The organism is Massilia psychrophila, from assembly GCF_002760665.1.
GTDB lineage: Bacteria > Pseudomonadota > Gammaproteobacteria > Burkholderiales > Burkholderiaceae_D > JAFCUW01.
In genome coordinates this window covers 1-227,338 of record NZ_PDOB01000003.1, presented here as the reverse complement: position 1 = coordinate 227,338, position 227,338 = coordinate 1, and the positions used below count along the sequence as shown (strand labels likewise).

208 protein-coding genes, 1 tRNA gene, 1 other RNA gene, 6 pseudogenes and 1 riboswitch (1 of these 217 cut by a window edge) are annotated in these 227,338 nt (G+C 63.2%); of the genes and pseudogenes, 70 read left to right on the top strand and 146 right to left on the bottom strand.

Features of this window, described 5'->3' with window-relative positions; all coding sequences use genetic code 11:
• Positions 1–433, bottom strand: the 5' end (the start) of a protein-coding gene (gene murB / locus CR103_RS03985) for a UDP-N-acetylmuramate dehydrogenase (protein WP_099914695.1). 605 nt of this gene lie to the left of the window's left edge; the window shows 433 of its 1,038 coding nt (coding positions 1–433); it begins with the start codon at positions 431–433; its stop codon lies beyond the left edge, outside the window.
• Positions 434–569: 136 nt separating this feature from the next.
• Here murB and CR103_RS03980 point away from each other — a divergent pair, with 136 nt between their 5' ends.
• The 7 genes from CR103_RS03980 to CR103_RS03950 all read left to right on the top strand — a co-directional run bounded on the left by CR103_RS03980 (position 570) and on the right by CR103_RS03950 (position 9,839).
• Positions 570–1,055, top strand: coding sequence for a YajQ family cyclic di-GMP-binding protein (locus tag CR103_RS03980; RefSeq protein ID WP_099914694.1), 486 nt, complete (start codon positions 570–572; stop codon positions 1,053–1,055).
• Positions 1,056–1,219: 164 nt separating this feature from the next.
• Positions 1,220–2,485: a nitronate monooxygenase gene (locus CR103_RS03975; RefSeq protein WP_099914693.1), complete on the top strand. Its 1,266-nt coding sequence runs from the start codon at positions 1,220–1,222 to the stop codon at positions 2,483–2,485.
• Between the two features lie 178 nt (positions 2,486–2,663).
• The gene (locus CR103_RS03970; RefSeq protein ID WP_099914692.1) at positions 2,664–5,081 is read left to right on the top strand and encodes a sensor domain-containing protein; all 2,418 of its coding nucleotides are present in this window, start codon (positions 2,664–2,666) and stop codon (positions 5,079–5,081) included.
• Positions 5,082–5,304: 223 nt separating this feature from the next.
• Positions 5,305–6,546 carry a sensor histidine kinase gene (locus tag CR103_RS03965; protein WP_099914691.1) on the top strand — a complete coding sequence of 414 codons (1,242 nt, stop codon included), beginning with the start codon at positions 5,305–5,307 and terminating at the stop codon, positions 6,544–6,546.
• Positions 6,547–6,631: 85 nt separating this feature from the next.
• Complete coding sequence (locus CR103_RS03960; RefSeq protein WP_099914690.1) at positions 6,632–7,405, top strand: LytR/AlgR family response regulator transcription factor; 774 nt, start codon at positions 6,632–6,634, stop codon at positions 7,403–7,405.
• A 123-nt stretch (positions 7,406–7,528) separates the two neighbouring features.
• Positions 7,529–8,692 (top strand): PAS domain-containing sensor histidine kinase, encoded by a 1,164-nt coding sequence (locus tag CR103_RS03955; protein ID WP_099914689.1) that lies wholly within the window; start codon positions 7,529–7,531, stop codon positions 8,690–8,692.
• A gap of 133 nt (positions 8,693–8,825) precedes the next feature.
• Positions 8,826–9,839: a porin gene (locus tag CR103_RS03950; RefSeq protein WP_099914688.1), complete on the top strand. Its 1,014-nt coding sequence runs from the start codon at positions 8,826–8,828 to the stop codon at positions 9,837–9,839.
• Between the two features lie 87 nt (positions 9,840–9,926).
• Here the strand turns inward: CR103_RS03950 and CR103_RS03945 are convergent, their stop codons facing one another.
• Both CR103_RS03945 and CR103_RS03940 read right to left on the bottom strand, forming a co-directional pair.
• Positions 9,927–10,574, bottom strand: a complete 648-nt coding sequence (locus CR103_RS03945; RefSeq protein WP_099914735.1) for a class I SAM-dependent methyltransferase — start codon at positions 10,572–10,574, stop codon at positions 9,927–9,929.
• A 34-nt stretch (positions 10,575–10,608) separates the two neighbouring features.
• Positions 10,609–11,550, bottom strand: coding sequence for a CysB family HTH-type transcriptional regulator (locus CR103_RS03940; RefSeq protein ID WP_099914687.1), 942 nt, complete (start codon positions 11,548–11,550; stop codon positions 10,609–10,611).
• 195 nt (positions 11,551–11,745) lie between these two features.
• Here CR103_RS03940 and CR103_RS03935 point away from each other — a divergent pair, with 195 nt between their 5' ends.
• The 6 genes from CR103_RS03935 (at position 11,746) to cobA (ending at position 17,823) form a co-directional block, all read left to right on the top strand.
• Positions 11,746–13,434 (top strand): nitrite/sulfite reductase, encoded by a 1,689-nt coding sequence (locus tag CR103_RS03935; RefSeq protein ID WP_099914686.1) that lies wholly within the window; start codon positions 11,746–11,748, stop codon positions 13,432–13,434.
• Complete coding sequence (locus CR103_RS03930) at positions 13,427–13,984, top strand: DUF934 domain-containing protein (protein WP_099914685.1); 558 nt, start codon at positions 13,427–13,429, stop codon at positions 13,982–13,984. The genes CR103_RS03935 and CR103_RS03930 overlap by 8 nt, the downstream gene beginning before the upstream one ends.
• A gap of 9 nt (positions 13,985–13,993) precedes the next feature.
• Positions 13,994–14,710 (top strand): phosphoadenylyl-sulfate reductase, encoded by a 717-nt coding sequence (locus CR103_RS23205; RefSeq protein WP_099914684.1) that lies wholly within the window; start codon positions 13,994–13,996, stop codon positions 14,708–14,710.
• Between the two features lie 99 nt (positions 14,711–14,809).
• Positions 14,810–15,721, top strand: coding sequence for a sulfate adenylyltransferase subunit CysD (gene cysD, locus CR103_RS23200; RefSeq protein WP_099914734.1), 912 nt, complete (start codon positions 14,810–14,812; stop codon positions 15,719–15,721).
• The gene (locus CR103_RS03915) at positions 15,721–17,055 is read left to right on the top strand and encodes a sulfate adenylyltransferase subunit 1 (RefSeq protein ID WP_099914683.1); all 1,335 of its coding nucleotides are present in this window, start codon (positions 15,721–15,723) and stop codon (positions 17,053–17,055) included. The genes cysD and CR103_RS03915 overlap by 1 nt, the downstream gene beginning before the upstream one ends.
• Positions 17,056–17,067: 12 nt before the next feature.
• A complete protein-coding gene (gene cobA, locus CR103_RS03910; RefSeq protein ID WP_099914733.1) occupies positions 17,068–17,823 on the top strand; it encodes a uroporphyrinogen-III C-methyltransferase in 756 nt (251 codons plus the stop codon).
• Between the two features lie 18 nt (positions 17,824–17,841).
• Here cobA and CR103_RS03905 read toward each other — a convergent pair whose 3' ends face one another.
• A complete protein-coding gene (locus CR103_RS03905; protein ID WP_099914682.1) occupies positions 17,842–18,198 on the bottom strand; it encodes a MarR family transcriptional regulator in 357 nt (118 codons plus the stop codon).
• A gap of 72 nt (positions 18,199–18,270) precedes the next feature.
• Here CR103_RS03905 and CR103_RS03900 point away from each other — a divergent pair, with 72 nt between their 5' ends.
• Complete coding sequence (locus CR103_RS03900) at positions 18,271–18,825, top strand: hypothetical protein (RefSeq protein ID WP_099914681.1); 555 nt, start codon at positions 18,271–18,273, stop codon at positions 18,823–18,825.
• A 3-nt stretch (positions 18,826–18,828) separates the two neighbouring features.
• Here CR103_RS03900 and CR103_RS03895 read toward each other — a convergent pair whose 3' ends face one another.
• The 3 genes from CR103_RS03895 to lptF are packed head-to-tail and all read right to left on the bottom strand — an operon-like array spanning position 18,829 to position 21,514.
• Positions 18,829–19,200 carry a sirohydrochlorin chelatase gene (locus CR103_RS03895; protein WP_099914680.1) on the bottom strand — a complete coding sequence of 124 codons (372 nt, stop codon included), beginning with the start codon at positions 19,198–19,200 and terminating at the stop codon, positions 18,829–18,831.
• Complete coding sequence (gene lptG, locus CR103_RS03890) at positions 19,200–20,384, bottom strand: LPS export ABC transporter permease LptG (RefSeq protein WP_099914679.1); 1,185 nt, start codon at positions 20,382–20,384, stop codon at positions 19,200–19,202. The genes CR103_RS03895 and lptG overlap by 1 nt, the downstream gene beginning before the upstream one ends.
• Positions 20,384–21,514: an LPS export ABC transporter permease LptF gene (lptF, locus tag CR103_RS03885; RefSeq protein ID WP_099914678.1), complete on the bottom strand. Its 1,131-nt coding sequence runs from the start codon at positions 21,512–21,514 to the stop codon at positions 20,384–20,386. The genes lptG and lptF overlap by 1 nt, the downstream gene beginning before the upstream one ends.
• Before the next feature lie 57 nt (positions 21,515–21,571).
• Between lptF and CR103_RS03880 the strand changes: the two genes are divergently transcribed.
• Positions 21,572–23,068, top strand: coding sequence for a leucyl aminopeptidase (locus tag CR103_RS03880; RefSeq protein ID WP_099914677.1), 1,497 nt, complete (start codon positions 21,572–21,574; stop codon positions 23,066–23,068).
• Positions 23,069–23,096: 28 nt separating this feature from the next.
• On the opposite strand, the gene CR103_RS03875 is transcribed toward CR103_RS03880, so the two are convergent.
• From CR103_RS03875 to CR103_RS03860, 4 genes are read right to left on the bottom strand one after another with little or no spacing between them, the layout of a single operon-like run.
• Positions 23,097–23,561 (bottom strand): hypothetical protein, encoded by a 465-nt coding sequence (locus tag CR103_RS03875; protein WP_099914676.1) that lies wholly within the window; start codon positions 23,559–23,561, stop codon positions 23,097–23,099.
• Positions 23,562–23,597: 36 nt separating this feature from the next.
• Positions 23,598–24,071: a CreA family protein gene (locus CR103_RS03870; protein WP_099914675.1), complete on the bottom strand. Its 474-nt coding sequence runs from the start codon at positions 24,069–24,071 to the stop codon at positions 23,598–23,600.
• 57 nt (positions 24,072–24,128) lie between these two features.
• A complete protein-coding gene (locus tag CR103_RS03865; RefSeq protein ID WP_099914674.1) occupies positions 24,129–24,317 on the bottom strand; it encodes a DUF1653 domain-containing protein in 189 nt (62 codons plus the stop codon).
• Positions 24,317–24,697, bottom strand: coding sequence for a phiTE_015 family protein (locus tag CR103_RS03860; RefSeq protein WP_099914673.1), 381 nt, complete (start codon positions 24,695–24,697; stop codon positions 24,317–24,319). The genes CR103_RS03865 and CR103_RS03860 overlap by 1 nt, the downstream gene beginning before the upstream one ends.
• A 449-nt stretch (positions 24,698–25,146) precedes the next feature.
• On the opposite strand from CR103_RS03860, the gene xth reads away from it, so the two are divergent.
• On the top strand, positions 25,147–25,911 hold the full coding sequence (xth, locus tag CR103_RS03855) for an exodeoxyribonuclease III (protein ID WP_099914672.1): 765 nt from the start codon (positions 25,147–25,149) through the stop codon (positions 25,909–25,911).
• A gap of 238 nt (positions 25,912–26,149) precedes the next feature.
• On the opposite strand, the gene CR103_RS22430 is transcribed toward xth, so the two are convergent.
• The 5 genes from CR103_RS22430 to prpB form a co-directional block, all read right to left on the bottom strand.
• Positions 26,150–26,320 carry a hypothetical protein gene (locus CR103_RS22430; RefSeq protein WP_180279260.1) on the bottom strand — a complete coding sequence of 57 codons (171 nt, stop codon included), beginning with the start codon at positions 26,318–26,320 and terminating at the stop codon, positions 26,150–26,152.
• 140 nt (positions 26,321–26,460) lie between these two features.
• Complete coding sequence (gene prpF / locus CR103_RS03850) at positions 26,461–27,651, bottom strand: 2-methylaconitate cis-trans isomerase PrpF (RefSeq protein WP_099914671.1); 1,191 nt, start codon at positions 27,649–27,651, stop codon at positions 26,461–26,463.
• A 69-nt stretch (positions 27,652–27,720) separates the two neighbouring features.
• A complete protein-coding gene (gene acnD, locus CR103_RS03845; protein WP_099914670.1) occupies positions 27,721–30,327 on the bottom strand; it encodes a Fe/S-dependent 2-methylisocitrate dehydratase AcnD in 2,607 nt (868 codons plus the stop codon).
• 29 nt (positions 30,328–30,356) lie between these two features.
• The gene (gene prpC, locus CR103_RS03840; RefSeq protein ID WP_099914669.1) at positions 30,357–31,526 is read right to left on the bottom strand and encodes a bifunctional 2-methylcitrate synthase/citrate synthase; all 1,170 of its coding nucleotides are present in this window, start codon (positions 31,524–31,526) and stop codon (positions 30,357–30,359) included.
• 37 nt (positions 31,527–31,563) lie between these two features.
• Positions 31,564–32,448, bottom strand: coding sequence for a methylisocitrate lyase (gene prpB / locus CR103_RS03835; RefSeq protein WP_099914668.1), 885 nt, complete (start codon positions 32,446–32,448; stop codon positions 31,564–31,566).
• Positions 32,449–32,655: 207 nt separating this feature from the next.
• Here prpB and prpR point away from each other — a divergent pair, with 207 nt between their 5' ends.
• Entirely contained in the window at positions 32,656–34,269 is a 1,614-nt protein-coding gene (gene prpR, locus CR103_RS03830) for a propionate catabolism operon regulatory protein PrpR (protein ID WP_099914732.1), read from the top strand.
• Positions 34,270–34,393: 124 nt separating this feature from the next.
• Here the strand turns inward: prpR and clpA are convergent, their stop codons facing one another.
• Positions 34,394–36,694, bottom strand: a complete 2,301-nt coding sequence (clpA, locus tag CR103_RS03825) for an ATP-dependent Clp protease ATP-binding subunit ClpA (RefSeq protein WP_099914667.1) — start codon at positions 36,692–36,694, stop codon at positions 34,394–34,396.
• Positions 36,691–36,993: an ATP-dependent Clp protease adapter ClpS gene (gene clpS, locus CR103_RS03820; protein ID WP_099881541.1), complete on the bottom strand. Its 303-nt coding sequence runs from the start codon at positions 36,991–36,993 to the stop codon at positions 36,691–36,693. The genes clpA and clpS overlap by 4 nt, the downstream gene beginning before the upstream one ends.
• A gap of 322 nt (positions 36,994–37,315) precedes the next feature.
• Between clpS and cspE the strand changes: the two genes are divergently transcribed.
• Entirely contained in the window at positions 37,316–37,519 is a 204-nt protein-coding gene (cspE, locus tag CR103_RS03815) for a transcription antiterminator/RNA stability regulator CspE (RefSeq protein WP_010395943.1), read from the top strand.
• A gap of 143 nt (positions 37,520–37,662) precedes the next feature.
• On the opposite strand, the gene CR103_RS24050 is transcribed toward cspE, so the two are convergent.
• The 3 genes and pseudogenes from CR103_RS24050 to icd all read right to left on the bottom strand — a co-directional run bounded on the left by CR103_RS24050 (position 37,663) and on the right by icd (position 40,107).
• The gene (locus CR103_RS24050; protein WP_180279259.1) at positions 37,663–37,809 is read right to left on the bottom strand and encodes a hypothetical protein; all 147 of its coding nucleotides are present in this window, start codon (positions 37,807–37,809) and stop codon (positions 37,663–37,665) included.
• A gap of 60 nt (positions 37,810–37,869) precedes the next feature.
• A pseudogene (locus CR103_RS24045) lies at positions 37,870–38,020 on the bottom strand (methyl-accepting chemotaxis protein); the annotation flags it as partial.
• Positions 38,021–38,853: 833 nt separating this feature from the next.
• Positions 38,854–40,107 carry an NADP-dependent isocitrate dehydrogenase gene (icd, locus tag CR103_RS03805; RefSeq protein WP_099914666.1) on the bottom strand — a complete coding sequence of 418 codons (1,254 nt, stop codon included), beginning with the start codon at positions 40,105–40,107 and terminating at the stop codon, positions 38,854–38,856.
• A gap of 216 nt (positions 40,108–40,323) precedes the next feature.
• Here icd and CR103_RS03800 point away from each other — a divergent pair, with 216 nt between their 5' ends.
• Positions 40,324–40,887 carry a pseudouridine synthase gene (locus CR103_RS03800; protein WP_099914665.1) on the top strand — a complete coding sequence of 188 codons (564 nt, stop codon included), beginning with the start codon at positions 40,324–40,326 and terminating at the stop codon, positions 40,885–40,887.
• A 163-nt stretch (positions 40,888–41,050) separates the two neighbouring features.
• Here CR103_RS03800 and rpsT read toward each other — a convergent pair whose 3' ends face one another.
• A complete protein-coding gene (gene rpsT, locus CR103_RS03795) occupies positions 41,051–41,317 on the bottom strand; it encodes a 30S ribosomal protein S20 (RefSeq protein WP_099914664.1) in 267 nt (88 codons plus the stop codon).
• A gap of 241 nt (positions 41,318–41,558) precedes the next feature.
• Here rpsT and murJ point away from each other — a divergent pair, with 241 nt between their 5' ends.
• A complete protein-coding gene (gene murJ, locus CR103_RS03790) occupies positions 41,559–43,109 on the top strand; it encodes a murein biosynthesis integral membrane protein MurJ (protein WP_099914663.1) in 1,551 nt (516 codons plus the stop codon).
• Between the two features lie 7 nt (positions 43,110–43,116).
• Here the strand turns inward: murJ and CR103_RS03785 are convergent, their stop codons facing one another.
• The 11 genes from CR103_RS03785 to gspG are packed head-to-tail and all read right to left on the bottom strand — an operon-like array spanning position 43,117 to position 52,305.
• The gene (locus tag CR103_RS03785) at positions 43,117–43,737 is read right to left on the bottom strand and encodes a type II secretion system protein (RefSeq protein ID WP_180279258.1); all 621 of its coding nucleotides are present in this window, start codon (positions 43,735–43,737) and stop codon (positions 43,117–43,119) included.
• Between the two features lie 4 nt (positions 43,738–43,741).
• Complete coding sequence (locus CR103_RS03780; protein ID WP_099914662.1) at positions 43,742–44,140, bottom strand: type II secretion system protein; 399 nt, start codon at positions 44,138–44,140, stop codon at positions 43,742–43,744.
• Positions 44,134–44,604 carry a type II secretion system protein gene (locus tag CR103_RS03775; RefSeq protein ID WP_099914661.1) on the bottom strand — a complete coding sequence of 157 codons (471 nt, stop codon included), beginning with the start codon at positions 44,602–44,604 and terminating at the stop codon, positions 44,134–44,136. The genes CR103_RS03780 and CR103_RS03775 overlap by 7 nt, the downstream gene beginning before the upstream one ends.
• Positions 44,601–46,487 carry a secretin GspD/PilQ domain-containing protein gene (locus CR103_RS03770; protein ID WP_099914660.1) on the bottom strand — a complete coding sequence of 629 codons (1,887 nt, stop codon included), beginning with the start codon at positions 46,485–46,487 and terminating at the stop codon, positions 44,601–44,603. The genes CR103_RS03775 and CR103_RS03770 overlap by 4 nt, the downstream gene beginning before the upstream one ends.
• A complete protein-coding gene (locus CR103_RS03765; RefSeq protein ID WP_099914659.1) occupies positions 46,487–47,023 on the bottom strand; it encodes a hypothetical protein in 537 nt (178 codons plus the stop codon). Before CR103_RS03765 ends, CR103_RS03770 begins: the two co-directional genes overlap by 1 nt.
• The gene (locus CR103_RS03760; RefSeq protein WP_229442711.1) at positions 47,020–47,628 is read right to left on the bottom strand and encodes a hypothetical protein; all 609 of its coding nucleotides are present in this window, start codon (positions 47,626–47,628) and stop codon (positions 47,020–47,022) included. Before CR103_RS03760 ends, CR103_RS03765 begins: the two co-directional genes overlap by 4 nt.
• Positions 47,625–48,188 carry a hypothetical protein gene (locus CR103_RS03755; RefSeq protein ID WP_099914658.1) on the bottom strand — a complete coding sequence of 188 codons (564 nt, stop codon included), beginning with the start codon at positions 48,186–48,188 and terminating at the stop codon, positions 47,625–47,627. Before CR103_RS03755 ends, CR103_RS03760 begins: the two co-directional genes overlap by 4 nt.
• Complete coding sequence (locus tag CR103_RS03750; RefSeq protein WP_099914657.1) at positions 48,185–48,973, bottom strand: hypothetical protein; 789 nt, start codon at positions 48,971–48,973, stop codon at positions 48,185–48,187. Before CR103_RS03750 ends, CR103_RS03755 begins: the two co-directional genes overlap by 4 nt.
• Positions 48,966–50,672 carry a GspE/PulE family protein gene (locus tag CR103_RS03745; protein WP_180279257.1) on the bottom strand — a complete coding sequence of 569 codons (1,707 nt, stop codon included), beginning with the start codon at positions 50,670–50,672 and terminating at the stop codon, positions 48,966–48,968. The genes CR103_RS03750 and CR103_RS03745 overlap by 8 nt, the downstream gene beginning before the upstream one ends.
• The gene (locus tag CR103_RS03740) at positions 50,669–51,844 is read right to left on the bottom strand and encodes a type II secretion system F family protein (RefSeq protein WP_099914656.1); all 1,176 of its coding nucleotides are present in this window, start codon (positions 51,842–51,844) and stop codon (positions 50,669–50,671) included. Before CR103_RS03740 ends, CR103_RS03745 begins: the two co-directional genes overlap by 4 nt.
• Positions 51,845–51,861: 17 nt before the next feature.
• Positions 51,862–52,305, bottom strand: a complete 444-nt coding sequence (gene gspG / locus CR103_RS03735; RefSeq protein ID WP_099914655.1) for a type II secretion system major pseudopilin GspG — start codon at positions 52,303–52,305, stop codon at positions 51,862–51,864.
• A 491-nt stretch (positions 52,306–52,796) separates the two neighbouring features.
• Here gspG and CR103_RS03730 point away from each other — a divergent pair, with 491 nt between their 5' ends.
• Together CR103_RS03730 and CR103_RS03725 are read left to right on the top strand one after the other, a co-directional pair.
• The gene (locus CR103_RS03730) at positions 52,797–53,468 is read left to right on the top strand and encodes an NF038120 family PEP-CTERM protein (RefSeq protein ID WP_099914654.1); all 672 of its coding nucleotides are present in this window, start codon (positions 52,797–52,799) and stop codon (positions 53,466–53,468) included.
• A 43-nt stretch (positions 53,469–53,511) separates the two neighbouring features.
• Positions 53,512–56,745, top strand: coding sequence for a S8 family serine peptidase (locus CR103_RS03725; protein WP_099914653.1), 3,234 nt, complete (start codon positions 53,512–53,514; stop codon positions 56,743–56,745).
• Between the two features lie 170 nt (positions 56,746–56,915).
• On the opposite strand, the gene CR103_RS03720 is transcribed toward CR103_RS03725, so the two are convergent.
• Positions 56,916–57,377, bottom strand: coding sequence for a hypothetical protein (locus CR103_RS03720; protein ID WP_099914652.1), 462 nt, complete (start codon positions 57,375–57,377; stop codon positions 56,916–56,918).
• Between the two features lie 312 nt (positions 57,378–57,689).
• Between CR103_RS03720 and CR103_RS03715 the strand changes: the two genes are divergently transcribed.
• Positions 57,690–58,022, top strand: coding sequence for a hypothetical protein (locus CR103_RS03715; protein WP_099914651.1), 333 nt, complete (start codon positions 57,690–57,692; stop codon positions 58,020–58,022).
• Here the strand turns inward: CR103_RS03715 and CR103_RS03710 are convergent.
• From CR103_RS03710 to CR103_RS03580, 27 genes are all read right to left on the bottom strand, one after another.
• On the bottom strand, positions 58,003–58,749 hold the full coding sequence (locus CR103_RS03710) for an NF038129 family PEP-CTERM protein (protein WP_099914650.1): 747 nt from the start codon (positions 58,747–58,749) through the stop codon (positions 58,003–58,005). The genes CR103_RS03715 and CR103_RS03710 overlap by 20 nt on opposite strands.
• A gap of 12 nt (positions 58,750–58,761) precedes the next feature.
• The gene (locus CR103_RS03705; protein ID WP_099914649.1) at positions 58,762–61,776 is read right to left on the bottom strand and encodes an ExeM/NucH family extracellular endonuclease; all 3,015 of its coding nucleotides are present in this window, start codon (positions 61,774–61,776) and stop codon (positions 58,762–58,764) included.
• Between the two features lie 286 nt (positions 61,777–62,062).
• Positions 62,063–63,493: a mannose-1-phosphate guanylyltransferase/mannose-6-phosphate isomerase gene (locus CR103_RS03700; RefSeq protein ID WP_099914729.1), complete on the bottom strand. Its 1,431-nt coding sequence runs from the start codon at positions 63,491–63,493 to the stop codon at positions 62,063–62,065.
• 10 nt (positions 63,494–63,503) lie between these two features.
• Positions 63,504–64,652, bottom strand: coding sequence for a nucleotidyltransferase family protein (locus CR103_RS03695; protein WP_099914648.1), 1,149 nt, complete (start codon positions 64,650–64,652; stop codon positions 63,504–63,506).
• A gap of 13 nt (positions 64,653–64,665) precedes the next feature.
• Positions 64,666–65,673 (bottom strand): UDP-glucose 4-epimerase GalE, encoded by a 1,008-nt coding sequence (gene galE / locus CR103_RS03690; protein WP_099914647.1) that lies wholly within the window; start codon positions 65,671–65,673, stop codon positions 64,666–64,668.
• 41 nt (positions 65,674–65,714) lie between these two features.
• A complete protein-coding gene (locus tag CR103_RS03685; protein WP_229442709.1) occupies positions 65,715–66,407 on the bottom strand; it encodes a WecB/TagA/CpsF family glycosyltransferase in 693 nt (230 codons plus the stop codon).
• 59 nt (positions 66,408–66,466) lie between these two features.
• Complete coding sequence (locus CR103_RS03680; RefSeq protein WP_099914646.1) at positions 66,467–68,500, bottom strand: heparinase II/III family protein; 2,034 nt, start codon at positions 68,498–68,500, stop codon at positions 66,467–66,469.
• Positions 68,497–69,594, bottom strand: coding sequence for a glycosyltransferase family 4 protein (locus CR103_RS03675; RefSeq protein WP_229442707.1), 1,098 nt, complete (start codon positions 69,592–69,594; stop codon positions 68,497–68,499). Before CR103_RS03675 ends, CR103_RS03680 begins: the two co-directional genes overlap by 4 nt.
• 74 nt (positions 69,595–69,668) lie before the next feature.
• Positions 69,669–70,889 carry a glycosyltransferase gene (locus CR103_RS03670; RefSeq protein WP_229442705.1) on the bottom strand — a complete coding sequence of 407 codons (1,221 nt, stop codon included), beginning with the start codon at positions 70,887–70,889 and terminating at the stop codon, positions 69,669–69,671.
• Entirely contained in the window at positions 70,886–71,737 is an 852-nt protein-coding gene (locus CR103_RS03665) for a beta-1,6-N-acetylglucosaminyltransferase (protein WP_099914645.1), read from the bottom strand. Before CR103_RS03665 ends, CR103_RS03670 begins: the two co-directional genes overlap by 4 nt.
• 113 nt (positions 71,738–71,850) lie before the next feature.
• Positions 71,851–74,079: a heparinase II/III domain-containing protein gene (locus tag CR103_RS03660; RefSeq protein ID WP_229442703.1), complete on the bottom strand. Its 2,229-nt coding sequence runs from the start codon at positions 74,077–74,079 to the stop codon at positions 71,851–71,853.
• Positions 74,080–74,363: 284 nt separating this feature from the next.
• Positions 74,364–75,116: a glycosyltransferase family 2 protein gene (locus tag CR103_RS03655; RefSeq protein ID WP_099914643.1), complete on the bottom strand. Its 753-nt coding sequence runs from the start codon at positions 75,114–75,116 to the stop codon at positions 74,364–74,366.
• On the bottom strand, positions 75,100–75,354 hold the full coding sequence (locus CR103_RS03650) for a hypothetical protein (RefSeq protein WP_099914642.1): 255 nt from the start codon (positions 75,352–75,354) through the stop codon (positions 75,100–75,102). The genes CR103_RS03655 and CR103_RS03650 overlap by 17 nt, the downstream gene beginning before the upstream one ends.
• A complete protein-coding gene (locus CR103_RS03645) occupies positions 75,354–76,874 on the bottom strand; it encodes an oligosaccharide flippase family protein (protein ID WP_099914641.1) in 1,521 nt (506 codons plus the stop codon). The genes CR103_RS03650 and CR103_RS03645 overlap by 1 nt, the downstream gene beginning before the upstream one ends.
• Positions 76,874–78,340 (bottom strand): O-antigen ligase family protein, encoded by a 1,467-nt coding sequence (locus tag CR103_RS03640; RefSeq protein WP_099914640.1) that lies wholly within the window; start codon positions 78,338–78,340, stop codon positions 76,874–76,876. The genes CR103_RS03645 and CR103_RS03640 overlap by 1 nt, the downstream gene beginning before the upstream one ends.
• 50 nt (positions 78,341–78,390) lie before the next feature.
• Complete coding sequence (gene epsI, locus CR103_RS03635; protein ID WP_099914639.1) at positions 78,391–79,110, bottom strand: exosortase-associated protein EpsI, B-type; 720 nt, start codon at positions 79,108–79,110, stop codon at positions 78,391–78,393.
• A complete protein-coding gene (gene xrtB, locus CR103_RS03630; RefSeq protein ID WP_099914638.1) occupies positions 79,080–79,982 on the bottom strand; it encodes an exosortase B in 903 nt (300 codons plus the stop codon). The genes epsI and xrtB overlap by 31 nt, the downstream gene beginning before the upstream one ends.
• Positions 79,982–80,857, bottom strand: coding sequence for a chain length determinant protein tyrosine kinase EpsG (gene epsG / locus CR103_RS03625; RefSeq protein ID WP_229442701.1), 876 nt, complete (start codon positions 80,855–80,857; stop codon positions 79,982–79,984). The genes xrtB and epsG overlap by 1 nt, the downstream gene beginning before the upstream one ends.
• A 15-nt stretch (positions 80,858–80,872) precedes the next feature.
• Complete coding sequence (gene epsF / locus CR103_RS03620; RefSeq protein WP_099914636.1) at positions 80,873–82,282, bottom strand: chain length determinant protein EpsF; 1,410 nt, start codon at positions 82,280–82,282, stop codon at positions 80,873–80,875.
• A 22-nt stretch (positions 82,283–82,304) separates the two neighbouring features.
• A complete protein-coding gene (gene epsE / locus CR103_RS03615) occupies positions 82,305–83,108 on the bottom strand; it encodes a polysaccharide export protein EpsE (protein WP_099914635.1) in 804 nt (267 codons plus the stop codon).
• 26 nt (positions 83,109–83,134) lie between these two features.
• Complete coding sequence (locus CR103_RS03610) at positions 83,135–84,091, bottom strand: EpsD family peptidyl-prolyl cis-trans isomerase (protein ID WP_099914634.1); 957 nt, start codon at positions 84,089–84,091, stop codon at positions 83,135–83,137.
• A 78-nt stretch (positions 84,092–84,169) separates the two neighbouring features.
• A complete protein-coding gene (gene fcl / locus CR103_RS03605) occupies positions 84,170–85,135 on the bottom strand; it encodes a GDP-L-fucose synthase (RefSeq protein ID WP_099914633.1) in 966 nt (321 codons plus the stop codon).
• Between the two features lie 4 nt (positions 85,136–85,139).
• Positions 85,140–86,255 (bottom strand): GDP-mannose 4,6-dehydratase, encoded by a 1,116-nt coding sequence (gene gmd / locus CR103_RS03600; RefSeq protein ID WP_099914632.1) that lies wholly within the window; start codon positions 86,253–86,255, stop codon positions 85,140–85,142.
• Between the two features lie 18 nt (positions 86,256–86,273).
• The gene (locus CR103_RS03595; RefSeq protein ID WP_099914631.1) at positions 86,274–87,656 is read right to left on the bottom strand and encodes an undecaprenyl-phosphate glucose phosphotransferase; all 1,383 of its coding nucleotides are present in this window, start codon (positions 87,654–87,656) and stop codon (positions 86,274–86,276) included.
• A 7-nt stretch (positions 87,657–87,663) separates the two neighbouring features.
• Entirely contained in the window at positions 87,664–88,899 is a 1,236-nt protein-coding gene (gene epsL / locus CR103_RS03590) for an XrtB/PEP-CTERM-associated polysaccharide biosynthesis outer membrane protein EpsL (protein ID WP_229442699.1), read from the bottom strand.
• A 35-nt stretch (positions 88,900–88,934) separates the two neighbouring features.
• On the bottom strand, positions 88,935–89,597 hold the full coding sequence (locus tag CR103_RS03585; RefSeq protein WP_099914724.1) for a CAAX prenyl protease-related protein: 663 nt from the start codon (positions 89,595–89,597) through the stop codon (positions 88,935–88,937).
• Positions 89,598–89,734: 137 nt separating this feature from the next.
• Entirely contained in the window at positions 89,735–91,627 is a 1,893-nt protein-coding gene (locus CR103_RS03580; RefSeq protein WP_099914630.1) for an ATP-binding cassette domain-containing protein, read from the bottom strand.
• Positions 91,628–91,856: 229 nt separating this feature from the next.
• Between CR103_RS03580 and CR103_RS03575 the strand changes: the two genes are divergently transcribed.
• Positions 91,857–91,931: transfer RNA gene (locus tag CR103_RS03575), tRNA-Arg, on the top strand.
• Positions 91,932–92,253: 322 nt separating this feature from the next.
• Here the strand turns inward: CR103_RS03575 and CR103_RS03570 are convergent.
• The 7 genes from CR103_RS03570 to CR103_RS22420 all read right to left on the bottom strand — a co-directional run bounded on the left by CR103_RS03570 (position 92,254) and on the right by CR103_RS22420 (position 104,167).
• Positions 92,254–93,504: an MBL fold metallo-hydrolase gene (locus tag CR103_RS03570; RefSeq protein ID WP_229442697.1), complete on the bottom strand. Its 1,251-nt coding sequence runs from the start codon at positions 93,502–93,504 to the stop codon at positions 92,254–92,256.
• Between the two features lie 281 nt (positions 93,505–93,785).
• Positions 93,786–94,502, bottom strand: a complete 717-nt coding sequence (locus CR103_RS03565) for a response regulator (protein WP_099914628.1) — start codon at positions 94,500–94,502, stop codon at positions 93,786–93,788.
• Positions 94,503–94,571: 69 nt separating this feature from the next.
• The gene (locus CR103_RS03560; protein ID WP_229442695.1) at positions 94,572–99,527 is read right to left on the bottom strand and encodes a two-component regulator propeller domain-containing protein; all 4,956 of its coding nucleotides are present in this window, start codon (positions 99,525–99,527) and stop codon (positions 94,572–94,574) included.
• A 7-nt stretch (positions 99,528–99,534) separates the two neighbouring features.
• Entirely contained in the window at positions 99,535–100,704 is a 1,170-nt protein-coding gene (locus CR103_RS03555) for a patatin-like phospholipase family protein (protein ID WP_099914627.1), read from the bottom strand.
• Between the two features lie 283 nt (positions 100,705–100,987).
• The gene (gene ggt, locus CR103_RS03550) at positions 100,988–102,775 is read right to left on the bottom strand and encodes a gamma-glutamyltransferase (RefSeq protein ID WP_099914626.1); all 1,788 of its coding nucleotides are present in this window, start codon (positions 102,773–102,775) and stop codon (positions 100,988–100,990) included.
• Between the two features lie 136 nt (positions 102,776–102,911).
• On the bottom strand, positions 102,912–103,670 hold the full coding sequence (locus CR103_RS03545; protein ID WP_099914625.1) for a 3-hydroxyacyl-CoA dehydrogenase: 759 nt from the start codon (positions 103,668–103,670) through the stop codon (positions 102,912–102,914).
• Between the two features lie 92 nt (positions 103,671–103,762).
• Positions 103,763–104,167, bottom strand: a complete 405-nt coding sequence (locus CR103_RS22420) for a hypothetical protein (protein WP_099914624.1) — start codon at positions 104,165–104,167, stop codon at positions 103,763–103,765.
• Between the two features lie 151 nt (positions 104,168–104,318).
• Here CR103_RS22420 and CR103_RS03535 point away from each other — a divergent pair, with 151 nt between their 5' ends.
• Complete coding sequence (locus tag CR103_RS03535; RefSeq protein ID WP_099914623.1) at positions 104,319–105,617, top strand: acetyl-CoA hydrolase/transferase family protein; 1,299 nt, start codon at positions 104,319–104,321, stop codon at positions 105,615–105,617.
• Between the two features lie 48 nt (positions 105,618–105,665).
• Here CR103_RS03535 and CR103_RS03530 read toward each other — a convergent pair whose 3' ends face one another.
• Entirely contained in the window at positions 105,666–105,860 is a 195-nt protein-coding gene (locus CR103_RS03530; RefSeq protein WP_099914622.1) for a DUF1059 domain-containing protein, read from the bottom strand.
• Between the two features lie 94 nt (positions 105,861–105,954).
• Between CR103_RS03530 and CR103_RS03525 the strand changes: the two genes are divergently transcribed.
• Positions 105,955–106,476, top strand: a complete 522-nt coding sequence (locus CR103_RS03525; RefSeq protein ID WP_099914621.1) for a DsbA family protein — start codon at positions 105,955–105,957, stop codon at positions 106,474–106,476.
• Positions 106,477–106,526: 50 nt separating this feature from the next.
• Here the strand turns inward: CR103_RS03525 and CR103_RS03520 are convergent, their stop codons facing one another.
• The 7 genes from CR103_RS03520 to CR103_RS03490 form a co-directional block, all read right to left on the bottom strand.
• Entirely contained in the window at positions 106,527–108,734 is a 2,208-nt protein-coding gene (locus tag CR103_RS03520; RefSeq protein ID WP_229442693.1) for a sodium-translocating pyrophosphatase, read from the bottom strand.
• 200 nt (positions 108,735–108,934) lie between these two features.
• Positions 108,935–109,591, bottom strand: coding sequence for an adenylate kinase (adk, locus tag CR103_RS03515; protein WP_099914620.1), 657 nt, complete (start codon positions 109,589–109,591; stop codon positions 108,935–108,937).
• A 193-nt stretch (positions 109,592–109,784) separates the two neighbouring features.
• Complete coding sequence (kdsB, locus tag CR103_RS03510) at positions 109,785–110,549, bottom strand: 3-deoxy-manno-octulosonate cytidylyltransferase (RefSeq protein ID WP_099914722.1); 765 nt, start codon at positions 110,547–110,549, stop codon at positions 109,785–109,787.
• Positions 110,549–110,719, bottom strand: coding sequence for a Trm112 family protein (locus tag CR103_RS03505; RefSeq protein ID WP_099914619.1), 171 nt, complete (start codon positions 110,717–110,719; stop codon positions 110,549–110,551). Before CR103_RS03505 ends, kdsB begins: the two co-directional genes overlap by 1 nt.
• Positions 110,700–111,752, bottom strand: a complete 1,053-nt coding sequence (gene lpxK, locus CR103_RS03500; RefSeq protein WP_229442744.1) for a tetraacyldisaccharide 4'-kinase — start codon at positions 111,750–111,752, stop codon at positions 110,700–110,702. The genes CR103_RS03505 and lpxK overlap by 20 nt, the downstream gene beginning before the upstream one ends.
• Before the next feature lie 25 nt (positions 111,753–111,777).
• Positions 111,778–112,233 carry an ExbD/TolR family protein gene (locus CR103_RS03495; protein ID WP_099914617.1) on the bottom strand — a complete coding sequence of 152 codons (456 nt, stop codon included), beginning with the start codon at positions 112,231–112,233 and terminating at the stop codon, positions 111,778–111,780.
• Positions 112,233–112,838, bottom strand: coding sequence for a MotA/TolQ/ExbB proton channel family protein (locus CR103_RS03490; RefSeq protein ID WP_099914616.1), 606 nt, complete (start codon positions 112,836–112,838; stop codon positions 112,233–112,235). The genes CR103_RS03495 and CR103_RS03490 overlap by 1 nt, the downstream gene beginning before the upstream one ends.
• Before the next feature lie 962 nt (positions 112,839–113,800).
• Between CR103_RS03490 and xseA the strand changes: the two genes are divergently transcribed.
• Together xseA and sodB are read left to right on the top strand one after the other, a co-directional pair.
• A complete protein-coding gene (gene xseA / locus CR103_RS03485) occupies positions 113,801–115,162 on the top strand; it encodes an exodeoxyribonuclease VII large subunit (RefSeq protein WP_099914615.1) in 1,362 nt (453 codons plus the stop codon).
• A gap of 106 nt (positions 115,163–115,268) precedes the next feature.
• A complete protein-coding gene (gene sodB, locus CR103_RS03480; protein ID WP_099914614.1) occupies positions 115,269–115,847 on the top strand; it encodes a superoxide dismutase [Fe] in 579 nt (192 codons plus the stop codon).
• A gap of 259 nt (positions 115,848–116,106) precedes the next feature.
• On the opposite strand, the gene tssK is transcribed toward sodB, so the two are convergent.
• Entirely contained in the window at positions 116,107–116,379 is a 273-nt protein-coding gene (tssK, locus tag CR103_RS03470) for a type VI secretion system baseplate subunit TssK (protein ID WP_099914612.1), read from the bottom strand.
• A gap of 27 nt (positions 116,380–116,406) precedes the next feature.
• On the opposite strand from tssK, the pseudogene tnpA reads away from it, so the two are divergent.
• The 4 genes and pseudogenes from tnpA to fdhD form a co-directional block, all read left to right on the top strand.
• Positions 116,407–116,616 (top strand): annotated as a pseudogene (gene tnpA, locus CR103_RS24295) (IS66 family insertion sequence element accessory protein TnpA); the annotation flags it as partial.
• Between the two features lie 82 nt (positions 116,617–116,698).
• Positions 116,699–117,294, top strand: a pseudogene (locus CR103_RS03465) (IS6 family transposase); the annotation flags it as partial.
• Between the two features lie 544 nt (positions 117,295–117,838).
• Complete coding sequence (locus tag CR103_RS03460; protein ID WP_099914611.1) at positions 117,839–120,157, top strand: FdhF/YdeP family oxidoreductase; 2,319 nt, start codon at positions 117,839–117,841, stop codon at positions 120,155–120,157.
• Between the two features lie 13 nt (positions 120,158–120,170).
• A complete protein-coding gene (fdhD, locus tag CR103_RS03455; RefSeq protein ID WP_229442691.1) occupies positions 120,171–121,061 on the top strand; it encodes a formate dehydrogenase accessory sulfurtransferase FdhD in 891 nt (296 codons plus the stop codon).
• 211 nt (positions 121,062–121,272) lie between these two features.
• Here the strand turns inward: fdhD and tnpC are convergent, their stop codons facing one another.
• Positions 121,273–122,661, bottom strand: a complete 1,389-nt coding sequence (tnpC, locus tag CR103_RS03450; protein ID WP_099914610.1) for an IS66 family transposase — start codon at positions 122,659–122,661, stop codon at positions 121,273–121,275.
• A 218-nt stretch (positions 122,662–122,879) separates the two neighbouring features.
• Between tnpC and CR103_RS23190 the strand changes: the two genes are divergently transcribed.
• The gene (locus CR103_RS23190; protein ID WP_229442689.1) at positions 122,880–123,242 is read left to right on the top strand and encodes a hypothetical protein; all 363 of its coding nucleotides are present in this window, start codon (positions 122,880–122,882) and stop codon (positions 123,240–123,242) included.
• Entirely contained in the window at positions 123,166–124,173 is a 1,008-nt protein-coding gene (locus CR103_RS03445; RefSeq protein WP_229442687.1) for an ATP-binding protein, read from the top strand. Before CR103_RS23190 ends, CR103_RS03445 begins: the two co-directional genes overlap by 77 nt.
• 47 nt (positions 124,174–124,220) lie before the next feature.
• Here the strand turns inward: CR103_RS03445 and CR103_RS03440 are convergent, their stop codons facing one another.
• The 4 genes from CR103_RS03440 to CR103_RS03425 all read right to left on the bottom strand — a co-directional run bounded on the left by CR103_RS03440 (position 124,221) and on the right by CR103_RS03425 (position 127,659).
• Positions 124,221–124,541, bottom strand: coding sequence for a hypothetical protein (locus CR103_RS03440; RefSeq protein WP_099914609.1), 321 nt, complete (start codon positions 124,539–124,541; stop codon positions 124,221–124,223).
• The gene (locus tag CR103_RS03435; protein ID WP_099914608.1) at positions 124,538–125,200 is read right to left on the bottom strand and encodes a thiol:disulfide interchange protein DsbA/DsbL; all 663 of its coding nucleotides are present in this window, start codon (positions 125,198–125,200) and stop codon (positions 124,538–124,540) included. Before CR103_RS03435 ends, CR103_RS03440 begins: the two co-directional genes overlap by 4 nt.
• Positions 125,201–125,309: 109 nt before the next feature.
• Positions 125,310–125,621: a TroA family protein gene (locus tag CR103_RS03430; protein WP_099914607.1), complete on the bottom strand. Its 312-nt coding sequence runs from the start codon at positions 125,619–125,621 to the stop codon at positions 125,310–125,312.
• A gap of 37 nt (positions 125,622–125,658) precedes the next feature.
• On the bottom strand, positions 125,659–127,659 hold the full coding sequence (locus CR103_RS03425) for a TonB-dependent receptor family protein (RefSeq protein ID WP_099914606.1): 2,001 nt from the start codon (positions 127,657–127,659) through the stop codon (positions 125,659–125,661).
• 80 nt (positions 127,660–127,739) lie between these two features.
• Positions 127,740–127,980: riboswitch (cobalamin riboswitch) on the bottom strand.
• A gap of 144 nt (positions 127,981–128,124) precedes the next feature.
• Between CR103_RS03425 and CR103_RS03420 the strand changes: the two genes are divergently transcribed.
• Positions 128,125–128,937: a DODA-type extradiol aromatic ring-opening family dioxygenase gene (locus CR103_RS03420; protein WP_099914605.1), complete on the top strand. Its 813-nt coding sequence runs from the start codon at positions 128,125–128,127 to the stop codon at positions 128,935–128,937.
• 36 nt (positions 128,938–128,973) lie between these two features.
• Here the strand turns inward: CR103_RS03420 and ylqF are convergent, their stop codons facing one another.
• Complete coding sequence (ylqF, locus tag CR103_RS03415; protein ID WP_099914604.1) at positions 128,974–129,921, bottom strand: ribosome biogenesis GTPase YlqF; 948 nt, start codon at positions 129,919–129,921, stop codon at positions 128,974–128,976.
• 179 nt (positions 129,922–130,100) lie between these two features.
• Between ylqF and CR103_RS03410 the strand changes: the two genes are divergently transcribed.
• Positions 130,101–130,322, top strand: coding sequence for a hypothetical protein (locus CR103_RS03410; protein ID WP_099914603.1), 222 nt, complete (start codon positions 130,101–130,103; stop codon positions 130,320–130,322).
• Between the two features lie 27 nt (positions 130,323–130,349).
• Here the strand turns inward: CR103_RS03410 and CR103_RS03405 are convergent, their stop codons facing one another.
• The 3 genes from CR103_RS03405 to CR103_RS03395 all read right to left on the bottom strand — a co-directional run bounded on the left by CR103_RS03405 (position 130,350) and on the right by CR103_RS03395 (position 133,731).
• Positions 130,350–131,243: a hypothetical protein gene (locus CR103_RS03405; RefSeq protein WP_229442685.1), complete on the bottom strand. Its 894-nt coding sequence runs from the start codon at positions 131,241–131,243 to the stop codon at positions 130,350–130,352.
• A 46-nt stretch (positions 131,244–131,289) separates the two neighbouring features.
• Positions 131,290–132,579 carry a hypothetical protein gene (locus tag CR103_RS03400; RefSeq protein WP_099914602.1) on the bottom strand — a complete coding sequence of 430 codons (1,290 nt, stop codon included), beginning with the start codon at positions 132,577–132,579 and terminating at the stop codon, positions 131,290–131,292.
• 222 nt (positions 132,580–132,801) lie between these two features.
• Positions 132,802–133,731 carry a histone deacetylase family protein gene (locus CR103_RS03395; protein WP_099914601.1) on the bottom strand — a complete coding sequence of 310 codons (930 nt, stop codon included), beginning with the start codon at positions 133,729–133,731 and terminating at the stop codon, positions 132,802–132,804.
• 207 nt (positions 133,732–133,938) lie between these two features.
• On the opposite strand from CR103_RS03395, the gene CR103_RS03390 reads away from it, so the two are divergent.
• The 5 genes from CR103_RS03390 (at position 133,939) to CR103_RS03370 (ending at position 139,982) form a co-directional block, all read left to right on the top strand.
• A complete protein-coding gene (locus CR103_RS03390; RefSeq protein WP_099914600.1) occupies positions 133,939–134,859 on the top strand; it encodes an AAA family ATPase in 921 nt (306 codons plus the stop codon).
• Positions 134,860–134,891: 32 nt separating this feature from the next.
• On the top strand, positions 134,892–135,905 hold the full coding sequence (locus tag CR103_RS03385; RefSeq protein WP_099914599.1) for a DUF58 domain-containing protein: 1,014 nt from the start codon (positions 134,892–134,894) through the stop codon (positions 135,903–135,905).
• Positions 135,902–137,926, top strand: coding sequence for a transglutaminase TgpA family protein (locus tag CR103_RS03380; protein ID WP_229442683.1), 2,025 nt, complete (start codon positions 135,902–135,904; stop codon positions 137,924–137,926). Before CR103_RS03385 ends, CR103_RS03380 begins: the two co-directional genes overlap by 4 nt.
• Positions 137,923–139,164, top strand: coding sequence for a lytic murein transglycosylase B (gene mltB / locus CR103_RS03375; RefSeq protein WP_099914598.1), 1,242 nt, complete (start codon positions 137,923–137,925; stop codon positions 139,162–139,164). Before CR103_RS03380 ends, mltB begins: the two co-directional genes overlap by 4 nt.
• 488 nt (positions 139,165–139,652) lie before the next feature.
• The gene (locus CR103_RS03370; RefSeq protein ID WP_099914597.1) at positions 139,653–139,982 is read left to right on the top strand and encodes a hypothetical protein; all 330 of its coding nucleotides are present in this window, start codon (positions 139,653–139,655) and stop codon (positions 139,980–139,982) included.
• 87 nt (positions 139,983–140,069) lie between these two features.
• On the opposite strand, the gene cysM is transcribed toward CR103_RS03370, so the two are convergent.
• The 15 genes from cysM to gyrA all read right to left on the bottom strand — a co-directional run bounded on the left by cysM (position 140,070) and on the right by gyrA (position 157,343).
• Complete coding sequence (gene cysM, locus CR103_RS03365) at positions 140,070–140,972, bottom strand: cysteine synthase CysM (RefSeq protein ID WP_099914596.1); 903 nt, start codon at positions 140,970–140,972, stop codon at positions 140,070–140,072.
• Between the two features lie 163 nt (positions 140,973–141,135).
• Positions 141,136–141,495 carry a ComEA family DNA-binding protein gene (locus tag CR103_RS03360; RefSeq protein ID WP_099914595.1) on the bottom strand — a complete coding sequence of 120 codons (360 nt, stop codon included), beginning with the start codon at positions 141,493–141,495 and terminating at the stop codon, positions 141,136–141,138.
• Between the two features lie 125 nt (positions 141,496–141,620).
• Complete coding sequence (gene rfaE1, locus CR103_RS03355) at positions 141,621–142,613, bottom strand: D-glycero-beta-D-manno-heptose-7-phosphate kinase (RefSeq protein WP_099914718.1); 993 nt, start codon at positions 142,611–142,613, stop codon at positions 141,621–141,623.
• Between the two features lie 4 nt (positions 142,614–142,617).
• On the bottom strand, positions 142,618–143,985 hold the full coding sequence (locus tag CR103_RS03350) for a UDP-glucose dehydrogenase family protein (RefSeq protein ID WP_099914594.1): 1,368 nt from the start codon (positions 143,983–143,985) through the stop codon (positions 142,618–142,620).
• Between the two features lie 27 nt (positions 143,986–144,012).
• A complete protein-coding gene (gene lapB / locus CR103_RS03345) occupies positions 144,013–145,188 on the bottom strand; it encodes a lipopolysaccharide assembly protein LapB (protein ID WP_099914593.1) in 1,176 nt (391 codons plus the stop codon).
• 34 nt (positions 145,189–145,222) lie between these two features.
• Positions 145,223–145,534 (bottom strand): LapA family protein, encoded by a 312-nt coding sequence (locus CR103_RS03340; protein ID WP_099914592.1) that lies wholly within the window; start codon positions 145,532–145,534, stop codon positions 145,223–145,225.
• A 248-nt stretch (positions 145,535–145,782) separates the two neighbouring features.
• Entirely contained in the window at positions 145,783–146,088 is a 306-nt protein-coding gene (locus CR103_RS03335; protein ID WP_099914591.1) for an integration host factor subunit beta, read from the bottom strand.
• Positions 146,089–146,105: 17 nt separating this feature from the next.
• Positions 146,106–147,818: a 30S ribosomal protein S1 gene (rpsA, locus tag CR103_RS03330; protein WP_267873966.1), complete on the bottom strand. Its 1,713-nt coding sequence runs from the start codon at positions 147,816–147,818 to the stop codon at positions 146,106–146,108.
• Between the two features lie 233 nt (positions 147,819–148,051).
• Positions 148,052–148,723: a (d)CMP kinase gene (gene cmk / locus CR103_RS03325; RefSeq protein ID WP_099914589.1), complete on the bottom strand. Its 672-nt coding sequence runs from the start codon at positions 148,721–148,723 to the stop codon at positions 148,052–148,054.
• Positions 148,724–148,935: 212 nt separating this feature from the next.
• The gene (gene aroA, locus CR103_RS03320; protein WP_099914588.1) at positions 148,936–150,279 is read right to left on the bottom strand and encodes a 3-phosphoshikimate 1-carboxyvinyltransferase; all 1,344 of its coding nucleotides are present in this window, start codon (positions 150,277–150,279) and stop codon (positions 148,936–148,938) included.
• Between the two features lie 44 nt (positions 150,280–150,323).
• A complete protein-coding gene (locus CR103_RS03315; protein ID WP_099914587.1) occupies positions 150,324–151,241 on the bottom strand; it encodes a prephenate dehydrogenase in 918 nt (305 codons plus the stop codon).
• Positions 151,241–152,347, bottom strand: a complete 1,107-nt coding sequence (hisC, locus tag CR103_RS03310) for a histidinol-phosphate transaminase (protein ID WP_099914586.1) — start codon at positions 152,345–152,347, stop codon at positions 151,241–151,243. Before hisC ends, CR103_RS03315 begins: the two co-directional genes overlap by 1 nt.
• 40 nt (positions 152,348–152,387) lie before the next feature.
• Complete coding sequence (gene pheA, locus CR103_RS03305; RefSeq protein ID WP_099914585.1) at positions 152,388–153,458, bottom strand: prephenate dehydratase; 1,071 nt, start codon at positions 153,456–153,458, stop codon at positions 152,388–152,390.
• 43 nt (positions 153,459–153,501) lie between these two features.
• Complete coding sequence (gene serC, locus CR103_RS03300) at positions 153,502–154,596, bottom strand: 3-phosphoserine/phosphohydroxythreonine transaminase (RefSeq protein ID WP_099914584.1); 1,095 nt, start codon at positions 154,594–154,596, stop codon at positions 153,502–153,504.
• Positions 154,597–154,724: 128 nt separating this feature from the next.
• Positions 154,725–157,343, bottom strand: a complete 2,619-nt coding sequence (gene gyrA / locus CR103_RS03295; RefSeq protein ID WP_099914583.1) for a DNA gyrase subunit A — start codon at positions 157,341–157,343, stop codon at positions 154,725–154,727.
• Positions 157,344–157,702: 359 nt separating this feature from the next.
• Here gyrA and ompA point away from each other — a divergent pair, with 359 nt between their 5' ends.
• The 6 genes from ompA (at position 157,703) to CR103_RS03265 (ending at position 162,997) form a co-directional block, all read left to right on the top strand.
• Complete coding sequence (ompA, locus tag CR103_RS03290; protein ID WP_099914582.1) at positions 157,703–158,428, top strand: outer membrane protein OmpA; 726 nt, start codon at positions 157,703–157,705, stop codon at positions 158,426–158,428.
• A gap of 126 nt (positions 158,429–158,554) precedes the next feature.
• Entirely contained in the window at positions 158,555–159,250 is a 696-nt protein-coding gene (gene ubiG, locus CR103_RS03285) for a bifunctional 2-polyprenyl-6-hydroxyphenol methylase/3-demethylubiquinol 3-O-methyltransferase UbiG (RefSeq protein ID WP_099914581.1), read from the top strand.
• A gap of 65 nt (positions 159,251–159,315) precedes the next feature.
• Positions 159,316–160,023 carry an HAD family hydrolase gene (locus tag CR103_RS03280; RefSeq protein WP_099914580.1) on the top strand — a complete coding sequence of 236 codons (708 nt, stop codon included), beginning with the start codon at positions 159,316–159,318 and terminating at the stop codon, positions 160,021–160,023.
• Positions 160,024–160,135: 112 nt separating this feature from the next.
• Entirely contained in the window at positions 160,136–160,747 is a 612-nt protein-coding gene (locus CR103_RS23955) for a glycine zipper 2TM domain-containing protein (protein ID WP_099914579.1), read from the top strand.
• 71 nt (positions 160,748–160,818) lie between these two features.
• Positions 160,819–161,179: a transfer-messenger RNA gene (ssrA, locus tag CR103_RS03270) on the top strand.
• Positions 161,180–161,308: 129 nt separating this feature from the next.
• Positions 161,309–162,997 (top strand): NAD-dependent succinate-semialdehyde dehydrogenase, encoded by a 1,689-nt coding sequence (locus tag CR103_RS03265; protein ID WP_229442681.1) that lies wholly within the window; start codon positions 161,309–161,311, stop codon positions 162,995–162,997.
• A 122-nt stretch (positions 162,998–163,119) separates the two neighbouring features.
• On the opposite strand, the gene CR103_RS03260 is transcribed toward CR103_RS03265, so the two are convergent.
• Both CR103_RS03260 and CR103_RS03255 read right to left on the bottom strand, forming a co-directional pair.
• Positions 163,120–164,697: a cryptochrome/photolyase family protein gene (locus tag CR103_RS03260; protein WP_099914578.1), complete on the bottom strand. Its 1,578-nt coding sequence runs from the start codon at positions 164,695–164,697 to the stop codon at positions 163,120–163,122.
• An 11-nt stretch (positions 164,698–164,708) separates the two neighbouring features.
• On the bottom strand, positions 164,709–165,683 hold the full coding sequence (locus CR103_RS03255; protein WP_099914577.1) for a MerR family transcriptional regulator: 975 nt from the start codon (positions 165,681–165,683) through the stop codon (positions 164,709–164,711).
• A gap of 124 nt (positions 165,684–165,807) precedes the next feature.
• Between CR103_RS03255 and CR103_RS03250 the strand changes: the two genes are divergently transcribed.
• Positions 165,808–166,119: a high-potential iron-sulfur protein gene (locus CR103_RS03250; protein ID WP_180279263.1), complete on the top strand. Its 312-nt coding sequence runs from the start codon at positions 165,808–165,810 to the stop codon at positions 166,117–166,119.
• Between the two features lie 330 nt (positions 166,120–166,449).
• Positions 166,450–167,607, top strand: a complete 1,158-nt coding sequence (locus tag CR103_RS03245; protein ID WP_099914716.1) for an alkene reductase — start codon at positions 166,450–166,452, stop codon at positions 167,605–167,607.
• 64 nt (positions 167,608–167,671) lie between these two features.
• Here the strand turns inward: CR103_RS03245 and CR103_RS03240 are convergent, their stop codons facing one another.
• The 5 genes from CR103_RS03240 to CR103_RS03220 all read right to left on the bottom strand — a co-directional run bounded on the left by CR103_RS03240 (position 167,672) and on the right by CR103_RS03220 (position 172,423).
• Positions 167,672–168,913, bottom strand: coding sequence for an AMP-binding protein (locus CR103_RS03240; protein WP_099914575.1), 1,242 nt, complete (start codon positions 168,911–168,913; stop codon positions 167,672–167,674).
• A gap of 15 nt (positions 168,914–168,928) precedes the next feature.
• The gene (pyp, locus tag CR103_RS03235; RefSeq protein ID WP_099914574.1) at positions 168,929–169,315 is read right to left on the bottom strand and encodes a photoactive yellow protein; all 387 of its coding nucleotides are present in this window, start codon (positions 169,313–169,315) and stop codon (positions 168,929–168,931) included.
• 145 nt (positions 169,316–169,460) lie between these two features.
• Positions 169,461–171,026, bottom strand: a complete 1,566-nt coding sequence (locus CR103_RS03230) for an HAL/PAL/TAL family ammonia-lyase (protein WP_099914573.1) — start codon at positions 171,024–171,026, stop codon at positions 169,461–169,463.
• Between the two features lie 156 nt (positions 171,027–171,182).
• Positions 171,183–171,491: a MerR family transcriptional regulator gene (locus CR103_RS03225; RefSeq protein ID WP_099914572.1), complete on the bottom strand. Its 309-nt coding sequence runs from the start codon at positions 171,489–171,491 to the stop codon at positions 171,183–171,185.
• Between the two features lie 2 nt (positions 171,492–171,493).
• Positions 171,494–172,423, bottom strand: a complete 930-nt coding sequence (locus tag CR103_RS03220; protein WP_099914715.1) for a DnaJ C-terminal domain-containing protein — start codon at positions 172,421–172,423, stop codon at positions 171,494–171,496.
• 188 nt (positions 172,424–172,611) lie between these two features.
• Here CR103_RS03220 and CR103_RS03215 point away from each other — a divergent pair, with 188 nt between their 5' ends.
• Positions 172,612–173,514, top strand: a complete 903-nt coding sequence (locus tag CR103_RS03215; RefSeq protein ID WP_099914571.1) for a c-type cytochrome — start codon at positions 172,612–172,614, stop codon at positions 173,512–173,514.
• 16 nt (positions 173,515–173,530) lie between these two features.
• Here CR103_RS03215 and CR103_RS03210 read toward each other — a convergent pair whose 3' ends face one another.
• The gene (locus CR103_RS03210) at positions 173,531–173,728 is read right to left on the bottom strand and encodes a PH domain-containing protein (RefSeq protein WP_099914570.1); all 198 of its coding nucleotides are present in this window, start codon (positions 173,726–173,728) and stop codon (positions 173,531–173,533) included.
• A gap of 218 nt (positions 173,729–173,946) precedes the next feature.
• Between CR103_RS03210 and CR103_RS03205 the strand changes: the two genes are divergently transcribed.
• Positions 173,947–175,338: an MATE family efflux transporter gene (locus tag CR103_RS03205; protein ID WP_229442678.1), complete on the top strand. Its 1,392-nt coding sequence runs from the start codon at positions 173,947–173,949 to the stop codon at positions 175,336–175,338.
• Positions 175,339–175,561: 223 nt separating this feature from the next.
• Positions 175,562–177,772 carry a S9 family peptidase gene (locus CR103_RS03200; protein WP_099914569.1) on the top strand — a complete coding sequence of 737 codons (2,211 nt, stop codon included), beginning with the start codon at positions 175,562–175,564 and terminating at the stop codon, positions 177,770–177,772.
• Positions 177,773–177,856: 84 nt separating this feature from the next.
• On the opposite strand, the gene CR103_RS03195 is transcribed toward CR103_RS03200, so the two are convergent.
• A complete protein-coding gene (locus CR103_RS03195) occupies positions 177,857–178,036 on the bottom strand; it encodes a CsbD family protein (RefSeq protein WP_099914568.1) in 180 nt (59 codons plus the stop codon).
• Positions 178,037–178,243: 207 nt separating this feature from the next.
• On the opposite strand from CR103_RS03195, the gene CR103_RS03190 reads away from it, so the two are divergent.
• Positions 178,244–178,999 carry a hypothetical protein gene (locus tag CR103_RS03190; RefSeq protein ID WP_099914567.1) on the top strand — a complete coding sequence of 252 codons (756 nt, stop codon included), beginning with the start codon at positions 178,244–178,246 and terminating at the stop codon, positions 178,997–178,999.
• A gap of 50 nt (positions 179,000–179,049) precedes the next feature.
• Here the strand turns inward: CR103_RS03190 and CR103_RS03185 are convergent, their stop codons facing one another.
• The 6 genes and pseudogenes from CR103_RS03185 to CR103_RS03165 form a co-directional block, all read right to left on the bottom strand.
• Positions 179,050–179,232: a CsbD family protein gene (locus CR103_RS03185; RefSeq protein ID WP_099914566.1), complete on the bottom strand. Its 183-nt coding sequence runs from the start codon at positions 179,230–179,232 to the stop codon at positions 179,050–179,052.
• A 70-nt stretch (positions 179,233–179,302) separates the two neighbouring features.
• Positions 179,303–179,926, bottom strand: coding sequence for a class I SAM-dependent methyltransferase (locus CR103_RS03180; protein WP_099914565.1), 624 nt, complete (start codon positions 179,924–179,926; stop codon positions 179,303–179,305).
• 72 nt (positions 179,927–179,998) lie between these two features.
• Positions 179,999–180,557: pseudogene (locus CR103_RS23180) on the bottom strand (M13-type metalloendopeptidase).
• A 9-nt stretch (positions 180,558–180,566) separates the two neighbouring features.
• Positions 180,567–182,051 carry a M13 family metallopeptidase gene (locus CR103_RS03175; protein WP_229442676.1) on the bottom strand — a complete coding sequence of 495 codons (1,485 nt, stop codon included), beginning with the start codon at positions 182,049–182,051 and terminating at the stop codon, positions 180,567–180,569.
• 60 nt (positions 182,052–182,111) lie between these two features.
• Positions 182,112–182,630, bottom strand: a complete 519-nt coding sequence (locus CR103_RS21950) for a hypothetical protein (protein ID WP_143752508.1) — start codon at positions 182,628–182,630, stop codon at positions 182,112–182,114.
• Positions 182,627–182,866: a hypothetical protein gene (locus tag CR103_RS03165; RefSeq protein ID WP_143752507.1), complete on the bottom strand. Its 240-nt coding sequence runs from the start codon at positions 182,864–182,866 to the stop codon at positions 182,627–182,629. The genes CR103_RS21950 and CR103_RS03165 overlap by 4 nt, the downstream gene beginning before the upstream one ends.
• Positions 182,867–182,963: 97 nt before the next feature.
• Between CR103_RS03165 and CR103_RS03160 the strand changes: the two genes are divergently transcribed.
• Entirely contained in the window at positions 182,964–183,221 is a 258-nt protein-coding gene (locus CR103_RS03160; protein WP_307719666.1) for a flagellar protein FliT, read from the top strand.
• A 383-nt stretch (positions 183,222–183,604) separates the two neighbouring features.
• On the opposite strand, the gene CR103_RS03155 is transcribed toward CR103_RS03160, so the two are convergent.
• The gene (locus CR103_RS03155) at positions 183,605–184,609 is read right to left on the bottom strand and encodes a type IV pilus assembly protein FimV (protein WP_099914561.1); all 1,005 of its coding nucleotides are present in this window, start codon (positions 184,607–184,609) and stop codon (positions 183,605–183,607) included.
• Between the two features lie 116 nt (positions 184,610–184,725).
• Between CR103_RS03155 and fumC the strand changes: the two genes are divergently transcribed.
• Positions 184,726–186,120, top strand: coding sequence for a class II fumarate hydratase (gene fumC / locus CR103_RS03150; RefSeq protein ID WP_099914560.1), 1,395 nt, complete (start codon positions 184,726–184,728; stop codon positions 186,118–186,120).
• Between the two features lie 65 nt (positions 186,121–186,185).
• A complete protein-coding gene (locus tag CR103_RS03145) occupies positions 186,186–186,419 on the top strand; it encodes an RNA-binding S4 domain-containing protein (protein WP_099914559.1) in 234 nt (77 codons plus the stop codon).
• Between the two features lie 88 nt (positions 186,420–186,507).
• Here CR103_RS03145 and CR103_RS03140 read toward each other — a convergent pair whose 3' ends face one another.
• Positions 186,508–187,335: an AraC family transcriptional regulator gene (locus CR103_RS03140; RefSeq protein ID WP_180279255.1), complete on the bottom strand. Its 828-nt coding sequence runs from the start codon at positions 187,333–187,335 to the stop codon at positions 186,508–186,510.
• A 109-nt stretch (positions 187,336–187,444) separates the two neighbouring features.
• On the opposite strand from CR103_RS03140, the gene CR103_RS03135 reads away from it, so the two are divergent.
• From CR103_RS03135 to CR103_RS03125, 3 genes are all read left to right on the top strand, one after another.
• Positions 187,445–188,017, top strand: a complete 573-nt coding sequence (locus CR103_RS03135) for a carboxymuconolactone decarboxylase family protein (RefSeq protein ID WP_229442667.1) — start codon at positions 187,445–187,447, stop codon at positions 188,015–188,017.
• Positions 188,017–188,217 carry an oxidoreductase gene (locus CR103_RS23800; RefSeq protein WP_099914556.1) on the top strand — a complete coding sequence of 67 codons (201 nt, stop codon included), beginning with the start codon at positions 188,017–188,019 and terminating at the stop codon, positions 188,215–188,217. Before CR103_RS03135 ends, CR103_RS23800 begins: the two co-directional genes overlap by 1 nt.
• 275 nt (positions 188,218–188,492) lie before the next feature.
• Positions 188,493–188,777: a hypothetical protein gene (locus CR103_RS03125; RefSeq protein WP_099914555.1), complete on the top strand. Its 285-nt coding sequence runs from the start codon at positions 188,493–188,495 to the stop codon at positions 188,775–188,777.
• Between the two features lie 47 nt (positions 188,778–188,824).
• Here CR103_RS03125 and bufB read toward each other — a convergent pair whose 3' ends face one another.
• The 8 genes from bufB to CR103_RS03085 form a co-directional block, all read right to left on the bottom strand.
• Entirely contained in the window at positions 188,825–190,516 is a 1,692-nt protein-coding gene (bufB, locus tag CR103_RS03120; protein ID WP_099914554.1) for an MNIO family bufferin maturase, read from the bottom strand.
• A gap of 19 nt (positions 190,517–190,535) precedes the next feature.
• On the bottom strand, positions 190,536–190,790 hold the full coding sequence (locus CR103_RS03115; RefSeq protein ID WP_099914553.1) for a BufA1 family periplasmic bufferin-type metallophore: 255 nt from the start codon (positions 190,788–190,790) through the stop codon (positions 190,536–190,538).
• A 126-nt stretch (positions 190,791–190,916) separates the two neighbouring features.
• A complete protein-coding gene (locus CR103_RS03110; RefSeq protein ID WP_099914552.1) occupies positions 190,917–191,108 on the bottom strand; it encodes a YjfB family protein in 192 nt (63 codons plus the stop codon).
• A gap of 30 nt (positions 191,109–191,138) precedes the next feature.
• Positions 191,139–191,666, bottom strand: a complete 528-nt coding sequence (gene mobB, locus CR103_RS03105) for a molybdopterin-guanine dinucleotide biosynthesis protein B (protein ID WP_099914551.1) — start codon at positions 191,664–191,666, stop codon at positions 191,139–191,141.
• 31 nt (positions 191,667–191,697) lie between these two features.
• Positions 191,698–192,282 (bottom strand): general secretion pathway protein GspB, encoded by a 585-nt coding sequence (locus tag CR103_RS03100; protein ID WP_099914550.1) that lies wholly within the window; start codon positions 192,280–192,282, stop codon positions 191,698–191,700.
• Position 192,283: 1 nt separating this feature from the next.
• Positions 192,284–193,882 carry an ExeA family protein gene (locus CR103_RS03095; protein ID WP_099914549.1) on the bottom strand — a complete coding sequence of 533 codons (1,599 nt, stop codon included), beginning with the start codon at positions 193,880–193,882 and terminating at the stop codon, positions 192,284–192,286.
• Positions 193,883–193,886: 4 nt separating this feature from the next.
• On the bottom strand, positions 193,887–194,429 hold the full coding sequence (locus tag CR103_RS03090) for a hypothetical protein (RefSeq protein ID WP_229442665.1): 543 nt from the start codon (positions 194,427–194,429) through the stop codon (positions 193,887–193,889).
• Between the two features lie 267 nt (positions 194,430–194,696).
• Entirely contained in the window at positions 194,697–195,266 is a 570-nt protein-coding gene (locus CR103_RS03085; protein ID WP_229442663.1) for a substrate binding domain-containing protein, read from the bottom strand.
• Here CR103_RS03085 and CR103_RS23170 point away from each other — a divergent pair.
• The 7 genes from CR103_RS23170 (at position 195,199) to CR103_RS03055 (ending at position 203,809) form a co-directional block, all read left to right on the top strand.
• Positions 195,199–195,396 (top strand): hypothetical protein, encoded by a 198-nt coding sequence (locus tag CR103_RS23170; protein WP_229442750.1) that lies wholly within the window; start codon positions 195,199–195,201, stop codon positions 195,394–195,396. The genes CR103_RS03085 and CR103_RS23170 overlap by 68 nt on opposite strands.
• Positions 195,397–195,526: 130 nt before the next feature.
• A complete protein-coding gene (locus tag CR103_RS03080; RefSeq protein WP_099914547.1) occupies positions 195,527–197,545 on the top strand; it encodes a CocE/NonD family hydrolase in 2,019 nt (672 codons plus the stop codon).
• A 245-nt stretch (positions 197,546–197,790) separates the two neighbouring features.
• Positions 197,791–198,675, top strand: coding sequence for a glucosamine kinase nucleotide-binding domain-containing protein (locus CR103_RS03075; protein WP_099914546.1), 885 nt, complete (start codon positions 197,791–197,793; stop codon positions 198,673–198,675).
• Positions 198,675–199,817 carry an N-acetylglucosamine-6-phosphate deacetylase gene (gene nagA, locus CR103_RS03070; protein WP_099914545.1) on the top strand — a complete coding sequence of 381 codons (1,143 nt, stop codon included), beginning with the start codon at positions 198,675–198,677 and terminating at the stop codon, positions 199,815–199,817. Before CR103_RS03075 ends, nagA begins: the two co-directional genes overlap by 1 nt.
• Complete coding sequence (locus tag CR103_RS03065) at positions 199,810–200,820, top strand: SIS domain-containing protein (RefSeq protein WP_099914544.1); 1,011 nt, start codon at positions 199,810–199,812, stop codon at positions 200,818–200,820. Before nagA ends, CR103_RS03065 begins: the two co-directional genes overlap by 8 nt.
• Positions 200,821–202,299: a beta-N-acetylhexosaminidase gene (nagZ, locus tag CR103_RS03060; RefSeq protein ID WP_099914543.1), complete on the top strand. Its 1,479-nt coding sequence runs from the start codon at positions 200,821–200,823 to the stop codon at positions 202,297–202,299.
• 175 nt (positions 202,300–202,474) lie between these two features.
• Positions 202,475–203,809 carry a tetratricopeptide repeat protein gene (locus CR103_RS03055; RefSeq protein ID WP_099914712.1) on the top strand — a complete coding sequence of 445 codons (1,335 nt, stop codon included), beginning with the start codon at positions 202,475–202,477 and terminating at the stop codon, positions 203,807–203,809.
• A 302-nt stretch (positions 203,810–204,111) separates the two neighbouring features.
• On the opposite strand, the gene CR103_RS03050 is transcribed toward CR103_RS03055, so the two are convergent.
• The 10 genes from CR103_RS03050 to rpsP form a co-directional block, all read right to left on the bottom strand.
• Positions 204,112–204,897: an SDR family oxidoreductase gene (locus tag CR103_RS03050; RefSeq protein WP_099914711.1), complete on the bottom strand. Its 786-nt coding sequence runs from the start codon at positions 204,895–204,897 to the stop codon at positions 204,112–204,114.
• A gap of 122 nt (positions 204,898–205,019) precedes the next feature.
• On the bottom strand, positions 205,020–207,779 hold the full coding sequence (locus tag CR103_RS03045) for a M16 family metallopeptidase (protein ID WP_099914542.1): 2,760 nt from the start codon (positions 207,777–207,779) through the stop codon (positions 205,020–205,022).
• Between the two features lie 136 nt (positions 207,780–207,915).
• The gene (locus tag CR103_RS03040) at positions 207,916–208,365 is read right to left on the bottom strand and encodes a CBS domain-containing protein (protein WP_099914541.1); all 450 of its coding nucleotides are present in this window, start codon (positions 208,363–208,365) and stop codon (positions 207,916–207,918) included.
• Between the two features lie 129 nt (positions 208,366–208,494).
• Entirely contained in the window at positions 208,495–208,830 is a 336-nt protein-coding gene (locus CR103_RS03035; RefSeq protein WP_099914540.1) for a DUF3579 domain-containing protein, read from the bottom strand.
• Between the two features lie 130 nt (positions 208,831–208,960).
• Positions 208,961–209,923 (bottom strand): CobD/CbiB family protein, encoded by a 963-nt coding sequence (locus tag CR103_RS03030; protein WP_099914539.1) that lies wholly within the window; start codon positions 209,921–209,923, stop codon positions 208,961–208,963.
• A gap of 135 nt (positions 209,924–210,058) precedes the next feature.
• Positions 210,059–210,727, bottom strand: a complete 669-nt coding sequence (locus CR103_RS03025; RefSeq protein WP_099914538.1) for a CoA pyrophosphatase — start codon at positions 210,725–210,727, stop codon at positions 210,059–210,061.
• A 91-nt stretch (positions 210,728–210,818) separates the two neighbouring features.
• Positions 210,819–211,205, bottom strand: a complete 387-nt coding sequence (gene rplS / locus CR103_RS03020) for a 50S ribosomal protein L19 (RefSeq protein ID WP_099791882.1) — start codon at positions 211,203–211,205, stop codon at positions 210,819–210,821.
• 102 nt (positions 211,206–211,307) lie between these two features.
• Positions 211,308–212,054, bottom strand: a complete 747-nt coding sequence (gene trmD, locus CR103_RS03015; RefSeq protein ID WP_099914537.1) for a tRNA (guanosine(37)-N1)-methyltransferase TrmD — start codon at positions 212,052–212,054, stop codon at positions 211,308–211,310.
• 38 nt (positions 212,055–212,092) lie between these two features.
• Positions 212,093–212,617: a ribosome maturation factor RimM gene (gene rimM / locus CR103_RS03010; protein WP_180279254.1), complete on the bottom strand. Its 525-nt coding sequence runs from the start codon at positions 212,615–212,617 to the stop codon at positions 212,093–212,095.
• Positions 212,618–212,657: 40 nt separating this feature from the next.
• Entirely contained in the window at positions 212,658–212,909 is a 252-nt protein-coding gene (gene rpsP / locus CR103_RS03005) for a 30S ribosomal protein S16 (protein WP_099791876.1), read from the bottom strand.
• 217 nt (positions 212,910–213,126) lie between these two features.
• Between rpsP and CR103_RS03000 the strand changes: the two genes are divergently transcribed.
• Positions 213,127–213,552: a TM2 domain-containing protein gene (locus CR103_RS03000; RefSeq protein ID WP_099914535.1), complete on the top strand. Its 426-nt coding sequence runs from the start codon at positions 213,127–213,129 to the stop codon at positions 213,550–213,552.
• Between the two features lie 46 nt (positions 213,553–213,598).
• Here CR103_RS03000 and CR103_RS02995 read toward each other — a convergent pair whose 3' ends face one another.
• The 7 genes from CR103_RS02995 to ugpQ form a co-directional block, all read right to left on the bottom strand.
• Positions 213,599–215,575 (bottom strand): hypothetical protein, encoded by a 1,977-nt coding sequence (locus CR103_RS02995; protein ID WP_143752506.1) that lies wholly within the window; start codon positions 215,573–215,575, stop codon positions 213,599–213,601.
• Positions 215,576–215,825: 250 nt separating this feature from the next.
• Entirely contained in the window at positions 215,826–217,616 is a 1,791-nt protein-coding gene (locus CR103_RS02990; protein ID WP_099914533.1) for an acyl-CoA dehydrogenase, read from the bottom strand.
• Positions 217,617–217,770: 154 nt separating this feature from the next.
• Positions 217,771–218,703 carry an electron transfer flavoprotein subunit alpha/FixB family protein gene (locus CR103_RS02985; RefSeq protein ID WP_099914532.1) on the bottom strand — a complete coding sequence of 311 codons (933 nt, stop codon included), beginning with the start codon at positions 218,701–218,703 and terminating at the stop codon, positions 217,771–217,773.
• A gap of 52 nt (positions 218,704–218,755) precedes the next feature.
• Positions 218,756–219,505 (bottom strand): electron transfer flavoprotein subunit beta/FixA family protein, encoded by a 750-nt coding sequence (locus CR103_RS02980; RefSeq protein ID WP_099914531.1) that lies wholly within the window; start codon positions 219,503–219,505, stop codon positions 218,756–218,758.
• A gap of 213 nt (positions 219,506–219,718) precedes the next feature.
• On the bottom strand, positions 219,719–219,946 hold the full coding sequence (locus tag CR103_RS02975) for a sulfurtransferase TusA family protein (protein WP_099914710.1): 228 nt from the start codon (positions 219,944–219,946) through the stop codon (positions 219,719–219,721).
• A 177-nt stretch (positions 219,947–220,123) separates the two neighbouring features.
• Positions 220,124–222,736, bottom strand: a complete 2,613-nt coding sequence (gene alaS / locus CR103_RS02970) for an alanine--tRNA ligase (protein ID WP_099914530.1) — start codon at positions 222,734–222,736, stop codon at positions 220,124–220,126.
• A 68-nt stretch (positions 222,737–222,804) separates the two neighbouring features.
• Positions 222,805–223,569: a glycerophosphodiester phosphodiesterase gene (gene ugpQ / locus CR103_RS02965; RefSeq protein WP_099914709.1), complete on the bottom strand. Its 765-nt coding sequence runs from the start codon at positions 223,567–223,569 to the stop codon at positions 222,805–222,807.
• A 155-nt stretch (positions 223,570–223,724) separates the two neighbouring features.
• On the opposite strand from ugpQ, the gene CR103_RS02960 reads away from it, so the two are divergent.
• Positions 223,725–224,048: a hypothetical protein gene (locus tag CR103_RS02960; RefSeq protein ID WP_099914529.1), complete on the top strand. Its 324-nt coding sequence runs from the start codon at positions 223,725–223,727 to the stop codon at positions 224,046–224,048.
• Positions 224,049–224,202: 154 nt separating this feature from the next.
• Positions 224,203–224,499: pseudogene (locus CR103_RS02955) on the top strand (IS4 family transposase); the annotation flags it as partial.
• On the opposite strand, the gene CR103_RS02950 reads toward CR103_RS02955, so the two are convergent.
• On the bottom strand, positions 224,470–225,519 hold the full coding sequence (locus CR103_RS02950) for an ice-binding family protein (protein WP_099914528.1): 1,050 nt from the start codon (positions 225,517–225,519) through the stop codon (positions 224,470–224,472). The pseudogene CR103_RS02955 and the gene CR103_RS02950 sit on opposite strands and share 30 nt — an antisense overlap.
• Positions 225,520–225,901: 382 nt before the next feature.
• Positions 225,902–226,185, bottom strand: a pseudogene (locus CR103_RS02945) (IS1595 family transposase); the annotation flags it as partial.
• A gap of 32 nt (positions 226,186–226,217) precedes the next feature.
• Here CR103_RS02945 and CR103_RS22990 point away from each other — a divergent pair.
• Positions 226,218–226,409: a hypothetical protein gene (locus CR103_RS22990; RefSeq protein ID WP_143752504.1), complete on the top strand. Its 192-nt coding sequence runs from the start codon at positions 226,218–226,220 to the stop codon at positions 226,407–226,409.
• Between the two features lie 476 nt (positions 226,410–226,885).
• Here the strand turns inward: CR103_RS22990 and CR103_RS02940 are convergent, their stop codons facing one another.
• Positions 226,886–227,077 (bottom strand): hypothetical protein, encoded by a 192-nt coding sequence (locus CR103_RS02940; RefSeq protein ID WP_099914526.1) that lies wholly within the window; start codon positions 227,075–227,077, stop codon positions 226,886–226,888.
• Between the last annotated feature and the right edge of the window lie 261 nt (positions 227,078–227,338).

Genomic DNA, 227,338 nt, shown 5'->3' with positions numbered 1-227,338 from the left:
ACACGTCCTTCAGCTCGACGCCGTAGGCACCGATGTTCTGGATTGGCGCCGCCCCCACGGTGCCGGGAATGAGCGACATGTTTTCCAGCCCGCCCAGTCCCTGCGCCAGCGTCCACTGCACCAGCGCATGCCAGTTCTCGCCGGCGGCGGCACGCACCAGCGTGAATTTGCCATCCGGCCCCTCCTCACCGAGTACTTCGCGCCCCATGATTGCCATGTGCAGCACCACGCCGTCGAAGTCGCCGGTGAGCACGATGTTGCTGCCGCCGCCCAGCAGCAGGCGCGGCATGCCGGCCAGGCGCGGGTCGGCCAGCGCGGCGGCCAGCTCGGCCACGCTGGCGATGCGCACGTAGCATCGCGCGCGCGCGTCGATGCCGAACGTGTTGCAAGATGCGAGGGGGAAATCGTGGGCGATGGCGAGGTCTGGAGGCATGGCGGGTTCGTGGTTGCGACGATTATAATAGGAAACTCGTCGGCAACCCGTGGCTTTGCGGCGCACGCGTCGGCGGCGGCCCCGGTTGTCCGTTAAAATATCGCTATCTATCATCTGCAAGAAAAAGGAATTTACCATGCCCTCGTTTGATGTCGTCTCCGAAGCAGACATGATCGAAGTAAAGAACGCGGTCGAGCAGTCCAACAAGGAAATCACCACCCGGTTCGATTTTAAGGGCAGTTCGGCCAAGGTCGAACAGAAGGACAATGAACTGACCGCGTTCGCCGACGCCGACTTCCAGCTCGAACAGGTCCGCGACGTGCTTACCACCAAGCTGGCCAAGCGCAAGGTCGATGTGCGCTTCCTCGACCCCGGCAAGATTGAGAAAATCGGCGGCGACAAGGTCAAGCAGGTCATCAAGATCAAGAACGGCATCGAGTCCGACGACGCCAAAAAAATCGTGCGCGTCATCAAGGACAGCAAAATGAAGGTGCAAGCCAGTATCCAGGGCGAAGCGGTGCGGATTACCGGCGCCAAGCGCGACGACCTGCAGGCGGCGATGGCGATGTTGCGCAAGGACGTGCCGGACATGCCGCTCGAATTCAATAATTTCCGCGACTAATACGTATTATGCGGCTGCCGAGTAGCTACTGCGGCGCGGGGGACTATGCTGAACACTGCGTGAAACCAAATCGTGCTTAGGGTAGAATTGAGGACGCGCAAACTGGCCCAGTTGCGGCCGTGCTAGCGCGCCTGTAAAACCTGGTAGGTAGTTTAAGGATAGCAATGAAACGTGTTGATGACTTCCGCCTGCATTTGGGCAACAAGGACTATGTTCCCATTATGGTGGGCGGCATGGGTGTCGATATTTCGACCTCGGAACTGGCGCTCGAAGTGTGCCGCCTGGGCGGTATCGGCCATATCTCAGATGCAATGGTGCAAGACGTTTCGGACCGTAAATTCGACACCAGCTTCGTCAAGGAAAAGACCAAGACGTATAAGTTCAACATCAACAACATGGACAAGGCGGTGGTCCAGTTCGACTTGGCGCGCCTGGCCGAAGCGACCCTGCTGCACGTTGGTAAAACCATGGAAGCGAAGCGCGGCGATGGCCTGATCTTCGTCAATTGCATGGAAAAGCTGACCATGAATTCGCCGAGGGAGACCTTGCGCACGCGCCTGGTCGCCGCGCTCGACGCCGGTATCGACGGCATTACCATGTCGGCTGGCCTGCACCTCGGCTCGTTTGCGCTGATCGCCGACCATCCGCGTTTTCGTGACGCCAAGCTCGGCATCATCGTGTCGTCGGTGCGCGCGCTGCAGCTGTTCTTGCGCAAGATTTCCAGGCTTGACCGCCTGCCCGACTTCGTCATCGTCGAAGGCCCGCTGGCCGGTGGCCACCTCGGCTTCGGCCTCGACTGGGCCGAGTACGACCTGCACACCATCATGGACGAGATCCAGGCTTTCCTGCGCGCCGAAAACCTGCAGATTCCGCTGATCGCCGCCGGCGGCATCTTCACCGGCTCGGACGCGGTCGGTTTCCTTGAAAAAGGCGCCGGCGGCGTCCAGGTCGCGACCCGTTTCACCATGACCCACGAGTGCGGCCTGCCCGACGACGTCAAGCAGGAATACATCCGCGCCACCGAAGCCGACATCATCGTCAATGGCGTCTCGCCGACCGGCTACCCGATGCGGATGCTGAAAAATACGCCGGCGATCGGCTCCGGCATCCGCCCGGGCTGCGAGTCGTACGGTTATCTGCTTGACGCCACCGGCAACTGTTCCTACATTAACTCGTACAACCGCGAAGTGCTGGCCAACCCGGACTCGAAAACCATCGTGGTGATGGACAAGACCTGCCTGTGCACACACATGCGCAACTTCAATTGCTGGACCTGCGGCCACACCACTTACCGGCTCAAGGACACCACCCATCAACTCGACGATGGCCAGTACCAGATCCTGTCGGCCGAGCACGTGTTCAAGGACTATCAGTTCAGCACCGACAACCAGGTCGCCTTGCCGCCCAGGGAAGAGGTCGCCGTCGCCTGAGCGCATCGGCGTCAATCGCAATCAACCACGGCACGCCGTGGTTTTTTTTCGCCATAGGTATTGCCCTTAAAAAAAATAAGGCAACAAAGAAAAACGCGAACCAACCACAAGTGGAAGCGGTCCAATTATGGGAAAGTTGTACCAAAAATAAAATTGAATCATTTTCACCGAGAGCTCCATGCCAGTCAGCGAACCGACCTCCCATGCTGCGTGTCTGGTCGATCAAAATGCCGCCATCGTCACCTGGAATGCCGGCTGCGAAGCGCTCTTCGGCATCCAGGCGACCTTTATTTTGAATCACCCGATCGGTGTCTTGCTGAGCGATGCCGGCGCCGTCGAGGTGGCGCTGCGCTGGCCTTCGCTGCAGCAGGCTGGCGAGGCGCTGCAACTGAAGGTCGAGTTCGCCCGGCCCGCGGGGGTGCCGCGGGCCGATCCGGCGGCCGCGCTTGAGGCCGATCTTACGCTCTTGCCGCAAGCCGACGCCGACGGCCATTTCAGCGGCTGCGTCGCGATTTTTTCAAACCTCCAAGATGGCTCGGAAAGCGCGCAGATCGGCAGCATGCACCTGCGCACGGTCATCAACGTCCTGCCCGGCACCTTTTACGTGCTGCGCGACGACGCTACTTTCGTGCTGTGGAATAAGACCCTCGAGGCGGTCACTGGTTACACCGCCGAAGAAATGCTCACAGCCCAGGCACTCGATTTGTTCGACGTAACCGAAAAACCCAAGATCGACGAAAATATCCGCCAGGTGTTCGAGCGCGGCGACCAGGTCTTCGTCGAAGCCAACCTGATCGACAAGGACGGCCATGGCACGCCCTACCTGCTGACCGGCGCCCGTATCGAATCCAACGGAAAATTTTACCTGTGCGGCATGGGACTCGACATTTCGCTGCGCCACCAGCAGGAACAGCAACTGCGCCTGCGCGAACGCGCCTTGCACGCAGCCAGCAACGCGATCCTGATCACCCGCTGCGGCGGCCACGACAATCCGATCGAGTACGTCAACCCGGCGTTCGAGCGCATTACCGGTTACCGCCTCGAAGAAGCGGTCGGGCGCGACTCGCGCTTCATGGCCGCGCCCGGCATGGACCTCGAAGCGCGCGCGCTGCTGCGCCGCGCCATCGATGAGCGCCGCGAGATCAACGTCAGTTTCCGCAATCAGCGCAAGAACGGCGAACTGTTCTGGAACGACCTGACCGTCACGCCGGTCGCCGACGAGAAAGGCCGGGTCACCCATTTCATCGGCGTCATCAACGACGTCACCGTGCTCAAGCAGCGCACCGCCCATCTCGAGCACGAAGTCAACCACGACGCCCTCACCGGCCTGGCCAACCGTACCTTGCTGTGGGACCGGCTCGAACAGGCCATCCACATGGCCCAGCGCAACAAGTCGCTAGTGGCGACGGTAATGATGGACCTGAACGGCTTCAAGAAAATCAACGACACCCTCGGTCACGAGGCCGGTGACGAAGTGCTTACTTCGGTGGCCAAGCGGCTGCTGTCGTCGGTGCGCGAGAGCGACACCGTGGCCCGCCTGTCGGGCGACGAGTTCGTGCTGGTGCTGGTCAACCAGCCATCGTTGCGGTTTACCTTGCGCATGGTCCAGCGGCTGCGCCAGTGCATGAGCCGGCCGGTGGTGATCAACCATACCGCGGTCGAGGTCGGCGCCGCTATCGGCGTAGCCGTCTATCCTCACGACGGCAACACCGCGTTCGACCTGGTGCGGGCAGCCGACGCCGCCATGTACCACGCCAAGGCCACCAAGAAGAACGATGTCCACTTTTTCTCGTCCGACATGAAAACCACCAGCGAGGCCAAACTGCGCTTCGAGGACAGCATGCGCCGCGCCGTCGAAAACCAGGAATTGTTTTTGATGTTCCAGCCGAAAATCTGCCTGCGCAACGGGCGCATCATGGGTTTCGAGGCGCTGTTGCGCTGGAATCATGCCGAGCAAGGCCTGTTGCTGCCGGCCTCCTTCCTGCCCGAGGCCGAGGAAAACGGCATGATCGTGCCGTTCGGCGAGCTCGTGCTGGAGCACACCTGCGCGTTCATCGGGCGCCTGGCGCAGGCAGGCTTCGCCAATATGCCGGTGTCGATCAACGTGTCGCAGCGCGAATACAGCAAGCCGCGCTACGTCCAGTACCTGTCCGAAGTGCTGGACCGTTTCGAGCTGGCGCCGTCGAACCTGCAAGTCGAAGTGCATGAAGAAGACCTGGGACGCAATCAGCTGCTGGGCGCCGAGGTGCTCGGGCAATTGAGCGAACTGGGCGTACTGCGCTCGGTCGATGCCTTCGGCGACGGCATGTCGGACCTGAACTACCTGCAAAAGCTGCCGCTGTCGCACGTCAAGCTGGGCAAAGCCGCGGTGCACCAGATTTCGCCGCAGACGCGCCGCGGGCCGATGGCAAAATGCCTGATCGACATCGGCCACAACCTGAACCTGACGGTGGTTGCCGAGTGCGTCGAAACGCGGGCCCAGATGGATTTCCTCAGGACGAACTTGTGTGACGAAATGCAGGGGCGGTATTTTAAGGAGCCTCTCAGCGCCGAAGCTGCCGAGCAATTATTGCTTGCCGCCACCAGCAGCGCGTAAATCCTCCCTGGCCGCTGTCCGGCGGCAGGACAGCGCCGGACCATGCATTCCACGCCGCCGATCTTGCAGTCTGTCGCAAACGGCTGGCAGCAACGCCGTCCCCGGCCTAAAGTTGCATCTTCCCAACAGTGCTTTCGCCGGCTCGCCGGATTATTTTCGCACCGGGCGGTGCCAGCGGGTACACTCGCCGATTGCATTGATTTTTGACTCATACGGACTACCCATGCAAGCACGGCGCACCTCTCCGCAATCGATCGCCATCGTCCTCGGCTGGCTGCACCGTATTTTCGACGCCACGGCCACCTGGGTCAGCCAGCTGTCGTGGTGGAAGTTTTTCCTGTTCGCGGCACTGGCCCTGATCGCCGGCAAGATTTTGCAGGATGAGCTGTTTTCTGGGGGCGGCGAGGAAATCGTCGAACGCTCCGACAAGAAGCCGAACAAGAAGGAAGAAAGCAACATCCTGATCGACGACAGCGGCATTCGTTTCAATCCCCGCCCCAAACCCAGGCGCGGCGCCGCCGTCGTCGCCGAGCCGGCCGAACCGGCCGAGTCCAGCGGTACAGCCGTGCCGGCCCCACCGAAGCCGCCGGAGCCGGGCGCCGACAACCCCAACGAAGTCCACATCGCCCTGCCGCCGCAGATCGGCGAAGAACTGTCGAACGCGATCGAAATGGCGGTGAACGAGGCGGCCGAAGCGAAAGTGACGCGCTATCACAAGCAGGCGTCGACCTGGTTCAAGAGCTTCGTCACCTTGCTGGTGCTGGGCTTGTTCGCCACCAAGGCCCTGGTCGGCGGCAAGAAGCGGGCCGAAGCCCAGACCCAGACCGCCAACGCCGCGGTCGAGCGCGAATCGATGCAGCGCCAGTTGTCGGAAGCGAAGATGCAGATGATGCAGGCCCAGGTCGAGCCGCACTTTTTGTTCAACACGCTCGCTTCGGTCGAGTACCTGATCCAGGTCGACCCGCCGCGCGCCTCCGCCATGCAGAGCAGCCTGATCCAATACCTGCGCGCGGTGCTGCCGCAGATGCGCGACAACGTCGTCGTCACCAACCTCGGGCGCGAAGTCGACATGGTCAAGGCTTACCTGAACCTGCTCAAGATGCGCATGGAAGAGCGGCTGACGGTCGAGCTGCAGGTGCCGGAACAGCTGCGCTCGGCCGCCTTCCCGCCGATGATGCTGCAGTCGATGGTCGAAAACGCCATCAAGCATGGCCTCGAATGCAAGCCGGAGGGCGGGACCCTGAAGATCGTTGCCGAAGTGGCCGGCAACAAGCTGCGCGTCATCGTCGCCGACGACGGCGCCGGCTTCGGCGTGGTGCCGAGCGACGGTACGGGCCTGGGCCTACCGACCATCCGCGAGCGCCTCAAACTGCTGCACGGCGACAAAGGCCAGCTGCAGATCGCCGCCAATTCGCCCAGCGGCGTCATTGCCACTATCGAAGTGCCATATCAGCTGTCAACATAGCAGTTGTCGAAGCAGGCCAGGCGCTTGATTAAACCGCCGATTCGTTGAATAATTGGCACCTTTATATCTTCCAGCCGACTTGACTATGCCAACAGCAATTATTGCCGACGACGAAAGACTGATGCGCGACCAGCTTCGCATGCGCCTTTTCGAGGCGTGGCCGGAACTGGAGATCGTCGGCGAGGCCAAGAACGGCGAAGAGGCGGTCGCGCTGGTGGCCCAGCTGCATCCCGACCTGACCTTCCTCGACATCCGCATGCCCGGCACCACCGGCATGGAAGCGGCGCGCCAGATCGGCGGGCAAAGCAATATCGTGTTCGTGACGGCCTACGATCAGTATGCCGTCGAGGCGTTCGAGCGCGGCGCGGTCGATTATGTGCTCAAGCCGCCCGAGCCGGAGCGGCTGCAGGTGACGGTGGCGCGCCTGAAGGAGCGGCTGGCCAAGCCGAAGGAGGCCAATGCGGTGAACGTCAACGACAGCGTCACCCAGATGCTGTCGCAGCTGGCACAGAAAATGGCCGCGCCCAAAGCGGCCTACCTGCAGTGGATCCAGGCCAGCATTGGCCAGGATTTGCGCATGATCCCGGTCGAGGACATCCTGTTTTTTCGTTCCGACGAAAAATACACCTGCGTGCAGACCGAGCGCTTCGAGGCGCTGATCCGCAAACCGGTACGCGACCTGGCCGAAGAACTGGACCCGGCGCTGTTCTGGCAGATTCACCGCGCCACCCTGGTCAACGTCAATGCCATCGAAGGCGTCACCCGCGACATCCGCGGCCGCCACCTGGTGCTCATCAAAGGCAAACCGGACAAGCTCGAAGTGAGCCGCAGTTTCTTGCACCTGTTCAAGCAGATGTGAGAGCGGCGACGGCGATTTTCTCTTCGCTGGCCGCTGTTTGCGCCGCCGCAAGCCTTGTTGCCAATGCGCGCCTTAAGGTAGTCGCCGGGTGTGCATCGGCGCGCCGATCACGGAGGGGGCGCAATGAATCGAATGACCAGGTCGCTGTTGCTGCTCCCGGGTCCGCTGGGCCTGGCCTTGGGCCTGGCCGGCGGCTACGCGCTGGCGCGCTGGCCGGCGCGCGCGCGCGCCCTGCATGAGCACGCCGACGTCATTATCCAGCACGCCAGCGAAGCCATCATTTCCGCCAACGACGACAACATCATCGTCATGGCCAATCCATCGGCGGCGGCGATGTTCGGCACCAACGTCGACGACATGCAAGGAAGCGCGCTGCGCCGCTTCCTCACCCCCGAGCCGATCACCGGCGACGGCGCCGCTGCGTTTTTCGGCGACACCGGCCGAGTCGGCCGGCGCGCCACCGACTACGCCGTCAGCGGCATCCGCGCCGACGGTGAAGCGTTTCCACTGGAAGGCTCGGTGTCGACCATGCAGGACAACGGCGCCCCGATCCACACCATCATCCTGCGCGACGTCAGCGGGCGCCACCGGGTCCAGGAAAAGCTGACCCGCTCGCATGCGCAACTGCGGCAATTGTCGGCCGCGCTGCAAACCATCCGCGAAGAGGAGCGCACCCACATCGCACGCGAACTGCATGACGACCTCGGCCAGCTGCTGGCGGCGTTGCGGATGGATTTGGCGCTGCTGCAGCAAAACAAGGCCGGCCAGGACAGTACCCGCCTGATACAGGGCATGGAGCAGAACCTGCTTACCGCCATCCAGTCGCTGCGCCGGATCGCCACCAACCTGCGGCCGCGCTCGCTCGACGAGGGCGGCCTGTACTTTGCATTGCAAGGCTTGCGCGACGATTTCGTCCAGCGCTACAGCATCGCCTGCCTGTTGTACGCGGACGAGGGTGAACTGGTGCTCGACGACAGCGCCAGCACGGCGATTTTCCGCATCGTGCAGGAAGCGCTGACCAACATCGCCCGCCACGCCGGCGCCAGCACCGTCACCATCACGCTTTACCGCAGCAATGGCGAAGTGCTGCTGACGGTGCGCGACAATGGCCGCGGCATCGCCGCCGGAGACCTGGAAAAAGCCCAGTCGCTGGGACTGGTGGGAATGCGCGAGCGGGTCTGGGCGATGGGTGGCGCCATTACCATCAACTCGGACGAGCCGCCCGGCACCCGCATCGACATCGTGCTGCCGCTGCCCAGGCGTGCCGGCGCGCCAGGAGCGGCCTGAAACAGCGAAGTTGCAAAAATTCTGCAGGTAAATTTTGTGTCATAAATCCAACATGTCATCGGGACGACATATTTGCTCGATAAGATTCTGGTCGATCAGCCTCAATCTTGTGGCATTTCTTGGAGAACCCCCCATGCAATTCAAACGTCTCGCCCTGGCCATGTTCGCTTCCGTACCTCTGCTCGCGTCAGCCCAATCGAACGTCACCATCTACGGCGTCGCCGATGCCGCCGTCTCGCGCGAGGACACCGGTGCGCCCGGCGCCAAAAGCGTGACACGGATCAACTCGGGCAACCAGTCGAGCAGCCGCTTCGGCTTTCGCGGCACGGAAGACCTCGGCAATGGTTTGAAGGCGATGTTCAATATCGAAGCCGGCTACGCAATCGACACCGGCGCCGGCGACACCGCCCTGTTCGGCCGCCGTTCCGTGGTCGGCCTGCAAGGCGCGTTCGGCACCGTCACCGTCGGGCGCGAGTACACCCCGATCGCCGCGGTAGGCGCCGCCAGCGACATCCTCGGCCAGGGCTTCTACGGCAGCAACCTGAGCGTGTTCAACGCCAACCGCCTGACACGCCGCATCAGCAACTCGGTCAACTACAAGAGCGCCGCGGTGAGCGGATTTACCGGCCTCGCCGCCTACAGCGCCGGCGAAGCAGTGAGCGGCGCGTCGGGCAACCTGAAAGGCGTTGCGCTCGAGTATGCCAACGGCCCGTTCTACATCGGTGGCGGCTACCATGAGCTGACGCGCCTGGCGACCGGCGACGACAAGGAATATGCCATCGGCGCCGGCTACAAGGTCGGCGACCTGGAATTGCGCGGCAATTACATGGTTGGCGACCAGACCGGTCCGAACAACAAGTTCGAGCAAGCCAACCTCGGCGCATCGATGGCATTCGGCCCGGGCAAGGCGTTCGTCAACCTGCAGCAAAACAAGACGCAAAACGGCGCCAAGGGCAATGCCTTTACGCTCGCTTACAGCTACACTTTGTCGAAACGCACCAACGTATACGCTTCGTACGCGTCAATGGACAACAACAACCTGGGCGTATTCGGCTTGAATGCTGCGGGCACCAACGTCACGCCACCGACGGCCGCGCCGGGCGCCGACCCTCGCGCACTGACCGTCGGCGTGCGCCACTCTTTTTAAGCGCAACTGTAGTTTTAAGTAACTGCCCTGCAAAAGCCGGGGCCAGGCCGGTCGGCCTGGCCCCGGCTTTTTGGTTCTCTTTCCCGTTTATTTGAGCCGGCAGGTCAGCATCCAGTAGTACTCGAGCCGCACGATCTTGATTTCACGCACCATGGATGCCATCTTCTTGCGCAGCGCGCTGTCGGACGGATAGGTTTTCGGGATTTCGTAGCGTTCGCCGTCGGCGGTGACGCGGATTTGGTAGGTGTTGCCTTCCAGGTCCGTACGCGCGACGGTGTCGCTGCTGCCCTCGACGTATGCATCGTCGAGCAATACCAGCACCGCGTCGCCGACCCTGGCGCGCAAGTGCGCAAGAAATTTCTCCTGCTGCTCGCGCTTGACGTGCGACCACCACGCGCCGATGAAAATCGCCGTGTAGCTGCCGATATCGTCGGGCAGCTTACACGCGTCGGCGATGCGCAACTGCACCTTGTCCGCCGGCAGCGCGCGCAGCCTGGCCAGCGCGATCATCTCGGCATTGATGTCGGTGGCGACAACCGAATCGGCGCTCGCGGCGATGACCTCGGTCCAGTAGCCGGTGCCGCAGGCCAGTTCGAGCACGACGTGGCCGCGCAGCGCCTCGGCGACGTGGCGACGCATTTCGGCCAGGTCGTGCTGGCGCTCCGGCTTGTCGTAGACCCGGTCGTGGTTGGCGGCGCTCTTGGCGTAAAACTGTGCAGATTGTTCGGTGATCATGATTTTCTTGTTCAAACGTTATTGCTGAGGTGCGTTACAGCTCGTAGGTTTCTTTCGCCCCGCTCATGGCCGACTCGACCATCTTGCGGTTCAGGGCCGGCGCCAGCAGCTCGATGAAAGTGTAAATATAACTGCGCAAGTAGGCGCCCTGCTTGACCGCCACGCGCGACACGTTCATGCCGAACAGGTGGCCGACCGGGATTGCCCGCAGGTTCTTGTCGCGCTCCGGATCGAACGCCATGCCCGCTATGATACCAATGCCCATGCCAAGTTCGACATAAGTCTTGATGACGTCGGCGTCGATCGCTTCGAGCAGCACGTCGGGCTTGAGGCCGCGCAGGCCGAAAGCATGGTCGATCTTGTTGCGGCCGGCAAACGCGGTGTCGTAGGTAATCAGCGGATAGGAAGCAATTTCTTCCAGCGACACCGCCTTCGATTTGAGCAGCGGATGGTCGGGCGCCACCACCACCGCGTGTTCCCATTGATAGCACGGCAAGGTGATCAAGCCATCGATGCCGGCGATCGACTCGGTGGCAATGGCCAGGTCGGCCTGGTCGCCTTTGACCATCTCGGCAATCTGGCGCGGATTGCCTTGCAAGAGGGACAAGCGTACTTTCGGAAATTTCAGCATGAAAGCCTGCACCACCTTCGGCAAGATGTAACGCGCCTGGGTGTGGGTGGTGGCGATGGTGAAGCTGCCGCTGTCCTGGGCCGCGTATTCCTTGCCGATGCGCTTGAGGCTGTCGATCTCCTGCATGATCAGTTCGACCGAGCCGAGTACCAGCCGGCCCGGCTCGGTGAGGCCGCGGATGCGCTTGCCGTGCCGGGTGAAGATGTCGACGCCCAGCTCATCTTCCAGCTCGATGATGGCTTTCGACACGCCTGGCTGCGACGTAAACAATGCCTTGGCGGCATCGGTCAGGTTATAGTTCTGACGTACGGCTTCGCGCACGAAGCGCAATTGGTGAAGGTTCATCGATGTCTTTTATGAAGTCGGTTTATGCTGTCTGCATGGTGCAAGCGCATTTTATAAGAATGCTTATGCTCCATACGAATATAAGCAAATAAATTCTCGGTAGTTTGGAATATAGAGAGAGTTTATTACTATTGGGGCCAATTTGGGGTAATGTCACGCCTCCCGCCCCGCACCACCCGCTTTTAGGACCGAACCATGTATCGTTACGACCAATATGATCACCTCATCGTGCGCGAACGCATCGCCCAGTACCGCGACCAGGTGCAGCGCCGCCTGAGCGACGAACTGAGCGAAGCCGAATTCGTGCCGCTGCGTCTGCAGAACGGCCTGTACATGCAGCGCCACGCCTACATGCTGCGCATCGCCGTGCCGTATGGTTTGCTGTCTTCAAGCCAGATGCGCATGTTCGCCCATATCGCGCGCAAGTACGACCGCGGCTACGGCCACTTCACGACGCGCCAGAACATCCAGTTCAACTGGGTCGAACTCGAGCAGACGCCCGACATCCTGGCCGAACTGGCGTCGGTCGAAATGCACGCCATCCAGACGTCGGGCAACTGCATCCGCAACACCACGTCCGACCCGTTCGCCGGCGTTGCCCACGATGAAATCATCGATCCGCGGCCGTTTTGTGAGTTGCTGCGCCAGTGGAGCACCTTCCACCCCGAATTCATCGCCCTGCCGCGCAAGTTCAAGGTCGCCGTCAACGGTGCCGAACAGGACCGCGCCGCGATCGCCGTGCACGACATCGGCCTGACGGTGGTGCGCAACGAGGCCGGCGAAGTCGGCTTTACGTTCATGGCCGGCGGCGGCATGGGCCGCACCCCGATTTTGGGCAGCGTGATCCGCGACTTCCTGCCGTGGCAGCATCTGCTGACCTACACGGAAGCGGTGATGCGCGTCTATAACCAGTACGGCCGACGCGACAACAAGTACAAGGCGCGCATCAAGATCTTGCTCAAGGCGCTCGGCGTCGAAGAATTTACGCGCCAGGTCGAAGCCGAATGGGCCGACCTGAAAGACAATGCCGAGACGCTGACGCAGGAAGAGATGACGCGCGTGAGCGCCTACTTCACGCCGCCAGCGTACGAGACGCTGCCGAACCTCGACCCGGCCGCCGGCAACGAAGACAACAAGGCCTTCGCCAACTGGCTGCGGCGTAACCTCATGGCCCACAAACAGCCGGGTTACGCCGCTGTCGTGCTGTCGCTGAAAAAAACCGGCGTGCCGCCGGGCGACGCCACCGCCACCCAGATGGACTTCATGGCCGACCTGGCCGACCGCTACAGCTTCGGCGAACTGCGCGTCACCCACGAGCAGAATATCGTGCTGGCCGACGTGCCGCAAAGCCGGCTGTTCGCGCTGTGGCAGGAAGCCAAGGCGCATGGCCTGGCGACGCCGAACATCGGCCTGTTGACCGACATGATTTGCTGCCCGGGCGGCGACTTCTGTTCGCTGGCCAACGCCAAGTCGCTGCCGATCGCCGCGGCGATTGCCGAGCGCTTCGACAACCTCGATTTCCAGCATGACATCGGCGACATCGAGCTCAATATTTCCGGCTGCATCAACGCCTGCGGCCACCACCACGTCGGCTCGATCGGCATATTAGGGGTCGACAAGGACGGCAGCGAGTGGTACCAGGTCTCGATCGGCGGCGCCCAGGGCAATGCGGCAGCCATCGGCAAGATCATCGGGCCAAGTTTCTCGGCGCTGCAAATGCCGGAAGTGATCGACCGCCTGCTGCAGGTCTACGTGCGCGAGCGCTTCGAGGACGAGCGCTTCGTCGACACCGCCCAGCGCTTGGGTATTTCGCCGTTCAAGGAACACGTGTACGCCACGCCGATCGTGGCCAACAACCTGGTTGGAGAAGACCACTATGCTTGAAACCCACCACCAGGTCATCAAAGGCCGTGAAGTCGTCGCCGACGACTGGAGCGTACTCAGACTCGAGGAAGACGAAGCGGCGGAAACGGCTATCGTCCCCGAAGGCAAAATCATCGTGCCGCTGGCGACATGGCTGGCCCAGCGCGAGTCGCTGGCCGCCCGTGCCCAGATCGGCGTCTGGATCGGCGCCGACGAACGGCCTGAGACGCTGCAAGCCGACCTGGAAAAATTTGCCGTCATCGCCGTCGACTTCCCGAAATTTACCGACGGCCGCGGCTACTCGATCGCCTACAATTTGCGCAAGCGGCTCGGCTACCGGGGCGAACTGCGCGCCATCGGCGACGTCCTGCGCGACCAGCTGTTTTCGATGCACCGGGTCGGCTTCGACGCGTATGCGCCGCGCCCGGATCGCGACATCCATGACGCCCTCAAGGGTTTGACGGTGTTTACCGAAACCTACCAAGCCTCGGTCGATCAGGACCTGCCCCTGTTCCGCCGCCACGAACGTGATGTGCGTGTTGAGAGCAGCGACGTCGGCTACGGCATCTGAGGAACACACATGAATGAAATAGATTCTCTGATTGGCGCGACCGAAGCGACGCTTGCGCGCATCGCCCGCGATTTTTCGCCCGCTGTCTTCGCTTCGAGCCTGGCCGCCGAAGACATGGTACTGACCGACCTGATTTTGAAGGCCCGCCTGCCGATCGGGATTTTTTCGCTCGATACCGGCCGCCTGCATCCGGAAACGCTGGCCGTGGTCGACGCCGTCGAGGCGCGCTACGGCTACGCCATCGCGCTGTACCGGCCGAATGCCCAGGCGGTCGACGCGTATGTCGCTCAAAACGGCCTGAACGCGTTCTACGACAGCGTCGAGATGCGCCTTGCGTGCTGTGGCATCCGCAAGGTCGAGCCGCTCGGGCGCGCCCTGGCCGGCAACCGCGCCTGGGTCACCGGCCAGCGCCGCTCCCAATCGACTACCCGCGCCGAGCTGGCGGTCGAGGAGATCGACGCCGCCCACGGCATGACCAAGTTCAATCCGCTGGCCGCCTGGTCCGAGGAAGACGTCTGGAACTACATCCGCGCCAACGACGTGCCGTACAACGCCTTGCACGACCAGGGGTTCCCGTCGATCGGCTGCGCACCATGCACCCGCGCCGTGCAGCCTGGCGAGGACGTGCGCGCCGGGCGCTGGTGGTGGGAAAACCCCGACTCCAAGGAATGCGGCCTGCACATGGTCGACGGCAAACTGATTCGCATTAAATCCGTGGCTACGTAAGTCACCACCTGGCCACACGACAAGGCACGACCAATGAACAACGATAACGATACACTGCGCGACACACTGCGCGATACCCTGCCCGCCGCTGACACCAAGCTGAGCGACGTCATGAACGCGCGCCACCTCGACGCCCTCGAATCGGAGGCGATTCACATCATGCGCGAAGTGGCGGCCGAATGCGCCAACCCCGCGCTGCTGTTTTCGGGTGGAAAAGATTCGGTGGTGCTGCTGCGCCTGGCCGAAAAAGCCTTCCGCCCGGGTAAATTCCCGTTCCCGCTGGTGCACATCGACACCGGCCACAATTTCGCCGAAGTGATGACCTTCCGCGACAAGCGCGCGGCCGAACTCGGCGAGCGCCTGATCGTCGGCTCGGTCGAAGAGTCGATCCGGCGCGGCACCGTACGGCTGCGTCATCCCGCCACCGACTCGCGCAACTCAGCGCAGGCCGTGACGTTACTCGAGACGATCGCCGAGCACAAATTCGACGCCTGTATCGGCGGCGCCCGCCGCGACGAAGAAAAGGCCCGCGCCAAGGAACGCATCTTTTCGTTCCGCGACGAATTCGGTCAATGGGACCCGAAAGCCCAGCGCCCGGAACTGTGGGACTTGTACAATACGCGCGTCCACCCGGGCGAAAACATGCGCGTGTTTCCGATCTCGAACTGGACCGAGCTTGACGTCTGGCTCTACATCCAGCGCGAAAAACTCGAACTGCCGCCGATCTACTTCGCCCACGAGCGCCAGGTCATTCCACGCAACGGCTTGCTGGTGCCGCTGACCGACCTGACGCCGGCGTTCGACGGCGAGACCGTCGAAACCCAGGTAGTACGCTTTCGCACTGTCGGCGACATTTCGTGCACCTGCCCGGTGGCGTCGAACGCATCGACCGTCGAAGCGATCATCGCCGAAACGGCCATCACCCAGATCACCGAACGCGGCGCTACCCGGATGGACGACCAAACGTCCGAAGCGTCGATGGAAAAACGCAAGAAAGCAGGATACTTCTGATGAACCCAATGATCGAAAACCCGGCTGGCGAGCAGCCCGACGCCGCATCAAGCCTGCTGCGCTTCATCACCGCCGGTTCGGTCGACGACGGCAAGAGCACCCTGATCGGCCGCCTGCTGTTCGACAGCAAAGGCATCTTCGCCGACCAGCTCGACGCGATGTCGCGCTCGAAGCACAAGCGCACCATCGGCGACGCGGTTGACCTGTCGCTGCTGACCGACGGCCTCGAGGCCGAACGCGAGCAAGGCATCACGATCGACGTCGCCTACCGCTACTTCGCCACGCCCAAGCGCAAATTCATTATCGCCGACACCCCGGGCCACGAGCAGTACACCCGCAACATGGTGACCGGCGCTTCGACCGCTGACGCAGTGATCATCCTGGTCGACGTCTCGAAGGTCAAGCTGAGCGAAGACGGCGGCGATGGTGACGTTGAGCTGCTGATCCAGACCAAGCGCCACTCGACCATTGCACACCTGCTGAAAATCCAACACATCGTCGTCGCCGTCAACAAGATGGACCTGGTCGGCTACGACCAGGTGGTGTACGAGCGCATCGTCAAGGCGTACCGCGAGTTCGCCGCCACGCTGGGCTTGAAGGACATCACGCCGATCCCGCTGTCGGCGCTGTCGGGCGACAACGTCGTCGAGCCGAGCGCGAACATGGCGTGGTACCAGGGTCCGACCCTGATCGAACTGCTCGAATCGCTGTCGGTGTACGACCAGTCGCACCACGCGCCGTTCCGCTTTCCGGTGCAGCTGGTGGCGCGCCACAACGGCCACCAGGCCAACGACTTCCGCGGCTACATGGGCCGCATCGAAGCGGGCAAGGTCAGCGTCGGCGATCATCTGGTGGTGCAGCCGTCCGGCCAGCGCGCCACCGTCAAGGACATCGTCACGCTGGAAGGTTCGCACGCGTCGGCCGTGGCCGGCCAGTCGGTCACCTTGCTGCTGGACGAGCACCTCGACATTTCGCGCGGCGATCTGCTGGCCGGCGCCGATAAGCCGGCCACCCTGCTGAAAAACGTCGTCGCCGATGTCTGCTGGATGGCGGACGAACCGCTCGACCTGCGCCGCAAGTACTGGATCAAGCACGGCACCCGGCAAACCGGCGCCAAGGTGACCAAGGTCGACACGCTGCTCGACATCAATACCCAGCTGCGCCACCCGGCCGAGGGACTCAAGCTCAACGACATTGCCCGCATTGCGCTGACGGTGCAGCAGCCGCTGGCGGCCGATGCCTACGACGACATCCGTGCCACCGGCGCTTTTATCTTGATCGATGAAGTGACGCACCAGACGGTCGCCGCCGGGATGATCCGGCTGGAGACGTAACGGGCGCTCATGATGTCAGTATTTGGAAAAGTCTATCTGGTAGGGGCCGGTCCCGGCGCCCAGGACCTGGTCACGTTGCGCGGCGCGCGGCTGCTCGCGCAAGCCGACGTCGTGCTGCACGACGCGCTGGTGACAGCCGAAATGCTCGAACTGTGCCCGCAGGCCGTCAAGATCGCGGTCGGAAAACGCTGCGGCAGGCTGTCGACCGCGCAGGCCTTCATCAACAAGCAGATGCTCGACTGCGCGCACAAGTACGCCGTGGTGGTGCGCCTGAAGGGCGGCGACCCGATGCTGTTCGGCCGTGCCGATGAAGAACTGCGCGCGTTGGAACAAGCCGGCGTCGACGTTGAGGTAGTGCCCGGCATCACCACCGCGCTGGCGGCGGCGGCGGCGGCCAAACAGCCGCTGACCCGCCGCGGCGTGGCGCGCAGCGTGGCATTCTTCACTTCCAGCACCGCGCCCGAGCATGCCGGCCAGGTCCAGGTGCCCGACACCGATACGCTGGTGCAGTACATGGGCGGGCGCGAAGCGGTCACTACCGCGCAGCGCCTGCTCGAGCAGGGCCGCGGCGCCGACACGCCGGTCATCGTGGTGGAAAACTGCAGCCGGCCGGACCAGCGCATCCTGCGCCTGAGCTTAGCCACGCTGGCGCACGGCTTGGGCGAGGCGCATGGCCCGGTGCTGGTGATGCTGGGCAACGCCCTCGCGCTGCGCGAGTACCAGGCGGCAGATGGCGCGACGGGCTCCAAGGTAGTTAAAACCGCCTGAATCGGTACGTCGGGATACTTATCCCCTGGCGGCATTCACCAGGCAGGTCGACAGCTTATCGAAATGCAGCAGCGCCGCCTGTGTCAGTTCGACCTGCTTGCGGCGTGTGTCGTCGGTATCGGCCAGCATCAGCCAGCCTTTTTCGCGCATCGACTTGAGGCGGCTGTGGACCGTCGCCGGCGAGCCGAATTCGGCTTTCGCCATCATGTCGCGTACCGACAGCCGATCCCGTGCTTGCGCATTGACCGCAACAAATGCAAGGATGCGCTCTTCAAGCGGATCGAGTACCGGCAACGAGGGCAGGCCCCGGAGCGCTTCGGCAAGTTGCAGGAAGCGCAGGTAGATGTCGGCAGGCCGTACAAGTGACTTTGTCATTGATTTCAAATTGGCCGGTCGCCAGCTGTGTGATATTTAACGTAATTCTAACCTATATGAAGCGATGCCTTTATGAAGCACTTGCGCTTTCAGGCCGCCATGGTTGGCGCCACCATGCTCGCTTTCGTGACCACGATCGCGGTAAACGAATGGCTGTTCACCAGGCTCGAATTCGTCCCCGGCATCAACTGGATCTATCTGCCGGCCGGCATGCGCCTGCTGTGCGTGCTGTTGTTCGGTAACGCCGGCGCGCTCGGCTTGCTGCTCATTTCATGGCTGGTGTGCTTCTTCTATTTTTTCCCGGACGATTACCTGCGCTCCTTCATGGGCGGCGTGCTGGCCGCGGCCGCGCCCTGGATCGCCAACCGCCTCGCGCAGCAGGCGTTCGGCTTGCGCGCTTCGCTCACCAACCTGTCGCCTGCCCGGCTGCTTGTGTGCATTGTGCTGTATTCGGTCGCCAGCCCGCTGCTGCATCACGTCTGGTTCGCCGTGCATGGCGACAGCGGCGACCTGCTGCACGGCTTCGTCGTCATGTTCGTCGGCGACCTGGCCGGCACGCTGATCGTCGTGTATGCGATGAAGGGCCTGCTGTCGCTGCTGCCGCCGGCAGCGCCGCGCAGGCTCTGAGCATCACGTCAGCGAAGCTACACAGTACGCGGTCATCGCATCCAATACCGCCGGGTCTTCGCCCACCGCGCCGACGACCTTGATGGCAACACCCGGATGATCGATCTTCAGCTGCGCCACCAGTAACGGCAGGTCGCGCAGCAGATGGCCGCCCTGGCCCAGGAAAACCGGCACCACGGTAATGTCGTCGACACCGCCGGACGCCAGCTGCGCCACCTCGGCCGGCAGGCGCGGCTCCATCAGTTCGAGAAAGGCCAGTGAGACCGGCACTTGCGGCAACCGCGCCGCCGTGAGGTCGCGCAAGCGTTCGAACGGCGTTGCCCACGAGGCTGCACGGGCGCCGTGCGCGAAAAGGACCAGCGCGCGCGTGCCCATCAGTGCCGCTCCACCCACCACAATGCGCCCAGCGCCAGCGCCAGGAACAGCAGGCTGGGGGCGATTGCGGTGAAGAACGGCGGCCAGGTCGAGAGCAGGCCGAGATGCGAGAACAGCGTATTGATCAACATAAAGCTCACTCCAATCATAATGCCAATGAAAATCTTGAGGCTGATGCCGCCGCTGCGCGAGTGCAGATAGGCGAACGGCAGCGCCAGCGCCATAAGTACGAAAATGGCCAGCGGGTCGATCAGCTTCTTCCAGAACGCGATCTTGAAGCGGTCGGCCCCCTGCTTGTTTTCGGCCAGGTGGCGGGTGTACACCGCCAGCTCGTTGGCCGACATGCGGTCCGGGTCGGAGGACGACACCGACAGGATTTTCGGCGTGATTTCGGAGATCAGGTCCATGCTCGCCAGCTTGCGCGTCGCCACCGCGCTGGTCTCCTGGCCGAACGTGTTCTGCACCCGTTCTCCCTTCGGCACTTGCTGGCCGGGGGGCGGCAGCACGCGGCTGTTCGAAAACAGCGTTTCGGTGACGTCGGCCAGCCGCCACGTATTGTTGCCCTCGAAGGTGGCACTGGCGGCGGTGATCAAGGAGCGCAGGCGGAAGTTGGTGTCGAACTCGTACAGGTTCACGCCCACCAGTTGGCCATCGGCGCGGAACTGGCGCACGTTGAAGAAACGCGAGCCGGTCACCGGCCCGCGTACGCCATCGCTGCGTACGATATCCTTGGTCCACATCCCCGAGCGGAATTCCTGCGACACGGCCGTGCCTTTCGCGCTCAGTTTGAGCCGTTCGGCCAGCGGCGCCGTGCGCGGCGTGATCAGTTCGCCGAACACGAAGGTGATCAGCACGAACACGATGGCGACCCTGAAGACCATCCACGCCGCCATCCGGGTCGACATGCTCGAGGCGCGCATGATGGTGAACTCGGAGCTGGCGGCAAATTGGGCCATCGTGAAGATGGTGCCGATCAGCGCCGCCATCGGCATCACTTCATAGACGTGCCCCGGCAGCAGCATCAGCACATACAGGAAAGCGTGCTGGATCATGTAGCCGCCCTGGCCGACCGCCCCTAGCTCGCCCGTCAGGTCCATGAAGGCGGTCAGCGACAGCAGCGCGACCAGCACGAAAAATACCGCCTGCGCGATATTGACGGCGAAATAACGTTGAAGAATTTTCATCAGGCAATCGCCTCACGCGACGCGCGGCGCCGTTTCAATCCGTTCAGCAGCACCAGCGGATGGTAGCGGTGATTGACGTTCAGGCGCCAGGCGAACAACGCCAGCACGCCTAGCGCCACCAGCAGGTGCAGCGGCCACCAGGCGGCGCCGAAGCCGGCATTGCCCTGCTTGACGCTCGCTTCGGTCAGCTTGACCAGGTTACTGTAGGTGATGAAGATCAGCATCGCCAAAATCAGGTTGGCCGAACTGCCGGCGCGCGGATTGACGAAGCCGAGCGGAATGGCCAGCAGCAGCAGCACCAGGCACATGATGGGCGACGCGATGCGCCATAGCAGCTCGGCCAGCGCATAGCGGTTCGGCGCGGCCAGCAGCGCCGCCGTCGACAGCGAGGCGACCGGCATGTCGGCGCCCAGCACCGGCACCCGGGTGGTCACCCGCATGCTGTAGCGTTCAAACTCCATCGACTGGAAATCGGCCTGGCCCGGCACCCCCTGGTAGCGCCGGCCGTTTTTCAGCACCAGGAACTGGCCACCCTTGGGATCGGCCTCGATCACGCCCTCTTTCGCCACCACCACCGTATTGCCGTTCTTTTCGACGGTGTTGACGAAGACGTTCTGCACCACGTTCGAGCCGACGGCGCTGCCTTCGACGAAAAACACCCGGTTGGAGGAGACCGACTCCATGAACTGGCCAGGCGAGACGCGCTTGAGGTCTTCGCGCTTCTCGAAGCGCTGTTTGAACTCCGTGCTTTTCATGTTGGCCCAAGGGTTGGCGAACAGGCTCAGGGCGCCGGTCACCAGCACCAGCGGCAGCCCGAACGTGAGCACCGGATAGACCCAGCGCACCAGCGACTGGCCGGAGGCGAACCAGACCACCATTTCGGAATCGCGGTAGCTGCGCGTGACGACCATCAGCACCGAAATAAAGCTGGTGAGGATCAGGATAGTTGGCAGATAATTCAGCACTGCAAAGACCAGCAACGCGACGACGTCGCCGGAGGCTACTTTGCCGCCGGCGGCGCGGCCGAGGATGGTAATCAGGGTCCAGGTGACAAGGATTGAAAACAGCACCGTGAAGGTGGCGCCGGCAGAACTGGCCAGTTCCCGTCGAAGGGCGCGTTGGAAGATCATTCGAAAGTTATAATCACAGGTTAGGCAGAGCGCGTCACAAACGAAACGGAGAATCAAATGGACTTTAGCATAAAAGCATTCGACACAAAAAACACCATCGCGTCAGCCAAAACTGGCTGTGTCGCAGTTGCGGTATTTGAAAACAAAAAACTGTCGCAGGCCGCCAAAGCCTTCGATCAAGGTGGTGAAATCACGGCTGCGCTCAAGTCCGGAGACATCACCGGAAAACCAGGCTCCACCTTGCTGCTGCGCGGCGCCAGTGGCGCCCAGGCGGCGCGCGTGCTGCTCGTTGGCCTCGGCGCCGACGAAGCAATCAGCGAAAAAAGCTTCGCCACGGCGGTCGCCGCGACCTTCAAGGCATTCTCGCAATTGGGCGCTGCCGACGCCATTATCGCATTACCGATGCAAGACGTGAAACAACGCGACCTGGCGTGGGCCGTGCGCGCCGTCGTCTGCGCCGCCCACGAGAGCGAATTTCGCACCGACGCCCAAAAGAGCAAGAAAGATCCGGTCCCGGCCGGCGTGCGCAAGGTCACGCTGGCAGCGGCCGCCGTCGACAACCACATCAAGACCGCGCTGGCCGAGGCCCAGGCGATTGCCAACGGCATGGACCTCACAAAAGAGCTGGGCAACCTGTCGGCCAACGTCTGCACCCCGACTTACCTGGCCAACACAGCCAAAAAGCTCGCCAAGGACTACGATTTCGACGTCGAGGTCCTCGACCGCAAGCAGCTCGAAGCGCTCAAGATGGGTAGCTTCCTGTCGGTCACCAACGGCAGCGAGGAGCCGCCGAAGTTCATCGTCCTCAAGCACAACGGCGGCAAGTCGAAAGACGCGCCGGTGGTCCTGGTCGGCAAGGGCATCACCTTCGACACCGGCGGCATTTCGCTCAAGCCGGGTGCGGCTATGGATGAGATGAAGTACGACATGTGCGGCGCCGCCTCGGTGCTGGGCACCTTCCGCGCGATCGGCGAGTTGGACCTGAAGCTTAATGTGATCGGCGTGATCGCCGCCTGCGAGAACATGCCGTCGGGCCGCGCCACCAAGCCGGGCGACATCGTCACGTCGATGAACGGCCTCACGATCGAGGTGCTCAACACTGACGCTGAAGGCCGCCTGGTGCTGTGCGACGCGCTGACCTATTGCGAGCGCTTCAAGCCGGCCGCGGTGATCGACATCGCTACCCTGACCGGCGCCTGCATCGTCGCGCTCGGCCACCACAACAGCGGCCTGTTTACCCGCGCCGACGCCGCCCACGACGCGCTGGCCGCGGAACTGCTCATCGCCGGCAAGCAAGCCGGCGACACCGCATGGCGCCTGCCGGTCGAAGAAGCGTACAACGAGCAGCTCAAGTCGAACTTCGCCGACCTGGGCAACATCGGCACGCCGGGCGGCGGCAGCGCCACCGCTGCCTGCTTCCTCGAAAACTTCACCCGCAAGTACACCTGGGCCCACCTCGACATCGCCGGCACCGCCTGGAAGTCAGGCAGCGCCAAGGGTGCGACCGGGCGTCCGGTACCGCTGTTGACGACTTTCCTGATCAACCGGGTCTGATGGCGCAAGCCCGGCCCACCCCCTGTTTTTAATAAACCGGGGTGCTGGCGCCCTGTTCCGTCGCCGCTGTGGGCGCGGCCGACAAAGGCCGCATCATCACCGTCAAGGTCGCGGGATAATCGAATCCCGCGCCCGAACGGCGGTCGACGAAATAGCCCAGCCCCGCGCTGACAACGGCGTTGCCGATCAACTTGCCGATGCCGAACTGCGAGGCGACGACTTCGCGCGCGGCGCCGACGCCGTCTTTTTTGCAGTCGATGGCAAGTGGATCCTTACTTTTCCGGATCGTCACCAGGCCGGGCGCCGTCACGAACCAGCGCCCTGCCGGATTCGACAGCACGCAGCCGACGCCGCTCACTTCACGGTGATCGAGGATGGCGTGCACCGCCACCTCCTGCTGGTCCGAGCCGGTCAGCGTGGCGCAGCCCTGAAGCGCCATGACGGCCAGCAGCGACGCCGCGGCTGCGATTTTCAAGCGCAGTGTCGAGGACATGGTTTCGGTCCTTTGATTAGCCAAGCGAGTAAGCCGTTATTTAAGCGGAATCGGCTGGTTGGCCGGCACCGGCACCGCCGTCACGCTGTTTTTCGGGCTGCCGTCGATCAGGCGGTCCGAATACACCAGGTAGACCAGCGCGTTGCGCTTGGCGTCGACCATCCGCACCACCCGCACGTGCTTGAAGAAGATCGAGGCGCGCTCGGAAAACACCTCCTCCTGGCGCGGCACCTGGCCGGTAAACGACAGCGCGCCGACCTGGCGGCAGGCGACCGAGGACTCGGCCTTGTCTTCGGCCACGCCAATGGCGCCCTTGATGCCGCCGGTCTTCGCGCGCGACAGGTAGCAACTGACGCCCGCCACTTTCGGATCGTCGAACACTTCGACGACGACCTTGTGATCGGGGCCGATCAGTTTAAAGGCGGTATCGACGGAACCGATGGTTTCAGCCGATACGCACCAGGCGGCGGCCGATAAAATCACACCCAATACTGCCTTTGTCAGTTGCATGAAAATCCCGCGGATAAAGGAAAAGAACGAGGAAGGAGGCGCCGCCAGGCGGGGCAATCAGTCCACCGGCGCGAAGCGCGGTACCAGTTCGCCATCGACCTCGACGAGCTGGAAAAATGCTTGTTTGGGCCGGGTCCAGATCGAACCGTCGGCCGCGCGGTAGACCACCATGTCGGACAGGTCCGCTTCGAGCGTGGCCATGCAGACCAGCTCGTACAGGCCGCCCTTGTAATGCCGGTACTGCATCAGCTGCCGGCTTTGTCTTCCGCCAGTGCCTTCTGCTTTTTCTTCAGGCTCTGGATGACCTTGAGCGCGCCTTCGATACCGGCGGCGTCGTCCAAGTCGCTGAAGGCGTCAAGCACTTCATTGAGCACGCGGTTGCGCATCGCCGTTTCATCGGGCAACGCCTGCAGGGATTTTTGCGCGCTTGCGGCAACTTCCTTGTGCGCGGGCTTAGCTGCCGGCAACTTTGGCGCCGCCGCCGCCGTCTTGCCATGCGCCAGTGCGGCCTGCCAGATTACCCAGCGGCGCTGCGTTTCAAACACCAGGTACTCCTCCGGCTTGTCCTCACGGCGGCGAACAATGTGGCCATCGCGTTGTGCCCACGCCTCGAATGCATTGCGCATTTTTATCCTTTACAAATGCTGTAGTCGCATTTAACATTTTGAACTGCAACGTTTTAAAACAGTCCACCTGTCGGCGCAATTTCAAGCAGCGAAACCGGTCTCGAGGGCTCGTTACTATTATCGATTTTCAAGGATAACAGTTGATGTAATGATACTACGACTAGCCGTTATACAAATGCAATTTTTCATTCCCTGTCGGTAACAATAGGCTAGTTTTTCTATTTTGTCTTCCTTTTGTTACACTTTGCTACACATATAGCCCCGCTGAGTCAATTTGACAACATGTTTTAGCCCTTGGCGTGCATGGCGTAGCGAAATTGCTCTTACCAGCGCGAGTGCTTGATTGCCATTTTTTTAATTCGGCCGCAGGTTTAAGCAATCGTCCTGTTGCGCGTTACGTAACGATCCCCAATACTGCGTTCCAGCCGCCACTTTTCCAAAGTAATAATATGAAACTAGCAACATGGAACGTTAATTCGCTCAAGGTCCGCCTGCCCCACCTGCTTCAATGGCTGGCAGAAAATCCGGTGGACGTGCTCTGTCTGCAGGAAACCAAACTCACGGACGACAAGTTCCCCGTGGCCGAGATCAATGCCGCCGGCTACCAGGTCGCCTTCAGCGGACAAAAAACCTACAACGGCGTGGCGATTTTATCGAAGCTGCCGATCCTTGATGTCGTCAGAAACAATCCACGCTTCGACGATCCGCAGCAGCGTATCCTGGCCGCCACCATCGATGGCGTGCGCATCCTGTGCGCGTATGTGCCGAACGGGCAAGCGGTCGACTCCGACAAATACGCCTACAAGCTGGCGTGGCTGGCGGCGCTGGCCGAGTGGCTGGCCGACGAGATGCGCAGCTATCCGCAGTTGGCGATCCTGGGCGATTACAACATCGCGCCGGACGACCGCGACGTCCACGATCCGGCCGAGTGGGCCGGCCAGCTGCACTGCTCCGACAAGGAGCGTGCCGCGCTTGGCGAACTCACCGCGCTGGGCCTGACGGATGCATTTCGCATGTTCGAGCAGCCTGACAAGACGTTCAGCTGGTGGGACTACCGCCAACTGGCGTTTCGGCGCAACCGCGGCCTGCGGATCGACCATATCCTGTTGTCACAGGCGCTGGCGGCGCGCTGCACCGCATGCGCGATCGACCGTAACCCGCGCAAATGGGAGCAGCCGTCCGACCATGCGCCGGTGATTGCGACGATAGGCTAGCGCGCTTCAGCGGCCTTCAGCAGCGCCGGCGCTGCGGCGGCATTGATGCAATGCCATCTTTGCCGTTCAGAGCAACTGCGGATCGAGTGGCGCCCCGCTCCAGCCCTACGGTCACTTCGTCCATCTTTTCAGCTTACCTAAAACAAAACGCACCTGAGAGCCATTGATCCGGCTTGCAGGTGCGTTCTTTTGTTGCGCGCGGCTTTGGTACCGCAGCCGCGCCGAGGGTGCTAAAAAATTACAGGCCGCAAGCGTAGTATGCTGCGTCCTCGTTGGCGCCGGTGTACGAAGGATCGAGCGTCTCACGCAGGTTCAGCGTGAAGAACGCGGCAACCAGTGCCACCAGAGAAACGGCTGGGGCCGATACGTTTGAGGATTGAGCCGGTGTATTCAAAGTAAAAGACGTCATGTGATGCTCCTGAAGGTTTGTAATCGATAGACAGATTATACGGGCCACTTGACAGGAGTTCCAATTTCGAGTTCTGATACCCATTATTTCGGTTGTGAATATTGGCTATGAAACATTTCCGATGTTGAAATGATGTGACCCTATGTCGCCTCGCCCGGCACCCGCACCCAGCCGTCCATCAGCACCCGCGCGCTGCGGCTCATGATGGCCTTGCCCACCGTCCATTGGCCGTCCTGCTCGCTTGCTTCGGCGCCGACCCGCAGAATGCCGGACGGGTGGCCGAAACGTACCGCCGTGCGCGCACCGCCGCCAGCGGCCAGGTTCACCAGCGTGCCGGGGATGGCAGCCGCGGTACCGATGGCCACCGCCGCGGTGCCCATCATGGCATGATGCAGCTTGCCCATCGAGACGGCGCGCACCAGCAGATCGATATCGTTTTGGCCGACCAGCTTGCCGCTCGACGAGGTGTAGCTGGCCGGCGCGGCGACAAAGGCGAGCTTGGGTGTGTGCTGGCGCCTGGCGGCGTCGTCGATGTGCGCGATCAGGCCCATGCGCAGGGCGCCGTGGGCGCGGATCGCCTCCAACCTGGCCAGCGCGGCGGGCGCGCCGTTGATGGCGTCCTGCAGCTCGGTGCCGAGATAGCCGATGTCTTCGGCGTTGACGAAAATAGTCGGGATGCCGGCGTTGATCATGGTGGCCTTGAAGCTGCCGACGCCCGGCACGTCGAGTTGGTCGACCAACTGGCCGGTCGGGAACATGGCGCCGCCGCCGCCCTCCTCTTCGGCCGCCGGATCGAGAAACTCGAGGCGCACTTCGGCGGCCGGAAAGGTGACGCCATCGAGCTCGAAGTCGCCCGTTTCCTGCACCGCGCCGCTCGTCACCGGGACATGGGCGACGATGGTCTTGCCGATGTTGGCCTGCCAGATCCGCACGGTAACCACGCCGTCGTGCGGGATGCGCGCGGGGTCGACCATCCCGCTGTTGATGGCAAACGGGCCGACGGCGGCCGACAGGTTGCCGCAGTTGCCGCTCCAGTCGACGAAACCGCTGTCGATCGACACCTGGCCGAACAGGTAGTCGACGTCATGACCCGGACGGCGGCTTGCAGCGACGATGACGGCCTTGCTGGTACTCGACGTCGCCCCGCCCATGCCGTCGATCTGCTTGCCATACGGGTCGGGGCTGCCGATCACGCGCAGCAGCAGCGCGTCGCGCGCGGGGCCAGCCACTTGCGCGTTCGCCGGCAAGTCCTGCAGCCGGAAGAACACGCCTTTGCTGGTACCACCACGCATGTAGGTGGCGGCGATCTTGATTTGGGGTGGGTGTGCCATAAAAGCCTCTGTAATTTGGTAATGCTAATACGTCGTTCCGGCGTGCGCGAGGATGACGTAATTCGCCCGTCAGGCCGCCTTTGACGATTCGAGGAAGTCTTGCGCGAAGCGCTGCAGTACGCCGCCGGCCTCGTAGATCGACACTTCTTCGGCCGTGTCGAGGCGGCACGTCACCAATACTTCGTCGACGTCGCCATTCCGGCGGTTGATGAGCAAAGTCAGGTCGGCGCGCGGCATGCGCTCGCCGATGACGTCGAACGTTTCGGTGCCGTCGATGCCGAGCGTGATGCGGTTCACGCCGACCTTGAACTCGAGCGGCAGCACGCCCATGCCCACCAGGTTGGTGCGGTGAATCCGCTCGAACCCTTCGGCGACGATCGCTTCGACGCCGGCCAGGCGCACGCCCTTGGCGGCCCAGTCGCGCGACGAGCCCTGGCCGTAGTCGGCGCCGGCGATGATGATCAAGGGCTGCTTGCGCTGCATGTAGGTTTCGATCGCTTCCCACATGCGGGTGACCGTGCCTTCCGGCTCGATCCTGGCCAGCGAGCCGGAAAGGACTTGGCCATCCCGCTTGCCGTCCTGCCGCACCATTTCGTTCTTCAGCGTCGGGTTGGCAAAGGTGGCGCGCTGCGCCGTGAGATGGTCGCCGCGGTGGGTTGCGTAGGAGTTGAAGTCCACTTCGGGCAGGCCCATTTTCGCCAGGTATTCGCCCGCCGCGCTATCGAGCATGATCGCGTTCGACGGCGACAGGTGGTCGGTGGTGATGTTGTCGCCCAGGACTGCGAGCGGTCGCATGCCTGTTAGCGCGCGCGCGCCGGCCAGCGCGCCTTCCCAGTATGGCGGGCGGCGGATGTAGGTGCTCGGCGCGCGCCAGTCGTACAGTGCGCTGACCTTCTGGCCGTTGTCGGCCTGGATGGCGAACATCGGCGTATAGACCTGGCGGAACTGCTCCGGTTTGACGCTGGCGGCGACGATGGCGTCGATTTCTTCATCGAGTGGCCAGATGTCGGCCAATTTGACCGGCTTGCCGTCCGAATCGAAACCCAGCACGTCCTTCTCGATGTCGAAACGGATGGTACCGGCAATCGCGTAGGCCACCACCAGCGGCGGCGAGGCGAGGAAAGCCTGCTTCGCGTACGGGTGGATGCGGCCGTCGAAGTTGCGGTTGCCCGACAGGACGGCGGTGGCGTACAGGTCGCGTTCGACGACTTCCTGCTGGATGACCGGATCGAGGGCGCCACTCATGCCGTTGCAGGTAGTGCAGGCAAAGCCGACGACGCCGAAGCCGAGCGTCTCCAGTTCGGACAGCAGCTTGGCTTCCTCGAGGTAAAGGGCGACCGTTTTCGAGCCTGGCGCCAGCGAGGTTTTTACCCAGGGTTTGCGCGACAGGCCGCGCGCGTTGGCGTTGCGCGCCAGCAGACCGGCAGCGATCATGTTGCGCGGGTTGTTGGTGTTGGTGCAGCTGGTGATGGCGGCGATGATGACGGCGCCGTCGGGCATCATCCCGGGTGTATTGTCGACGATCCCGCTGATGCCGCGCTGCGCCAGTTCCGACGTCGGCACGCGCTTGTGCGGATTCGACGGACCGGCGATGTTGCGCACCACCGACGCCAGGTCGAACGTCAGTACGCGCTCGTACTGGGCGTTCTTGAGCGAGTCGGCCCACAGCCCGGTGTGTTTGGCGTACAGCTCGACCAGGCGCACCAGTTCGTCGTCGCGGCCGGTGAGCTTCAGGTACTTGATGGTCTGCTCGTCGATGTAGAACATGGCGGCGGTCGAGCCGTATTCGGGCGCCATGTTCGAAATGGTGGCGCGGTCGCCCAGCGTCAGGTGGGCCGCGCCTTCGCCGTAGAATTCGAGATACGACGAGACGACCTTGGCGGCGCGCAAAAATTCGGTCAGCGCCAGCACGGTGTCGGTGGCGGTGATGCCCGGTTGCGGCTTGCCGGTCAGTTCGACGCCGATGATGTCGGGCAGCCGCATCCAGGAGGCGCGCCCTAACATGACGCTTTCGGCTTCGAGTCCGCCGACGCCGATGGCGATCACGCCAAGGGCGTCGACCATCGGCGTATGCGAGTCGGTGCCGACCAGGGTGTCGGGGAAGGCGACGCCGTCTTTTACCTGCACCACCGGCGACATGCGCTCGAGGTTGATCTGGTGCAGGATGCCGTTACCGGGCGGGATCACGTCGACGTTCTTGAACGCCTTCTTGGTCCATTCGATGAAGTGGAAACGGTCTTCGTTGCGGCGGTCTTCGATGACGCGGTTTTTTGCGAACGCGTCAGGATCGAAACCGCCGCTCTCGACCGCCAGCGAATGGTCCACTACAAGCTGGGTGGGCACGACAGGATTGACCATTGCCGGATCGCCGCCCTGGGCCGCGATGGCGTCGCGCAAACCGGCCAGGTCGACCAGCGCGGTCTGCCCGAGGATGTCGTGGCAGACGACGCGGGCCGGGAACCACGGGAAGTCGAGGTCCTGGCGGCGTTCGATGAATTGCCTGAGCGACGCGGTCAAGGTGGCCGGGTCGCAGCGGCGCACCAGGTTTTCGGCCAGCACGCGCGAGGTGTACGGCAGCTTGTCGTAGGCGCCCGCCTCGATGGCGTCGACGGCGGCGCGCGTGTCGAAGTAATCGAGGGTGGTGCCGGGCAGCGGTTTGCGGTAGTCGATATTCATTGGTTTACCTTACGTGCGCTTACTTGCGCTTAGGTTCGTTCAGCCAGCGGCACGAACTGGAGGTCTTCCGGACCGACGTAGTTGGCGCTCGGGCGGATGATCTTGTTGTCGATGCGTTGCTCGATCACGTGGGCGGACCAGCCGGAGGTGCGCGAGATGACGAACAACGGCGTGAACATCGACGTCGGCACGCCCATCACATGGTATGACACGGCCGAAAACCAGTCGAGGTTGGGGAACATCTTCTTCACGTCCCACATAACTGTTTCGAGGCGCTCGGCGATGTCGAACATTTTGGTCGATCCGGCGGCCGTAGACAGGCTGCGCGCCAGTTCCTTGATCACCTTGTTGCGCGGGTCGGAAATGGTGTAGACCGGATGACCGAAGCCGATCACAACTTCCTTGTTCTCGACGCGGCGGCGGATGTCGGCTTCGGCTTCGTCCGGGTTCTCGTAGCGTTCCTGGATTTCGAGGGCGGCTTCGTTGGCGCCGCCGTGCTTCGGTCCGCGCAGCGCGCCGATCGCGCCGGTGATGGCCGAGTGGATGTCGGAGCCGGTGCCGGCGATGACGCGGGCGGTGAAGGTCGAGGCGTTGAATTCATGTTCGGCGTACAGGATCAGCGAGGTGTGCATTGCCTTGACCCAGGCGTCGGATGGCTTTTCGCCGTGCAGCAGGTGCAGGAAGTGGCCGCCGATCGAATCGTCGTCGGTTTCGGTGTCGATGCGCTTGCCGTTGTGGCTGAAGTGGTACCAATACAGCAGCATCGAGCCGAACGACGCCATCAGACGGTCGGCGATCGCGCGCGCGCCCGGCACGCTGTGATCGTCTTTTTCGGGCAACGCGCAGCCGAGGGCGGAGACGCCGGTGCGCATTACGTCCATCGGGTGGGCAGCGGCCGGCAGCGCTTCGAGCGCCAGTTTTACCACTTGCGGCAGGCCGCGCATCGACTTGAGGTCGGTCTTGTAGGCCTTCAGCTCGGCCGCATTGGGCAGCTTGCCGTGCACCAGCAAAAAGGCGATCTCTTCGAACTCGCAGGTGTCGGCGATGTCGAGGATGTCGTAGCCGCGGTAATGCAGGTCGTTGCCGGTCTTGCCGACCGAGCACAGGGCCGTGTTACCGGCAGCGACGCCGGACAGGGCCACGGATTTTTTTGGCTTGAAGGGAACCGCTTCGGCCAAGGTGCTTGTGTTGTCAGTCATGTTATCTATCTCCGGTGTGGATCGCGGTGAAAATCAATTACTTTTCTTTGCCCTGGGCGAACAACGAGTCGAGCTTTTTTTCGTAATCGTGGTAGCCAAGGTAGTCGTACAGTTCCATCCGGCTTTGCATGGTCGGCACGACGTTCTTCTGCGTGCCTTCGGCGCGCAGCGTCTTGTAAAAATTCAGCGCGGCCGCGTTCATCGCGCGATAGGCACCGCAGCAGTACAGGACGATATCGACCTTGTTGGCGCGCAGTTCGTCGACGGTGAACAAGGGCGTGGCGCCGAACTCGGTGAGGTTGGCGAGGATCGGCACGTTTACCGCGTCGCGCACCTGTCCATACATCTCGAGCTTGGTGATCGCTTCCGGGAAGATCATGTCGGCGCCCGCTTCGACGTAGGCGCAGGCGCGGTCGATCGCCGCGCTCAAGCCTTCGACCGCCAGCGCGTCGGTGCGCGCCATGATGACGAAGGTTTCGTCGTGGCGCGCATCGACGGCGGCCTTGATGCGGTCGACCATCTCCTGCGTGCTGACGATTTCCTTGCCGGGGCGGTGGCCGCAGCGCTTGGACGAGACCTGGTCTTCCATGTGCACCGCGGCGACGTCGGCGCGGATCATGTGGCGGATGGTGCGGGCGATGTTGAAAGCGCCGCCCCAGCCGGTGTCGATGTCGACCATCAGCGGCAGGCCGCAGGCGTCGGTGATGCGCTGGGCGTCGGTGATGACGTCGTCCATGGTGCTGATGCCGAGGTCGGGCATGCCGAGCGAGTTGGCGGCGACGCCCCCGCCCGACAGGTAGATGGCCTTGTAGCCGGTCTGCTCGGCCATGCGCGCGGTGTAGGCGGTGATCGCGCCCACAATTTGCAGTGGCGATTCTTCGGCAACTGCGCGGCGAAACAGCGCTCCCCTGGATTCTTTCATCGTGTTCTCCTGTCGTGTTTCATGTGGATGCCATGCTTACAACGCACGATACGTGCCAGCGTCTTGTTGCCGCAGAAGTAGTAAAAAACCGTTTGAAATCAAGCACCCGCGCAAAGTGACCAAGTTCTGAAACATTGATCGTTTCAATCTATGTTTCAACGAACGTTTCATATTGAAACACTGAAACACCTGACGTACAATGAAGCGATGCCCTATCCTGCTCCCAGCACCGAAAACATCGACTTGCCGGTCATCTGGACCGTCTCGGTGTCGCGCCTGTCCGACCTGTTCCGCGACATCACGCTCGAGTACGACCACCTTGCTACCATCGAGCCGATTCATCTGGGATTCGACGAGGCGGCGCGCCACATCCGCGAGCGCATGGCCACCGAGCGCTGCGACGTCGTTATCGCGGCCGGCTCCAACGCAGCCTACCTGAAGGGGCGGGTGTCGGCGCCGGTCATTGTCGCCAAGGCCAGCGGTTTTGACATGATGCAGGCACTGGCGCGCGCGCGCCGGGTCTCAAAACGCATCGGCGTCATTACCTATCAGTCGCCGTTGCCGGAGCTGGCCGAATTTTCAGCCACCTTCGGCGCCGGCATCTTTCAACGCACCTACGTGACCGAAGAGGACGCGCGCGCCCGCATCAACGAACTGAAGGCGGAAGGAATCGAGGCCATCGTCGGCGCCGGCCTGATCACCGACCTGGCCGAGGAAGCGGGACTGACCGGCGTGTTCGTGTACTCGGCCGCGTCGATGCGCCAGGCCTTCGACGACGCGCTGGAGGTAGCGCGCCTGACCCGGCTCGAAGCAAACCGCAGCCGCCGCGCCGCCACCATCCCGCTGGCCGATACCCTGCGCGCGCGCCACGGCTTGAACGACCTGCGCGGCGAATCGCCGGCGATGGAGAAGCTGCGCCAGCAGGTGGTGCTGTTCGCGCGCTCGCCGGCGACGGTATTGATCGAAGGCGAAACCGGCACCGGCAAGGAGCTGGTGGCGCAGGCGATTCACCGCGAGGGCCCGCGCAGCCTGGGCTCCGATCGCCCTTTCGTGGCGGTCAACTGCGGCGCCGTGGCTGAGTCGCTGCTTGAATCCGAACTGTTCGGCCACGAGGAAGGCGCTTTCACCGGCGCGCGCCGCGGCGGCCATGCGGGGCTGTTCGAGGCGGCCAACCATGGCACCCTGTTCCTCGATGAAATCGGCGAGATGCCGCTGGCGCTGCAGACCCGGCTGCTGCGCGTGCTGGAAGAAGGCGAGGTGGTGCGGGTCGGCGCCACGCGGCCGCTGGCGATCAAGGTGCGTGTCATCGGTGCCACCCACTGCGACCTGGAGGCGCGCGTGCGCGAAGGACGCTTTCGCGCCGACCTGTATTACCGGCTGGCGGTGCTGCGCATCTCCCTGCCGCCGCTGCGCGAGCGCCGTGAAGACGTTAGCGCGCTGGTCGAATGGTCGCTGAAAAATGCGCTGGCCGCCCTTGGCGCCCGCCCGCATCCGAACCTGCGCGCCGAACTGGCAGCCTGCGCGCCGCTGTTCGAACGCTACGACTGGCCGGGCAACGTGCGCGAGCTGCGCAACCTGACACAGCGCCTGGCGCTGTACCTGGCGGCGGAACCGCTGCAGGCGTTGACGCCGGGCTTCGTGCTGGCGGTGACGCCGGAATTGGGCCGCGCGGCGGCAGCGTTGCCGTTGTCTGCCGGGCAAACGCCCGGGGAGACGGTAAGGGACGTGCTGGCGCGGTTCAAAGGCAGGCGCGACGAGGCCGCGCAGTACCTTGGGATCAGCCGTACGACACTGTGGCGCAAGCTGCGAGCGGGAGCATGATTGATCTTGACGCGGCGGCGCGGCTGAACGCGTGAAACGTCAGCTTTCCTAAAACACCGAAAAAAACCCGCGGCACTTGCGTGCGCGGGTTTTAAGTGTTCGACGACCCTTGTGAGTGCCCGGATTACTCGATCTCGACCGTTTCCGGCGGCACGGTCGGCGGCGTCGCATCGGACTCGGGGAACTCGAGCACGACCTGGTCCTTGTCGTCCAAGTCGACCGTGATGCGCCCGCCGTTGACCAGGCGGCCGAACAGCAGCTCGTCGGCCAGCGCCTTGCGGATCATGTCCTGGATCAGGCGCGCCATCGGCCGTGCTCCCATCTGCGGATCGAACCCTTTTTTCGACAGGAACTTGCGCAGCTTCTCGGTGAAGATGGCTTCGACCTTCTTCTCGTGCAGCTGCTCTTCGAGCTGCATCAGGAACTTGTCGACCACGCGCAGGATGATATCTTCGTCGAGCGCGCGGAAGCTGATGATCGCGTCGATCCGGTTGCGGAACTCCGGCGTGAACATACGCTTGATGTCGGCCATTTCGTCGCCGGCCGCCTTCGACTCGGTGAAGCCCATCGAGCGCTTGGTCAGGCTTTCGGCGCCCGCATTGGTGGTCATGATGATGATCACGTTGCGGAAGTCCGCCTTGCGGCCATTGTTGTCGGTCAGGGTGCCGTGGTCCATCACCTGCAGCAGGATGTTGAAAATGTCCGGGTGGGCTTTTTCAATCTCGTCGAGCAGTAGCACCGCGTGCGGCTTCTTGGTGATCGCTTCGGTCAGCAGGCCGCCCTGGTCGAAACCGACGTAGCCCGGTGGCGCGCCGATCAGCCGGCTCACGGCGTGGCGCTCCATGTACTCCGACATGTCGAAACGGATCAGCTCGATACCGAGAATGAACGCCAACTGCTTGGCCACCTCGGTCTTGCCGACGCCGGTCGGGCCGGAGAACAGGAAGGAGCCGATCGGCTTGTCGGTCTTGCCCAAGCCCGCGCGCGCCATCTTGATCGCCGACGACAGCGCATCGATTGCCGGCTCCTGGCCGAAGACGACGTTGCGCAGATCGCGGTCGATCGTCTGCAGCTTGCTGCGGTCGTCCTGGTTGACCGTTTGCGGCGGGATCCGGGCGATCTTGGCGATGATGTCCTCGATCTCGGTTTTGCCGATGGTCTTTTTCTGCTTCGACTTCGGCAAAATGCGTTGCGCCGCGCCGGCTTCGTCGATGACGTCGATGGCCTTGTCGGGCAGGTGACGGTCGTTGATGAAGCGGGCCGCCAGTTCAGCGGCGGTCGTCAGCGCCGACGACGAATACTTGACGCCGTGGTGCTCTTCGAAGCGCGACTTCAGACCACGCAAGATCTGGATGGTCTGTTCGACTGTCGGCTCGTTGACGTCGACCTTCTGGAACCGGCGGCTCAATGCGTGGTCTTTTTCGAACACGCCGCGGAACTCGGTATAGGTAGTCGCACCGATGCACTTGAGCTGGCCATTGGCGAGCGCAGGCTTCAGCAGGTTCGACGCGTCCAGCGTGCCGCCCGACGCCGAACCGGCGCCGATGATGGTGTGGATCTCGTCGATGAACAGGATGCCGTTCGGGGTTTCCTTCAATTGCTTGAGGACGGCCTTGAGACGCTGCTCGAAATCGCCGCGGTACTTGGTGCCGGCCAGCAGGGCGCCCATGTCGAGCGAATAGACGACTGCGTTTTGCAAGATCTCGGGCACTTCTTCCTGCGTGATGCGCCATGCCAGGCCTTCGGCAATTGCGGTCTTGCCGACCCCGGCTTCACCGACCAGCAGCGGGTTGTTCTTGCGACGCCGGCACAGGATCTGGATGACGCGGTCGACTTCGTCCTCGCGGCCGATCAGCGGATCGATCTTGCCTTCGGTGGCGGCCTTGTTCAAATTCTGCGTGAACTGGTCGAGCGGACTTTCCTTTGGCTGGCCTTCGACCTGCGCTTCCTCCACGCCTTCGGAGGTTTTCTGCGCGTCGGCCGGCTGGTCCTTGCGCACGCCATGCGAGATGAAATTGACCACGTCGAGACGGGTCACACCCTGCTGGTGCAGGTAGTAGACGGCGTGCGAATCCTTTTCGCCGAAGATCGCCACCAGCACGTTGGCGCCGGTAACTTCCTTCTTGCCGTTCGAGGCCGATTGCACGTGCATGATTGCACGCTGAATCACGCGCTGGAATCCAAGTGTCGGCTGGGTGTCGACCTCGCCCGTGCCAGGCACGGTCGGGGTGTTGTCGCCGATAAAATTAGTGAGCGTTTTGCGCAAGTCGTCAATGTTGACCGCACAGGCGCGCAGGACTTCCGCGGCCGATGGGTTGTCCAAAAGCGCGAGCAGCAAATGTTCAACGGTTATAAATTCATGCCGTGCTTGCCGGGCTTCGACAAAGGCCATGTGTAAAGAGACTTCCAGTTCCTGCGCAATCATACTTCCTCCATCACACATTGTAGGGGATGCCCCGCCTTGCGTGCATGCGTTAAGACAAATTCGACTTTGGTACACGCTATATCTTTGGAAAACACACCACACACCCCTTTGCCGTGACGGTGAACCGAAAGCATGATTTGCGTAGCCGTTTCCCGATCCTTGTTGAAGTACTCCTGGATGACGGCGACGACGAACTCCATCGGAGTGTAGTCGTCGTTGAGCAGTGCCACCTGGTACAGTGGCGGCGGCTTGACGGTCTGCCGCTCCAAAAGTTGTTCGGTATCTTGCTTGGTTGCCATACGCTTTATTCTAATGCTTTCAGAAGTGATGCTATACGTAAACATCAGGGCATTCACATTTGTTTTCCATCTTACGCGGTTTCCGCCTAAAGCACACATGGCGACCCGATTTGGAATAACAAGAGTTGCTTTCGGGCCTAACGTGGCAAAAAAGGCAATTCGCGTTTGAAACCACTTGACTTCAATAGTCATTCCGCCAACAATGAAGATATTGACTAGTACTTATTGTACTTGTTGATGAAGTGAGCAGGCTAGGGAGACGGCTGAAATTCTCCTTGCCTTTATAGCTCGTGTGATTGGTTTTTATTTGAAAGTTCTTTTTATGGCAACAGGTACAGTTAAGTGGTTCAATGATTCCAAAGGTTTTGGCTTCATCACTCCAGATGACGGCGGCGAGGACTTGTTCGCGCACTTCTCCGCAATCAACATGAACGGTTTTAAGACCCTCAAAGAAGGTCAAAAAGTTCAATTCGAAGTCACGCAAGGCCCTAAAGGCAAGCAAGCTTCCAACATCCAAGCTGCTTAAGCAAACGCGATGTAAAAACCCCGCTTCGGCGGGGTTTTTTTTCGCCCCGGTCAAACTTTACCTTGTTTTCAGGACGTGGATGCGCACGGTTGCGGCGGCGGGCGGCGCCTGCTGTTGAGTCAACTCAACTGTGGCAAGGCGAATCAGGCGAGCAGCCTTCCTGCGCGCGGGCGCGCCGCGATGTCGACAGTGAAAGCGGCCACCACCCCGGCCAGCTTGTCGGCCTGGTCCTGCAACGATTGGGCGGCTGCCGCGGCCTGTTCGATTAGCGCCGCATTTTGCCGGGTCACTGCGTCGGCCTCAGCAATGGCGCCGTTGATGTGGCCGATGTCGGCTTCCTGCTCCGCGCTGGGCCAGGTTGCGCACCTCGGACGCCACCACGGCGAAGCCGCGCCCCTGCTCGCCCGCGCGGGCCGCCTCGACCGCCGCATTCAGCGCGAGGATATTGGCCTGGAAGGCAATACCATCAATGACCGAAATGATGTCGACGATCTGCCGCGACGACGGGTTGATCGCGCCCATCGTATCGATCACTTGCGCCACCACCGCGGTGCGGACCGACAGGTCGAGATTGCCCGAGGCAATGTCGCGCGAGGTGCCGGCGATGGCGCCCACACCTTGCCGCACCCGGTCGAGCGCGCCATGCAGCGTGCCCACCATCTGCTGCAGCGCCTGGCCGGTCTTGCTGGTCGCCGCATGGTGCGATCGGCGCAGGTCAATGGTGCCGGCGGCGGCCCCCGACAACGCAGCCACGCCCAAGGCAAGTTCGCCGGCCTGGACCGCTTCGCGCCGCAGCACGCCGGCCTCGACAACCACATAAGCGGCATGCACCACCACCCGGCCGAAGCCCGGCTCGGCCAGGCAGCGCACGCCGTAGCCGAGTTCCTGCAGGTAATTAAATAAGAGGTGATGCACAGCGATCACGGCGGCGGCGACGACGATGACGAACCAGTCGCGGTAGCACAACAGGAAGGCCAGCAGCACAAAAATGCCAAAGTGAAGTTCGTTGATGCCGGCGGCCTGGTGGATATGCAAGGCGCTAAAGACCATCAGGGCCGCCGCCACGGTCCCTGGCGGGAATAGATCTTGAGGATAAGATCAAGTGTCTTCATAAGAAAAAATTTCTTTTTAATATGAAAATCACATGGACCACACGATTGAGTGTCAATAGGCTTGGTTCGCCTGTTGCGCGTTGTACTCCAACAATAAATCGCTTGCCTGAAAAAATCGCAAGAGAAACCCCCGCGGACGCAAAAAAGCCCCGCTTCACGAGGACAGCGGGGCTTTCCGGTTGGCGCGGCAGGACGAATCCGTGACACCGGTTACATGCCTGCTTACATCTGCTCGATCATGACATCGCCAAAGCCCGAGCACGACACCTGGGTTGCGCCTTCCATCAGGCGGGCGAAGTCGTAGGTGACTTTCTTGGACCCGATCGATTTTTGCATCGACGAAATAATCAGGTCGGCCGCCTCAAGCCAACCCATGTGGCGCAGCATCATTTCGGCCGACAGGATCAAGGAACCCGGGTTGACGTAGTCCTTGCCGGCGTACTTCGGCGCGGTGCCATGGGTCGCTTCGAACATCGCCACCGAGTCCGACAGGTTGGCACCCGGCGCGATGCCGATACCGCCGACCTGGGCCGCCAGCGCGTCCGATATGTAGTCGCCGTTCAGGTTCAGCGTGGCGATCACGCTGTACTCGTTCGGACGCAGCAGGATCTGCTGCAGGAAGGCGTCGGCGATCGAGTCCTTGACGATGATGTCGCGGCCGGTCTTCGGGTTGTTGAATTTCATCCATGGGCCGCCATCGATCAGCTCGGCGCCGAATTCCTTCTGCGCCAGCGCGTACGCCCAGTCGCGGAAACCGCCTTCGGTGTACTTCATGATGTTGCCCTTGTGGACGATCGTCACCGACGGCTTGTCGTTGTCGACGGCGTACTGGAGCGCCTTGCGCACCAGGCGCTCGGTGCCTTCGATCGATACCGGCTTGATGCCCAGGCCCGATGTTTCAGGAAAGCGGATCTTGGTGACGCCCATTTCCTTGACCAGGAAGTCCATCAGCTTTTTGGCGCCTTCGGAACCCTGTTGCCATTCGATCCCGGCGTAGATGTCTTCCGAGTTTTCGCGGAAGATGACCATGTCGGTCTTCTCCGGCGCTTTTACGGGCGAAGGAACGCCGGTAAAGTAGCGCACCGGGCGCAGGCAGACGTACAGGTCGAGCTGCTGGCGCAGTGCGACGTTGAGCGAACGAATGCCGCCGCCGACAGGCGTCGTCAAAGGACCCTTGATCGAGACGACATAGTCCTTCACGGCGGCCAGGGTTTCTTCCGGCAGCCAGACGTCCGGACCGTACACGGCGGTCGACTTTTCGCCGGCGAAAATTTCCATCCAGCTGATCTTACGCTTGCCGCCGTAGGCCTTGGCCACCGCCGCATCCACGACCTTGATCATCACCGGGCTGATGTCGACGCCGGTGCCATCACCTTCGATGTAGGGAATGATCGGATTGTCTGGTACATTCAGCGAAAAATCGGCGTTGACCGAAATTTTTTGGCCGTCAGCAGGTACTTTGATATGTTGAAACATCGTGTGATCTCCGAAGTGGACGCATGGCAGCTGCAACCGGGTTGCGTCTGTCAGGCAAGGTCTGGAATCTGCATTTGCTTACAAAAACAATAAGTGGCCCCAGTCTTCTATAAGACATAAGAGCGCGCGTTACCTATTATGCACCAGTATTTTGCCAGACGCTACGTTTTACGACTAACCGATGGCTTTCGAGCCACACCACACCACCCCAACACCATGCCCCTGATTCTTTTTAATAAACCATTTAATGTACTGTGCCAGTTTACGCCGCAAGAAGGACGCAAGTCGCTGGCCGATTACCTTACCACGCCGAACATCTATCCAGCCGGGCGGCTCGACGCCGACAGCGAAGGGTTGATGCTGCTGACCGACGACGGCCGGCTGCAGCACAGCATTGCCCATCCCGACCACAAGGAAGCGAAGACCTACCTGGTACAGGTGGAAGGCGACATCGATGACGCCGCGCTGGCGCGGCTGCAGGCACCGCTCGACCTGGGCGACTTCACTACCAAGCCGTGCCGCGCCGTCAGGATCGCCGAGCCGGACTGGCTGTGGCCGCGCGAGCCGCCGATCCGGGTGCGCGCCGGCAAACCTACGAGCTGGGTGGCGATTACTTTACAGGAGGGAAAAAACCGCCAGGTGCGGCGCATGACGGCCGCGGTCGGCTTCCCGACCTTGCGGCTGGTGCGCAGCAGTATCGGGCCGTTTTCGCTGGCCACCAACCCCTTGCTGCCGGGCGAATCGGCGACCGTGGCGGCAGCCGGCTTGAAAAAAATCTAGCTTGCACCGTTATTGCGCTGTTGCCGCCCTCGAACTTGCCGGCAACACCGCTCCCGCATCCACTTCGCGCGCCAATGACAAAAACCCGCCGGACCAGGTCAGGCGGGTTTTTTAACCACAGGCAGTATTGTCTGTACCAAGGCGGCGCCTTGGCGACAAAAAATTAAGCCGACAGTGCTTTCAGGGCAGCAGCCAAGCGGCTCTTGTGGCGAGCAGCCTTGTTCTTGTGGATGATTTTCTTGTCAGCGATGCTGTCGATCTTCGACACCGATGCTTGGAAGATCGTGGTCGCAGCGGCCTTGTCGCCAGCCTGGATCGCTTTACGCACAGCCTTGATTGCTGTACGCAGGGTCGAACGCTGCGACGAATTGTGCGCGTTCTGCTTAACTGCTTGACTGCTTGACGAGCGCGTTTGCGCGGTATTTGCCATGGAATTTCCTAAAACGGGGTCAAGTTGCGTTTGCAAACACAAGCGTCTGGCAAACCGGTAAGTCCATACGTTCTGAACGACCTTGTTGTCAAACCAGTGCCTGTCAAACAAGTGTGTCTGCGTAACAGAATTCTGTACAGCCTTCGATTATAGCGAAATATTCGTTTCCAAGCAATTCAAAAATCAACAATCGTCGGGGCTGCTCGCTCGCGGCGCTGCTGCCGAGCTATAATCTGGCGCCATGAACTTGCTCAAAACCCTCGCCGCCATTTCCAGCATGACCATGCTGTCCCGAGTCACTGGATTGCTGCGGGAAAGCTTGTTCGCGCGCGCCTTTGGCGCCTCGGCCTACTCCGATGCGTTCATCGTCGCCTTCCGCATTCCCAACCTGCTGCGCCGCCTGTTCGCCGAAGGCGCTTTCTCGCAGGCCTTCGTACCGATTTTGTCCGAATACAAAAACCAGCATGGCCCGGAGGCGACCAAAACCCTGGTCGACCACGTCGCCACCACGCTGGTGTGGGCAACTGTACTCACCAGCATGATCGGCATCATCGGCAGTCCGCTGCTGGTGATGGTGATTGCCGGCGGACTCGACAAGACCCCGGACGCCTTCGACGCCTCGGTCTGGATGACGCGGCTGATGTTTCCCTACATTGCCTTCATGTCTTTCGTCGCGCTGTCGGGCGGCGTACTCAACACATGGAGCCAGTTCAAGATACCGGCCTTCACGCCGGTCCTGCTGAACGTGTCGTTCATCCTTGCCTCGCTGTTCCTTACCCGCCACTTGGCGCAGCCGATCTATGCGATGGCGATCGCCGTGTTTGTCGGCGGCATGCTGCAGGTGGCGATCCAGATTCCCGCACTACGCAAAATCGGCATGTTGCCGCGCCTGTCCTTCAATCCGCTCACGGGACTGCGCGACGCCGGCGTGCGGCGCATGCTGAAAAAAATGGGGCCGGCCGTGTTTGCCGTGTCGGCCGCCCAGATCAGCCTGATGATCAACACGAATATCGCCTCGCGGCTGGCAACCGGCAGCGTGTCGGCGTTGTCATACGCCGATCGCCTGATGGAATTTCCGACGGCGATGCTGGGCGTCGCGCTGGGCACCATCTTGCTGCCGAGCCTGTCGAAAGCGAGCGCCGAACGCGACAACGACGAATACTCGGCGCTACTGAACTGGGGCCTGCGCCTGACGTTCCTGCTGGCGCTGCCGGCGGCGGTCGGCATGGCCACCCTGGCCGAGCCGCTGATCGCCACCCTCTTTCACTACGGGGCATTCAGCGCGCAGGCGATCACCACCTCGGCACTGCCGTTGATGGCTTACAGCGCCGGCCTGATCGGCATCATTTTGGTCAAGACGCTGGCGCCAGCGTTTTATGCGCGCCAGGACATCCGTACGCCGGTACGCATCGCGCTGGGCGTGCTGGTGGCGACGCAATTGATGAACCTGGTGTTCGTGCCGCACCTCGCCGTGGCGGGACTGGCGTTGTCGATCGGCCTGGGGGCGTGCATCAATGCCCTGCTCCTGTACACGAGCCTGCGCAAGCGCAAGATTTTCGTCGCGCAGCCCGGCTGGAGCGGATTTTTCGTCCGGCTGGTCGTGGCGGTGTGCGCGATGGGTGCGCTGTCGTGGTATGCCCAAGGCCTGGTCGACTGGGCCGCGATGCAAGCGCACCCATGGCTGCGCGGCGGCGCGCTGCTGGCCATCATCAGCGCCAGCGCGGTGCTCTATTTCGCGGTGCTGTTCGCGCTCGGTTTTCGGCCCGGCGACTTCAGGCGGCGCGCGCGCTGATCGCCAATCAACGCGTGTTGTCCTGCCCGGCCGGTAGCGCTGTCGTGTCTTCGACCTGCTCTTCCGGCTCCGCGGGCGGTGTTTCCGGCGCCGCCGCGTCCACCGGCGCCGTCGATAACAGCACCGGCGCAAACGCGCCAGCGGTAAATTTCCAGTCCGACAAACGCTGCTTGCCGTCGAAGCCGACGAAGCGCGCGTCGAAGTTGCCGATTTTTAGGGGCTTGGCCTGCGACAGGCTGTACACCGCCACGACGCCCACCTTGTCGGCCTGGTAGGCAATGCCCCACTCGGTGCTGCCGGTGGCGGGATCGACGAAAATCTTGCGCAAGTGGCGGCGCAGCGCCGGCGAGCGCGGGTCTTTGAGCAACTCCTGCAAACTGGGCGGCTGCAGCGGCTGGCCTTTTGGCGTCGCTGCCGCGTAGCTTTGCAGCGCGGCGCTGAAGCCGGCGCCAATGTCGAGCAACTCTTCTTCGGCCTGGGCGCGCTGCATCAGCGCGCCGATCTTGAGGGTGGCGGCGCCGATCATGCCGATCACGCTGACCAGGATGATCAGGCCGAGGTAGGTAAAGCCGCCCTGAGAGGGGCGACGTAATAGACAAGATGAGTTCGAGGATTCGTTCGGCGCCATCGGCCTACCAGTCGAGGTACGGCTTGCCGCTGCGGTCATTGCCGGGCGCGCCGCTCTTGACACCGGCAACAGCGCCTCTTGCGCCCTCTTCCGGAGCCACCACGATCCAGCTGGCGCTGCTGCCGCAGATCGGGTCGAGCGGCAACTGGCGCAGATATTTTTTTTCGACCAGCTGGTCGAGCGAGTCGGGATAGCGCCCGGTGTCGCTGTAATACTGCTCGATCACGCTGCGGGTGTTGCGCAGGTTGTCGGCGAGGATGGTCTCTTTCGCGCTGTCGATGCCGGGGAAAAACCGCGGCACGGCCAGGGTCAGCAGCAGCGCGACGATGCCGAGCACCACCAGCAACTCGATCAGCGTGAAGCCGGCGCGCGTTCGGCGCGAAATAATCACCCGGGTTACCATCTTTTATACGGCACGCCGTTCAGGCCGAGCCGCTCCGAGGTCGAATACACGTCGTACACATCGTCGCCTTCGCGCGGGTCGGCCGCTTCGCTGGCGTAGCTGCGCTTGCCCCAGGTTTGCGCTTCCGGCTGCTCGGGTTCGACATTCAATGGGTCGCGCGGCAGGCGGCGCAGAAAAAATAGCTTGGCGCGTTTCGGGTGGCGCAAATCGCGCACGCCGTCGACCAGCACGTTGAGCTTGGGCGGGTAGCCGGTGGCGCCGGCGTTTTTGGCGATGCGCCCTTCGTCGCTGGCCTTCTTGTAGGCGTCGATGCCGAGCCGGATTTCGCGCAGCGCGCGGCGCAATTCCAGTTCGTTGCGGCGCTGGACCGTGACCTGGACGGCGGGCGCTACGATCGTGCCGAGCAGCGCCAGGATCGCCAGCGTGACCAGCAACTCGATCAGCGTGAAGCCGCGCGCGGTCATTGCGCCGGGGTGGGCAACAGCGAAGGAGACGGCACCGGCGTGACAGTCACGCCGTCAGGCGACGCCGGCAACTGCGCTGGCAACTGCGCCGGCGCCCTGGGCACGGGGTCGGGACGGCGGCGGAAACTGGTTTCGGTGCCGGCCGCAAATTCGGACGCGCCGAGCGCCGGGCGCTGCACAGTGCGCACCAGGTGCGGCGTGATCGACAGCACGATCTCGTTCTTGTCGTTCGAGTCGCGCGTGCTGCCGAACAGGCGGCCGAGGATCGGCAAACTGCCAAAGCCAGGCACCTTGCTGCCACTAGTACGGTCTTCATTGCTGATCAGGCCGGCCAGCACCTGGTTTTCGCCATCTTTCAATTGCAGCATGGTGCTGGCCGAACGGGTGCCGATGCGGTAGGCTACCGAGCCGGACTTGGTGGTAAGGGTGTCGACCAGGTTCGACACCTCCAGTTCGATGCGGATCGCCACCTCGTTGTTGAGGTAAATGGTCGGCTCGACGCCCAGGGTCAGGCCGACGTTGACGTAACTGACCGCTTCCGAAGCAAAGCCGCCGCTGCTGCCGGGGGTGATGATGGTGGTGATGACCGGCACCTTGTCGCCGATGACGACCTTGGCCTTTTCCTTGTTGCGCACGCGGATGCGCGGGTTGGCCAGCGTGTTAGAGTCGCCGTCGGTCTTGTTAGCGTTGATGGTGGCAGCGATGCCGGTCACGCCGATGCTGCCGCCGTTCAGTTGGCGCAGCACGTCGATCGTCAGCGGCCCCGCGCCGCTCGACTGCAGCGGCGCGAAGCCGACGCTGGACGGCCAGGCGATGCCGAGGTCCATCAGCCGGCTGCGCTTGATTTCGAGGATCTCGACATCTAACATCACTTCCGGCTCGGCCACGTCCTGCAAAGCCACCAACCGTGTGGCCAGCTTGATCGCCTCCGGGCTGTCGCGCACGATCAGCAAGTTAAGCTTCTCGTCGACGACGACGTCGCGCGACTTGAGGATGGTTTTAAGCGTGTTGGCGACGTTCTTCGCTTCGGCGTTGGCCAGGAAATAGGTCTTGACCGTCATCTCCTGGTATTCCTTGAGCTTGGCCGGAATGTTTTGGTAGACCAAGATCGTGTTGCCGTCCATGATCTGCTGTTCCAGCTGGTTGCTCACCAGCAAATAATAAATGGCAGCTTCCACCGTACTGTTCTTCAGGAAGATCGAGGTGCGCTGGTCGGTCTTGACGTCCTTGTCGAACAGGAAGTTCAGCCCGGAGCGGCGCGAGATAACCTCGAACACCTGTTTCAGCGAGGCGTCGCGGAACTCGATGCTGATCGGCAGTTTATAAGCGGCGCCAAGGCCGGCATCCAACGCCGGCAGCGCCGTTTTTTCGACTACCTGGGCCAGCAGCACGCGTGCCGGCTCATGGTTCGGCCGCTCCGCCAGCACTGCCGTCAGCTTCTGGCGCGCCAGTTCATGGTCTGCCCTGGCGAAGGCGGCGCCGGCGTCGCCGACCAGGATCGCGTGGCGTGCGTCGGCCTCGAGCAGGCGCACGCCGGCGCGGGCGCGCTCGTTGGCCGGGTCGATCGCCAGCGCGCGCTGGTAGCTGCGTGCCGCCAGGTCGCTCTTGCCGGCCGCCAGTTCGCGCTCGGCCTGCTCGAGCAGGCCGGTGGTGCTGCGGTCGCGCGCGGCCAAAAAGGCGGTGCGGTACAGTGCGTTGCCAGGGTCGAGCGCGATGGCTTCCCGGTACTTGACCAGGCCCGCTTCGACCTTGTCGCCGGCCACCAGTTTTTCAGCGTCGCGGTAAGCGGTTTGCGCCGCGCAGCCGGCCAGCGCCAGCGCGGCGCCCATGACCAGCAGACGAATGACCAGCGCACGACATATGCGGTTCAGGTGACTTGCCATCAGTCGAGTACTCCAATATTAAGCTGTTGAACCTGGTTCAGGGGCAGATAGGTCATCGTCATGCCGGGTGGCGCGATGGCGTCGATGCGGTAGACGCCGTCGAGTACCATCTTGTCGCGAACAATCAAGGTCTCGCTGCCGCGCGCGAGGAACACTTCCCACTGGCCGTTCGAAACGGCCTTGCCGAGGAAGGTGAACGGCAGCGGCGGCGCACTTGGCGGCGGCGGTGGCGGCGGCGGCGATGGCGGCGGCGGTTTTGGCGGCGGCGGCGTCCAGTCGTGGCTGGCGAAGGCGTCGCGGCCGGCGCTGCCTTCGCCAGCCACGACCAGCGCGGTGCGCTCTTCCAGGCGCAGGATGGTGACGGCGGCGGCTTTCTGCGCGGCGCGCGCGGGGACGGCGGCCGCATTGGCCGCATTGGCCGCATTGGCACGCAGCGCCGGCTCCACCACGGCGCCACTCGGACTGTTGTCGCCAAACAGCGCGAAGCCGGCGGCTACCAGCAGCGCGGCGCCCAGCAGCAGGTGGCGCGCCATCATGGCGTCGCTCCGGGCGGCTGGCCGGCGAGCGGGTGGGCCAAATACAAGGTCAGGCGCAGCCGCGCTTCGACCGCCGGCGCGCCGATGGTGTCGCGGCGAAAGCTGATTTCATCTAACGAGGCGAACGGGATCGCCCGCAGCGCCAGCATGGCGAACTGCCAGATGGCGGCGTAGCTGCCTTTGACCGGCAGGTTGAGCTGGTAAGTATGGAAACGGCCGTTCTGCTCGAACGCGCTCTTGTACTCGCCCTGGCTCAGTACCAGGCCGGTCTTGGCGGCCAGCGCAAACAAGGTCTTGACCTGCTGCTCGGCATAGCGGCGTTCGCCGAGGGTGTCGTAGAACAGCGCCAGGTTGGCATCCGGGCTTGGCGGCGGTGCGACGACTGGCACCGCCGCCGGGCCGAGCGCGACGGCGCGGCGCTGGCCCTGCAAGGCGCGCTCGGGCAGCAGCCAGGCCAGTGCCAGCGCGCCGGAGATCATCAGCACAGCGGCGCCGGCGGCGACCGGACCGAGGCTCGACCACGCCAGCCGCAGGCGCAACATGAGCCGCAACATGAGGTGCAACATGCGCCGCAACGCGCCGGCGGAAAACGCCGGGCCGTTCATGGCGCGCTCCACTGTGCATCGAGCTGGAAGCGGATTGGCCGGTTCGGATCGAGCTCGACCGTCTCGTGGCGCAGCAGCGTAACTCCTCCGACGACGGTACCAGCGCCCAGGCCGAACAGCTCCTGCTGCTTGAGCTGTTCGACGTAGGCGATCATGTCATCGCTGTTTTTCGCCTCGGCGGTGATTTTCATGCTGCGCCGGCGCGGATCCGGCTCGAGCGCGATGAGGGCAATCTGCTTTGGCGTGGCCTGCTCGACGGCGTCATGCAGCGCGCGCCACGGCAGGTTCAGTTGCAGCACCGCGGCGTTGACCGCTTGCGCCTGCGGCTCGCCGATCTGCACAGGCGCCACCACGGCCACCGCCACCGGCGCAGCATGGGCGCGCACCAGCGCGAGCTGGGTATCGAGCACGCGCTGGCGCGCCAGCATCTGCCAGCCAATGGCGACGGCAGCAGAGCACAGCAGCACTGCCAGCAGCGCCAGGCTCCAGCCCAGCGGCCCGGTGCGATAAACGGTGCGCGCCAGGCCAGGCGGCGCGAAATCGATGCGCACGCGCTTCATGCGGCGCTCCCGCTGGCGGCCAGCACCGCTGCCTGGGTCCAGCCGGCGGCACCAGGCGAGCCGAGCGTGGTCGTGGTCGTGGTCGTGCCCGCGCCAAGCCACGTCGGCGGCGCACCCCACAGTTGCAGGCGATTCGGCGCGGCCAGGTTCAGGCGCAGTGCTTCGCGCGCCAGGTGTTCGGCCAGCCAGAGCGGGCCTGGTGCCGCCGGCAGCGCTTGTGCGCGCACCGCCACCAGCAGGCCACCTTCGCGCGCGCCCAGGGTCAGCACCTTGTCGTGCAGGGTGCCGAACCAGGCGCCCGCCGCCAGCTCGCCGCGGCAACGGTTCAGCAGCGCGACAAACTGCGGCACGATTTCGACCAGCTTCATGTGCTGCATGGCGGCGCCCTGCCCGAGTGCGGCGAGCAAAGCACGCGGCATCGCCGCCGCCAGGAAGGGTTGGCCCGCGTCCCAGCCGGCGCGCACGATCCAGTCGGCCGCCGGTTCGCCGTACAGCCGCTGGAAGCGCAGCGCGGCGGCAGCTTCGAGGTCGGCCAGGCGCGTGGTTTGCGCAGGCGGCGTCACCTGCCACATGCGCACCAGTTCGTCGCTCAGCACGATCGTCAACGGCCAGCCGGCGTATCCGCCGCCGAGCAGCGCCGCCAGCGCATCGGGCAGCGCGCCAACGCTCGCATACGGCTGCTCGGCGAGCAGTTCCGCCGGCCCGCCCCAGCGGCGCGTTTGCACCAGTGCCAGCGCGCTCGCGGCGACGCCGAGCCGCAAGCCCTGTCCGAAGCGCCTACGCATGCAAGGTCACCCGCCTGATCTCGGCCAGCGTGGTGGCGCCACGCCGCACCAGGTCGAGCGCGGCCAGGCGCAGGCTGCGGGTGCCGTTGTCGTAGGCGGCCGCCTTGATCTGGCGGATCGGCCGCTTGTCGACGATCAGTTCGCGGATCTCGTCGTTCAGGGTAAGGATTTCGGCAATCGAACGGCGTCCCTTGTAGCCGGTGCCGCGGCAGTCGCCGCAGCCCTTGCCCTGCATGAACAGGTAATCGTGGACGTCGGCGCGCGCGAGGTTGACGGCGGCAAGTTCGGCGTCGTCGGGACGGTAGGCGACAGCGCAGTGCGGGCAGTTGGTGCGCACCAGGCGCTGGGCCCAAATGCCGTTCAGGGCCGACACAAACGCGTACGGGTCGATGCCCATATGGGTGAAGCGGCCGAACACGTCGAATACGTTATTGGCGTGCACGGTGGTGAGTACCAGGTGGCCGGTCAGGGCCGACTGCACGGCGATTTCGGCGGTTTCGCGGTCGCGGATTTCGCCGACCATGATCTTGTCCGGGTCGTGGCGCAGGATCGAGCGCAAACCCTTGGCGAAGGTCAGGCCCTTTTTTTCGTTGACCGGGATTTGAAGGATGCCGGGCAACTGGTATTCGACCGGGTCTTCGATGGTGATGATCTTTTCGCGGCCGTTGTTAATTTCGGTCAGCGCCGCGTACAGCGTGGTGGTCTTGCCGGAGCCGGTCGGGCCGGTCACCAGCAGCATGCCGTAGGCTTCCTGTGCCAGCGAACGCAGCGACACCAGCGACGGCGCATCGAAGCCGAGCGCCTCGAGCGTCAGGGCGCCGTAGGCTTCGATCATGGCGCGCTTGTCGAGGATCCGGATCACCGCGTCTTCGCCGTGGATGCTCGGCATGATCGACACCCGCAGGTCGATCTCGCGCCCGCCCGACTCGACCCGGAAACTGCCGTCCTGCGGGATGCGCCGCTCCGAAATATCGAGTTCGGCCAGCACTTTCAGGCGCGAGACGACCTGCTCGGCCACTTCGATGCCGTTGACGGAAGTGGCGTGATCGAGCACGCCGTCGATGCGGTACTTGACGGCCAGGCCGAACGCGGTGCTTTCGAGGTGAATGTCGGAGGCGCCCGCTTTCAAGGCGTCGTACAGGGTCGAATTGACCAGCCGGACCGCCGGGCTGGCCGCTTCGCTGACGGAAGCGAACGACAGCACCGCAGCCGCCTTGCCGTCACGTTTGCCGTCGGCCACGCCTGGCGCCAGGCTGTCGACCGCGCGCGCCGATTCCTCGTGCTTGCCGAGGTAGGCCTGGATGTCGGAGGCTAGCGCAAGACGGGTGTGCAGCATCTTGTGCGGCGTCGCCTGCGCGCGCGCCCCCAGCCAGGTCTGCAGGTCAAGGTCGAACGGGTCGGCCATCACGCCGATCAGCTCTTTCGAGGCACTGCGCAGCAACACGCAGCGGCGCGCCAGCGCCTGCGCCAGCGGCAGCAGGTCGAACGCCGGCGTGAACGCCAGCATGTCGGCCGTCTCGAGCACGGCCAGGCCGAACGGCGCGGCCAGCGCGCACACGATCAGGCGCGGATCGAAGCCGCTCTCGGCTTCGATTTCGTCGACCAGCGAGCGCCGCGACTGCGCGCTTTGCGCGCGCGCGCGCGCCAGCAGCGCCGGGTCGAGTAAAAGCCCCGGCAACTGGGCGGGCAGCGCCGTCACGACATGTCCCCGGCGAGGTCGAAGATCGGCATGTACAGCAGCACCACGATGGCGCCCACCACCAGCCCGATAGCGGCCATTAACAGCGGCTCGAAGGTGCGGGTAAAACGGTCGATCCAGCGGCTGATTTCGCCGTCGTAAAAAGCCGCCGACTGGGTCAGCATCGGTCCCATGTCGCCGGTGCGCTCACCGACGCGCAGCATGCGCAGCGAAATCGGCGTGGTCAGGCCGTTGGCGGCAAAAGCGCTCGACAGCGGCAAGCCCGATTCGACCGCCAGTCTTGCGTTCTGCAATTTTCCCTGCACCGCCGGCGACACCATCGAGCGCACCGTGTCGATCGCCTGCACGATCGGGATGCCGCCTTCGGCCAGCATGCCGAGCGTCAGGTACAGCCTGGATAGTTCATAGATGCGCACCCGCTCGCCGATGCCGGGAAGGCGCGCCAGCAGGCCGGCAATACCGCCACCGCGCATCAGGCGGCGCGCTGCGAACACCAGTAGCGCGGCCAGCGCGCAGGCAGCGGCCAGCAGCCAGGCGGTATGGTTGGCGGCGAACTGGCCCCACGACAGCAGCAGGCGCGACATGAACGGCAGGTTGCGCCCGGCACCCTGGTAGACCTCGGCGAAGCGCGGCACCACATAGGTAATCAGGAAAGCGCTGACGCCGCCGCCGACCGTCAACAGGATCATCGGGTAGATCGCCGCGCTGACGATTTTTGCGCGCACCGCGTCGATGCGCTGCTGGTAGTCGATGTAGCGGGAGAGGGAGCGCGGCAGGTCGCTGGTGCCTTCGGCCGCCTTGACGATGCCGATGTAGAGCGGCGGAAAACGCTCGCCCTGCTCGGCCAGCACGCTGGAAAAGCGCTTGCCTTCGCGCAGGCCGGCGAGCAGGCGTCCGAGCACGTTGGCCAGTGCCGGGTTGGCTTCCTTTTCGAGCAGCGCTTCGAGCGCCTCGACGACGCCGAGACCGGCCGATAGCAGCGCCAGCAGTTCCTGACTGAACAGCACCAGCGAAATGCCGCCGGTGGCGCGCGCGCCGCCGCGCCGCTTGATGGTGGAGACGAACAGGCCGCGCGCTTCGACCTGGCGGCGGGCATCGGCTTCGTCGAGCGCGTCGATGCTCAGCTGTTCAACCATGGAATCGGGCGACAGGGCGCGCACCTCGTACTGCATGCTGTTTCCGGTCCCGGCTAATTGGTGATGTCGGCGTCTTCGCCGCTGCCGCCGGGCTGGCCGTCGCGCCCGAGCGAGAGAATGTCGAACTCGCCCTTCGGACCCGGCGCACGGTACTGGAACGGATGGCCCCAGGGATCGGGCGGCACGGCTTTTTTGAGGTAAGGGCCGTTCCATTTGCCGGCGGCGCTGGCCGGCGCCGCCAGCAAGGCAGCCAGTCCTTCCTCGGTGTTCGGGTAACGGCCGATGTCGAGCCGGTAGGTGTCGAGCGACTTTTCGAAGGCGCCGATCTGGGCTTTGGCGATGGTCACTTCCGACTTGCCCAGCTGCGAAAAGTATTTCGGGCCGACGTAGGCGGCGAGCAGGCCAATGATGACGATGACGACCAACAGTTCGAGCAAGGTGAAGCCGCGCTGGGCGCGTGGGACTGTAATGTAGTTCCGGAAAATTCGCTCGACCATTCGCGTACTCCCTCAATCAATCATTTTTAACCAAACTACACTGCCGCGACGCGTGCAAGCGATGCAAGCGATGCAATTTAGGCAAGCCGGCCCAAAATGCTACCACAGCGCAAGTATCCTTGCCAAATTTATCTTTTCTATCAGGAAGGTTGACGCGTTCTCAACGCATTCTTCCTCTTCCGCCTATCACGGTCCGTCGAGAAAAGAAACTGAACTTTTCCCCCGTGTCGCAAAATCGTTGCATATTTGCGAAATAAATGTCCGCATGAAAATACATTTCCCTAGTGCAAACAGAATTAAATATTGCAACAAGTTGGAAATCAAAAATATTAGTTGTTAACTTTTTTAACATCAAAATTATTCTATTTGCTATATTTTATTGCATCCTGAAACATTTAAGGAAATCAACAAATTGCCCGGGAGGGGAACCGCCTTACGCCTGCGGCGCCGCGACCGAATACCGGAATGCCAAGAAAATATAAGAGATAAAAATGAAAAAGAGTGTCAGCTTTGCAGTGGCGATGGCAATTGCCAGCGTATGTTCGTCGGCGTCTGCCGGCGTTGTGACGTTCGATAATTTTGGTCCCGCCATCTATTCCGGCGGCGAGGTCCTTACCGATGGGATGCAGACAATCACTGTCCGCGGTACGAACGGTTTTGACGGCGCAATCATCAACGGCAGCGACCCGACCAGCTGCGACATCGCGGTATGCCCGGCTGGCAATTCGAGCAAATATTACGCTGGCGTAAACGATGGCGGCGTCAGCTTCGGTCTCAGCGGCAGCCTGTTCAACCTGACCGGCGTGGACTTCGGGTTCCTCTTGCCGCTCGACGCTCTGATCAACTTTACGGTCGGCCAGTTAGTCGTCACCGGCAATGACGGCAGCTCTGCCTCGAAGGACTTTGCGCTGCAGGACCTGAATGGCGACTACGGGTTTGCGCATTGGGATTTCGACGGCCCCTTCAGCCAGACCCGCTTCACCGAGGTGACGTTCAACGCCTGCCTGTACAACACCGCTGGCGCTTGCGTCAGCCCGGCCGGCAATCAGGCTCAGTTCGGCCTCGACAATATCGCTTACGTGCCGGAGCCGGCCAGCCTGCCATTGGTCGCGCTGAGCCTGGCGGCCATGCTGGCCGCCTATCGCCGCCGCAAGTGTGCTTGATTCATCTCCCTCCAACAATCTCAATAAGACCGGGATCACAACAATGAACCAGAAACTCCGTCCTATTTCGCTGGCAGTCATGACGCTGCTGGCCAGTATCGCCTTTACCGCGAATGCCCAGGAAGTACGCCGCTCCTACATCGTCCAGCTGCCCGCCACCGCCGCCGCCTCATATGAAGGCGGCATCGCCGGCCTGCCCGCCACCAAACCGGCGCCGGGTAGTCACCTTGACATTTCGGCGACCGACGTGCAGAACTACATCGCCTACCTCGAAAGAAAACAGAATGACGTGCTCGCCGGTATCGACCCGGCCAACGTCACCGCCCGCTACGATGTTGCCCTCAATGGCTTCGCCGCCATGCTGACCGACACCGAAGTGCGCGCGCTCAAGAAGAACGCGGGCGTGCTGAGCATCCATGCCGACAGCATGCAGCAATTGCACACCAGCAGCACCCCGGCTTTCCTCGGCCTCGATCAGGCCAACGGCCTGTGGAGCAAGGTCGGCGGCAAAGGCAGCGCTGGCGAAGGCATGATCATCGCCATGCTCGACAGCGGTGTGTGGCCGGAGAACGCCAGTTTCGCTGACCGCGTCGACGCCAACGGCACGCCCACCCACGATGCCAGCGGCACCCTGGCATACGGACCGCCACCGGCCAAGTGGCGCAATTACGCCGGCGCGTCGGATTTGCCCAACGGTTGCGAACTCAAGCCCGGCATCACGGCCGCCAGCTGCAATAACAAGCTGATCGGCATCCGCTCGTACGCCCCCGCCAACTTGACTATCGCCGCCGCCGATTTCCCGTCCGGCCGCGACGCTACGGCTGAAGGCAGCGGCGGTCACGGCTCGCACACCCTGTCGACCGCGGGCGGCAACGCCGGCGTGCCGGTCACCATCAACGGCATCGATCTCGGCTCTCTGTCGGGCATGGCGCCGCGTGCGCGGCTGGCAATGTACAAGGTGTGCTTCACCGGCGGCGGCTGCGCAGGCAGCAGCACCGTGGCCGCCGTCAATCAGGCGATCAAGGATGGCGTCGACGTCATCAACTACTCGATCGGCCCGACCGCCGGCGGCGGTTTGATGTCCGACCCGACAGCGGTGGCGTTTTTGAACGCGTCCAACGCCGGTATTTTCGTTGCCGCTTCGGCCGGCAACGCCGGTCCGGTCACGGGTCCGGCCGCCAACCTGGGGCCATGGAACGCGACGGTGGCGGCATCGACCCACAATCGCGCTATCGGCGCCAACGTGGTCGCAGGGAACGGCGCGATCTATCGCGGCGCCTCGCTCAACCAGGTCGCGCTGCCAAGCGCTGCAGTGATCAGCGCCCGCAATGCCGGCACCGTCGCCTATGCCGCACTCACCCCGGCCGACCAGCTGGCGCGCCGCCTGTGCTACACCGCCGCTGACCGCACCGCGGCCGCCAGCTTCCCGGGCATGCCCGCAGGCACTACCGCCTCGTCGATGGGGGCGCTCGACCCGGACCTGGTAGCGGGCAAGATCGTCATCTGCGACCGCGGCAACAACGCCCGCACCAACAAGAGCGCCGCCGTGCTCGCCGCTAGCGGCGCCGGCATGGTGCTGGCCGACAATGGGGCCGGCCTGGTGAGCGAAGTGCACTCGGTACCGACGGTGCATATCAGCGCGGGCGATGGCAACCTGCTCAAGGCCTATGCCGCCGCCAATGCCATGCCAACGGCTGCGCTGACGAAAGCCCTGGTATTTCTCGACAAGCCGGCGCCGTTTGTCGCCGGTTTTTCCTCGCGCGGCCCGAACGTGGCCGACAACAACATGCTCAAGCCGGACATCTCGGCGCCGGGCGTCGATATCGCCGCAGCCTACACGCCGTCGACGACCGCCGACGAAGTGAGCACGCTGAAAGCCGGTGGCGCCACCAGCAAGACTGGCTTGAGCATCATCTCCGGCACATCGATGGCCAGCCCGCACATCGCCGGCCTGGCCGCATTGCTGAAACAGCAGTACCCGACCTGGACGCCGGCGATGATCAAATCGGCGCTGATGACCACGGCGACCGACACACTCAACGACGGCGTGTCGGCCGCACTGCCATGGACGAAAGGTGCCACCGCGGCCGGCAACAAGCCGTTCGGACAAGGCGCAGGCCACGTGACGCCGAACGGCGCCAGCGATCCGGGTCTCGTGTACAACGCAGGCCTGGCCGACTATGTGCGCCTGGGCTGCGGCTTCACCGCCCCCAACGTGCCGATCTACACGCCCGCAACCTGCGCCGCGTTCGGCTCGATCAAGGGCGTGGCATTGAACCTGCCGTCGATAACGGCCGGCGCAGTGCTCGGTTCGCAGACCATCACGCGTACCGTCACCAACGTCAGCGACGTCTCGTCCACCTACACGGCGACGGTTGCCATCGATGGCTACAGCGGCGTTGTCACGCCGGCGAGCTTCACCATCGCGCCCGGCGCCAGCCAGACCTACAGCGTCAAGCTGACCCGTACCAACAAGCCGCTCAACGCCTGGGGCTTCGGCAACCTGACCTGGGAAGACGGAATCGGCCACAAGGTGCGCATCCCCGTCAGCGCCCGCGGCACCGCGCTGTCGGCGCCGTCGCTGGTCTACAGCGAAGCCGCCAGCGGCAGCAAGATCATCACCGTCGGCACCGGCTTCGCCGGCCCGATGACCGTCGACAAGGCTGGCCTGAAGCCGGCAACCCGCAACACGTTCACTATTTCGGCCGTCAGCAACGCCGCGCAGCAGGGCTTGTGCGCTGCCGGCACCTCGCCGGCGGTCCGGGTGACGAACGTCGTTGTTCCGGCAGGCACACAGGTGGCGCGCTTCTCGCTGTATAACGCCGATACCACCGCTGCTGCAATACCGGGCGCGGAAGACGATCTCGATCTGGTCGTCCTGAACTCGACCAGCACCATCGTTGGCGCCAGCGGCAACGACGGTTCGAACGAGGCGGTAACGCTGATGAACCCGGCGGCGGGCACTTACAAGGTCTGCGTGATCGCGTATAGCCTGCAAGCGCGTCCGTCGACCACGGCCACCCTGTCGTCATGGATCGTGTCGTCAACGGACGTCGGCGGCAACTTCAAGGTGCTCGCTCCTGCCACCGCCTACATTGGTGGCACCGCCTCGGTGGGCATGAGCTGGTCCAGCCTGGCCGCCGGCCAGCGCTACCTGGGCGCGGCGTCGTTCAAGGTCGATGGCGTAGTCGCCGGCACCACGCTGGTCGACGTGCAGACCAACGATCCAGTGCCGCTGGCGCTCAATTCGAAGCCGCTCGAGGTCGGCGCCGAATAAATGCCTGATGTCGGCACGGGCGCCCGCAAGGGCGTCGCGTTACCGGGCCGCGTGCACCGCAAGGTGGCGCGGCCTTTTTCATTATAGATCGGCGGGTGTCCGGCAAGCGGCTGGCAACTGCATCGAGCGGCTCAGGCCACGCCGAACGGTGTTTTGGCGCCGATGCCTTCTCAGGTGTCGTCGTCGGGCAGGCTGCCGCTCCCGCGCGGGCGCAAGGTGCAGCGCGCGGCCTCGCAGGTCGCGCCCGGGTTGGTCTCGAAAACGCACGTGGACATCATGCCGTTGCGCAGGTTCTCTTGCTTGCGTGCCGACGCGTGTCGCTCGATCAACGGGCGCAGCTTTTTCAGGTCGGTGCGCTTGCTCGACCAGGCAAGATAGCCGTCCGGCCCACCGCACGGCTTGGCGCCTATGGCAATGCTGTGGCATTGCTGTGGCCCGTCGCAGGCAGCGTCGCCAAGCTCGACCTGGATTTGCGTCAGCAGTTCAGCACTGGCGATGCCAACGACGGTTTTACTTTCCCGATCGACGACATGGGCAATCGGCAGCGCGGCGTCTGGCGTCGGCCTGGAATCGGGGCGGCCAGCGCTGCAGCCGGCGCAGGCAAGTAGGAGGATCAGCGAAAGTTGTCTCATGGGCACATGATCGCGTGCCAGCGCGCCAGGGTCAAGCCTGATTCGATTGTTCAGCCATGGCACGGCTTGCTTGTCAGAGCATGCGCCCTCGCTGGACTGGTCTGGGTCGACTGTAACCACAAGCACTATTTATTGCAACGCAACCACCCATCAGCGGCAATCGAAAATATCTCATCATCATTCATTGTCTATCAATGCGCTGTTATTATCTGTTCAAAATCTTATAAACCTTACCGCCGGCATTCTGTTATTGCCTTGGAGAAAATTCCCTAATACAATAGTTTGTGTTACGAATCAGCTTGCATACACTAGATGAAAACTTTTAACTTCTGCGTCATGTTCGCCGGCGCCGCGTTCGCCTTGCTGACTGCCTGCGGTGGCGGCACCAGTTACCCCGCCGTGGACCAGGCCAGCCTGGCCACGCCGATGGCACACATTAACGCGCCGGTGGCCGACTGCGAAGCGGAGGGTTGCAACCGGCCGCGCGTGGTCGATGGGCTGGCCGAGCAGTTCCGCGCCAGCGCCATCGCCGCGCCGCCGGCCGAGCCGGCACAAGCGGGCGAGCCGATGCAGGCAAGCGGGCCGATACTGACCACTAACCAAGCCACACCCGGTGCAGCTCCAGCTATCTTAGCGCCACAGTAAGACGCGAGGCGCCGCCCAAAATTTCCGTTAACAGGGTCGAGCCGCCCGCCAGCGTGCACCACCATGTGTTCGACGCCGGCCAGCTGCAGCTCGCGGCGCAAATGCGACAGCATGGCGTCGCCGGTGCGGCAACGGCGCGCTGCTTGCGGCGGCGGTGCACGAAGCCGATCAGGCCCAGGCCGGTCATCATCAGCAGCAGTTCGGACGGTTCCGGCACCGCGGTAACGCTGGCGAATTGGCCATCGGCGCCGACGGCGATCCCGGCGCCGCCGAATAGATCGAAGGTGACCAGCGGGCCACCGATCGGATTGAGACCGGCGTCGAGGGCGGACACTGAAAAAGTGCTGCCATCGATGCTATTGCCGTTTAAGAAGTCGGAATTGAACGACACGTCGAAGCCGAATGTATCGCCGAACAAGACATTGAAGCCGACCATGTTCGAAAAAGGGCTATTGCCGATGGTGATGCTGCCATCGGCATTGAAGACGACCGCGCCGTCGGCGTAATCGACGGTGCCGAACGCACCAGTGAAATTCGATACGGTTGCCGAGGCCGGCGCGGCATTGCTGGCGGCCGAGAAGAACAGGTCGATGTATGTCGGTTTCGCCAGAGCGCTGGTGTTCAGGTTGACGTGAAAGCTGGTCGGGCCGGCCAGCGCGCCGAGAGCCGTAGCCGCCAGGGTGAGCGCCAGCAGGCACTGCCGCAGGAATGTTTTAGCATTGATCATGGCAGGTTTTCCTTAAAATGTTCCAGAGTAAATCGATGCGGTATAGGTGATCGCGACCTTGTTCGGATTGGCGAACGTGGTTGTCACCGTCACGGTGGCGCCCGGGGCAATCGAGGCGCCGCCGGCGCTGATGTACGGCAGGCCGTTATGCGCGCCTGTCGCGTTGACGAGGGTTACGCCGGCCGGCAGGCCAGCTAGTTCCAGCTGGAACGGACCGTTGATCGCCGCGCCGCTATTGTTGGTGAAGCGATAGGTACCGGTGTACTGGCCGGTTGCCCGGTTCTGGGTGTAACCGGAACGCTGCACCGTGAAGCTGGACGTGACGTTGAAGAAGGTCGCGGCCAAATTCAGGCTGACGACGACCGGGTCGTGGTCCGAAGCGCGGTAAGCGTTGTTTTCGTACAGGTCCTGCGGCTTGGCGGTCTTGGTGGTGCCAAGATTAAAGTTGTAGTCGATCACTTCTGGCTCGTCGGCGTTGTTATGCCATTCGGTCGCGCCTGCCATCTGGGCGTCGAGCGACGCGGTTGCAAGCGCATGGTCGAGGTAGCCGGCGAGGCCGTCGAACACGTACGAGTAGACCATCTCGCGTGGGCGCACGAAACGCTCGAGCTGGTTGACCATGCCGGCGTCGGTCAGGGCGCGGATCGGGTCTTCGAAGCCGTGGGCGTTCATGTCGCCGATGACCAGTACGTCAGGGTCGCCCGATTCCTGGATCACGCGCGGGATGAAGTAATCCTTGAGGCGGTTGGCCTGGCCCAGGCGGTCGGCATTCCAGCAGCCCTGGCCGTCGAGCTTGTCGGCATTGGCGCCGCTGGCCGAACCGCAGCGCTTCGACTTCAAATGGTTGACGACGACCGAAAACTTCGCGCCATTGCCGGCCTTGAAAGTCTGGGCCAGGGTCGCGCGGTTGTTGATGTCGCGGTCGTCATCGGCGATCGGCGAGCCGGACGCGGCTACCTTGGCCGGCTTGTAGATCATCGCTACCCGGATCGCGTCGGTACCGGTGAACGATGGCACTGGCACGGCCGCGTAGGTGTTCGGCCCCATGGCCGCGTTGAGCGCGCCGACCAGATGATCGACCGCAATATTGCCATTATTTTGGATCTCCATCAGGCCGACCACGTCGGCGTCGATTGCCTTCAGCTCGTGGACGATCTTGGCACGCTGGCGCAGGAATTCTTCCCTGTTGTCGGCACCGCGGCAGTTGGCCGGGAGCGCTGGCCGGGTGCCGATGGTGCAGCCATTACTGGTGCTGGTGTTCTCGGTCGAGGCGCCATTGGTAAAGGTCGTGAAGAAGTTGAGCACGTTGGCGCTGGCAACCTTGATGTTGCCAATTGGCAATTCTGGGCCCGCCGTGCGCGGGTTGCTGCGGACGATGGACACCGATCCGACCGACAACGGTTGCAGCTTGTAGCCGTACTTGCTATTGCCGATGGAACCGTAGTCCACTATGCCGATGAGGTTGTCCACGCTGTCGCCAGCGCGTACTGTGTTGTCGGCGGCAATATACGGGATGGTGGCCGACTGGGTGAAGATCAGGTCGTCGAGCACGATCTGGTCGGCCGCGTTACGCGCGGCCAGGTTGAGCGCTTCCGCGCTACCGGGACGATAGCGGCTGGTCGGCACTTCGCGGCGCACCGACGCCAAGGTCAGCTCGCCGCGCTCGCCCAGCGAATCGACCGCGTTGACGATCAGCGAGCCGGTAAAGCGCACCAGCATGCCCTCATAGCGCTCGAGGTCGGCCGGCATGGACACATTGGTCGGGGTGACCGTGTAGCCGCCGCCGAGCCTGACAATCGAGGTAGTGTCCTTGAACTGGGTGATGCTGGCCGGCGCGCTGCCCGGCGTAAATTCGGTGACGGTGCCGGTCACGCGCACCAGCTCGCCAACCACGGCCGGGGTGACGCCGCCGAACACGAAGATGCCGTCGGAGGTGCTGGGATCGCCATCGCCGGCCAGGTGCTGGATGTAAAAGCTGCTGCTCGTCTTGAAGGTGATCACGCCTTCGGTGGTCTGTACCATGTCGGCGACCGGCGACTTGGCGCCGGAACCCTGGATCTGCGAGATGGTGCTGGTGCCGGAGGCCATCAGGGTCACCTTGCAGGTGGCGCTTTCGCTCGCGTTGGTGTCGTTGGCAAAGGTCACGTCGACGACGAAAGCGCCGACAGGCACGCTGGCGTCGACGCTGAGCGTGGCGCTGGCTTCGGCACCGGCACCCGAAGCCACGAACGAACCGAGCGATACGCCGGCGCGCGCGCCGGCGCTGATCGATGCGGAGGTGATGTTGCTGTCCAGGTCGGTGGCGACCAGGGTGATTGCCCCGCCGCTGCCGGCAGCGAATGACACACTGGCCGGGCATGACGTCTTAAGCACGATCGGCTTGACGGCCGGGGTGCCGCCGCCGCAGACGTTGGCGCCGGCCGAGGTACTGCGCGCAGCAGGGATGCCGGCGGAGAAGTCATCGGCATTGTTATCGGTGTCGGTGCAGCCGTTGGCTGCCCGAAAGATTGCCATCGTGGCCGACGGCGCCGGCGCTACCTTGCCTTCGAACGAGTTGGCGGTGCCGAAACCGACCAGGTCGACGATGTTGGCGGCCTGGTTTGCCGGCGTCATCGATTCAGCAATCTTCGACAGGGCGACTTTGCCGGTCGTTCCCGACAAATTCAGGCTGCCGGTCTGGTCGGCGGTACCGACCTCCGACCCGTTTGCGCCACCGGCTCCCGTCACCAGGAAATACTGCCCCGCGGCCAAGCTAACATTCGGCAAGGCCGTCGACTGCCAAGCGGTGCCGGTGGCCGACTGATACTGCACGCTCATGCCGGCCAGGCTAACCGGCGAAGCACTCCGATTGAACAGCTCGATGTAGTCCCGGTTCCTGGAAGCGCCGGTGTTGCCGCCCGCGCCATACACCTGGCTGACGACCACGTTGCCGGGCGCGGCAAGTGCCGGCAGCGCCAGGCTGGCGCACAGTGCGGCAAGCATGGTCATGCGGCCGGGAAAATATATCGGAGCAACGGGCTTTTTCATTGAGCTGTCCTGATCGGTGAAGTGTCGAATCGTCGTGTTGCTAATTTGGCAGTTCGGATAATACAGTGTATTGCCAAAAAGTATTTATTATTAAGAAAGATTATATTACTAGGTCGCAATGACATGTTGATGACTAAACAATGATCCGTTCGGACTAATTTCGAGCCAAAGCGAAGGCGATGTGCTGTCAGCGCCGGTTGGCGGCAGGCGCGCGCGGCAATTGAGCAAAAAAAGACGAAAAAAAACGGAAGCCGCAGCTTCCGTTCCGTTGAGGGCGCCAACCAGGCTAGGCACGCTGGTAGATATCCTCGAAACGCACGATATCGTCTTCGCCCAGGTAGCTGCCGGACTGCACTTCGATGATGTGCAGCGGCATCTTGCCGGGATTTTCCAGCCGGTGGTTCATGCCGATCGGGATGTAGGTCGACTCGTTTTCGGACAGCAGCTTGACCGTCTCGCCGCAGGTGACGCGGGCGGTGCCGCTGACCACCACCCAATGCTCGGCGCGGTGATGGTGCATCTGCAGCGACAGTTTTTCGCCCGGTTTGACGGTGATGCGCTTGACCTGGAAACGCTCGCCCGCGTCGATGCCTTCGTAGTGGCCCCACGGCCGGTAGACCTTGGTGTGGTGAAGGTGCTCGGTGCGCGCTGTCGACTTCAGGTGTTCGACGACCTGCTTGACCCGCTGCACCTGGTCCTTGTGGGCGATCAGCACGGCGTCGCGCGTTTCGACGATGACGAGGTCTTGTACACCGATCACGGCGACGATGCGGCTTTCGGCGCGCACCAGCGAATTGGCCACGCCGTCGAGGTAGACGTCGCCGCGCTGGCTGTTGCCGTTGGCGTCGCGCTGCTGCACTTCCCACAGCGCCGACCAGGAACCGACGTCGCTCCAGCCGATGTCGGCCGGCACCACCACGGCGCGCTCGGTGTGCTCCATCACGGCGTAATCGATCGAGTCGGACGGGCAGGCATTGAACGAGTCTTCGTGCAGGCGGCAAAAATCAAGGTCGCTGTAGCCGAGCCGCACCGCCGCTTCCGTGGCGGTGGCAATTTCCGGGCGCAAGCGGGTCAATTCGGCCAGGAAGCGCTCGGCGCGGAACAGGAACATACCGCTGTTCCAGTAATAGCTGCCGTCGCGCAGAAAATCCTGGGCGGTGGCGCGGTCCGGTTTTTCGACGAAACGGTCGACCCGGTAGCAGCCGTCCGTGCCATCCACGCTGCTGCCCACTGCAGCGCCGCGGTGGATGTAGCCGTAACCGGTTTCCGGCCCGGTCGGCACGATGCCGAAGGTGGCCAGCGCGCCTTCTTCGACCATCAGGGCGGCGCGCCTGACGGCGGCGGCGAACATGTCGGGCCGTTCGATGACATGGTCGGCCGGCAGCACCAGCATGACCGCGCCGGGATCGATGGCGGCCAGGAAATGGGCCGCCGCGGCCACCGCCGGCGCCGTGTTGCGCCCGCTCGGCTCGAGCAAAATACCGAGCGGCGCGACGCCGATCTCGCGCAGTTGTTCCGCCACCAGGAAGCGATGATCGTTGCCGCACACCACCACCGGCGCCATCAGCTCAGGCCAGTCGGCCACCCGCAACGCGGTTTCCTGCAGCATTGTCTTGTCCGTCACCAGCGGCAGCAACTGCTTGGGCAACACCGCGCGCGACAACGGCCACAGGCGCGTGCCGGCGCCGCCGGACAGGATGACAGGATAGATTTTCATGGTCATTCTTTCATGGTTTGCTCGTAATTGGTTCGCCTTGCGTGCGCCGGTGACTACGGCGGTCGCGCGCATTGACCCACTCTTCGGACGAATATTCGGACACGTGCCGCATTTCGCCCTGGCGATCGACGCTGTAATCCTTGAATACGATTGTTTCGTACAAACTGACGTCGGCTAACACACGAGTATATTCGAACAATACGCTGCGCACCAGTTCCGCGCCTGCACAGATATGGCTGCCGTGACCGATCCAGGTCGGTCCGACGATATGCACGCCGGCCTCGATCCGGCTGCCGGAGCCGATGTACACCGGTCCCTCGATGGTGGTGCCGTTCCAGTCGATGTGGGTGTTGAGGCCGACCCACAGGCCGTCTTCAATCTGTGTGCCGGGCACGTCCAAGTGGGCGACTTCGCCCGTCAGCACGGTCTGTAACACTTCCCAATAATCGGACATGGTGCCGATGTCAAGCCAGTTGAACGGGCGGCGCTGGGCGTAGAACGGCAGGCCGCGCTCGACCAGCAGCGGAAACAGCTCGGAACCGATGTCGAACGACACGCCGGACGGAATCAGGTCGAGTACTTCAGGTTCGAAAATGTAGATGCCGGTGCTGATAAAGTTCGAGCGCGCCTCTTCCTGGCTCGGCTTTTCCTGGAACTCGGTGATGCGGCCGGCGGCGTCGGCGACCACCACGCCGTAGCTCGACACCTTGTCCCACGGCACTTCGCGGGTGACGACCGAGGCCATCGCGCCCTTGCGGCGGTGCTCGAACAACGCCGACTTCAGGTCGAGGTCGATCAGCGCATCGCCGCACAGCACGATCGTGGTCTGGTCGAAAAAGCCGCCGAATTCCTGGATTTTCTTCATGCCGCCGGCGGACCCGATCGGCATCGGCACCACTTCGCCGTCGTCCTTGGTGTAACCTTCGAACGAGTAGCCGATCTGTACGCCGAACTGGTCGCCTTCGCCGAAATACTCTTCGATTTTTTCGTGCAGGTAGCTGACGTTGACCATGATGTCGGTCACGCCATACTTGGCCAGGTGCTCGACCAGGTAAGCCATCACCGGCTTGCCCAGCAGCGGAATCATCGGCTTGGGTAAATCGTAAGTCAACGGCCGCACCCGGGTGCCCTTGCCTGCCGCCAAAATCATCGCTTTCATGGTCTGTCCTCTCTTACCCCTGAAGTGCCTGCATTGTCTGATAGCGCCAGGAATCGGCGCACATTTGCGCGACGTCGCGCGTGGCGGTCCAGCCCAGTTCGGTGCGCGCCCGGGTCGGGTCGGCATAGCATTTGGCGATATCGCCGGGACGGCGTGCCACCACTTGGTAGGCAATCTTCTTGCCGCAGGCTTGCTCGAAGGCGCGCACCATCTCGAGCACGCTATTGCCGCGCCCGGTACCAAGATTGTACGTAACTACCCCCGGCGACGTCGCCAGCTTGTCGAGCGTCTTGACATGACCAAGCGCAAGGTCGACGACGTGAATGTAGTCGCGCATGCCGGTGCCGTCGGGGGTTGGCCAGTCACCGCCGTAGACCGACAGTTGCTCACGCTGGCCGGCGGCCACTTGGGCGATGTAGGGCAACAGGTTGTTCGGAATGCCGTTCGGGGTTTCGCCGATCAGGCCGCTCTCGTGAGCGCCGACCGGATTGAAGTAGCGCAGCAAGGCGATGCGCCAGCCTGGATCGGCGACGGCGACGTCGCGCAGCATTTCCTCGATCATCAGCTTGCTGCGGCCGTAGGCGTTGGTGGCCGATAACGGAAAATCCTCGGTGATCGGCACCGATGCAGGGTCACCGTACACCGTCGCCGACGAGCTGAACACTAGCGTCTTGACGCCGAATTTGGCCATCGTTTCGAACAGCACGATACTGCCGGTGACGTTGTTGTCGTAGTAGCGCAGCGGCTGCTGCACCGATTCGCCGACCGCCTTCAGGCCGGCGAAATGGATCACCGCATCGACCTTGTGCGCCCCGAACGCCGCTTCGACGGCAGTGCGGTCGCGGATGTCGGCTTCGACGAACGATACCGCCTTGCCGGCGATCTGCTCGATGCGCCGCTGCACGCCAGGCTCGCTGTTGGTCAGGTTGTCGAGGATGACCACCTGGTGGCCTGCGTTCAACAACTCGACGCAGGTGTGCGAGCCGATGTAGCCCATGCCGCCAGTAACCAGAATATTCATTGTCGTGTTCACCTAAAAAATAGTAAAAATGTCGCGCGGGCCTAGCGCCGCGCCGCTTCCTTGATAAACAGCCAGATGAATGCCATGTCGTCGATAAAATAACGGCGAAACAAGCGCCGCGGTTCCTGCATGAACCGGAACAGCCATTCGAGGCCGCACTGCTGCATCCAGCGCGGCGCCCGCCGGATACGCCCGATGGCGACGTCGAAGGTGCCGCCCACGCCCATTGCGAACGGAATTCGCATGGCCGCCTGGTGACGCCCCAGGAAAATCTCTTTTTTTGGCGAGCTGATGGCCACGAACAGCAGGTCGGCCCGGCTGGCGCGGATCTGCTCGACCACTTCGGCCTCTTCCTGCTCGCCGTCCCAGTAACCGTTGCGCCAGCCGGCGACCAGCAGGTGCGGATACTTGCGCAGATAGGCGTCACGCACCGCCAGTACCACGTCCTCGCGCGCGCCGAGCAGGAACACGCGCCAGCCCCTGTCGGCGGCGCGCTCCATCAGCGCCTCGAACAGGTCGACCCCGGCCACTCTTTCCTTCAGCGGCGTGCCCAGCAGGCGCGACGCCCACACCACCGGCATGCCGTCGGCGTTGACCAGCGCGCAATCGTTAATGACGCGGCGCAGCGACTCGTCGCGGCTGGCCTTGACCAGCTTGTCGACATTAACCACCACGTGCTGGTGCGGTTGGCCGGACTGGACGAAGCCCTCTACTTTCACGAGGGTGTCTTCCATTGACAAATTATCGATCTGACATCCCATCAACGTGATGCGTTGCATGATTGCCGCCTTCATCAGGTCGGGCCCGGCGCATGCTGCAACTGCCTGCCGTGCCCTGCAAACGATATTGTAAACCGGCACTCTACCGGAACAGCGCCCGACAAGCTTGTTATTCTGAACACGTCGCACGCCTGCTTCGATTCATAACTGCGCGAGTACCACCCTAGTGGTGGATTCTCACAGCCGCTGACAAGTTCCAAAACCAGGTTCACGCCGCTTACTTCAATATGCAGCGCGAAGCGGCGGCCACGCACGTGCAAGCCGTCGCCAGCCAGCGACAGCGCCAGCCCGGGCGCGAAATGCCAGAACTGTTCGAGCCGGTGCTCTCCCCTGGCCGCCACTTCGTCGATCACCACCAGGGTCGAGCTTGCCTCGTCGAAGCGCACGCGGCGCCGGTGGCGGGCCGGGTCAGGCAGGCGCAGGTAACCGTCGTGCGAGCCGCAAAAGTCGAACTGGCCGGGCGCCAGCGGCATGCGCTCGATGCTGGCGGCAGCTTTCTTGAGCCACATGAAGCGCCCGCCGCTGACGGACTGGTCGAGGCCGTCGATGCGCACGGTGTTGTGGGCCGACGTGCCGCGAAAATAGTCGCGCCACTTCTGCTCCTGCCAGTAAGAATAGGTGCCAGGGTCGACCAGGCACTCTTCGCCCGCCACCGACAGCGTGATGGCCAGCGCGTCGGCGTGGCCATGCGCGGCGATGCCGAGGTAGCCGAGCGGGCCGCAGTCGAGCATGCCCTTGATTTCGTCGGGCGCACCGAAGCGGCTGCCGAACAGCAGGTAGCCGCCTTCGGAGAACGCCCAGCCGGGGGCGCTTTCCGACGCAGCGCAGCCGGTTGCGGGCCGCGCGCCGGGCAAGGCATGCAGCAGCCAGCGGGCGCCGGCGCTGCCTGGCGGCGAATTGTCCAACACGGTGTCGAACACGGCCGCGCCCAGCGCCAGCAGCTGGGCGGCGCGGTCGTCGTCGTCAACGCCGAGGCGGAAGGCGGCGCCGTCGTCGGCGTCGCCGATCATCGGCACGTGGCCTTCGATATCGCGCACCGAGCGCAGGAAGCGCACGGCGCGCCCCAGGATTTGCCAGTATCGAGACGAGAACGGCTGGCCCCAGGCGTGGCCGGCGAGGCCGGCGGCGAACAGGAATTCGGCGCTGAACACGTGGTAGGAAAACGCCTGCTCGCGGTTGACGCCGTCGCGCGAATACTGGCGCACGGCCTCGTCTTCGAGTCCGGCCGCGGCCAGCGCACGCCAGCGCTTCGATGCGCTCCAGCACGGCCAGGTGGCGGCGCCGACGAACAGCCCGGCCAGTTCGCCGATCAGGTGGTTGTTGGCCGACGAATGGCGCGACAGGTGACGCTCGATATGGCGGCAGTGGGCCTGAATGCTGTGTAGCCAATCTGTGCGCAGGCGCTGGCCTGAGGCACCGGCGAACAGCGCGCTGGCGTCGCCTTGGATCAGTTGCCACAGCAGGCTCCAGTTGAGCAGGCGGATGCCGATTTCCAGGCCGCTGGTCCAGTTCGGCCCGCGTAGCGGCGGGCACTGGTCGAGCCAGCCGCGCAGTTGCGCCGCCAGGGTGCGCAGGTAGACCGGATCAACGCTGGCGAGCGACGCCTGCGCCAGCCGCACCAGGTGCAGGTGGCGGTTCAGCTCCCACACATATTTGATGTCGCCGACCAGCGCGTGGTCGAGCACGTCGATGCCGCCCGCATACACGGCCGGGCCGAGGATGCCGCTGGCCGGGTCGCGGTTCCACTCGGGCAGCGCGCCGACGTTGAAGCTGCGGCCGGCGAACAGCGTGACGTGACCGGCGCAGATGCGGTCGGCCGCCAGCAGCAGCGCGTCGCGTTCGCCGTCGGCCAGCGGCAACAGTTTGAGGACGCCGGGCTGGCGCGGACTTGCTTGAATGGCGCCGCCGTTAACCGTGTCGAGCCAGCCGCGTTTTTCGAGCAGGTTGATGCCGGCCTGGCGCAGCCGGTACGCAACTTCAGCGGGCCGCATGCAGCGCAGCCGGTTGAGCAGCCACAACGCCCGCGGCATCCCGATGGACGACCTCATTGGCCACCTTCGGCCAGCTCACGGTACAGCGTTGACAACTGGCCGAGCGCGGCCTCGGTGCTGAAGCGCTCTTGCACGGTGGCGCGCGCGGCGTCGCCCAGGCGTGCGCGCAGCGCGGCGTCGCCCAGCAGCGCTTTGATCGCGCCGGCCAGCGCTTCGGCATCGCCCGGCGCCACCAAGCGCCCGTTGGCGCCGTCGGCGACCGCCTCGGGGATGCCGCCGACCGTGCTGGCCACCACCGCCTTGGCCGCCGCCATCGCCTCGAGCAGCGCCATCGGCAAGCCTTCGGCATGCGACGGCAGGCAGAACACCTGGGACAGCGCCAGTTCGCGCTGTTTGTCGGCGCCTTGCACCCAGCCGGGCAAGGAGACGCGCTCGCCGATGCCAAGGTCAACGGCGCGCCGGCGCACCTGATCGAGTTGGCCGGCGCCGCCGATCACCAAGTGAACCTGGGGGAACGACAGCGCCAGTGCCGCTACCGCTTCGAGCAGTTCAAAGACGCCTTTGCCGGCGTCGACGCGGCCAAGGAACAGGATGCGTCCCGGCTGTTCTTTGGTGCGATCGAGCTCAATTGCGGGCGGTAGCGGCACCGAATTGGGCACCACCACGATGCGCGCGGCGGGCGCGAAGCCGCGCAGGAAAGCGGCCCAGCTGTCCGACAGCGCGATCACCACCGAGCTGCGTTCGAGAGTGTGGCGGATCCACCAGCGCTGCGCTGCGCCCGATTCAGCGCCGGCGAACCGGTCGAATTCGGCGCCGTGCAGGTGGAATATGGTGCGGCAGCCGCTTGAGCGCGCGATCAAGAGCAGCAGCGACTTGCGGACAAAACTGGCGCGCGAGGCTGCATGGGCATGCACCACGGCGGGCCGCTCGCGCAGGCAAGCCAGGCTTGTCCGCCAGAGCGCATTGAAGGCGGCGCCGGCCTTGGCGCCACGCGAGCCTTCACGGTGCGAACTCAGATAGCGCACCGACTCGCGCTCGAACAGGCCGCCCTGGCGCAGCACTTCGATTACCGACGCCACGCCACCCTGCCCGCCCGGCGCCGTGCCGATCATCAGTACCCGCGGCGGCGGTGGCCGCTTCTGCTGATTCATGCGCATGCTTTCGACATCGACATCGGCTTCGCTTGCATTCGGCCTCCGGTTTCACAATAAGAATACGGCATGATTCAACGCGGCGCGGCGGCGTGCACGCCATGCAGCGGCAGCAGCCGGTCGTAGGCTTCGGCGACCTGGCGGCCGAGGATGTCGTAACTGCGATGGCGCCTGACCCACGCGGGGCCGCGCTCGGCAAGGCGGCAGCGCAAAGCCGGATCATCGAGCAGCGCGCGCACCGCCGCGCTGAACGGGCCGGCCTGCATCGGCGCCGACAGGCCCGCCCCGCTCTGCTCGATCACCAGTTGCTGGTCGGGGATGTCGTTGGCGACGCTGGCGATACCCAGCGCGAGGTACTCCACCAGCTTGGTCGGCGACGACACGTCGAACAGGGCGCCGCGCGGAATCGGCGACAGGCCGACCTCGGCGCGCACCGCGTAGCCGAGGGCGGCGCGCTGCGGCAGCCAGCCGGTCAGCAGCACGTGCTCTTGCAGGGCGCGCGTGGCGATCTGGCGCCGCATCCACGCCATCTCGTCTGCCGAGGCGGCGTCGCCGGCGATCACCAGCAGGACGTCCGGCACGCCCGGGCGCAGCAGTTCGACAACGTCGAGCAAAAAATCGGAGCGGCGCGACTGCGCAATGCGCCCGAGGTAGACAATGACGCGGCGAGCGTCGAGGCGCGCATCCTGGGCCGGCGTTATCGCATTGCGGTCGAACAGGGCGGCGTCGACGCCCATCGGCACCGCCGTCATGCGCGCGCGATCCACGCCGCGGTGCGCCAAGGCGTCGGCCATCGCGTCGCTCTGGACGAACACGTGGCGGGCGGCGGGCAGCACCAGCCGGTAGACCAGCGCACGCGCGAGCGCCGCGCGCAGCGCATGGGCGGCCCACTTCAGGCCGCGCCGCTGTTGCCCGATCTGGTCGCGGCGCACGGCATACCCTTCGGCCATCGGGAACGACATCCAGTAAAAGAACGGCACGCCGAGCATGGCGGCGGCAAGCCGCCCGACCAGCGCGGCGGCGATCTTGTCGCGCACCTGGACGCAATCGATCGGGCCGGTGCGCCACGCGCGCCACAGGCCGAGTGCGTCGAAGAATGGGCTAAAAGCGCCGGATAATGCGCCCTGCTGGTGAGTGCCTTGCCCGATCCACACGGCGCCGATGCCGTAGCGCGGCAATTCGGCGCCGAACAGGGTCAGCACGTCGGCGCGGGTGGGCGGCAGCGGGTCGCGCACGACAAAGGCGATCGACAGCGGAAACAGACGCACCCCGCGAACCCGGCGCAGCGGCGTCATGGTTCGCGGCTTTCGCGCAGCCGGCTCAGCAGCGGCAGCAGTGCGGCGCTGGCAGGCGCCTCGATCTTGCGGCAGAAATGCGCGCGCGAGGCGCTGATGGCGGCAAAGTCGCGTTCGTCGAGCACCTTCGGGTGGCGCGCTTTGGCACCGTCCCAGTCGATGTGGCGAAAATTTTCAAGCACCACGCTACCCCGGAACGGAGAATTCATCACCAAGGTCTGGAAGAACAGTTCGTCGGGACAGGTCACGCTGCGAAAAAAGCGCACGATCGCCGGGTCGGTGCCCACCCGTTTGAGGATCGCCTCGACGCACGCGCGCGACAGCGACCACCAGGACGAGCCGCCCCACGGCTGCCAGCCGTTGACCATGGCGCGGCGCAGGCCGCCAACGCGCATGACGTGGTTGGCGGCGCGGCAGACCAGCGCCTTGACTGCGCCGCTAGCGTGGAAATACTGGTAGCGCTCGGCGCATGCCCAGCCGTGCGGGCCGACCGCGACACAGTCGAGCAGCTCACGCCCGGCCAGCGCCGCCAGTTCCATCTTGAGGCGCCGGTTCGGCAGCAGCGGCGCATCCTGGGCGCTGATGAATACCAGCTTGTCGAAGGCGCCCACCTCAATCAGGATCTGGCGCATCGAATTGAGTGTGGCCTCGACCTGGCTGAACTGGCCCCAGTAGATGGCGATGCGCGGCAGCACAAGGCGCGCCGCCGGATGCAGGCCGTTGACGTCGATCGCCGACTTGGCATCGACGTTGACGTAGATCAGAAAGTCGTCATCCAGCAGCTGGCTGACCAGTGTGTTGAGTTGCCCAAGATCTTTATGAGCGTGGATCAGGATGACCTGCTGCATGGACGCGTCTCGTGCTTGTGGAGGGAGCGGAAACGAAATTGTCCTTCGCCACGGCAAGTGACGAAGGACATCGTCGCGCCGAGTGTAGCACCGGGAGCGCGGGGTGGTGTTGATCAGTTCAGCGTAACTGCCTGGCCTCCAACGTTAACCGTGCGAATGCCGCCGAAGGTGGTGATGGTCACTACCGGACGCTTGCAGCCGACGTCGAGCAGCACCAGGAATTCGGCCGGTGCGGCGGCGGCGGTCTGCAAGGTGAACGCGCCATGCTCTTCGACCTGGCCAGGCTTCGGCGCGCCGCCGGCGCGTGGCGCCCAGGCGCCGGCGCCGAGCGAACGCACGCACACCGACTGGCCATTGATGGCGACCTTGACGGCGTTTGGACTCTCGACCGTAAACGCGGTCAGCGCGTGCAGGTTGAACTCGAAATCGCGCGGCACGCTCGACGCCAGCTTGTCGCGGATCAGCACGGCGTTGACGTTGCGCAGGTACCACAGCTGGCGCTTGGCGCTCGTGAGCGCGGCGCCGTACGCGGCCAGCGCGTCGCCTTCGGCATAGTCGTAGGTCGGCTGGGCGGAGAAGGCGGTGATCTTGCCGTTACGCTGCAGCGTCTCGCGGTAGCCGTCGATCAACTGGCCCTTGCCGCCGTCGAAGGTGACTGCGTTGGCCGAGCGGGTCTGACGGTACCAGGTGAGCCAGTTCGGCGAGCCGTACCAGTCGTACCAGCCAGCCTTGACCAGCAGCGGCTGGCCGGCCACCGACAGCACGAAGGCGTTCTGGTCGCCGTGGCTGTGATTGAACGAGCCGTACGGACTGGACTTGAAGTACACCGAGGTGCGGTTCAGCGAGTTCAGGTCGCTGTGCATCGCGGTCCAGCCGATGCTCGGAAAGAAAGCCGAATTCGACGGCGCCGACACGTACGTGGTGGAAGCTACCGGCAGCGGGTACGGCGCCTGCAGCAGCGACAGCGTGTCCTCGGTGCCGCCGAGGTTTTTCACGTACCAGGCGGCGCGGGGCGACCACAGGCGCGAGGCAAAGGCGTGGAAGACCCGGGTGTCGGGTTTGGTATCGGAGGCGTCGCCGAACACGTGGGTGCGGGCGCCGGGTGGTGTGAACTGGGCAGCGAATTCCAGAAAACCCGAGGCCCATGGCTTGGCGTAGAAGTTGATGCCGGTGGCCTGCGACAGCGGGTCCCACAGCGCCACCAGGTAGCCGGCGGTATATTCGGCGTAAGCGGTGCCGTTGGCATAGCCGCCTTCCGGGCCGCTCCATGGCGTCGTGCTGCTGGCGTAGGCGCGAAACGAGAAGTCGAACCACTTCTGCGCCTGCGGGATGTCGCCCAGGGTCAGGCTCGAGATCAGCACCAGGTACACCAGGCTGGTGTTGGCGTGCGAGTCGAACGGGAACTGGTCGAGGCGGCCATTGGCGCCGGCCAGGTTGGCGTATATTTCATCGGTACGGGTGGTGATCGCAGCCAGCCAGGCCGCCCTGCGGGCCGCATCGAGGCCGCCCGCCAGCACGTCGAGCCCCTTGGCCAGCGCCACCGCGATTTCGCGCGTGGCCTGGTCCTGATTGGCGAAGCTGGTCGGTCCCGCCGTATCGAGCGAGGCGATGGCGTCGCCCTTGCGCAGCGCTTCGGCCAGGTACATCGGATCGCCCTTGAGGCGCCACATCACCGCTGCCGCCTGCAGTTGGCGGCTCGTTTCGTTGATGCGGTTGCGGATGTCGGTCTGCTGGACGTTCATCGACGCCGTCAGCGGCGCCGAGATAATCACCGGCCAGCGCGCGTCCGACAGCAGCGGCAGCGCGTTGATCTGCAGCTTGATTTCGTTCGTCATGCGGCTGGTGAAGGGCTCGAGCGCGAGCATGCGCGCAGCGCTCCACTGCGTCATCGGCACGAACGACGGCGGCAGTGAGCGCGGATGGCCGCGGGCGATGATGCGGGCGCGCAGGGTGGCGTTGTCCGGTACTTCGAAGATGCTTGAACGGGCGGCGATGACGAAGCGGCGCGCGGCCGACCAGTCGGTCGAACCGAGCGGACGCACCCGCCAGTTGTAGGTGCCGTTGGCCATGGCCTTGGCCGGCAGGTACCAGTTGCGCTCGACAATGGCGCTCTCGGGCGTGGCGCCGTCCAGCGTGATCTCGATTTCGTACTGGGCGGCGCCGGTCGGATGGCGCGCCCACGTGAATCCAGGAGGATTTTGTGCCTGCACCTGGCCCAGCTCGGGGGCCGGCTTGACCACCAGTACATCGGACGACTGGGCCCAGTCGGCGCGCGCGCTCGAGCACAACAAAAGCGCGGAAATGGCCAGCATGCGCCTGATCTCTTGACGGGGGAATTTCATGACATGACTCCGATGATGTTGAACAGAACTGCTTGCGTGGCTAAGGGCGGCGCAGGACCCCGAGTTCCTGACGGGCCGCTGCTGAACACGGTTTTATGTTACCGCAACTCACATTTCCGTACGGCAATTTAATGTCGAATACGAAGATTTTCCACTGTGCAATGCAATAATCCAACACAAAGAAATCAAGTAAATAATGAACGTCTTTCTCCGCAAAAAATCCGGACAAATGTAACAATTATCGAAAGGAAACAGTAATAGCAAGCGTGCCAACACAGCGCTGTTCAGGCCATGCGGCGCAGCGCGCGCATGCGCTTGAAGTAACGCAAGCAGTAGATACCGAAGGCCAGCGGTGCCTTGCCCATGTAGCGGCGGCGCACGCAAAATTCTTCCTGACGCGCGCGGATCCGGTTGGCCGAAGAAACGCTGCCGGCGTGATCGCGGAACACCGCCAGCGTCCGGTCGAGAGCGGCCGGCGGGCTCAGGGCGGCCAGCCGCAGCCACAGGTCGATGTCCATTGCAAACTTGAGCCGCTCGTCGAACATGCCGGCGCGCGCGAACAGCGACCTGCGCACGAACACTGCCGGGTGCGGTATGAAGACGGCGCCCGACGCCAGCGCAAAGTAGCTGAACTGGCGCACTGGAAACGGCGCGATCAGGGCGCCGTCTTTCAGAACTTCGACGGCGCCGAACAGCCAGTCGCGGCGGCTGGCGGCGAGATTTAAGGCGACGCCGGCCAGTACGGCGGCATTGGCAAAATAGTCGTCCGAATGCAGGTGGGCGACGAATTCGCCGCTGGCCGCTTCGATGCCATGGTTCATGGCGCGGCTGATGCCGCCCCTGACGCCTCGCAGCAGCAGCTTGTTGCCGGGATAGGCGTCGATCATGTCGAGCGTGGCGTCGGTCGAGCCGGCGTCGACGAAGATGTGTTCGATGTCCTGGCAACTCTGGGTGCGGGTCGACGCCAGCGTGTCGGCCAGGGTGGCGGCGCTGTTCCACGTACAGGTCACGATCGAAAACTTAGGCGGGTTCGGCATGGCATTCCAGTAGTTTCGGCAAGCCCAGTTGCGCTTCCTTCCAGCCGGGCCGGCGCCAGTCGAAACACGCAATGAAGCGCCCCTGGAAACCGATCTGCGCGGCGCAGTATTGAGCGCCACCGCCGTTGCGGCCGAGGTTTGCAACGTCGCGGCCCAACGCCCGCAAGGCGTTTCCCAGATTGACGACGTGCTTGCCGAGGCCGCCGGTGTGGACGCCGGACAGGTCTTCGGACGCCATCAGGATCTCCACGCCAGTTGTCCCAGGCAAGCCTTGACGCGGGTCCAGGCAACAAGGCGATCGTCCTTGTCGATGACGAACAGCATGCCGACCATGAACAACAGCGCCACCGTGACCGCCAGCAGGAAGACAAAATCGAACGCGGTGCGGGCGAACAGGTGCTCGGCCAGCGCCGCGAACAAAGCGACGCCCAGCACGCTATACAAGGTCGGCGCATACCCGCGCAGCAGCAGTCGGCGCAAGTCGGTTGGCACGGTGCGTCCGTGCACGTAGACGATGAAGGCGGTCGAAAGCAACAGCGACGCGGCCAGGTGGCCCCAGGCGGCGCCATCGATGCCCCAGCACGCCACGCCGAGCCAGACCATCAGCACGCCCGCGCACGCGCGCACCAGGGCGAACAGACCCGACACGCGCGGGTGGCCCATGCCGTCGTTGACCAGGGACGGCAGGCTGGTGAGCGAGTCGACGAATTGCGACCCCGCCATCACCGCCAGCACCAGTGCGCCCTGGCGGGCGAACTGCGCATTCATCCAGTACAGCAGGATCTGGTGGGCGAACACCGCCACCAGCACCAGCATTGCGGCGTTGAAGAACACCACGTAGCGGGTCGCCTTCAGGTACAGCCGGTCGAGCCGCGCCAGTTCGCCATTGGCCGCCAGCGCGCTGGCGGCCGGGAACAAGACGCTGGACAGCCGGTACGTCAGCCCGAGCACGCGATTGGCCAGGGTCGCAGCGATGGTGAAATACGTCAGCGCGGTGACACCGGCCAACGCGCCGATGATCAGCTTGTCGGCATGCGCGTAGGACAGCGAGGCGAAGCGGCTGAGGACGGACCAGGCGCTGAAACCGAGCAGGCCGCGCCTAGTCGAGCGGCCCGGCCAACATAGCGCAAGGACGGGCAGCAGCCGGCGGATCGCGCGCCACAGCACCAGGCAATGCAGCGCGCTGGAGGCGACCCGCACCAGCACCACCTCGAACAGGCCGTGGCCGGCAATCAGCACCAGCACCGTCAGCAGCGGCACGGCGATGCCGAACAGCATCTCGAGCCGGCTCGACACATCGTAGCGCATCAGCGCCTGGGGCACGCTTTGCAGGTAGTTCTGCAGCTGGCCGAGAAAAAAACCGAGAGCGGCGAGCTGGAGTGTGGCGGTCGCTTCGACCGCCAGCGCGGCCGGCACGCTAAACACCTCGGTGACAAAAAAATGCGCGCCGGCGTACAGGCCAAGCGCGCCAACTACGCCAATCAGTGCGTAGACCATGATGCCAAAAAAAACTGTTTCGCCGATTTTTGTATATTCCTTGCGCGCGCTGAATCCGGCAATGAACTTGACCGAGCCGGCCGTCACGTTGATGTCGATCACCGCGAAATAGCCGACGATCGCCGTCACCAGCGAATACACGCCGTAGCTGGCGTCGCCCAGTTCGCGCACCACCAGCGGCACGGTGCCCAGCGCCACCAGCGACGGCACCAGTGCGCCGAGCAGATTCGCCAATGCATTGCTGGCCAGCCGCAGCTTCATCAGGCCGGCGCCGGCTGGTTGCGCGATGCCGTAGCGGTAACGACGGCCGGCCGCGCCGCCAGTGCGGCGTTGGTCGCTGCCATCGCCAGGTAAGGCAGCGCCAAGCAGACCGCCAGCATCTGGCTGGTGCGCACCTGCGGGAATGGCGTGCCGACCAGGAGATCTGGCAGCATGAAGGCGAGCCCGGCCACCCCGGCCGTACCCAGGCCCAGCAACTCCGGCGGCAGTTCGCGCAGGGCGCGGCGTGAAAAGTGGACGAAAGCCCACACGGTGCCGGCAAACAGCACCAGGCCGATCAGCCCGGTCTTGAGGCCAATATGCAGGACGCCGCTGTGAATGAACTGGCCGCCCTCGGGCCCGGCCTGCCATGAAATGCGTTGATGGCCGCTGTAGCGGCCCCAGGAGCCTATGCCGGTCAGCGGATTGGACAGGAAATCGGCCAGCGCCAGCTTCAGTTCGACCACCCGTTCGCTCTCGGCGCCGAAGCGGCGCGGCTGCATGTCATAGGCCAGGCTGCCCAGGCCGCCGCCGGCGCCCTTGGTCTGCGACAGCCGCTTGAGCGCGACGTAGCCGAGCGCGGGAGCGACGAACGGCAGGCCGAGCGCGATCAGCTGCAGGCGCCGGCGCAGCGGAAAACGCCATATCACCACCAGCAGCGCCAGCACCAGCCCGATCCACGCGGTGCGCCGGTAGGACAGCACGATGCACAGCGCCGTCGTCGCCAGGGTCATCGATTCGAACGCGGTCCAGATACGTGGGCGCGCCACCTTGGCGGCCTGGAACAGCTGCACGGCGGCAATCGAGAACGCCAGCACACACAGCAGGCTGTCGTTGATGTCGAAAAAGGTCAGCTTGATCTTAATGGCGTTCATGTTGGCGTACACATTGTTCGGGTCGCCACCGCCCACGGCCCAGCGCGCCAGCCCGAACAGCGCGCGGCCAAGACCGGCCAGCATGATGAAGCGGGCCAGTTCGACCGCGTGTTCGCGGGTGCGAAACGCCAGCAACATCAGCGACACCAGCGGCGCCATCCAGATGATGTTGGAAAACCCGCTGGGCGCCAGCGCTTCGGACAATTTTTTGCCAACGAAGATGGCGACGACGACGTGGCCGAGCAGCAGTAGCGTCCAGCCAAGAAACCACGGCCGCAGGTTGCATGGCGCGCTGTCCAGGCCCCTGAAGCTGGCGCTGGCACGGGCGCAGCACCAGGCGCCCAGTACGTACCACAGCAGCAACGAAAAATACAGCAGGCCGGAGCCGCGGCTGTAGATGCCGCTGCCGTAAGAAACGATGGCAAGGTTGCCATAGTTGGTCGAGTTGATCAGGAAGAAAATCGCCAGGTAGGGATACACCAGCAGCCGCGGCGCCACCATCCCGATGCCGATGCCGGCCACCGACAGCGCGGCGAGCGCCAGCACCACGACGAAGGGCAGCGAGGTGTAAAAATAGATCAGAAGTTCGTCCATCGCCCAGCTCCGGTTACGCCGTCGTCGGCATTGGCATCGACATCGGGCCGCTAGCCGCCCTGCCCGGGCGAACCGAGCAGGCGGACGCGGTCTTTGCCGTCGAGTACGTCGAGCATCTGGCCGACGAAGCGGTCCTGCAGGCGATAGGCGCTCTCTTCGTCGGCCTGGATCGACGACACACGCACCAGCATTCCGTCGGGAATCTTTCCTGACAGGCCGTACGCCAGCCGCTGCAGCTTGCGTTCAAAACTCGACTTGACGGCCTTGTCGCCGACCGTGATCCAGTAGGTGATCGGCTCGACGCGGCTGTTCTGCTTCGCCACCAGGCGCCTGACCGGCAGTGCGCCGAAACGGGTCGCCAGCGCGCCCTCGCCTGACTTGAGCATGTCGAATCCCTGCGCCGCGTAGCACACTTCCGGCAGGTGCAACTGCAGCGCGCGGCTCTGGTCGCCGCCATACGCAATCGACAGCATCACCCGGTCGCCAGCCTTGTTGATGTAGGTGCGCGACAGCGTCTGGTCGTAGATTTTCTCCAGCACCGACTGGCGCTCCGGATCGACTTGCACAGGCACGACGGTGGCGTCGACCGTCCAGTCGGAAAATGCGGCTGGGATCATGGTCTCGAGCTTGAACTGGGCCTGCATTTGCGACAGCTTTACTGTCGGCGTCAGCGCGCCCGTCAGCGCCGAGGTGGCCGCCATTGCCAACCCCAGCATCACGCTGGCGGCCAGGCCGCGCGTCACCGCGCCCCCTTGAGGCGCACGCCCCATTGCAACGCCGAATCGACAAACACAATCAGCGACAGCGCGGTCAGGAACAGCACCATGCCGGCAAAGCCGTGCAGAAAGCCCTGGCCGGCAGCGTCGCCGTAATGATAGGTAATCAGGGTCAGCGTGATGACGCGGATGATGTTGGCAAAAAACGAGATCGGGATGATCAGCAGCGCCAGTGCGACGTTGCGTACCGCCGATGTATGTTGGACCACGTTCAGGTAGAACAGGCCGAGCGCTTCGAGCGTCAGTAAGGTTTGCAGGCCAGCGCAGGCGTCGGCCACCAGCAACTGGTACTGGCCGATCTGCAGCACCACGCCGGAACGGCTGATCGGGTAGCCGGCCAAAAACAGCAGCTGCTCGGTGGCGTACGACACCGCCATCTTCATCGGCAACGTCAAGGTCGCCACTAATTCGCTCGGCAACGGCACCATGAACAGCATGAAGAAAAACGGGAACCACAGCATCCTGACCACTGCCGCGCCGCGCTTGACCAGCAGTACCGCCGCCATCACGCAGATGATTGCGCTGATCTGGAACATCAGAATGTGCTGTGAACGCCCCAGCAGGTGAAGCCCGAGCCCAACGGCCAGCAGCGGCCAGCCGGCCCAGGATCCTGCTGACTGCGACTGCAGGTGTGGGTGCGGCGGCGCCAGCGTGGCGGGCCACTTGCGCGCGATCAGCCACAGCGCCAGGGCAAAGATGATCGGCCCGTGGCCCTGCTCTTCGCCGATCCAGGCGCCGGTGAACAGGTCGTAAAACGTCGGCCCGAACAGCAGCGCCATTCCTGCCAGCACCGGCCACCACTCGGGCAGCACGGCGCGCGCCTGTGCGGCGTTGTGAACCAGGCCGGCGCGCGCGGGGGAAATCATCAGAAATCCACCACGACCGAGCCGACCACTTCGGCACCGGCTTCGCCCAGCTGGTCGGCCATATGGGAGAGAGCCGCCATCCGGGTATGGTCCTTGCGCGCTACCAATAATACGCCACCGGCGCGGCTGGCCACCGCCATTGCGTCGACCCCGCTCGCAAACGGCGGCACGTCGTACAGCACGATGTCGTAGCGGCTCTCGAGCTGGGCGTTGAGGTTGCGGAAGCCTTCACGGCTGAGCAACTCCTGCGGATTCGGCGGCAAGGTACCCGACGGCATCACCGACAGGTCGACCAGAGCGCCTATTCTGGCGATCACGTCAAGGTCGGCGCGCCCGGCCAGTACGTCGGACAGGCCCAGGCCGGGCTTGAACGCGAACACTTCCTGCTGGCGCGGGCCACGTAGGTTGGCGTCGACCAGCAGCGTCTGTTCCCCCAATTGGGAAAACACCACCGCCAGGTTAGACGCGAGAATGCTGGCGCCGTCTTCGGCGTCAGCGCCGACAATAGCGAGAGCGCGCCGCCCGCGCGCGAACCAGCGCAGCATCAGCTGGCTGCGGATTGCACGCAGCGATTCGACCTGCACGCTGAACGGCTCGAACGCGGCGACCAGCTTGGGCGACAGCGCCGACTCGCCCTTGAGCAGGTAGGGATAGGCGAACTGGCGCGCCAGCACTTGCTGGACGTCGGCTTCACTGATCAGGCCGAGTCGAATGGCCGCTTCGCCGAAGCGGATGCCGAGCTCTTTTTGCATCCGCAACACCCGTTCGGCGCCTTCCGGCGTGAGCTTGCCCGAGTCGAGCAACATCACGCCGATACACGATTCGGGCGCGGTGGAATTGGCCCCGAAGGCTTCAGTGACTGCCGGAAAATTCATCGCATTGTCCATGAGTTAGTTCAGCCGCAAGCGGCGCGGCCCCATCAGCGAGCGCAGGCCGCGCGCGCGCGGGTGCGGATGACGCCACTCGACCGTTCCCAGCACGGGCAGGCCAAGCAACTCCTTCATGTCGGCGGCGGAACGGATCGGCCGGTTCATCATTTCGATCAGCAGGCTGATGCCGACGCCAAGCACGGTGCCGAGCAACACCGATACCAGCGTGTTGAGCAGCACACGCGGGCCGAACGCCTCGATCGGCGCCACGGCCGGGTTCAAGATCGAGATGTCGGACTGCTCGGACGAGGCCTCGATGCGGGTCTGCGACAGCCGCTGCGAGGCGGCGTCGAAGGCGCGCTGGGCGCTGTCCATGTCTTTCAGCAGCACGCCGAGCTCGTCGCGCGCGCGGTTCAGTTCGAGTACCTTGTCCTTTTGCGCGGCCAGCGCGCTGCGCAGTTCGCCTTCGCGCTGGCGCTGCACCACGGCGTTGTTGCCGACGCTGCGGGCGACAGAGCCGAGCGCGCTGGCCAGATCGGCGCGCATCTTGTCGAGCTCGGCCTTGTTGGCACGGTATTGCGGGTGGTTCGGTGCCAGCCGCTGCGACGTTTCTGAGAATTTGGCCTCGGCGGTGGCGAGGCCGATCCGCAGGCTCTGGATCAGGCCGTTGTTGACGACGTCAGGTGAGTCGGCCGCCCCGCGGCTCGCCATCCGACCGCGCGAGTTTGCCTCGATCTCCTGGCCCTGAACTGCCACCAGCTGCTGCGACAATTCATTGAGCCGCGCCAGTTCGACGTCGGCACGGTTGAAGTCAAGGCTGACGATGCCTTTTTCCTGCTGGTATTTCGATAGCCGCGCCTGGGCGTTTTCAACGTTGTCGCGCAATAGCTTGGTTTGTTCGTTGAAATAGGTCGACGCTTTTTTCATCGGTTCGGTCTTGAGCTGGACGCTGATGCGCTGGTATTCGTCGGCGAAGGCATTCGCCACCGCCGCGGCGAATTGCGGATCGGAACCCTTGAAGCTGATTTCAACGACGCTGCTCTCGCGCGAGGGCAGGATTTCGAGCTTTTTCAGCAGCAGCTCGGCAAGCCAGTCGCGCACGTTGCCGCGCCCCTCGGTGCTGGCGTTGAACTGCGCCAGGATGACGCTGCTGCTGGCCAGCCTGAGCGCATCAACCACGCGCAGCGCGACGTTCTTGCTGGTGATAATGTCTATCTGAGTCGCCATATAGCCGGGCAGCAGCTGGCCAGGCATGGTCAGGCCGGTCAGCGGATCGACCCCCTTGTAGTTCAGCAGGACCGAAGCGGTCGCCTTGTAGGTTTTCTGCTGCACCAGGCTGAAGCCGAGCGTCAGCAGCACGGTGACCGCCAGCGTGGCCAGGATGACCTTCTTCTTGGCCAGCATAATTAACAGGAACTGATGCAGGTTCATGCGAAACTCCCGAGGAAAAAATTCAGAACCAGCTTTCGCGCACCGTGATGACGTCGTCCACCTGGACCAGGTCGCTGTACTTGACGTCGAACGTGTTGGCGTTGCCGCTGGGGTCCTTGCGGGTGATACGCAGGCCGTTGTTGCTGCCGCGCGGGGTCAGGCCGCCGCCGGCCGACAAGGCCTGCTGCACCGTCATTTGGCGCTCGACGCGAAAAGCGCCTGGCCGCTGCACTTCACCGACGATGTAAAAACGCGGCGCGCGCTCGACGAAAATCATGTCGCCGCCGGTAACGTCGACATTGCCGTCGAGCGCACCCGAGCGCACCATCTGCACCACGTCGAGCGTCTCGCGGTTGGTCTTGCCATTGCGCGTGCGTACCAGGCTGACGGCGTCGCCGCCTTCGACCGAGATGCCGCCGGCCAGCGCCAGCACGTCGAGCACGCTGCGCTTGCCATCGACCGGGTAGCGGCCCGGGCGGTTCACCTGGCCGAGCACCGACACCTGCTGGCTGGCCAGCAGCGAGACGATGATGTTGACCTGGGCCTTTTTCAGGTAGCCGCCCGTCTCGAGCATGCTGCCGATTTTCTTCTCGGCCATTGCCACCGTCAGCCCGCCGACGGCGACTTGACCGACCAGCGGGAAGGTGATGGCGCCGGTTTCGCTGACGCGGGTCTCCAGGCTCAAGTCGGGGTTGCCGTAGACCGACAGGCGCACCACGTCGCCTGGCCCGAGCGGCACTTCGGCCGGCGCCGCCATGGCGCCAACGGACACCAACGCCATGCATGCCAGCAGCACCGCAACAATCGATTGAGTGAATCGTTTCATTGTATTCCCCTTGAAGTTAAAGTTGATCATTTCAAGCCGGCAACGCCGCGCTCGAGCGCAGCCTTGGCGGCGGCGGCGGGCGCAGCCGGGGCGCCGAGACCGCTGGCCGGCGCGGCGGCAGCGCCTGTCACCGCTTTTGCGTCCGCCGCCATTGACTTGTTCAGGTATTCGATCTTGGCGCTGGCCCGCAACCGTGTCAGTTCGGCCGCCGCGCTTTCCTTGGTGCGCTTGTTGACGAGGAACTGCTCGATCTGCTGGGACGCAACTTCAAGGGGCACCGGCGCTTCGCGGATTTCAGTGATCGAAATCAACAGCGTGCGCTCGTTTTCCTTGACGATGAACAGCTGGCCTTTCGGCATGCGCAGCAGCTGGGTCGACATTTCGGGGCTAAGGTCGGCCGTGCTGCGCGTCAACTGCGCGCGGGCGAAGCGGACCTTCTGCGCATCCATCCAGGCCGCCACCTCCTCGAGCGACTTGGCGCTATCGGCCGCGACTTTTAACGCCGGTGTCATGTCGGTTGTGGCGATCACGAGTTCATTCATTTGGAATTGCTTGCGCTGGGAAAAGAATTGCGGGTTCTTGTTAAAATAATCTTCCACCTCGGCCGCGGTTGGCCGTGGCAAGTTGCCAATACGCTTGCGCAAATACTCCTGCGCAACAATCAACGCTTTGGCGCGCTCGATCGACTGCATAACCTTGGGATCGCGCTCCAGCTTTTCGCGCGCCGCTTCGCCTTGCAACAGCTGGCGATCGATCAGCGCCTGCAGCAGTTGCTTGCTGGCCGCTTCTTGCTGGCTGGGACCGATGCCGGCGCGCTGCAACTCTTCGTTCAGCTGCAGCACGGTGATTTCGGCGCCGTTGACACTGGCCAGTGCCTGCCCCGGCTTGGCTTGCTTGGCTTTGTTGTCGCACGCCGACAGGCCGGCCGCCGCCAAGATGAGCGCGGCGCACAGCACGCGCGTAGTAGGAATAGATGCGTTCATGACAGGTAGGATGATTTGATTAAACATAGGTTCCTCATGCGTTGCGGTGATCGGCGCAATGTTTGACCAATCGCTACCTCAAGGTAGCTTGTTGGTAGCCAGAAAGGCACGATATGCATGCTGCAAGCCAACGTCGAGCGGCATACGGGCCGACCAGCCCAGTGACTGCAATTTCGACACGTCGAGTAATTTGCGCGGAGTGCCGTCGGGTTTGCTCGTGTCGAACACGATCTTGCCGCTGAAGCTAACGGTTTTACCGATCAGTTTGGCCAATTCGCTGATCGTGGTATCGGCACCAGTGCCGACGTTCAAGTGCGAATGCATCGGGGCGGTGTTGGCGCCGTAACTGGCATGGTCGAGCTGCATGACGTAGACGCTGGCCGCGGCCATGTCGTCGACATACAGAAATTCGCGCATCGCATTGCCGCTGCCCCAGATCACCACTTGTTCCGCACCGATCAGCTTGGCTTCGTGGAAGCGCCGGATCAGCGCCGGGATCACATGACTGTTTTGCGGGTGGTAGTTGTCGCCCGGGCCGTACAGGTTGGTCGGCATCACGCTGCGGTAATCGGTGCCGTACTGCCGGTTGTAACTCTCGCATAGCTTGATGCCGGCGATCTTGGCCATGGCGTATGGCTCGTTGGTCGGCTCGAGCGGGCCATTCATCAGCGATTCCTCGCGGATCGGCTGCTGCGCCATGCGCGGATAGATGCACGACGAGCCGAGGAACAGCAGTTGGTGTACGCCGCTGCGCCAGGCCTCGTGCACCACGTTGGTCTGGACCATCATGTTGTCATAGATGAATTCGGCCGGATAGGTATGGTTAGCGTGAATGCCGCCGACCTTGGCTGCGGCCAGGTAGACCTGGTCGACCCGTTCGCTTTCGAAGAAAGCGCGCACCTGGGCCTGGTCGGTAAGCTCGAGTTCGGCGCGGGTGCGCGTGACAAGGTTGGTCAACCCCTGCGCCTGCAGCACGCGCACGATGGCCGAACCAACCAGTCCGCGGTGGCCGGCGACGAAAATACGGGGTTGTGCGCTATTCATCGTGCTACTCCAGCGAAATGGCAATGCGGTAGCCGTGCGACTTGAGCAGCTTGTGGCGGCGCGCCGCGTCAAGGTCGTGCGCAACCATTTCCTGCACCATCGACTCGAAGCCGGTTTGCGGCGTCCAGCCTAGCCGCTCGCGCGCCTTGGTAGCGTCGCCCAGCAGGGTTTCGACCTCGGTCGGGCGAAAGTATTTGGGGTCGACCGCGACGATAGTCTGGCCGACCCGTACGCCGTCGCAGTTTTCGCCCCTCATGAAAGCAACGATGCCACGTTCGTTGACGCCACTGCCCTGCCAGTCGATTTCCATCCCCAGTTCGCGTGCGGCAACTTCGACGAAGTGGCGCACCGAATACTGGCGCCCGGTGGCGATGACGAAGTCTTCGGCGTGCGATTGCTGCAGCATCAGCCACTGCATTTCGACGTAGTCGCGCGCATGGCCCCAATCGCGCAGCGCGTCCATGTTACCCAGAAAGAGCTGGCGCTCGAGGCCCTGGGCAATGTTCGCCAGCGCCCGCGTGATTTTGCGCGTAACGAAGGTTTCACCGCGCCGCGGCGACTCGTGATTGAACAGGATGCCATTGCAGGCGTACATGCCGTAGGCCTCGCGGTAATTAATGGTGATCCAATAGGCGTACAGCTTGGCCACCGCATATGGGCTGCGCGGATAGAACGGCGTGGTTTCGCGTTGCGGCGTTTCCTGCACCAGGCCGAACAGTTCGGAAGTCGATGCCTGGTAAAAGCGCGTGGTCTTTTCCATGCCGAGGAAGCGGATCGCCTCGAGCAAGCGCAAGGTGCCGACGCCGTCAACGTCGGCGGTGTACTCGGGCGACTCGAACGACACCGCCACATGGCTCATCGCGCCCAGGTTGTAGACCTCGTCGGGCTGCACTTGCTTCAGGATACGGGTCAGGTTCGAGGTATCGGTCAGGTCGCCGTAATGGAGGAAAAAATTCGGCTCCGGCGCATGCGGGTCCTGGTAGATGTGGTCGATCCGCTCTGTATTGAACAGCGAGGCGCGCCGCTTGAGGCCGTGAACCTCATAGCCCTTGGCCAGCAAAAACTCGGCGAGATAGGAACCGTCCTGCCCCGTGACGCCTGTAATGAGTGCTTTTTTCATGCTGTTTAATCCCCTCTGTTAATGAGCGTTCTCGCGCGCCAGAACTACCTTGACGGTCTTGAGGATGATCCACAGGTCGAGCCACACCGACCAGCTGCGCAGATAATCGAGGTCGAACTGGATACGTGCCTGCATCTTGTCGAGGGTGGCGGTTTCGCCGCGCATGCCGTTGACCTGGGCCCAGCCGGTGATGCCGGGCTTGACCTTGTGGCGCAGCATGTAACCCTTGATCAGCTTGCGGTACAGCTCGTTATGGGCGACCGCGTGCGGGCGCGGCCCGACGATGCTCATGCGCCCCTGCAGCACGTTGACGAACTGCGGCAATTCGTCGAGCGAGGTGCGGCGCAGGAAAGCGCCGATCGCGGTCAGCCGGCGGTCGCCTTTGCTGGCCTGGACGATGGCGTTGCCGTCGTCCGTTACTGTCATCGAACGGAACTTGTAGACGATGATCTCCTCGCCATACAGGCCATAGCGGCGCTGGCGGAAAATTACCGGCCCCGGCGAGCTGAATTTGACCGCCAGCGCCACCACCGCCATCAACGGCACCAACAGCAGCAGGATCGCCAGGCCGAACAGGATGTCGCTGGCGCGCTTGATGGCGCTGTTGAGGCCCATGAATGGGGTTTCGCAGATAGCGATCACCGGCATACCGCCGACGTTGTCGAAGCGCGCCTGCATCAGGTCGAAGATATAGATGTCAGGCAGGAAGTAAACCGAGGCGGTGGTGTCCTGCAATTCGTCGAGCAGCTTGCGGATGCGCGGCTGGGCCGAGATCGGCTGGCTGATGAAGATCATCTTGATGTTGTGTTCGCGCACGAAGGCGACGATTTCGTTCATCCCGCCAAGCATCGGATGGTGCATCCCGGCTGGTTGGCGGTCCAACGTGCGGTCGTCGAAATAACCGTGCATGTGCATGAACAGGTTCGAATGCTTCTCGCAAATGCCGGCAAACTTGATGCCAACGTCGTTGGCGCCGATCACCACAACCGAGCGCACTTCGCTACTGCTCTTGGGCCCGCCGGAAGCGCGCCGCACTGTAATGTGGCTAACCAGCAAGATGATCGGCGTGGCGATGAACCAGGCCAGCACCATCCGTTCGTCGTAGTAATAGGACAGCCCGCTGGCCGAGCCGAGAAACAGCAGTACGGCGACGGTGATGCACCAGCCGACGACAGTGTCGCGCGCGTACGCCAGCATGCGTCCGCTACGCCAGGTGCGGTAGGGATCGATATGCTGGTACACCGCCGACGAAATGAAAAAGGCGAGAATCATCAACACCAGCGAATAGCCGGTAAAGGTCTCGTGATATAGCAGCGAGCACAGGTACAACGTCCCCATGACGATCAGCGGATCGAGCACGCGCTGGAAGAACGAAATCAATGGAATGTCGTTGACCGTCATTTTTTGTTCAGAACTGTGCGTTGACATTGAGCATGATGCTGTTCGACTTTACGTTGCCGCTGCCCAGGAAGACCGAGCCGGAGCGCGCCTGGTGCGCCAACGTCGCGCTTACCTGCACCGATCGGCGCGGCGCCCAGGTGGCGCGCAAGTTGGCTGAGCGGATCGAATCTTTCAAGTCGCCGCCCGGGATCGCCAGCAAGCGCGCATTGTAGGCACGGCGCTCGTAGACGGCGCTGGCGTCGACCTTCACCTTGGCGCTCGCGTCCCATGCCACCCCGATGCTGGCACCCTTGTTAAGGGTGTAATTGAGGATGGTCGATTCGATCGGGGCGAAGTCGCGCCACAACGCGGCGTTGTAGCTGAGTGAACCCGAACGTTTATAGGCGGCGCTGATACGGCCGTTGAAACCGCTGGTGTCATCGCCCAGCGAGCGCTGGCGCCGCTTGACCCAGCCGCCGAGCGCCTGCACCGTGGTGCTGCCGCCGGCAACCCATAGCACCCTCGCCTTGAATTCGTCCTGGTCGTAATCGTTGTTGATCAACTGCTGGCCGAACGGGCGCCGGTTCGGGTATTTGCCCTTGACCTTGCGCAGTACCAGGCCGATCTCGCTGCCGCTGGCCGGCAGGTAATCGGCGCCGGCCTCCCATGCGTCTTCGGTGCGGTCGTTGGCGCGCTGTTCGGCCAGATCGTAGCTGAATTTGTCTTTCGACACACCGGCGCGCAGCCGGTAGCTGGGGTGCAAGCGCCAGCCGCCGTCGAAGAAAGTGCTGCGCTGCAGGCGCAGGTTGCGCTGGTCGCTGCGCAAATCGGTGTAGGACGCCAGCGACTGGGTGTATGTGCCGCCAAACTTGCCGTCGAGGTGGTTGCCGACTTGCCAATTCCAGGTTCCCTCGACGTCATGGCCGTCGTAGTCGAGTTGCTGGAAATGGTTGAACTTTACTTTCGACAGCTTGGCGTGGCCGCTGATGCGTTGGCGGCTGTAGGTGTGGTCGAACAGCAGACCGGCGTCGGCCTGGTACCACGAGTCGCCGAACTGGTTGCCGAACGCGGGGAAACCTTCGGGCACGCGCAGCAGGTTGTCGTCATGGCCGTAACCGAGCCCGGCGTAGACGTGCAATGCGTCGCCCGGCGCCGCCAGTGCAGGCATACCGCACAGCGCGGCTCCCAACAGGCATAGTCGGCTGGCGCTGCGCCGCAAGGGGTAACTGTCTGGGTATGGAAAGTAGTTCAGCATTTTTTTCATCGTCAAGAATGATCAATTTGCTGGTCACCGTCCCGTTACCAATAGGACCAGCTACTCGTCGTGACGACCCATATACCAAGCAGGCCGTTGGTAACAGCATGGGCCAGGATGGGTGACCAGATCGTGCGATGGCGCATATAAAGTGCGCTAAAAGCAATCCCCGCAACGATCCCCGCCAGCCAAAGGTTATGCTCGAATCCGAACAGCACGGACGTAATCAGCACGCTTTTAATGGTCGCTTGAGCTGGATCAACGATTTCGAAGTCAGCGGTGTCAAGCCAGCGCAACAGAAAAGAACGCCAGAACAATTCTTCCATGACTGGCACCACCAACGCGGCGCCGGCAATGCGTACCGCCACCAGCGGCCAGTCGATGCGCCCGGCGGTGGTCGGGTCGAAGCCAGCCGGCGTGCCGATCGTCATCCAGCCGGCGCCGAGGTTAAGCCACAGCACCAGCACCAGCACACCGGCAGCCAGCGCCAGCAGCATGCCGGACGCAGGCAGGCGAAAGGTTTTCAGTTCGGAATATTCGCGCCAGAAAACGGCCAGCACCAGCACCACGGCACCGATCTTGACGCCGTACAACCAGCGCAGGTCGGCCGCACTCCAGCCGAGATAGCCGAGCAATTCGGCGACGCCGAGAAACAACATGTAGGTGAGGAAAGGCAGGATCCGCGCCCAGGCGGCGCGGTTGAACATCGGTGCCGCGCCGCCTGTTGCGGCGGGGGCTGGTGCGTCATGCTCGGACATGTGGCTCCTGTAGGTCGGCGCGGGAGGATCCGAGTCGCGCAGGCGAATGCAGCCGGGGGCGCGGCATCGCCGTATGCCCCCCTGAATTACTCCCCCTTCGAACGGGCCTCGATGAGTTCCCATTTTTCCAGAGCGACCAGCAGCAGGTCGTCGATCTGCGCAAAGCGTGCGTTGATGCGCTTTGCGTCGGCTGGATTGGTCTTGTAGAAATCGGGCGCATTGAGTTGCTGGGTAATCGCCGACTGCTCGTCTTCGAGACTGGCGATCAGCAACGGCAACTCTTCCAGCTCACGCTGTTCCTTGTAGCTCAGCTTGACCTTTTTGACAACGTCCTTCGGCGCTGCCAGCGCCGGCTTTGGCGCCGGCCTGGCGGCCGCCGGCGTTTGCGACTTGACCCGTTCCCAGTCGGTATAGCCGCCGACAAATTCGCGCCACATGCCCTCGCCCTCCGCCACGATGACCTGGGTCACCACGTTGTCGAGGAAAGTACGGTCGTGGCTAACGAGGAAAACGGTGCCGGTATAGTCTTCGAGCAATTCTTCCAGCAACTCCAGCGTATCGATGTCGAGGTCGTTGGTTGGCTCGTCGAGCACCAGGCAGTTGGCCGGTTTGGCGAACAGGCGCGCCAGCAGCAGGCGATTGCGTTCGCCGCCGGACAGCGATTTGACGGGCGAACGCGCGCGTTCCGGCGCGAACAGGAAGTCGTTCAGGTAGCTCATCACGTGCTTCTTGGCGCCGTTGATCTCGACCCAGTCGCTGCCCGGCGCAATGGTTTCCATCAAGCTGTCTTCTTCGTTCAACTGCGCGCGCATCTGGTCGAAGTACGCCACCTGTAACTTGGTGCCGAGCTTGACCTTGCCGCTGTCGGCCTTCTCTTCGCCGAGGATCATCTTCAGCAAGGTGGTCTTGCCGGCACCGTTAGGGCCGATCAGGCCGACCTTGTCGCCGCGCAGGATGGTGCCGGTGAAATCATTGACGATCACCTTGTCGCCGTAGCTCTTCGATACGTTCTCGAGGTCGGCGACAATCTTGCCCGAGCGGTCGCCCGCCGTCACCGTCAGGTTGACTTGTCCCTGCTGGTCGCGGCGCACGGCGCGCTGCACGCGCAGTGCCTCCAGGCGGCGCACCCGGCCTTCATCGCGCACCCGACGCGCCTTGACGCCCTTGCGGATCCACACTTCTTCCTGCGCCAAAAACTTGTCGAACTTGGCAGCTTCGACTTCTTCGATTTCAAGCTGCTCGGCCTTACGGGTCTGGTAGGCCGAAAAATTGCCCGGGTACGACAGCAGCTTGCCGCGGTCGAGTTCGATAATACGGGTGGCAACGTTGTCGAGGAAGCTGCGGTCGTGGGTAATGAACAGCACCGAGCCCTTGAAGTCGCGCAGCAAGCTTTCGAGCCACAGGATCGACTTGAAGTCGAGGTGGTTGGTCGGCTCGTCGAGCAGCAGCACGTCCGGCGCCGACACCAGCGCTACGGCCAGCGCGACGCGTTTCTGCATGCCGCCCGACAGCGTGCCCATCAACGACGCGCCGGCCAGGTTCAGGCGGTCGAGCGTGGTGTCGACCTTGTTTTGCATGCTCCAGCCGTCGGTGGCATCGAGCTTGACCTGCAGGTCGTGCATCTTGTCCATCAGCGCGTCGTCGTCGCCCTGGCCGAACTGGCCGGTGAGGGCCTCGTATTCGGCCAGCAGGGTGGCCTGCTCGCCCATGCCGGCGGCGACTGCGTCGAACACCGACATGGCCGGGTCGAACGTCGGCTCCTGCTCGACGTAGGCGATCTTGATGTTCTGCTGCATGACCAGCAGGCCATCGTCGAGCTTGAACTTGCCCGAGATCGTTTTCAGCAGGGACGACTTGCCGGTGCCGTTACGCCCGATCAGGCCGACACGCTCGGCGTTTTCAAGAGAAAATTCAGCGTGATCGAGCAACGCGACGTGGCCGAACGCAAGTTGCGCCGACGAGAGGGAAATGACTGCCATAATAGTTAAGGAGTGCCCGGCCGCGGCAAATTTCGGGAGAAAAACGTGGCCGGAAAAATGAAAGAAGCGTGCATTGTACCGACTGCGGGCCGAGGAGTCGTAATTCCTGCCAAAAGGTCGGCTATAATTGCGATCGATTCACGACACCGGACGGCTGCGCGCCGTCGCGATCGCCGAATTGCAGGCTTGTCCTGCGCTGCCCGCCGGCTCAACCGGCAAGGCAAGCGTCCTCCCCGTAGCACAATGGATAGTGCACATGCCTCCTAAGCGTGGGATACTGGTTCGATTCCAGTCGGGGGGACCAACAGTTGGTATCAAACGGTCCAGCATCCTCCAGAAAAATCCTATTTCAAGGGCCTAAAACGCTCCGTCTTGTCCTCCGAAACCGGCGGCATGTCCGAACCCGCGTACAAAAAGAAACAAATCTGCGGCCAAGTACTCCGTTTCGCGGTAATTAGCGGGCTAGCTGAGCGCGACATAACGTAACGGCCGAGCAGAAAGACGCCCCTTGCAACCATCCTGCACCTGGCCTGTATGCCCGCGCGCTTGCAGCGCGGGCAGTGAACCGCCTTAACCTGAGGCCAAGCCCCTGCAATTATTCTCCTGCGCACTCCACTGTGATTGTGCTACATGATTCCCTTCCACCAGTGGGTGAACGACTGCTGCGGATCGTCGAGGCGTACCGGTTCACCGATCCGCGGCGTTAATAGTCGGTAGCGCTTGCCTTCGCTGGCGGCAACGGCGCGTTCGAAGGGTTCGTCCCACGCATGGCGCGCCAGGCTGAAACGGCCGGCGTGACCGCTCAGGAGTGTTCGCGTGTTGAGCATTTCGGCCGCACGTGCGGCCTCTTCAGGCGTCATGTGGATGTCGGCCCAGCGCTCGTTGTACTGCCCGGCGTCAAGTGCGACAAAGTCGAAGGCAGGAAAGCGTTTGGCGATGTCGGCGAAGTGCGGGCCGAAACCCGTATCGCCACTGAAGTACAGGCGCCGCTGGGGCGTCTCGAGCGCATAGCTTGCCCACAGGCTCTGGTTGCGCTTCATGAAACGGCCGGAATAATGCTGAGCCGGCAGTACATGAACCCGCAAACCCGGTGCGATGTCAACGCTGCTGTGCCAGTTCATTTCGCGGATTTTCGCTTCGGCGTATCCCCAGTGCCGCAGATGGGCACCGTTACCCAGCCCCGCAATGACCAGCCGGGTCTTGGACTCGAGGCCCTTCATGGTCGCGTAGTCGAGATGGTCGTAGTGATCGTGCGTGATCAGCACAACGTCGATCTGCGGCAAGTCATCCATCGTATAGGGGCTTGTGCCATCAAAAGCGCGCACCATTCCGGGCACCGGCGCTGCGTAGTTGCTAAATACCGGGTCGATCAGCAAGCGCTTGCCACCGACTTGCACGAAGTACGAGGAATGGCCAAGCCAGACCACGATGTCCTGCTCCAACGGCAACGCCGCCAGGTTGGTTTTTATTGAAGGCAGCGGTGCGGACGGCGATGGCCTGTCGCGCGGCTCAAAGCGTCCACGAATGAGCGCCAAAATAAAGCCAAAGCCACCGGGGCGCGGCGGTGACGCTATTTCGTTTTGAAACGCGCCGTCGCGGTAATGCGGGGATGCCTGCAACGCTTCGTTCTCGTGCAACTGGCCTAAAGCCGGATAAATGGTTGCGCACGCGCTCACGCCAAGCGCACATACCAGGGCCAGGCTTAACACCAACATTCGTTTCATCTTTTCTCCATTACTGCCCCGGCAACGCCACGGCGGGTGATTTTTGCCAACGCCTTGCCCTCGGGGCGACCGAATAATGGTGGCGCCTGTGCGGTTGAGGTTGAGGTTGCGCCATAAAAGCTGCGTCGATAATAAAGCAAGTTGGCGCTGCATCCATGTGTCTGTCAGCAATAGGCCTATATTGCTGGTTCACAAGTGAACGTGGGGATAATCGGATGCAGACGCTTTTGCTCCGTCGTTCTGGCACTGCTGGTCAGTTCATGCAACGTCATGGCGGCAGACCTGGCCGCGGCCAGCCGCAAAGGCCTGAAACAGTCCCGGAGCTCAAACAATCCAAGCCGGCCATTCGGCAACTCCGGCGCCCGTATTGGTTTAAGCCCTCATGAATCTAAGCACCGTTTCCCAACCATGTCGTTCTCAGCCGGTGTCCCGGGCTATTCGGTCACCGGCATCCGGCGCACGCGCTCGCCTTGCTCGCGCACCGTTGCCAGCGCGGCGGCCAGCGCGGCCTGCACCCGCACGCTGTCAAGCTGGCCGGAGGCCAGCGCGTCGAGGCCGGCGGCCGGGCCGGCCAGGCCAAGCGTGACGCAGCCGGCATGCAGCCGCCCGAGGCGCGCGCGCAGGTCGGCACCAGCGTCGCCTGCGCTCCCGGCTGCCATTGCCGCACCGAATTCGGCCACGGCCGCTTCAAGTTGGGTTTCGAACCCGACCAGGTAGGCCAGCAGGCGCTCGCTGCCGATGCCGAGCCGCGCGATGGTGGCGAACGGGCTCTCGACGTCGTCCGCGCTGGCGGCCAGGCCGGCCATTTGGACGCGCACCATGTCGTGCTCGAACGGCTTGGCGAGGTAGCCGTCGGCGCCCAGGCTGTTCGCCGTCGCCATCGTCGCGTGGTCGCTGGCCGAGGACGCGAGTATGAAGTGCATGGAGTCGAACGCGCGGTCGGCCTTGACGCTCGCGAGCAGCTCCATGCCGGACCAGCGCGGCATGCGCAGGTCGCAAAAGAGAATTGCCGGACGCAATCCCTGCTGCAGCTGCTGCCACGCGTCCAGGCCGTCCTCGGCCTCGTAAATTTCATAGGCGCCGCAGCTGTCGACCAGGTGCATCAGCACCATGCGCGAGACAACGTCGTCGTCCACCACCAGAACCTTCATCGGCCGCCGTCCTTGTTCACCGTTGTTTACCGTTGCGCTCACTGATCGACCGTCACGCTGACGGCACGATTATACCAATTGCGTGCTTACGCCGGCGCCGCCTTCGAAGCCGGCCAGCAGGCGCTGCAGGCGCGGCATGGCCACCTCGACGCCCGACCACCGGCCCTGGTCGGCGGCCAGTTCGAGTTCGCCGCACAGCAGGTGCAGCTCGGTGGCGTCGAGGTAAGCCGCGCTGCCCCTGATCCCATGCAACAGCCGCCCAGCCGCTTCGCGGTCTTCGGCGGCGATCGCCGTTTCCAGCTCGGCGCGCCGGCGTGGCAGATCGGCGCCGAACTCGCTGCGCATGCGTGCCTTCAGGTCGGTGGTGCGGCGCCCGGCTTTGCGCGCCAGCGGGGTCGGGCCGGCGGCCACGCCGAACATCGCATCGAGTGCTGCGGCCGTCGGCGGCGGCGCGCCGTCCGGTAGCGGCACTGGCAGGGGCATCGACACCAACGCCACCCCGCGCCTTAGCTGGCGGTCGATGGCGCGGCAAAGTATCGCATGCAGCGCCGCTTCGTCAATTGGCTTGGTCAGGAAGTCGTCCATGCCGCAGGCCAGGTAACGCGCCCGGTCTTCGTCGCTGGCGTTGGCGGTCAGCGCGACGATCATCAGCTCACGGTCGAGCACGGGAGCGGCGGCCGGCCCGCCGGCGCGAATGATGCCGGTGGCGCCGGCGCCATCCAGCTCCGGCATGCGGCCGTCCATCAAAATCAGGTCGTAACGGGTGCGCGCGCATGCCGCCAGCGCCAGCAAACCATTTTCGGCGATGTCGACCTGGTGGCCCAGCTCCTGCAGCATCATGCGCACGATGATCTGGTTGGTCTGGAAATCTTCGGCGCACAGCACCCTCAGGCAGTGGCTGTGCGGCGAGCGCGTCACATGCAGCGCCGGCGGTGGCGCCACGCCCTCGAGCAACGGCAGCACGAACGAAAAGCAGCTGCCGGCGCCCTCGGTACTGTCGACGCTGATGGTGCCCTGCATCAGCTCGACCAGCTGGCGGCAAATCGCCAGCCCCAGCCCGGTGCCGCCGTAGCGGCGCGTGGTGGTGCTGTCGGCCTGCTCGAATTTCTGGAACAATCGGCCCAGCGCCTCGGGGGCGATGCCGATGCCGGTGTCGCGCACCGAGAAGCGGATCAGGTGTACGCCCGGCTTAAGCGGGTCGGGCTCGAGCGCTTCGACCCGCAGGCCGACGCTGCCCTGTTTGGTGAACTTGAAGGCGTTGCCGACCAAGTTGACCAGCACCTGGCGCAGCCGGGTCGGGTCGCCCACCACGAAACGCGGCAGGTTCGGCGCCAGGCCGATGTCGAAGTCGACGCTATGGGCGCCAGCCTGCTCCTCGAACAGGCTGGCGACGTTTTCCAGCGCGCCGGCGAGCGCGAAGTCGATGTTCTCGATGGTCAGCTTGCCGGCCTCGATCTTGGAAAAATCGAGCAGGTCGTTGATGATCGACAGCAGCGACTCGGCGTTGGCCTGGCCGCGCAAGATCTGCTCGCGGGTGCCGTCGCCCAGCCTGGCGTCGCGCAGCGCAAAGCCGAGCATGCCGATCACGCCGGCCAGCGGGGTGCGCATTTCGTGGCTCATGTTGGCCAAAAATTCGGACTTCTGGCGCGTCGCGTCTTCCGCCTTCTGCTTGGCCAGGCGCAGCCGCTCGTCATTGTCCTGTAAGGCGCGGTTGGCCAGCGCCAGTTCGTCGGTGTTCAAGCGCACCTGCTTTTCCATCTCTTCGAGCTGGCGGTAGGCGCGCGCGTTGTCGAGCGCCACCGCGGCATGCGCGGCCAGCGTCTGCAGCATATCCAGGTGGACCCGGCGGTAGGCATTCTTGTCGACGCTTTGCACGCCGATCACCCCCATCACGCGTTCCTTGACGATCAGCGGCACGTACATGGTCGAGGCCACCACCGAGCCGCTGCTGCCGTCGACCCGCCGCAACGCCGCCAGCGGATCGGGGGTAGCGGCGCTGATGTAGTTGTCGTACTCGGCGTCGAGATCGTTGATGAACACCTCGCGCCGGTGAGTCAGGCACCATACTGCCAGCTGGTTCGGCTGGTTCACCGTGCGGCTGTAGCGCGGACTGCGCACGCCATGGTCGATGGCGAACGGGTACTCGATCACGTCGAGGTCCTCGCGGTAGATGCCGATGCCGAAAATACGCGCGTCCATCAACTGGTGCACGTGCAGGTAGACCGTTTCCATGATGGTTTCCATGTCCAGCGTGGCGGTCATTTCGCGGCCGATTTCGGACAGGATCGAGATGTTGCGGTGCGCCAGTTCGACATTTTCTTTTTGCAGCTCGACTTCCTCGGTCTGGCGCTCGGCGTCGAAGCGGCGCTGCTCGGCCTCCGCGCGCTGCAATTCGGCCTCGATGCGGCGCGATTCGAGTTCCAGCTTCTGGCTCTCGAGCATGCGGTTCTGCTGGCCGATTTCGGCGGTGCGCGCGCGTACCTGGTGCTCCAGCAGTTCCTTCTGGCGGCGCAGGCCGCGCACGCGAAAGCGGAACGCGCCGAACGCGCTGCCCAGCACCAGCAGCGCCACGCCGCCGCGCAACCACCAGGTCTTCCAGAACGGCGGCAGGATCGTGATCGCCAATGTTGCACCGGAAGCGCCCCAGACGCCATCCTTGTTGGCTGCCTTGACGCGAAAGGTGTACTTGCCCGGATCGAGATTGGTGTAGGTGGCAAAGCGCCTGGCAGCGTCGGTGACTACCCAGTTGGTGTCGAAGCCGACCAATTGGTAGGCAAACCGGTTACGCTGCGGCGCGGCGTAGTGCAAGGCCGAAAACTCGAGCGAAAACACCGAATCGCCGGCCGCCAGCGTGATCTCGGAAGCGTGTTCGATCGGTCCGGTGAGCAAACCCGGATGGACCTGCTCGATCGGCTTGTTAAACACCTGGAAGCCGGTGATCACGGCGCGCGGCGCGATCAGATTGTCGTTGATGGTGCGCGGGTTGAAGGCGGTGATGCCGTTGAAGCCGCCAAAATAGAGGGTGCCGTCGCGCCCCTTCAGCGCCGAGCCGTCGAAATAGGCGCCTTCGATGGTGCCGTCGCCGGCATTATAGACGCGCCACTTGCCGCTCGCCGGCGTAAAGCGCGATAGGCCGGTCGAGGAGCTGGTCCACAGGTTGCCGTCCTCGTCCTCCAGCATCGCCGCGACGCCGTCGTCGGCCAGCCCGTCGGCGGTGGTGTAGCGCTTGAAGCGCGCGCTGCCGTCGGGCGCGACGCTCATCTTGTTCAGGCCCATCGCGGTGCCGACCCAGATGTCGCCGCGCCGGTCTTCCATCAAATAATGGATCTCGTCGTGGCTGATGCTCGACGGGTCGGCCGGGTGGTGGCGATAATGACGGAATTTGCCGGTGGTGCGGTCCAGCAAATCGAGGCCGTTGAAGGTGCCGATCCACAGCCGGCCGCGCCGGTCCTCGAGAATCGGGCGCGTCACGTTGTCGGCCAGGCTGGCGCTGTCGGCCGGGTTATGGCGAAACGTTTGGACCGCACGCGTGGCCAGGTCGAGCCGGTGCAGGCCGCCGCGCGAAGAAATCCACAACACGTCGTCGCGGGCGACCAGCATGCCGCGGATGCTGTCGCTGTCCGGATCGCCGTTGGCCAGCGAAAACCGGTTGAAACGCCCGCTGGCCGGGTCGAAGCTGGTGACGCCGGCGCCCCCGCCGGCCCAGACAATGCCGCGGCGGTCGCGCGCCACCGCATTGACGAGCGCGTCGGCCAGGCTGTTCGGGTTGCCCGGCTGATGGCGCAGCACGCTTGCTACGCCGGTGGCCGGATCGAGCAGGTTCAGGCCGTCGCTGGTGCCAAGCCACAGCTTGCCGGTGCCGTCGTCGACGATGGCGCGCACTTTGTTGTTCGACAGCGAGGCCGGGCCGTCGGCCAGCTTGACGATGCGGGTAAAGCCGCCGCTGCCGAGGTCGACCCGGCTCACGCCGGCGTACCAGGTGCCGACCCAGAAGGTGCCGACGCGGTCGCGAAACAGCGACGAGACGCGGTTGTCGGCCAGGCTGCGGCTGTCGGCCGGCTGATGGCGGAAGTTGGCGAAGCGCCGCGCCTGCGGGTTCCAGCGATACAGGCCGTCGTCCTGGCTGCCGACCCACAAAGTGGTGTCGCTGTCCTGGAACAGCACGCTGATTTCACCGCGCGCGATGCCATCGCCCGGGCCCAGCAGGTGGCGATCGGCCGCGCCGGCGGCCAGCTTCCAGCTTTCGAGACCGGCCAGGCTGCCGATCCACAGCGTCTGGCTGGCGTCCACCAGCAGCGCGCGCACGGTGTTGTGCTTGGCGCCAGCGCCGGCCAGCGCGTGATGCTCGAAGGCGCTGGCGCCCGGCGCCATGCTGTCGAGGCCGAGCGCGGTGCCGACCCACAGGCGCCCGCTGGCGTCCAGCGCCAGCGCGTTGACCTGGTCGTTGGCCAGGCTCGACGCCTTGCCTGGCAAGTGATGCCAGACCTTGAAGACGCCTGTTTTCATGTCGAAATGCTGCAAGCCGTCGGCGGTGGCGATCCACAAGCCGTCCTTGCCGTCGCTTTCCATCGCGTGGATATGGCGGTTGCCGTTGCCGCGCTTGTCCGCATCGTTCGGCGTGTAATGAACGAAGGTGCGGGTGATCGGATCGAAGCGTTCGAGGCCGCCGTCGGTGCCGATCCAGAGCCGGCCGGCGCGGTCGACGTGCAGCACCCGCACCCAGTTGTTGATCATGCTGCGCGGGTTGCCGGGTTCATTGCGGTAAGTCGTCACGCGGTAACCGTCGAAGCGCGACAGGCCGGTCTGGCTGCCGAACCACATGAAGCCGTCGCCATCCTGCACCATCGACAGGATCGATTCCTGGGCCAGGCCATCGGCGACGCTGAGCTGCTCGAATTGCAGGCTGCGCGCCGGCTGCGCGGCGACGGCAGCAAAGCCGAAGCAGCACAGGAGCAGCAACAGGAGCAAGCGCCAACAGAGGCGGAAGCGGAAGCGGAGGTGGGGATGGAAAAACATAAGCATCATGGCGCTTTCAGGAGCCGAAAAAAGCCAGCACATCGGCCTTGCGGGCCTGGGTGTCGCGCACGCCAAGACTAATCAGTTCGCCAGTGTAACTCGATTCGAACAACAGATAGGAAGCCAGCGCCGAACCGCGCGCCTCGGTCGCGCCAATTCCCGACAGCAGCGCGCGCACCGGCGCCGGCAAACTGGCGATGTGGCGCGCGGCGATGTCGTCGAGCCGCTCGGACGGCGCGATCACCAGCAGCTCGATCGGCCGCAGCGCGGTCCCGGCGTGGTGCTCACGCGGCATCAGCGACAAGGTGGCGTTGATCCGGTTTAAGCGCTCGACGTCAACCGCCAGGCTATCGAGGAAGATCGAAGACATGGCGTGACCGGCGATTTGCGCCAGGCTCGGGTAGCGGGTCGTGCGTGGCGCTTGGCGCAGCGGCTCGTTCATGCGCCCGGCGCCGATGACCAGCACGCGGGTAGCGCCGAGATGGATCGCCGGCGAAATCGGCGCCAGCTGGCGCATCGAACCGTCGCCGCAATATTCGAGGTTGCCGCCGAGGTACAGCGGCACGGCCGGGAAGATGAACGGGATCGCCGACGACGCCAGCAGGTGCTCGACGCCGATCTGGTCGTACAGCGCGATGCGGTGCATGCGCACCCATCGCGCGATTTCAGCGGCGCTCTGGTAAAACGTGATGTGGTGGCCCAGCGTGTATGAGGAAGCGGTGACGGCGAGTGCGTGCAGCTTGCCGTCGGCCAGCGCGTCGTCGAGGCGCGGCAAGTCGAGCATGCGGTGCAGCAGGCCGGCCAGCGGGGTGTTGTCGAGCAGCGAGCTGGGCGGCGCCGCCCGCCATTTGCGCAGCAGCCAGCCGAACGACAGCAGCGACAGCCAGCGCGCGCCGGAGCGCAGCACGCCGATCGAATCGGCGCGGTAGACCTGGTCGACTGAGAAATTTTTCCAGACGTCGAGCAGCTTTTGCACGCCCTCGCCGAAATGATCGGCGCGACAAGCGAGCGCCGCCGCATTGATGGCGCCGGCGGACGTGCCGCAAATGATATCGAAAGGATTGCGTGCCGGCGACCAGCCCTGTTCGCGCAATATGTGCGAAATCGCCTGCAGCACCCCAACCTGGTAGGCCGCGCGCGCCCCGCCCCCGGACAGGATCAAGCCGGTTTTCTCATTTATTCCCATGAGCCAAGATTAGCAGGGAGAGAGTAATTCCAGCTAGTAAAAAATTACATATTCCGGTCGTCGGCGCGAACGAAGGGACCCCATTTTTCGAGCTCGTCGACGATGCGTGCGAATGGGGTCGCCGCATGCGCGCCAGGCTGAGCCTACATCGTTGAAACAGTCAATAACATCAGCGAACTGCACACGCGCGGGGACCCGATTTGCGTCAATTGCGCCATACCCAAAAGGCACCGGCGATGGCTGCGCAAGTATTTCAAAAATGTGGGCATTAGTCCAGGCATCCTCAATCACCCTTCGCCACACCTTCACGCCGCGGGTCCGCCCCGCCGAACCAGAAATCTGCGCCGTGGATCGACAAGCGCTGGATGCCGTGCAGCCCGGAGTTCTGCTCCGTCAGGCGCACCGTATGGCCGCGCGCCTTCAGGGCGTCGACCGTCGCCGGCGGAAAGCGCCGCTCTTCCAGTTCGGTCGGTCCGTTGCGGCTGCCGAAATTGGGCAGTGCGATTGCCTGCTGCACGTTCAAGCCCCAGTCGAGCGTGCCGACCAACACCTTGGCGACGTAGTTGATGATCGCCGGCCCGCCGGGCGAGCCGAGCGCCAGCACCAGCTTGCCGGTGGCCTTGTCGAACACGATGGTGGGCGACATCGCGCTGCGCGGGCGCTTGCCGGCCTGCACCCGGTTGGCGATCGGGCCGTCCTTGTCGCTTGAATCGAACGAGAAGTCGGTCAGCTGGTTGTTGAGGATGAAGCCGCCGACCATCTGGCGCGAGCCGAAGGCGTCTTCCACCGTGGTCGTCATCGACAGGCCGGCGCCGTGGCGGTCAACCACGGCCAGGTGCGAGGTGGACGGGTTGTCGATGGCGGTGTCACGGCCCCAGGCCACCTCGATGCCGAACGGGTGGCCCGGCTCGGCCACGCCGATCGATTTTTCGCCGATCAGGGCGGCGCGCCTGGCAAGGTAGTTTTTGTCGATCAGGCCAGGCACGCCGCGGCCCGGCAGCGGCACGAAATCGGTGTCGGCGGCGTAGCGGTTGCGGTCGGCGTAGGCCAGCCGCCCGGCTTCGGCAAACAGGTGGACGGCGTCGGCGCCGGGCACGCCATTGCCTGGCGCGTATTGGCGCATGTCGTGCGTTTCGAGGATGCCGAGCATCTGCGCCACCGCTATGCCGCCCGACGAAGGCGGCGGCATGCCGCACACGGTCCAGGCGCGGTAGTCGCTGCATACCGGCACCCGCAGCTTCGGCCGGTAGCCGGCGATGTCGAGCGCGGTGAGCTTACCCGGATTGGTCGGATGGTTGGCCACCTTGGCGGCGATGTCGCGCGCGATGTGGCCGGTATAGAAGGCGTCGGCGCCGCCGCGGGCGATCTCGCGCAGGGTACTGGCCAGCGCCGGGTTCTTGAGGATATGGCCGACCGGCCACGGCTTCATGCCGGCGTCATAAAAATACTTTGCCGCCACCGGGTCCTTGCGGATGTGCTGGTCCCACGTCAAGAGGCCATTCAAGCGCGGACTCACCGCGAAGCCCTGTTTGGCGAGCCGGATGGCCGGCTCGAACAGCGTCTTCCACGCCAGTTTGCCGTGCTGCCTATGCGCCATTTCGAGCATGCGCAGCACGCCGGGGGCGCCCACCGAACGGCCGCCGACGACGCCGGCCGCGCGCGCGAGCGGCGTGCCGTCGGGGTTTTTGAACAGGTGTTCGTCGGCCGCCATGGGTGCCGTTTCGCGGCCGTCGAAGGCTTGCACGCGCTTGCCGTCGTAGTACATCAGGAAGGCGCCGCCGCCGATGCCCGACGATTGCGGCTCGACCAGGCACAGCACGAGCTGGGTGGCGATGGCAGCGTCGATCGCGCTGCCGCCCCGTTTGAGCATCTGGTAGCCGGCGTCGACCGCCAGCGGATTGGCGGCGGCCACCATGTATTTTTTGGCGGCCCAACCGGGCTTGTCGTTATATCCGGTAGCCACCTCCGGCGCCTGCTGGGCCTGGGCCTGGACTTCCTGCGACAGCGCGGGAACAGCGGTGAATGCGCCCGTTAGCGCGGCGGCGAAGGCGAGCATCCTCAGTTTGATCATAATTCTCCAGCAGGGTGGCGACAAAACATGGCAAAAAATGTGACGATAAAAAAGGGCGCGCTACCGAAGCCGCGCGCCCGTGTGCCCGTGTACTGCGAACATCCTACCTTACATTGAGCGCTGCCTCACATCGAACTTACTTTGGCTGCATGCGGATGGCGCCGTCGAGGCGGATGGTTTCGCCGTTGAGCATGGTGTTTTCGATGATGGTGCGCGCCAGGTGGGCGTACTCGCTTGGCCGGCCCAGGCGCGATGGGAACGGCACCATCTTGCCGAGCGCATCGCGTACCTCGTCGGGCATACCCATCAGCATCGGCGTCTCGAAGATGCCGGGAGCGATCGTCATCACGCGGATGCCGCTGCGGGCCAGGTCGCGCGCCATCGGCAAGGTCAAACCGACCACCGCCGCTTTCGATGCACCATAGGCCGCCTGGCCGATCTGGCCATCGTAAGCCGCCACCGACGCGGTGTTGATGATGACGCCGCGCTCGCCCGAGTCGAGCGCGTCAAGCTTGCCCATGGCGTCGGCCGCCAGGCGCGCCATGTTGAACGTGCCGACCAGGTTGACGTTGACGGTGCGCTGGAACACGTCGAGCGGGTGCGGGCCGTCCTTGCCGACGGTTTTGACGGCCGGCGCCACGCCGGCGCAGTTGACCAGGCCACGCAGCGTGCCCATCGCCTGCGCCGCGGCGACCACGGCCAGGCCATCGGACTCGGACGTGACGTCGCACTTGAGGAAGCGGCCGTTCAGTTCCGCCGCCAGCGCGGTGCCGGCTTCGACCTGCACGTCGGCCAGCACCACCTTGCCGCCGGCAGCAACAATCATGCGCGCGGTGGCGGCGCCGAGGCCGGATGCACCGCCGGTGATAATGAAAACATTGTTTTGAATTTGCATGAATTTCCCCCCGAAGTCGTTTTGACGTTTACGTAAACGTCAACCTTCAGGATTGTAGCGAAGTTTTGCGTGGCGTAGCCGGAAACTGGTGATCAAAAGCACTGGGCATTGACCACGCCCTTGACGCACAGTTGGCCATTCGGACTGAGCAAGGTGTTGCCGCCGCCGTTACCGTTGTAGCGCGCGCCGCCGGTGTCGAAGCAGCCGCCGGGGCCGCAGCTGTTCATGCGCGCCGGCGGCTGCGGCGCTGCCGCGGGCGGACGTACCGTCGCGGTCGGCCGATACCCTTCGGTGACGATGCGCGGTGTCGGTTCGATCGCCTGCTGAACCGATCGGCGCTTGATCGGTTTGGGCACCGGCGGCGGCTTGACGCCCGCCTCCTTCGCCGTGGCCGGCGCCGGCGCTTGCGCCGCGGCCGGCCCGAGCGCCAGGGCCAGCACCGAGGCCAGCACCGACGCCAGTGCCGGCCCCCTGAAATCAGGTTTTGCGGTTTTCATGTTTCCGACATTACCACCGTTGCCGACACGCCGGCGCGCTATCACCAGGCGACAGCCGTCAGGCCACGGTCAGTATCGTGGAGTAGCATCGCTGGATATAGTATAGCTACGTCATATAGCTACATCACCAGCCAATTGAGGAAGCGACAACATGCAAACGGCGCACCAGATGTACCAAAACAAACGCAGGAGCGCCGATGAGGCGCTCGACCTGCTGCAAGACGGCGACATGATCATCGTGCCGACCGGCGTCGGCGAGCCGCCGGCGCTGCTCGCCGCGCTGTCCGGGCAGCGGCGCCGCTTTAACGACATCAAGGTGGCGCAGATCCTGGCGATGCGCAAATTCGCCTATTTCGACAGTGAGACGTCGCATCACGTGCGCCACGCCGCGCTGTTTTTGGGCGGCGCCTCGCGCGCGGCCGGCCAGGCGGGCTGGTGCGATTTTATTCCGAATTATTTTTCCGAGCTGCCGAGCATGATCGAGCGCGGCTTCATGCCGTCTGACGTCGTCTTCGCGATGGCCTCCAGCATGGACGAACAAGGCTATTTTGCCATCAGCCTCGGTACCGATTACACCATGGCGGCGATCGACAAGGCGCGCGTGGTGGTGCTGGAAGTGAACCCGAACGTGCCGTTCGCCCACGGCCAATGCCATGTCCACGTGTCGCAGGTGCACGCCATCATCGAAAGCGATGAACCGATCCTCGAAGTTGGCCTGCCGGCCATCGGGCCGGTGCAGGAAGCGATCGGCAAGTACGTGGCGGAAATGATCGACGACGGCTCGACCTTGCAGATCGGTTACGGCGGCATCCCGGACGCAGTGGTAATGCAGCTGACCGCCAAGCATGACCTCGGCATCCATACCGAGATGATCGGCGACGGCATATTGACCCTGGTCGAATGCGGCGCCGTCACCAACCGCAAGAAAACGCTACTACCCGGCAAAATGGTCGCCACCTTCGCCCTCGGTTCGCGCAAACTGTACCAGTTCATGCACCACAATCCGATCATCGAGATGCACCCGTCCAATTTCACCAACGACCCGTACAACGCGGCCCTGAACGACAAGCTGATGTCGATCAACGCCAGTTTGCAAGTGGACTTGCTCGGCCAGTGCGGCTCGGAAAGCATCGCCCACCTGCCCTACTCGGGCACCGGCGGCCAGGTCGATTTTGTGCGGGCGGCAAACCGTTCGCGCGGCGGTAAATCGTTCATCGTGCTGCCGTCGACCGCCAAGGACAACACGATCTCGCGCATCGTTCCCACGCTCACCCCCGGCACCCACGCCACCACCAGCAAGAACGACGTCAATTACGTCGTCACCGAATACGGCGTGGCCCAATTACGCGGCAAGTCGGCCAAGCAGCGGGCTCAGGCGCTGATCGCGATCGCCCATCCGGATTTCCGGGCAACGCTGCGCGAAGCGGCCAACAAGATGTGCGTATTCTGACGCAGTTCGAGCGCCGTCCACGACAGGCGCACCACGCCGGTGCTGTTCTTATGCCGATGGCGCACCGGTGTTGATTGCAGCCGTCAGCTGCTGGCGCAATTTCGGCGTGTCCTGGTGGCCATGCCTGGCCACGGCGTGCTGGAGCGCGACCGCCACCAACGCCTGCTCGCTGTCGGCGGCGATCGTCACGGTGCATCTGGACTCGCCCGGAATCTCGCGGCAATCGATATATTTACGTGTCATGATGGCCTGCAGATCGGCCGGTGCGGGATTACAGTACCGGCTGCGCCGGGCTAAGGTCACGCTAATGTCAAGCTAACGTCAAGGAGCGAAAAACATGCCAGCAATCGTTTCCATTCACCAAGACGATCACATGATCGGCAGCAGGGATGCCACCATCGTGCTGATCGAATACGGCGATTACCAATGTCCGTACTGCCGCCGGGCGCACGCCGCGGTCAAGCACTTGCAGCGCCGTTTGGGCAAACAATTGTTGTTTGCTTACCGGCATTTTCCGCTGACCAACATGCATCCGTACGCAGAAATGGCGGCCGAAGCGGCCGAGGCGGCCGGCGTGCAGGGCAGGTTCTGGGACATGCACGATGCGCTGTTCGCGTTGCAGCCGCAGTTCGGTCCGCACCTGGTCGCCGACCTGGCCGACCGGATGGAAATCGACCATGACCAGCTTCTCGATGACCTCAAGCGCCGCCGCTTCCAGCCGGTTGTCGAGCGCATGGCCGCCGAAGGCACCCACCTTGGCGCGGCCAGGACGCCGACTTTTTTCATCAACGGCGAACGGCACACGGGCGACTCGGACGAGGCGTCGCTGGCGACGGCGATCATGCGTTTCGTGGCGTGACCACCCCGGCCTGTACCAGCAGTACCTGATGCCCGGGCTCTACTTTAGCGCTACTTCAACGGCTTTGGCTCGTCCGTTTCGCTTTTCGGCATCGGCTTGGTGAGCATCGGATCCATCGGCGGCGCCAATTCGCCCGCCGCCGGTGCCAGCGTGACCGTCTCATCGGCCGACAGTGCCGGCGCAGCCACGTGCGCCAACGGCGCCGCCGTTACCGCAAAATAACCGGTGGCCGGCAGCAGCGGCACCAGCAGCAGTGCGACGATGTTGATGATCTTGATCAACGGGTTGACGGCGGGGCCGGCGGTGTCCTTGTACGGGTCGCCCACCGTGTCGCCGGTGACGGCCGCCTTGTGGGCATCGGAACCTTTGCCGCCGAAATTGCCGTCCTCGATGTATTTCTTGGCGTTGTCCCAGGCGCCGCCGCCGGTGGTCATCGAGATCGCCACGAACAGGCCCGTCACGATGGTCCCCATCAGCAAGCCGCCCAGTGCGGCCGGCCCCAGCAGCATGCCGACCACGATCGGCACCACCACCGGCAGCAGCGACGGCAGGATCATCTCGCGGATCGCCGACGCCGTCAGCATGTCGACCGCCTTGTCGTATTCAGGCTTGCCGGTGCCGTCCATGATGCCCTTGATGTCGCGGAACTGGCGGCGCACTTCAACCACAACAGCGCCGGCCGCGCGCCCTACCGCTTCCATTGCCATCGCGCCGAACAGGTAGGGAATCAGGCCGCCGATGAACAAGCCGACGATCACCATCGGGTTCGACAGGTCGAACGTGACGACGTTGTTCACCGATTCGAGGGCGTGGGTGTAATCGGCGAACAGCACCAGCGCGGCAAGCCCCGCCGAGCCGATCGCATAACCCTTGGTGACGGCCTTGGTGGTGTTGCCGACGGCGTCGAGCGGGTCGGTAATCGCGCGCACCGATTCGGGCATGCCGGCCATCTCGGCGATGCCGCCGGCATTGTCGGTGATCGGGCCGTAGGCGTCGAGGGCGACGATGATGCCGGCCATCGACAGCATCGAGGTGGCGGCAATCGCGATGCCGTACAACTGGCCCATCTGGTACGACGCCAGAATCGCCGCGCATACCACCAGCACCGGGTAGGCGGTCGACTTCATCGACACCCCTAAACCGGCGATGATGTTGGTGCCGTGGCCAGTGGTCGATGCCTCGGCGATGTGGCGCACCGGCTTGAAGTCGGTGCCGGTGTAGTACTCGGTGATATAGACCATCAGGCCGGTGAGGACGATGCCGACCAGCGCGCAGCCCATCATGTTCAGCCGCATCGCCGGCTCGTCCCAGACCATCCAGGTGACGCCGAAAAATCCCAGCAGCGACAGGCCGGCGGCCCACCATAGGCCGGTGTACAGCGCCGCCATGATTTTTTTGCCCGGCGTGTGCTTGACCAGCGAGCAGCCGACGATCGAGCCGATGATCGACACCGCGCCCAACAGCAGCGGATAGACGATGGCGGAGGTGCCATAGCCGGTGATCACCAGGGCGCCCAGCAGCATGGTGGCGATCAGGGTGACGACGTAGGTTTCGAACAGGTCGGCGGCCATGCCGGCGCAGTCGCCGACGTTGTCGCCGACGTTGTCGGCAATTACCGCCGGATTGCGCGGATCGTCCTCGGGAATGCCGGCTTCGACTTTTCCGACCAGGTCGGCGCCGACGTCGGCGCCCTTGGTGAAGATGCCCCCACCCAGCCGCGCGAAGATCGAAATCAGCGAAGCACCGAAGGCCAGGCCAATCAGCGGTTTCAAGATGTCGTGCTGGGTCAGCGCGGTGCCCTCTGCCTGCACCGTCAACATCCAGTAGAACAGCGTCACGCCAAGCAAGCCCAGGCCGACCACCAGCATGCCGGTAATGGCGCCGCCCTTGAAGGCGACGTCGAGCGCTTCATTCATGCCGCGCGTTGCGGCCTGGGCGGTGCGTACGTTGGCGCGCACCGACACGTTCATGCCGATGAAGCCGCAGGCGCCCGAGAGCACCGCGCCGATTAAAAATCCGAGGGCGGTCTGCCACTTGAGCAGCACGAAAATGGCGATGAACAGCACGACGCCGACAATGGCGATGGTGCGGTACTGGCGCGCCAGATAAGCGGCGGCCCCTTCCTGGATCGCCTGGGCGATCTCCTGCATCCGGGCGTTGCCGGGATCCTGGCGCAGGATCCAGCTGCGCGACCATAAACCGTACACGACTGCGATGACGCCACACACTACTGCAAATACCAGGTAATTTGCTGCCATTTCGCCCCCTTAGTTTTATTATCAAGTGACACAACCACACACTTCGAAAGACCGGCCCCCAAGGGTTGGAGACATGGCCAGCGATACTGCGCACTGCAAAACGTTGAAAAATTTAAAATAAGACTTGTGCGACGATGGCGGCCTGGACATTAGCGCGCAAAAAAATAGCGGACACGAGGTCCGCTGTTTTCCGTGCTGCTTTATTCCGTCAGCGTGGCGAAGGCTGCATCGCGGATCTGCTCGACCGGTCCGACACCGGAAATACGGCAGTATTTCGGCGCGCCGGGCAAGCCGGACTGCGACCATTTGTTGTAATAGCCAAGCAGTACTTCGGTCTGGGCGTGGTAGACCGCAAGGCGGTTCATGACGGTTTCGGCCTTGTCGTCATCGCGCTGGATCAGCGTTTCGCCGGTGACGTCATCAAGGTTGTCCACTTTTGGCGGATTGAACGTCACGTGGTAGACGCGGCCCGAGCCCGGGTGCGAACGGCGCCCGCTCATGCGCTCGACAATCGACTCGTCCGGCACGTCGATTTCAAGCACATAGTCAACGTTGATGCCGGCGTCCTTCATGGCGTCGGCCTGCGCGATGGTGCGCGGGAAGCCATCGAACAGGTAGCCGTTGGCGCAGTCGAGCGCCTGCAACCGGTCCTTGACCAGGCCGATCATGATGTCGTCCGACACCAGTCCGCCCGTGTCCATCACTTTCTTTGCCGCCAATCCAAGGTCGGTGCCGGCCTTGATCGCCGCGCGCAACATGTCACCGGTTGAAATCTGCGGAATATTGTACTTTTCCTTGATAAAATTGGCTTGAGTGCCCTTGCCGGCGCCGGGAGCTCCTAACAAAATAAGACGCATGAAATTCCTAAACAAGATTAAATAATTTTTATAAAAACAACAAATAGAGTTTGGTGCATATCTGACCAGCTTGAAACGAAACTTACCACAAAATTCATCGTCCGCGCCAATATCAAATGCCTTGTCATTTTTTTACTTGATGCGCAACAGGACGAGCGCACACGTGGCAAACGCGATCGGGAAGGCTGCGGACTCAGCCGGTGTAATGCAGGCGCACCCGAGCCAGGTCGTCCGGCGTATCGACCCCGCCCGCCGGCGCCGCATCGGTGACGTGGACCGCGATCGGGTAACCGTGCCACAGCACCCGCAACTGTTCGAGCGCCTCGATCGATTCGAGCGGCGCCGGCGCCAGGGTCGGGTAGCATTGCAGGAACTCGTTGCTATAGGCGTACAGGCCGATGTGGCGCAACGGCGCATAACCGGCCGGCATTGCGTGCAGCGACAAGGCGAAACCGTCGCGGTGCCACGCAATCGGGGCGCGCGAAAAATACAGCGCGCGGCCGTTCTTGTCGAGCACGACCTTGACCACGTTCGGATTGAAGACGTCGGCCACCTCGACAATCGGATGGGCGCAGGTGGCCATCGGCACGTCAGACGAAATACGGCTGGCGCAGGCCGCCAGCAGCACGCTATCGATCAGCGGCTCGTCGCCCTGCAGGTTGACCACCACCGCATCCGGCGCCAGTTTCAATGCGCGCGCCACTTCGGCGATGCGGTCGGTGCCCGACGGATGGTCGGCGCGCGTCATGCACACTTCGACGCCGTGGGCCGCGCAGGCGGCGGCGATGTCGGCATGGTCGGTAGCGACGACGATGCGCCCGGCGCCCGATTGCGCCGCCCGTTCGGCCACCCGCACCACCATCGGTTTGCCGCCGAGGTCGGCCAGCGGTTTGCCGGGCAGCCGGGTTGAAGCCAGCCGCGCCGGGATGATGACGGTAAATTGTGCGCCGGCGGCCATCAAACCGGCTCGACTTTTCTCGCCTCGTCGGCCCACATGATCGGGATGCCGTCGCGGATCGGGTAGGCCAGGCGGTCAGGCTTGCAGATCAGTTCCTGCGCCTTCTTGTCGTATTCGAGCGGTCCCTTGCACAGCGGGCAGACCAGGATATCAAGCAGTCGAGCATCCACGACATTTCTCCACAATTTGTTCGGCCAGCGCGCCATCGAGCTGCGCCGTCACCGGTACGACCCACAGTCTCGGGTCGTTTCTGAGATGTTCAATTTGCCCACATTTTACTGCATCCTTCTCGGTGATCAAGATGAAGTCGGCGTCGACCCGTGCAAACGGCTGGTCGAGGAAATCGTGATGGTCCGGCAAGGGCAGTTCGGCAAAGTGAAGACCTTGCGCGCGCAGCATGGCAAAAAAGCGCCCCGGGTTGCCGATGCCGGCCGCAGCAAGGATGCGCTTGCCCTTTAAATCGGCAAGATCGGCGAGATCGGCGAGCGCCATGCGGGTGGCGCGCGCCGTCAATCGCTCGGCCACCGTGCCGGCCAGTTGCATGCGAAATGGCTGGCCGCCCACGGTGGCGGCCAGCCTTGGTGTCAGCAGCGGTGCGTTGACGATCGTAAAATCGCGCTGGCGCGATACCGGTTCGCGCAGCGGCCCCGCCGGCAGCAGAAAACCGTTGCCGGCGCCGCGGCCGTCGAACAGGACGATTTCGACGTCGCGTTTGAGCGCGTAATGCTGCAGGCCGTCGTCGCTGATGATGACGTCCACCTGCGTATTGGCCGCCAGCAGCGCCCTGCCCGCGGCCGGACGGTCGCGCCCGACCATCACCGGGCAGCCGGTACGGCGCGCGATCAACAGCGGCTCGTCGCCGACGTCTTGGGCCAGCGAGTCGGGAGTGACGGCGCGCGGCGCGCTGCCCGCCGCGCCATGGCCGCGCGAAATGATGCCGGGATTAAAACCCGCCGCGCGCAGCGTAACCGCCAGCCAGATCGTCAGCGGCGTCTTGCCGGTGCCGCCGATAAAAATGTTGCCAACTACTACAACCGGCACCGGCAGCCGGTGCGATGTAAGCAGGCCGGCGCCGAACAGGCGCGCGCGCAGGCGCGAGACGGCATGGAACAGCAGCGAAACCGGCCACAGCGCGCAGGCCAGCGCGCCGCGGTGCAGCCAGGCGCGGGTCAGCGTGGATTCGAGGAACGATTTCAGCTTAATTGATTGCAGCTCATTTGATTGCAGCTTACTTCTTGCCGGCGGTCTGGGCCGCGAAGGTCAGCTTGTCGTAGCCGGCGATCCGCGCAGCTTCCAGCACGTTGATGACCATCTGGTGCATCGCGAACTGATCGGCGTTGACGATCACCACCGGGCTTTTGTCGGCAACACTTTGCTGACCGGCGCCTGGTTGACCGGCTTTTGCCGCCGCCTTCAGGTCGTCGGCCAGGCCAGCAACACCATGGAAGGACACCGCCACGTTGTTGACCGTGTAGTTGCCCTTGGCGTCGATGGTGACGTTGATCTCGAACGGCCGGTCGAGCGCCTTTTCGGCGTCGGCGGTCGGCAGCGTGATCTGCAGTTCGGTAAACTTGCTGTAACTGGTAGTGACCATCAGGAAGATCAGCACCACCAGCAGCACGTCGATGAACGCGATCAGGTTAATTTCCGGATCCTCGCGTTTGCGCCCGCGCCGAAAATCCATCATTTGCGGGTACCGTGAACGACGTCGACGAATTTCACCGCCTGCCCTTCCATGTCGATGATGAAGCTGTCGATCAGGGCGCGAAAGTGGCGGTAGAACACCAGCGCCGGCATGGCGATCGCCAAGCCGAAACCGGTGTTATACAGCGCCACCGAAATGCCGTGCGCCAGCTGGGCCGGGTTGGTGCCGGTGGCATTTTGCGCGCCGAAGATCTCGATCATGCCGACCACCGTGCCGAACAGGCCCATCAAGGGGGCCAGCGAGGCGATGGTGCCGAGGGTGGTAAGAAAGCGCTCGAGCACGTGGGCGACGCCGCGGCCGGCTTCCTCGATCGACTCCTTCATGATCTCGCGCGGCGAATCGATGTTGCGCAGCGCGGCGGCGAGTACGGCGCCCAGCGGCGAGCTGTTTTCGAGCTTGTCGATGATGTCCGGGGTCACCTGGCCGTTGTGATACACGCGGATGACCTCGCCCAGCAGTTGCCTCGGCAGGATTTTGGTGCGGCGCAGGTAGATCAGGCGTTCGATGATCAGGGCCAGCGCGATGATGGAGGCAATCAGCAACGGCCAGATCGGCCAGCCTGCAGCTTGGAGAATGGCGAGCAAAAGAACTCCTGAAGTTAAGTAAAAAACTAAGTGACAACTAAGTGACAACTAAGTGAAAAGCGGCAATCAGTTAATCCGGCAATGTATCTTGTTGCCAGCTGAACGGCAAGTAAAGTTCTGCACATCTTCTGTGGATAAGATTGTGAGCAATGTACTCGACTGTCGGTAAGTACATTGATTCTTATGGGAAAATTCCTGATGCGTAAATTTGAGGCAGCCGTTCAATTCTTGGCAATACCGGGGACCAGCCCATCGAATCGCCGGTTTGGGCGCCAACGCGGCGACACTCGTTCGGCGTTTTTGGCAATTTAGCCAACATCGCAGAATTGGCGCCGGCGCCGGTATCGCGTCAAATGTTCTGCACACCTTCTGTGGATAACATTGTGCGCAAGCGCGGTGACCATGGTTCATCAGCTTGATTCTTATAGGAAAATTCCTATTGCGCAAAAAAAGGGCAAAGCGGGATATGGCGGCCAAAAAGCGCTTTTGAGGCAGGCAATCACCTGCAAACTTCCGCTACCGAGGTTTTGCACATCTTTTGTGGATAAGATTGTGCGCAAGCACTTTGACTCCCCCGGAAAGCCTTGATTCGTTTACCTATTTTGCTATTGCGCAAAAACAAGGCAAGTGGCCGGATAGCGGCAAAATCGGGATTTTTTTAGGCTCGCGCCCGCCTGTTAGCTCATCAATGTGAAATCGGTCCCAGCTTCTGCACACCTTCTGTGGATAAGATTGTGCGCAAGGGTGGTAACACTGCATCAAGGGCTTGATTTAATTGAATATTTTCTGCATGCCCAAATTAGTGGCAGGCTCCGGCGCAGGACTTGTCCACCTCGCCTGTTCGAGCCACCCCGGGCAGATAGTGAGGCAAAACCCGCACGCCGGCTCGCGCGGCGGTCCCCCCAAGCGCTGAAGGATATAATCGAGGTCAATCGACACAACGCCCTCCCCCAGCCAATTTCATGCAGATCAGTTTCGATCCCGATTCCAGTTACGCCGCGCCGCCCGTCCTGTCCGTCACGGCCCTCAACCAGCAGGTCGCCCGCTTGCTCGAGCGTAGCTTTCCGCTGACTTGGATTGGCGGCGAAATTTCCAATTTCACCCGCGCCAGCTCCGGCCACTGGTATTTCACGCTCAAGGACGACGCCGCCCAGGTGCGCGCCGTCATGTTCCGCGGACGCGCCCAGTTCGCCGGTTTCATCCCGCGCGAAGGCGACAAGGTCGAGGTGCGCGCGCTGGTCACCCTGTACGGCGCGCGTGGCGACTACCAGATCAATGTCGAGTCGATCCGGCGCGCCGGCGTCGGCGCCCTGTTCGAGGCCTTTTTAAGGCTCAAGGAAACACTTGGGGCCCAGGGCTTGTTCGACCAGGACCGCAAGCGCCCGCTACCCCTGTTTACGCGCAGCATCGGCATCGTCACCAGCCCGCAGGCAGCGGCGCTGCGCGATATCCTCAGCGCCCTCAAGCGCCGCGCCCCGCACGTGCGCATCGTGCTCTATCCGAGCCCGGTGCAAGGCCAGGGCGCGGCCGACAAGATCGCCGAGGCCATCAACACCGCTTCGCGCCGCGCCGAAGTCGACGTGCTGCTGGTGTGCCGCGGCGGCGGCTCGATCGAGGACTTGTGGAGTTTCAATGAAGAAGTGGTGGCGCGCGCGATCGTCGGCGCCAGCATGCCGGTGATTGCCGGCGTCGGCCACGAGACCGACTTCACCATCGCCGATTTTTCCGCCGACATGCGCGCCGCCACCCCCACCGCCGCCGCCGAGCTGGCCGCCACCGCGCGCACCGACTGGATCAATTCGCTGGCCGCCGACTGCACCGACTTGCGCCGGGCGATGCGCCGCACCTTGTCGGAAGCGAACTTAAGCCTGGACAATCACACCCGCCGCCTGGTCAGCCCCCTGGCGCGCATCGGCCACCAGCGCCTCGAGCTGCTGGCACTGTCGACGGCAATCACGCACGCGGTGCGCGCCCCGCTCAATCGCCACGGCCTGGCGCTGGCCCAGTTGCGCGCGCGCGCCCTGCGCCATCGCCCGGACGTGCGCGCGCTGCGCGCCGAGATCGCCTCGCAGCAGCGCCATTTCAGCGCCAGCCTGGCCAGCCAGATGGGCGCGCGCCGCCATGCGCTGGGCGCGCTGGCCGCCCAGCTCGAGCTGCTCAATCCGCAGCGCACGCTCGAGCGCGGTTACGCCATTGTCAGCGACGCCCACGGCCAGGTGCTGCGCGTACCAACAGCGGTCAAGGCCGGGGAAAAGCTGACGCTGCGCCTCGCCGAAGGCAGCGCCGAAGTCGGCGTGGCCAGCGTGCAGGCGAAGCTGGTCTAGGCGCCAACGTCGTTCGCAAGACAAATCAGCAACGAAACGGCATCCGTTTTACAATAGAATCTGTTTGTGAGTGATTAACGCTTTTCAATCGACCAAAGGACAAGATATGGAACATACACTGCCACCCCTGCCGTACGCGATAGACGCCCTGGCGCCGCACATCTCCAAAGAAACGCTGGAATTCCACTACGGTAAGCACCACGCCACCTACGTGACCAACTTGAACAACCTGATCAAGGGCACCGAGTTCGACAACCTGCCGCTCGAAGAGATCATCAAGAAATCGTCCGGCGGCATTTTCAACAACGCGGCGCAGGTATGGAACCACACCTTCTACTGGAACGGCATGAAGCCGGCCGGCGGCGGCGTCCCGAGCGGAAAAGTAGCTGACGCGATCAACGCCAAGTGGGGTTCGTTCGACAAGTTCAAGGAAGAATTCACCAAGTCGTGCCTGGGCAACTTCGGCTCCGGCTGGACCTGGCTGGTGCAAAAAGCCGACGGCGGCGTCGACATCGTCAACACCTCGAATGCCGGCTGCCCTTTGACCACCGGCGACAAGCCGCTGCTGACGTGCGACGTCTGGGAGCACGCTTACTATATCGACTACCGCAACGCCCGCGCCAAGTATGTTGAATCGTTCTGGGGCCTGGTTAACTGGGAAGAAGTCAACGCCTGCGCCGCTTGAATTTTTAGCGCTGTCGATTAAAAATAGAATCTGAGTTTTTGCCCGCATACGTAGGCCGCCCGGCGGCCTACGGCGAGACGACCAAGCGCGCCGCATTCCGTCACATCGTCGTGATACGCGTATGCCCGCCCCTCATGCTTTGCGCCCTTCCCGCCATGGTCGGTTTTACCCCCCATGCGTATCCCCCCGGCGTCCTTCATGTTGCATTGCCGCCCTCCTGTCCAAGCAATCAACTCGATTACTGCGCAAGGCAAAAAAGTTAGACCTTCAGGTCATCCAGGGTCAGCGTTTGCGTTTTCAGCATCGCCTCGAATAGCATGCCCTTGTTTTCCAGGCTGAAGTAGTGCGTGTTTAGTCGCACCGGCACCTGCACCTGCACCATGTGCGTGAGCTTCACACCCGGCAAGGCGAGCCGGACGATGTCATCAATATTTGTTGACGAACTGATCTTGAAACGTATTGGCACAGCGGCGCGTAAGCGGTAAGCCAGCGGCGTTATATCCGACAAACGTCCGCGACGGCACAATCTCATCCATGTTCAACACGATAGAGATTGACCATGCATGCAATGCTCGTAAGACGATCGCGCAAGGAATTGGAATGGTGCCAGCGGCTGGCCCGGTTTGCTGCCAGCGCTAAGCAAATCAAGCCGTTCTGCCAGGCAGAGCTGGTGTCGGAGGCCGCGCTCTACCGCTGGCGCACGAAGTTGGCAGGGACAGTTGACGCGACGCCGGCAGCAGGTTTCATCGACGTCGGCGTGATGGCAGCTACGCCCGAAGCGCAATCGATGCGCCAGCTTGCGTCGGTCGGTGTGGCGCTGGCAGTTCGCCTCGACCTTGGTCACGGCATGAAAAATGATGGCAGAGCGCGGCGTGTCTGTAGACCACTCATCAATCAACCGATGGGCGATCCGGTTCTTGCCGCTCATCGAGAAGACGGCCCGCAAACACAAGCGCCCGGTCGGGGCCAGCTGGCGCATGGATGAGACCTACATCAAGGTCAAAGGTGTCTGGAAATACCTCTACCGCGCTGTCGACAAGCAGGGCCAACCGTTGATTTTTTGCTGACCGCACAGCGCGACATGGTCGCGGCGAAGCGTTTCTTCGACAAGACCATGCAAACCAATGGCGATCCCGAGAAAGTCGTGATGGATAAGAGCGGCGCTAACAAGGCCGCCATTGATGCGATCAACGCCGGACGTGACGTGCCGATCGTGGTGCGCCAGGTCAAATACCTCAACAACATTGTCGAGCAAGATCACCGCGCCATTAAGCGGGTCACCAGGCCGATGCTCAACTTCAAATCATTTCGCTCTGCTCGCTGCGTGCTTGCCGGCATCGAGCTCATGCACATGATCCGCAAGGGCCAGTTCGCCATCGATGGCGCAGATACGACCTCGTTCGCCGACCAATTTTATGCGCTGGCAGGACAGGTCCGTCCAGTTTGAGGGCGCTGTACCCTTTCGAGGGGATCTCATTTTTCGATCAACGGTAGTTGTCAACAACGCGACAAAGCCCGGGCCTTGGCACCTGAAGTTCGAAAATTGGTTGTAAGTGATTGATTTTTAATAGAAAAACGTGCAATTACATGGCGTTAACCAATAAAAATAATGAATAATTTTAAATATTTATTTGCACCAATTGCCAAAGCCGGGTGGTCCATATCTTTGCAACAACACTCCAGAAGTTGACAGTATCCTGGGCGTAACCGCACTCGATGTGCGCTATTAAACATACGCGACACCTCAATTCTCCTATACTGGCTCTGGCATGAACAATATTTTGTGTTTGTCGCGTCCCAACTTAGCGCGGTTTAATAGTTTACAAGGCAGTATTCCAAAGTTCGACATTTGGCTGAAAGTAATTATTTTAATAAAACGTGTCATTTCATCGCGTTGAAAATTAGAAATAATTGATAAATTAAAATACTTAAATGAGGCAACTGTCAAAATCAAGGGTGCTGACGTCGTTCTTTATTGAAAGACTAATCTTATGAGTGACCGGTTAACAATCAAGCCGAATACCGCACCTTCGGGCGGCTGGGGTTCGGTACGTAAAGTCGCGTCTAGCTTGTTTAACGAACATGTCATTCTAAAAGGCAGCTATTTGCTCAATTTGCAAAACAAGGCAAACGGCTACGCTTGCGTCAGCTGCGCTTGGGCAAAGCCAGCTAATCCGCATCCTTTTGAATTTTGTGAAAGCGGCGCCAAGGCTACTGCTTGGGAGGTCACCAGCAAACGCGTGCCACCTGCATTTTTTGAGCAGCACACGGTGGCCGAACTGGAACGCTGGAGCGACCATGCGCTGGAGGCCGCTGGCCGGTTAACCGCGCCGATGCGCTGGGATGCTGATAGCAACAAATATCTGGAAATTACCTGGGGTGCGGCGTTCGCGGAAATCGGCGCCGAGCTAAAGCGCTTGAATGCGCAGGAGGTCGTGTTCTACAGCTCCGGGCGCGCCTCGCTTGAAACATCGTATCTGTATCAGCTGATGGTGCGTATGTACGGCTCGAACAATCTGCCCGACAGTTCCAATATGTGCCATGAGAGCACGTCGGTTGCCTTGCCGACGACAATTGGGAGTGGTGTTGGCACTGTCCTCATTGAAGATTTCGAAAAGACCGACTGTGTTTTATTTTTCGGCCAAAATGTCGGTACCAACAGTCCGCGCATGTTGCATCAGCTTCAGGAGGCGCGCAAGCGCGGTGTGCCGATTATTACATTCAATCCACTGCGCGAACGTGGCTTGGTCAGCTTCGTCAATCCACAGTCGCCAGGCGAAATGCTGAGTGGCGATGAAACCATTATCAGCACCCATTACCATCAACTGAAGGCAGGCGGCGACATCGCAGCCATCATGGGCATCTGCAAAAGTTTGATTGAGGCCGATGATGCAGCGCTTGCAGCAGGTACCGCGCGCTTATTGGACCAGGCATTTTTAACGCAGCACACCCATGGCTTCGTCGCTTTTGCGGCGGCTACCCGGTCCTATCGCTGGGATGACATCGAACGCGAGTCTGGTCTCGCACGCGCATCGCTTGAGGAAGCTGCCGCCATCTACGCAAAAGCGGATGCCGTAATCGGCGTCTACGGTATGGGCCTGACGCAGCATCGAAACGGCGTGCAGAATGTGCAGATGCTGTCGAATCTATTGCTCTTGCGTGGCAATATCGGCAAGAGCGGGGCAGGCATCTGTCCGGTGCGTGGACATTCGAACGTTCAAGGCCAACGCACTGTCGGCATTACCGAAAAACCAGAACTGGCGCCGCTGGACAAACTGGCCGAATTATACAATTTTGCGCCGCCGCGTAAAAAAGGCATGAATACGGTCGAAGCTTGTCAGGGCATTCTCGAGAAAAAGGTAAAAGCGTTTGTCAGCCTGGGTGGTAACTTCATACGCGCAGTGCCTGAGACCGTTCTAATGGAAAAAGCCTGGCGCGACATGCGCCTGACGGTGCAGATATCAACCAAGCTCAACCGCAGTCACTTGATCCATGGCCAAGTGTCCTTTATATTACCCTGCCTTGGCCGCATCGAGATTGATCGCCAGAACGGCATCGAGCAATCGGTGTCGATCGAGGATAGCACCGCCTGCATCCATGGCTCGCGCGGAAGAGCCGAGCCTGCCAGCAAGCAGCTGCTATCAGAGCCGGCAATTATTGCCGGCATTGCCAAAGCGACGCTGGACCCTAATCCGCGTGTCGATTGGGACGCCTGGTGCGCCGACTATGGCCTGGTACGTACGGCAATTGAAGCCACTTATCCCGAAATTTTTCGCGACTTTAATGCGAGAATGTGGCAGCCTGGCGGTTTTCGCAAGCCAGTTGCCGCGTCCGAACGGATTTGGAAAACCGACACTGGCAAAGCAAACTTCATCGTCCCAACCGCGCTGGACGCAAACCCGGACATGCGCCCCGCGCCCGACACCTTGCGTCTGTTTACCGTGCGCACCGATGGTCAGTTCAACACTACCATCTATAATAACGATGATCGTTTTCGCGGCGTCTACGGCACGCGCATGGTGCTGTTCATATCGCGTCATGACATGACCCGCCTGGCCTTGGCTGAAGGCGACTTGGTAACAGTCAGCACGCCGTCTGACGACGGCGTCGCGCGAAGCGTTTCTGGTTTGCGTATTACGCCGTACGATATTCCGCTCGGTTGCATTGCCGGTTATTACCCCGAATGCAATCCCTTGATTCCGCTTTGGCACCATGCCGAAACGAGCATGGTGCCAGCCGCAAAAGCCATTGAAGTGCAGTTGCGGCTCGATAGCCGATCCGTTGCGGCGGCAGCTGCCGCTAGGGTCTGAACCGGAGCCGGGTGTGCGTGAAGATGCTTTCGATGCATTCCCCGAGCGGACGAACATGGCGCCGAACGACGCCGTGCAAGACGATCGTGAATTGCCGCCAGCGCTGCGGCGCGTGCCAGTGCAGCGCTGGTGCGTCGGCCCACGCACTTGCGTGCAGGACGTCACCAGCGAAGAAGTAGTGGAAGAGACACCGGTTGCACTCGTCTACAATGGTATTTCACAGGCAGTTATGCTCGCCACGCCGCAGGATCTGGAAGATTTTGCGATAGGATTTAGCGTGAGCGAACGGCTCGTTGCCTGTGCCAGTGATATTTACGAGATCGACATCGTTAGCCATCTTAGCGGCATCGAAATTCAAATGCGCATCGCCGCTTCAGCCATGTTCCGGATCAAGCAAGCGCGGCGCATGCGCACTGGTAAAACCGGCTGCGGTTTGTGCGGCATCGAAAGCCTGGAGCAGTTCAGTCCCGACCCAATGACCGTGCCCGCCGGCGGCATGCTCGACGCTGGCGCGTTGCACACGGCCATGGCCGGCTTGTGCCAGCTTCAGTTAATTCACACGGCAACCGGCGGGGCGCACGCTGCCGGCTGGGCTACGTGGGATGGAAGGGTGGCGCTGGCACGGGAAGATGTCGGTCGCCATAACGCGCTTGATAAATTGATCGGTGCGCTCAGCCGGGCCGGCACCTGCCCCGCTTCGGGCTTTGCAGTCATTACCAGCCGTGCAAGTTTTGAGATGGTACAGAAGGTATCGCGTGCTGGAATTAGTGTTTTGGCTGCCGTTTCTGCGCCGACCGCACTTGCGGTTCGCATGGCCGACCAGGCAGGTGTGTCTTTGGCCGGCTTCGTGCGTGCAAACAAGCATGTAATATATTCGCATCCGCATCGTTTTAAGCCAGGCTGAAGCAGAAAAATCGACGCACTGTCGATTGCAAACTCGCCCTGGGGTATCCTGTGGATGAGCTCAATGCCGGCAAGTGCCCCGCCTGCGCAGCGTCTCAACAGAAAAAACCCGCGTGACGCATATCTCGGAAGGATTCGACTTCCTTGGGCAGAACGTTCGGAAATACCGATGCGGAAAACCGAACGAAAAACTGCTGGTAACTATTCAGCCGCTATGCAGCTGATTGAATAGGAGTGCCGGCGAAGGCCTGCTGCAGCACGGCAAGCATGTTGTGGCCTTGCTTGCGCAGGGTATCGAGGCAGGAGCGGATGACGCAGAAATACTCGGCGCCATCGAGCGTGCGGAAGCAGCCAGAAACCTTCTGTTTCACCTTGGGCATTCGGACTACACGTTCGGCCGCGTTGTTGGTAAATCGGACGACGAAGTTGCCGACGAAGCGCAAGACGGCGTCGCCGTACTGGCGGAAGCGGCGCAGCAGATTGACCGTGGTGGATTGCTTGACGCGCCCGCTGGCGACGCGATTGGCCCTTTCGCCTTCCCGCACGATGTTGTCGTAGACGGTGCGCAAGGCGCGCACGTCGTCGGCGCTGAAGACGATTTGCCGCTCACGCGCCGCCGTGCATAACTTGTTTGCGTTGAGCAGGAAGTCGGTCATCGCCTGCGCCCACGGCTGGCCGGTGGTTTCTTTCGCGTACAACAATTCGCGCAGGAGGTGAGCATTGCACAGGGCATGGGTACTGTCGTCGAGGCGACAATATGGGGCCCAGCAATCGTGCACGAGTACGCCAGTGCGCCCGGCGAGAATGCCGTGCTCTTCGATCGCGGCCATGCCGCGCTTGCCGTGCATGCCGTACCAGGTGTGCGTCTCATTGGCGGCGATGTGCAGCCAATGGAGTTTGCCGGCCACGCGCAGACCTGATTCGTCGGCGTGGACCAGCTGTGCCGCGCTCAGTTGGCTGGCGATCAAGTTCGCCGTTTCCTGCAGGGCAGCGCTCACCTCGGCCACCCATGCCACCAGCGTACCCGGCGACACCGCAAGGCCGTACACGTCATGGATCAGTTCGGCCGCACGCGCATACGGCAGCATCTGGCCTTGCGTCAGATGCACGCCCAGTGCACGCACGTTGGGACCATATTGGACCGATTCGCTCACGCCGCCTGGAAAAGAGCTCGTATGAAATTGCCCGCAAGCGCAGGTAAGGGCCAAAGCGTGATGCTCGACGACATTGAAAGCGACGGTTGGCACATCGACTACTTGGCGGCGAGCCCATACCCGCGCGTGCTGCGTCGGCAAGGCTGCATGGCAGCGTTCACACTGTCCCGGCAACGGATGCTTCACGACCTCATCGGGCTGCTCTGCTTGCCTGAGCGTCGTACCCTTGCGGCCCTTCTGGCCTCCGACCTTCTTGCCCGACGACTCGCGCAACGAGCTCGTCTTCTTGGCCAGCCCGTCGGACGATGGCGGCTTGCTCGAATTGTCGCTGTTCGTGCCCAGCTTCGCTTCGACCGCGTCCAGGCGCGCGAACAGCGCATCGATGAGCCGTTCCTTGTCGGTATCGGACAGTTGAGTCAAATCGGGCCGGGGTGGCTTCGGTGGCATGGCGGAATGATGCGGCAAACCAGCATTGTTTACAACTACTAATCGCGGGGCTCACTGCGGCTGAATAGTTACCTTATCCGGTTGCCAATGAAAAATCCCCTACGATTTGTCCCCCAATTGTCATCAATATGTAATCCCGCGGTGCCGCCTTGGCTCCGCTCCAATGCGGCCATAGAGAAAACTATGTCGTTGACCTTGTGCGCTGCCGGAATGGCGGCGTGAACCGCCTGTTTTTCCGTTTTTTCGTGCTGGTGATGTTGTCGATCACCGTGGCGACCTTCGCCATTTACTTTGCCATCAGCCGCCTGTTCGGCGACCCTTTGGCCGAGATCGCGCGGCGCCAGGCGGCGGCGCAAATTTTCCTGCTCGAACACTATGTCGACCAGGCCCCGGCCGACGAATGGCTGGTGCGCCTGAACAAGGTGCGCGAAGTGTCGCGGGTTCGCCTCGAACTGATGCCGCTCACCAGCGCGCCAGCAGGGCGCCCTCGAGCGCGGCGACGTCGTGCTCGACGCCACCAACAAGGCGTTCTTCCGGCGCGTCGACGTCAAGGGCGACAAGTACATCGGCAGCATGGATGAAGTCATCCACGCGCGCGACCTGCCGATCGACATTGCCGTGGCGCTGCAGATGGAAGCTTTGTGTTACGCGATCGTCGCGCTGGCCTTGCTGATTCCGATTGCGCTATGGTCGCGCGCCCATTGGCAGGGCTTGCAGGCTTTGTCGACGGTAGCGGACGAGATCGGCGCCGGCAAGCTGTCCTCGCGCACCAACGTCAACAGCGGCGCCAGCATCTACCCGCTGGCGCAATGCATCAATCACATGGCCGGGCGCATCGAAAGCCTGGTCGCGTCGCAGGCCAGCCTGCTCCATTCGGTATCGCACGAGCTGCGCACGCCGATCGCGCGGCTTGAATTCGCGATCGAACTGCTGCGCTTGGCCGCGCCCGACGCCGCGCTGGCGGCGCGTATCGACGCCATGCAAGGCGACTTGGCCGAGTTCGACGCGCTGGTGGCAGAACTGCTCGGAATGGCCAGGATCGGCAGCGAGCGAACCGTGCAGTCGACGCCGTTCGCGCTGGCGCCGGCGCTGGCCGAATGCCTTGCCTTACTCGATGGGCAGGCCGGGGCCGGGGCTGGGATCGAAGTCGAAGTCGACATCGATCCCGCCCTGCGCAACGTCGGCGGCGAGCAGCGACTGCTGATGCGGGCGATCGGCAACGTGCTGCGCAATGCCCGCAAATATGCGCACTCGCGCATCGCCATGGCGGCGCGCAAGGTCGACATGGTCGAGATCGTGGTGGAGGACGATGGTCCCGGTATTGCGCAGGAGGAACGGGAGCGCATTTTCGAGCCGCTTTACCGGCTCGACCGCAGCCGCGACCGCGCGACCGGCGGCTTCGGCCTGGGGCTGTCGATTGCGCGCAAGGCGCTCGAGCAGCATGGCGGCGCGGTCGCCGCCGAGCCATCCACCCTCGGCGGGGCACGGTTTGTGCTGCGCTGGCCGGCGTAAGGGGGCGAAAAAAAACTTCGCCGCAGCGAAGTTTTTAATGTTCTCCTTTACTTCGGCGCCGCCGCAGGCGTCACGTGTGTCAGCGCGTAGCCCAGGTGCTGCCACCAATGGTCGCGCGAGCGCACCATCACCAGGCATTGCTGGTCCAGTTCGCCCTTGAACAGCGGATCGGCGCACTTGTTTGTCATCAGTGCATGGCGCTGGTTTTCGGCGTTCACCAGCGCGATGCATAGCCACATGACGAGGCCGGCAAGCAGCGCCACCAGGGTCCACGCCAGCTGGTTTACGTTGCTGGTTTCAAACAAGTCCTCGTCGACCGGCTTGGACCGGTCGTACATCTTCAGGACTTCCCGTTCGACATCGCTCATTTTGTCTTGGCCACTTTCGCCACCATGCCATCGAGTACTTGTACGGTCGCCTTCGACAGCGCGGCCTCGTTCATGCCCTTGTTTGCCGCATCGACCACCGACGGCGACGTCATGAAGCGGCCATCGACGACCAGTGTCGGCACCGAGTTGACCTTGTAGGCGTTAAGGACACTCGGCAAGCGGTTCAGCTTGGTCATGACGCCGAAAGAATTCCAGGCGTCGAGGAATTTTGTTTTGTCGAGACCATTCTTGACGGCCCAGTCAAGCACGACCGCATCCGTGTTCATGCGGACGCGGTCGACGTGAATCGCCTTGAAGACCTTGACATGCATGTCGTCGAGCTTGCCCATCGCTTCAAGCGTCAGGTACAAATGCGCTTCCGGATCTTTCGGACCCGTCTGCGGCATGTGTACGCGCCGGAAGTTAATGTTGGCACCCTGCTTTTTGACCCATTCGGCCAGGTAAGGTTCCAGCACGTTGCAATGCGGGCAGTGGTACATGAAAAATTCGATGACTTCAACCTTCTTGCCGACGACCTGGGCCGGCTGGGGACTTCCCAACTGAACATATTCGGCACCCAGCTTCGGATCGGCAGGCGAGGCGAACGCGGTAGAGGCGACCAGCCCGATGGCGGCAATGGCAAAACGCAGGAAACGCATGGAAATCCTTATCATGTTTGTTGACGAACGATCGCAAGATACCACTTTTTCGACGATTTCTCCGGCGCATGGGCCGGATATTGCAAATGCTTACTACTTTAACGTGGGCTTACTTGCGCCGTTGACGCGCCAGTTCAATTTTTTCGCACAATTGCGCCGCGCCCCGGGCAATGCGCGGCCCGGGCCGGGTCAGCAGTTCGCCGTCGATCCGGAACAGGTTGGCCTGCAGCACCGCGTCGTTGATGATGTGCTTGCTGCTAAGGGTATAGATCGGCTTGTCCCATACCTGGCAAAACACCGGCACCAGCGCGCGCTTGCCATAGCGCCGCTGGAGGTCTACGATGCTGGCGCGGAACTGCGCCGACCAGGAGGATTTTTTCGCCGCCTCCGGGTAGTCGCTGAAGTTGATCGCGCCGACCATGCGTTCGCCGCCGCCAGCGTCACTGTCGTATCAGCGCTTAAAAAGCGTAGCGCGCCGAAAGCTTGAGCTGGCGCCCGTCGGACGGGTAAATCGCGTCCTGGCAGGCGAACGCATTGCTGAAGTAGCGCTTGTCGGCCAGGTTCAGGCCTGATACCGCCAGCTCCCACCGGCCAATGGTGCGGGCATAGCGCGCATCGAGCGTGGTGTAGGACGGGATGCGGGCTGCGCAGGCGTTGGTAAAATCGCTGCCGTAACGCTGGCTGTCGACCCATTGCGCGCCGACGTCAACGCTGTGACCGTTGGCCGGTGCCCACGTCAGCCGCGCCGACACCAGGTTTTTCGGCACCAGCACCATCTCGCGGCCGGCGTTGGCACCGCCCGTGAAGCTGGCGTCGACGTGCTGCAGGTGGCCCGTAAGGCGCCAGTCCGTGGCCAGGCGCGCTTCGGCGTCGATTTCGACACCCTGGCGACGGGTCGGGTCGAGGTTGGTGTTGGTGCCGTAGTTCAGCGTCGGGTTGTAGAAGATCTCGTTGACCAGGCGATGGCGGAAGACGCGCGCGCTGATGGTATGGCCGGCGCCTGCCGTACCGAACGTCACGCCCAGCTCGAGGTCGTGCGAGGTTTGCGCCTTGAGCACCGTCGACGACGAACGGAAGCTGTTTTCGTCGGCATTCGCCATGCGGTAGCTCTGGCCGGCTTTTGCATGCAGGTTCACCTGCGGCAGCACGCTGTAGCTGGCCTGCGCCTCCCAGGCGTTCTGCGCCTGCGCGCTGGTTTCCGCAACCGGCGCCAGTGGATCGGTGTAATCCTTGTCGAACACCTCGCGCCGCACACCCAGTGCCAAGCGGCCGTTGTGGGCCGGGTCCCAGCGGATCTCGTTACGCAGGTAGATCGCCTTCGAATCCTGGCTGGCGTCGGCCTTTGAAAAATCCGACTTCGTGACCCGGTTCCAGCGAATCAGGTCGACGCCGGCGACGAGTTCATTGAGGACGCCGCCAAACTTTGCGAGGTGACGCAGGCGCGGCGAGAACTGGATCTGCTCGCTGTCGTAGGCGACGTCGGTGATGCCGAAACTGGACACATAATGGCCCTTGACGGTTTTTTCGCGGTGCGACAGTTCCGCCGCCAGGTCGATGGCGCCGATGCGCTGCTCGACGAACGCGCTGATCCGATTGGAGTCGAGCGAGCCGAAATCGTCTGGCGTGCGGCTTATCCGCGGGTTGGCCAGGAACTGCGCCAGGGACAATGATCCCGGCAGGCGCGAATCCTGGCGCGCGCTGTCGATGCGCACGCCGATGCGGCCTGCGCCTAATGCCCACTGCGCGCCGCCGCTGAAGGCGCTCTGGCGAAAGCGGCTGTTGGCGCGGTAGTTGTCGCTGGCCTGGTTGCCGATCGACGCGTCGAGCGATACCGCATCCCAGCTTTGCGCCACCGAGGCGCGCACGTCGTGCTGGCGGAACTGGCCGGCCTCGGCAAACACCGAACCTTGGCGCGCGCGCTTGGCAGACCGCTTGGTGACAATCCGGATCACGCCGCCGGTGGCGCCTTCGCCGTACAGCACCGAGCTGCCGCCGCGGATAATCTCGATCCGTTCCACCGTCTCGATCGGAATGGTCGACAACACCGGGCTGGCCAACTCGTTTTCGCTCATGCGCACGCCGTCGAGCACGACGACCATATTCTGGCTGCTGTTCGAACCGAAACCGCGCAAATCGAGCGCAAAATCAGGGCTTGCGTCGAGGCTCTGGCGGCCGTACACGCCGCCGATCTTGCGGATCGCCTGGTTGACGTCGGACACGCCGGCGCGCCGGATCTCGTCGGCGGTGATGACGGTGGCGCCGATCGGCGCCAGTTCAGGGACGCTGGCAAAGCGCGCGCCGCTGATCAGCACCGACGGCATGGCGGCGTCCTGGGCGTAAACCGGCTGGACGCAAAAAAGGAGAGAAATGGCCGAAGCGACCGAAGCGGCGGAAAAAGAGGAAACAAGGGCGAGCGGTCGGGTGGCCCGCGCGTGGCGCAGTGCAGCTGGAAAAATCATGGTGTCGGTCTTCGAAAGAGTCTCCGGCCATGCGTCCCCGCAAGCCGGATTCAACGGAAGATACCGGCGCCAAGGCGCCGGCGCTTCCACCTGTCCTGGCCGGTATCCGGGCTCGCAAGTCGGACCGCCCCACCTTCCTGTGCAATGCAACGCACAGTGGTCATTGAGACAGCCAGTCGCCAATCGCGGCAACGCTTGTTTACCGTTGCGGGGGCAGCACACCCTGGACCGCTGCGCCGGATGGTGGCGCGGCAGCGTGGTGTTTCCCGTTTAACTGCACGCGTGATCACGCGTGCGGGCACCAAAACCAGGACATTATAAACGCAACAAGGCGTCGTACCGAATTGGCATTGCCACCGCCGGCCCAATGGATTTTTTTGCGCTTTACCCGCGCGCGCACATTAGTCCTAACTAGTACAATTTGTTTTCAACCCTTCTCGGTAGATCGTTTCTTGAGGAGTCACCATGCCAAATGCCCTGCCCACTTTTTTCGTCTCCCATGGCGGCGGTCCTTGGCCGTTCATGAAGGACCAGTACGGTTCTACCTACGACAAGCTGGAAGCGTCGCTCATCGATATGCGGCGCCAAGTCGGCGTGCGCCCGAAAGCAGTGCTGGTGGTCAGCAGCCACTGGGAGCAAGCCGGGCTGATGGTCTCCTCGAGCGCCGCGCCGGGGATGATCTACGATTACGGCGGCTTCCCGCCACATACCTACCATGTAAGCTATCCGGCTCCCGGCTCGCCGGAGCTGGCGCGCCAGGTGGCGGACCTGCTCGGGCAAGCCGGCCACGCGGTCAGTCCCGATCCACTGCGCGGGTTCGATCACGGCACGTTCTCGATGCTCTATCCGGTGTACCCGCAGGCCGACATGCCGGTGGTGCAGCTGTCGATCAAGCTTGGTTACGATCCGCAGACGCACATGGATATCGGCCGCGCGCTCGCGCCGCTGCGCAGCGAAGGCGTCTTGATCATCGGCAGCGGCCTGAGTTACCACAACCTGCGCCAGTTCGGGCCGGGCGGCCAGAAGGCGTCGCACGGCTTCGACGCCTGGCTGCAACACGTGCTGCGCAAGTTGCCGCCGGCCGAACGCGGCGCCGCCATGCTGCACTGGAGCGAGGCGCCGTACGCGCGCCTGGCCCATCCGCGCGAAGACCACCTGATGCCGCTGATGGTGGCGCTCGGCGCGGCAGAGAACGAGCCGGCCAGCTGCGTGTATCACGAAGACGATTTTTTCGGCAGCCTGGCGGTGTCGAGTTTTCGGTTCGGGGCGGCGGCGTAGCGCTCGCGTCGTCAACCTCGTCAACCTCGTCAATCTTTAGCTGCCGCGCTTGCCGCGTGCCGAGTTGGCAGCCTTTTCGGCGGCAATCGCAGCAGCCTTGGCCGCCTTCTCCGCCATCGCCTGCGCGTGCGTGGCCAGGGCGTTCGCGCGCGTTTCCGGCGTCTCCAGGCTGATCCGGCCCAGCACGCCCGTGCGGTAGTCCTGCAGGAATGTGTGCGCCGCCTTGTCGAAATCGAGGTCGCCGCCTTTTTGCCGGTAGCCGCGCCGCGCGGCGACGCCCTCGATGACGGAAATGCCGTCGATGCCGTCGGTCTTGAAGCCGTAGCGCGCCGCCAATAGCTGCGGGTAGCGCTCGAGCAGGACCTCGGCCAGGAACACCGCGACTTCATCTTCGATCAGCGCATTCGAGCCGATCGCGTGGCTGGCGGCGAGCATCAAGCCGTCGCTGGCAAGGGCGATCTTCGGCCACAGCATGCCGGGGGTATCGACCAGAATGGTGTTTTTGCCGAGGTAGAGCTTTTGCTGCATCTTGGTGACGGCCGGCTCGTCGCCCACCTTGGCCACCTTCTTTTTCAGCAGCGCGTTCATCAAGGTCGACTTGCCGACGTTCGGGATCCCCATGATCATGATCCGCAAAGGCTTGGTCGGCACGCCGCGATGCGGCGCCAGCGACAGGCACAGGTCCGGGATGCGCGCGACGTCGGCCGGCTTCTTGGTCGTCATCGGATAGGCGGTGACGCCCTGCTGGGCGTCGTAATAGGCGCTCCAGGCGGCGGTGACGGCCGGGTCGGCCAGGTCGACCTTGTTGAGGATTTTGAGGCACGGCCGCTGGCGAAACAGGCGCAGCTCTTCGACCATCGGGTTGCAACTGGCCTCGGGCAGGCGCGCGTCGAGCACCTCGATGACCATGTCGATATTTTCCATCTGTTCCGCCGCCTTCTTGCGGGCGGCGTTCATGTGGCCCGGGTACCATTGTATCGACATGCGTAGCTTTCAAAATCTCGAAGAATGGCGCTATTTTACGGGTTCGCACCGGGTTCGCAAAAAAGCGGGCACGAATTGGTTTGCACCGCCCACGCTATCGACAGTGAATTTTGATTCGCCGCAATAAGTTGACGCAAGGAAAGGCCAACAATAGACCCACATTTTCGAAAGGGTCAGTCATGAACGCGCTCAGGCACATGGAACTTACTTTTGGCGTGGCGGCAGTGGCCATATGCGTGGCCGCCGCACTGCCCGGCAACATCGGCGCGCACGCGCGGTCCGAGGCGGTGGCAGCACGCATGCCGGTGGTCGTGATCAAGGGCAAGCGCTTGAGCGCGCTGGAAAAACGCGAGTTGAGCGGCGCCAACACTGCCGCCCGCGACAAAGGCGCGAACGGGTAGCTGACGGCGCCGCCAAGCGGGGCCGCGCTACCTAGCAAACGCCTCCATATCGGCGCGCAGGGGGATGGTGATGCCTTCCCAGTTGTTATTGAGGTAGTGTTTGAACTGTTCGGCGTCGTCGCGGTAATGCACGTAATGATTGTTCCACTTCGGCCGTCCGCCCTCGTTGACGGCAGCGCCCAGTGTCAGGTCGTTGCACCACCAGTCGCGCGGATTGCAGTAAGAGCCGCCCGAGCTGCCCGCTACCCCGCCCGAGCTGTGATACGCCACCACTTCGTCGTCCTGGCCGGGCAGCAGAAGCGAGTAGGCGGATCCGCGCGCGCCGGCGTACATGTAAAACCAGGTGCCGCGGGTATCGTTATGGTTGTACATTGCCCGGACCGTTGTCGTCTTCAGGTCATGCACGAGAGGTTCGCCGGTAGTCCAGCGGCCCGCATCGGCTAGTTCGGTGCCGCCCGCCGCGCCGGCCGCCGCCCGCACCCAGCGGATGTTCCAGCCGATCTGCGTCTGCTTGGCGCCGCCACTGACGCCGCATACCCCGGCCGCATTCGGCGCCGCATTGCTGACCTGGCGCGACGAGCCGCCGAAATTTGCCAGCGTGTAGCCGATCATCGGGTCGCCCGCGCTGAAGGTGGCGATATAACACCAGTTGGTGCCGGTACAAAAGCAGTCGAGCGCGTCGCGCACCTTGCCGTTTTGCGAGGCAATGCTGTTGTAGCCGTCCCAGTTGACGGCCCGTGGGTTGACGCCGAGGCCGGACCGGGCCGGCCCCCAGTACGAGAAATCGGCGTAGCTGCCGGCCGCGCCGCCAGCGCCGCGGCCGTTGATCCACAGTGAATAATTGGTCGCGCCGGCCTGGCTCGATATGGCGCTGGCAAGCAACAGGCACGCCAGCACCAGCGGACGCATCGATGTATTCATGTCGTACTCCCGAGGAGATTGAATCAGTATTTGACAGCGCAACCGTTCAGCGGTTCTCCGTTTTTGCGCATTCGCTCGGCGGCAACGGCGCGGACGGATCGAAGCCGGCCAGTTCGCTGCGGGCGCGCGCCAGGTCCTTGCCGAACTCGGCCAGGTAGCGGCTGCGTTCCTCGCCCTGCCATTCGGCGTCCGAAAACGCCGGTAAAGGATGCGGCTTGCCGGTGAAGACCTTGCCCTCGAGGCGAGGCATCAGCGCGCGGTCGGGGTCGGCGTTTTCCTTCAGCAGGTAGCCGTCGACGTCGCGCAAGGTCAATGGCAGCGCCGCCTCCTGGTCGCGCAGCAGCTTGCCGAACATGGTGAGCCGCACTTCGTTCGGCCCGGCGTCGAGCACGTCGTTGGAGCTAACCAGCGCGAACGGCTTGCCCCTGGCGTCGTCGACCCGGCCACTGACGACGTAGCGGCCGGCCTGGCGCACTTCGGCCTTCAGGTAAAAATTGAGCGAGCCGTCTTCGAGCGCCTCGCGCACCTGGCCGGTCCACCTGGCCGGCAGCTCCGGCGAATAGATGACGTCGAACAGCACCGAGCCGGCGTTGCCGCCGACGCTGTAGCGCACCTCGGCGCGGATGGTGCCGTTGAACGAAGCGAGGCCGGTTTGGGCCGGCGCCAGCACGGCGGCGACGGCGCCGTCGCCGGCGAACGCATCGGCTCCGGCGCCGTCGTCGGCGAACGAGAGCGCCACCTGGGCCGCCGCGCGGCTGCCTTTGAAGGTAATGCCCTGGGCGACGGCGCGGGTGACCATCAGCGGCAGCACCTGGCCTCCGGTGTCGAGCGCGCGCAGCGAAAACGACACGGTTTCGCCGGCCGCCATGTAGACGCGCGACTGCGAGGCCTGGATCTGCACGTTCGGGTCGCTGGCGCCGCTGCCCTGCCGCATGGCCTGGGTATCGATGACGGGCGCGTTCGGATACACCTGGTCGGGCTGCTCGGCGATCGGGCGCGAGGTGTGCGGATACCTGGTGCTGTTGCGGTAGCTGCAAAAGGTGCGGTCGGCCAGTTGCAGGTTTTCGACGAGTCGGGCCCGCCGGCCTGGCGCCGCGGCAGGCCGGCCGGAGGCGGCACCACTGTCGATCCGGCCGAAAATTTGCCGCCCGGGCGCGGCGGCGGCGGCGGCGGCGGAACCGGGGGCGGGGGCAGCGCCCTCCTCGTGCGTCAGCCAGGCGAACAGCACCACCAGCGCCACCAGCGCCACAATCACCGCCACCGGCCCGATCCGGCGCCAGTGCTGGCGCGCGGCGAAGCGTCGGCGCGGCGGAGCGCCCATCTTTTTAAAAGGCATTGCTGACAACAACGCCGCGCGCTGCCGGCACGCGTGCGAACCGCTTCGACGTGCTCATTGCTTCCTCCTCGCGACGCGATTGGCCGGCCGGCCCCGCGGCGGCAATCCGGGGCTGGTAGCAGAATAACGAGCGTGCGGGCCGCATGCAGCAAATTTACGCCCGACCAGGCGCGAAGTCAACGGCGCCCTGCGTGCGCCGCACCGGCCTGCTAGAGTCGGCTCTTAGTCGAGCTGCGCCAGCGCCTTGACGTGGGCGGCGACGCTGCGGCCGAGCGCAGACAGGTTGTAGCCGCCTTCCAGGCAGCTGACGATGCGCCCGCCCGCATGCTCACGCGCCACCGCCATGATCTCGCGCGTCATCCAGGCGTAGTCGGCTTCGACCAGCCCCATTTCGCCGAGGTCGTCCTCGCGGTGGGCGTCGAAGCCGGCCGATATGAAAATCATCTCCGGCTTGAACGCGTGCAGCGCCGGCAGCCAATGTTCGCGCACCAGCGTTCGCACGGCGTCGCCGCCACTGCGCGCCGGCAGCGGGATATTGACGCAGGTGGCGGTGATCGGCTCTGGCGCGGTGAACGGATAGAACGGATGCTGGAAGAAGCTGGCCATCAGTACGCGATCGTCGTCGCGGAACGATTCGGCCGTGCCGTTGCCGTGATGGACATCGAAGTCGATGATCGCCACGCGCTCGAGGCCGTGCGAATCGAGCGCATGCAGCGCCGCCAGCGCGACGTTGTTAAACAGGCAGAAACCCATCGCGCCACTGGGGCGCGCGTGATGGCCCGGCGGGCGGATGGCGCAGAAGGCGTTGTCGATGTCGCCGGCGATGACGGCGTCGGTGGCGGCCATCGCGCAGCCGGCGGCGCGCAGCGCGGCCTGGTAGCTGTATTCATTGAGCAGCGTGTCGTCGTCGAGGGGATAATACGCGCCCGGCCCCGGCAGGTTGTCGCGCACCAGGGCGATCGCCGCCTGCGTGTGGTTGCGCATCACCGCCGGCAGTTCGGCCAGGGGACCCTCGCGCCGCTCGATCAGGCCATCGAGACGGGCGCCGATCAGTTGGTCTTCGATGGCCTGCAAGCGGGCCGGCGATTCGGGGTGCCACTCGCCCATCTCGTGGCGCCGGCAATCCGGATGACTGTAAATGGCTGTTCTCATGGTCCTGTTTTCGTATGCTGGTTCACATCAATATCACACCAGACCTGGCGTTCTCGCATAAAATCTTTTTAACTGGTGGTGAGAAGCGATGAAAATTGTCCGAATGCCGACAATCTACCACGCCATGACACCTTTTTGCTCCGGTTCGGCACTCAGATTCAATATCGGCAGGCACGGCATTCTTCTCTTCTTCAAAAAGACAGGCCCATGTTTAAAAAAATGCACGCGGTAGCACGCCAGGTCAGCCAGATCGTGGTCGGCAAGGATTTGCAGGTTCGCCAGGCGCTGACGTGCCTGCTGGCCGGCGGCCACCTGCTGGTTGAGGACGTGCCAGGAGTCGGCAAGACCACGCTGGCGCACGCGCTGGCCATTTCGCTTGGCCTCAAATTCAACCGGGTGCAGTTCACCAGCGACCTGCTGCCGGCCGACATCGCCGGCATCTCCGTCTACGAGCGCGAAAAAAACGGCTTCGTATTCCATCCAGGGCCGATTTTCACCCAGGTGCTGCTGGCCGACGAAATCAACCGCGCCACGCCGAAGACCCAATCGGGCCTGCTCGAAGCGATGGAGGAGCGCCAGGTCAGCGCCGACGGCGTCACGCGCGCGCTGCCCGAGCCGTTCTTCGTCATCGCCACGCAGAACCCGGCACACCAGGTCGGCACTTTCCCGCTGCCCGAATCGCAGCTCGACCGCTTCCTGATGTGCCTCTCGCTGGGCTATCCGGACGCCAGCGCCGAGCGCGCGCTGCTGATGGGCGAGGACCGCCGCAGCATGCTCAAGTCGCTGCCGGCGGCGATGCAGCCGGCCGAACTGGCCGCAGCCCAGCAGGCGCTGCGCCAGGTGCATGCGTCGGCCTCGCTGATCGATTACGTGCAGGCGCTGGCGCAGGCTTCGCGCCGCGACGGTTTGTTCACCGAAGGCCTGTCGCCGCGCGCCGCGATCGCGCTGCTGCAGGCGGCGCGCGCCTGGGCCGCGCTGGAAGGACGCGACCATGTGGTGCCGGAAGACGTGCAGGCGGTGCTGGTGCCGGTCTGCGCACACCGACTGCGCCCGCTCAAGTCGGCGCACGGCGTGGCGCTGGCCAGCCGCGAACTGGTGCTGCAACTGCAAAAATCGGTGCCGGTGTAGGCTGTCCCGCATGAAGTTCGCATGAAGTTCCCATGAACCTCCCGAAAACAAACCGCACCACGCGCACGGCCTGGCATTGGCTGTCCCGGCCGCGCGAAGGCGCAGCCGACAAACGCGGCGAAGTATTCCTGCACCGGCGCCAAGTCTTCATCCTGCCCACCAAGGCCGGATTGGGCTTCGCCGTGCTGCTGCTGGTGCTGCTGGTGGGCGCCACCAATTACAATCTCGCTCTCGGCTTCGCCCTGACGTTCCTGCTCACCTCGTGCGCGCTGGTCGACATGGTTCTCACTTACCGCAACCTCGGCCAGCTGCACTTGCGCCCGGGCCGCGTGGCCAGCGTGTTTGCCGGCGAAGCGGCCCGTTTCGAGCTGCACCTGAACAATCGCACGCGGCTCGACCGCTACGCCATCGGCGTCGATTTTGCCGACGCGAACTGGCCGCATTACGTGGTCGACGCGCCGGCCGGCGGCAGCGCCGCGCTGGTATTGAGCTGCGCGACCGAACAACGCGGCTATCTGCCGGCGCCGCGGGTGCGGCTGGTCACACGCTTCCCGCTCGGCCTGTTCCGCGCCTGGAGCTACTGGCGGCCGGACCTGCGCGTGCTGGTCTATCCTTTTCCGGAACCGGAACCGGAAGCGCCGCCGCTGCCGATGGCGGGCAGCGCGCGGCTCGACGGCCGCGGCGTGGCCGGCAGCGACGACTTCGCCGGCATCCGCAGCTACCAGGCGGGCGACTCGATGCGCAGCCTGGCGTGGCGCCAGATCGCCCGGCTCGACCTGGCATATGGCGGCCAGCTGGTCACCAAGCATTTCGAGGGCGGCGGCGGCGACCAGCTGGTGCTCGACTTTAACGCCATGCCTTTGATGATGAACCTCGAGCTGCGCCTGTCGCGCATGACGCGCTGGGTGCTCGACGCCGAACAGCGCGGCTTGCCATATGCCTTTCGCATCGGCGCGCACGAGCTTGCCCCCGCCGTCGGCGCGGCGCACCAGGCGGCCTGCCTGCGCGCGCTGGCGCTGCACGGTTTCGCGCCGGAGGCACGTTGATCGCGCTTGCCGCACTGCGCGCGCGCGCCGCCGGCCTGGTGCAATCATTGTCGCGCGACAAGGCCGACACCTTGCTGCTGCTGGCCGGCGCGCTGACGGTGCTGGCGCCGCACGCCGGCCACTTGCCGCCTTGGGTGTCGGCGCTGTGCGCCGCCACGCTGGCGTGGCGTACCGTGATCACCCTGCGCGGCACGCGCCTGCCGCCGCCGATCCTGCTACTGCCGCTGGCGATGGCGGCGGTCGGCGGCGTGTTCCTCACTTACCGGACAGTGCTCGGGCGCGACGCCGGGGTGGCGATGCTGGTGTTGCTGGTAGCTTTCAAGATGCTCGAAATGCGCGCCCGGCGCGACTTGTTCGTGGTAATTTTTCTCTGCTTCTTCCTGCTGTTGACGACTTTCTTCTACGCCCAGGGCATCGGCAGCGCGCTGATGATGGCCGCCTCGATCGCCCTGCTGTTCGGCGCCCAGCTGTCGTTCCAGTTCACCGGCGCGGCGCCGCCGCTGCGGCGCCGGCTGTGGCTCGGCACGCGCGTCGTGCTGCTGGCGGCGCCGCTCGCCGTAACGCTGTTTTTTCTTTTCCCGCGCCTCCAGGGACCGCTGTGGGGCATGCCGGGCGACGCCAGGTCCGGCCGCACCGGCTTGTCGAACAGCATGGCGCCGGGCAACATGTCGAGCCTGGCCCTGTCGCAAGACACCGCGTTCACGGTCCGCTTCATCGACCCTGCCCCGCCACAGGAGCAGCTGTACTGGCGCGGCGTGGTGCTGGGCGCGTTCGATGGCCGGACCTGGGTCCAGGTCGGCGCGGGCCTGCCGCCGGGCGCCACCATCGATGTTGCCATGCGCGGGCGCGCCGTGCGCCACCAGGTCACGCTGGAGCCGACCGGCCGGCACTGGCTGTTCGTACTCGATCTGCCGGCCGGGCTGCCGCGCCTGGACGGCAATCCAGCCGCCATGTCGCCGGAAATCGAGCTGACGGCGGCCGCTCCGATCGAGCAGCGGATGCGCTACGACGCCGTGTCGCATCCCGGCTACAGCCTGCAGGCCGGCGTTGAGCTACCCGGGGCCGAGCTGTGGCTGGCACTGCCCGACGGTTTCAATCCGCGCGCGCTTGCAGACGGCGCGGCGCTGCGCCGGCTTGGCGATCCGATCCGGCGCATCAATACCGTGCTGCGCCGCTTTCATGACGAAGCCTACTCGTACACGCTGGAGCCGCCGCTGCTCGGGCGCCATTCGGTCGATGAATTCCTGTACCAGACCCGCGCCGGCTTTTGCGAACACTACGCCAGCGCCTTTGTCGTATTGATGCGCGCGGCCGGCGTGCCGGCGCGGGTGGTGACCGGCTACCAGGGCGGCGAAGCGAATCCGGTCGACGGTTACCTGACAGTGCGCCAGTCCGATGCCCACGCCTGGGCCGAAGTGTGGCTGGCCGGGCGCGGCTGGCTGCGCGTCGATCCGACCGCGGCGGTGGCGCCGGAACGGGTACGGCGCGGCTTGGCAAGCGCGCTGCCGGGCGCCAATCCATTTGGCATCGGCGGCTTCGGCTTCGACGACACTGGCTCGCTGCTCTCGCAGCTGCGCTTCCGGGTCGGTGCGCTCAACAACGGCTGGAACCAGTGGGTGCTCAATTACACGCCCGAACGCCGGCACGGCGTCATCGAGTCGATCAAGTCGGGCGCGCTGAACCTGCGCACGTTCGCGGCGCTGGCGGCGGTCGCGCTGCTGGTGTGGCTGGCGCACGCGCGGCGCGCGCGGCGCAGGGGCGATCCGGTCGATGCGCTATACTTGGCGCTATGCCTGCAACTGGGCCGCATGGGCCTTGCGCGCGGCGCCGACGAAGGGCCGAACGCCTACCGTGCGCGGTTGGCAACGCTTGCGCAGCTTGGTACCTCGCCCCTGGCCGCGCCGCAAACCCAGGCCGCCACCGAATTCCTGCGCCTCTACAGCGCCTACAGATACGGTCCCCGGCCGTCCGCCGCGGGCCTGGTCGCCACCCTCACAAACCTGTTGACGAAATTCCGATGACATTCTTGCCGCACCCGCTCTCACGCCGTCTCTTGCGCCGCCCTTTACCGCGTTGCTGGCGCGCTCTCCCCCTGCTGCTGGCGTTGGCCTGCGCTGCGGCTCCCCCCACCGGCGCTATCGCCGCCGCGTCGGCAGCCCAGACCAAATCGGCCACGGCCACGCCTAAAACGGCCAAGGCCGCCAAGGCCTTGAAGGTTGCCAAGGCCACCAGGGCGGCGACAATCGTCAAGGCGGCGCCCAGGCCGAAGCCGCTTGCGCGCGCGGTCGATTACGCCGGCGAACCGGTCAACTTCCGCGAGTGGAAAGCGGTCGCCGATTTCGAGCAGGAGATGGCTGGCAAGCACGGCTTCGACACCGAGGCACTCAAGGCCTTGATGTCGCAGGTGAACTACATCGACTCGGCGGTGCAACTGGTCAAGCCGGCGCCGCCGGGCAAGGCGAAGAACTGGCAAGCCTACCGCGACCGTTTCATCGAGCCGGTGCGGATCGACGCCGGCGTGAGCTTCTGGAACGACAACGCCGCGGCGCTGGCGCGCGCCGAAGCAGCCTACGGCGTGCCGGCCGAAACGATCGTCGCCATCATCGGCGTCGAAACCGTGTACGGCCGCAACACCGGGCGGTTCCGGGTGATGGATGTATTGACGACGCTCGCCTTTGCCTATCCGGAAACGCCGAACCGCGAGGCGCGCATGCGCTTTTTCCGTGGCGAGCTCGAAAACACGCTGCTGCTGGCGCGCAAGTCGAACATGGATCCCTTGTCGCTGGTCGGCTCGTTCGCCGGCGCCGTCGGCCTGCCGCAATTCATGCCGGGCAGCATCCTCGCCTGGGGCGTGGACTTCGACGCCGACGGCCGGGTCGACCTGCGCGACTCGGCAGTCGACGCCATCGGCAGCGTTGCCAACTTCCTCGTCCAGCACGGCTGGAAGGCCGACCAGACCGGGCCGCTTGCTTACCCGGCCGAGGTGTCGCTGAACCGTGCATGGGAGCCCCTCATCGGCCAGGCACTGGCAGCCAGAAACAGCGCCGAAGAACTGGCGGCAGCTGGTGCAATCAGCAGTCTGGCACTTCCCGCCGGCAAGCTGTTCGGATTGATCGACCTCCAGAACGGCGCTGAGGCAACAGAATACTGGCTGGCAACAGATAATTTTTTTGCAATTACCCATTACAACCGCAGTTATTTTTATGCCATGTCAGTGGTCGAACTCGGACGCGCACTGCGTCTTGCACGGGGTATGTAAAAGTTGTTTTTAGGAAAAACTTTGTAATCAGGTGTAACGGGCCGCGGCCAATCACAAGGCCCAGCCGTCGCCGTTGGCACATACACCCCCGTGTATGTCGATTTTTTCTGGCTCGCGGAGGGCTAAATTTGTCGACCTGGCAAGATACTCCCCTATACAAGCGCACCAGGCCATGCGGGTCGGAATTGTGCGGCTGATCATCGATAATTACCCTACACTTAACTGTACTTGAAAAACAATTGCAAGAGAGTGATAATGTGAGAGAATTGCATATGGGCTACGTTGCAACTTGACAACGAACGGCCGACGCTGTCAATCCGATTTTTATTGCTTTCAGGTATTACATCAGGAAACGTTGTATTATTGTGTACAGATTTTCCAAAGTGTTAGCAAAGCCTTCGCAGTCGATAAAACAAATTACGGTTGTAGCACCGCAACGCCGAGTGTACGAACCAGCAGGACAACTCAAGATAGGAATATTAGAAATCATGACAAACCAAGTCGGCATTGATATAAACAGCGATTCGGATTCGGATGATCTGTTGCAGTACAACCCTAACCGGTTGCTCGACACACTCATCGAAAACCTGCGCCTGAAAAACGACGCAGCGCTGTCGCGCGCCCTTGAAGTGGCGCCGCCGGTCATTTCCAAAATCCGCCACCACCGTTTGCCGGTCGGCGCATCGCTGCTGATCCGCATGCACGAAGTGAGTGACCTGTCGATCCGCGACCTGCGTTACCTGATGGGTGACCGCCGCAACAAGTTCCGCATCAGCGACAAGCAGTTCAAGCCAAAAGAAGGCGAACCGCAAGCTTGAGCCAGTCCGGGTTCAGACCCGGACCAATGCTCACCCAGGTCCCTTCCCTGAAAGGACCTGGGCGTTTTTTACATAATCATTCGTACCTCAGGCCGGAAAAACTCCTGTCGACAGATAGCGATCCCCGCGGTCGCAGACGATGAACACGATGGTGGCGTTCTCCACGCTCTGTGCGACACGCAGGGCAATTTCGCAGGCGCCCGCCGCTGAAATTCCGCAGAAAATTCCCTCTTCCGCCGCTAGTCTTCGCGCCATGTGTTCGGCTTGCGCCTGGCTCACGCTTTCGACCTGGTCGACGCGCGCCTTGTCGAAAATTTTCGGCAGGTAAGCTTCAGGCCACTTGCGGATGCCGGGAATCGACGAACCCTCTTCCGGCTGGGCACCGATGATGCGTATCTCCGGGTTCTGCTCTTTCAGGTAATGCGACACGCCCATGATGGTGCCGGTGGTGCCCATCGCGCTGACAAAATGGGTGACCCGCCCTTCGGTGTCGCGCCAGATTTCCGGGCCGGTGGTCTCGAAGTGCGCGCGCGGATTGTCCTGGTTGCCGAACTGGTCGAGGATGATGCCCTTGCCCTCGCGTTGCATCTGCTCGGCCATGTCGCGGGCGTATTCCATGCCGCCGGTTTTCGGCGTCAGCACGATGTCGGCGCCGTAGGCGGCCATGCTCTGGCGCCGCTCCACCGACAGGTTGTCCGGCATCAGCAGCACCATCTTGTAGCCGCGCACCGCGGCCACCATCGCCAGCGCGATGCCGGTATTGCCGCTGGTCGCTTCGATCAGGGTGTCGCCCGGCTTGATGTCGCCGCGCTGCTCGGCACGCACCAGCATCGACAGCGCCGCGCGGTCCTTGACCGAGCCGGCCGGATTGTCGCCTTCCATCTTGCCGAGGATGATGTTGTTGCGCGCGGCGGCAGCAGCGCCCGGCAGGCGCACCAGCTGCACCAGCGGCGTGTTGCCGATGGTGTCTTGTATTGTCTTGTAAGGCATAGGTACTCTACTCTCAGGCAGTTCGAACAAGCTTCATTGTATGTCGGGATGCATTAACGCGTATACGCGGGGCCGGGCCGGGCGCGAGGACGACTATTTAACGGTCGCAGGACGTAACGGAGCCCCGCGGTTGCCGGCGGGGCTCTCGTAGGTTCGGCGCGGATTAAATTTTGGCGGGCGTGGCGGCGGGGGCTAGCTTGGATGCCTTGGCGGCGACAGGCTTCGCGGCTGGCTTGGCGCCAGCGGCGCCGTCGATCGATTTGCCGCCCACCTGCAGGCCGGCAGCCGACATTTTTTGGGCATTTTTCGTACCCACACCCTTAACCCGGCTCTCGAGGTCGGCCCAGTCCTTGAAGGGGCCGCCCTTGGTGCGCTCGTCGATGATCAGCTTGGCGGTCTTCGGGCCAATCCCTTTGATGGTATCGAGCGCGCCAAGGTCAGCTTTGTTGACGTCGACCTGCGCAAATGCAAAACCCATCGTGACAATCATCGTTGCGACTGCGAGCATCAGTTTCTTGATCATGTCCGTATTCTCCGTTGTTGTTGGGTAACTGAGGGCGGCGGGCGCTGCCCTCAGCTGCTTAACGGCTGACCACGGCCACGGTTGACCCCGGGTCGACGCCGTTGTCTGACCCGGCTCAAGCAGCGCTAGCGCCCCGCGCCGAACAATTCCTCGCGGGTGACTGTCGCAGTGCCCAGCTTGCCGACGACAATGCCTCCGGCACGGTTGGCGGTGATCAAGGCGTCGGCCATCGGCATGCCGGCCCCTAACATCGCCGCCATCGTCGCAATCACCGTGTCGCCGGCGCCGGAAACGTCGAACACTTCGCGCGCGGCGGCATGCATGTGCAACACTTCGGTGGCGCTGTAAAGACTCATGCCCTCTTCTGAACGGGTCAGCAGCAAGGCGTCCAGTCCCAGTTGCTGGCGCAGCGACTGGGCCTTCGCGGTCAGCTGCTCTTCGCTGCTCCAGGAGCCGACGATGCGTTTGAGTTCGGACTTGTTGGGCGTGAGAATGGTGGCGCCGGCGTAGGGCGCGAAATCGTCGCCCTTCGGATCGACCATCACCACTTTGCCGGCGGCGCGGGCGGCGCGGATCATCTCGGCAACGTTGACCAGGCTGCCTTTGTTGTAGTCGGACAAGATGATCACGCTGTAGTCGTCCAGCACGCTGTTGAACTGGGTCAGCTTGTCGCGCAGCACGGTGTCGCTCGGCGCGTCTTCGAAGTCGATCCGCAGCAGTTGCTGGTTGCGGCCGATCACGCGCAGCTTGATGATGGTCGAAATTGCCGCGTCGCGCTTGAGGTAGCTGAAAATGCTCGACTCGGCCAGCAATTGCTCGACCTGCGCGCCGGCTTCGTCGGCGCCGACCACGCCGAGCAGGCCGCAATGGGCGCCCAGCGAAGCGACGTTGCGCGCGACGTTGGCGGCGCCGCCGAGGCGCTCTTCGCGCCGTTCGATGCGCACCACCGGCACCGGCGCCTCCGGCGAAATCCGGCTGACGTCGCCGAACCAGTAACGATCCAGCATGACGTCGCCCACCACCAGGATGCGCACCGCGTCCAGCAGCGGCGCGCCGATGTTCGGGTTGCTGTCAGGGGTCAACAGGCGGCTGATTGCGGTTTCGTCGGCAATGGTCATCAAGTCACCTGCGCGTCAGCACGGAGCGGCCGATGCCGTGATATTCGATGCCGTGTTCGGCCATCTGCTCCGGCTCGAACAGGTTGCGCCCGTCGAACACGATCGGGTTTTTCAGGCGCGCCTTGATCTGCTCGAAATCGGGACTACGGAAAGCCTTCCATTCGGTGACGATGACGAGGGCGTCGGCCTCGTCGAGCGCGTCCATCGGGTTGGCGGCGAAGCGCACTTGCGCAAACTGGGCCGGGTCGAGGTCGCGCGCCAGCACACGGCGCGCCTCGAGCATCGCCACCGGGTCGTACACCGCGACGCTGGCGCCGCGCTCGATCAGCTCGCGCAGCAGCACGCGGGCCGGCGCTTCGCGCATGTCGTCGGTGTTCGGCTTGAACGCCAAACCCCAGATGGCAAAGTGGCGGCCGGCCAGGTCTTCGCCGAAGTTGGCGACGACCTTCTTGCCGAGCACCTGCTTCTGGCGGTCGTTGACCGCCTCGACCGCGCGCAGGATGAACAGGTCCTGGTCGTACTGGCGGGCGGTGCGCTCGAGCGCCTGAACGTCCTTCGGGAAGCACGAGCCGCCATAACCGGCACCGGCATACAGGAAGCTGTGGCCGATGCGCGGGTCGGAGCCGATGCCATGGCGCACCGCCTCGATGTCGACGCCGACCTTGTCGGCCAGGTTGGCCAGTTCGTTCATGAACGAGATACGGGTGGCCAGCATGGCGTTCGCCGCGTACTTGGTGAACTCGGCCGAGCGCACGTCCATCCAGAAAGTGCGTTCATGGTTGCGGTTGTACGGCGCATACAGCTTTTTCATCAATTCGCGCGCGCGCAGCCCCTGGGCGCCGCTGTCGTGGCCGATGACGATGCGGTCGGGCCGCATGAAGTCCTCGACCGCCGCGCCCTCTTTCAGAAATTCGGGATTCGACACCACCGAGAACGTCGCGCCGCTGCCGCTGGCGGCGATTTCCTGGGCCACGACGGTGCTGACCCTGTCGGCGGTGCCGACCGGGACGGTCGACTTGTCGACGATGACCTTGAAGCCCGCCATGTGGCGGCCGATGTTGCGCGCCGCCGCCAGCACGTATTGCAGGTCGGCCGAGCCGTCCTCGTCGGGCGGCGTGCCGACCGCGATGAACTGCAGCGCCCCGTGCGCCACGCTGGCGGCGACGTCGGTCGAAAACTGCAGCCGGCCAGCGGCGCGGTTGCGGGCGACGACTTCTTCCAGGCCCGGCTCGTGGATCGGGATGCCGCCGCTGTTGAGCAGCGCGATCTTGTCGGCGTCGATGTCGAGGCAGAACACGTCGTTGCCCAGTTCGGCCAGGCAGGCGCCGGTCACCAGGCCTACGTAGCCGGTGCCGATAATCGTAATTTTCATGGGGTTATCTCTGTTCTCGGTCTATGCTTAGTTCATCACATTGAGTTCTTCGGTGCGGCGCGGCGGGTAAGTCTCCCAGCGGCTGCAGCCGGGGCATTGCCAGTAAAACTGGCGCGCCTTAAAGCCGCAATGGCTGCACTGGTAGCGCGCCAGCTTCTGGGTATAGCCGTGCACCAGGTTCTTCACCATCGACAGCTCTTCCCAGATGTCGGCGCGGGCGTCCATCAGGCGCGCCTCGAGCAGCTTGTCCAGGCCCAGCAAGGTCGGACTGCGGCGCAGCTCCTGGACCACCAGATCCTTGGCCGCCTCGACGCCGTCGAGATCGATCACGGCCTTGAACACGACTTCGATCAGGTCGACCGACGATGCTTCGGCCAGGTAGGAGCGCAGCAGGTTGACGCCTTCCTGAGCCCGTCCGACCCGCTTGTAGCCGTCCATCAGCCGCGCTGCGACCAGCGCCACGTGCGGCACGCTTTGCTGCTCGACGCGGCGCCAGGTCTTCAGGGCGCCTTCGACGTCGCCCTGGGCCAGCTGGACGTCACCCGACAGCATGGTGGCGCGCACGTTCTTGCGGTCGGCGTGCAGCGCTTCGTCGAGCAGCTCCCTGGCCTCGGCGACCTGCATGTGCACCAGCGCGTCCTGCGCCAGCTCGCAGTAGAACTGGGCGATTTCCTTCTGGCGCGCGCCGGCGCCGGACTCCTGCAGGCCGCGCGCGGCATCGATCGCGCGGCGCCATTCTTTTTCGCGCTGGAAGATCTCGAGCAGCGCGCGGCGCGCCTGCACGCCGTAGCTCGATTCGAGCAGCAGGTTGAAGGTTTCTTCGGCGCGGTCCAGCAGGCCGGCTTTCAGGTAGTCCATGCCCAGCTCGTACTGCGCGTGCTGCTGCTGCTCGAGCGGCAAGTCGGGCCGCGCCAGCAGGTTCTGGTGGACCCGGATGGCGCGCTCGATCTCGCCGCGGCGGCGGAACAGGTTGCCGAGCGCGAAGTGCATGTCGGCCGTTTCAGGGTCGAGCTTGACGATTTCGATGAAGGCGTCGATCGCCTTGTCGGGCTGTTCGTTAAGAAGGAAATTGAGACCTTTGAAATAACTGGTCGGCAGACTGCGCGACTCGGCCAGCAGTTGCGCGATATCGACCCGCGCGGCAATCCAGCCGAGGGCAAAAAAGACGGGGATGCCAAGCAGCCACCAGAGTTCGAAATCCATGCGTTTCTTTTTGTTGGTTTGATGGAAAAAAATGTCAGCGCCGCGGGCTCACGCTGTCCGGCTGCGGCTGGACCGGCGTAGCACCGTTGCTGCCGTTGTTTTGCAGCGCGGTAATGCGGTCTTCGGCGCGGGTGCGTTCGCGCCGATGGCGGAACACGGTCGGCGTGACGGCGAGGATGCCGAGAGCGGCGCCGGCGATGAAAAACGCCAGCAGCATCAGCACCAGCGGGCCGCGCAATTCGTAATTGAGGAAAAAATGCAGGTCGACCGCCTGCGTGTTCTTCAGCGCGAAGCCGAAAAACAGGATAAACAGCACCAATCCAACGATGGTGGAAACAAATTTCATCAGCCCGGGCCCTCTGTTGAGTCGAAGTGCGAAGTGTGGCACAACATAACGATTATTCAAAGAAAACCACGGTGGCGTGAAGCCGGAGCGAAACGGAAATAGCGAACTAACCGCTTAATGTAAAACCAAAAGCACGTCATTCTCGCAAATGAGGTCCCCGCGTGCGCGCGGACGACGATTCAGCGGCCAAAACGAAAAAAAACGGCATCCAGGGACGCCGTTCTTTACATGCTGTGCTGCCAGAAGACTTAATCTTCGATGATCGGCTGCCCGACCGTCGCGTCTACGCGCTCGCGCAGCTGTTTGCCAGGCTTGAAGTGCGGCACCCGTTTTTCGGGCACCATTACTTTGTCGCCGGACTTCGGATTGCGTCCAATCCGAGGCGGCCGGCTATTCAGGGAAAAACTGCCGAAACCACGGATCTCGATGCGTTGACCGGTTGCCAGGGCATTGGTCATTGCATCGAGAATGGTCTTGACAGCGTACTCCGCATCCTTGGCAACCAGCTGGGAATAACGTTCAGCGAGGCGGTTGATCAGTTCGGACTTCGTCATCTGGGTTGCTCGAACACTTAGTTCTTGTTATCGAACTTGGCCTTCAACAGCGCGCCCAGGCTGGTGGTGCCGGAAGCTGCGTTGTTGTCGGCCGACGAGGCGTTTTTCTGCATCGCTTCCTGGGTGTCGACATTGTCTTTCGCTTTGATCGACAGCTGGATGCTGCGCGCTTTGCGGTCAATGTTGATCACCAGGGCTTCGACCGAATCGCCGACCTTCAGGTGGGTACCGGCATCTTCAACGCGGTCGCGCGAAATTTCGGAAGCACGCAGATAGCCTTCGACTTCTTCGGACAGCTGGACGACAGCGCCCTTAGGCTCGACCGACTTGACCGTACCCGTTACCAGGGAGCCTTTGTCGTTCATTGCCGCGAAGTTGTTGAACGGGTCGCCTTCGAGCTGCTTGACGCCCAGCGAAACACGCTCGCGCTCAACGTCGATTGCCAGCACGATGGCTTCGAGTTCGTCACCTTTCTTGAAGCGGCGGACGGCTTCTTCGCCCGTCTCGGTCCACGACAGGTCGGACAGGTGCACCAGGCCGTCGATGTTGCCGGCCAAGCCGATGAACACGCCGAAATCGGTGATCGACTTGATGGCGCCACGGACTTTGTCACCCTTCTTGTGGGTCACGCCGAAGTCATCCCACGGATTTGCTTTGCACTGCTTCATGCCCAGCGAAATACGGCGACGCTCTTCATCGATTTCCAGGACCATCACTTCTACTTCGTCGCCCAGTTGGACGACCTTGTTAGGAGCGACGTTCTTGTTGGTCCAGTCCATTTCGGAAACGTGGACCAGGCCTTCGATGCCCTGCTCGACTTCGACGAAGGCGCCGTAGTCGGTGAGGTTGGTGACTTTACCGAACAGGCGGGTGCTTTGCGGGTAACGACGCGACAGGCCGGTCCAAGGATCGTCGCCGAGCTGCTTGACACCCAGCGAGACGCGGTTCTTTTCCTGGTCGTACTTGAGAACCTTGGCAGTGATTTCCTGGCCAACCGTCAGCACTTCCGACGGGTGACGCACGCGACGCCAAGCCAGGTCGGTGATGTGCAGCAGGCCATCGATACCGCCGAGGTCGACGAAGGCGCCGTAGTCGGTGATGTTCTTGACGATACCGGTAACGACGGTACCTTCCTTCAGCGTTTCCATCAGCTTCTGGCGCTCTTCGCCCATCGAAGCTTCGATGACGGCGCGGCGCGACAGCACCACGTTGTTGCGCTTACGGTCGAGCTTGATGACCTTGAATTCCAGGGTCTTGCCTTCGAACGGGGTGGTGTCCTTGACTGGACGGGTGTCGACCAGCGAACCGGGCAGGAATGCGCGGATGCCGTTGGTCAGGACGGTCAGGCCGCCCTTGACTTTACCGTTCACGGTACCGATGACGATCTCACCGGATTCCATTGCTTTTTCCAGGGCCAGCCACGACGCCAGGCGTTTTGCCTTGTCGCGCGACAGGATGGTATCGCCGAAACCGTTTTCCAGCGACTCAATCGCTACGGAAACGAAATCGCCGACTTGAACTTCCAGTTCGCCCTGGTCGTTCTTGAATTCTTCGATAGGAATGAAAGCTTCGGACTTGAGGCCGGCGTTGACGATCACGAAATTGTGGTCGAGGCGCACGACTTCAGCGGAAATAACTTCGCCGGAGCGCATATCTTGCTTCGACAACGATTCCTCGAAGAGCGCTGCAAAACTTTCCATACCAGTTGCTTCAGTTGTTGCTGTTGACATAGTTTGTACACGAGTGATCCAGCAGAGTTCGCACGATGCGACTTAAACTGGGTTAGGTTGAACCACGCCTGAGATCGACACCATTGCCGGACCAGGCACCACAATTACTGTTATTACTGTTATTACTACTGCTTGCCGCCTGCTGCGCGCCCACCAATACCCACTTCCTCAAAGGCCAAAACCTTCCCTGGCCGTCATGTTGGACAGTGTGCCCTGGAGCCGCGCCGCGCCCCTTATTTCGGGACCCTGCGTGCATACAACGAGAGAACTTCCTCAATGGCCTGCTCGGCCGTCATGTTGGAAGTATCGAGGATATGCGCCCCTTCTGCCGGCGCCAAAGGTGCGATTGCCCGATGTGTGTCACGGTCATCGCGCGCTTTCAAATCCGACAGGAGGTCTTCCATATTAGCAGAAATCCCCTTGTCAATCAATTGCTTATATCGACGTTGCGCGCGCGCCTCAGTACTTGCGGTAAGGAACACCTTTAATTTGGCATGGGGAAAAATCACCGTCCCCATGTCGCGCCCGTCGGCCACCAGCCCGGGCGCACGCCGGAAACCGAGCTGCACGGCAAACAGCGCCTGGCGCACGGCCGGCAGCGCGGCGATCTTCGATGCCAGGTTGCCAACCTCCTCGGCACGGATGGCAGCGCTGACGTTGTCGTTCGCCAGCAGGATCTCGGCGCCGTCGAAGTTCACTTGCATGTGCTCGGCTACTTTCGCCAGCGCGTGTTCGTCGGCAAGATCTGTCTCGCGGCGCAGCGCCGACAAGGCCGTCAGCCGGTACAACGCGCCCGAATCGAGGTAATGAAAGCCAAGACGCAGCGCTACCTTGTGCGCGACGGTGCCCTTGCCGGAAGCGGTCGGGCCGTCGATGGCGATGACTGGTATCAAGGAATTTTGCATTGTTATCACTTATTAAATTTAATCTAGAGCCCTGGCAACAATTTTGCCTCAATGGAACTCCAGGGTCAGTTCCGACATTCGGACACGACCTCTTCGCTAGCGGAACCCTGGGGTCAGTTCCGACATTCGGACACGGCCTCTTCGCTAGCGGAACTTCTAATGATGGGACCGTGTCCGAATGTCGGAACTGACCCCAGCGGTACCAGCGGTAATCAGAATAATTCGCCTTTGGCGATGCCGGCAAAGGCCTCGAAATAGTCGGGGAAGGTCTTGGCGACGCATTGCGGTTCGTTGATGCGGATGGCGTTGCCGCGCCGGGCGGCGCCGTCCAGACTGGCAAGCGAAAAGCACATCGCCATGCGGTGATCGTCGTAGGTGTCGATGGTGGCGGCCGCGATTTGCACCGGCGGCGTGATGGCGATATAGTCGAGGCCCTCTTCGACGGTGGCGCCGAGCTTGCGCAGTTCCTTCGCCATCGCGGCCAGGCGGTCGGTTTCCTTGACGCGCCAGCTGGCGATATTGCGCAGCGTGCTGGTGCCGTCGGCATATAGCGCGGCAATGGCGATCGTCATCGCGGCGTCGGGAATGTGGTTGAAGTCGGCGTCGATCGCTTTGAGCACGCCATTCGACGTCGCTTCGATCCAGTCGTCGCCGCGGGTAACAGTCGCGCCCATCTGTTCGAGCGCGTCGGCAAAACGCACGTCGCCCTGGATGCTGTCGCGCCCGACGCCAACCACGCGTACCGGACCGCCGCCAATCGCCCCCGCCGCCAGGAAATACGAGGCCGACGAGGCGTCGCCTTCAACGTGGATGGTGCCTGGACTAACGTAGCGCTGGCCCGGCTGCACCGTGAACGAGCGCCAGCCGTCCTGCTCGACCGTCACGCCGAAGCGGCGCATCAGGTTCAGCGTGATTTCGATATAGGGCTTGGAAATGAGCTCGCCCTCGACCTCGATGCTGACCGGATGTTCGTTGGCCATCAGGGGCGCGGCCATCAGCAGCGCGGTGAGGAACTGGCTCGAGACGTTGCCGCGGACAAGGATCGGCGCGGCGTGGGCGTGGATATGGCCGCGCCGGATGCGCAGTGGCGGGAAACCCGCTTCGCCGGTGTATTCGATCTGGGCGCCGACGGCGTTGAGGCTTTCCACCAGGTCGCCAATCGGCCGCTCATGCATGCGCGAGACGCCATGCAGCGTGTAGTCGCCGCCGATCACCGCCAGCGCCGCCGTCAGCGGGCGGATCGCAGTGCCGGCGTTACCCATGAACAGGTCGGCCTGGTGGACCGGCAACACGCCGTCAACCCCGTGCACGATATGGGTGCGCTCATCTAGCTGCTCCCACTTGATGCCGAGCGAATGCAGCGCGCCGAGCATGACCATGGTGTCGTCGGACGCCAGCAGGTCGACGATGGTGGTGGTGCCGCCGGCCAGCGCGGCCAGCAGCAAGGTGCGGTTCGAGATGCTTTTCGAGCCCGGCAGGCGCACCGTGCCCGCGACGTGCATGACGGGTTTCAGGTCGAGGTAGTGCGGGTAAATTTTTGGGTTGTTCTGGGGCATTTGAAAAGTCTTTCGTGAATCTATGCTGCGCTATTCTGTGCGCGTTATTGCGTAACGTCCGGCGCCTGCGACGCCTCGGCCGCTTCGATCGCGCCGGTCCACTGACGCCGGGCGCGCTGGGCGTTGGCGTAGACGGTTTCGAGGGCGGCGCCGTCGCCGGCGGCCAGCATCGCGCGCATTCCGATCAATTGTGCCAGATATGCGTCGAGCTCACCGAGCAGCGCGTCGCGGTTGGCCAGGCTGATGTCGCGCCACATTTCGGGCGAAGACGCGGCAATGCGGGTAAAGTCGCGAAAACCGCTGGCTGCATACTGAAACAGCAGGCCGGCGTGCCGCTTGTTGGCGATGTCGTCGACCAGGGCGTAGGCCAGCAGGTGCGGCAAATGGCTGACGGCGGCGAACACCTTGTCGTGTTCGCCCGGTTCAAGCTGGCGCACCACCGCGCCGCAGGCAGTCCAGGCGCCAGCCACCCGGGCGATGTCAATGGCGCTGTTTTCCGGCAGCGGCGTGAGCACCGTCTTTTTCCCTTGGTACAGGTTCGCGACGGCAGCGTCCGGCCCGTTCGATTCGCCGCCGGCGATCGGGTGGCCCGGCACAAATTGAGAAATCCGGGCTCCAAGGGCGCGGCGGGCCGCGGCGGCGACGTCGGCCTTGGTGCTGCCGGCGTCGGTGACGATGGTGCCCGCTTCCAGGTGCGGCAGCATCGATGCGAGGATCGCTTCGGTCTGGGCGACGGGCGCCGCAATAAGCACCAGGCTGGCGCCGTTCAAGGCAGCAGCGATCGAGTCACCGACGCTGTCGACGATGCCCAGCTCGAGGGCGCGGCCGAGCGCTTCTTTTGAGCGGCCCATGCCGACGATGTGACCGACAACGCCCGCGGTTCTCAACGCCAGCGCGAACGAGCCGCCGATCAGACCGACGCCGAAAATGACGACCTTGTCGAACACGACCGCGCCGGCCATCAGGCCAGCGCCTTCCTGAGCGCGGCCAAGAACAACGCGTTTTCGCGCGGCAGGCCGATCGAGATGCGCAGCCATTGCGGCAGCCCGTAATTGCCGACCGGGCGCACGATCACGCCTTGCTTGAGCAGCGCCAGGTTGATCCGCGCACCGGCGCTGTCGTCCATGCCGACCCGCACCAGCACGAAGTTACCGAACGACGGCACGTACTCCAGGCCGAGTTCTGCGAACGCCTCGACGAACTGGCGGTAGCCGGCAGCGTTGTTGGCCGCGCCCTGCGCAAGGAAATCCTTGTCGCCCAGGGCGGCAATCGCCGCTGCCTGCGCCAGCGAGTTGACGTTGAACGGCTGGCGGATACGGTTCATCAAGTCGGTGAGAGCCGGCTGGGCGATGGCGAAACCGACCCGCAGGCCGGCCAGCCCATAGGCTTTCGAGAACGTGCGCGAAACCAGCAGGTTCGGGTAGGTGCGCACCCATTGGCTCGACTCGAACTGCTGCTCGGGCGCGAGGTATTCGTTATAGGCTTCGTCGAGCACGACGACGACGTGGGCCGGCACGCGTTTCAGGAACGCTTCGATCTCGCTTGGGGCGATGAAGGTGCCGGTCGGGTTGTTGGGGTTGGCAATATAGATCAGGCGGGTGTCGTCTTCGATGCTTGCGGCCATGGCGTCCAGGTCGTGGCCGTAGGCCTTGGCCGGCACCACGATCGGGCGCGCGCCGACGCCCTGGGTGGCCAGCGCGTACACCGCGAACGAATACTGCGAATACACCACCGACTGTCCGCCCTGTACAAACGCGTGGGCGGCGATCTCTAAAATGTCGTTGCTGCCGTTGCCCAGCGTGATCCAGTCGGGGGACACGCCGTAGCGTTTTGAGAGCACCGCTTTCAGCGCGAAACCATTGGCGTCCGGGTAGCGGCCAAGCTCGGACAAGGTGGCGGCCATCGCCTGCTTGCTCGATTCGGGCACGCCGAACGGGTTTTCGTTGGAGGCCAGCTTGACGATGCTCGCTTCGTCGAGGCCGAACTCGCGCGCCACTTCGGCGATGGGTTTGCCGGCCTGGTAAGGGGCGATGGCGCGGACGTATTCTGGACCGAATTGCTGGGGCATGGAGGATCTCGTATCTGTATTAATTAACTGATCAATTGGCTTAGAGGCTGAGCGGGTAGGAACCGAGCACCTTGAAAAAAGCGGCGTTGTCTTTCAGTTCCTCGAGCGCCCTGGCGACGGCGGCATCAAAGACGTGGCCTTCGATGTCGACATAAAAATAGTATTCCCAGGTGCCGATGCGCGCCGGACGCGACTCGAAGCGGGTCATCGAGACGCCGTGTTTGGCCAGCGGCGCCAGCAAATTGTAGACGGCGCCGGCCTTGTTCGGCACCGCCAGCACCAGCGAAGTCTGGTCCTCGCCCGACGGATTGGTCTGCAGGTGGCCGATGATGGCAAAACGGGTGCGGTTGTGCGGATCATCCTGAATATGGCCCTGGACCACGCCCAACTTGTACTGCTCGCCCGCCATCTCGCTGGCGATCGCGGCAATCGCCGGATTGGTGCTGGCCATCACCGCCGCCTCGGCGTTCGACGCCACCGCACGCCGCTCGATGTTGGGGTAGTGCTGGTTGAGCCAGACCTGGCACTGGGCCAGCGCCTGCGAATGGGCGCAGACGACGGTGACGCCATCCATCGAGCCGGTACTGCTCATCAGGCTGTGATGGACCGGGATCGACACTTCGCCGCTGATGATGGTGGTGGTGGCGAGCATCAGGTCGAGCGTGCGATTGATCGCCCCTTCGGACGAATTTTCGACCGGGACCACGCCAAAGTCGGCGGTGCCCGCTTCGGTGGCGCGGAACACTTCGTCGATCGACACGCACGGCAGGCCGTCGACGGCGCCGCCGAACTGCTGGTACACGGCCTGCTCGCTGAAGGTGCCGGCCGGCCCCAGATAGGCGACGGTGACGCGCTTCTCCAACGAGCGGCAGGCCGACATGACTTCGCGAAAGATGGTTTGCAGGTCGGCGTTTTTGAGCGGGCCGGGGTTGCGCGCGGCGACGCCGCGCAGTACTTGCGCTTCGCGCTCCGGGCGAAACACCGGCGCCCGGGTTTCGGCCTTGACGTGGCCGACCTGCTGGGCAAGGCGGGCGCGCTGGTTGAGCAGGTCGAGAAGCTCGGCGTCGATGGCGTCGATCTGCTCGCGCAAGGGGGTCAGTTTGTCTGTCATCGTCTTTACACGCGTTGGTTCGATTGGAGCCGGCTTTCTTAAATTATCTGCCAGCAAACTCGTTCAAATAATCGACCAGGGCTTGCACGCCCTGGATCGGCATCGCGTTGTAGATCGATGCGCGCATACCGCCTACGGACTTGTGGCCCTTCAGCTGCAACAGGCCGCGCGCTTTTGCGCCGGCCAGGAATTGTTCATTGCGGGTTTCGTCGCCCAGGTAAAACGGCACGTTCATGCGCGAGCGGCTATCAAGCGCCACCCGGTTCGCATAAAAATCGTCGCAATCGAGCGCGGCGTACAGCAGCTTGGCCTTGGCGATATTTTGCTGTTCCATCGCGGCTACGCCGCCCTGGCGTTTCAGGTGGGCGAACACCAGGCCGGCGATGTAGATGGCGTAGGTCGGCGGCGTGTTGTACATCGAATCGTGGTCGGCGACCGTCTTCCAGTTGAACGCCGAAGGACAGATCGGCAGCGCGTGGCCTAGTAAATCGTCACGAACAATCACCAGGGTCAGGCCGGCCGGGCCGATGTTTTTCTGGGCGCCGGCAAACATGACGCCGTATTTCGACACGTCGAACACGCGCGACAGGATGTGCGACGACATGTCGGCGACGATCGGCGTGTCGCCCTGGACCGTTGGTACGAAGTTGTCGAGGTTATACTCCACGCCGTCGATGGTTTCGTTGGTGCACAGGTGCAGGTAGGCTGCGCCTGGCGTCAGCTGCCAGGTTTCCTGCGGCGGCACGCTGGTAAAGCTGCCCGCCGGCTTTGCCGCCACGTTGACGTTGGCGTAGCGCGCCGCTTCCGCGACCGACTTGCCGGACCAGGAGCCGGTGTGGACAAAATCGATGGTGGCCGGCTGCGCAGAGCGGCCAACCAGGTTCATCGGCACGATGGCGTTTTCGCCAAGGCCGCCGCCTTGCTGGAACAGGATTTTATAATTGGCCGGGATGGCGAGCAGTTCGCGCAGGTCGGCCACGGCCTGTTGGTAGATCGAGATGAATTCGGGGCCGCGGTGGCTCATTTCCATCACCGACATGCCGCAGCCGTGCCAGTCGAGCATTTCGGAGGCGGCCTGTTCGAGCACTTCCCTGGGCAGCACGGCGGGACCGGCGGAAAAATTGTAGATAGGAGTCACGGTAGCGGATCAGCGAAGTAATTGGGTTCCCGCCTGCGCGGGAACGACGTAAGAGTCACCGGTGCTGCTTTTGCTGGCAATCGGCGAAGCACCAGTATAGGCGCTTCGCCGTCGTCGCCTCAAGAGCGTTACTGCGGCGCCTCTTCCAAGTCCGGCTCTTCCAGATCGGTCTCGACGATGCGCTGCAGGCCCGACAGCTTGGTGCCGTTTTCGACCGCGATCAGGGTCACGCCTTGCGTGGCGCGGCCCATCTCGCGGATCTCCGACACGCGGGTGCGAATGAGCACGCCGCCGGTGGTGATCAACATGATCTCGTCGCTCACCTCGACCAGGGTGGCAGCCACCACTTTGCCGTTACGCTCGCTGGTCTGGATCGCGATCATGCCCTTGGTGCCGCGGCCGTGGCGGGTGTACTCGGTGATCGGAGTACGCTTGCCGAAGCCGTTCTCGGTTGCCGTCAGCACCGATTGCGTTTCGTTTTCGGCCACCAGCAGGGCGATGACGTGCTGGCCTTCTTCCAGGTTCATGCCGCGCACGCCGCGCGCGGTACGGCCCATCGGGCGCACGTCGTTCTCATCGAAGCGCACTGCCTTGCCGGAGTCCGCGAACAGCATCACGTCATGCTCGCCGTCGGTCAGCGCGGCGCCGATCAGGAAGTCGCCTTCGTCGAGGTCGACCGCGATGATGCCGGCCTTGCGCGGATTGCTGAAGTCGCGCAATGGCGTCTTCTTGACGGTGCCGAGGCTGGTGCCCATGAAGACGTAATGGTCTTCCGGGAAGGTGCGGTTTTCGCCCGACAGCGGCAGAATCACGGTGATTTTTTCGTTGTCCTGCAGCGGGAACATGTTGACGATTGGTTTACCGCGCGAGTTGCGCGAACCTTGCGGCACTTCCCACACTTTGAGCCAGTACATCCGGCCGCGGTTCGAGAAGCACAGCATGTAATCGTGGGTGTTGGCGATGAACAGCTGGTCGATCCAGTCCTCTTCCTTGGTCGCCATCGCCTGCTTGCCGCGCCCGCCGCGCTTTTGCGCACGGTACTCGGCAATCGGCTGCGACTTCATGTAGCCGGTGTGCGACAAGGTCACCACCATGTCCTGCGGCGTGATCAGGTCTTCGGTCTCGAGGTCGGTCGGGTTCAGCTCGATGTGCGAACGGCGCACGTCCTTGTTGCCGGCGCCGTACTCGTTCATCACCGCGGTCATTTCATCGGTGATGATGACGGTGACGCGCTCCGGCTTGGACAGGATGTCGAGCAGGTCGGCGATGTGCGACATGATGTCTTTGTATTCATTGACGATCTTGTCTTGCTCGAGCCCGGTCAGGCGCTGCAGGCGCATCTGCAGGATCTCTTGCGCCTGCTCGTCGGACAGCCGGTACATGCCGTCAGCCTGCATGCCGTAGTGCTTCGGCAGATGCTCGGGACGGAACGCCTCGATGCCGCCGACGGTGGCGCCTTCGGCGGTGCGGGTCAGCATTTCACGCACCAGCGACGAATCCCACGAACGGGCCATCAGCTCGGTCTTGGCCACCGGCGGCGTCGGCGCGCCCTTGATGATGGCGATGAAGTCGTCGATGTTGGCCAGCGCGACGGCCAGGCCTTCGAGCATGTGGCCGCGTTCGCGCGCCTTGCGCAGTTCGAACACGGTGCGCCGGGTGACCACTTCGCGCCGGTGCGACAGGAAGTAGAACAGCATCTGCTTGAGGTTCAGCAGCTTCGGCTGGCCGTTGACCAGCGCTACCATGTTCATGCCGAAGGTGTCTTGCAGCTGGGTCTGCTTGTACAGGTTGTTCAGCACCACTTCGGGCACTTCGCCGCGCTTCAATTCGATCACCACGCGCATACCCGACTTGTCGGACTCGTCGCGGATGTCGGAAATGCCTTCCAGCTTCTTGTCGCGCACGTTTTCGGCGATGCGCTCGAGCAGCGACTTCTTGTTGACCTGGTACGGCAGCTCGTCGACGATGATGGCGATGCGCCCGCCGTCCTTGCCGTATTCCTCGAAGTGGGTCTTGGCGCGCATGACGACGCGCCCGCGCCCGGTGCGGTAGCCGTCGCGCACACCGGAAACGCCATAGATGATGCCGGCGGTCGGGAAGTCCGGCGCCGGGATGATCTCGATCAGGTCGTCGATGGTGCAGTCCGGATTGCGCAGCACGTGCAGCGCGCCGTTGATGATTTCGGTCAGGTTGTGCGGCGGGATGTTGGTCGCCATGCCGACCGCGATGCCGGACGAGCCGTTGATCAGCAGGTTCGGGATGCGGGTCGGCAGCACCGTCGGCTCTTTTTCCTTACCGTCGTAGTTCGGCTGGAAGTCGACCGTATCCTTGTCGATGTCGGCCAGGATTTCGCTGGCGATCTTGTCGAGGCGGCACTCGGTGTAGCGCATCGCCGCGGCGCTGTCGCCATCGACCGAACCGAAGTTGCCCTGGCCGTCAACCAGCGTATAGCGCAGCGAGAAATCCTGCGCCATGCGCACCAACGTGTCGTAGATCGAGGCGTCGCCGTGCGGGTGATATTTACCCATGGTTTCGCCGACCACCCGCGCGCACTTGACGTACGGGCGGTTGTAGACATTGTTCATCTCATGCATCGCAAACAACACGCGGCGGTGCACAGGCTTGAGGCCGTCGCGCACATCCGGCAATGCGCGGCCAACGATCACGCTCATGGCGTAATCGAGATAGCTCTTGCGCATCTCTTCTTCGAGGGAAATTGGGATAGTTTCTTTTGCGAATTGATCCATTGGCTGGGCGGCGGTCTCGGGCTGTGGTTATACTGCAAGCGGGCGATTTTACCATAGCACCAGCGCAATTCCTCCTATTGGTCTCAATGCTCAACTCGCCGCAACTTGACGCGATGTCAAGCGCAACGCAAGCGCCGCGTGCCACGTTGCACGAAAACAACGTAAATTTCATAATGCGCGACGTTTGATTTGTCAAGCGTCGTGCTATTTCGCCCACTGTGGCAAAATGATTCAGAAGCCAATTGCATGTTTCGCAATCAGAAATGAGGAATGCGAGACAAACTGTTAGTATTCTGCCTATGCACGTCAAGTTGCGCAGTTTTTGCTGCGGATATCACCCCCGAAAGGAAGAAAAACATATGAATAAAATTGCAGCCCTTATCTTCGCCGCTTCCGCAGCGTTCACCGGTATCGCGTCCGCGCAGACCACGTATCCAACCGCGCCGCCGTTCGCACCGCTGACGACCGACATCAAAGCGAAGTCGCCAACCAGCGCTTACGTGCAAGATTCGCGCGGCGTCATCGCCCGCAACCCGTTCGGCCTGTGCTGGCGCACTGGTTACTGGACGCCAGCCGATGCGGTGCCAGGTTGCGACCTGCCATTGTGCGTAGCGCCGGACACCCTGGTCAATGGCAAGTGCGTCGCACCGCCACCGCCAGTCGTCGCCCAGGCACCGGCCCCAGCACCGGCCGCTGCCCCCGCGCCAGCATTGGTACCGGTGCCGACGTCGGAAAAAGTGAGCTACTCGGCTGATGCGTTCTTTGACTTCGACAAGGCCGTACTCAAGCCAGCCGGCAAAGCCAGCCTGGACGACCTGAGCTCGAAGCTGCAAGGTATCAACCTGGAAGTCATCATCGCCGTCGGTCACACCGACTCGATCGGTACCGATGCCTACAACCAGAAGCTGTCGATCCGCCGCGCCGATGCGGTCAAGGCATACCTGCAGTCCAAAGGTATCGAAGCCAACCGCGTCTACACCGAAGGCAAGGGCGAGAAGCAGCCAGTTGCTGACAACAAGTCGACCGCCGGCCGTGCCAAGAACCGCCGCGTTGAAATCGAAGTCGTCGGTACCCGTAATAAGTAATCCGGGCGCTTCGGCTCTCCTCGAGAACCCCGCTTCGGCGGGGTTTTTTTTTAAGTCCGGCGCCAAGCGCCGGCCTTTTACGCTCGCGTACGCCCCTTCCCCCATTTTCCCGCTATCATTCCTGCTATGAACGCCGACCTCCAAGAAATCCAGAAATTCAGTGACCTCGCCCACCGCTGGTGGGATCCCACCTCCGAGTTCCGCCCGCTGCACGACATCAACCCGCTGCGCCTCGAGTGGATCAACGCGCGCGCGCCGCTGGCCGGACGCAAGGTGATCGACATCGGCTGCGGCGGCGGCATCCTGGCCGAATCGATGGCAAAAAAAGGCGCCATCGTCACCGGCATCGATTTGTCCGAAAAAGCCTTGAAGGTGGCCGACCTGCACAGCCTGGAGTCCGGCGTGCAGGTGCGCTACGAGCTGATTGCGGCCGAAGACATGGCAGCGCGCGAAGCCGGCCAGTACGACGTCGTGACGTGCATGGAAATGCTCGAGCACGTGCCCGATCCGGCATCGGTCGTGCGGGCGGCGGCGGCATTGGTCAAGCCCGGCGGGCACGTGTTCTTTTCGACCCTGAACCGCAATCCGAAGTCCTACCTGTATGCCATCATCGGCGCCGAGTACCTGCTGCGCATGCTGCCCAAGGGCACCCACGACTACGCAAAATTCCTCACCCCGGCCGAGCTGTCGCATTTCGTGCGCCAGGCCGGGCTGCAACTGGACGCAATGAAGGGGCTGGGATACAACCCGCTCAGTAAGATTTATTCGCTTAACGACAACACCAGCGTCAACTACATGGTCGCTTGCAACCGTCCGCTATAAACGGCAAACACGCATTTCCCATCCATCCGCCCGCTACCTACCGCGCCGCTTTTCCAAAGATATTCATGACCCGCCCTCCTTTCCTGCAGGCACCGCTTGCCATCTTGTTCGACCTTGACGGCACACTGGCCGACACGGCGCCCGACCTGGCGGCGGCGGTCAATTTCCTGCGCACCGAGCGCGGCCTGGCGCCGACGCCGTATGCGGTGCTGCGCCCGACCGCGTCGGCCGGTGCACGCGGCATGATCGGCGCCGCCTTTGGCCTGACCCCGGCCGACGCCGGCTACGAAACGCTGCGGCTGCAGTGGTTCGACCGCTACCAGTCGGCGATGTCGGTGCACAGCACGCTGTTTGGCGGCGTCACCGAACTGCTCGACGGCATCAAGGCCGCCGGCATGGCCTGGGGCATCGTCACCAACAAGCCGGCGCGCTTCACCGATCCCCTGATTCCGCAGATCGGCCTGGCGCACGCCGGCTGCATCGTTTCGGGCGACACCACGCCGCACGCCAAGCCGCACCCGGAGCCGCTGCTGGAAGGCGCGCGCCGCCTTGGCGTTCTCCCCCAACACTGCTGGTACGTCGGCGATGATTTGCGCGACATCGAAGCCGGCCGCGCGGCTGGTATGGTCACCGTCGCCTGCGCCTGGGGCTATTGCGGCGCCATCGAACCGGCCGCCTGGGGCGCCGACTTCCTGCTCGACACCCCGGCCGACCTGCTGGAAATGTTGCGCGGCATGGCCGATGCGGGCATCGGCGCAAGAATGAGCGCCTGAGCGACGCCGTCTTTACAGCTTGTAACGTTTGAAACACCCTGCGCCTATCTTGGCGCACGCGCTCCCGTTAATCTGTTCCTGCAGCCTCACTCAACGTCTCAGGAGCAGAATAATGGAATCGATCAAGACCGCAACCCGCATCCACCCGCTGATGGCCGCCGCGGCAGTATCCGTCGTCATCGTCAGCCTGGCCGGCACCGCGGCGATCACGGGTTTGCTGCCGAACTCGCGCGCCACCATCGCGCCGGCGCCATCGGCGTTGCCGCTTGCGACCCAACTGTCTGCCGTAGCGCCAGCCCCGACCCCGGCCCCGGCCCCGGCCCCGATGCTGATGGCCGCCGCCGCGCCGCAACCGAAATATCTTGAAGAGCCAGCTGCCGCGCCGGTTGTACGCAAGGCGCCGGTGGTCAAGCAAGCGCCACGCCACGTCGCCCACCGCCACACCCAGGTTGCGCGCAACGACTACGAGCGCGATTACCAACGCAATAACAACGCAAATAACAACGCAAACTACAGCGCGAACAACAACGCGAATTACAGCGCGCCGGCCGTGCAGCAGCCAGCGCCTGCGCAACCGAATTACGTCGGCATCGGTCTTGGCGCGGTCGTTGGCGGCTTGCTCGGCAACCAGGTTGGCGGCGGCAACGGCAAGAAGCTGGCAACGGTCGCCGGCGTCATCGGTGGCGGCATGCTCGGCAACCAGATTGCCAACGGCAACCGCTGAGCTTGATGCCTTGTGCGGTACGCAAGCCGCACCGCACAAGGCCAAAGATTGCGTTACAATGACCGTTCTGTGGGGGCGACCTGGTTTCGACAGGGGTTGCAAAGCAGCGCAGGGCATACCGAGGGCGGGCTACCTCGTAAATACAACCTGAAAAAACTTAACTGCAAACGATAACTCGTACGCACTGGCAGCTTAATTGCTGTTAGCTCTAGAACACCTCGTCCCTGGGGTGGGCCGTTAAAAGCTCTAGAGTCATTTACAGGGACTCGTTCTTTACCGGGTTACTTGGTACGGAACTAAATAATAGGTAACTCGCTGGTACAAAGCGTGCACGTCCGCGTTGTATTGGTTAAATTAAATGGCAGTGCTAAGTATGTAGAACTGTCTGTAGAGTGCTTCTGGACGCGGGTTCGATTCCCGCCGCCTCCACCACATCATCCTAAAAAACCGCCCGATGGGCGGTTTTTTTTCGCTTGCGCTACCGGGCGGCGGGAATCGAACCCGCGTCCGCGGGGCGTAAGCGGGGTTTCGCCGAGCACTGCTCGGCGCCGCTGAAGCGACTTGCGCTTGCAAGCGCGTGATCAAATGTCGGTAGATTTTCACCGCGCCGGCACGTTACAGCAGAAGGTGCTGCATTTGGTCTGTGAGATCGCCATTGAACGACGGCCCAAGAACCAGGTCCAACCAACTACGCCGGCGCTGCGCCTGTTACGTCGGGGCCCGTCTGCCAGCTACCACCTGCACGGTCCGTCATCAACCGGTCGCTACGGCGACGCGGGCATCAGCCACTACCAGGGCGTGTACCAATGCCGTATTCAAAGCCCAATTCCTTCACCCATGGTCAACGCCATTGCGCGCCGGCCCAAAGGACTCCTCATGCAGAGCGTCAACCCGCACTCCCAGCAGCAGATCGCGACCTACGCCCCTTACGACGATGCCAAAATTGAGCAACTGATCAGCGCCGCTGACAGCACCTTCCATGATTGGCGCACGACCTCCTTTGCAGCCCGCGCAGCGCTGATGCGCGTGGCGGCGAATGTGTTGCGCCAACGGCAAACAGAACTGGCGGCATTGATGGCAAGCGAGATGGGCAAGGTATTGAAGGATGGCGTCGCCGAAATTGGAAAGTGCGCGGACTGCTGCGATTTTTATGCTGATAACGCTGAAAAGTTTCTTGCCAATCAGCCCATCGCGACGGATGCTGCGGACAGCTATATCGCTTGCGATCCGCTAGGCGTGGTCCTGGCCGTCATGCCATGGAATTTCCCGTTTTGGCAAGTATTCCGCTTTGCGGCGCCGGCGCTCATGGCCGGCAATGTCGGCCTGCTCAAGCATGCGTCGAATGCGTGTGGCTGCGCATTGGCAATCCAGGATGTTTTCATGCAGGCAGGTTTCCCTGCTGGCGCTTTTACCACTTTGCTGGTCGAGGGCACACGGGTGGAGCCGATCATCCGCCATCGGCTGGTGCGTGCAGTCACCTTGACCGGCAGCACGCCGGCCGGAAAATCGGTCGCTGGAATCGCCGGCTCGGAGCTCAAAAAAAGCGTGCTTGAACTCGGCGGCAGCGATGCCTACATCGTGTTGCAAGATGCCGACCTTGGACTCGCGGTACAAACCTGCGTCAAGAGCCGGCTGATCAACGGTGGCCAGAGCTGCATTGCCGCCAAGCGCTTCATTGTCGTCAGGTCGGTGCAGGAAGAATTTACGCGGCGCTATGTGGAGCAGTTTCGCAACGTTCGCTTTGGCGACCCGACAGATCCGGAATCCGACATCGGCCCAATGGCGCGCGCCGACCTGCGCGACCAGATTCACGATCAAGTCTGCCGCAGCGTGGCACAAGGCGCGCAGCTGTTAATTGGCGGCGCGGTGCCGGATCAACCCGGCAGCTACTACCCGCCGACCGTTCTGGGTGGCGTACGACCCGGCATGGTGGCTTTCGAAGAAGAGATCTTTGGACCGGTGGCCTCGATCATCGAAGCGGACGATGAAGCTGACGCGATCGCCTTGGCAAACCAGTCCGAGTTTGGTTTGGGTTCGGCAGTGTTTACGAGCGACAAGTCAAAGGCGGATCGTATCGCGCGTCAAATCGATGCCGGTTCCGTGTTCGTGAATGCGCTGGTGAAGTCGGATGTGCGCCTGCCATTCGGCGGCGTCAAGCACTCAGGCTATGGCCGCGAGCTGTCCTGGTTCGGCATTCAGGAATTTGTGAATATCAAAACGGTCTACCACGCCAATGTGCCGCGGCAATAGCAACGGTCGCTTTCCAGCCCTGCCCTTGCCCTTGCCATTGCCATCGTCAAGACGGCAGCGTATCGCCACGCCGGGAGCGAAAGAGGTAGCGGCACCGCAGTCCTTGCGCACCTCGGACGTCCTTACAACCCATCGAGCTGCGCCCTCAACTCCCCCGCCTTCTCCCTTAACGCTTTCACCGCCTCCGGCTCCATCTTGCGCAACTGCGGATATACCATCCCAATGCGCGGATTACTCGCCAGCCGCTCTTCATTGCGCGCAAAAAAATCCCAATACAGCGCATTGAAGGGGCAAGCCCGCTCGCCCAAACGCTGCTTCTTGTCGTAATGGCAGCCTTTGCAGTAATCGCTCATGCGGTCGATATACGCCGCGCTCGACACGTACGGTTTGGTGGCCAGCATGCCGCCATCGGCGAACTGACTCATGCCCAGCGTGTTGGGCAGTTCGACCCATTCGAACGCGTCGATATATACGCCGAGGTACCAGTGGTGCAGCGCGACCGGATCGAGCCCTGCCACCAAGGCGAAGTTACCGATCACCATCAGGCGGTGGATGTGGTGGGTATGCGCGTGTTCGAGCGAGTCGCCGATCGCGCTGGCCATGCAGCGCATCTTGGTCTGGCCGGTCCAGAACCAGCCAGGCAAGGCCCGGGTGTGGCCAAACACGTTGCGCTCCACATACTCCGGCATCTGTTCCCAGTACACGCCGCGCACGTACTCGCGCCAGCCGAGGATCTGGCGGATGTACCCTTCGACGGCGGCGAGCGGGGCGTGGCCCGCGTGCCAGGCAGATTCGACCCTGGCGACGACTTCGCGCGGGTTGAGCATTTTCGTGTTGAGGGCGAACGACAGCAGCGAATGGAACAGGCGCGACGAGCGGCTGCTCATGGCATCCTGGAACTGGCCAAAATGCGGCAACGCGTGTTCGACAAAGGCATCGAGGTGCTGTAACGCCTCGTCGCGGTTGAGCGGCCAGGCCAGGGCCGCTGCGTGCGGCGCGCCAAAGCTGGCGACGCCGGCTTTCTGGATCGTTTCCCATAGCGCCGAATGGTCGTGCGGCGCGCGCCAGTCGGCCGGCGCGGTCGGCGTTCCCGGCCACGACTTGCGGTTGTCATGGTCGAAATTCCACTGGCCGCCGAGCGGCTTGTCGTCGGCGTCGACCAGCACCTTGTGCTTGACGCGCATGGCGCGGTAGAAATGCTCCATCAACCATCGCTGGCGTTTGCTGAACAACTGCGCGGCTTCGCCGTGCGCGCTGTAAAAATGTTCGCTGTCGACCATGGCCGAACGCACCGCCAGCGTGCGCGTATACGTCGCCATTTGCGCATCCAGACGCCATTCGTCGGGCGCCTGATATTCGAATTCGGCGGCACTGTAGCGCGCCAGCAGCATGTCCAGGTTGGCCGGCAGCGACTGCAAGTTGGCGGCGTCGTCGATAGTGAGATAGCAGACCCGGTGGCCGCTTGCAGCGAGCTGGCGCGCCAGCTCGCGCATGCCGGCAAAAATGGCGATGATTTTTTGCGCGTGATGCAGGACGTAGTCGGTTTCCTGGCGTACTTCCATCAGCACATACACGACGTCGTCGTGGCGGTGCCGGAACCAGGAATGCTGCGCGTTGAGCTGGTCGCCCAGCAGCAGGCGCAGCGTGGTGGCGGGGGTGGCGTCAACCACCGGATCAAACTCTGAATCAGGGCGCGGCATGGGCGGACCTCCTACAGTGCGGCGGGCAGCGGCAGGCCATCGGCCCGCGCCAGCTGCTCGAGGGCCGCTTCCAGCAGCACGCGCGCGGAGCCGGCGGCGATGCCCAGCTGTTCATGCAGCAGCGCGTCGGCCGGCGTGCGCGAAGCGCACTGCAAGCTGTAGCGCTCGAAGCTGTTGATCATGAGCAGGATGTCGCACAGGTGGCGCGGGCATTCGCAGGCCACGCTGTTGCTCGCCGCGGACAACGCGGACAACGCCTCGTCGTCGAAGCGGCGCGCGGCCGATGGCGCGTGCTGCGGCAGATCCGCTTGCCCCGCCTGCTCCGCCTGCCCCACCACGGCCGCCAACGCAGCTTGGCACAGCAGCACAATTTCAGCGGCGTCGGCCGGCACGCGCGCCACCAGGCACCCCTGCTCGCGCAGATGGCGGATCGTCGCGCTGGCGCAGAAGCGGTACAGCACCACGATTGCCGCGCCCAGCTGCTGGCGCAGCGCGACGATCGCCGGCAGCGCGCTGTCGTCCAGCTCCGCCACTTCGATCAGCAGCACCTCGGCGCTGCTGCCGGCCAATGCCGCTGCGGCGCCATCGAGTTCCCGGCACTTGCCGACGATGTCGAGTCCCGGCCAGGCACTCCTGCTGCCGGACAGCCGCAGCGCCATTGCCTGACCCACCAGCGCCAGCCGCAGCGGCCGCGACGGCGCGCGCGACGCCGGCGCCATCGCGCGCAGCTGGTCGAGTTCCAACTGTGCCAAGGAACCGATCGGATGGCCATGATCGACCAGTTGCTTGATCAGGCTGAGCCGGCCGACCTGGGCTTCCGAATAGAGCCGCTGACCGTGCGCCGAACGGCGCGTGTCGCAGACGCCGTAGCGGCGCTCCCAGACCCGCAGCGTTTCCACCGGCAGGCCGGCGAGCCGCGCGGCGACGCCGCTGCGATAGCCCACGGCGGGAGCGGCGTCCTTCGTTTTAATTTGCAAGACAATCATGATTGAACCAAGAATGAACCGTAAGTGAACCGGCAAAACTCAAGTATAGCGTGATATTTCAAACGAAACGCGCGATTCTGCGAAAAGATGTTGGTACACTTCTTGTTCACGTTCCGAAGGAGTTATCATGACAACGCGCCGTATCTTCCTTACTACGATTCCCGCCGCCGCCCTGTCTCTCGGCCTCGGCAAAACTGCGTTCGCCCGTGCCGAGGTGCTGCCCGAGTCCGATCCGGCGGCCGTGGCATTGGGCTACAAGGCAGACGCCAGCAAGGTCGACGTCAAGAAGTGGCCCACCTACGCCAAAGATCGCCTGTGCGCCAATTGCCAGCTGTACGCCGGCAAGTCGACCGACCCGATGGCGCCGTGCGGTGCGTTTGGCGGCAAGCAGGTGAGCGCGAAAGGATGGTGCGCCGCCTGGGTCAAGAAGGCCTGACGGCGTACGGTGCCCGGCGCACCGGCATTGTCCAACCAAGAGCGACAGCGCCGGTCCCTACAGCGCCAGCGCCGACACTCGCCTTGTTCTGTGCCGGCAGGCCCGACCGCATCGAAAAGGCCAATTATGAAGGCTTGGCTGTGCCACGTCTCAGCATAGTACCTGAGTAACAACTTCTGTCGGGTCCGACGCCGATCTGCCTTTGCGTCTAAGATATCTCCTTTCAAATTGATTGCGCGCCATCGTTTCGTACGTTCAAGCATGGAAGCCGCAGTCAAAGCAGCGCGCCGCGCCGCTCCTCTTTTACAGGATCAAATAATGACCAGTTCCATGACCGCCACTAACGCCATTAACGCCACTACCGCCACTACCGCCGCGCACGACGCTGCAGTCGATCGCAACGCATCGAGCGATCTGTTCAAGCCGATGCAACTCGGACCGCTGCAATTGTCCAATCGCATCGTCATGGCGCCGCTGACGCGCAGCCGCGCAAAGGAAGACGATATCCCCGGTGACCTGGCCGCCGAATACTACGTGCAGCGCGCTGGCGCCGGACTGATTATTGCCGAAGCTACCCAGATTTCCCCACAGGGCAAAGGCTACATTTTCACGCCCGGCATTTACAGTGACGCGCAAGTACAAGCCTGGAAAAAGATTACCGAGGCCGTGCATGCGGCCGGCAGCAAGATTTTCCTGCAGCTGTGGCACGTAGGGCGCATTTCCCATCCATCGATTCAAGTCGACGGCGCTTTACCTGTGGCACCTTCGGCAATCAAACCCGAAGGCCAGTCCTATACCAACGACGGTTTCGTACCGATGGTGACACCGCGCGCTTTGGAAACGAGCGAAATCGCCTCGATCGTCGAGCAATACCGCAGCGCTGCACACAATGCCAAGGCCGCCGGTTTCGACGGCGTCGAAATCCATGCGGCGAACGGCTATCTGCTCGACCAGTTCTTGCGCGACAAGACCAACCAGCGCACCGATGCCTATGGCGGCTCGATCGAAAACCGCGCACGGCTGGTGCTGGAAGTGACGGAAGCCGTGGTCCAGGTCTGGGGCGGTGATCGGGTCGGCATCCGGATTTCGCCGCTCAGTGCCTTTGGCGACATCGCCGACAGCAACCCGCAGGCGCTGTTCACCTACGCTGTCGAACAGCTCAACCGTTTTCATCTGGCCTATCTGCACGTAATCGAAGGCGACACCGGCGGCGCGCGCGAGGTGCCCGGCGGCTTCGACCTGCAGATTCTGCGCCGCCTGTTCAACGGGCTGTTCATGGCCAACAACGGCTACGATCTGGACCTGGCCCTGGCCGCCCGCGCCAGCGACAGCGCTGACCTGATTGCCTTTGGCCGTCCGTTCATCGCCAATCCGGATCTGGTTCAGAGACTGCGCATCGTGGCACCGTTGAACACGCCGGACCCAGCCACCATGTACGGTGGCGGCGCGGGTGGCTATATCGATTATCCGGCACTCAAGGCGTCTTGAGCTGCCAGCGTTTCGGCCGCGGCTGGCGTGCAACCTTGCCAGTAGGGCGGGCAACTGCGCTGCCTTAACCGGTAGCGTCGATGATCCAGTCCGCCAGCTTTTCGTTGGCCTGCCTTGGCAACTGACTGCCGAATGAAAACGCCATCGGCCGCTGGGAGCTGTCGAAGCGCTCGCGCGACCATGCCGCCAGTTGCGCCTGCAGCATGACGCGATCGGCGTGCGCCGCGCGGGGCACGATAAATGCCTTGAGCCGGTTGCCCTCGTCGGCGCGCATCAGCCGCACGGAGGCGTCAAGCACCGCCGGGTGTTCGCGCAATGCGGCAGCCACCTGGGCCGGAAACACATTGATGCCGGCGACCTGCACCGCCTGGTCGATCCGGCCCGCGGGTCGAAAGGTGTCGGTGCCGACCCATTCCAGCGTATCCTGGATGGCGCAACGCGCGCATGCGCCGTCAAGCAGCGTACGCTCGAGCACCGCATCGTCCTCAGCCACGCGCCGCCAGTACGGGAAGGCTTGAAAAGGCGCAGCGGCAGACTCGCGCCACCCTACGCCGCCGGTTTCGGAACTGCCATATACCTGGATCAGTTTGTCCAGGCCTGCCGCCAGCAATGCCTCGGCCAGTTCATCCGGACATGGGGCGCTCGACGTCACCCCGATTACGCCGGGCGCGAATAACGGTTGCGACTGCAGCGCGGCGCGCCAAAATTCGGGATGCGCCACGACCAGGTCGCCAGCACGCAGTTCGTGCGCCAGCCGAGCCGCGGAGCTGCCGCGCACATCGAGCACATCCAGGTCTTGCATGCCGGGCGCCTGCGGTAACAGCACCGTAAACAGGAAGCCGTAGATGTGATGGCTAGGCACGGCGCTGAGGATGCGCCGCCGTCCCGGCAGCAACGCCGCCAGGACGGCTACCTCTTGCCAAAGCGACGACACGGGGTGGGTGCAGCGTTTCGGAATACCCGCGCTACCGGAGGTGCGAAACGTCAGTTCGGCTGAAAACTGGCGCAGGCTCTGGCGGGCAATCGCTGCCCACTCTTCGATTTCCAACCGGGCCAACAGGTAATCCTCGATCCCCGACCGGTGCAGATGCAGCATGTCGGACAATGCGGTGGCGACAGAGAGTACTTCGAGCGAGTCGGCGCCAAGATCGCGTCCGATATGCAGCGTCCCGGGCCAGGGCAAGCCCGGCTCGACGCGGCTGCGGCGCAGCAGCGACAACTCGCCGGCCACCAGGTCGCACACAAAGCGCAGCAGATGCGCATCATGTTCCCACCACACCGGGGCCACCGGCTGTTTGATCGCCACGCCGCCGCCGATTGGTCAGATGCGCTTGACGAAGACCCAGTACGACGTGCCGCTGATCGAGCGTTTCATGTGTACCTTGACCTTGGTCGCTTGCATCTGATAGTCGAACACGTACTCAAACATCGTGTTCAGGTTGCCTGCCTTGACACCGGCATCGAACACCCCTTTGAACGCCGGCTTGGCGGTGCATGGAGCAACATCGCGGAAAAAATTCTTGCCGATGACGGTCGCCGGATCGCGCCCGGTGATGGCTCCCTCGGCCGAGTTGTATTTCAATACCGTGCCATTCTTGTCCAGTTCGATGGCACCAAAAGCCAGCTTGTCGAAGTCCTTGTCCGCCAGCTTGCCGAGGACGTTTTCGATGCCTGTTTTCCCGAAAGCAATGGTTTCAAGTTCTAGCATGGTGATTTCCTAAAAAGTGGAGGTTGGCGGCAGACCGCATGGCAGCCGAATTGCGCCTACGATATTGTCATACTACAACGATTAATCGCCATCAACACATTACTGTTGCCCCATCGTTTGTCCAGAACAAATTGAACGTTGCCTTTTACACATAGAGGCGCCATGCCTTGCCGCGAATGCGCGTCAACAACAGGTGGAGGTCAAGGTCGAGGCGCCGGTCTTCTTCTACCGGCGCGACGTCGGCGGCGAGCGATGCCATCATCGCGGCGACCGCGGCCGACAGCGCCAGCTTTGGGTCGAGTTCGCAGCGCAGCCGCACGGCTTGCTGTACCGCGATCAGCAAGGCTGCGCCAACTTGCTCGGTCAACTCGATCACGCGCAGGCAGTCGCGCGCCGCGATGGTGCCCATGCTGACCTTGTCCTGGTTGTGGCACTCGGTGGAGCGCGAAAAGGCCGATGCCGGCATGGTCAGCTTCAGCGCTTCGGCGGTCCAGGCCGAGCAACTGATCTGTAGCGCCTTCAGGCCGTGATTGATTGCGATCCGCGGCCCCGTCGCACCGGACAGGTTGGGCGGCAGGCCGTTGTTGTAGCGCGCATCGACCAGCAGGGCGATCTGCCGGTCCATCAAATCGGCCAGGTTTGCCACGGTATTTTTCAAGGTATCCATGGCAAGGGCGATATGGCCGCCGTAAAAGTGACCGCCATGCAGCACGTGCTCGCCGTCGGCGTCGATGATGGGGTTGTCGTTGGCGCTGTTAAGCTCATTGTCGATCAGCTGGCGGAAAAATGGCAGGCTGTCTTCGAGCACCCCGATGACGTGGGGCGCGCAGCGGATCGAATAGCGGTCCTGCACGCGATTGCCGTTGCGCGCGCGCTCGGCGCGCGGCAGGTCGCCCCTGATGCGCGCGGCTATCCGCTGCATGCCGGGATGCGGCTTGACCGAAAACAGGACCTCGTCGAAATGATCGGCGTTGCCGTCGAGCGCGATCGACGCCATGGCCGTGATGCGCGTAGTTAGCTGGCCCAGGTACTCGGCGCTGCCATAGGCGAGCACGGCCAAGCCGGTCATCACGGCAGTGCCGTTCATGATCGCCAGCGCTTCCTTCGGCCGCAGGCGCAGCGGCGCCATGCCGGCGGCAACCAGCGCTTCGCCCGCCGCCACGTGCTCACCGTTGCACCACGCCTCGCGCTCGCCGCACAGCACCGCCGCGAGGTACGACAACGGCGTCAGGTCGCCGCTCGCGCCAACCGAACCTTCCGAAGGAATCAGCGGCAGTATGCCGGCATCGAGCAGGCCCACGATCTGTTCGAGGAGCGCAACCGAGACCCCTGAAAAACCTTTGCACAGCGACGCCAGGCGCGTTGCCATGACGGCGCGGGTTTGCGCCGGCGTCAGGAACGCCCCCAGGCCGCAGCCGTGATAAGTGTAGAGCTGGTGGGGCAATTCGGCCACCAGTTCAGCCGGCACCGGCACCGTGCAGGAGTCGCCGTAGCCGGTCGTGACGCCGTAGATGACGCCCTCCTCTTGCAGCAAGCGGTCGAGAAAGGCCGGGCCGCGCGCAATCGCGGCGCGAAACGCCGGGTCGGACGACAAGACGGCGCGCGCGCTGCCGTCGGCCACGGCGGCGATATCCTCGAGTTGAAGGCGATTGCGGTCGAAACAGATGGTGCGCCGGGGGGAAGTGGACGGAACCGGGTTGATCTTTACCATGTACGGAGGGTAGCAGAGTGAGCGTCGGCGGTGACGGATAGGAAGAAATTATACGGGTATCGATATAATTGTCGTGGACAAATATTAAGGCAGCGGAAATCCGGCCGGCGCGACGCAGGGGGGATGTCCGGTTTTTGGCGGGTACTGCGCGAACGCTCAGCCTTCGAGCACCCGCAGGCGCGCGCGCAGGCGATGGATTTCGTCGCCGAGGTCGAGCACCAGGGCGGCGATCTCCTCGTTGGCGTCGAAGGTCTGCTCCAGGCTCAGCAGGCCGCGCGCGCGCAGCAGGTCGCCGCTGCGAAAGCGCACCGAAGTGATTTCGATGCTGTCGCCTTCGCCGAGGACGCCGGCGCGGATGTGGCGCACCACCCAATCGGGCTCGACGGCGCAGGCGCGCGCCAGTTCCTCGACACTGAGGGCCACTTCTTCGAGCGGCACGGCGTTCACGGGATCGTCTTGTGACATGGTCAAGCTCCGGTGCGCGCGCGCGGGTTGAAGGCAAGCTCGCGCGCCATGGTTTCGTACAGGGCGCGGGCCTTTTCATTGTCGGCCGGCGGCAATACCACTTCAAGGACGAGGTACAGGTCGCCCGGCAGCCGGGCTGGAATGCCGCGCCCCTTCAAGCGCAGCTTGCGCCCGGTTTGCGAGCCGGCCGGTACCGTGACTTCGACATCGCCCGATGGCGTCGGCACGGCAATGCCGGCGCCGAGCGCCGCTTCCCACGGCGTCACCGGTACGGTTTCGTATACGTGGCTGCCATCGACACGGTAACGCTGGTCGCTCTTGAGGCCGATTTCGAGAAACAGGTCGCCGCTACCGCCGCCGCCGATGCCGGGATGACCCTGGCCGGACAGGCGCAATTGCTGGCCCGGCAACACGCCTTTGGGAATCTTCACTTCGATCGACTTGTCGGTGGTCACCGCCCGGCCGCTGGCGTCGCGCTGCGGCACGCGCATGGTGACGGTGCGGGTGGCGCCGTGGTAGAGATCGACCAGGTCGACGGTGATGGCGGCGTGAATGTCTTCGCCGCGCGCCTGGTAGCCGGCGCCCGGTCCACGCCCGCGCGAGCGCTGTCCCACATTGGCAAACAGGTCGGAAAAGAAATCGCTGTCGGCGCCGTTCGCACCGCCGCCGAAAGACGAGGCCCAGTCGGGCGGCGGCTGGAATCGCTGGCCGGCGCGCCCGCCGCTGCCGAGCTCGTCATAAGCGGTACGTTTTTCAGCGTCGCCCAGCACGCCGTAGGCTTCGTTGATTTCCTTGGTCTTGCTATCGGAATCCTTGTGCTTGCTGACGTCGGGATGGTACTTGCGCACCAGCTTGCGGTAAGCCTTCTTGATGTCGTCGGCCGAGGCGGCTTTCTCGACGCCCAGACTTTGGTAATAATCTTTGTATTCCACGAAACAGCACTCCCGGCATTGGTTTTTTTTGATCGTACTGCAGCGCTGCGCGCGGCGGCGCACTGCTCGCTTTTGATGACTGCACTTTACCGGGAAAACATGACAGCGGTTTGATTTATCACTTATTTCATTATTGCTAACATGATAAATTGATACCACGGAGTAGTGTTGAAAAAAAGGAACATGCCATGAACAAGTGGATGAGACGCACCAGCATCGGGTTGGGTCTGCTGGCACTGGCCGGCGTCGCAACGGTGATCGGCGGCAAAGCCGCGGGCGAGCGCAAGCTGGTGCGCACAATCGCGCTGCAGGTGGCGCCGGTCGACGTGCGCGGCGACCCGGCCGAGGTCGAACAGGGCCGCTACCTGTTCAGCACCCGCGGCTGCGTCGATTGCCATGGCGCCAACGGCGCCGGCAAGACCGTCATGCAAGAGGGTGCGATGCTGGTCATTTCGCCCAACATCACCGCCGGCGCCAACAGCGTAACGAGCGCCTACAAGGTCGAGGACTGGGTGCGCACGGTGCGCCACGGCGTCAAGCCGAACGGCAAGCCGATCATGATCATGCCGAGCGAAGACTACAACCGCCTCACCGACGCCGACATGGCGGCGGTGATTGCCTACGTCAGGCAATTGCCGCCGGCGGCCGGCATCGCGCCGGTGATCGAGCTGCCGGCCATGGTCAAAGTCCTGTATGCGTTCGGCGCGGTAAAAGACGCTGCCGAAAAAATCGATCACGCGTTACCGCCCTCGATGCCGGTGGCGCCCGCGGTGTCGATCGAGCATGGCGCCTATGTGGCCAACACCTGCATCGGTTGCCACGGCGCGCGCCTGAGCGGCGGCGTCGTTCCCGGCGCGCCGCCGTCCTGGCCAGCCACTGCCAACCTGACGCCCGGCAAGGGCAGCGTCATGCCCCGCTACCCGACGGGCGACGTTTTCATGGCGACCATGCGCAGCGGCCGCCGGCCGGACGGCACGCCGATCAGCCCGGTAATGCCGGTCGATTCGTTCAAGCACATGACCGACACCGACCTGCTCGCCGTGTACACCTACCTGAAGTCGCTGCCGCCGGTTGAGGTTGGGCGCTACTGAGCGGCGCAACTATCAGCTAGCGCCCTTGCTTCAGCAAGCCGACGATCTCCTCGAGCCTCGCTTCGATGATGCCGGTCAGGTGCATGTCGGAGACCTGGCCGACGCTATGCCCCGCGGTGTCGAACTTCAGCGTGCTGAGGTGGATGTGGCGCAGGATCGGTTCCTCCACAAACGTTACATCCTGGATGTTTTCCAGCGGGATGGTCGTCTCCATTAATGGGGTCTGACCCGTTTAAAAAGCGGAACAAGCCTGCCTTAGCCAATTTTTAATGGGGTCTGACCCGTTTAAAAAGCGGGGATATGCGCGCTGAGCCGAAGTTCAGACGGCCATGCCGATCTGCCTGCGTTACCGGCAGCGTCAGTGGCGATGAGATCGTTGGCGGCACTGGCGGATAGACAGTAAAATCACCGGTTTCCGCCGCCGCGCATTCCATGTCCACCGCCATCGCTTCGCCCTCCTCCGCTGTCGCTACCGAAATCAAGGCCATGTGGCAGCTGGCCTGGCCAATGCTGATCGGACAGCTCGCCACCGTCGGCATGGGCGTGGCCGACGTCGCCATGACCGGCCACGTCAGCGCCGAGGAGCTGGCGGCCGTCTCGCTGGGCGCCTCGGTGTGGTCGATCGTGCTGGTCACGGTGATGGGCATCATGATGGCGATTAATACCGTCGTCGCCCACGAAATGGGCGCCGCCAATTACCATTTGATTGCGCACTCGGTACGCCAGTCGCTGTGGAAAGGCGTCGGCGTGGGTTTATTGGCGTGCGCCGCGGCGAACCTGTCGACCTTGCTGTTCGACCATATCGGGCTCGAGCAGGCAGTCAACGACAAGGCCTCGATGTTCGTCCACGTCATCAGCCTGGGCATGCCGGCGTTCGCCTGCTACCGCGCGCTGTACGGCTACACCACCAGCATCAACCAGACCAAGCCGGTGATGATCATTGCCGTCGGCGGCTTGCTGTTCAACGTGGCCGTCAACTGGCTGCTGGTGTTCGGCAACCTCGGCATGCCGCAAATGGGCGCGGTCGGCTGCGCGGTGGCCACCGCCGTCAGCATGTGGCTGATGCTGGCGGCGATGGTCGCCTGGATCCGGATTGCGCCGGCCTACACGCAGACGTTTCCGTTCACCCACTGGGAGTGGCCGAACTGGGCCGAGATCGGCAGCATGCTGCGGCTCGGCCTGCCGATCGGCGTCACCTATTTTGCCGAGGTCAGCGCGTTCGGCGCGGTCAGCCTGCTGGTGGCGCGCTTCGGCGTGGTGCAGATATCGGCCCACCAGATCGCCCTCAATTTTTCCTCGCTGGTATTCATGGTGCCGCTCAGCTTCGGCATCGCCCTCATCACCCGGGTCGGCCAGTCCCTGGGCGGAGGCGATCCGCGCAAGGCGCGCTTTGTCTCGTGGGTGGGGGTGGCGATGTCGATCGCGTTCGGCGCGCTGTCGGCCGGCTTCATCGCGCTGTTTCGCTGGGAAATTGCGCGCGCCTACACGTCCGACCCGCAAGTGCAGCAATTGTGCGTGCAGCTGCTGCTGTTCGCGGCCCTGTTCCAATTGTCGGATGCAACGCAAGTGGCCGCTTCGAGCGCCATTCGCGGCTACAAGGTGACGCGCCAGCCGATGGTCATCCAGCTGGTCGCGTTCTGGATATTTTCGCTGCCGCTGGGCTACGTGCTGGGCCTGGCGCCGGCCTGGTTTCCATGGTCGCCAAGCGCGCCAATGGCTGCGTTCGGATTCTGGATCGGACTGGTGCTGGGGCTGACGGTGGCGGCGCTGCTGCTGACGATAGCGTTGCGGAAGCTGGCCAATCGGCGCGTGCTGGCAGCTTGACATCGTCTCCTTCCCACAAGCTCCGACGCCGTCATCCTCGCGAATGCGGGGATCCAATTGCGTCGGTCCGCTACCAAATCGGGCGAAACGCCTGCGCGGGAACGACGGCCTGACTGTAGCGTGCTCGCTTATACAAGGGCTTCCCGTATGTTCAGCGTTCACCACCCGACTCTGGTATCGTTTCGAAGTTGTTCCAGTTCAACCAATCACATCGAGACAATCCATGCGTTTTTTCCTTTGTTTTTTAGCCGCCATGTCGGCCGTTCCCGCATCTGCCGAACGCCTGACACTGGACCGTATCCACGCCGACCCGGCGCTGGCGGGACCTGGCGTGCGCAACCTGCGCGTATCGCCTGACGGCGAACGCATCACGTTCCTGCGCGGCCGTGCCGACAACCAGTTCCAGCTGGACCTGTGGGAATTCAACATGAAGGACAAGACGACGCATCGCCTGGTCGACTCGAAACTGCTGGTGCCGAACGAATCGATTTCACCCGAGGAACAGGCGCGCCGCGAGCGCTCCCGCAGCGCCAACCTGACCGGCATCCTGAACTACAGCTGGTCGCCCGACGGCAAGCAGCTGCTGGTGCCGATCGGCGGCGACCTGTACCTGGTCGACGCCGCCCATCCGGACAGCGCGCGTAAAGTCGCTTCCGGCAATGTCGCCGATCCGAAAATTTCACCCAAGGGCCGCTACGTCTCGTTCGTGCGCAACCAGAACCTGGTGGTGATCGACCTCACCACGGGTGCCGAAAAGCAGCTGACCAGTGACGGAAAAGACACCATCCACAACGCCGAAGCCGAATTCGTGGCGCAGGAAGAAATGGGCCAGCGTACCGGTTACTACTGGGCGCCGGACGATTCGGCCATCGCCTACAAGCGCTTCGACGAAGCGCCGGTGCCGGTGGTGCGTCGCTTCGAAATTTTTGCCGACCGTACCGACGTCGTCGAGCAGCGTTACCCGGCCGCCGGCGACCCCAACGTCATCGCCGAGCTGATGATCGTCTCGCCCGCTACCGGCGTGCAGCGCAAAGTAGACATCGGCGCCGACAAGGACATTTACCTGGTACGCGCCGACTTCAGCGCCGACAGCAAATTTTTGGTGTACCAGCGCCAGTCGCGCGACCAGAAGCGCCTCGACCTGATCGCGGTCGATGCTGCCACCCTGGCCCAGCGCACGCTGCTCACCGAAACCTCGGCCACCTGGGTCAGTATCCACGACGACCTGCGTTTCCTGGAAAGCCAGAACGCCTTCCTATGGTCGTCCGAACGCAGCGGCCGCAATCACCTGTATCTGTACGGCATGGATGGCAAGCTGATACATACCGTGTCGAGCGGCGCCTGGGGCATCGACAACGTCCAGGCGGTCGACGAAAAGACCGGCCGCGTGTTCGTTTCGTCGAACCGCGACAACGTCGTCGACAAGCAGATCTATTCGCTCCCGCTTGACGGCAGCGGCGCCGACGCTCCGGTTCGCATCACCACCGCCGACGGCTGGCACGAGGCGGCGTTCTCGCGCAACGGCGAAGTATTCGTCGATACGTTCTCGGACCCGAACACGCCGCCGCAAATTTCGATCAGGAAGCCAGACGGCGCGATGGTCGGCTGGCTCGAGCGCAATGAACTGGACGGCAGCCATCCGTACGCCAAATTCAAGCTGGACCACCTGGCCACCGAATACGGCACTTTGACGTCAAACGACGGCCAGACGCTGTACTACTCGATGATCAAACCGAGCAACTTCAAGGCCAGCAAGCGCTACCCGGTGTTCCTGTCGACCTACGGCGGCCCGCACGCCCAGCACGTGGCCCGCAAATGGGGCAACTATTTCGACCAGTACATGGCGCAGCAAGGCTACGTCGTGTTCCGGCTCGATAACCGCGGTTCTTCGCGCCGCGAACGCGTATTCACCGACGTCATCTACAAGGAACTGGGCAAGCACGAGGTCGAAGACCAGGTCACCGGCATCGATTGGCTGGCCAAGCAGAAGTTCGTCGATCCGAAGCGGGTCGGCGTATTCGGCTGGAGCTACGGCGGGTTCATGAGCCTGCGCCTGCTGTCGGCCGCGTCAAGCAAGATCGCGATGGGCGTGTCGGTGGCGCCGGTGACCGACTGGGCGCTGTACGATACCCACTACACCGAACAGTTCGTCGGCGCCACGCCCAAGTCCGACCCCGAAGCCTACAAGCAGAGCGGCGTGTTCGCCCACCTCGATGGCCTGAAGTCGCCGCTGCTGCTGATTCACGGCATGGCCGATGACAATGTGCTGTTCACCAACACCACCCGCCTGATCGACGGCCTGGTCAACCGCGGCATCAAGTTCGACCTGATGACCTATCCTGGCGCCAAGCACGGCATCTCCTCGCGCGCCGGCCAGCGCCACGTGTACGCCACCATCGAGGCATTTTTCAAGAAGAATCTCGACCCGCGTTAAGCGGGAACACAACATCGAAGCACAAAAAACAGCCGCGAAATTCGCGGCTGTTTTTCGTTGCGTCTGTCTTTTGCTTCACCAAACTTAATTGGTCGCGTCCTTGAGGATTTCCTTGGCGTCGCCGAGCTTTTCCTGGGTCTTGCCTTCGACCTGGTTGGCCAGGCCTTTGGCCTGCTGTTCGGTGCTGCCCGTCAGCTTGCCGGCCTCTTCCTGGATTTTGCCGCCGATGTCTTGCAGTTTGCCGTTGATCTGATCTTTGTTCATGGTGGAGCTCCTTGAATAGCACATGCCCGGATGGCCATGCAGATACGCCAGAATAGCGCGCGCGCAACAGACGGTCTGTGCGGGATCGTACGTTAACCCAGCATTCAAGGTTTGCTTATGCTGGATCAAACTACCGCCATTCTCATCGGTCACTGCGGCGTCTGGCGCCTCTAACAAATAATATTCATAATCAATGAGGAGGATTCAATGAACTACCTGCCCAAACATACCTCGCCGCCCTTCGCCCTCACCGTCACCGTCACCCTTGCCGCCTTGCTGGCGGCGTGCGGCGGTGGCGGCGGTGGCGGTGCCAGTGGCGGCGGCTCAGCGCCTCCGCCTGTCATTGCACCGGGTCCGGTCGTCACCGGCGGCGTCGACATCAACGCCGCGTGGCGCGACTACCTCGGCGCTCCGCACACCTGGGCCATGAGCGGCAAGACCCCGGATGCCCGAGCGTTCGATCTGTCGGTGATCATGAAACCCGGCGCCAACCGCAGTTTTGCGCTGACCGGCGCCAGCGGGCAAACGATTGACCAGTCGATCCGCTTCACCATCGCCGGCGCCAACCCGGTCAGCAGCGACGGCACGCTGTACTTCAATGGCGCGTCGATGGTCGGCGTGAGTACCACCAATGGCGCCTGTTTCGGCCTGCGCGGCACGATGCCGGCCTTGCCGGGCGCAAGCGCGGTTGGCACCAGCGGCGCCATGTTCGTACTCGACGGTAACGCGGGATGCACACCCAATGGGCAAAAGCTCGGCACCAGCACCTACAACTGGTCGGTCGAAAACGACGGTGCGCTGACCATGTTCTGCCTCACCACGCGCCAGGAAAACGCCAGTGCGACACCGATCGGTTCCGACGCCTACTGTTTCGAAGCGAGCCCTGCCGGCACTCTTGGCGCCAAGGCCAAATTCACCATTACGCGGCCAGACGGCAGCACCATCACCGGCAGGAATTTTTAAGGAGGCTGCAACGATCATGCCCCACACCGGCCTGAGCCCGGTAAGGCAGCTCAGCGATTGCCGCTGCCCTTGACGGCGTCTTTCACATCGCCTGCCTTCTCCTGCATTTTGCCCTCGGCCTGCTTGCCCAGTCCTTGGGCTTGCTGCTTGTTGCTGCCGACAGCCTTGCCAACTTCTTGCTGTATCTTGCCGCCGATGTCTTTGGCCTTGCCTTTGGCTTGGTCTTTGTTCATTTTGAGTACCTCATTTAATGGTTGGGAGGAATCAGAATAGGCGTAATCAAATGAAGCCTCTGTTCGCCACTTAACGCACCGGTTTACGCCACACGCTGGCCAGCCACGGCTGCTGGTCGCGTGGCAAGTTGGGCGGCCGGTAGTAGTGATGCAGCGGTGAAAAACCCGCGGCCACCAGGTAGTGCTGCCACGTCTCGACATCGTAGTAGCTGCCATAGCGCGGGCCTTGCCAGCCCTCTTCGTTATGGCCGCGCGGATTGGAAGTGAACAGCACCGCACCCGGTTTCAACGCGGCATACAGGTCTTTCAATACTTTCGGCAAGGCGGCACTGGGTACGTGGAACAGCACCGCGTTGGCGAAGATGCCGTCGAACATTGCCGGCGGCAGGTCGAGGTGGACAAAATCCTGCTGCCACACTTCGCAGCCGCTGAAGGCGCGCGCCATGTCGACAAACTGCGCCGCGCCGTCGACGCCGATGGCGCGGTGGCCCAGCATGCTGAAGGTTTTCAGGTCGCGGCCCGGACCGCAGCCGAGGTCGAGGATGGTGAACGGGAGCGTCGACTCAATCGCGCCAAGCAGCGCAGCGATATTTTGCGACACGTCATGGTCGATCGTGCCGGCGAAGAACTGCTGGGCGTGGCCGTCGTAATAGTCGAGGGTGCGGCGGGTGATGTCGTCGATGTCGGTGGTCATGGCGGTATGCGGTCGAAAAAAAAACGCGCCGCGCGGCGCAAGCCGGCGCGACGCGACTTGGCTAGCATTAGTTTACCAGACCCGCACTCGCTCGGCAGGCGGCAGGTACAGGGCCTCACCGGGCTGGACGTTAAAGGCGGTGTACCAGGCGTCGATGTTGCGCACCGTCGCCGCGCGGTACTGCGATGGCGCATGGCCGTCGGTCATCACGATGCGGCGCAGCTGCGCCTCGCGCATCTTGCTGCGCTCGCTGTGTGCGAAGCCGAGAAAAAACGCCTTGTCGGCATCGGCGGCAGCCGGCTTGCCTGCCAGGGTGGTGCGGTAAGCGTCGTACGATGCCGCCAAGCCGGCCAGGTCGGCCAGGTTTTCGGACAAGGTCAGGTTGCCGTTGACGGCCAGGTCGGGGAACGGCTTGTAGGCTGAAAACTGGGCCACCAGCTTGCTTGAAATGCTCCTTGTCTTCTTCGGTCCACCAGTCGCGCAGCCGGCCCTGGGCGTCGAACTGGGCACCCTGGTCGTCGAAGCTGTGGCTGATTTCATGGCCGATCACGCTGCCGATGGCGCCGTAATTGGTGGCATCGGATGCTTTCGGATCGTAGAACGGCGGCTGCAGGATCGCGGCCGGGAACACGATCGCATTTTACAGCGGCATGTTGACCGCGTTCACCAGTTGCGGCGGCATCGACCATGTGGTTTTGTCGATCTTCTTGTTCAACTTGGCTAGCCGCTGCGCGGTATGAAATTTCTCGGCGCGCACGACGTTGCCGAACGCGTCGCCGGGCACAACCTTCAGTGCCGCATACGACGCCCATGTGTCCGGGTAGCCGACGCCGACATACAAGGTCTTGAGCTTTTCCTGCGCCTGGGCGCGGGTGGCTGGCGCCATCCAGTCGAGCTTGTCGATCCGTTTGCTGAAGGCGGCGACGATGTTGGTCACCATCTGCTTCACACGCGCCTTGTCTTCAGCGGCGAAATTGCGTTCGACGTAGACCTTGCCGACCGGCTGGTCGAGCGCGATGTTGGTGGCGGCCAACGCGCGCTTCCAGCGTGCCGACTGTTTCGGCGTGCCCGACAGCGCCGCGCCGTAGAACGCGAAGCGCTGGTCGACGAAAGCCTTCGACAGGTTGGGCGCGAAATGGTTGATCTGGTGGAAGGCCAGGTAATCCTTCCAGCTGGCCAGGGGCGCGCTGGCGACCAGCGCCGCTTCGCCTTTGGCGGCGCCCGGATGCCAGACGATGAATTTGGTCTGCGCGCCGAGCCCGGCGCTCTTGAAGAAAGCCGGCCAGTCGATACTCGGCGCGTTGCTGGCGAAATCGTTCAAGGTCCAGGTGTTGTTGCCCTTCATGACGTCGGCCGAATCTTCGCGCGTGGCGTGCGACCTGGCGATGTCCATTTCCAGCGCGAACACCTTGGCCGCGCGCGCTTCGCTGTCGGAGTAGCCGGCCAGCTTGAGCATGGCGCCGATGTGCTGCAGGTATTTTGTCCGCAGTTCCGCCATCTTTGGACTGTCGGTCAGGTAATAGGCGCGGTCGGGCATGCCCAGGCCGCCCTGCGGCAAATACACCATGTTGCGCGACGAATCGGACAAGCCCTGGGCCACCCACAACCCAAAAACGTTCTCGGTAAAAAAGTTGGTGTTGTTGAGCGGATCGACGTCGGCGCGCAGCGAAGCGCCCAGCGCACGCGTGAGCGCCGCCTTGTCCTTGATGGCGTCGATGGCAGCCAACATTGGTTTGAGCGGCGATCCGCCCTTCGCCTCGATTGCCGCCTCGTCCATGTAACTTGAATAAAACGCCGCCACCTTGCGCGCCTCCACGCCGGACTTCCTGTCGGCGTCGATGGCGGCGAACATCTTGACGATGCGAGCGTTCGTGTCTTCGGCGATCGCGGCAAACGCACCCCAGCTGCTGCGGTCGGCCGGGATCTCGGTCTTGACCAGCCAGTCGCGATTGGCGTAGGCGAAAAAATCGTCGCCCGGCAGCATGGCTATCGTGGCCGGCCCGGCGCTCGATGCCGCCGACGCTGCCGGCGCCGTCACCTGGGCGCCGGCCGGCGAAAGCGCCAGCATGGCGCCGCAGGCGGCAAGGGTGATGGTAATCTTGATGGGTGTCCAGCTTGGCTTCATGTGGTCCCCTTCGTGGTGTCGCTTTGATGGTCGAGCGTGGTGCAACGGTTTCATGTCATGTCAATGCGGCGCGCACTTGCGGCAGCAAGCGGCCTTCTGCGCCGCGCGGAGCCGGATGCCGTTGCCGACGCGCCGGGCTGCGACATCTGGATCGCTGGAACTGGCAACGATATCCGAAAACGCCTTGTTCTGGCCAATCGCATCCTGGTCTTTCATCAGCTTGTCGCGGTTGGCGACGGCGAACGCCCAGGCCTGGTCGATGTGCTCGCTCGCGGCAACAGTCGCGCCGTCGGCATTGCGCCCCGCCACGTTCATCACGAAGTCGATCATCGACGGACTGACGCCGGCCGTCCTCGACCGGATTGCCAGAAGTTTTTCCAGCGCGGCCCACAAGTCGGCGCCGGTGGTGTTGGAATACTTATGCCTGACCGTGGATGGTCTTGCGCGCGTCGAGATTGAGGATCGATGCGCGCTCGACCTGGCCATCGAGGAGTTCCCGCTTCTCGCGCGAAACGACGGCTCGTCCCAGCTCGGCAGCAGGCGGCGCGCGTCGGTTGGCTCCATCGTCGTGGCGATCATGGCTTTCCCAAGCGCCCCGGCACCAAAAGCCGCGTCAGGTTAGACGTCAGCGTCTGCTGCTGCTTGTCGATGAGCGGGGTCAGCTTCAGCTCGCCGATATCCTTGCCGATCGGCGCGCGGCGGCGGGCAAGATGCAGACCAGATGCAGGCAAGCTTATCGGATTTACATTTTTTTCTTTCAACGTTACTGTTTGACGTAACAAATTGAAAGAATTTTCAATTATTTTCGCAAACATCCTAAAGTTTGCCGGTAGGCAGCCGTTATGTAAGGACAATCAGTAATCCAATCAATTTTTAGCCGGTGCGACAATGACATCAAACGAAGTTCTCTCGATGTATGAAAACCTTGCAGGCCTGACGGCCAAAATGTCGCTGGCGGCGCAAGCGGGCGATTGGAATACCTTGGACCGGCTTGAAAACCAGTGCGCCGACCAAGCCGCAGCTACCCTGACGGGTGTCCCTGCCCTGTCGGGTGCGCCGCGCCTGCGCAAGATCGACCTGCTCAAGCAGATCATGGCCAACGACCGCGCGATTCGCGACGTCACCGAGACGTGGATGAGCCCAGTGGAACAGGCAATAGCCGCACACTAAATTTATGCTGACAACGACAGCGCCCTGCGGGGCGCTTTTTTATTGGGAGAGCGTTTTCGTACGCCCATGAAAAAACCGCCCGGAGGCGGTTTTCCACAATTCTTGAGAGCGATCACCAGGTATCTCCTGATGTCGCCTCTGGCCGGTTGCATCCGGCGTCCGCGAGCACATCGTTGGCCCAACGGACCGCTTCCGGAACAGGCGTTTTTTCAACGTTCATCTGCGTGTCGCGCCACGCTATCGTTGGTGGCTGCGCCAGATCCTGGCCCGGTTTTTGTGATCCCTCAGGACCACGAAAATAAGTATAGCCGAAAAAAAGATCTTGTGTAGACAAGTTCGTGCGCTAACTCGTCATTTTTGCAATATTGCTCCGAAGCCAACGATTAACCGCCCCCCGGTTTAGCCGCCGCCGCCGAATCGGCAGCTTTACGGCCCGGCAGCAGACGGTCCCTGACGCTGGCAATGAACCCGAAACTGGCCGGGACCGCCGGCGCCGACCTGGCGGCCTTGCGCTTGCGTTGCAGCAGATACAGCAACACGCCAATCAGCGCGAACACGGCCGCGCTGGCGACACCGATGAACAGCCACGGTGTCGCCGCGGTCGGCTGGTCGACCGCCGCGCCCGTCGGCGTCAGCACCTCCGGCAGCTTGTTTAAAACCGGTTGCGCCGCCGCCAGCGGCACCGGCGCTGCGGCGGCACGCATGGCCACCGTCAAGCGCTGCACCTTTGCTTCGAGCTCGACGATCTGGGCGCTTAGGGCAGCATTGCTGGCATCCATCGCGGCGCAGGTGCCGATCTGGGCGGCGGTAAATTGCTGCACGCACGCCGCTGGCCTGGCCGCCGGCGCCATCTTGAACGGCGTGGCAGCGACCGGGAACGCGGCAACTTGCGGCTGGACCGGCGGTTTTGACGGCGGCAAAGCCGGCACCGCGACCGGGACGGCTGCGGCTGATACTACCGGCGCCGGCTTCACCGGCGCCGGATGCGGATCGGGCGTGAACCACAGCGTGCTCTGGCGCACCGCGCGGCGACCGTTTTCATTCAACTCGAAGAAGATGTGGATAAATTCGGCGTCCACCAGTTTAGGCGAGGTGAGGCGCAAGAAGCGCTTGCCGTCGCGCCGGATAATGACGATGCCCAGCGCGGCCACTGCCGGATGGATGGCGATGTTGGCGCCGCGGTACACCTCGGTGTCGGCCACGCCTGCCTGCACCGTCGCCGCGTCATTGACAATGCCGGTCAGTTCAATGTCGGCCGACAAAGGCTGGCCGATGTGAGAGCGCACCAGGGTGTCGCCGAGCTCGACAGCCTGGGCGCACGTAAGCATACCGGACAGCACGAAGGCGCTCGCCAGGCGGGCAAGGCAGGAAAAATGATGTTGACGCATATAAACAAACTCTATCAGCAAACTTCGGTGGATATCAAACAATGTGCGCCTCACTGACATTAACGCGCGTTGGAGTAAACTCTTTAATATCTTTTACGCAAACGACAGGACGTCGCATGGAAACGCGGATCGAAAAAGATAGTTTCGGGCCCGTCGAGGTAGCCGCCGACCGTTTGTGGGGCGCGCAAACCCAGCGCTCGCTCGAACACTTCCATATTTCGACCGAGCGGATGGCGCCGGAGCTGATTGCCGCGCTGGCCCAGGTCAAGCGCGCTGCGGCCGAGGTAAACCGTTTTCTCGGTTTGCTCGAGGACCAGCAGGCCGACGCCATCGTGGGGGCGGCCGACGAAGTGCTGGCCGGGGACCATCCCGACGAATTCCCGTTGGCGCTCTGGCAGACCGGCTCCGGCACCCAGAGCAACATGAACATGAACGAGGTGCTGGCCAACCGCGGCTCCGAACTGATGGGGGGGGCGCGTGGCGAAGCGCGCCTGTTGCATCCGAACGACCAGGTCAATTTGGGGCAGTCGTCGAACGATATTTTCCCCACCGCGATGCACGTGGCGGCGGCGCTGGCGGTGGCGCGGGCCGTGCTGCCGGCGCTGGCGCAACTGCGCGCCACATTGGCCGGCAAGGCCGGCCAGTTTGCCGATATCGTCAAGATCGGCCGCACCCACCTGCAGGATGCAACGCCGTTGACGTTGGGCCAGGAGTTTTCCGGCTACGTCGCCCAGCTCGACTATGCCGCGCAGCTGATTGCCGCTACCCTGCCCGGCCTGTTGCAGTTGGCTGCCGGCGGCACCGCCGTCGGCACCGGCCTGAATGCCCACCCCGAGTTCGCCAGCCGGATCGCCTTTGAGCTGGCCGCGCGTACCGGTCTTGGCTTTGAAACCGCGCCCAACAAATTTGCCGCGCTGGCCGGCCACGATGCATTGGTGGCGATGCATGGCGCGCTCAAGACGCTGGCCACGGCACTAATGAAAATTGCCAACGACGTGCGCTGGATGGCGTCCGGCCCGCGCTCCGGCCTGGGCGAGATCACGATTCCGGAAAACGAGCCGGGCAGTTCGATCATGCCGGGCAAGGTCAATCCAACCCAGTGCGAGGCGTTGACCATGCTGTGCTGCCAGGTGTTCGGCAACGACGTCGCCCTGACCGTCGGCGGCGCATCGGGCAACTTCGAACTGAACGTGTTCAAGCCGATGATCGCCCACAACTTCCTGCAAAGCGCGCGCCTGTTGGCCGATGGCATGCTTTCGTTCGATCGACATTGCGCGCGCGGCATCGAGCCGAACCGCGCGCGCATCGGCGAACTGATGGAACGTTCGCTGATGCTGGTGACGGCACTGGCGCCCCACATCGGCTACGACCGCGCGGCGCAGATCGCCAAGCTGGCCCAGCACGACGGCCTCACGCTCAAGGGGGCGGCGCTGCAACTGGGCTTCGTCAGCGAGAGCGAGTTCGACGCCTGGATCGTACCGATCGAGATGACCCGGCCGACACCGGGCTGAAGTTTTTCGCGCCAGCGGCTACACTGTGCGCGATTTAACCAACAAGCAAACTCTCCAAGGATAAGATGCAGAAACTAACTTTCGAATTGAACACGGAATTCGTCGAGATCAACCAGTTGCTGAAGTTGTCGGGACTGGTCGACAGCGGCGGCGCCGGCAAGAACCTGGTTGCCAGCGGCGTCGTTTCGGTCGACGGCAAGAAGGAATTGCGCAAGACCGCCAAGATTCGCGCCGGCCAGACGGTCAGCCTGGGTGATGTACGGATTAGCGTGATGGCTGGAAACAACAGCGCCGCCTAGCCTGAATACCAGCGCGCTGATCGGCGCTGCGGTTGGCCTGCCGTGTTTGTTGATGATCCGTTCGGGCTGAGCCGGATGCGAGACCGGCTCACCCCGAGCCCGACCGCTTGCGCCATTCTCGCGGCGACATGCCAACCCGGCGCGTAAACGCTTTGGTAAACGCCGGCTGGCTACCGTAGCCAACCTCCAGCGCGACGGTGCCGACCGGGCGGTCTTCGTCCAGCAGCCGTTGCGCCGCGGCGATCCGGCAATCGGCCAGGTAGGCCGCCGGGGTAACGCCGACTACGTCATGGAACAGGCGCGAAAAAGCGCTGCGTGACATACCGGCCTCGTCCGCCAGGCTGGCGATCGACCAGGCTTGCCCCGGTCGTGCGTGGATCGCGGACAGCGCCCGCGCCAGGAAGATGTTCGACGCGCCGGCCAGTGCGCCGTGCTCGATAAGCTCGCTCGAGACCGCGTAGCGCAGCAGTTGCACAATCAGCACCTCACAGAGCCGGTCGAGGATGACTTGGCGCCCATACGCGTCCGCGCCTGCCTCCTGGTACAACACGTCGAGCGTGGCGGCCAAGGTGGCGACACTGTCCAGTGGAACCAGCAGTGAATCGGGCAAGGACCCTGCCAGCGGGTTCTGCGCACCGCCGGCGAAACTGATCGTTGCGCACAGCACATCGGCCGCACTCGCATCAGGCACCACCAGCCGGTGGTTTAGCGCGCGCGGATAAAACAAAACGCTGGGCGTCTCGATCTCGATCGCCGCGCGATCGGGATAAAATACCGTCGCCCGGCCATGGCGAACGATGTGCAGGTGTCCGACCCCATGGTCGTCACTGAAGTCGGCCACGCCGCACAGTTCCCCTGTATGGAAAACCTGCGCGTTGATCGCGAAGCTGGACGATAGACCGGAAAACATGTCCATGGATTTCCCAGATACATAAAGACATGAATTATGGACTATTGGCGATAAATCCACAGTGCAGACGGGTAGCATTGGGGAAGCGCAGACGCAATCAACCAATGGAGAAACCATGCCTACCCACTATCTCATGCACCAACTTCAGACTGTTTCGTCCGACACCGCCGACCAGGCGCAGGGCGCGATCCTCGACACCGCGATGAAACAGGTTGGCTTTATCCCAAACATGTACGCCAACATGGTCAACGTCCCGGCAGTGCTCGACACCTACCTGCATGGTTACGCCCAGTTCCGCAGCGATTCCGGGCTCACGCCCGCCGAGCAGGAAGTCGTGTTCCTTGCCATTAGCAAGGTGAACAACTGCACCTACTGCACCGCCGCCCACAGCATGATTGCCGACAAGATGTCGAAGGTGCCGGCGCCCGTTCTCGACGCGATCCGCGCCGGTGGCGCCATTCCGGACGTGAAGCTCGCCGCAGTGTTCGACTTCGCCACCACGATGACAATCTCACGGGGGCGGCCGTCGAACGAAGCGGCACAGGCATTCCTGGCCCAAGGCTATACCGAGAAACACATGATGAATATCGTGCTGGCCATCGCGGTCAAGACGCTCAGCAACTATTCGAATCACCTGTTCGGCACCGAACTCGATGAGAAGTTTGCCGCGTACAAGGTGAACGCGTAATTCTTTCCCATTTACTCATCAGAAGGTGGCACCGCACGATAAAAGATTCGGCCCGCGCTAAAGCGGCCGGGTCCGATGGCGTGGAAATCCACGACGCCAACGGCTACCTGCCCGACCAGTTTATGACATTGCATACCAACCGGCGCACCGGCCCGCAACCGGGTGCGCCTGCCGGTCGAGGTGAACCAGGCCGTGCGTGAAAAACGGAGCTGCTCTGGGGTAGAATTCATGCTGGGCAAGGTGGCGTTCGTGTCGTAATTTGTGTTTCTCGATAACTCACATTTTATCAATCACTGATGACATTCTTGCCCTTTTTTTATGCAAAATTCAGGTTAGCGCGCTGGCGGGGATGCGCCGGGACATTGCGGAGGTAAAAGAAGGCGCGTTCATCCTTTTCATTTGCGCGTGCACAAATATGGATGGGCTCGCATGCTCATATCATAAGACGTGATCAACCGGCTCGAAGGTAACTGCCATGAACAGCCCAGACGAAAGCCCGCAAGCGCAAGAGCGACTCATCGGCGATTTACGGCTGGTAATCGAAAACGCCGAGGAATTGCTCAGAAATACCGATCAATACACCAGCCTGCTTTACCAGAGCGCCCGCGCCAAACTGGCGATGGCGCTGACGGCGGCGACCGAAGAACTGGTCCGTTTCGAAGACGCCCAGCTCGAACGCATGATCGTCGCCACCCATGAAGCCGGCCTGGCCCATGCCGACCAGAGCGGCGAGGCGCGCGTCCTGCGCGCGTTTGACTAAAATTTTACGTTGCCGGCATGTTCGTACGGCGCCTGCATGGCGCCGTTTCACTTGGGCAAATGGATTGCCGTCAGCACACCAAGTTGCAGCCATTGCTGCAGGTGGCCAGCGACATCGACATCCTCATCGCGTTCAAACGCGGCATCGAGGGCGGCGCCAAAATCCTGACCCGCCGCCAGCACCGATAGTGCTGCGTGCGCCGCCTGGCCGAGCGGCGCGACTTCCGCGCGAAAGTAGCGCCGCGTCACCAGTGCAAAACCGGGCACCGCCATCGATGCCGGAAAATCGACGCCGCTATCGGGCTGGTGCGCCTGCCACAGCGCCACCACGGCCCAGTCCAGGGCGAGCAGGCTGCAGGCTGGATGCAAGGTGAAGCGGGCAGCTTCCAGCTGTGGCGGCGCGAGCGCGCCCAGCGCGGCTGCATTTAGCGCGCTCGCGTCGGCGGCGAAATGGGCGCGGTGCAGTGCCCATTCGAGCCGCGCCATGTCCGCCAGGTAAGGGTAGTCGGCCACGTGCTCGAACTGTTCCAGAAACTGCGCGAAGCTGGCGCCGAAACGGTTGAGGTCGGCGTCGCCTGAGGGGTTGGCCATGCCGTAGGCGCGCGCCAGCGCGCTGAAAAATTCGTCGCCGACCAGCTGGCGCAACACCGGATACGCCGCCGACAGCGTCTTGTCCCAGGTGGCCGCCAGGTTGCCGCGGTACAGGGCCAAGGCGCCGGCGCCGCCATCGCCCTTCAGTTGCGCCAGTAGCGGCGCGACCGCGTCCGGCGCAAACAGGGCCGCGGCGAAATCCTGCTGGCGGACCGCCATGCCAGGCTCCGGATTCGATGCCGCCACCGGGGACGCCGCGGCCGTGCGGGTTTGCCAGGCCAACGGCTCGGCCTTTCGGGCGTTGGCGGCCATCTGGTCCGCCGTGCGCGCTTCGGCCAGCAAATCGTCGAGCGGGGGGATGTCGGTATCCCACTCGACCAGTGTCGGCACGCGGCCGAAGCGCGCCAGCGCGGCGCGGTACAGCGCCCACACCGGCTCGGCCACGGCAGCGCCATGATGGTCGATCACCGCCGTAGCGGTCTCGAGGTGGCCGGCGAGGTGGATTTCACCGACGCTGCCCGGCGCGATCGCCGCCAGCGCACTTAAGGCGTCCTCGCCATGATTACGCTGGTTCACGTACAGGTTGTTCACATCGAGCAGCAAACCGCAGCCAGTGCGCCGCGCCAGCGCCGCCATGAACTCGGCTTCGCTCATGGCATCGTCGCGAAAGCGCACATAGGTCGACACGTTTTCGAGCAGGATCTGGCGCCGCAGCCGCAGTTGTACCTGATCCACGCGATCGGCCAGCAAATCGAGCGCGGCACGGTCCAGCGTCAGCGGCAGCAAGTCGTTGAGGTTGCGGTCAGCCACCGCGCCCCAGCAAAGGTGTTCGGATACGAGCATCGGTTCGACCCGCTCGACCAGCTTTGCTACCCGTTCGAGGTGGGGCGCGGAAAAGCCGCGCGCCGAGCCGAGACCAAGGCCGACGCCGTGCAGGCTGACGCAATAATCGCGCCGCAATTGCCGCAGCACGTGCCAGTCCCAGCCGGATTGGTCGAGATAATTTTCGGTATGAACTTCGAGCCAGCCGACCGTCGGCCGCTGCTCGATGAACTGGCGGTAATGCGGGGCGCGCAGGCCGACTCCGGCCGCGCGCCCGTTATGGAGCAACGCGGTCGTGGGTGTGGGCTCGGGCTCGAACACGGGCATCAGGCCCTCGCCTGAACGCCTATTTCGACGCCGTCAGCTTGCCGCCGGCCTTGGTGCAGGTGCCCTTGGCCACATATTTCCAGTCCGCACTACTCTTGTCCGCTTTTGCCTGGCCGGCGCAGCCATGCGTACCGTCGGCGGCGGCGCAGTCGTTCTGGCCCGCCTTGGCAATGCTGAAGCATTTTTCCTGATCAGCCTTCGGTGCGTCGGCAGCGGCGGTGGCCGCGCACACGGTGGCGAGGGCTGCGGCGATGAGGGCGTGGCGTTTGTACATGTGTTGCTCCTGATTGGAAGGCGAAAAACCGATAATGCCACAATTCTACACCGGCTGGCGCCGGCATGAAAAAACCCGGCGCCTCCTGCGGAAGGGCCGGGTCTTGCATTGCGATGCTTGAACGCCTCAGGCCTTGGTGTTGATGGTGTTGCCGAGGTTGGCCGGCAGGTTCTGCACCGGGGGAATGGCTGCAAGCAGCTGCGTCGCGGTCGACAGCTGGATATTCTGCGCCTTTTTCAGCATCGCGATGTCGATCTCCTGCTTGGTGCCGGTTTGGGCCATGCTTGTTGAGAGTCTGGCAATTGATGACACATCCATGTCGTGCTCCAGTTAATGGGCTGTCCCTGATTATCGGAAGCAACGGCGAAAACTTGAGGAATTATTTGCCAGGTGCTCGTCAAGCCACCCCAGTACCGCCGCCGGGTCGTTCAGGTCGAGCCATGCGAGCCCGGGGTCGACGCCGTCGGGCCGCGGCGTGTCCGACGCCACCGCGGCAATGTTGCGATCATCCGGATACAGTGCCGGCTTCGCCAAAGACGGCCGGTATACTTCCAGTTTGGCGATCGGCTCCCATTTATAGCCTTCAACCAACGTCAGGTCGCTTGATGCCAGGCACGCGATGTGGCTGGCCAGCGACGGCTCATCCGCGCCGCGCAGTTCGCGCATGATCGCCACCCGAAACGGCGACGCCAGCATCACCTGCGCCGCGCCGGCCATGCGAAAGCGGGCACTGTCCTTGTGCGGCGGCTCGAGCAGCACGTCGTGATGGCTGTGCTTGATGACGTTGATGCGCAGGCCGCGCGCGGCAAGTCGAACGACCAGGTATTCGAGCAGCGTGGTCTTGCCGCTGCCGGACCAGCCGACCACGCCAAGCACGCGGACCGGGCCGGCCGGCCCGCTTTCGATGTCAGTAGGGGACGCGATAACGGTATCCCCTGTAATTCATCACGGCCGCCTTCGGCAGCAGTTTTTCGAGTACCAGGCCGGGCGCGACTTCTTCGCCTTCGTGGCGCAGCGCCTTGTCGATCAGCAGCAGGCGATCGGCCGGATTTTTCGAATACATGTAGCCGCCGAAGACCAGCGGCGGCACGGATTGCCGGATCGGCTCGGGCAGTTCGCGCAGCGACGGCAGCGTTTCTTCCAGCGCGACCGGCGCCGGCTTCGGTGCGACCGGCCTCGGTGCAACCGGCCGCACCGGGACCGACGACGGCACCACCGCCAGCGGTGGCATTGACGCCGGCGGCGGCGTTACCGCAGTTTGCAGCGGTGCCGGTGCTGGCTTCATCACGGGCGACTGGAAACGCCATGCCAGCACCGCCAGCGCGACGGCCAGCGCGACGGCGGTCAGCGCAATCCAGGGTAACATTGGCCGCAGTCGCGCAGGCGCGCCCCTGCCCGGCGCCGCCCCGACCGGCACCGCCAGCAGGGTCGGCGCGCTGCCCAGCTGGCGTTCGGCCTGGGCCTTCTTGAGCGCTTCGAGAATATACGACATCTTATTTGCCCTGCCCCTTTCCCATCCCCGCCAGCAGTCGCGGTTCGCTGACCCCGCCCAACTGGGCGAGGCGCATGTAGGTGCGCGGCCCGGCCACGCCATCCGTCTTCAAATTCTGCGCGGCCTGGAAATCGCGCAGCAGCTTTTGCATGCGGCGGTCGAACGGCTGGTTCAGCGCCGGCGCCTTGATGCCATTGAGCTGCGCCAGGCGCGCGCCGATCCAGTCGACGTCCGGGCCCACTTCGCCCATTGCCACCTCGTCGCGAAAACCGCGCGGTGCCGACCACAGCGTGGTGTAGGCGCCGTCGAAGCGCGCCGCGATCGCCGCCACGCTCAACGTTTGCTGCTTGCCGTTGACGCGCAGCGTCGCCGTGGTGTCGTCAAGCCCGGTCATCACCGCGTATGCGACTTGACGGCCGTCGCGCAGCGTGAGGATGGCCGGACGGTCGAGCAGGCGCAGTTCGTACAGCCCGCCCTTGCCCTGGTAGCAGTGCAGGTTCAGACTCAAAGCGGCCTGGCATGGCTCGCCGGCCGGCAGCGGCTCGCCCCACAAGCGGGCCAGTTCGCGCAGCGCATCGTCGGCGCTGGCGTAGGCCGGCGCCGGCACCACGGGCGGCGGCGTTTTCACGAGAACCTCCGGCACCGGCCTGGCCGGCGCCGTCACCCGCGCCGTTACCGGCACGCCGGCGTTGCGCGGCAGTAGCTGCCACGCCGCCGCGCCGCCCACCGCGGCGATCGCCACCAGCACGCCGGCGGCTCGCGGCCAGCGGTTCGCCGGCGCTGCCGGTTCGCCAAACACTTCGGCCCCGGCGCGGCGCAAGATCGCCGGCGTCACCACGCTGGCGGCTTCAACGTAGGCGCCAAGCAGCGCGCGGTCGCATAACAGGTTGATCCTGCGCGGCACGCCACGGGTAAGCCGGTAAACCTGCTTGACCAGCGGGTGCGGAAACAAGGTCACCGCGCCTGCCCCGGCCACCGCCAGCCGGTGCGCGATATAGCTGCCGGTTTCAATTTCGGTCAGGGAACCGAGGTGATAGCGCGCGATGACGCGCTGCGCCAACTGTTCAAGTTCCGGCCGCGCCAGCATCGCCCGCAGTTCCGGCTGGCCGATCAGGATAATCTGCAGCAGCTTGCGCTCGCTCGTCTCGAGGTTGGTCAGCAGGCGCAATTGTTCGAGCACGTCGGCCGACAGGTTCTGCGCCTCGTCGATCACCAGTACATTGTTGTTGCCCTCGGCATGGCTGGCCAGCAGGTAGCCGTTGATGGCGTCGACGTAGGTCTTGATGGTGGCGGCGCCGCTGGATTCCGGCGCGATGCGAAATTCGTCGCAGATCGACAGCAGCAGCTCTTCCACCGACAGCTTCGGGTTGAAGATGTAGGCCAGCTTGCAGTTCGGCGGAATCTGTTCGATGAAACAGCGGCACACGGTCGTCTTGCCGGCGCCGATTTCGCCCGTCAGCAGAACGAAACCGCCGCCGCTGCCGATGCCGTACAGCAGGTGCGCCAGCGCTTCGCGATGGCGCTCGCTCATGAACAGGTAACGCGGGTCGGGCGCGATCGAAAACGGCGACTGCCTGAGGCTGAAGTAGTTGGTGTACATGGGATTACTTGGCTTGACGCGCCGGCGGCAGCGGCTTGTACTTCGCGCAGAAAATCTTCGCGTTGTCGTTGAAGTAGACGATCTGGCTGCCGGGCGCCGATTCGCGCACCGGATAGGTCGTTGCGCCCTGCGCGCGGTGGTGCACGCCGACCGCGGCGCGGATGGCTTCGTCGAGCTTGTCCGGCGCGCCCGGCGTCACCGCGCCGATGAAAACCAGCTCGCTGGTGTCGTCGCTGACGATGACGTCGGTCACTTGCGCGCCCCACAAGGTGGCGTCGGCCTTGAACCACCAGGCGCCGCCCTCGTGCTTGTACGGCGGGCCGAACGCGCTCGACAAATAGGAATAAAAATAAACGTTGTCCAGATGGCTGCGGCACAGCAGCGCACTGCCGATCACCGGGCCGAACGTCGACGGCGCCGCCGCGCCGACAGGCGCGCTGGGGCACAACAATAGACACGACAACAGGCGCAACGACGCGCGCAGCCGCGCGCAAGCCAGGGCCGCGCGCACTGCCGACAGTCGGGCCAGGCCGTTCATCTGGCGCATCGGGGTTCCCGCACGCGCCTTTACTGCCGCGAGCGCTCTTCCTTCTTGACCTTCTTGGCTTCCTTCTTTTCCTTCATGGTCTTGGCCGGCTCTTTCTTGGTTTCCTTCTTATTGTCTTGTGCTTTGGTCATTGAAGCCTCCTTGATGTGGGTGTTGGATGATGCTTACCGATCGCGGCTAATCCGCGGTAGAACGTTCGCATTATGACACCGGGCGCACGCCGGCGGTGCGGAAGGCGTGGGCGCACGCCGCAAGCGCGGCGGACAGTCAGTCACCGGCCAGCCACGGATCCGATTCGGGGTGCGGAAACTGGGCATTCAAAAAACCGACGAAGCTGCACACCTTGGCCGACAGCAGGCGCCGGCTCGGGTACACCATCATCACCGACAACTGGCCCAGGTGGTGCCCTTGCAGCAACTGCACCAGCCGCCCGCTCTCCAGGTCGTTTTCCAGCGTGAACGACGAGCGCAGCATGATACCCATTCCGGCCAGCGCGGCCAGGCGCAGCACGGCGCCGCTGTTCGACACCATCCGGCTGACGATCGGCGCGTTCAGCACTTGATTTTCCCAATGCACCGGCCAGTGGTGACGCAGCTGTTCGAAGGCGAAATTGAGGCAGTCGTGGCCGGACACGTCGGCAGGCGTGGCCGGCGACGCGCACAGCACGACCTTGGAGGTCGCCAGCCGGCGCGCGATCATGCTGGCGTCGAATTTCTGCAGGCCGACGTCGAAGCCCTCCTCGACCAGGTCGATCGTATGATCGGCCAGCGTGACGTCAAGCACCACGTCCGGCATTGTTTGCGCGTACAGCGGCAGCAAGGTCGCCGCCAGCGCCACGGTGCTCGCCCCGAACCTGAACCTGCCGGCTGTGACCATCAGCGGCGCCGAAGCACGGGCCGAAGCCGTCGAGTTCGTGAAGCATTACAAGACCGCGCTGGCAGTGCAGCTCGATCAATACAAGAACTGATCCAATTGCCTGCCGCACGCACTTGAATAAAGCTGCGAAGGAATAATCATTGTGATAATGTAACGGCGCGCCGCGCGGACCCGCATGCGGCGGTGGCTCGACATCGCGGTCACGCTCACAAGGAAGCCACATGAAGTCACCGATTACCCGCCTGGCGCCGCTTGCCAGCGCAGTCGCATTCGCCGCGGTCAGCTTAAGCCTGGCCCAGGCCCAAACCGCTCCCGCGCCAGCTCTCCCTGCCGTCCCGGCCGCTGCTTCCGCTGCGGCCACCTATCCGGCCCTGCCGTCCGATACGCCCGCCGAATTCACACCCGTCACCACCAGCTTCAACTACGTCAAGCGCACGGTGATGGTGCCGATGCGCGACGGCGTCAAGCTCAATACCGTGATCGTCATCCCGCGCAACGCCAAAGGCGCGCCGGTGCTGCTGACCCGCACACCGTACGATGCCGGCGGCCTGACCAGTCACGCCGAGAGCTCGGACATGAAGTCGATCCTGCAGGGCTACGACAATGCGGCCGACGTCATCGTCGAAGGCGGCTACATCCGCGTGGTACAGGACGTGCGCGGCAAGTACGGCTCGGAAGGCGACTACGTGATGAACCGGCCGCTGTCCGGCCCGCAGAACGCGACGCCGGTCGACCATTCGACCGACACCTGGGACACCATCGAGTGGCTCACCAAAAACCTGCCGGAATCGAACGGCAAGGTCGGCATCATCGGCATCTCGTACGACGGCTTCCTGCCGCTGATGGCGCTGGTCAATCCGCACCCGGCGCTGAAAGTGGCGGTGCCGATGAACCCGATGGTCGACGGCTGGATGGGCGACGACTGGTTCCACCACGGCGCCTTCCGGCAGATCAACCTGTCGTACGTGATGGAGCAGGTCGTCACCCGCAAGAACGACGCCAAGTGGTTCACCTCCACCTACGACGACTACGATACCTACCTGCGGGCAGGCTCCGCCGGCGAACTGGCGCGCCAGCGCGGCTTGCAGCAGAGCGGCTTCTGGCGCAAGATCGTCGCCCACCCGACCTACGACGCCTTCTGGCGCGAGCAGGCGGTGGACAAGATCCTGGCAAAGCAGCCGGTGACGGTGCCGACGATGCTGGTGCACAGCCTGTGGGACGCCGAGGACATCTACGGCGCCATCGCGATGTACAAGGCGATCAAGCCGAACGACAGCGCCAACGACAAGGTGTTCCTGGTGATGGGGCCGTGGTCGCACGGCGGCGGCATCGGCGACGGCAGCAAACTCGGCGCCCTCAATTTTAATAGCGACACCGCCCTCCACTTCCGCCAGGAGATCCTGCGCCCCTTCCTCGACCGTTACCTGAAAGACGGTCCGACAGCCGCGAATGCGCCTACGGTAGCGCCGGTGTCGGCGTTCGAGACCGGCACCAACAAGTGGCGCAGTCTGGCCTCTTGGCCGAGCGGATGCGCCAGCGGCTGCGCGATCAAGCCGGCGGCGCTGCGTCTTGCGGCCGGCCAGAGGCTGGCCCTGGGCGGCGAAGCCGGATCCAATGCCGGCAAGGACTACGACGAATACGTCGCCGATCCGGCCAAGCCGGTGCCGTACCGCGCGCGGCCGATGAAAAACGGTTACGACGAGGCCAAGGGCCAGAGCTGGCCGCGCTGGCTGGCCGACGACCAGCGCGAAGCATCGGGCCGCACCGACGTGCTGACCTTCACCTCGGACATCTTGACCGCGCCGCTCAAAATCAGCGGCGAGCCGATCGCCAACCTGATCGCCTCGACCAGCGGCACCGATTCGGACTGGGTCGTCAAAGTGATCGACCTGTATCCCGACCAGGTGGCGGACCAGCCGGCGATGGGCGGCTACCAGTTGATGATTTCGGCCGACATCTTCCGCGGCCGTTACCGTGAAAGCTATGAAACGGCCAGGCCGATCGCGGCCAACAAGGCACTGGCCTACCGGTTCGCGCTGCCGACCGCCAACCACGTGTTCCTGCCGGGCCACCGCATCATGGTGCAGATCCAGTCGAGCTGGTTCCCGCTGTACGACCGCAATCCGCAGACCTTCGTGCCGAGCATCTTCGATGCGAAGCCAGGTGATTACAAGAAGGCCACCCAGCGTATTTATCACAGCAGCTACGTTGAGCTGCCGGTGGTGGAGATTGCAAAGTAAGCTGGCCGAAGCGCAGCCAGCACCGTCGTTTTCGCTGCGCGGGGACGACGGCGGACTAGCGCAGTAATACCACTTCCGCACCTGCCATTTCCGTTTAAATAACAACGGGTTAGCCACATAACCCGGCGCTATTCCGCAATGCCGATTCGACCTATTTCAATACCAATTAAATACCTGTTGACAAGCTGTGGAGCCAAACCTATAGTGCGCTGACCTCCCCCTCAGCTCACCATCCCCACCACAACATGATCGAATACTTCATCGGCGTCGACGGCGGCGGAACCGGCACCCGCGTACGGCTGGCAGACGCCGGCGGCACCGAACTGGCGCAGGCGCACAGCGGCCCGTCGGGCCTGGCGCACGGCATCGCCAGCGCCTGGAACAACATCGGCGACGCGGTCGGCAAGGCATTCGCCCAGGCCGGCATTGCGCAGCCGCCGCTGACCGCGGTGGCGATCGGCCTCGGCCTGGCCGGCGTGCATAACAAACTGTGGGCGGCCCAATTCATCGCCGCCGATCCGGGCTATGGCGCGTTGCGGCTCGAGACCGACGGCTACACCACCTTGACCGGCGCCCATTGCGGCGAGCCGGGCACGATCGTCGCCATCGGCACCGGCAGCGTCGGCCAGGCCCTGCTGCCCGGCGGCGAGCAGCGCGAAGTCGGTGGCTGGGGTTTCCCCGCCGGCGACGAAGCGAGCGGCGGCTGGATCGGCCTGCGCGCCGTCAACCATATCGAACAGGTGATGGACGGGCGCAAACCGGCCAGCGCGTTTGCCCAAGCGCTGATCGATGCCTGCGGCGGCGGACGCGATGCAATCCAGGTCTGGCTCGGCCAGGCCACCCAGACCAGCTACGCGCAACTGGCGCCGATCGTTTTTAATCATGCCGCCCTCGATGCTACGGCGCGCGGCTTGCTGGTCGACGCCGGCGTCGAAGTGGCCGCCATCGCGCACGCGCTCGACCCTTCCGGCACGCTGCCGCTGGCCTTGTGCGGCGGCCTTGGCGCGCCACTGCGCGCGTATTTGCCTTTCGCCCTGCTGGCGCGCAGCCGGGCGCCGCGCGGCGACGCCGCCAGCGGCGCGCTGCGCATGATCGAGATGCACGTCAACCAACCAACGGAGCGACTTTGATGAGCGCAGCAATCGGCGACACAGCAATCGGCGACACATCAATCAACGGCAATATCCTGACACCGGCCGGCTGGGTCCATGGCGCGATCAGCTTCGGCGAGCGCATCGTTCAGATCGAAGGAGACGCCAACGATCCGTCGATCAACAGCGACGACTACATCATCCCCGGCTTCATCGACCTGCACGTTCACGGCGGCGGCGGACGCGACGTGATGGAAGCGGGCGAGGCGCCGCACGTGATCGCGGCGATGCACGCAAAGCACGGCACCACCAGCCTGCTGGCCACCACCATGACGGCGCCGCCGGAAGATATCGTCGCCGCCTTGAAGGCGATCGGCGCCGCCTGCGCCGCGCGCCGTCCGGGCGCCGCGCGCATCCTCGGCGTCCACCTGGAAGGCCCGTACATCAATCCCGGCAAGCTTGGCGCCCAGCCGGCCTACGCGCGTTCGGCCACGCTGGCCGAAGTGCAGGAACTGGGCAGCCACGCGCCGATGCGCCTGATCACGGTGGCGCCCGAAATGGAGGGCCATCTCGCGCTGGTACGCGAGCTGGCCGACGCCGGCATCCGCGTGCAGATCGGCCACACCACGGGGTCTTACGACGACGGCGTCGCCGCGCTGGCGCATGGCGCGGCCGGCTTCACCCACCTCTTCAATGCGATGAACCCGCTGCACCACCGCGCGCCGGGCATGGTCGGCGCCGCGCTGGCGCACGCCGAATACGCCGAGATCATCCCCGACCTGCTGCACGTGCACCCGGGCGCGATCAAGGTGGCGCTGCGCGCGATCCCGCGCCTGTACTGCGTCACCGATTCGACCGCCGCCACCGGCATGCCGGACGGCGACTACATGCTGGGCCGCCAGCTGGTTCACAAATGCATGGGCGGCGTGCGCCTGCCCGACGGCACGCTGGCCGGCAGCACCCTGACCATGGACCAGGCGCTGCGCAACCTGGTCGGCATCGGCCTCGACCTGGCCGATGCCTCGCAACGCGTCTCCACCAACGCCGCCGATTACTTGGGCGAAGCACAGCGCGGCCGACTGGCCCCCGGCTGCTTCGCCGACATCGTGGTCCTGGACCGTAACCTGCACATCAAAGCTGTATATATAGAAGGGGAAGTTTGTGACCTCACTAATGCTTAAAGAGGCAATATCCGCGGCCGAATGCGTTTCGCTGCAATTGTCGCAAGACGTCGGACACTACGCCGAACTTGGCCGCAAACTGCGCTCCACCAATTTCAACACGACACTGACGGTGGCGCGCGGCAGTTCCGACCACGCCGCCAACTACTGCGCCTACCTGATCATGGCGCGCATGGGCCGCGTCGTCGCCTCGCTGCCGATGTCGCTGGTGACCTTGTACAAGTCGCCTTTGGTGACGCGCGATACCTTGACGATCGCAATCTCGCAGTCGGGCCAGAGTCCGGACGTAATCGAGCCGATCCGCTATTTCCGCGACGGCGGCGCCACTACCGTCGCGCTGGTCAACGACATCGATTCGCCCCTTGCTACGGCCGCCGAATGGGCGATGCCGCTGCATGCAGGCAAAGAGCTGAGCGTGGCCGCGACCAAGAGCTTCATCACCAGCCTGGTGGCCAGCGCGCGCCTGGTGGCGCAATGGCAGAACGACCCGGAATTGACCGAAGGGCTGGCCGCATTGCCGGAGGCGCTGGCGATCGGCGCGCGCGCTGACTGGTCGGCAGCGCTCGAGGTGCTGGCGCCGGCCCGCAACATCATGGTGGTCGGGCGCGGCATCAGCTTCCCCGTAGCGCTCGAATCGGCGCTCAAGTTCAAGGAAACCTCGGCGCTGCAAGCCGAAGCCTTCAGCGGCGCCGAAATCAAGCACGGCCCGATGGCGCTGATCGAGGACGGCTATCCGCTGCTGATCTTCGCCACGCGCGGACCGACCCAGGCTTCCCTGGTGCAACTGGCGACCGAAATGCGCGGGCGTGGCGCGCGCGTCCTGCTGGCGGCGCCACTCGATGTTGCCGAACGCGACCTGACCTTGCCGGTCGCCGCCACGCCCGACCTCGATCCGATCGTCGCCGTGCAGGCATTTTATGTGATGGCCGCCCGGCTGGCCGAAGCACGCGGCATGGATCCGGACCGCCCGCGCCACCTCAGCAAAGTCACCAGGACCAACTAAATGACCGACTCCAGAAACCTGGCCGGCCGCTTGATCATGGTGCGCATTGCCGGCACCGAGCTCGATGCCGCCAGCGCCGAATTGCTGAAGGCGACCAACGTGCGCGGCGTCTGCCTGTTCCGCCAGAACATGACCGATGCCACCCAGCTCGCACGCCTGACCGCGAGCCTGCGCGCCGTGATGGGCCCGGACGCGCTGATCGCGCTGGACCAGGAAGGCGGCGCCGTGGTGCGTTCGACCTGGGTGCCGGCGCCGCCGTCGGCAATGGCGCTCGGCGCGGCCGACGACACTACCCTTGCGCGCAACGTCGGCGCGGCGGTGGCGCGCGCGATCAAGGCGCTCGGCTTCAACTGGAATTTCGCGCCCGTCCTCGACCTGAACAACAACCCGCACAATCCGGTGATCGCCGAGCGCTCGTTCGGCGCCGATCCGCAGCGCGCCACCGAACTGGCGATGGCCTGGATGGCGGGCAGCGAATCGGAGGGCGTTGCCTGCTGCGTCAAGCACTTCCCCGGCCACGGCGACACCCACGTCGATTCGCACCGCGACCTGCCGACGGTGGACAAGCCGCTGGCCGAACTGGAGCAGTTCGAGTTTGCGCCGTTCCGCCTGGCCGCCGGCAAAGCGCCGGCGATGATGACCGCGCACATCGTGTACCCGACGCTCGATCCCGAGTTCCCGGCCACGATGTCGCGCCGTATCCTTACCGGCCTGCTGCGCGAACAGTGGCAATACGACGGTGTGATCATCACCGATGCGATGGACATGCATGCGATCGCGCACCGCTACGGCGCCGGCCATGCCGCTGTCAACGCCCTCGTTGCCGGCGCCGACATGGTGATGGCGCTGGGCGATGCCGCGATCCGGGAAGAGACGATCGCGGCGATCGCCGCCGCCATCGACGACGGCAGCTTGAGTGCCGACGACATCGCGCAGCGCCTGGCGCGCCTGGAAGCGTTGGCGCGCGCCTACCCGTGCGTGCAGCGCGACTATCCGGCAGACGGCGCCGACCGCGACCTGATGGCTGACGCCTGGCGGCGCGGCCTGACCGCGCGCGGCGAGCCACAGCGCCCTGGCCCCGGCGCCAAAGTGCGGCTGGTGGTGCGCCAGGACGTTGTCAGCGACGGTGTGTCCGAAGCCGGCGTGCCAGCCGCCGCGCTGACCGCCGCGCTGGCGCGCCTGTACGACGTCGACACCGTGACGTTCCTCGATGCCGAGACGTTCGACTGGAATTGCCTGCCGGCCGACGGCCGCTTCACAATGCTGGCCTCGACCTCACGCCTGCGCTACGGTCCGAACGCGCGCGCCGGCTGGAGGCCCGACCTGCACCTGGCGCTGTGGAACCCTTACCAGGCGCTCGACATCGCGGCGCCGGCGCTGATCACTTACGGCTTTGCGGCGCCCGCGCTCGATGCCGTCAATGCGTGGCTGGCCGGGGAACTGGAAGCGCGCGGATGCTGCCCGGTGGCCGGCTTCTGATAGGGGGTTTCGAATAGGAATCGTTGCGCACAATTACAGAGTAGATCTGGACAACTTTATGGGACAATATGCGCGCGCCTGACCTGGCTCGATCGAAGCGCCAAGTGCACGCATCGAGCCTCTCGCGCTGTTACCAGACTCAGCTCATTTATTGTCATTGATCGAAGGGTTTTCCATGTCCCATATCCGCCTCGCCCGCATCAGCCTGATGTTGGCCGCAATCGGCCTGAACGCAGTGCCCGTCCTGATGACCGGCGCCCACGCACAGAAGGCAGCCGCACCGGCTGCCGCCGTGGCCCCACCTGCCGATACCGTCCGCCCCGAGCTGTTCAAACTGCTCGATCCGGCAGCAGTCAAGCTGTTGATGGCGGAAAAAAAGTACGCTGACGTCCAGGCCCGCCTGACCCAGGCCGATGCCTTTCCGGCGAAAACCCCGTACGAAATCTATGTGATCGACCGTATGAAGGTCGCGCTCGGCGTAGGGTCCGGCAACGACGCGATGGCGATGGCCGCCCTCGATGCGGTCATCAACACCGGCCGCCTGCAGGGCCAGGAACAAAGCGATTTCATCCTGGCGCTGGGCAACCTTCACTACAACGCCAAGGACTACCCGAAAGCGATCGAGTGGTTCAAGCGCTACCAGAAAGACAGCGCGACGCCGCAAAAAGCGCGCGGCTCGATGATCCGTGCGTACTACCTGGGCGGTGACTACGCCACCGCCAAAACGGAACTGAGCGCCGAGATCGCCGACAACGAAAAAGCCGGCAAGGCACCGTCGCTGGAAGAGTTGCGCCTGCTCGCCAGTTCGGCCTCCAAGTTGAAGGACACCGCGACTTACATCGCGTCGATGGAAAAACTGGTGGCGCTGTACCCGACGGACGAATACTGGAGCGACCTGCTGCACCGCATGCAGAGCAAACCCGGCTACAACCGGTCGCGTGACCTCGACGTGCTGCGGCTGCAAGCGGTGACGCTGAAGGCAATGGCGCCGGAAGAGTATGCCGAAATGGCCGAACTGGACCTGGCCGCCGGCTTTCCGACCGAAGCGAAAAAAGTCCTCGACGCCGGCTTTGCCAACGGCGTGCTGGGCGCCGGTTCGAACGCGGCCAAACACAAGCAATTGCGCGACAAGGCTGCCAAGGGCGCGGCCGACGACGCCAAGAACATCGCCAGCGGTGAAGCGGGCGCTGCCAAGGCAAAGGATGGCGCCGGCCTGGTCAACCTGGGCTACGCCTACGTCACGATGGACCAGTTCGACAAGGGCATCCCGTTGATGGAACAGGGCATTGCCAAAGGCATCGCCAAGAAAGGCGACGATTACAAGCTGCGCCTGGGCATGGCCTACGCCATGGCCGGCCGCAAGGCCGAAGCGGTCAAGACGCTCGAATCGGTCAAGGGCGACGACGGCCTCGCCGATCTGGCCCGGTATTGGATCATGTGGACCAATCGGTCGGCAGTGCCTGCGGCTGCCGCTATTCCTGTAGCTGCTGCGGCCCCGGTCGCCAAGTAAGCCGGCGCCACCGCACGCGCGCTTGCCCAGGCGGGTACGGACTTCGGTCCGGCCCGCCTTTTTTCATGCGCCGCACTTCCGTCCCCAAGGTTAACCGGTGTACATAACAACCGTGACATTTCTCCGGTAATCAATATCCTTCCGAGGAAGGCTCACTATCACGACGTGATGGAGCGCGATCTTGATTTCCAGGAAGCGGTGCGCAACGACGCGCTCGGCGAATCGCGGGCGCGGCGATTGCCGACACCGAATCGCCAGCTGCGCCCGCCCCGGCCGAAGTAAAAAAGTAAAAAACCCGGCGTTTAGATTGCCGTCAGCCCGCCGTCGACCATCAGCTGGTGGCCGGTGACGAACGCGGCCTGGCTCGAACACAGCCACAGCGCCGCGTTGGCGACGTCGGCCGCTTCGCCGAAACGCCCGATCGGATGCAGGTTGCGCAGTTTCTTTTCGCGCGTTGGGTCGCGTTCGAGCGCGCGCGCGAGCATCGGCGTATTGATCACGCCGGGGCACACGCTGTTGACACGAATCCCGGCGCGGCCATATTCGGCCGCCGCGGTCTTGGTCATGCCGACCATGGCGTGCTTACTGGCCGCGTAGATCGCCTGCGTCGGCGCGCCTACCAGCCCGGCCACCGACGCCGTATTGACAATCGCCCCGCCGCCCTGCTTGAGCATCTGGCGGATTTCGTACTTCATGCACAGCCAGGTGCCCTTGACGTTGACGTTCATGATGCGGTCGAACAGCGCCTCGTCGGCGTCGGCCAGCAGCAAGTGCTCTTCTTCGATGCCGGCATTGTTGAAGGCGCAGTCGAGACGGCCGAAATACGACACCGTTTTGTCGATCAGCGCTTCGACGTCAGGCGCGCGCGTCACATTCGTCTGCACGAACAGCGCCTTGCCGCCGGCTTCGACAATCATCGCCGCCGTCGCATGGCCGCCATCGACCGACAAATCCGCCACCACCACGTTGGCGCCGGCGCGTCCGAAAGCGATCGCCGTGGCGCGGCCGATACCGCCCGCCGCACCCGTCACCAACACCACTTTGCCTTCGAAATACCCATCCTGCTGCTGCTTGTTCTTGCCGACCATTGCGTATCCCATTATTGAACAGAGGCAGTTTTAACTGCCCTAGAGCAACATGATACCCGATGTGGGCAGAGGATCGAACAATGGATCATGCGGAAAGCCGGTTTTTAATGATGGGAATAGCATTATTTTGGCGCCACTGTTGCCTTTTGCTGGTCTCCGGCCATCACCACGCTCAGTTTCGACGGGTCGATCGCCTTGCGAAAGGCGGCGTTCAGCTGCGCCAGGGTGACTGCGGCCAGCCGCTGTTCGAACTGGCGGCTCCAGTCGAACGTCTTGCCGCGGTACAGGTAGCTGGTCCAGCCGGCTGCCAGCACCGCGTCTTCCGCCCGGTTCTGCATGCGCTGCTGCAGGACGCCCGACTTGGCGCCGGCCAGTTCCGCTTGCGTGAAGCCGCGTTGCGCCGCGCGCGCCAGTTCTTCGCGCACCGCGGCATCGAGTTTGCGCAGATTTTGCGGCGCCGCGATGGCGCTGATGGCGAACATGCCGGCGCGGTCGAGCTCGCCCGGCGCCAGCTGCGAGCCGCCGCCGTACGACAAGCCATCCTTCTGGCGGATGCGGTCCATCAGGCGCGACTTCAGGCCGCCTTCGCCGAACACGTAATTGGCCAGCATCAGGGCCGGATAATCGGCGTCTTCGATGTTCAGGTCGAGGTTCATGCGCGCCGTATAAAAGCCGTTCTCCTTGTCGGGCGTGTCGAGCGTCTTGCGCACTGGCGCAATGTCTTCGTGCCGGCGCAGCAGCGGCGCCACGTGCGCCTGGGCCTTCCAGCTGCCGAACAGCTGGTCGACCAGCGGCGCGATGGCGGCGGCGTCGAAGTCGCCCACGATCGCCAGTTCCGCTGGCGCGGCGCCGTAGAACTGTTGATGAAATTCTTTTACTTGCTCGAGCGTGGCCGCGCGCGTGTCGGCGATGTCCTCGTCGATGGTGGTCTCGGCGCGCGGGTCGCCACGCGGATATAGATTAAATTGCTCGGCCAACGCGCGCGATGCCACCGCCTGCGGTTCGCTGCGACTCGACTCGATGCCGACCAGCGCCTGCTGGCGCAACTGCTCGAATTCGGCCGCCGGAAAAGCCGGCTCCTTGAGCACGTGCGCAACCAGCTCAAGCGCCTCGGCCAGGTTGGCGCGGGTGGTCTCGAAACGATGCGGGCCGCCCGAGATGCGCAGTTTGTCGAAGGCGTCGGCCAGCGCGATGCGGCTGTATTTTGTCGAGCCGCGCATCAGCATTGCGGCCGTGAGTGCCGGTACGGCGCCCTTGCCGAACAGGTTTTTTTCGTCGCCGAAGTGCTGCACGAACGCCACCGAGACCGCCTCGCCGCGGTTCTTCTTCGGCAGCAGCGCCAGCTTGATCCCACCCACCGTCAGCAGCCTGCTGCGCTTCATGATGTTGTCCTGGCTCGGCTCGAAGTTTTCCGACACCAGCGAGGCGGCGCGCGGCTTGAAGTTTTTCAGCAGGCTCTCCACACTTGGCGCTTGCGGGATGTCGGCGCGTTGCGGCGCGTCTTCGGGCTGGAAAAAGCCGGTCACCCGATTATCGCGCCGCAGATAGCGCGCCGACACCTTCGCCACGTCGTCGACGCTGATGGTGGCGAGCCGCTCGCGCCCGATAAAATACAGCCGCCAGTCGCCCAGCGCGATCGCTTCCGACAGCGCGACGCCGACCCGCTGCGGATCGTTCAGGCTCTTGTCGATCTCGTTGCCGATGTTGCGGCGTACCCGCTCCATTTCCTCTTGTGTCGGCGGATGGCGCGCGAAGTCCTCGACCGCCGCCGTCATCGCCGCCCGCACCGGCTCGATCGGCTGGCCCTTCTTGACCACCGCGCCGAACAGCTGCATGCCGGGCGCGTAGCCGGTCTGGCCGAAGCCGAACACCTCGCTCGCCATGCCGCTGTCGATCAACAGCTTGTGCAGGCGCGCGGCCGGACCGTTGCCGAGGATGTCGGAGGTAAACGCCAGCACGTCGCTGTCGTCGTGCAGCGCCGACGACACCTTGTAGCCGAGCGCGACGATCTGCACGTCGCCCTGGCGCCGCACGTAAAAATCGCGCTCGCCGTCCTGGGTCGGCTCGACCGTCCAGAACTTCGGCAGCACGCGCGTCGGCTTCGGGATGGCGCCGAACGTGCGGGCGATGACACCGAGGGTTTTGGCCGGATCGAATTTGCCGGCCACCAGCAGCACTGCGTTGTCCGGCTGGTACCAGGTGCGGTAGAACGCCTGCAGGTTGCCGATGCCGACGTTCTCGATGTCGCTGCGGTTGCCGATGGTCGAGCGGCCGTAGCTGTGCCAGTCGTAGGCGACGCTTTCCATGCGCTTGAACAGCACCGAACTGGGCGAATTTTCGCCGCTCTCGTACTCGTTGCGCACGACCGTCATCTCCGAATCGAGGTCCTTCCTGGCGATGAAGGAATTGACCATGCGGTCCGCTTCCATCTGCAGCGCCCAGTCCAGGTTGGACAGGCCGGATGTCGGCGCGTCGGCTTGGAACACCTCGTAATAATTGGTGCGGTCGAGCGAGGTGGTACCGTTGAACTGCATGCCGCGCTCGGCGAACTGTTGGGTGATCGCGCGGTTGCGCGAGGAACCCTTGAACATCAGGTGTTCGAGCAGGTGGGCCATGCCGGTCTCGCCATAGTTCTCGTGGCGCGAGCCGACCAGATAGGTGACGTTGACGGTGACGGTCGGCTTCGAAGCGTCGGGGAACAGCAGCACCTTCAAGCCGTTGGGCAAACGGTATTCGGTAATGCCCTCGACTTGCGGCCCCTGGACAACGCCCTTGGGCAGGGTCAGCGCGGCGGCGGCGCCGCAGCAAAGAAAAGCGAAGAGCGCAATGGCGCCGGCGAAAAAGCGCGGACGGGCGCGCCGCTTGCAGCTGTTCTGGTTCATGCGGTCTCGCGGAAAAAAGTAGCGGGTGAAGTTGCGCGCGGCCGCAGGCGTAAGGCGAGCGTGGCCGTGCGCTGGTGATCGATAGTAGCAGAGCGGGCGCCGCTACAGGGCGGGCGTTTTGCCCCCCGTGACTTGCTCAGTGGCGCGCGCGCTTCTCGTGCGATTGCTGGTGCGGGCCGATGCGCGCCAGTTCGCCCATTTCTTCGGCCAGAAATTCGAGCAGATCGTCGACGCTGACGATGCCGGTCAGCCCGCCCGCCGCATTGACCACGGGAACGCGCCGGATCGCGCGCTGGCGCATGCGTTCGATGGTTTCATAAACGTCGTCGGCTTCGCTGCAGGTGAGCAAGTCGTCGCTCATGACGTCGCCCACCAGCAGGCTGGCCGGGTCGAGTCCGAGGGCAATGACCGAGACGACAATGTCGCGGTCGGTGAGAATGCCAACCGGCACCCGTTCGCCGTCGGGCTGGTCGACGACGACCAGGTCGCCGACGTGGTTCCTGCGCATCAGCAAGGCGGCGCCCTGGATGGTTTCATCGCGCTCGCAAAAGATTGTCTCGGTGGTGCAGATTTGCCCTACATGCATAACGTTCTCCCGGCGGCGCCAGCCGCTTTGCCGTGCGCCCCGACAAGGTACGCACTCAAAGAATAACGCTAACTCGCCGATTCCGCCGCAGGCTTGATTTTGCGCAAAACGCGGCCCGCGCGGCTGGGCTTACGGCGTCGGATCGGGCAGGATGCAAGCCTGGATCACCTGCAGGTCGTTGTCCTTGGCGAAGTCGACCACGAAGTGATAAGCCAGCGGTTCGAAGTTTTTCAGCGCGCTGTCGACCACGACTGCCTTGGTGCCGTTCAGCACGGTCGGGCGGACATATGGCGAGTACCCCAGGTGCGCATTGCGCCCGCCCGTGCCTTCCGGCCGGAAGCACGCCATCACACCGCACAGGCGGTCGGCCCAGTCGCTGGGGCGAAACTGCCTGCCATCGCTGGTGACGCCAAGAATGAAGAACTCGTCGGCAACTTCTTTCTTGATTTGCGGTGACTCGACCATTGGGCGGCTTGCTCGGACAAGAATGCTGCGTGGATGGACCCGAGAAGGACTGGGGACGCTGACGCAGTATTATATCTTATAGAAGACTTGAAATCAGAACCATGGGCGGCGCGACCGATACCAATTCAAATTACCCCAACCAGACCGCGCCGGACAACAACAACAGTAGCATCATCCACAGCAGCAAGGCGCGCCATACCAGCCCAACGGTGCTTTGCAGCGCCCGCAAGTTCGGTTCTTCGCCAGGCAACACCTCCGCTTCAGGGTCAAGCGAATCGACGGTCGCCGCGTCTGGCGGCAGCACCAGGCCGGACGCATTTTCGTAGGGTGTGCCAAGGCGTACTCCCATCGCGCCGCCGCCGGCGGTCAGGATGATGCCCTTGGCCGGGTCGGACCAGCGGTATGCGAAGTTGCGCCACGCATAGATCGCATCCTCGAAATTGCCGACAACGGCGAACGCGACAGCCGTAAGGCGCACCGGCAGCCAGTCGATCCAGTAGAACGCCTTTGCGGCGAACTGGCCAAAGGCCTCGCCGCGCATGTGGTCCGGCTCGTTCCAGGCGCGCGCCAGGTATTCGGCGACACGGTACATCACCGCGCAGGCCGGCCCGAGCGGCATCAGGAACCAGAAAAACACGCCGAACACGTTGCGGTGGGTGGTGACGAGCGACTTTTCGACCGCCAGCCGGGCGATCTCGGTAGCTTCCATACCGACCGTGTCGATCCTGATCCACTCGGCCAGCAAGCTGCGCGCGGTCGGCTCGTCGCCAGCGCCCAGCGCCATCTGAATCGACGTGAAGTAGTGGCTGTAGTGGCGAAAGCCCAAGGTCAGGTAGACGATCAGCACGTTCCAGGCGAAGGCGGCAAACACCAGGCCGAAGTGCAGCAGTACCCAGTAGACCAGTGCGGTCGGCACCATCAGCGCCGCCATCATCAGGATCCAGCCGAGGCGGCCATGGCTGGCGTCGCCCGCGTTGAACCAGCTTTCGATCCGCTTTGCGAAACTTTTGATCTCGGCATAAATCATGTTGTCCGCGCGCAAGGGCTTCAGCTGCTCGATAAGCAACGCGCACAGAATGGAGAGAAAAGTCATCGAAATCCTTTTTGAAGTAAAGCCATACTGTTCAGCCGCGCTGTTCAGCCCCGCTACGATAGCGCAGAGCAGTTGCGGAATCAAACATATTGCAGTTTTCCCCGCCTGGCGCTGCCCGCTCACCGCGCCCGGTTTTCAGACGCGCAGGAAATGGAACAGGTTGCGCAGCATGCCGGCGGTAGCGCCCCAGATGAAATAGCGCCCGTAGGGCATGGCGTAAAAGCTGCGCCGCCCGCCAGCCGGCAAGTCGATCGACAGCCGCTGGTGGTGGGCACCATTCATCAGGTGCGCCAGCGGCACCTCGAAAATCTCGGCGACTTCACCCGGGTCGGCCACCAGCTCGAACGGCGGCATCAAGAGGCCGACCACCGGCGTGATGTGATAGCCGGTGCCGGTCAGGTAGTCGGGCAGCTGGCCAATGATCTCGACGTGGTGCCGCTCCAGGCCGATCTCTTCGCGCGCCTCGCGCAGCGCAGTGTCGACCGGCGACAGGTCGACCTGCTCGGCGCGCCCGCCAGGGAAGCTGATCTGGCCGGCATGGTGGTTGAGGTGGTCGGTGCGGCGGGTCAACAGCATCGTCAGGCCGTCGGGCCGCGCCACCAGCGGGATCAGCACCGAGGCGGCAATCATTACCGGGCGCCGTCCGACCGACTCGTCGAGCGCTTCAGGTTGCCAGGCCGGGGGAGCGGCGAAATGCCCGCGCAGCCAGCCGGCGGTCAGGCGGGCCGCCTCGACCGGCGCTTCGCCGCCGACCGACTCTATCGGCAACTGCTCGGGATCGAATGAGAGTTTCGGCAAATGCATTTCCTCGGGCAAAAACGAAAAAGGCACCCGGAGGATGCCTTTTTCCAGGCATCCGCCAGGGATGCCTACGTTCGCAACGCAGACGCCATTATTACTTGGCGGCGGCCGGAGTTGCAACGCGACGTTGTGGCAACTTCTCTTTGATACGTGCGGATTTACCCGAACGCTCACGCAGATAGTACAGCTTGGCGCGGCGAACATCACCACGACGCTTGACTTCGATCGATGCGATCAGCGGGGAGTACAGCTGGAACGTACGCTCAACGCCTTCGCCGGACGAGATCTTGCGAACGATGAAGTTCGAGTTCAGGCCACGGTTGCGACGGGAGATCACCACGCCTTCGTACGCCTGGGCACGCTTGCGGGTGCCTTCGACGACGTTGACATTGACGATGACGGTATCGCCTGGTGCGAAGTCAGGAATAGTCTTGCCCAGACGGGCAATTTCTTCCTGCTCAAGAATTTGAATCAGGTTCATTTTTATGACTCCAATGACCATCGTGCTGGCGCTGCATTCGCCCAGTAGAGGATGGGGTTAAAACAGACGGGCAACATGCCCGCCAGGTGCTACGACAGGTTTTTACAAACCCGCCAAAAACTTTTCATCGATCTTCGTCAGCATGCCGGCAGTCCTGGCTTTGACGAGCAAATCGGGCCGCTTGCGCGCCGTTGCCTCGAGCATGCGCTGGCGTCGCCATTTGACGATCTCGGCGTGATTACCGCCCATCAACACGGCCGGCACGTTGATACCTTCGTACATTTCGGGCCGGGTGTAATGCGGCGAATCGAGCAGGCCGTTGACGAAACTGTCTTCGATTACCGACGCCTCGTCGCCCAGCACGCCCGGCAACTGCCGCACCACCGCATCCATCAGCGCCATTGCCGGCAGTTCACCGCCGGACAGCACGAAGTCGCCAAGGCTGATTTCTTCGTCGACGACCCGGTCGAGCAGGCGCTGGTCGACCGCTTCGTAGCGTCCGCACAACACCACAAGTCCCGGCTCGTCCTTCAGTTGCATCACCCGCTCGTGGCTCAACGCCCTGCCCTGCGGCGACATGAACACCACCCGCGGCGCGGCCAGCCCGAGGGCGACCTGGCGCTCCTTGGCAGCGCCAATCGCCGCTTCCAACGGCTTGGCCAGCATCACCATGCCGGGACCGCCGCCGTAAGGGCGGTCGTCCACGGTGCGGTGATTGTCGGTCGTGAAATCACGCGGATTCCACAGCGACAAGCCCCAGCGCCCCTGTTCGAAGGCGCGGCGGGTGACGCCCGATTGCGTCAACGCGGCAAACATTTCGGGAAACAAGCTCACGACGTCAAATTGCATCGCGTGCTTTCTGATGTTTTCGCTTTATCGCTGGCGCCTTAATAATCCAGGCCCCAGTCGACGGTAATTTTTTTTGCTGCCAAGTCGACCGTCTTGACGAACTGATCGACATACGGGATCAGCCGTTGTTCCGCTTTCGCGTCCGCATCGGCCACCGGCGTAATGCGCAAAATCGATTGCACGCCGTTGTCCATCATGTCAGTGACTTGCCCGAGGGCTTCACCCTGCAGATTGACGACGTCGAGTCCGATCAGATCGGACCAGTAAAATTCATCTGCGGCCAGTTCCGGGAACTGGCTGCGCGGGATCGACACTGCGGCGCCCTTGAGCGCCTCCGAAGCATCCCGCCCCACCACGCCGACCAATTGCGCCACGACGTCGCCGCCGTGCAGTTTGGTCGTGCGTACTGTCACTGCGCGCAAACCTGGCTTGTCGAGCCACCAGGTTTTCACGTTCAGCAGCGCATCAGCGTCGCTTGAAAACGGTGTAACCCGGATCGAGCCGGTGACTCCATAAGCGCCGGACACATACCCGACTTGCGTCAGGTCGCCAGGGATTTGCACCCCGGATGCTGCTGTATCGGTCAAACCTGGAACCGACGTATTACGCTGCTACTGCTGGCTGCGAAGCGACCAGGCGTGCAACGGTTGGCGACAATTGTGCGCCAACGCCTTGCCAGTAGGCCAAGCGATCAGCGGTGATGCGCAGGCCGACTTCGCCGCCTGCAGCCATCGGATTGTAGAAACCGATGCGCTCGATGAAGCGGCCATCGCGGCGATTGCGCGAGTCCGTTGCAACGATGTTGAAGAACGGGCGCTTCTTGGCGCCTCCACGAGCTAAACGAATAACGACCATAGTTTAAATCCAAAAAGTTATGCTGGGCGGAAAAAGCCGACAATTATAGCGCGCAATGCCGCGCAGCAGCAAGAGACAATGACAACAGGGCGCGCAATTCGGACCGAAGTCGAACATTATCGCCGATTTTCGACGTCCAGGGCAAAGCGAATTGAAGTGCGCAGCATCGGCTTTTCATCGATACTCCTGCTTTCACAATAATTGATTGCCCAACTTTATGTCTTTCGCACCCACGACCCACAAGAACAAGACCGTCGCCACCTTCCTCGCCATGGTACTGGGCTGGGCCGGCGCCCACCGCGTGCTGTTGCGCGGCAGCCGCGACAAGTGGGCCTTGCTGCACTTCGCCAGCGTACCGGCGTCGGCGCTGGTGCTGTTCCTGGCGCCCCATGCAAACATCTTCTACCAGTTGCTGCCGATGATCGTGTCGCAACTTGCCGGCCTGCTCGAAGGGCTGGTGATCGGCCTGATGCCGGACGAGAAATTCGACGCCCGCTACAACGCCGGTTCGAGCCGCCAGTCCGCGTCGAACTGGCCGCTGGCCGTGATCCTGGTAAGCATGATGCTGTTTGGCACAATCATGCTGATCGCCACCATCTCGCGCCTGTTCGACCTGCTCTACACCGGCGGCGCCTACGGCTGATCAGGCCGCACATCAGGCCGCAAACGCGCGCCGGTACCGGCGAGAATTACCTTCGATCGCGCAGTTTCAAGTCGTCGCGGCCGGGCCGCGGCGCGCTGGCCGATCCGGCCCTCAGGATTGACGGCTGGACCGGCCTGGCACTTGCTCCCACGCTTGGGGCGAGCACCAGGTTGGCGTCCCAGCTCGCGCCCACTTTCATCAGGATCGGCGCCGGCAGGCTGTCGACGGCCGCCAGGTCGATCCATGGCGCGATGCGGGCAAGCACCAGCTTGATGCGCGGTTTGATCGCCGCTTCGGCGATGCGTCCGCGCTGGCCCCAGCCAACGATCACCTGGGGCGCCGTCATGCCCTCGGTGTACACGTTAGTGAACGCAATGTCGTATTGCACGCCGTGCCGATAGCTCATCATGAACTCTTCGAACAGCATCGCCAGGTCCTCGCGCGAACTCGAGTAGGCATAGTCGTCCGAGGCGACGTCGGCGCCGAAGAAGCCGCCGACATCAAACGCGGTGTAGGCTTTTTGCGCCTCCGTGACCACCGCTCCCTGGAACAATACCTGGCCGAGTGCCTTCATCTCGACCGACTGCAGCGGATACTGCGTCGTCAGCGCGTCCGATGCCAGCGCGCCCGAGTCAATGCGGCCAGCGACGTTGTCGTAAATCGGCAGCGCCGGGTTGAGCGTGCGCTGGGTGGCCGGGAAGAAGTCGCTCGCATGGGCCAGCTCGTGATACAGCAGGCGGCCGATTTCCAGCACCAGTTCTTCCGTACTGCGGCTGATGCGGTCGGTCGATGGGAAGCTGCGGCGCGCGTAGTCGTTGTTCTTGACCTGGCGGCCAAAGGCGCTGTAATTGAGACCGTCGGCAAACGCCAGCCGGTAATCAGGCACTTCGGTTACCACGTCGCGCTGGTCGGGCGTGAGCCAGAGATTGTTGGCGTCGAGGTAGATGGCGCCGGTGCCATAGGTGTAGTAGCTTGGCCGCACATGCGAGCCGAGCACGATGGCCGTGACGCCGGCCAGCAGGCGGCGGAAGTCGCCGTGCGTATCCTGGGTCAGCAGGAACTGCTCGAAATTGGCACCCAGGAAGTCGTGCGACACCAGCACCCGCCCCATGATCTGGGCCACGCTCGGGACCGCGCCCGGGCCTGCTTCGGCTTGCAGCAGCGGCAACGTGCCGACACTGCAGACATTGTTCTTCGCCGACGTTTCGTAGTACAGGCCGATGTCGTAGACACAGCGCGCCAGCGCGCCGGTGTAGACGCCGGCCGAGCGGTAGGGATGGACCCGCTGGGTCGAATCGAACAGGTAATAGTTTGGCTTGGCCGGCTGGGCCTCGACGCCGACCGACACCTCGTCCTGGTCCTGGCGCCCGCTGCCGGTGGTCATCACGGCGCGGAACCTGAGTACGGTGTCGACCGTTGTTGTCGGCGTCTTGAACATCAACAGCTTGTTGTTGGCCGTGTCCATCGTGACGATCGGACCGGACACCTGGGTCCAGACGATGTCGCGCACGGTGTCGCCGCCAATCAGCATCGGCCAGGCGCGCACCGACGTGTTGGTTTCCGGCCGCACCGAATGGTCGGCGCGCAGCGTGACGTAACTGCCGGCCGGCGCCGCCGACACGGCGATGTCGGCCGTGGCGCTGGCGGCGCTGCCGTCGGCCAGGCGGACGTCGGCGCGCAACCGCACGGTGCCGGCGACGCCAGGCTCGAACGCGACAGTCTGGCTGCGCGCGGCGAGCAGGTTGACGACCGGGCCGCTGACCTGGGTCCAGGTCACGTCGGCCAGGGTGCCGCTGCACGCCAGCGCCGTCGCGCCGGCGGTCTTGCCGGCCTCGATGCTGGCGTCGGCGTCGATCCGCACGCTGCAGTTGGTGGGGGCCGGCGTGGGTGCAGGCGTGGTTGCCGGTATCGATGCCGGGGAGGCACCGCCAGAGCCGCCGCCGCATGACGCCAGCAGCATGGCCAGCAGCGTTGTGGCCAGGAGCGCGCCCGGCAAACGCCATGTCGATTGTGCGAAATTCAAGATAGAGTCCAATGTAGATTGACTATGCGGCATCTGCGCAATTTACCGTGGCGCCAGTTGGCATAACGGTTCGCCCACGATACAGCAAATGCGGTCCGAAAAATTATCCGAAAGTAACGGGACCGGAGAAATATTTTGACAACATTTACCCCCTCGAGACGATCCATGACGCTTTCAGCACGCATCGGCGGATCGAAAAAAAGCAGCCGCGGGGCTGCTTTTTTGCTCGTTTTGCTGACTTCGCAAACGATCAGAACTGGTCTTCCGTCAGCGCCAGCACGCCCGCGCTGCCCTCCACGATCGCGCAGCGCAAGCCGCTTGCCTGCGACAGGATATGGTCGGCGAAGAAGCGCGCGGTGGCGATCTTGGCCCGGTAAAAGGCGGCCTCGCCCTCGCCAGCATCGAGCTTGCGCTGGGCGGCCAGGGCGGCGCGCGCCATCTGCCAGCCGCCCAGCACGATACCGGCCAGCCGCAGGTAAGTTACGCTGCCGGCGAACACGGCCAAGATGTCCGACCTCATGTTCGCTACCATGTAGTCGACCACCGCTTCCAGCGCGGCGCTGCCGTCGGCCAGCCGGAGCCGGATCGCCGCGAAGTCGGCGCCATCAATGTCGGCCAGCTGCGCTTCGGTGGCGCGCACCTGCGCGATGATGCCTTTGGCGACAGCGCCGCCGTCGCGCACCGTCTTGCGCCCCACCAGGTCATTGGCCTGGATCGCCGTGGTGCCCTCGTAGATGGTGAGGATCTTGGCGTCGCGGTAGTGTTGGGCGGCGCCGGTTTCCTCAATAAAACCCATGCCGCCGTGGACCTGCACACCGTCGCGCGTGACGTCCTGCGACATCTCGGTCGACCAGCCCTTGATGACCGGCACCAGGTATTCGTACACCGCCAGATTGGCCGCCCGCATGTCCGCATCCGGGTGGTGGTGGGCCAGGTCGCTGATGCCGGCGCCGACATACGCCAGCGCGCGCGCCGCCTCGACGTGGGCGCGCATCGACATCAGCATGCGGCGCACGTCCGGATGGTGGATGATCGATACCGGCCCGCTGGAGCCGGCCAGGTCGCGCGACTGCACGCGGTCCTTGGCGAACGCCACCGCCTGCTGGTAGGCACGGTCGGCAAGACCAATGCCCTGCAAGCCGACGCCGAAGCGGGCCGCATTCATCATGATGAACATGTATTCGAGGCCGCGGTTTTCTTCGCCCACCAACGTGCCGATGGCGCCGCCATGGTCGCCGAACTGCAGCACCGCGGTGGGGCTGGCCTTGATGCCCAGCTTGTGCTCGATCGAAACGCAATGGGCGTCGTTGCGCTCGCCCGGGGAGCCGTCCGCATTGACCAGGAACTTGGGCACGATGAACAGCGAGATCCCCTTCACCCCCGGCGGCGCGTCGGGCGTGCGCGCCAGCACCAGGTGGATGATGTTCTCGGCCATGTCGTGCTCGCCGTAGGTGATGTAGATCTTGGTGCCGAACACCTTGTAGGTGCCGTCGCCCTGCGGCACCGCGCGCGTGCGCACCGCTGCCAGGTCGGAGCCGGCCTGCGGCTCGGTCAGGTTCATGGTGCCGGTCCATTTGCCGGAGATGAGCGGCTCGAGATAGGTGCCCTTCTGCGCATCGCTGCCCGCCGTCAGCAGCGCCTCGATGGCGCCGTCGGTCAGCAGCGCCACCAGTGCGAACGAGATCGACGCCGCATTGAGCATCTCGATGCATGGCGTGGCCACCAGCTTGGGCAGGCCCTGCCCGCCGAATTCGGATGGATGCTGCACGCCCTGCCAGCCGGCGTCACCGAAGCTTTTAAAGGCTTCGCGAAAGCCCTTGGCGGTAGTGACCTGGCCGTCGTGCCAGAAGCTCGGTGCCTTGTCGCTGGCGTGGTTCAGCGGCGCGATGACGTTGCCGCAAAATTTCGCGTTCTCTTCCAATACCGCCTCGACCGTGTCGGCGGTGGCGTCTTCGCAGCCCGGCAACTGGTTGATGGCGGACAGTCCGGCCAGTTCGTTCATCACGAACTGCATGTCTTGAAGGGGGGCTTTGTAGGTCACCTGGGTCTCCTGATATTTTCGTGAGCACACCCGAAGCTAACCGGCCAATAGCGCCGCTAGCTCGTCGTTCCCGCGCATGCGCGAACCCGATTTCGCCGGGCATCTGCAAAATGGGGTCCCCGCGTTCGCGAGGACGACGTCACACTATGTCCGGTCAGCCGAGCTGCTTGACCAGATCCGGCACCACGTCGAACAAGTCGCCGACGATGCCGTAATCGGCCACGGCAAAGATCGGCGCTTCCGGATCCTTGTTGATGGCGACGATGGTCTTCGAGTCCTTCATGCCGGCCAGGTGCTGGATCGCGCCGGAAATGCCGACGGCGATGTACAGCGCTGGCGCCACGATCTTGCCGGTCTGGCCGACCTGCCAGTCGTTAGGCACGTAGCCGGCGTCGACCGCGGCGCGCGAGGCGCCCATGGCCGCGCCGAGCTTGTCGGCCAGCGGCTCGAGCAGTTTAAAATTGTCGCCGGAGCCCATGCCGCGGCCACCCGAGACGATGATCTTGGCAGCGGTCAGTTCAGGGCGATCCGACTTGGCCAGCTCGCGCCCGATAAAGGTAGAGGTGCCCGCATCGGCGACGGCGGCAACGGTTTCAACCGCGGCCGTACCGCCGCCGGCAGGCGCAGCGTCGAAGCCGGTGCCGCGCACGGTGATGACTTTAATCTTGTCGCTCGACTGCACGGTGGCGATGGCGTTGCCGGCGTAGATCGGGCGCTCGAAGGTATCGGGCGAATCGACCTTGGTGATTTCGGAGATCTGCGCGACGTCGAGCTTGGCGGCCACGCGCGGCAGGATGTTTTTGCCATAGGCGGTCGCCGGCGCCAGGATGTGGGAGTAGCTGGCCGACAGTGCCAGCACTTGCGCGGCGACGTTTTCGGCCAGGCCGTCGGCGAAGTGCGGTGCGTCGGCGACCAGCACTTTCGTGACGCCAGCGATGGCGGCGGCTTGCTCGGCGGCGGCGCCGCAGTTGCTGCCGGCAACCAGCAGGTGCACTTCGCCGCCGCACTGGAGTGCCGCGGTGACGGTGTGGTGGGTGCTTCCCTTCAGGGATGCGTTGTCGTGTTCGGCGATGACTAAAGCGGCCATGATGTTTCCTATTCTTGTGTGGGACGGACAGGCGTGGGCGGCGAGCGCGCTATCAGATGACTTTGGCTTCGGTGCGCAGCTTGGCCACCAAGGTCGCCGCGTCGGGTACCTTGATGCCGGCCGAGCGCTTGGCCGGCTCGACGACCTTGAGCGTTTTCAGGCGCGGCGTCACGTCCACGCCCAGCTCTTCCGGTTTCAACACGTCGAGCTGCTTCTTCTTCGCCTTCATGATGTTCGGCAGCGTGACGTAGCGCGGCTCGTTCAGGCGCAGGTCGGTGGTGACGATCGCCGGCAGCGTGAGCGCCAGCGTTTCCGAACCGCCGTCGACTTCGCGGGTCACCGTGACGGTGCCGCCTTCGAGCACCACTTTCGAGGCGAACGTCGCTTGCGGCCAACCCAGCAAGGCTGCCAGCATCTGGCCGGTCTGATTGGAGTCGTCATCGATTGCCTGCTTGCCGAGGATGATCAGCTGCGGCTGTTCCTTGTCGGCCACCGCCTTGAGCAGCTTGGCCACGGCCAGCGGCTCGAGGTCGGTGCTGGTTTCAACCAGGATCGCGCGATCGGCGCCGATCGCCATGCCGGTACGCAGCGTTTCCTGCGCCTGCGCCACGCCGCACGAGACGGCGATCACTTCAGTAACTTTGCCGGCTTCTTTCAGGCGCATCGCTTCTTCCAGCGCGATCTCGTCGAACGGATTCATCGACATTTTGACATTGGCGGTTTCGACGCCAGTGCCGTCGGACTTGACGCGAACCTTGACGTTGTAGTCGATGACGCGCTTGACGGGGACCAGGACTTTCATGGGGGGCCTTTGAAAATAAATATGATGAATGACTGTGGGCTAGATTATATGAGAAAAACACGATCAAGTCGAAATTAAAGCACGATCGTGCGATTTTTAGTAGAAGGGAACGTCTAAATACGGCGATCCTCGCGAAAGCGAGGCTGCCGCACAAAAACAACAACCATACAGGGACCAACGCCCTCATCGAGGGCGTTGGCGATCATGCATCGGTTATTTGCGGCGCATCAGGAATGTGAACTCGAGGCCGTTCTGCGTGTGCGACAGCAAGGCATTGCCGGTCTGCTTGGCAAACGCCTGGAAGTCGCGTACCGAGCCCGAATCGGTGGCGAGGATGCGCAGGACTTCGCCTGTCTCCATCTCGGCCAAGGCCTTTTTCGCCTTCAGGATCGGCAACGGGCAATTGAGGCCGCGTGCATCGAGTTCTTTCTGGTATTCCATGTCGCTAATGAAAGTGATGTCGCTCATCGCATGGTGTACTGGGGTAGTGGCGGTGTTCATACTTCCCATACTACTCCAATTGGCGAATTATGACGCAGCGCACCAAAATAAACTTGGGCCGTTGCGAAATCGCAACGACCGTAAGCAATATACGATCATAATAACCGGTCTACAACATCAGCCGGTGCGCTGTCCCACCCACGCCACCACGCCGGCCAGCGCTTGCGCCAGCCCGCTCGGATCAGTGCCGCCGGCCTGCGCCATGTCGGGACGTCCGCCGCCCTTGCCGCCAACCTGCTGGGCCACAAAATTGACCAGTTCGCCAGCCTTGACCCTGGCGGTGGCGTCCGCCGTGACGCCGGCGATCAGACTGACCTTGCCATCGGCCACGCTAGCGAGCACGATGGCGGCCGTCTTCAGCTTGTCCTTGAGCTTGTCCATCGTCTCGCGCAGGCGCGCCACGTCGGCGCCTTCGAGCGTTGCCGCCAGCACCATGATGCCGTTGACGTCGATCGCCCGGGTCACCAGTTCGTCGCCCTGCCCCGAGGCCAGCTTCGATTTGAGCGCCGCCAGTTCCTTCTCCAGCGACCTGACCTGGTCCTGCACCTGACCGATGCGGGTGGTCAGCTCTTCCGGATTGGTCTTGAGCGCGCCGGCCGCTTCCTGCAGCCGGCGGCCCAGCGACTGCACCATTGCCAGCGCGCCTTCGCCCGTTACCGCTTCCAGGCGGCGGATACCGGCCGCCACGCCGGCCTCGCTGATGATCTTGAACAAACCGATGTCGCCGGTGCGCTCGACGTGGACGCCGCCGCACAGCTCCTTCGACGAGCCGATGTCGAGCACCCGCACTTCGTCGCCGTATTTTTCGCCGAACAGCGCCATCGCGCCATGCTTGACGGCGTCGTCGAACGACATGTGCTGGGCCAGGGTAGCGTGGTTTTGCAGGATCTCGCGGTTGACGATGACTTCCACCTTGGCGATCTGCTCGGCCGTCAATGGCGCGTTGTGGCTGAAGTCGAAACGGGTCTTGTCCGGATCGACCAGCGAACCTTTTTGCGCCACGTGGCTGCCCAAGACTTCGCGCAGCGCCTTGTGCATCAGGTGCGTGGCCGAGTGGTTGCGGATGGTGCGCCCGCGCTTGTCTTCGTCGACGATGGCATCGACCTTGTCGCCGACCTTCAGCACGCCGGCCACCAGCTCGCCGTGGTGACCGAACACGTCGGCCTGGACCTTGAGGGTGTCGTCGACTTCGAACGAACCGTCGCCGCCTTTGAGCAAGCCCTGGTCGCCGACCTGGCCGCCCGATTCAGCGTAGAACGGCGTAGTGTCGAGCACCACGATGCCGGCCTGGCCGGCTTTTAATTGCTCGACCTTCGCGCCGCCGCAGTACAAGGCGATGATGGTGGCGTTGTGAACCAGCGAGTCGTAGCCGATGAATGTGGTCTTGGCGCCCGAATACTCGACGCCGGCGGCCATCTTGAACTTGCCGGCCGCGCGCGCCGTCTTCTTCTGCTGCTCCATCGCCGCCGTGAAGCCGGCTTGGTCCAACGTCACGCCGCGTTCGCGGCAGATGTCAGCGGTCAGGTCGAGCGGAAAACCGTAGGTGTCGTACAAAGTGAAGGCGGTGGCGCCATCCAGATTCTTGCTGTCTTTGGCCAGCTGCGCCTCGAGGATCTTCATGCCGTTTTCCAGCGTCTCGCCGAAGCGCTCTTCTTCCTGCCTGAGCGTTTGGGCGACGCGCTGTTTGGCCTCGGCCAGCTCCGGATAGGCGGCGCCCATCTCGTCGTTGAGGTCTTCGACCAGCTTGTAGAAAAACGGCCGGTTTTGTCCGAGCTTGTGACCGTGGCGCAGCGCGCGGCGGATGATGCGGCGCAGGACGTAACCGTGGCCTTCGGGGCCGGGGATGATGCCGTCGACGATCAAAAACGAGGCGGCGCGGATATGGTCGGCGATCACGCGCAGCGACTTGCTCTCCAGGTCGAGGGTGCGGGTTTCGCGCGCGGCGGCGCGGATCAGGTTCTGGAACAGGTCGATTTCGTAATTGCTGTGCACGTGCTGGAGCACGGCGGCCAGGCGCTCCATGCCCATGCCGGTGTCGACGCAAGGCTTGGGCAGCTTGTTCATGTTGCCCGCTTCGTCGCGGTTGAACTGCATGAACACCAGGTTCCAGATTTCGATGAAGCGGTCGCCGTCTTCGTCGGGCGAACCGGGAGGGCCGCCCGGAATGTCGGCGCCGTGGTCGTAGAAAATCTCGGTGCACGGGCCGCAAGGTCCGGTATCGGCCATCTGCCAGAAGTTATCCGATGCGTAGCGCCCACCCTTGTTGTCGCCGATACGGATGATGCGCGCCGCAGGCACGCCAATCTCGTTGGCCCAGATGTCGTACGCCTCGTCGTCCTCGACATACACGGTAACGGTGAGCTTGTCGGCCGGCAGGCCGTAGACCTTGGTCAGCAGCTCCCAGGCGTAGTTGATGGCGTCGCGCTTGAAGTAGTCGCCGAAGCTGAAATTGCCCAGCATTTCGAAGAAGGTGTGGTGACGCGCCGTGTAGCCGACATTTTCCAGGTCGTTATGCTTGCCGCCGGCGCGCACGCAGCGCTGCACCGAAGTGGCGCGCGTATATGGCCGGCTGTCGGTGCCGATGAACACGTCCTTGAACTGCACCATGCCGCTATTGGTCAGCAACATGGTCGGGTCGTTGCCCGGCACAAGCGGGCTGGACCGAACAACCGAGTGTCCCTTCGATTCAAAGAACGTGAGGAATTTGTCGCGAATTTCAGATGATTTCATGTCGTATGGGCGAGGGAAGGCAGCATGCCGGGAAAAAACGATTATAGCGTAGCTAAGTTACGAATGACTTACTTCGCTGCCGCCGCAAAATCCGGCCCGATCAGGTCGATGCGGTCGGTGCAAAAGCCGTCGACGCCCCAGGCCAGGATCTCGCGCGCGCGGATCGGATTGTTGACGGTATAGCAAAACAGGCCGAAGCCGGCCAGCCTGACCTCGCGCGCCAGGGAAGCCGTCAGGTGCTTGTGGTTGACGTGGATCGCCACCGCGCCGAGCTTTTTCACGCGCGGCCGCCAGTTGCGCGGGATCGCATCGAACAGCACGGCGCGCGCGATGTCGGGGGCCGCGTCGCGCGCCGCCGCCAGCGCCGTCTCGCTGAACGACGACAACAGCGGCACCTGCGCCACCTCGCCGGCGCCGATCTCGAAGGTGAACAGCGCGCGCGTGGCTTCGGCCACCGCCTTGCCGGTCTCGAGCTCGAACCCCGGCGCCGGCTTGATTTCGATGTTCATCCAGATGCCGTTGGCTTTGCAGAAGGCGGCGAAATCGGCGAACAGCGGCACCGGCTCGCCTTGAAACTGCTTGCCGAACCAGATGCCGGCGTCCATCCCGGCCAGCTCATCGGCGTCGTAGTCGAACACATTGCCGGAACCGGCGACCGTGCGCCCGAGATACGGATCGTGCATCACCACCGGCACGCCGTCGCGTGCCAGCATGACGTCGAATTCGACGGCGCGATAGCCGTGCGCCAAGCCGCACCTGAGCGCCGCCAAGGTGTTTTCGGGAGCGAGCTTGCCGCCGCCGCGGTGCGCCAGCACTTTTTGATAGGGCCACATGCGCATCACGATATCACGGCGGCCGCCGTGCGACGGCCGCCAAAAGGTGGCGACGTCGAGGTAGCCGACCCGCTCGGTGATCTGCGCCGGGCTGAGCTTCCCCGATTCGAGCAGGCGCCTGGCCAGGTTGATGCGCGCGCACGTTCAGCAGCGCCATGCGCGCCACCGCCCTCGCCTCTTTCGGCGTCGCCGCCTGGCCGAACACGTCCATCCCCATGCAGCCATCAAAGGCGGGAACGTTGATTTTCATGGTGGTCACGCGCATCCCCACATCGGACGAGCTTCATTGCAGCGCCTGGCCGCGCGCGACACTCCGTTTCAGAAGCCGTTTTGAGAAAGCAAGCCCCATGCGAATCACCCAACCAAAAAACGCCACCGTCATCGTGTATGTCGGCCAGCACCACATCCTGGTGGACCCCGATGTTGGCGCGCACCGGTCGAACTGTCGGAAAACGCCGATGCGGCGCTGCAGGATGTGACGCACTGCCCGATCACACACTGCCAGAGGGGACAGTCCGACCACCTGGACCGCCTAACTGGCTAGGCGAGGCTTGAACGTGCGGGCGCTGGCGAGCGGCCGTGGCAAGCCACAGCTCTTCTTGAGCGGAACAATCCGCACGGTGGCGTGCATGCATGGGCGCGGCCTGGCGCATGACGTATCTGATGCGCCAGGGATAAACCTGTCCAGACCTGGCGGCGTCGTTATTCTTCGACCCTGACGAAATCCGTGGCGCCCGCTTGCTGACCAAGAAGGAGATGTCCGCCACGCCACTGGCGCTCAATAAGGTCGTGCGAATGATTGCGCAGGTGGGCGGCTTCCTCGGCCGCAAGAGCGACGGCGAACCGGGAGCCAAGACAATCTGGCGTGGGCTTGATCAAGTGTTTGCTGCCGCCGCGACGCTACGGGCACTTCGGGACGGGCTTGGATGACTTATGTATAAAAACACGGCTCCAAGCGTTGTCCTTATTTTTACGCCGACGGGTGACAACGCCCATCATGCCTAAACCAACCAACAACAAAGCATAAGAATTTGGCTCTGGCAGTTCAGGGAGCGAAACTGAATCGGATACTTCGGATACTGGAGAGGCAACTGCGATGCCATTTACAATATGAAGGCCGCCACTCATGCCTTTGAATGAGCCCGCACAATCGCTAGCACTGGTTGCCCCATCGGCACCAACACCGACGTAGCTCAGCGAAAAGGCGTTTCCACATGCAATGGTTGCGCCGGCGCCTTCGACGATATACTCCGAAGAGAGAACGACACCGAGTAACGAGGTATCGGCTCCAAGTGTTGTATAGCCGCCTGTATTCCAGAATACACTGGCGTTTGTGGTGCCGGCTGCAAATTGAACCTCCGTATTTGCCCCCGTAACCAGATAAGTATTAATATTGAAAACCCAATACGGGTTTGCCATACCCTTACCATCAAGTGTAATAATCGTGCCAGCCGCCGTCGTCAGAGCGCTCGAAATGTAGAGACCGGGTGCGAGTAAAATATTGCCACTGATTGTCGCATCAAGAGCACGTCCGTTCTCCATGTTGTTTAACGCGGATTTTGCAGCGTTAAATTGTGTAAGCGCAATCTCTAAGCTCGATATATTTTTACCAACGGCACCGGCATTAGCAAGTTCACCTATGGTTACAGCGCTGACCGCATTGGTGCTTAGGCTTGAAGCTCCAGCGCCGTAGGTAATAGCAGCGCCAGAATAATTATTCAATGTCATGGCGTTGGCGCCGGCCGTTATATAACCAACAGCCCCTACATTACCATTAATGGTGGTGTTCGCACCATAAGTTGCATAACTACCGGCCAAAACCGAAAAACTCGCCAACTCAGTGCCTATCAAAGGTGTTGCTGAGGCGTGCGATGAATAATAAAACGCGGCCAACGAAACTAACAATAATTTTTTAATTTTTATAAAATTTTTAAAAGGATATAAATACATATTATTGGAGCAAAAAAATGGGGAAATTAGGCGCTACGGTGCGTAGCATGATTGCTCTAGTATAGTTAACTACGCTATTTACCGGGGCGGTATCGGAAATGGCTTACGGCGGCTTTCGGATGTCGGGCCACTAATCCGACATGGTTTTTTTACTCTTCACAAAGGCCGGCTCAGTCATCCCAGGGCCACCGCTGCCAGACATTTTAAACCTGATGACGTTCGTCCGTCGGCAGGCTTCAGAATCTTTCTTTTCGAACATGGACTTGCCCGCATGACAGCAACGGCGAGCCATGGCACCATGGCTGCCAAATCGGAGCGCCGACGGAATCGATATTGCGCATCGGCTAAATCGCGAGGACGACCTTGTGTTCATAGACCGGTCGTTCCAGCACGTCGAACCGAGCAGGCCATCGGCGAGCACACAGCTGCCCGGAGCAATTGCACTCTTCGCCCATGGCGCCAGGGCGGCAAAAAAAAGCCGACCACAAACGCGACTTTGCTCTCCACCCCGCGTCCGGCTTTGCCGCCAGTGCGCCCGCCTCCCAAGTAGGCATCGTCGACACGCACGTCGCCCTGTAAAGGCTGGTTTTCCTCGCGCTGGCGCATCATGGCCAGCTTGGCGATGTTGGTCTTGGACTGGGTCATGAGGTAGATCCACAACGATAACGAGTCCCATAACACTTATCAAAAGACCAAAAATGATCCGCGATTCGATGGCGGTGCACAGCATCCGCCAATCCGATCTGACTGCTTTCTTTGCCTATTTAAATGACCGTTTGCGCGACAACGGCGTTAACGGGACACATTTTTTTAACCCATGCGGTGTGCCGAATCGCGCTTTCCGGGGCAAAAGCGAACGGACTTCGAGAGTGGATTTGCTCCGCTCTTGAGTCGAGGGGGCCGGCGTCGAGCCTGGATCGCAGTGAATGCCGGCGGCGCAATCACTGGGCCTTTCGAATCGCGCGCGCCGCCGGGAGCTGCCGCAGCACACCGCGCCTTACTCGGCATGGGCGTGCATCGCGCACTATCGCCAACAAGGACTTGGCTTGAGCCTGGTGCGTGAGGCTATCGACCGGAAGCTGAAAGGGCGTCAACCGTGAGCATAACCGGCTTGAAACGCGAGCTGCTACACACAGGTGGAAACCTGTTAAAATTTTACATGTTAATTGTTGCTGCATTGTATCACTAATTTAATTCAGGAAATTAAATTTCTTTGTGTGATTTTTAGTGGCTTCGTAGACATTGATAGGGACCGGTAGCCAGCCCCGCTATCGCGCAGGCGCTACAATCTTTTAGCGTAATCAGCCCTCCCTCGCTCGTCGTCTTCCGTTCAGTCACCGTTTGACACAAGGCTCAATCGGCGAAATCATTCTTTCGAGGGCGCCTTCGGCAGCGTGGTTGCCAGCTTGCCGGTCAGGTTGGCGACGGTGTTTTTTGCCGCCTCGACCTTGGCCGCGTCCGCGAACACCGCTTCGCCATGCTTGCGCGCCTGGGCCATCGCTTCGATGGTCGCCGCTTCCGCCTTGCTTATCCGCTCATTGGCCGCCTCCAGCCTCAACAGGGCCTTGGTCAGCTCGATGTCGCCGCCCTGCCGCTCGTTTTCAGCAGCCAGGTCAGCCGCTTCCTGCTGCTGCTCGATTCAAGCCGGCGCGTGGCAAGCGCGCGCCGTTACCATCGGAGTTGCAGCGCGTCCGGAATGTGTCAATCACTTTGAGACAATAAAATTGATGAGTTTAGTGTCTAATTCTCTGTATTTCCCCCGCTTTCCGGTGCCGGTTTTGGCATGTTAATGCCGGCCACAGTTGGCAATGCGGGCGGG

What these genes read in the sequence shown, in the direction of transcription:
- CR103_RS03535 (WP_099914623.1), top strand. Translation starts at nt 104,319, where the DNA reads ATGCAAACGGCGCACCAGATGTACCAAAACAAACGCAGGAGCGCCGAT.
- nagZ (WP_099914543.1), top strand. Translation starts at nt 200,821, where the DNA reads ATGACCGACTCCAGAAACCTGGCCGGCCGCTTGATCATGGTGCGCATT.
- xth (WP_099914672.1), top strand. Translation starts at nt 25,147, where the DNA reads ATGAAACTAGCAACATGGAACGTTAATTCGCTCAAGGTCCGCCTGCCC.
- CR103_RS03545 (WP_099914625.1), bottom strand. Translation starts at nt 103,670, where the DNA reads ATGCAAATTCAAAACAATGTTTTCATTATCACCGGCGGTGCATCCGGC.
- prpC (WP_099914669.1), bottom strand. Translation starts at nt 31,526, where the DNA reads ATGACTGACAACACAAGCACCTTGGCCGAAGCGGTTCCCTTCAAGCCA.
- CR103_RS03710 (WP_099914650.1), bottom strand. Translation starts at nt 58,749, where the DNA reads ATGATCAATGCTAAAACATTCCTGCGGCAGTGCCTGCTGGCGCTCACC.
- CR103_RS03125 (WP_099914555.1), top strand. Translation starts at nt 188,493, where the DNA reads ATGAACAGCCCAGACGAAAGCCCGCAAGCGCAAGAGCGACTCATCGGC.
- CR103_RS03870 (WP_099914675.1), bottom strand. Translation starts at nt 24,071, where the DNA reads ATGCAACTGACAAAGGCAGTATTGGGTGTGATTTTATCGGCCGCCGCC.
- CR103_RS03680 (WP_099914646.1), bottom strand. Translation starts at nt 68,500, where the DNA reads ATGAGGTCGTCCATCGGGATGCCGCGGGCGTTGTGGCTGCTCAACCGG.
- epsF (WP_099914636.1), bottom strand. Translation starts at nt 82,282, where the DNA reads ATGAACCTGCATCAGTTCCTGTTAATTATGCTGGCCAAGAAGAAGGTC.
- CR103_RS03050 (WP_099914711.1), bottom strand. Translation starts at nt 204,897, where the DNA reads ATGGTCGGCAAGAACAAGCAGCAGCAGGATGGGTATTTCGAAGGCAAA.
- mltB (WP_099914598.1), top strand. Translation starts at nt 137,923, where the DNA reads ATGACATTCTTGCCGCACCCGCTCTCACGCCGTCTCTTGCGCCGCCCT.
- ubiG (WP_099914581.1), top strand. Translation starts at nt 158,555, where the DNA reads ATGAACGCCGACCTCCAAGAAATCCAGAAATTCAGTGACCTCGCCCAC.
- galE (WP_099914647.1), bottom strand. Translation starts at nt 65,673, where the DNA reads ATGAATATTCTGGTTACTGGCGGCATGGGCTACATCGGCTCGCACACC.
- CR103_RS03460 (WP_099914611.1), top strand. Translation starts at nt 117,839, where the DNA reads ATGAGTGACCGGTTAACAATCAAGCCGAATACCGCACCTTCGGGCGGC.
- CR103_RS03055 (WP_099914712.1), top strand. Translation starts at nt 202,475, where the DNA reads ATGTCCCATATCCGCCTCGCCCGCATCAGCCTGATGTTGGCCGCAATC.
- CR103_RS03195 (WP_099914568.1), bottom strand. Translation starts at nt 178,036, where the DNA reads ATGAACAAAGATCAGATCAACGGCAAACTGCAAGACATCGGCGGCAAA.
- CR103_RS03025 (WP_099914538.1), bottom strand. Translation starts at nt 210,727, where the DNA reads ATGCATTTGCCGAAACTCTCATTCGATCCCGAGCAGTTGCCGATAGAG.
- CR103_RS03965 (WP_099914691.1), top strand. Translation starts at nt 5,305, where the DNA reads ATGCAAGCACGGCGCACCTCTCCGCAATCGATCGCCATCGTCCTCGGC.
- rpsA (WP_267873966.1), bottom strand. Translation starts at nt 147,818, where the DNA reads ATGTCAACAGCAACAACTGAAGCAACTGGTATGGAAAGTTTTGCAGCG.
- CR103_RS03730 (WP_099914654.1), top strand. Translation starts at nt 52,797, where the DNA reads ATGAAAAAGAGTGTCAGCTTTGCAGTGGCGATGGCAATTGCCAGCGTA.
- CR103_RS02950 (WP_099914528.1), bottom strand. Translation starts at nt 225,519, where the DNA reads ATGTATTTATATCCTTTTAAAAATTTTATAAAAATTAAAAAATTATTG.
- CR103_RS03040 (WP_099914541.1), bottom strand. Translation starts at nt 208,365, where the DNA reads ATGCATGTAGGGCAAATCTGCACCACCGAGACAATCTTTTGCGAGCGC.
- CR103_RS03895 (WP_099914680.1), bottom strand. Translation starts at nt 19,200, where the DNA reads ATGGGCACGCGCGCGCTGGTCCTTTTCGCGCACGGCGCCCGTGCAGCC.
- murJ (WP_099914663.1), top strand. Translation starts at nt 41,559, where the DNA reads ATGAACTTGCTCAAAACCCTCGCCGCCATTTCCAGCATGACCATGCTG.
- epsI (WP_099914639.1), bottom strand. Translation starts at nt 79,110, where the DNA reads ATGGGGCGTGCGCCTCAAGGGGGCGCGGTGACGCGCGGCCTGGCCGCC.
- CR103_RS03645 (WP_099914641.1), bottom strand. Translation starts at nt 76,874, where the DNA reads ATGAAGCTGCGGCTGGCCAGCAATGCATTGGCGAATCTGCTCGGCGCA.
- CR103_RS03980 (WP_099914694.1), top strand. Translation starts at nt 570, where the DNA reads ATGCCCTCGTTTGATGTCGTCTCCGAAGCAGACATGATCGAAGTAAAG.
- fumC (WP_099914560.1), top strand. Translation starts at nt 184,726, where the DNA reads ATGGAAACGCGGATCGAAAAAGATAGTTTCGGGCCCGTCGAGGTAGCC.
- CR103_RS02985 (WP_099914532.1), bottom strand. Translation starts at nt 218,703, where the DNA reads ATGGCCGCTTTAGTCATCGCCGAACACGACAACGCATCCCTGAAGGGA.
- CR103_RS03160 (WP_307719666.1), top strand. Translation starts at nt 182,964, where the DNA reads ATGTATGAAAACCTTGCAGGCCTGACGGCCAAAATGTCGCTGGCGGCG.
- CR103_RS03570 (WP_229442697.1), bottom strand. Translation starts at nt 93,504, where the DNA reads ATGCAGCGCCAACTTGCTTTATTATCGACGCAGCTTTTATGGCGCAAC.
- CR103_RS03255 (WP_099914577.1), bottom strand. Translation starts at nt 165,683, where the DNA reads ATGATTGTCTTGCAAATTAAAACGAAGGACGCCGCTCCCGCCGTGGGC.
- CR103_RS03030 (WP_099914539.1), bottom strand. Translation starts at nt 209,923, where the DNA reads ATGACTTTTCTCTCCATTCTGTGCGCGTTGCTTATCGAGCAGCTGAAG.
- CR103_RS03750 (WP_099914657.1), bottom strand. Translation starts at nt 48,973, where the DNA reads ATGCGTAGGCGCTTCGGACAGGGCTTGCGGCTCGGCGTCGCCGCGAGC.
- CR103_RS03685 (WP_229442709.1), bottom strand. Translation starts at nt 66,407, where the DNA reads ATGGAAGACACCCTCGTGAAAGTAGAGGGCTTCGTCCAGTCCGGCCAA.
- CR103_RS03940 (WP_099914687.1), bottom strand. Translation starts at nt 11,550, where the DNA reads ATGAACCTTCACCAATTGCGCTTCGTGCGCGAAGCCGTACGTCAGAAC.
- CR103_RS22430 (WP_180279260.1), bottom strand. Translation starts at nt 26,320, where the DNA reads ATGACGTCTTTTACTTTGAATACACCGGCTCAATCCTCAAACGTATCG.
- CR103_RS03655 (WP_099914643.1), bottom strand. Translation starts at nt 75,116, where the DNA reads ATGCCGAACCCGCCTAAGTTTTCGATCGTGACCTGTACGTGGAACAGC.
- CR103_RS03440 (WP_099914609.1), bottom strand. Translation starts at nt 124,541, where the DNA reads ATGAGCGATGTCGAACGGGAAGTCCTGAAGATGTACGACCGGTCCAAG.
- prpF (WP_099914671.1), bottom strand. Translation starts at nt 27,651, where the DNA reads ATGGCACACCCACCCCAAATCAAGATCGCCGCCACCTACATGCGTGGT.
- CR103_RS03865 (WP_099914674.1), bottom strand. Translation starts at nt 24,317, where the DNA reads ATGCAGTACCGGCATTACAAGGGCGGCCTGTACGAGCTGGTCTGCATG.
- CR103_RS03740 (WP_099914656.1), bottom strand. Translation starts at nt 51,844, where the DNA reads ATGCAGTACGAGGTGCGCGCCCTGTCGCCCGATTCCATGGTTGAACAG.
- CR103_RS03760 (WP_229442711.1), bottom strand. Translation starts at nt 47,628, where the DNA reads ATGAACGGCCCGGCGTTTTCCGCCGGCGCGTTGCGGCGCATGTTGCAC.
- CR103_RS03650 (WP_099914642.1), bottom strand. Translation starts at nt 75,354, where the DNA reads ATGGCGTCCGAAGACCTGTCCGGCGTCCACACCGGCGGCCTCGGCAAG.
- CR103_RS03280 (WP_099914580.1), top strand. Translation starts at nt 159,316, where the DNA reads ATGACCCGCCCTCCTTTCCTGCAGGCACCGCTTGCCATCTTGTTCGAC.
- CR103_RS03960 (WP_099914690.1), top strand. Translation starts at nt 6,632, where the DNA reads ATGCCAACAGCAATTATTGCCGACGACGAAAGACTGATGCGCGACCAG.
- CR103_RS03140 (WP_180279255.1), bottom strand. Translation starts at nt 187,335, where the DNA reads ATGGACATGTTTTCCGGTCTATCGTCCAGCTTCGCGATCAACGCGCAG.
- CR103_RS03580 (WP_099914630.1), bottom strand. Translation starts at nt 91,627, where the DNA reads ATGGCAGTCATTTCCCTCTCGTCGGCGCAACTTGCGTTCGGCCACGTC.
- CR103_RS03100 (WP_099914550.1), bottom strand. Translation starts at nt 192,282, where the DNA reads ATGTCGTATATTCTCGAAGCGCTCAAGAAGGCCCAGGCCGAACGCCAG.
- CR103_RS03190 (WP_099914567.1), top strand. Translation starts at nt 178,244, where the DNA reads ATGAACTACCTGCCCAAACATACCTCGCCGCCCTTCGCCCTCACCGTC.
- CR103_RS03155 (WP_099914561.1), bottom strand. Translation starts at nt 184,609, where the DNA reads ATGCGTCAACATCATTTTTCCTGCCTTGCCCGCCTGGCGAGCGCCTTC.
- CR103_RS03045 (WP_099914542.1), bottom strand. Translation starts at nt 207,779, where the DNA reads ATGAACCAGAACAGCTGCAAGCGGCGCGCCCGTCCGCGCTTTTTCGCC.
- nagA (WP_099914545.1), top strand. Translation starts at nt 198,675, where the DNA reads ATGAGCGCAGCAATCGGCGACACAGCAATCGGCGACACATCAATCAAC.
- clpA (WP_099914667.1), bottom strand. Translation starts at nt 36,694, where the DNA reads ATGATTGCGCAGGAACTGGAAGTCTCTTTACACATGGCCTTTGTCGAA.
- CR103_RS03350 (WP_099914594.1), bottom strand. Translation starts at nt 143,985, where the DNA reads ATGAAAATTACGATTATCGGCACCGGCTACGTAGGCCTGGTGACCGGC.
- CR103_RS03495 (WP_099914617.1), bottom strand. Translation starts at nt 112,233, where the DNA reads ATGGATTTTCGGCGCGGGCGCAAACGCGAGGATCCGGAAATTAACCTG.
- CR103_RS03770 (WP_099914660.1), bottom strand. Translation starts at nt 46,487, where the DNA reads ATGGCAAGTCACCTGAACCGCATATGTCGTGCGCTGGTCATTCGTCTG.
- CR103_RS03095 (WP_099914549.1), bottom strand. Translation starts at nt 193,882, where the DNA reads ATGTACACCAACTACTTCAGCCTCAGGCAGTCGCCGTTTTCGATCGCG.
- tnpC (WP_099914610.1), bottom strand. Translation starts at nt 122,661, where the DNA reads ATGCCACCGAAGCCACCCCGGCCCGATTTGACTCAACTGTCCGATACC.
- CR103_RS03405 (WP_229442685.1), bottom strand. Translation starts at nt 131,243, where the DNA reads ATGAATACATCGATGCGTCCGCTGGTGCTGGCGTGCCTGTTGCTTGCC.
- CR103_RS03395 (WP_099914601.1), bottom strand. Translation starts at nt 133,731, where the DNA reads ATGAGAACAGCCATTTACAGTCATCCGGATTGCCGGCGCCACGAGATG.
- CR103_RS03695 (WP_099914648.1), bottom strand. Translation starts at nt 64,652, where the DNA reads ATGAAAGCGATGATTTTGGCGGCAGGCAAGGGCACCCGGGTGCGGCCG.
- clpS (WP_099881541.1), bottom strand. Translation starts at nt 36,993, where the DNA reads ATGGCAACCAAGCAAGATACCGAACAACTTTTGGAGCGGCAGACCGTC.
- bufB (WP_099914554.1), bottom strand. Translation starts at nt 190,516, where the DNA reads ATGCCCGTGTTCGAGCCCGAGCCCACACCCACGACCGCGTTGCTCCAT.
- cysM (WP_099914596.1), bottom strand. Translation starts at nt 140,972, where the DNA reads ATGCCTTACAAGACAATACAAGACACCATCGGCAACACGCCGCTGGTG.
- CR103_RS03080 (WP_099914547.1), top strand. Translation starts at nt 195,527, where the DNA reads ATGAAGTCACCGATTACCCGCCTGGCGCCGCTTGCCAGCGCAGTCGCA.
- epsL (WP_229442699.1), bottom strand. Translation starts at nt 88,899, where the DNA reads ATGAAAAAAATGCTGAACTACTTTCCATACCCAGACAGTTACCCCTTG.
- CR103_RS03215 (WP_099914571.1), top strand. Translation starts at nt 172,612, where the DNA reads ATGAACAAGTGGATGAGACGCACCAGCATCGGGTTGGGTCTGCTGGCA.
- CR103_RS03525 (WP_099914621.1), top strand. Translation starts at nt 105,955, where the DNA reads ATGCCAGCAATCGTTTCCATTCACCAAGACGATCACATGATCGGCAGC.
- CR103_RS03755 (WP_099914658.1), bottom strand. Translation starts at nt 48,188, where the DNA reads ATGAAGCGCGTGCGCATCGATTTCGCGCCGCCTGGCCTGGCGCGCACC.
- prpB (WP_099914668.1), bottom strand. Translation starts at nt 32,448, where the DNA reads ATGAAAGAATCCAGGGGAGCGCTGTTTCGCCGCGCAGTTGCCGAAGAA.
- sodB (WP_099914614.1), top strand. Translation starts at nt 115,269, where the DNA reads ATGGAACATACACTGCCACCCCTGCCGTACGCGATAGACGCCCTGGCG.
- rfaE1 (WP_099914718.1), bottom strand. Translation starts at nt 142,613, where the DNA reads ATGACCATTGCCGACGAAACCGCAATCAGCCGCCTGTTGACCCCTGAC.
- CR103_RS03075 (WP_099914546.1), top strand. Translation starts at nt 197,791, where the DNA reads ATGATCGAATACTTCATCGGCGTCGACGGCGGCGGAACCGGCACCCGC.
- CR103_RS03915 (WP_099914683.1), top strand. Translation starts at nt 15,721, where the DNA reads ATGAACCCAATGATCGAAAACCCGGCTGGCGAGCAGCCCGACGCCGCA.
- CR103_RS03975 (WP_099914693.1), top strand. Translation starts at nt 1,220, where the DNA reads ATGAAACGTGTTGATGACTTCCGCCTGCATTTGGGCAACAAGGACTAT.
- CR103_RS03145 (WP_099914559.1), top strand. Translation starts at nt 186,186, where the DNA reads ATGCAGAAACTAACTTTCGAATTGAACACGGAATTCGTCGAGATCAAC.
- CR103_RS03950 (WP_099914688.1), top strand. Translation starts at nt 8,826, where the DNA reads ATGCAATTCAAACGTCTCGCCCTGGCCATGTTCGCTTCCGTACCTCTG.
- gmd (WP_099914632.1), bottom strand. Translation starts at nt 86,255, where the DNA reads ATGAAAAAAGCACTCATTACAGGCGTCACGGGGCAGGACGGTTCCTAT.
- aroA (WP_099914588.1), bottom strand. Translation starts at nt 150,279, where the DNA reads ATGCCCCAGAACAACCCAAAAATTTACCCGCACTACCTCGACCTGAAA.
- hisC (WP_099914586.1), bottom strand. Translation starts at nt 152,347, where the DNA reads ATGCCCCAGCAATTCGGTCCAGAATACGTCCGCGCCATCGCCCCTTAC.
- CR103_RS03000 (WP_099914535.1), top strand. Translation starts at nt 213,127, where the DNA reads ATGTCTTTCGCACCCACGACCCACAAGAACAAGACCGTCGCCACCTTC.
- CR103_RS03670 (WP_229442705.1), bottom strand. Translation starts at nt 70,889, where the DNA reads ATGACGCCGCTGCGCCGGGTTCGCGGGGTGCGTCTGTTTCCGCTGTCG.
- CR103_RS03640 (WP_099914640.1), bottom strand. Translation starts at nt 78,340, where the DNA reads ATGGACGAACTTCTGATCTATTTTTACACCTCGCTGCCCTTCGTCGTG.
- CR103_RS23205 (WP_099914684.1), top strand. Translation starts at nt 13,994, where the DNA reads ATGAATGAAATAGATTCTCTGATTGGCGCGACCGAAGCGACGCTTGCG.
- lptF (WP_099914678.1), bottom strand. Translation starts at nt 21,514, where the DNA reads ATGATCTTCCAACGCGCCCTTCGACGGGAACTGGCCAGTTCTGCCGGC.
- epsE (WP_099914635.1), bottom strand. Translation starts at nt 83,108, where the DNA reads ATGAAACGATTCACTCAATCGATTGTTGCGGTGCTGCTGGCATGCATG.
- CR103_RS03720 (WP_099914652.1), bottom strand. Translation starts at nt 57,377, where the DNA reads ATGAGACAACTTTCGCTGATCCTCCTACTTGCCTGCGCCGGCTGCAGC.
- CR103_RS03565 (WP_099914628.1), bottom strand. Translation starts at nt 94,502, where the DNA reads ATGAAGGTTCTGGTGGTGGACGACGACGTTGTCTCGCGCATGGTGCTG.
- CR103_RS22990 (WP_143752504.1), top strand. Translation starts at nt 226,218, where the DNA reads ATGATCCGCGATTCGATGGCGGTGCACAGCATCCGCCAATCCGATCTG.
- CR103_RS02960 (WP_099914529.1), top strand. Translation starts at nt 223,725, where the DNA reads ATGCGCGCCACCGCCCTCGCCTCTTTCGGCGTCGCCGCCTGGCCGAAC.
- fcl (WP_099914633.1), bottom strand. Translation starts at nt 85,135, where the DNA reads ATGAATAGCGCACAACCCCGTATTTTCGTCGCCGGCCACCGCGGACTG.
- CR103_RS03530 (WP_099914622.1), bottom strand. Translation starts at nt 105,860, where the DNA reads ATGACACGTAAATATATCGATTGCCGCGAGATTCCGGGCGAGTCCAGA.
- CR103_RS03230 (WP_099914573.1), bottom strand. Translation starts at nt 171,026, where the DNA reads ATGGTAAAGATCAACCCGGTTCCGTCCACTTCCCCCCGGCGCACCATC.
- CR103_RS03245 (WP_099914716.1), top strand. Translation starts at nt 166,450, where the DNA reads ATGACCGCCACTAACGCCATTAACGCCACTACCGCCACTACCGCCGCG.
- CR103_RS03555 (WP_099914627.1), bottom strand. Translation starts at nt 100,704, where the DNA reads ATGGGAATAAATGAGAAAACCGGCTTGATCCTGTCCGGGGGCGGGGCG.
- CR103_RS03340 (WP_099914592.1), bottom strand. Translation starts at nt 145,534, where the DNA reads ATGAAATTTGTTTCCACCATCGTTGGATTGGTGCTGTTTATCCTGTTT.
- ompA (WP_099914582.1), top strand. Translation starts at nt 157,703, where the DNA reads ATGAATAAAATTGCAGCCCTTATCTTCGCCGCTTCCGCAGCGTTCACC.
- CR103_RS03935 (WP_099914686.1), top strand. Translation starts at nt 11,746, where the DNA reads ATGTATCGTTACGACCAATATGATCACCTCATCGTGCGCGAACGCATC.
- adk (WP_099914620.1), bottom strand. Translation starts at nt 109,591, where the DNA reads ATGCGTCTTATTTTGTTAGGAGCTCCCGGCGCCGGCAAGGGCACTCAA.
- CR103_RS03385 (WP_099914599.1), top strand. Translation starts at nt 134,892, where the DNA reads ATGAACCTCCCGAAAACAAACCGCACCACGCGCACGGCCTGGCATTGG.
- CR103_RS03900 (WP_099914681.1), top strand. Translation starts at nt 18,271, where the DNA reads ATGAAGCACTTGCGCTTTCAGGCCGCCATGGTTGGCGCCACCATGCTC.
- CR103_RS03675 (WP_229442707.1), bottom strand. Translation starts at nt 69,594, where the DNA reads ATGAATCAGCAGAAGCGGCCACCGCCGCCGCGGGTACTGATGATCGGC.
- CR103_RS03200 (WP_099914569.1), top strand. Translation starts at nt 175,562, where the DNA reads ATGCGTTTTTTCCTTTGTTTTTTAGCCGCCATGTCGGCCGTTCCCGCA.
- xrtB (WP_099914638.1), bottom strand. Translation starts at nt 79,982, where the DNA reads ATGATTTCCCCCGCGCGCGCCGGCCTGGTTCACAACGCCGCACAGGCG.
- tssK (WP_099914612.1), bottom strand. Translation starts at nt 116,379, where the DNA reads ATGAGATTGTGCCGTCGCGGACGTTTGTCGGATATAACGCCGCTGGCT.
- lptG (WP_099914679.1), bottom strand. Translation starts at nt 20,384, where the DNA reads ATGAAAATTCTTCAACGTTATTTCGCCGTCAATATCGCGCAGGCGGTA.
- rpsT (WP_099914664.1), bottom strand. Translation starts at nt 41,317, where the DNA reads ATGGCAAATACCGCGCAAACGCGCTCGTCAAGCAGTCAAGCAGTTAAG.
- cspE (WP_010395943.1), top strand. Translation starts at nt 37,316, where the DNA reads ATGGCAACAGGTACAGTTAAGTGGTTCAATGATTCCAAAGGTTTTGGC.
- CR103_RS03725 (WP_099914653.1), top strand. Translation starts at nt 53,512, where the DNA reads ATGAACCAGAAACTCCGTCCTATTTCGCTGGCAGTCATGACGCTGCTG.
- alaS (WP_099914530.1), bottom strand. Translation starts at nt 222,736, where the DNA reads ATGAAATCATCTGAAATTCGCGACAAATTCCTCACGTTCTTTGAATCG.
- CR103_RS03930 (WP_099914685.1), top strand. Translation starts at nt 13,427, where the DNA reads ATGCTTGAAACCCACCACCAGGTCATCAAAGGCCGTGAAGTCGTCGCC.
- lapB (WP_099914593.1), bottom strand. Translation starts at nt 145,188, where the DNA reads ATGGATTTCGAACTCTGGTGGCTGCTTGGCATCCCCGTCTTTTTTGCC.
- CR103_RS03970 (WP_099914692.1), top strand. Translation starts at nt 2,664, where the DNA reads ATGCCAGTCAGCGAACCGACCTCCCATGCTGCGTGTCTGGTCGATCAA.
- CR103_RS03880 (WP_099914677.1), top strand. Translation starts at nt 21,572, where the DNA reads ATGGACTTTAGCATAAAAGCATTCGACACAAAAAACACCATCGCGTCA.
- acnD (WP_099914670.1), bottom strand. Translation starts at nt 30,327, where the DNA reads ATGAATATCGACTACCGCAAACCGCTGCCCGGCACCACCCTCGATTAC.
- CR103_RS03430 (WP_099914607.1), bottom strand. Translation starts at nt 125,621, where the DNA reads ATGGTCGGCGCGATCAACTTCAGCGACTACCCGGAGGCGGCGAAAAAA.
- CR103_RS03115 (WP_099914553.1), bottom strand. Translation starts at nt 190,790, where the DNA reads ATGTACAAACGCCACGCCCTCATCGCCGCAGCCCTCGCCACCGTGTGC.
- CR103_RS03225 (WP_099914572.1), bottom strand. Translation starts at nt 171,491, where the DNA reads ATGTCACAAGACGATCCCGTGAACGCCGTGCCGCTCGAAGAAGTGGCC.
- CR103_RS22420 (WP_099914624.1), bottom strand. Translation starts at nt 104,167, where the DNA reads ATGAAAACCGCAAAACCTGATTTCAGGGGGCCGGCACTGGCGTCGGTG.
- CR103_RS03260 (WP_099914578.1), bottom strand. Translation starts at nt 164,697, where the DNA reads ATGCCGCGCCCTGATTCAGAGTTTGATCCGGTGGTTGACGCCACCCCC.
- CR103_RS03165 (WP_143752507.1), bottom strand. Translation starts at nt 182,866, where the DNA reads ATGTTTGCGAAAATAATTGAAAATTCTTTCAATTTGTTACGTCAAACA.
- CR103_RS03945 (WP_099914735.1), bottom strand. Translation starts at nt 10,574, where the DNA reads ATGATCACCGAACAATCTGCACAGTTTTACGCCAAGAGCGCCGCCAAC.
- CR103_RS02980 (WP_099914531.1), bottom strand. Translation starts at nt 219,505, where the DNA reads ATGAAAGTCCTGGTCCCCGTCAAGCGCGTCATCGACTACAACGTCAAG.
- CR103_RS23955 (WP_099914579.1), top strand. Translation starts at nt 160,136, where the DNA reads ATGGAATCGATCAAGACCGCAACCCGCATCCACCCGCTGATGGCCGCC.
- CR103_RS03205 (WP_229442678.1), top strand. Translation starts at nt 173,947, where the DNA reads ATGTCCACCGCCATCGCTTCGCCCTCCTCCGCTGTCGCTACCGAAATC.
- CR103_RS03715 (WP_099914651.1), top strand. Translation starts at nt 57,690, where the DNA reads ATGAAAACTTTTAACTTCTGCGTCATGTTCGCCGGCGCCGCGTTCGCC.
- CR103_RS03410 (WP_099914603.1), top strand. Translation starts at nt 130,101, where the DNA reads ATGAACGCGCTCAGGCACATGGAACTTACTTTTGGCGTGGCGGCAGTG.
- CR103_RS03110 (WP_099914552.1), bottom strand. Translation starts at nt 191,108, where the DNA reads ATGGATGTGTCATCAATTGCCAGACTCTCAACAAGCATGGCCCAAACC.
- CR103_RS03800 (WP_099914665.1), top strand. Translation starts at nt 40,324, where the DNA reads ATGCCCCTGATTCTTTTTAATAAACCATTTAATGTACTGTGCCAGTTT.
- CR103_RS03185 (WP_099914566.1), bottom strand. Translation starts at nt 179,232, where the DNA reads ATGAACAAAGACCAAGCCAAAGGCAAGGCCAAAGACATCGGCGGCAAG.
- CR103_RS03035 (WP_099914540.1), bottom strand. Translation starts at nt 208,830, where the DNA reads ATGGTCGAGTCACCGCAAATCAAGAAAGAAGTTGCCGACGAGTTCTTC.
- CR103_RS03370 (WP_099914597.1), top strand. Translation starts at nt 139,653, where the DNA reads ATGACAAACCAAGTCGGCATTGATATAAACAGCGATTCGGATTCGGAT.
- gspG (WP_099914655.1), bottom strand. Translation starts at nt 52,305, where the DNA reads ATGGTCGAGCGAATTTTCCGGAACTACATTACAGTCCCACGCGCCCAG.
- CR103_RS03065 (WP_099914544.1), top strand. Translation starts at nt 199,810, where the DNA reads ATGCTTAAAGAGGCAATATCCGCGGCCGAATGCGTTTCGCTGCAATTG.
- CR103_RS03780 (WP_099914662.1), bottom strand. Translation starts at nt 44,140, where the DNA reads ATGGTAACCCGGGTGATTATTTCGCGCCGAACGCGCGCCGGCTTCACG.
- cobA (WP_099914733.1), top strand. Translation starts at nt 17,068, where the DNA reads ATGTCAGTATTTGGAAAAGTCTATCTGGTAGGGGCCGGTCCCGGCGCC.
- CR103_RS03180 (WP_099914565.1), bottom strand. Translation starts at nt 179,926, where the DNA reads ATGACCACCGACATCGACGACATCACCCGCCGCACCCTCGACTATTAC.
- CR103_RS03435 (WP_099914608.1), bottom strand. Translation starts at nt 125,200, where the DNA reads ATGCGTTTCCTGCGTTTTGCCATTGCCGCCATCGGGCTGGTCGCCTCT.
- CR103_RS03660 (WP_229442703.1), bottom strand. Translation starts at nt 74,079, where the DNA reads ATGAAATTCCCCCGTCAAGAGATCAGGCGCATGCTGGCCATTTCCGCG.
- CR103_RS03585 (WP_099914724.1), bottom strand. Translation starts at nt 89,597, where the DNA reads ATGTTCAACCGCGCCGCCTGGGCGCGGATCCTGCCTTTCCTCACCTAC.
- CR103_RS03210 (WP_099914570.1), bottom strand. Translation starts at nt 173,728, where the DNA reads ATGGAGACGACCATCCCGCTGGAAAACATCCAGGATGTAACGTTTGTG.
- pyp (WP_099914574.1), bottom strand. Translation starts at nt 169,315, where the DNA reads ATGCTAGAACTTGAAACCATTGCTTTCGGGAAAACAGGCATCGAAAAC.
- CR103_RS03335 (WP_099914591.1), bottom strand. Translation starts at nt 146,088, where the DNA reads ATGACGAAGTCCGAACTGATCAACCGCCTCGCTGAACGTTATTCCCAG.
- CR103_RS03175 (WP_229442676.1), bottom strand. Translation starts at nt 182,051, where the DNA reads ATGAAGCCAAGCTGGACACCCATCAAGATTACCATCACCCTTGCCGCC.
- icd (WP_099914666.1), bottom strand. Translation starts at nt 40,107, where the DNA reads ATGTTTCAACATATCAAAGTACCTGCTGACGGCCAAAAAATTTCGGTC.
- CR103_RS03315 (WP_099914587.1), bottom strand. Translation starts at nt 151,241, where the DNA reads ATGGCCGGCGCGGTCGTGTTCGACAAGGTCGTCATTTTCGGCGTCGGT.
- CR103_RS03135 (WP_229442667.1), top strand. Translation starts at nt 187,445, where the DNA reads ATGCCTACCCACTATCTCATGCACCAACTTCAGACTGTTTCGTCCGAC.
- ylqF (WP_099914604.1), bottom strand. Translation starts at nt 129,921, where the DNA reads ATGTCGATACAATGGTACCCGGGCCACATGAACGCCGCCCGCAAGAAG.
- ggt (WP_099914626.1), bottom strand. Translation starts at nt 102,775, where the DNA reads ATGATCAAACTGAGGATGCTCGCCTTCGCCGCCGCGCTAACGGGCGCA.
- CR103_RS03560 (WP_229442695.1), bottom strand. Translation starts at nt 99,527, where the DNA reads ATGATGCTTATGTTTTTCCATCCCCACCTCCGCTTCCGCTTCCGCCTC.
- CR103_RS03520 (WP_229442693.1), bottom strand. Translation starts at nt 108,734, where the DNA reads ATGGCAGCAAATTACCTGGTATTTGCAGTAGTGTGTGGCGTCATCGCA.
- CR103_RS02975 (WP_099914710.1), bottom strand. Translation starts at nt 219,946, where the DNA reads ATGGAATACCAGAAAGAACTCGATGCACGCGGCCTCAATTGCCCGTTG.
- CR103_RS03420 (WP_099914605.1), top strand. Translation starts at nt 128,125, where the DNA reads ATGCCAAATGCCCTGCCCACTTTTTTCGTCTCCCATGGCGGCGGTCCT.
- CR103_RS03905 (WP_099914682.1), bottom strand. Translation starts at nt 18,198, where the DNA reads ATGACAAAGTCACTTGTACGGCCTGCCGACATCTACCTGCGCTTCCTG.
- CR103_RS03875 (WP_099914676.1), bottom strand. Translation starts at nt 23,561, where the DNA reads ATGTCCTCGACACTGCGCTTGAAAATCGCAGCCGCGGCGTCGCTGCTG.
- CR103_RS03610 (WP_099914634.1), bottom strand. Translation starts at nt 84,091, where the DNA reads ATGAACGCATCTATTCCTACTACGCGCGTGCTGTGCGCCGCGCTCATC.
- rpsP (WP_099791876.1), bottom strand. Translation starts at nt 212,909, where the DNA reads ATGGTCGTTATTCGTTTAGCTCGTGGAGGCGCCAAGAAGCGCCCGTTC.
- CR103_RS03775 (WP_099914661.1), bottom strand. Translation starts at nt 44,604, where the DNA reads ATGACCGCGCGCGGCTTCACGCTGATCGAGTTGCTGGTCACGCTGGCG.
- pheA (WP_099914585.1), bottom strand. Translation starts at nt 153,458, where the DNA reads ATGACAGACAAACTGACCCCCTTGCGCGAGCAGATCGACGCCATCGAC.
- kdsB (WP_099914722.1), bottom strand. Translation starts at nt 110,549, where the DNA reads ATGGCCGCCGGCGCACAATTTACCGTCATCATCCCGGCGCGGCTGGCT.
- CR103_RS03400 (WP_099914602.1), bottom strand. Translation starts at nt 132,579, where the DNA reads ATGCCTTTTAAAAAGATGGGCGCTCCGCCGCGCCGACGCTTCGCCGCG.
- CR103_RS03665 (WP_099914645.1), bottom strand. Translation starts at nt 71,737, where the DNA reads ATGCAGCAGGTCATCCTGATCCACGCTCATAAAGATCTTGGGCAACTC.
- CR103_RS03785 (WP_180279258.1), bottom strand. Translation starts at nt 43,737, where the DNA reads ATGGCGCCGAACGAATCCTCGAACTCATCTTGTCTATTACGTCGCCCC.
- CR103_RS03955 (WP_099914689.1), top strand. Translation starts at nt 7,529, where the DNA reads ATGAATCGAATGACCAGGTCGCTGTTGCTGCTCCCGGGTCCGCTGGGC.
- CR103_RS03700 (WP_099914729.1), bottom strand. Translation starts at nt 63,493, where the DNA reads ATGAAAATCTATCCTGTCATCCTGTCCGGCGGCGCCGGCACGCGCCTG.
- CR103_RS03360 (WP_099914595.1), bottom strand. Translation starts at nt 141,495, where the DNA reads ATGATCAAGAAACTGATGCTCGCAGTCGCAACGATGATTGTCACGATG.
- prpR (WP_099914732.1), top strand. Translation starts at nt 32,656, where the DNA reads ATGCCCTATCCTGCTCCCAGCACCGAAAACATCGACTTGCCGGTCATC.
- CR103_RS03765 (WP_099914659.1), bottom strand. Translation starts at nt 47,023, where the DNA reads ATGATGGCGCGCCACCTGCTGCTGGGCGCCGCGCTGCTGGTAGCCGCC.
- CR103_RS03860 (WP_099914673.1), bottom strand. Translation starts at nt 24,697, where the DNA reads ATGCGCAATGCATTCGAGGCGTGGGCACAACGCGATGGCCACATTGTT.
- CR103_RS03390 (WP_099914600.1), top strand. Translation starts at nt 133,939, where the DNA reads ATGTTTAAAAAAATGCACGCGGTAGCACGCCAGGTCAGCCAGATCGTG.
- CR103_RS03425 (WP_099914606.1), bottom strand. Translation starts at nt 127,659, where the DNA reads ATGATTTTTCCAGCTGCACTGCGCCACGCGCGGGCCACCCGACCGCTC.
- xseA (WP_099914615.1), top strand. Translation starts at nt 113,801, where the DNA reads ATGCAGATCAGTTTCGATCCCGATTCCAGTTACGCCGCGCCGCCCGTC.
- CR103_RS03705 (WP_099914649.1), bottom strand. Translation starts at nt 61,776, where the DNA reads ATGAAAAAGCCCGTTGCTCCGATATATTTTCCCGGCCGCATGACCATG.
- CR103_RS03595 (WP_099914631.1), bottom strand. Translation starts at nt 87,656, where the DNA reads ATGACGGTCAACGACATTCCATTGATTTCGTTCTTCCAGCGCGTGCTC.
- CR103_RS03090 (WP_229442665.1), bottom strand. Translation starts at nt 194,429, where the DNA reads ATGCGCCAGATGAACGGCCTGGCCCGACTGTCGGCAGTGCGCGCGGCC.
- rplS (WP_099791882.1), bottom strand. Translation starts at nt 211,205, where the DNA reads ATGAACCTGATTCAAATTCTTGAGCAGGAAGAAATTGCCCGTCTGGGC.
- trmD (WP_099914537.1), bottom strand. Translation starts at nt 212,054, where the DNA reads ATGCAATTTGACGTCGTGAGCTTGTTTCCCGAAATGTTTGCCGCGTTG.
- ugpQ (WP_099914709.1), bottom strand. Translation starts at nt 223,569, where the DNA reads ATGTGGCCCTATCAAAAAGTGCTGGCGCACCGCGGCGGCGGCAAGCTC.
- CR103_RS21950 (WP_143752508.1), bottom strand. Translation starts at nt 182,630, where the DNA reads ATGATCGCCACGACGATGGAGCCAACCGACGCGCGCCGCCTGCTGCCG.
- cmk (WP_099914589.1), bottom strand. Translation starts at nt 148,723, where the DNA reads ATGCAAAATTCCTTGATACCAGTCATCGCCATCGACGGCCCGACCGCT.
- epsG (WP_229442701.1), bottom strand. Translation starts at nt 80,857, where the DNA reads ATGAATTTTCCGGCAGTCACTGAAGCCTTCGGGGCCAATTCCACCGCG.
- gyrA (WP_099914583.1), bottom strand. Translation starts at nt 157,343, where the DNA reads ATGGATCAATTCGCAAAAGAAACTATCCCAATTTCCCTCGAAGAAGAG.